This is a genomic window from Iodobacter fluviatilis, assembly GCF_900451195.1.
GTDB classification, from domain to species: Bacteria; Pseudomonadota; Gammaproteobacteria; order Burkholderiales; family Chitinibacteraceae; genus Iodobacter; species Iodobacter fluviatilis.
Genome location: NZ_UGHR01000004.1, coordinates 288,093 through 518,778, shown reverse-complemented (window position 1 = coordinate 518,778; position 230,686 = coordinate 288,093). Strand labels below are relative to the sequence as shown.

Genomic DNA, 230,686 nt, shown 5'->3' with positions numbered 1-230,686 from the left:
TCTTTACGCCAATTACGAAGCCGAGTTAGATGATTTATCCAGCGATTCCGAGGGAAAATCCGCTCTTAAAAAACGGCTTAATGAAAAACGTCAGGAAATTGAACATATCCTGCCAATGATTGAATTTGCACCAGAAATGGTTGCCGTTATTTTTCATAATGCTTTCAGCTTTAATAACCCCAAAGCCATGCAAAGTATTGTTTTCAGTGAGCCTGAAGGCTATGGCGATGACTTTATTTCCTGGGATGAGCTAAGCAGCCACTTAAGCATTGCCAGCTGGGCGGATAAATTAATTGATGCCACTTTAAATACAGAGGGCGGTGATCAGTTTATGGTTATCGCCGCTACATTAGAGTTTATGCGCAGCATTGGCACGCACACTCATTATGCACAGGCAGAAGTAAGCGAGCACGAAGAGGAAGATGACGAAGACGGAGCACTGCAATTAGATGAATCAGGTTCAGACTGGCTGAGTGAGCAAGGCTTTGAATCAACAGAAGCTGAAAACAATTAAGTAAATACACCGGCTTGTTCTAAGCTCAATACGGCTTAGTCATTAACCCGATAAAAGATAAAAGGATTTCGCATGCATCCAGCAATTATTAATGCATCAAAATTAATTTTGACCGGAGATATCAGCGGTGCAGAAAAAGCACTTTCGGATATTGCCGATCAGCAGGGCGATTATGCGCTGGCTGAAATTTTAGAAGACGTACCTGCCAAAGATTTATTAGCCATTATGCGTGAATACGATTCATCTAAAGAATCAGTACTCAGCTTGCTGGTCACGCCTGAGCAATTTGCCCGGGCCATTGTTTTAGATTCGCAATATGGCGATCGCACAAAAGATAAACTGCGCGCCATGATTAATGTCGTTATTTATAAGCACTCAGATGCTGCCGAAGAATATCTGGAAGCCATTTATGAAAACAAACCTGCCGGGGTAGAAACCCTTGCGGATTACTTTCATGATTTTCACGAAGATGTCTTTAATTTTGTCCTGCACGCCAGCAATACCAGCGTAACGCTCCCTTTTATGAATGACGATGGCAGCAGCACCACAGATGAAATCAAAGAATTTTTTGAAGTATTTCATTCTGCAGAACACATCATTGATAAATTAAAATGGAATATCTCCCGCGCAGAAATTGCAGACAGCGATTGGAAAGAAACGATTTGGGTGCTGTTCCACGAGCTGCCCGATGCATTTGATCACCTGATTCTTGAGCTGCAAGGCCGGGTACTCGCCAAATATCTCAAAGCTGAAAGCAAAGCACCAAGCAACGCCATGATTGAAGATCTGCTCAAAATGATTGATCTTGAAAGCGATGCTGAAGAATCTGCAATTTAAAGGGAAAGTATGAGTACAGTCTCTACCGCATTATCCACCATAGACAGCCGCAGATTCTTTGATAAAGCCCTCAGCTACGGCGTAACAGAGGGCCTTATTTCAGCAGAAAAATTAATACAAATTCAAACTGATTTAGCCAAAGGCATGGTGCAGATCGCCAATTATTTTGGTACAGCCTATCTGCGCCCGGATATTGAATTATCACTGATCCGAATCGTGAATTTAATCAGCCTTTATCTTGAAGAAATATCCAAAGGTGATCTGCGGCTTGCTGCGCTGTCTTTAAGCAAAAACACCCTGCTATCCCATTCTAAAGCCGGTGCGGATATGCTTAGAAAGCTGCATGCCATGCCACAAGATACTTTACTGGTCAGCAAATCAGGCGAAGAGGCAATCGGCTATCTGAATCAGCAAACGGCACAAGAGCGCATTTCATTTGCCAAATATCTGGAAGAATTAAAGCAAAAACAGCAATACCAGCAAAAAATTGATCTTGGGTTTTGGCTGGCAAAAAAATTAGCGCTGGCTGCTAATGAGTTTTGCGATGCAGAATCGCTGATTCAAACAACCATGCTGATATTATTGAATAAAGATGCAAAATTAAAACTTCCCAACCGGGCAGAGCTGAATAAGCTAATTAAAGCAGCCAAAAAATCAAGCTTGGATACAGAGCGATTTAATCATTTTTTTGCAGCTGCACCTATCCTGATACAAAATACAGCGCAGTCAGAAATGGCCAGATTTATTGCCTTTGAGCTTCCTAAAATCAAGGCCGCTCAGTTTATGCCGGAAACCTGCTATATTCTTGATGCTGATATCAGCGAAATCAGCAATCACGATCATCAGTTGGCCCAAAACTGGCGCAAGTTAAGCCACGATAATGATGAGCAATGCATCGCAACATTATTTTTATTAGCTGCAACTGAGCTGCCATTAAAATCTTCTCTGCTTAAAAGGGAAGCAAAAGAGCTGATTAGCAAATACAGAGAATCAGGCTTTAATCCTGAATCCATCAGACAATTTATTGAGCATATTATCCCAGTGGCTTATCAGGAAGAGCTCACCAAGTATTGGAATAGCGATTTAAAAAACACGGCAAGTTACGAGCTGGCCAATGATGATCCGGAACGCCCAGATTTTTATATGGAAAGAGCGCTTAAGTACCTGCAATCAATTTGTAATGCAAGCTGGAAAGGAAGGAATTAACGCTGATTCTACCAGCAGTCTGTCCTTGCAGGCAGCCCTGTTATTTTCTTGCCTAAGTCGGCGTTATGACGTCAGAATAAGCACCCTGATTGCTTAAGGAAAACAACATGAATGCCTTGCAAGCCCTCCTCTCAGCAGAAATTATTATCCCGATTGTATCTATTTTAATGCCGGTGTTTATTGTGGCCATCGTGTTTTACTTTCGCCATCAAAAGCTTCAATTGCAACATGAAACCATTCAAAAAATGCTGGCGAAAGACTTACCTATTCCCCCCGAGCTGTTTAATACGCCATCTAAAGCATGGGCAGAAGACTTATATTCTGCCAAAGCAGGCAAAGGTGCTAAGGACCATCCAGGCAAACGATTACACGCGGCATGCACCCTTATCGGGATAGGGGCAGGTTTAATGGTGTTTTTCCACTTCAGTGGTTTTTCACCCGTTTTATGCTGGGCTGGCGCTATTCCACTCGCGCTGGGTATAGCCCGATTACTTGCAGTATTGCTTGAACCACTTGTATCTGAAAAGGTAAGTATTGATGACTAAACCGTGTTTTATCCGCTATGCCAATTTAGATGATTTAAACCAATTAGCCCCTTTATTTAATGCTTATCGCATTTTTTATCAGCAAGAGAGCAATCTGCAAATTGCGCATGATTTTTTGCAGCAGAGGCTGGCATTAAATGAAAGCGTCATTTTATTGGCCAGCGATCAGGAAGGTAATGGGCTTGGCTTTATCCAGCTTTACCCTTCTTTTTGCTCTATTGCTGCAGCCAGAGTCTGGGTTTTATATGATTTATTTGTTGATGAAGCTGCCAGAGGCCAGGGTATCTCGCGCTTGCTGATGGAAAAAGCCCGCCTTCACGCCATACAAACCGGCGCAGTACGCCTCGATCTGTCTACTGCCCATAGTAATCAGCGCGCCCAGGCCTTATATGAATCTCTGGGCTACCAAGCTGACCAGACTTATCGATATTACAGCTTAGAAATTTAAACTGATATATGAAATATTGATCACATCAGTCAGTTTTTTCAAAACATAAGTTGCTGAATATTAAATAACTATGGCTGTCATTTAATAAGTAAAGCTCAGGGGGTACAATGGCTCGTCTGTCATTCCCTGAGTTCACCATGACTATTCGCGCCGTTGTCTTTGATTTTGGTGGTGTTTTATTTGATTGGAATCCCGAATATCTTTATCGTAAATTAATTAGCGATGAAAAAGAGCGGGCCTTTTTCTTAAGCCATGTGTGTAATGGCGAATGGAATATCGAACAAGACCGTGGCCGCAGCATTAGCGATGCCACCCGGATCAAACAAGCCGAATTCCCTGAATATGCTGATTGGATTGCCGCATTTTATGCTCGATGGCCAGAAACATTAAATGGCACCTTGCCTGATGGTGTTGCACTGATGGAACAATTAGAAGCGGCCAAGGTGCCACTTTATGGCTTAACGAATTGGTCGAATGAAACCTTTCCCTATGCATGGGAAAACTATCCTTTGCTTCACCGTTTTAAAGACATTGTGGTTTCTGGCCGCCTCGGCTTAATTAAACCTGATCCGGCCATTTATCAGGCCATGTTTGAAAGAATTGCGCTTTCTATCCAAAATTTACAGCCTAATGAGCTGGTTTTTATCGACGATGTGGCAAAGAATGCGAATGCGGCAACAGAATCAGGCTGGCATGGTATTCACCATACAAGTGCCCAAGAAACCACATTACAGCTCCATCAATTAGGCGTGCAATTTTAATGACGATTCACCACACTCCCCGTGTAAGCATTTTGTACTGCACTCAGTGCAACTGGTTACTTCGCTCGGCCTGGCTTGCACAAGAGCTGCTTTCCACTTTTGCACAAGAGCTGGGAGAAGTCGCTTTACAACCTGGCACGGGAGGTGTTTTTGTTGTGCACTGTATGGATACGCTGATCTGGGATAGAAAAATCGAAGGGCGATTCCCTGAAGCAAAAGAGCTGAAACAAAGGGTCAGGGATTTAATCGCTCCGGAAAAACCTTTGGGCCATAGCGAAAAGCAAGCAGACTAAACGTCAGATCCAATCATCAAAACACTGAAAAATACAGCTGCAGCTGAATAAGCGCTTAGCGAACACTAGCAAACTTGCTTATGTTGATTTAAACCCGTCCTGTGTTAAGTTACGCCCATGCTTAAGTATCTTTTTATTTCTATCCTATGTATTGCCCCGCTGGCCCACGCTGATATCTATAAATATGTGGACGAGCACGGCAATGTTACATTTTCAAATATTCCCATGCGTAATGCACAGCGTATTCTGGCAGAGCCGGGTGCGCTTATTCCTGCCCCACGCTCACGTGGTAATTCCGCCCCTAAGGAGCGCAGCCCGCAAACCGCCACGCCAGGCAATTTCCCGCGTGTTGACGCCGCAACGCAAAAAAGCCGAGACAGTAACCGCCAGCTGATCCTGAACGAAGAACTGGCCAGTGAGCAAAAAAATCTGGCCGAAGCACGCCGCTTACTCGCAGAAGCAGAAAGCAGCAGAAGCGCAGAAGAAAAAGCCAGCCCGCAAAAGTATGTCGAAAAAATGGGCCGCATTCGCAATAATATGACGCTGCATGAAAAAAACATCACTGCCCTGCAATCCGAAATCAGCCGCCTGCGCTAAGCAACTTCCCATCGCTTACTCTTCTTTCTGACGCACCATCAGCTTAAAGCAATGCACCACCATGGTGCATTGCTCGTGTATGCTTCAGTCTGAAGCAGCAAAACTGGCCATTCTTCTGCTGGCCCGCAAATTGCTAGAACCCCATAGATAAACGATCTTACAGGGCAAGCCGCCATGAGCCATTCTGCCTTTTCCGGTCTTGAGTTTCTGGACGATGCCGTGATTGCCGTTGCCGCTGACGGTACGCTGGTTTACGTTAATCCTGCAGCAACCGATCTGCTAGGCCTGCGCCAGGATGACGTGGGAATGACGCTATCCGCCACTCTAGAGCCTCACAGCCCGATTGTGAGTGCGGTCATCACCGCCTGCACAGAAAATATCAGCATTACCGAGCACGAGCTGCTGCTCTCCACCAACCATGGTGATGTCTACGTTACGCTCACCGCCAGCCCCATCGAAACCAGCGCGGCAGCGGCCCTTGTCGAAATCCGCCAAATGGATCAGCAAAGAAAAATAGTCAATGAAGCTAGGCTGCAAGCACAGCAGCAAGCTAACCGTGAGCTGATCCGCAATCTGGCACACGAGATTAAAAACCCTTTGGGCGGAATACGCGGCGCGGCGCAATTATTATCCAGCGAGCTGCACAGCCGCGAGCTGCAAGAATATACCCAAGTGATTATTGATGAATCGCAGCGCCTGCAAAGGCTGCTCGACCGTCTGCTTACGCCCCACCGCCTGCCTAAGCTCACCGAATTAAATATTCATGAAGTATTAGAGCGCGTACGCAGCCTTGCTTTGGCAGAAACCCCCAATGGCTTATCTGTAAAGCGGGATTACGACACCAGCCTGCCCAGCCTGATTGCCGATCAGGAGCAGCTGATACAAGCCGTGCTTAATATTGTTCGCAACGCTGTGCAGGCCATGGCAGGCGTGGGTGAGATTTTCCTGCGTACCCGGATCGCGCGACAGGTCACCTTAAACCGCCGTCGTTTTCCGCTTGCGCTGCAAATTCAAATTATTGATAACGGCCCGGGGATTCCAGATTCGCTTAAAGAAACACTGTTCTATCCCTTAGTTTCAGGCCGCCCTGGCGGCACAGGTATCGGCCTGCATCTGGCCCACACTTTTGTAGTACAGCACCACGGTACGATTGAATTTGAAAGCCGTCCCGGCCAAACCTGCTTTAGCCTGCTGCTTCCACTCAATGGCTGGCAATATAAACCAAACTAGGAGACCGTATGAGCGCTGTCTGGATTATTGACGACGACCGTTCTATTCGTTGGGTGTTTGAAAAAGCCCTTGTCAGAGAAAACATCTCGCATTCCAGCTTTGCCTCTGCCACCGAAGCGCTGGCAAAACTATCACAGGAACAACCTCAGGCTATCGTTTGCGATATCCGTATGCCAGGCGAATCCGGCCTGCAATTTTTAGAAATTGTGAAGCAAGACTGGCCCGATCTGCCCGTGATTATCATGACGGCCCATTCTGATTTAGACAGTGCCGTATCTGCTTTTCAAGGAGGGGCCTTTGAATATTTGCCCAAGCCTTTTGATGTAGACCAGGCCACCGCCTTAGTCAGACGCGCCATAGAAGAAAGCGAGCGTTTTACCCGGCAGGAGGGCGGCCCCGCACCTGCAGACTCGCCCGTGCCAGAAATCCTAGGCCAGGCCCCTGCCATGCAGGATGTATTCAGGGCCATTGGACGCCTGAGCCAATCTGCGGCCACCGTACTGATCACAGGAGAATCAGGCAGCGGTAAAGAGCTGGTCGCCCGTGCGCTGCACCGGCACAGCCCGCGCTCTGCCCGCCCCTTTGTTGCAATCAACACAGCGGCGATCCCAAAAGATTTACTTGAGTCCGAATTATTCGGTCATGAAAGAGGCGCTTTTACCGGCGCGGATGCCAAACGACAAGGCCGCTTTGAGCAGGCCGAAAGCGGCACGCTGTTTTTAGATGAAATCGGCGATATGCCGTCCGAGCTACAAACCCGCCTGCTGCGTGTTTTATCAGATGGCTTTTATTATCGGGTGGGCGGGCACCAGCCCATTAAAGCCAATGTGCGCGTGATTGCAGCAACTCATCAGCATTTAGAAGAGCGCGTCAAGCAAGGACAATTCCGGGAAGATTTGTTTCACCGACTGAATGTCATTCGCCTACGCTTACCTGCACTGCGGGAGCGATCTGAAGATATCCCGTTGCTGGCGCGTTTTTTTCTGAGTAAATCTGCTGCAGAGCTGGGTATCGAAGCAAAACGCCTGAGCGATGATGCCATGGCAAAGCTGGCCGCTTTTAGTTTTCCCGGCAATGTGCGCCAGCTGGAAAACCTTTGCCACTGGATTACCGTCATGGCCCCCGGCGCCTTCGTACAGGCAGGCGATTTACCACCGGAGCTCAATAACGGCGAAATACTCAGCAAGAGCGGAGACTGGCTGAGCCACCTTGCTGTTGAGATCAGCCAGCGCCTCAGCCGTGGCGACAACCGTATTCTGGACGAGCTGACCCCCGCTTTTGAGCGCATAGTGATCGAGCGTGCCCTTGCCTTTACAGGCGGAAAACGCATTGAAGCGGCAGAGCTGCTTGGCTGGGGCAGAAATACACTCACCCGAAAAATTCAGGAACTCGGCATGGAGAATAATTAGGTTTAAGCTTCAGAGATAAAACGATCAGCCAGCAAAAAGCCGCATTACTACGGCTTTTTGCTGCAATCCTAGGCTGATCAATTACCAGATTGCACGATGCTGTCACCACTCGTACGTACACGATCGCCCTGATTAAACGGTGGCCGCTCTTGGAAGCTATAAGTGCGCTCGCTTTCATCTTCAAACGACACACGTACTTCATAAACCGTCACACTGCGATATTGTTTTTCTGCCTGATGGCCAGCAACAGCACCGCCAATCGCCCCCAGTACTTCTGCCACAGTACGTCCATTACCACCACCAATCTGATGGCCAATGACGCCTCCCAAAACGCCGCCAGCAACAGCGCCACCACCAGAAGCCTCACCTTTTTTCTCAATGCTACGGATTGAAATTACGCGGCCGCAGCTTCGGCAAATTTCTTTAGGAGGCAAAGGGCGCAGAGTTGGATCAGGTTGAGCCACTTCAGCAGGTTTAGCCACCGGCTTGGTCACAACCGGCTTAGGTTTGGGTGTCGGATGTGGCTTTGCTACAGGGGCAGGGGCAGGGGCCGCCGTTGGCACGGGCAAAGCAGTTGGTAATGCAGTAGGCGCTGGCGTAGCAAGCAGAGCCAGCACGGGTGCGCTGGCAACGGCTGGAGCCGATGCAACAACAGCCTGTGGCTCTGCAGCAGGTTTACCGATAAAGCCCAGCCAATTGGCCATACCTACACCTGAAGCCAAAATCACCGAAGCGGCCGCAGCTAAAAATAGCGGATGAGTTTTAGGCTCTGACATCTTGCATCTCCAAAAAAATATAGCGGGCAGGCTACTCACGCACATTGCGTAAAAACTGAGCTTACTTTCAGAACTGCCCTATGCCGCTATCCTGCCGTTTTTTTATAAAAAATGCAGTGAAAATCGACACTAACACGGAGGTATTTTTCACCTGATGATTACTGTAAGTACTTGTTACTGATTGTTTTTTACCGCGCACAAAAAAGGCCGTGCTAAACACGGCCTTTGCTGGAGCTTTAAAAGCTTACAATCTGAATTGTTTAATCAAAACTTCCAGCTGATCCGAAACCTGTTTAATAGACTGTGCAACCGCTACAGTACTTTGCGCTGCATCTAAAGTACCGGACGAAAAATTAGCCACTTCATCCACATCATTACGGATCGCCTGGCTGGATTGCACCTGTGCCGCTAATGCATCACCAATCAGACCAACCACCAATGCCGTAGCCGCCGATTCTGCCCGGATTGCTTTGACTGCTTCGCCACCTTCTTTTGTCTGTCTTATCCCTTCTTTAAGCTGAACCACCATCCCATCCATGCGTGATTTGGCTGTCTGACCACTATCCTGCACCGCATTAATGGTGTCGCCAATTTCTCGTGTAGCGGTACTAGTACGCTCTGCCAGCTTACGTACTTCATCGGCAACCACAGCAAACCCACGGCCCTGCTCGCCCGCTCTTGCCGCTTCAATCGCAGCATTCAGAGCAAGCAGATTAGTCTGATCAGCCACTTCACGGATTACCGCAATAACCGCAGAAATGCTGCCTACCCGCTGTGCCAAATCATCAATACTGCTTTGAGTTTCGCCAACCGAATGTTCAATTTCCGAGAAACGGTCAACTGCAGCAGAAATCACAGAAAGCCCCTGCGCAGAAATTTCTGTAGCGGCCTCACTTTGCCCTTTGGCTGTTTTTGCCTGCTGCTCTGCCTGCTGGGTCTGCTGGGTAAACTCCACAGCCGTCTGAGCAATTCTCGATGCCGCCTTACTTTGTGCGCCAACGTACTGATTACTGCTTTCCGCCTTAGCCACAATTTCATCACCGGATGCATGCAGGGTATGTACTACAGATGACAGCTGCGAAATCACATCACGCAAAGATTTACGCATCCGCAGCACCGAGCCGTAGATACTTTGTGCAGCTACATTGTCATGGCGATCGTCGGCTTGTAAATTACCATCCGCCACAATCTGCACCAAAGCCATCACATCATCAGGCTCTCCGCCCAGATCACGCAATAAATTACGCACGGCAGCCAGCATAATCGCAGCAACGATCGCGGCAACGCCCAGACAGATCAAAACCTGCCAGCGGGCATTGCCCCAAAAACGCGCATCTGCCTCTGCAAAGCTGATTCCATTACCTACAACCCAGCCCCAGCGTGGTGTTTTTTGAGCAACAGAAAGTAAATCAACGACTTTGCCATCACGCTTGGAGGTCCACCAATATTCAGTGAGCGCACCACCAGATTTATCCAGTGCAGCCTGAGCAATCGCCCCCACGCTATTGCCCGACGCATCTTTAAAATCATTAAAACTGGTGCCGTGCAATTGTGGATCGAGCGGCGTGGCAACAAAGTTTAATTTATCATCCACCACATAAACGTATTCAGACTTATGGTATTTATTTTCCCGCAACAATTGAGTGGCAATCTCTTTAGCCTGAGCCTCGGGAAGCTTTCCTGCTGCGGCTAAGTTTTCAAGCTGCACAATGCCGTTATAGGTGCTGCCCATTAATTGTTTAATACGGGCACTATTATCGTCATTACTGGCCTGGCGCATCGTCCAGAGCCCAACCAGCATGATGCCGATTAAAGCCAGCAATATACTAAACGCCAGCAGATATACTTTTTTACGTAATGACATCAATCATTCTCCCCAAAGCTTTCTGAATTTTTTCTTAACCATCTTCTGCTTATATACGGTGAGTCAGTAAGGAATGCAAGAAGAAAGCGGCCTTTGTCCTTAATCTGGCGAGAAAATTACAATTCACTTTTTTTAAAAGATTTAATACCTTTTAAACCAGCGCATCGTTTACTTTATGAAAGTCTTTGAGAAAGAGCAAGTTGCTGTACAGCAGACAACCTGTCCCCGGCCAGATTAATTGTCGCCAGCCCCAAGCTTTGATAGCAATGCCGGATATTGATATCGTTTAAAACGCTCAGGTGTTTATCTATTGTGCCCTGATCACCACGCACAATCGGCCCTGTTAATGCCGCAGCTGGCCCTAATTTTTTGATATTGCCTAAAGTTTGCTGCATTAAATTATGAATCAATAACTGAGCAATCTCTTCGCTGATTCCTGCCTGCCCGGCCGTTTTAACCGATAAATCAGCGAGGGTAACTAAATAATTAGCCGCCATAGATAATGAGGCGTGATAAGCCGCCTTGCCTCCTTCTGCTAAATAAAAAGGCTTTCCGCCTAAAGCTCGCGCAAAATCATGCAAAACTTCACACGCTTTTGCATCTCCCTCAAGGGCGCAAAGTGTGTCTGCAAAAGTGCTCACGGCCCTAGCCGGATCAGCAAAAGAAAAGGCCGGATGCAAACTGGCAATCGATGCGCCCGCCGCTTTTAAAGGAAGAAGTAAAGAGGCTTCAGAAACACCGCTGGCATGGAACACCACATTACCCGCCTGCACTACACCACATGCAGCCAGCTCCTTGGCCTTCTCCGCAATCAAGCCATCCGGCACGGACAATAGAAATAAATCAGCGCGAGGTAAATCGGCCAAAGTAGCGCAGGCCTGCCCTGCCCCTATAAAAGCCACCGCCTCTCTGCTGTTGGCCAGTGTACTGGCGCAAACCCCAGCGATTTGATAATGCGTCGTTGCCAATCGGGCAATTGATTTGCCCAAACGGCCAGGGCCGATGATATTAAGAGTGAGCATAAAGACACCTTTGCAAGCTGGCTGACTACTTAATGCATGTTTTTTTGTGGCATCGCCCTTGCACTCTTTTGCTTTAAAAGCATGATTAAGACTTATAAAATCAGCATACAAGGTTGGGTTAAGCGATAAAACTTGCTAACCCAACCTACAGTGACAGCAATTAACCGCGCAAACGCAGCGTTAAACCTTTTAAAAAGTTTCTTAGCAATTGATCGCCACAGCTGCGATAGTGCTTATGATCTTTTTTGCGGAATAAAGCGCTTAATTCTGGCTTAGATACATCAAAGCCTGCCGCAGCCAGAATACTGTGCATATCTTCTTCTTTTAATTCAAAAGCCACGCGCAACTTTTTAAGGGCCATATTATTGCTCATTGGCAATTCAATAGGCTGTGCCGGGCGGCTTTCATCTTTGCCACGCTTATGGAATACCAAACCATCAAGGAAATAGGCCATTGCTTCATCGCTGAGCTCCGAATAGCCTTCTTCATCTTCTTTTTTCAAAAAAGCGGCTACGTCTTCTTTACTGATATCAAAATCAGCCAGTTTAGCAATCGCTACAATATGAGCATCGCTTAAATCCAGCATATAACGCACACTGCGTAAAATATCGTTATTAATCATTTTGTTTCCTTTATTGCTGACACAGAAGCCCGGTATCAAATTGCATCAGACTTTTTAAATGCGCTGGCATAACGTGGGTGCATGCTGCCTGCCCATTGTTTATTTAATAAAAACAGGCTGCACAAGGCAGCCTGTGTGTAAGTGCTAATCGTGCAAAAGACTTATGCTAATTTGGCTAATTGGCTTTGTAATTTAGCCAATTTCTCAGCAAATTCAACCATCAGGCCCTGATCTTTTTCTACCAGATGTGCCGGTGCTTTATCCAAATAGCCTGGTTTTTCAAACTTGGCTTTAATTCTTTCCAGATTTTCGCTCAGTTTGCCAATTTCTTTGGTTAAACGCGCTGATTCTGCTGCTTTATCAATTTCTACCTTCAGCATCAGGCGCGTGCTGCCGGCAACGGCCACCGGCGCATCGTCTTCAGGCAATTGCGCCACGATGGTCACGCTGGCAAGCTTGGCTAATGGCACTAAGTAAGCCGCGTACTGCTGCAGCTCGTCTCCGCCTTCCAACAGTAGCGGTGTTTTTTGCGATGGGGATAAGCCCATTTCACCGCGCAAATTACGCACCGCAAAGGCCAGCGCTTTTAAGCTTTCAACCTGTGCATTAGCCGCTTCGTTAATCTTGCTTAAATCAGCCACTGGCCAATCGGCCACCATAATGGATTCGGTCTTTTTAGCGTTAGCCAAGGGAGCCACAACCTGCCATAGCTCTTCGGTAATAAACGGAATAATCGGGTGAGCCATACGCAGCGTAGTTTCTAATACGCGAACCAGCGTGCGGCGAGTAGCACGTTGCTGTGCTTCGTTGCCAGATTGCAATTGCACCTTAGCCAGCTCGATATACCAATCGCAGTAATCGTTCCACACAAACTCGTAAATACCCTGAGCCGCCAAATCGAAGCGGAAGGTATCCAGCGCGGTACTGACATCATGCTCAGCCTGCTGCAAGCGGCCAATCATCCATTGATCCGCAAAGCTGTATTCCAGCGGTAAGGATTCGTCCTGGCCTACATCTTTGCCTTCCACATTCATCAACACATAGCGGGTGGCATTCCACAATTTATTGCAGAAATTACGATAGCCTTCGCAGCGATGCTGATCAAAATTGATACTGCGGCCCAAAGTAGCCAGCGATGCAAAGGTAAAGCGCAGTGCATCGGTACCAAAGGCTGGAATACCTTCTGGGAATTCTTTCTTGGTTTTAGCCGCGACTTTAGGCGCAGTTTCTGGGCGACGCAGGCCGGAAGTGCGTTTTTCCAGCAGCGTTTCTAAATCAATACCGTCGATCAAATCAACCGGATCCAGTACATTGCCTTCCGATTTAGACATCTTCTGCCCTTCACCATCCCGCACCAAGCCGTGGATATACACATGCTTAAACGGCACTTTGCCGGTGAAGTGCTTGGTCATCATAATCATCCGGGCTACCCAGAAGAAAATAATGTCAAAGCCGGTAACGAGTACCGATGAAGGCAAAAATGCATCCAGCTCAGGCGTGGTTTGCCCAGGCTTCCAGCCTAAAGTAGAGAACGGCACCAGTGCCGAGCTGAACCAAGTATCGAGCACATCCACATCGCGGCGCAGTGTTTTGCCCGGCGCTTGTGCTTCGGCTTCCGCCTGATTGCGTGCAACATAAACTTTGCCGTCTTCATCATACCAGGCCGGAATCTGATGACCCCACCATAGCTGACGGCTAATGCACCAGTCCTGAATATTATTCAGCCACTGGTTGTAAGTGTTCACCCAGTTTTCTGGCACAAACTTAACTTCACCATCTGCCACAGCTTGCAGCGCTTTTTCGGTGATGCTTTGGCCGGTTTCATCGGCCTTACTCATGGCCATAAACCACTGGTCAGTCAGCAAAGGCTCGATCACCGAACCCGTACGATCGCCACGTGGCACCATCAGTTTGTGTTTTTTGGTCTCGAGCAAGAGGCCCTGCGCATCCAGATCGGCCAGCATGGCTTTACGCGCATCGGGTGCGGTCATGCCAGCGTAGGCTGCAGGTAAATCAATACTGCCCAGTGCATCGCCATCAAAGCTAAATACCTGCGCCTTAGCCAGAATAGTGGCTTCCAAGCTCATCACATTGATTAGCTGGGTGTTGTGGCGCTTACCTACCTGGTAATCGTTAAAGTCATGCGCTGGGGTGATTTTTACAAAACCGGTACCAAAAGCCGCATCCACATAGTCGTCAGCGATGACGGGGATTTCACGACTGGTCAGTGGTAATTGCAGCGTTTTGCCAATCAGATGGGTAAAACGCTCGTCGTCTGGATTGACCGCTACGGCCACATCGCCGAGCAGTGTTTCAGGGCGAGTAGTAGCCACTACGATAAATTCATCGCTGCCCACAACCGGATATTTGATATGCCACATATGGCCGTCTTCTTCCTCGGAAACCACTTCGAGGTCGGAGATGGCGGTGCCTAATTTAGGATCCCAGTTAGACAAACGCTTGCCACGGTAAATCAGGCCCTGCTCAAACAGGCTGACGAATACTTCGGTCACCGAGCCAGAGCATTGCTCGTCCATGGTGAAGTATTCACGCTGCCAATCGACCGACGCACCCATGCGGCGCATTTGCTGGGTGATGGTGGCACCCGATTCTTTTTCCATTCCCAGATTTTTTCTACGAACTTCTCGCGGCCCAGTTCATGACGGCTCACGCCTTGAGCATCCAGCTGGCGCTCCACCACGATTTGCGTGGCAATACCGGCGTGATCTGTGCCTGGCTGCCACAGGGTATTCTCGCCCTTCATGCGATGGTAGCGGGTTAAGCCATCCATAATCGTTTGATTGAAGGCATGGCCCATATGCAAAGTGCCGGTCACATTAGGTGGCGGCAGCTGAATGCAGAATGACGAAGTAGCTTGCATATTTGGCTGAAAGTATCCGGCTTTCTCCCACTCTGGGTAGTAGCGGCTTTCGATCTCAGCGGGCTCGAAACTTTTAGCGAGTTCTTTAGGCGTTGTGCTCATGGGAAAAAGGCTCAGTCGTTCATAGATTAACCCGCGATTATATCCTTAACCTGCCTGCTTCATGTAGCACTCACGCCATTAAACAGCGGGAATAAAACACCCTTCGGCTAATTCACCGGCCAATATGCCCGACATCCACGCCACAAAAACCTGCACACGCTGAGAGCTGTGCCGCTGATAAGGATAAAGCACCGATACCGGCAGCGCAGCAGCCTGGTATTGCGGCAGGACTTCAATCAGCTCTCCGCTGGCAAGATAGAGCGCCGCATCATAAGTGGGCACCTGAATCAAGCCCAGCCCCGCCAAGCCGCAAGCCAGATAGCTTTCCGCATTATTTACCGTGACCCTAGCTGGCATCGTAAGGCTAAGGTTTTCACCGTTTTCCGTATATTCCCAACACGCCGTTTGCTCGGATAAAGAGCGGCTGTAGCCCACCATATAATGCTGGCTTAATTCCGCCAAAGACTGAGGCTCTCCCCATTGCTGGATGTAGCCAGGGCTGGCGTAATTACCCTGGGGCAATAAGCCAAGTCGCTTAGAAACAAGCCGATCCTCTTGCAAAGCGCCTACCCGCAGCACGCAATCCACGCCTTCGCGCAGTAAATCAATCACATGATCACTCATGCCCATTTCGATATGAATATCGGGATAGCGCTGAAAAAACGCAGGCAAGTGGGGCGCAATCAGGCTGCGGGCCATGCGGGTGGGCACGTCGATCCGTAACAGGCCCTGCAAGCCTGATTCCCGGAACAATTGCGCCGTTTTATCCAGATCAGCCAGCATGCGCTGGCAATGCGCATAGTAGCTGCGCCCGTCGCCAGTCAGCTCTAAATGGCGGGTGGTTCTGCTTAATAATCGCGTGCCTAAATGGCTTTCCAGCTGTTGCAAAGTGGTTGAAGCCACCGGGCGCGACAACTGCATCAGCTCCGCTGCGCGGGTAAAACTGCCACTGTCGCTTATTTGCACAAACAGGCGCATTGCTTGAATTAAATCCACAGCCGCTCCCATTGTTTTGCCAGACAAAATAGTGTTTTCATTTTAGCCGTATTTATCCCCATGAGGCTGCGCAGCATACTGCATTCACTTCTTCTGAGCGTTGATTTCAGCCCGCTCACTTTATTAAAGGAATGCAGAAATGTCCAAACACACACTGGCAGGAAAAGTTGTTGTTATCGGCGGTGGCGCAAAAAACCTAGGCGGGCTGATCAGCCGCACCCTAGCCGCAGAAGGCGCATCCATTGTAGTTCACTACAATAGCGATTCAACTGCGGCGGCAGCGGCAGAAACCGTGGCGGCGATTGAAGCCATGGGCGGCAAAGCATTTGCCATTCAGGGAGACTTAAGCAAGGCAGCCAACTGCGTGGCTTTGTTTGATGCAGCCGTAAAACGCTTTGGCGGCGTGGATATTGCCATCAATACCGTCGGCAAAGTGCTCAAAAAAGCGATTGTCGATGTCAGCGAAGAAGAATTCGATGAGATGAGTAGTATCAACAGCAAGGCCGCATTTTTCTTTATCCGCGAAGCGGGTAAACATTTAAACGACAACGGTAAGATCTGCACCATTGTCACCTCGCTGCTGGCCGCCTACACCGGCTATTACTCAACTTATGCGGGCACCAAGGCCGCCGTTGAGCACTTTACCCGCGCGGCCGCCAAAGAATTTGGCACTCGTGGTATTTCTGTCACCGCAGTCGGCCCTGGCCCAATGGACACGCCTTTCTTTTATGCTCAGGAAACACCAGAAGCCGCAGCTTATTTAAAAGCATCGGCGGATTTAAGCGCCTTTAATCAATCAGGCTTAACTGAAATCGAAGACATCGTGCCTTTGATTAAATTTCTTGTCACCGAAGGCTGGTGGGTGAACGGGCAGACCATTTTTGCAAATGGTGGATTTACCACCCGCTAATTAAGATAGCGACCAAAGCGTCAGCAAATGGGCTGGCGCTTTCGCACACCAAGGATCAGCCATGAAACTGTTCGCCCTTTTATTAATCGGCATTTTATACAGCCCGCTCAGCCAAGCACAAAGCACAGAAGGCTTGGATAAACTCAGCAATCCACTGGTGAAATCAGCGGTAAAAGCGATGAGTGATAACGACCGAGAAAGCTGGATGAAACTCTTCTCCCCCAAGGCCGTGATCAGCGACGATGGCAAGGAAAGAGAATTTATTCAGTGGTCAGACAGTGAAATATTTGGCCGCTTACGCGCTTATATCGTACTGGGCAAATCGCGTGGCTACTTTAAACGCATCGATAAAGAAGATAATCAGGGCCTAAGCATTTACGGTTTTTTCCACACCGATCGCTGGGGTGAGTTCAATACCTATATGCACTTTAAAATCGAAAACAATCAGATTATCAGGCTGGATGTGGGGCAAATTAAATAGCACGGTGGTTGATTAAATAACGGAATGCACCCGCTATTTAATTCTAACCATGCTTACGCAGCTCTTCTTTCACCAGCTCTTCTACACGCGGCAAAAGTTTTTGCTCAATTTCGATCGTCATATCGCTCATTAAGCGGCGCAGCGTGTCTTCGTAAAATGTACTCATCAGGCTGGCAAAATGCTGGCGGGTAAGCTGCTCTACCTCGGTGGCAATTTCAACACCCAGCTGCGCTGCAACCGTTGCACTTAATTCGGCAATGACCTTCTCACTCAGCCCAGGTGCTTCAGGCTCCGTTTCTGCAGGCGCAAGCTCTGGCTCAATCGCGGCAAAAAGTGGCTCATCTTCCCACTCCGCCTCATCAGCAACACTGACCAACTGGATGCAAGACAGGTCTTCGACTTCAGAGATTTCTTCGGCAACCGGCAAATCCACAGGCGATTCTTCCCAGCCACTACCCCATGGATTAGCCTGCGATAAGGCATTTAAATCTAGCAAAGGCAGGTCTAAAAACTCCACCACGGGTGCAGCAACCGGCTCGGGCTCAAAAATCTGTACTTCTTCGTCTTCAACGATCTCCTCTGCCGCAAAAAATTCTTCCGGGGGAAACATTAAAACATCATCAAAAACTGCGACTTCGTTCACGGCCTCGGTCAGCACCGGGATATCATCAGCCTCGTCCAGCAATACAGGGATAGCCTCAGCGGCCGCCGCGCCGCCGCGGTGACGCGCCAGTAAGGCATCCATTTTATCAAATAAGGGGCTTGATTCAGACACGCGGCTCATCCTGCCCTATCCATCATATCGAAAGAAGTAGGCTTAAAACCTTGGGCCACATAGGCTTTCCAGCGCCCGCGTGCCAGATTACGCGCCTCTTCATCAATCGGAACAACTTCTACAACCCGCTGATAGCGCTCAAAGCCCGCAGGCAAGCCATTGGTCCAGTTAAAAAGTAGCTGCCGGGCCGGCAACAGCTCGGGGCGATAATCCAGCACAATAGGGGTATCTGCAACATTGGCATCATCTGCAGCACAGTGGGGTAAAAAACCCGTCTGCGGTACTTCCCACAGCAAGCCATCCAACGCAACAGCAGCGGCTTGGCTGTCCGCGAGGATATTGATACTTAAACGCTTGGCCAGCGCTTTGCTCACCAGCTGGCAAAGTGCATGCTCACGATTAGGTACATTGAAGTAGAAAGAAATTTCAGTCATTAAGCTTAAGTAAACCGTATTTTGTATTTAATCCCGGAGGATTAATTTAAATGCTAAGAAATATCGTTGCGATCAGCCATTACAAGTAAGTATAACAACTCATGTTTAACTTATTTTAAAGAGACCAGCCGCCTGCCTGTGCAAGAGCACCTTTTCTTTTGTCAAAGTACCAGCAATTTGAAGTAAGTAAAGGCCCAAAGTAACAAAGAATGCCGCTGCCTTTAGGAAATTTAAATGAAGCCGAAATACCTTCGGATGTCATAGCGGTTTTTTTTATTTCCTGCGCTTTTTTGGGCCCATAGCAATTGAGCTCAAAACGCGTCACATCAAACTCATCGCGATTATAAAAATCTTTTGCCTGCATGGTTTCTAAGAGCTGAATTTTATCCTTTGCATCCAGCCAGATCACACGAATCAATCTAGCTTTCTTATCTCGGATAGCAAAAGCCGATTCCCCCCTGATGCCCATCAAATCGCCAGAACATTTTCCAATCAGCGCATAAGAAGGAAACTGAGCGGCTATCGCAGCAACAGGCTCTGCCCGGGCGGAAAAAGAAATCACACAAAAGGCCAATACAGCGCTCCACTTAAGCAGCATATGCATCAGTGAATTCCTAGCTAACAATCATTATTAAACTGATAAAAAGCAGATGCGATAAGTCAACAGCCCGCTCAGAAGTAAATCCTTCTGGGCGGGCTGTTTAACAGCAGGCTAAATTATTTCTTTTTTGCCGCAGCACGCTGAGTTAAAAACTCAACCAGCAGTGGCACAGGACGGCCTGTTGCGCCTTTTGCCGCGCCAGACTTATGCGCCACACCCGCGATATCCAGGTGAGCCCATGTGTATTCCTTAGTAAAGCGGCTAAGGAAAGCAGCAGCGGTAATCGATCCCGCAGCACGGCCGCCGATATTGGCCATATCGGCAAAGTTGGATTTTAGCTGTTCCTGGTAATCATCCCACAGCGGCATGCGCCATGTTTTGTCACCGGTTTCACGCGAAGCTTTGATCAAATCATCGGCCAATTGATCGTTGGTGGTGAATAAACCACTCGCCACATGGCCCAGACCAATAATAATGGCGCCGGTCAGTGTGGCAATATCAATCACCAGCTCTGGCTCGTAGCGTGCGACATAAGTCAGCGCATCGCACAGAATCAAGCGGCCTTCGGCATCGGTGTTCAGGATTTCAATCGTCTGACCGCTCATCGAGGTTACGATATCGCCCGGTTTCACCGCATTGCTAGAAGGCATGTTTTCGCAAGTCGGGATCACGCCCACCACATTGATCGGCAGGCCTTGCTCGGCGATGGCGCGAATCACGCCCATTACCGTAGCAGCACCGCACATATCAAACTTCATTTCGTCCATCTCTGCGCCGGGCTTGAGCGAGATACCACCCGAATCAAAGGTAATCCCTTTACCCACCAGCACTACAGGCTTCTCTGATTTTTTACCGCCATGGTATTCCAGGCAGATCAGCTTAGGCGGCTCGATGCTGCCTTGGGCTACCGACAAGAATGAGCCCATGCCCAGCGCTTCCATTTCTGGTTTTTCCAGCACAGTGCATTTCATTTTGTAGCTGGCAGCCAAAAGATGCGCTGCATTAGCCAAATAGGTAGGGGTACAAATATTGCCTGGCAGATTGCCTAAATCACGGGTTAAATTCATGCCGTGGCCCAGAGCAACACCGGCTTGCAGGCCATTCTCGGCTTTTTCTACTTCGGATTTTTTGCTTACGGCAATATTTACAGCCGTTAAAACCGAAGCGGCTTCAGGCTCAGATTTAAACTGCACAAAACGGTAGCTTTCAAAAACCAGCGCTTGAGCGATAATAGCGGCCGCCTCTTTCAGGCCCAGTGCTTTTGCAGCAGCAATCGCTAAGAAAACATCTGCAGAAGTGGATTTACCACCCACTAAAGCTTTAGCCGCAGCAAGCGCTGCCTTACGGAACGCATCTGCATCCAGTTTTTGCTCGTCGCCAAGCTGTACTAATAGAACGCGGCGGCCTGGCAAGGGAATATATAAAGTGGAGCCAACGCTATCGCCCAATTCATTGCAGGTTTCTGCCAACCAACCGTCTTTGTCCAGACCTGCTGCAAGTGCGACAAGTTGTGTACCAAATACCGGCAGCACCAGACAATCTGCTGCTGTTTTTTCGGGGACAGATAGATTTATGCTAAATTCCATTATTGCTTCCTATTGCTAAGTTTAAAGGCCGCGAAAATTTCGCTCGATTATTTCCTAGTACCCCCGCAAAGTCAAAAACGCCCATGTTGTTTCGTAAAAGCCTAATTCAAGAAATGTCCTGGGTCGCCCTTGGGGCCTTCTTCGTCTTGCTCATGCTGATCATGACGACGCAAATTGTACGCCTGCTCGGCCAAGCCGCCATTGGTGCTCTCGCCAGTTCTGCGGTCTGGGCCATGATGGGCTTCGCTGCAGTGCGCTATCTGCCCATTCTATTATCACTGATGCTGTTCTTTTCGATCTTGGCTGTATTAACCCGGCTATGGAAAGATCATGAAATGGTGATTTGGTTTGTCAGTGGCCGCTCAATTATGAGCTTTATCCGGCCTGTCCTCGAATTTACCATACCTGTAGTGATTCTTATTGCACTGTTATCGCTGGTACTCTCTCCATGGGCCTTAGAAAAAGGTCAGGAGTACAAGGAAAAATCACTTTCCCGCCAGGAAGTCACTCAGGTTGCGCCCGGCGTATTCAGGGAATCTCCTGCTGCTGATCGCGTATATTTTGTTGAAAACTTCACCGGCGGTAACGGCAATAATGTGTTTGTGCAATTACGCCGCGACGAAAAATTAACCGTGATTCTGGCAGAAAAAGGCGGCCTTTATCTGGATAGCGATGGCTCCCGCTGGCTGTGGCTCGCCAAAGGCAAATCCTATGAAGGCCTGCCCGGTACTGCTGCTTATGAAACACTGGAATTTGAAAATGCAAGGCTGCGTATTGAAGCAGGTGAAAGCCCGCGCTCCAGCCCGTCTACTCAGGCCACCAGCACGATGGCACTCTGGAACAGCAAGCTGCCGGAGCATCAGGCAGAGCTAGCCTGGCGCATAGCCATTCCTATTTCAGCGCTGATATTAAGCCTAGCAGCCATTCCGCTGGCATTTTTTAACCCACGTGGCGGGCGAGCCTCTAATTTATTGGTCGCTATTTTTTCCTATTTCTTTTATTACAACTGCATCAATATTGCACAGGCTTGGCTTAGCGATGGAAAAATCCCGCTCATGCTGGGTATGTGGCCGCTGCATGCGGCAGCGCTGTTGATTACGCTGGGGCTGTTTGCCTGGCGCGGCAAGTTGCGGGGAAGTTGAAATGAGTCTCTTATCTCGCTATTTAATGCGCGAACTCTCGCTGTTTATTTTATTTGCCCTGATTGGCCTGCTGGGTCTTTATACCTTTTTTGATTTGATTGCCGAGCTGACCGATCTGGGTGTAGGCGGCTATCGCCTCAGCGATGCACTGATTTTTGTGGCCCTACGTGCGCCCGCAAATGCTTATGAGCTTTTGCCCATTGCCGTACTGATTGGCGGCATTTTTGGCCTTTCGCATTTATCCGGCTCATCCGAGCTGACGGTGATCCGCGCTTCCGGCGTATCACTCAAACGGCTTTTACTTTGGCTTTGCCTGATTGGTGTATTTTACGGCGCAATCACCCTGCTGCTGGGCGAATACATTGCACCGGCGGGTAAGCGCATGGCCAATCAGCACCGGCTGGCTGCTACGCAATCGATGCTTGTAGGCGATTTTCGATCGGGAGTCTGGATTAAAGACGGAAAGCAAATTGTAAATATCGCTGAAATGCTGCCCGACTTAACCGTTGTGCATGCACGCATTTACGAGTTTGGCAAAACACTTACGCTGGAAAGAGTGATCGAAGGACATAACGGCCGCTTTCAAAGCAAAGGCAACTGGACACTGCAAAAAGCCACGGTGACGCAGTTTTTGCCCGAACACGCGGGTGTTGCCCTGAGTAAACCCGCTGTATTTAACTGGCAGACCTCCATTTCCCCCGCCATGCTGGCGGTGCTGCTGGTAGAGCCTGCTCAGATGTCTGCCACCTCTTTACTCAGCTATATCGATCACTTAAAGCGCAATAAACAAAAAACATCACGCTACGAGCTGGCGCTATGGGGCAAATTATTTTACCCGCTGGCCTGTTTATCCATGGTGCTGATTGCCCTGCCCTTTGCCCAAAGCCAGCGCCGCAGCGGCAATGCGGGTGTGCGCGTTTTTATCGGCATCGCCTGTGGTTTGATTTTTCACTTTGCCAATCAGATTGTGGTGTATTTAGGCGACTTATATAACTGGCCGCCGCCGATTGTTGTTTCTATCCCTACCCTGCTTTTTCTCTCTGCAGCAGCTTTTATGCTGTGGCGGCAAGAACGGCGCTAAGAAATAGTCAATTTGTAAGGGGGTTTGCCCATAATTCATGGCAAGCACCAGCACATCAACAGGAGTTTTCCATGCACGTTTTACTGACCGGCGGAGCGGGCTATATTGGCTCGCACACCTATATCGAATTGCTTGCAGCTGGCTTTAAACCGGTTATTTTTGATAACTTTTACAATGCCAAGCCAGAAGTCCTGAACCGAATCGCCACCATTACCGGGCAAGCAGCCGAATATGTAGAAGGCGATGTGCGCGATGCGGCAGCTTTAAAAGCGCTGTTTCAACGCTACGACTTTAGCGCCGTCATCCACTTTGCTGGCCTGAAAGCCGTGGGTGAATCGGTTGAAAAACCGCTGATGTATTACGACAACAATGTGGTGGGTACCCAGCGTCTGCTTGAAGCCATGCAGGATGCAGGCGTTAAAAACCTAGTGTTCTCATCTAGCGCCACCGTCTATGGCGACCCACACGCCGTACCGATTACCGAAGATTTTCCGCTATCCGCCACCAACCCCTATGGCCGCTCCAAGCTGATGGTTGAAGATATCCTGCGCGATATTTTTAAGGCCGATAGCAGCTGGAACTTTGCCCTACTGCGATATTTCAACCCGGTTGGCGCGCATATTTCTGGCCTAATCGGTGAAGACCCTCAAGGTATTCCAAACAACCTGATGCCTTTTGTTGCGCAAGTAGCCGTAGGCAAACGTGAAAAACTCTCCGTATTTGGCAACGACTACCCAACGCCCGATGGCACAGGCGTACGTGATTATATCCACGTGGTTGATCTAGCCCGTGGCCATGTCAAAGCCTTGCAAAAACTGGCAACTGTACCTGGTTTAGTCACCGTAAACCTAGGCACAGGCCAGGGTTATTCCGTGCTGGACATGGTAAAAGCCTTTGAAAAAGCCTCAGGCAAAACCGTGCCTTATCAAATTGTGCCGCGCCGCGCTGGCGACATCGCCGCCTGCTACGCCAACCCGGCATCAGCGCTGGCCGTACTGGGCTGGAAAGCTGAAAAAACCCTTGATGATATGTGTCAGGACAGCTGGAAATGGCAGAGCCAAAACCCGAATGGCTTTAATTAATTAAACAGCCGGGCCAGAAAATTACGGCAGGGAAATTTAATTCAAAATAAAACAAAGGCGCATTTTTATGCGCCTTTGTTGCATTCAAACCATGAGGCAGCCAGCAACTGCGACAGCCATGCACCAGCAAACGCTTAAACCTTGTGTAATTTAATGCGTGTGTTAAATTAAGCATAAAATGATACAAATTGCATCGTTACCTGCCTGTAGCAGGTAAAACACGATGGCCCAAAAACGCTTTTAAAGCCTGCATCCATGCAAATTAACGACCCTGCCGTATTGCAACGAACCACAGCGCTTAGCTACCGCAATGCTCACAGCGGGCAAATTATCGGCATGATTGCGGCCTGCATCTTGTTTATTGCGCATCGGGACGACCACTCTCTTTTCATTTTATCGGGCTGGTTGCTACTTACCTGCAGCCTTGCGGTTTATCGCCTTACCATTTTTAAACAATATCAACAAACCCCTGCCGCTCACCATTTTACTTATTGGCGAAAAGTGCACTTGCTGGGCGTTGCTGCAACAGGCGTGATTTGGTGTTCTGGTGGCATTTATTTTATGCTGACCAGCAGCATCTTACTTAATATGTTTACCGCCTTTGTTTTCTCAGGCTTAGTTGTTGGCTCTCTGCCCATATTAGGGCCTATGATTCCTGCGATGCGTATTTATGCAGGCCTGATGATGCTGCCTATTATCATTAATGCCTGTGTACAACCTACGCAAATGGATTTAACCCTAGGCGGAATGAGTTTATTCTTTTTATTCACGCTCATGAAAAGCGCACGCTCCTATCACGATACGATTGTTGAAAGCCTTATTTTAGAATTAGATCAGACACGCCTTGCCGAAGACTTAGCCAAAGCCAGAAATGATGCTGAACTTGCCAACCGGGCAAAAAGCGAATTTATTGCCAATGTCAGCCACGAAATTCGCACCCCCATGAATGGCATTTTAGGTATGGCGCACTTATTAGAACAAAGCCCGCTGTCCCCCCTGCAAAAAGAAACTGTCGGCGTTATTTGTAATTCAGCCGATTTACTATTAGAACTGGTAAACGACGTACTCGACCTATCCAAAATGGAGGCTAATTGCCTCACCCTTCACAAAAAACCCATTGATTTATCTGTGCTGCTTAAAGAAACGCAGCAAATGTTCAAGCTGGCTGCCTGCAATAAAGGTTTAAAGCTAACTCTGGATTACCAAGGAGACCCCAATATTGTGATATTGGGTGATGGCTTGCGCCTGCGGCAGGTATTAGTCAATTTACTCGGCAATGCCATTAAATTTACCAACCACGGGCAAGTGGTTTTACATGTAAAAGTACAATTAAAACAATCTTATTACCATATTGATTTCACCGTTATTGACAGCGGAATCGGTATTTCAGCAGAGCGCTTACCCCATATATTTGAGGCCTTTGTGCAAGCCGATGGCTCTTCTACTCGCGAATACACAGGCACCGGGCTGGGCCTGACTATTGCACGCCGTTTAGTTAAAGCCATGGGCGGGGAATTAATTGCCCATAGTGAACAACGGATTGGATCTCAATTTAAATTTTCGCTGACTTTTCCTCAAGGTATTTTGCCGGAAGACAATATCCAAATTACAGATATCCAGACACCACCACGTAAATTGCGTGTATTGCTGGCCGAAGATAATCCAACCAACCGCTTGGTGGCAACACGCTTATTAGAAAATGATGGGCATACCGTATTCAGCGCGGCGAATGGCCAGTTAGCCTTAGACTTTCTTGCCAAAGAAAAAGTGGATCTGGTTTTAATGGATATGCAAATGCCGGAAATGGATGGTTTGGAAGCCACCCGCTTTATCCGCGCACAAGAACAAGCCAACCCGGCAGGCAAACGCCTCCCTATTATGGCCCTGACCGCGAATGCTTTGGAAGAAGACAAACAATTATGTATTAATGCAGGGATGGATTTATTTTTAACGAAACCATTGCGCCCTGCTTTATTAAAACAAGCACTGGCGGAGTTAATAGAAGCCATGTAAGCAGGCACAATTTATGCCCGCACGCTACCGCCTGCAACTGACTTCCCTGCATTGATTTTTTAAAACACTTATTTAGCGGCGGTTTGATCAGGGTATTGAATTTCAAAAAAAGTATCATCTGGATATTTGTCATTTTCTAAAGGAATTCTAAAATATATTTTTCCTTTATCTTCGCTCAACTCTACTTTCTCTCTCTTTCCCGCATATACCGCAATCAGTTCATTCGATTTGGGTGGCAATTCACGAACCAGATGAATCAAACTTGAATGGCATGGATCGATAGCTAATAGCGCAGTTCGGGCAATAAATGACAAGCTGTCTTTATTTATCGCCACCATTACTTCACACTGCAAACGCATATCGCCTAGTCGCCATGCATTCTCTGAAGAATTAGCACTTAAAATACGCGCAGTCCATAGATAACCTTTTTTCTGGTTTAATACCATTTCTGCTTTTTTATCCGCCAATGCCTGATCCCTTGGCAGGATAAACGTGCCATCCTCAGCAATGGGTACGGCAATTGAACTTCCTTCATCTTCGATTCGCAAAGCCAGCCCGGGAATAAGAGCCCTGCCTTTTTCTGGCCTGATAATAAATTTTAACGGCGCAGTAGGTGCATGATATTTAAATTTATCATAAGCATCCATTCCCTTAAGCATACTTGCATAGGGTTTCCAATCTGCGTCTTTTATCCCACTTGTCGTCACAGCATCCAGCTTAATGGCTTCCGTCTCGGAGGCCGTTTCTGAGGCATAAAGAGCCGAAGAAAATAATAGTGGCGATATAGCAATTATTCTTTTAAAAAATAGATTCATCGATACTTCCCATATAAAAGCCGCATAAAGGGCTGGCCACATAAAAAGCCATTATTTAAAAATGAGATTTGTTACAAATAATGAAGATATGTAGAGAATTAAATCAGGGAAACAATCATTCTCAGCAATCCTTGCTAAGTTATTACACGCACAAACACCGGTCAATATTTATTTGTCATTAATTTGTAAATCAATGTATAAAAATTGGGAAAAATCCAAATACAACTTTTTAAGACGATTGCCAATATATAAAGTAATTAGCTGCTTCGGCACATCCCAAATATTTTTTCTCCGCGTCCTCTGTCATCTTCCTGTTTCAAGATTTAAGTTTATTAAGCAAACCTCCGCTTAGCCTTACTCGCTATAACTCGCTAACTGCTGCAGGGTGTCAAACATCTGCTGTAATTCTTGTGGGATGGCTTCTGCGCCGGCAATTTCGGCGGCTTCGGCTATTTCTAGCGCCATGCCGGGTTTGGAGTGATAACGCAGCGCACGCTGGATAATTTCTTCATCAGGGCGAGGCGGTGCAGCGTCCATCGCAGCCTGATGCCAGTGATTGAGCGGGCCACGGGGTTTAGCGGCATTGCGATAAGTATCAGCAAAACCGTTGTCCCATAAATAATGTTCAATATCGCGGCTTGCCAGCGCCGTAATATGCAGCGCATCAGGCCGGTCACTGAGCAGGCTGCGGGCTTTGGCAATATAACGCTGGCCTGCCTCGTCGCCATCGGCAATCAAATGCCAAACTATCCCTAAGCGATCGGCAAATTTAATCAGCGGCGTTAAGCCTGCCTGGGCAAACTCAACGCAGCGTATGCCCTCCACAGGGAAATTCACGCCGTAAATCCGCGCCAGCTCGGGCATCAGCCAAAATTCGGTTTCCCCTTCAACCAGCAGCCAAACACGGGCAAACATGCTGCTGGCGCGATTGGCGCGAATATGAAACGCCACTTTACGCGCATCACTGGCCGATAAGGCCTGTTCTCCAACATGATAAACGTGTACATGCTGATGGCGGCGCACCAGACGGCGTAAGGCCTGATGCGGGAAACTCGCCAGCAAATCACCATGATTAGTAGTAATCAGTTTTTGCAACGGCAATTGCTCAATCAGCCCCCACATCATCGCCAGCTGTATCGGGTGTAAATGGGTTTCTGGGTCTTCCATTAACAAAATGGGATGCGCGCCCTGTTGCAAGGGCAGATCGCCACGGGCATTAATCAGCGCCCCCAGCAGCATTAAAAGCGCCACCCGCCGCTGGCTGGATCCGGCTCGACCTGCGATATCGAGCAGGCTGTCGTCATCACGTAAATTAAATGGCGTGCTGGCAATTTGCTTGGCAAGGCGCTGCAGGGGTACGGGTGCTTGCAGCAGCTCGGCGTGCTCTGACAAAAACTGCTCTACAGCATCCAAGCCTTGAGTCAGCTCCTGCGGGTGCAGCTGATGCGGTAGAGTAAGAATGCGCTCAAATACGGCACGCACAGCGGCGGATGCGGGCTGAGGCGGATCATCACTGCGGTTTTTTTGCGCGAGGCGTGGGTGCTCTAACCAATCAGTCAGCTGCATATCGCGAAAACGCAGCACGGGGTGATGGCGAATCAGTAACACCGCCAACTCATCGCTGGCCGAGTGCTGCCGCTCCGCGCCCTGCATATCAATAAAGCTGCGGTGGCTGCGCACCTCGCCATGACCATAACGCTCGGCCGAGAAACGCAAAGCCAGCCACTGCCGCCCCTCTTCATCCTGCCAGCTTAAATCCTGCAAAGCAGGGTCGGGCAAGGCTTCATCACTTGCACCACAGAAAAACAAGGTGATATTTAAACGCCGCGCAATCGTCGCCCGCGTATTGGCCACACGGTGAAAATCTTCATGGGTAAACAGCACATCCAGCGGCACCGCCTCGCTCAAGCAGCGGGTTAGTGCAGTAATCAAACTGGTCTTGCCCCAGTTGTTTTCGCCAAACAGCGCAGTGCGCTCGCGCTCTAGGCTTAAATCAATTTGGCTGATGCCCCGAAAATTGGTGATTTGTAAGCGCAATAGATGCATGGTGGCTTCCGATAGCAGGCTTGGTGAAAGCCTACACAAGATAAGCCGGACTAGCCAAATAAAAACACATGCAACAACCGGCCCGGCATGGCCACCGCTGCAAGGCCCGCCCCAATTGCACCGTAAAATGCCCCCACCGCAAAACCCTTGTGCTTTTTGATATTGCCTTGCCGTGCAAAATGAATTGATGCACAGACGCAAACCAGGACCCACAGCGAAAGTAAATGGATAGGGCCATAGCCCATAAACACATTCATGGCACTTTTAATCCAGAATGACGACACGGCCACCAGCAGCATGGCCAGCATCCATGACTTACCCAGCGCTTTATGCATGCTTGTGCCCTTGGGCCGCGCTATTTGCAGCGCTCCAACGATCAAGACCCAGAATGCGGCGAATAAATGAAGCATGACTGACATCTTTTCTCCTTATCAAACTACGCATTCATATCCAGCAAGCACAGACAGGCGCAATTCCTGATCTTTCAAACCGCGCAGACCAGAAAAAATTAAACCGCTTAAAACTGCCCACACCCAAACAGCTGCTGGTGTAAATAGTGCTTGCATATCGCAGCCCCAGCTAAACAAGTGATGCCTCAAGCATACTCAGCAAATAAATGGCCAATTCAAGCTTGCGATAAACTGCGCCAAACAGGAATAAGCCGTCATCAATCAAGATAAGATTTTTTGCTGTGCTGCTTTAAGCGTGCTGGTATTGCTTTTAATCAGCCCGCCGCCGCTTAGTGCTTGGCCGTGATGCGGTACAATCCCTGCTTCATTTTTGAAAGCCTTGCCATGTCCGCCTCAAGCAGTCACAAATCCGATGTTATTGCCCTGTATCTGGTGCAGGGGCTGAATTACTTTGTGTCCTTTTTTACCTTCCCTTTTTTAACCCTCAAGCTGGGTCTAGAAGGTTTTGGGGTGATGAACTACGCTTTTTCTGTGATTCAGTACGGCGTGCTGCTGACCGATTTTGGCTTTAATTTATCGGCCGTCCGGGATCTGGCCCAGCACCGAGACGACCCGCAGGCGGCGGCAAAGATTTTCTGGCGGGTGACACTAGCCAAAACCCTGCTCATGATCGCCTCCAGCCTGTTTCTGCTGATTTTCACCCTGCTGCTCGATCAGCCATGGCAAGCGCATAGCGACGTGTTTTTCTGGAGCCAGCTGTATTTACTCAGCTCGGTGCTGTTCCCCTATTGGTATTTCCAGGGAATGGAAAAACTTAAATCCTGCGCGGCGCTTTCCGTGTTTACCCGCGTGCTCATGCTGGGCTTTTTGCTTTACTGGGTAGAAGGGCCGGATGACATTGCAGTGGCGGTGATTTTGCAAGCAGCACCCCAAATTCTGGCGGGCATCATCTGGTGGTTAAGCGGCTGGGGAGCACCCAAACCGGCCTGGGTAAAAGTATCTCTCGCTGATTTGAAAGAGCCGCTCAAAACCAGCTGGCCATTTTTTCTATCAGCCATTTCTACCAGCCTCTACACCACCTCCACCACGGTTTTACTTGGCAAGTTTGCGCTGCCTTTACAGGTTGGGCTGTTTGCCGCGGCCAGCAAGCTGGTGTATATCGCCCAAGGCCTGCTTGGCCCGCTGATTCAGGCCAGTTACCCGCGCATCGCTCAGCTGGCCAAACACGATAAACCCGCAGCACTGCAACTCATTAGCAAGGCTTTAAAGATCCAGGGCGCAGTAGCCCTAGGCATGACGCTGGCGCTGATGTTGTTTCTGCCGCTATTTAGCCAGATCAGCGTGGCAATCTTTGGCGATCAGGCCAATATCAGCAAGGCTTTGCTATTACTTGCCCAGTCCCAATCCATCATGCTGTGGCTGGCCCCGGTGATTTTATTAGGCGCCGTGGCCATGGTGTTCGGCCAGCAAACGCTACTGGTCTTTGGTTTTGAGCGCTACTTCAGCCGTGTGCTGATCGCAGCGGGCTTATTGAATGTGGGCCTAATGTGCTGGTGGGTGCCAGGCTCAAGCGAGGCGGCGATAAGGGCCGCGCAAAGTGTGCTGACAGTAGAGTGCTTTATTATGCTGGCCTTCTGGTGGCGGGCAAGGCAGATACTAAAAGCAAGCTAGTACTGCCTTTATATTCAAAAATACTCCCTGCAGTGGCTTAAATCCAATGCAGATATAAACCCGCTAGAGATCTTAAATTTAATGAACACCGCTCCAATAGTCAGCTTTGTCTTGCCCTGCTATAACTCGGCAGCGTTTTTGCAAGCCACACTCGACTCCATTAGCCAGCAAAGCTTTAAACAGTTTGAATGCATTGCCATTGACGATGGCTCCTCTGATGCCACTTTGGCACTCTTGCAGCAACACGCGCAGCAAGACCCGCGCTTTATCGTTATTTCCAGAGCAAACCGCGGCCTGATTTCAACGCTGAACGAGGCGATTGCCGTGGCGCGCGGTGAATGGATTGCCCGCATAGATGCGGATGATATCTGCCACCCGCAGCGAATTGAAAAACAGCTCCAGCGCCTGCAAGCAACAGGAGCTGATGTCTGCGGCAGCTGGATCCGTTTTTTTGGCGATAAAACCGGTGAATGGATGACGCCCAGCAGCGATGGGGCCATCAAGGCCATGCTCTTGTTTAACTCCGCCTTTGCCCACCCCAGTGTGATTGCTAGGGCGGCGCTGCTCAAAGCCAACCCTTACCCGCCCCACGCCGTGCACGCCGAAGACTACGCGCTCTGGTGCACCCTGGCCGAAGTGGGCGCAACGTTTACCACCGTGCCGGAAGTGCTGCTGGATTACCGCTGCCACGCTGGGCAAATCACCCAAAGTAAAAAGGATGAGCTGCGTGCCACCGCACAAATCATCCGCAGCAAATACGCCCGCTTCGCCCTGCCCGCCGCCATGCAAAAACGTGCAGACCGCTTTGTAGAGCTGGCAGAGCCCGCCCGCCAGCTCAGCCGTGCCGAATTTGACTGGATGTGCGATTTTTATCTGCAACTTGCAGAGGCTTGGCCAGCAAGCCGCAGCCCACTGGGTGAAGTTTGGGTCGATACCCTACAACGCACCTCTGGGGTGAATCTATTTTTACTAGGCAAAGTACAGGCTCTAAGCCAAACTCTGCCGCCGCCAGCCAGCGAAATAAGCAAACTAAAGCGCCAAAAAATCCGCTGTTTAATTGGCGATAAGGCTTGGCAGTTAATTAAAAAACTAAGATTAGGCATCTAAGAGGCGCCTTGCCGCCCTCTCCCCTATCTCTCTCCCCAAATGGGAGAGGGGGATATGTAGCGACTTCGTCGCAATTTTTACTTTAAGGCCCTCATGAAAATAGTATTTTTTGTCCGTGATCTGGGCCTGGGTGGCGTGGAGCGTTGTGTGACCCTTGTGTCTGAAGGGCTGATTGCACACGGCTTTGAGGTCAGCATTGTGATGTTGGGGGGCAATCGCAATCTATGGGCGACGCGTACTGGCTCGACCAAAATCATCGATTTATCGGCCACCTGGCAGGGTAAAAAACCATGGACTTGGCTGGCTGGCTGGCGCGCGGCAAGGCAGCAGATTAAAGACGCCGATATCTTAATTGCCGCTACTTTTTTAATGCCGCTCTATATGGCCTATGCCGTCACGCGCGGTTTAAAAACGCGGGTGATGGGCTGGGTACACGGGCCACTGTTTGAGCTGGACCAATTCGCCACCATGAACCCGATTCACCGCAGGGCCTGCCAATATATCTACCGGCGCTTAAATGAATTGGTGTTTGTATCTGAGCACGCAAGGGATTCACTGGCGCGTTGGCTCAAACAGCCCATTGGCGATAACTGGCAAGTTTTGCCTAATTTTGTGGATGAAAAAGAGGCCAAAGTTTATCCAGAAAAACCGGCCAGCCACACCCTGCAACTGCTCTTCGTGGGCCGTATTGCCGTAGAAAAACAGCCCCATCTGTGGCTGGATACCTTAGAGTGCCTAAATAAAAAAGGCATCCCCACTAGGCTTACCATAGTGGGTGATGGCCCACTGGAAGACTGGCTTAAAAACAGCGCTAAAGCGAGGCAGCTGGATCAGCAAATCAGCTTTGCGGGCCACCAAAGTAATGTAGGCGATTACCTCGCTGCCGCCGATGTGCTACTGCTGACTTCCAGCTTTGAAGGCTGCCCCTTGGTGGTGCTAGAAGCCATGCCGCTGGGTGTGGTCGTGGCATCCACCAATGCAGGTGGCGTATATGAGCTGTTTGGCAAAAGGCGCAGCGAGTTTGTAGTTGAAACCGCAAGCGGGAAAGCACTGGCAGAACTCATCGCCACACAACACCGTCCTGAGCTGTCCATATGGCTGAAACAGCGGGCAAAACATTATTCATCTGGGCAGATCCTGCAACAATGGATAAACCTCTGCCTGGACAGCAAAAACCCCAAAAACGACCTGTAGGGTGGGTTTCACCCTCCCTTTTATGATTTGTTAATAAAGAGATTGTTATGCTTAGCTACCGCCACGCTTTTCACGCAGGCAACCATGCCGATGTGCTGAAGCACTATATCCAAACGCAAATTTTGTCTTACTTTAATCAGAAAGATAAATCCTACTGGTATATCGACACCCATTCCGGCGCGGGGGTTTACTCGCTAACCGAGGGTTATGCCACTAAAAACGCCGAGTTTGAAAGCGGCATCGCCCGCCTGTGGGAACGGGACGATTTGCCTGAATCCATCGCCGAATATGTGGATGTGGTGAAAGCGCTTAATCCAGATGGCAAGCTGAACCTGTACCCTGGCTCGCCCTATGTAGCCGATCAGCTGCTGCGCCCCACCGATCGCTTGCGCCTGTTTGAATTGCACAGCTCAGATAGCAAAATCCTGAAAGAGAATTTCGCCGAAGCAGGCCGCCGTGTGGCCGTGATTGCAGGCGATGGTTTTGCAGGGATTAAAGCCGTGCTACCCCCTCCACCCCGCCGTGGTGTAACGCTGATTGATCCGCCTTATGAAGATAAAAACGATTATGACTATGTGATCAACATGCTGCACGAAGCGCTGAGCCGCTTTGCCACCGGCACTTATGCAATCTGGTATCCGCAGCTACAACGAGCAGAATCAAAACAACTACCAGAAGAATTAAAAAAATTAGGCGTCAATAGCTGGCTGCATGTGGCGCTGAGCGTACAAAGCCCATCGGCAGACGGCTTTGGCATGCACGGCAGCGGTATGTTTATTTTGAACCCGCCTTGGACACTGGCTGCAACCCTTAGGGAAACCATGCCCTATCTGGTGAAAATCCTTGGTCAAGGCAAGGGTGCGAAGTATATTTTGGAAGAGAAAACAGCCTGAAGCAAAACGACCTGGCCCACGCGGACACCACGGTGATCACGCGTGGGCATCTAACAGCAGAGATGATCATGCAGCAAAAAATCAGCGACTTGGCTAATCTTGGCCCTCAGTCTCAGGCCATGCTGGAAGCCGCTGGCATCTGTTCGGTGCAAGCTATCTATGACTTGGGCTCAGTCCAAGTCTATCTGCAAGTTAAAAAAATAAATCCCAAGGCCAGCTTAAACTTACTCTACGCATTGGAGGGCGCTATTTCTGGCCTGCCTTGGCAAACGATAGCGAAAGAACATAAAACCAGCCTGCTGCTAGCATTAGAAAACTCGGAAAAGCAAATAGGAATCATTACTAACACAAAAGAATAAGAAGCAATATATAATCAAACCCACAAACCTGCAGAGCAATCTTTATGGCTATTCGCATTGAAGACTTGGAGCCACTCAGAGATTACCTCTACCGTTTTGCGCTCTTCCAATTGCAGCACAGCAGCAGTGCCGAAGATGCCGTACAGGAAACGCTGCTGGCCGCATTGGAAAAGCCCGATTCCTTTAATGGGCAATCGTCTTTAAAAACTTGGCTGACCAGCATTTTAAAATTCAAAATTATCGATACCCAGCGCCGCATCTACCGCGATCCACTGCTGCTGGCCGCTGTAGATGGTGAAGAAGACAACAGCGATTTTGATGTGCTGTTTAATAAAACCGGCCATTGGGGCTCAGATGCGCCAAGGCGCTGGGAAAAACCCGAAGCCAGTTTGGAAGACAAACAATTTTGGGCTGCCTATACACGCTGTAGTCAACTGATGCCAAAGCGCACCGCCATGGTGTTTGCAATGCGTGAAGAATTAGGACTAGAGATAGAGCATATTTGTCAGCAATTAGAGATTACCGCGACTAATTGCTCAGCCATGCTGTATCGCGCCCGCATGAGCTTGCGGCTCTGCCTAGATAAAAACTGGTTTGGAAACACGCCATGATGAGTGAGCATATAGCCGCTATTTTATGGCCAGCACTACCTAAGCTGCTCATACTCAGCCTGAATGATTACGCACGCATAAGTATGAAAATTTACTTAAAAAACGGGGTTGGAACGCGCCATGATGAACTGCCGCCAGGCATCCATTTTATTATCCGCCCAACAGGATGGCCCACTGACGCTCAACCAGCGCTATCGCTTACGGCTACACCTTTTGTTATGTAACAACTGTCGAAATTTTAATCGTCAACTACACTTTATGCGGGAAGCGGCACGTGCACCTTCTCACTGGGAATAGCCATCAGCCTGTCATTTTTTTGTTTACTTGGCTGAGGCTAAAAATATTTTGTCAGATTTCAAACGCTGCCCCGACTCAGTAAGCAGGTGAAAAACACCGCGAACGAGTTTTCCTATCTCACAAGGAGCAATACCCATGAAAACGTCCCTGATGCTGTCTTCCGCCTTGGCTGCCGTAATCGGCTGTGCCGCTATGAGTGCAAATGCTTCGCCTAGCGCCGAAGAAATGAAAAAAATGGAAAAATGCTATGGCGTAGCCAAAGCAGGCCAAAACGACTGTGCTGCCAATGGACATGCTTGTGCAGGCCAGGGTACTAAAGACATGGATAAAGCCGAGTGGAAAGCCGTCAAAAAAGGCACATGTGAAAAAATGCAAGGCTCCCTAATGGCCCCTAAGGCCTAAGGATAGCATCATGACAACACTTCCCATCCATGCCGGCCTTGGGCTTCGGTCTCCACATCTGGCCAAAGTGCTTGCCACGCGGCCCAATGTGGCATGGTGGGAAGTGCATAGTGAAAACTACTTTGGCGGCGGAGCAGCGCCTGCCGCCTTAGAAAAAATCCGCCGTGATTATCCCGTTAGCCTGCACGGCGTAGGCTTAGGCCTTGGCAATGCCGAGCCGCCCGAAGCGCGACATTTAACACAGCTGGCAGAATTAGCCGAGCGAATCCAGCCCGCCGCCATTTCAGAGCATCTGGCATGGAACCGCTATGGCGACGTCTGGTTTAACGATCTTTTGCCCGTGCCGCGTTATGCCGGTGCGATTGATCACCTTTGCGCCCATATCGATCTGGTACAAAGCCGCTTAAAACGCATTATTTTGCTGGAAAACGTATCCAGTTATATTGCCTTTAGCGATGAAATGCTCAGCGAGGCCGAGCTACTGGCCGAATTAGTGGCCCGCACCGGCTGCGGCCTCTTGCTTGATGTAAACAATATGCATGTCAATCAGCTTAATCATGGCATTGACGCAAGAGCTGAGCTGGCAAGACTGCCATTGCACCGCGTAGCCGAAATCCATGTAGCAGGCTTTGAGTATTGCGATGGCCTCGTGATCGACACCCACGGCGCGCCCGTTTGTGAAGCGGTTTGGAAGCTGCTGGAAGACGCCCTCAGGCTTACCGGCCCCAAACCTGTGCTGCTGGAACGGGATACTAATCTGCCGCCGCTCTCTGGCCTACTGGATGAATACGGCAAACTAAAAGCGCAAATTGCTCACCATCCGCACAGCATGGGGGCAATCGCATGAATTACCTTGCTGCATTAAAAGACTTCAGCCAGATATATAAAAACACAGATTATCAGCCGCAATCAGTATTGGCCCGCAGCCTGCCTTTTTTAGAAGTGTATCGCAATAATACATGGGCCAATCGCAGCAATAATCTTGCGAATACCTACCCTACGGTAGTGGAGTTAGTCGGAACAGAATTCTTTAGCGCCATGGCAAGGGTGTTTGTAGAAAACAGTGAATCGCATGCAGGTAATTTGCATCTGGATGGTGAAAGCTTCCCAGAATTTTTAAGCGTTTTTCCACATGTCAGCGATCTGCCCTATTTAAGCGATGTAGCCAAGCTAGATTGGGCTATTCATCAGGCGCATTACAGTGAGGATGGTAATTTCATCGCAATTGAAACGCTCGCCTTATATACGCCAGAGCAATTTGGCCAATTACACCTTATTCTGCATCCTGCAGTCGCCATTGTTAGATCGGCAGAATGGCCTATTTACCAAATTTTAATGATGCACCACGGTGAAAAACCTGCCGATTTAAATGCAGGTGGCGAGCAGGTATGGGTATGGCGTGATCAGTGGCAATTAATCACGGCCAGCGATACGCTATTTTTAGAATGCCTGCTAAAAAAACAGAATATAGAAAATGCCATGCTTGCCACCAAAGATGATGAATACGATGCCGGGCCAGTTTTAATTCAGCTATTCAGCCGTGGTTTGGTGTGCCAGATTTATTAATTTATGAATCTACCTGTGTCTGTATATCCATTCCAGCAGGTACGAAAAAGATTGTGATTTCTGCCCGAAAACAGGGCATGCCTTTAATAAAAAATGCAGATATGTATTTTCTAGTTTAATTTCAGGCATTAAAACGGTACTCATATTTCATGCTATTTAACAGGTGATCGCCATGAAAAAACAACTCTGCAAACTCTACAGTGGCTATCGCTGTGCCGAATCATTATGCATACCATATTTAAGCCCGGTATTTAATCTTGGATTACGTATTTATCTGGCCCAGGTATTCTTTATGTCTGGCCTGACTAAAATACGCAACTGGGATGGTACTTTATTTTTATTTAATTTCGAATATCAAGTGCCATTTATCCCCCCAGAAATGGCCGCCATCATGGCCGCTGGGGGCGAGCTTATTTTGCCGGTATTACTGATTAGCGGCAGCTTAGGGCGATTTGCCGCGGCTGGTTTATTTATACTGAATCTAATGGCGGTTATATCTTACCCAGCCCTGCTGCCCATCGCCCTTAAAGATCATTATCTCTGGGGCGCATTGCTCGCCGTATTAGCCATTTATGGTGCGGGGAAATGGTCGGTAGATGAATGGCTGAATCGGCGCTGCCAAGCTGGTCAAATAAAATCTTTAAACTCCGACCTCTGATAAGCCTTAACACAGCCCGCATTATGGTGGGCTGATGTGATGCCCGGCAACATACAAGTTAACGCCGGGCTTACACCCGCCAATCAACACGAACCCGCTTAAAATTCAATACAGATACTCCGAAAATTAAATCACTACAGCTTGCACAAAAAATAAAACCTTTTAATTTCCTTTTGTACACTTTGCAGATAAATATTTGGTGATATGTAACTCGCCCTCTTCTTTACTTCTTATATCAGCCTCAACAGAACGCCTGTTTTTTGAAAACGTAAAATATAATGGAACACTGATTCTTCCTGCATCAACAATACACAGCAGCTCATTATCTGTTAAACCGCGGCAATCATAAATTTTACTTTCCGAACGATGATCTTTAATGACCCCCTCCAGTGCATTCTCACTTTCAGATATCGCCAAGCTTAAAAACAGCTGATTATCTTCTTCACCCATCAAAGATTGCCCTTTACATCTCAGGCCAGCAAAACTAGCAAAATATTCATCCGCAGATTTAAAAATGCTTTTAGCACTTTGCTTATTATCTATTGGACCACTGGCGTAAATAGCAGGGCAATTCAATAAAATAACTGCCGCCAATAAAAGTTTTTTCATCTTTTTCTCTTTAATTAACCGCAGATTGAAATCATTAAGTAGGCCAGCAAAAGTTTCAGGTGGCGTACCAGCTTCAGTCGTTAAATAGCTTCACTGACTAAGCGCATGCCGTCGTAGCCCACCACCATGCCCGCAGGTAATTCTTGCGAAAGCGCATGGTATTCCAGCTCGTGGGTCATATGGATCATTACGGTTTGTTTTGCACCAATTTGCCTAGCAGCGGCAATGGCCTGATCAACAGAAAAATGCGTAGGGTGAGGCACGCGGCGCAGGCAGTCTAAGAATACGATGTCTAAGCCTTGCAGTTTAGCGATGCTAGACTCGGGGATCTCAGACACATCGGTTAAATACGCCACATTGCCAATGCGATAACCCAAAATTGGCCATTTGCCGTGCATCAGGGGGATTGGCTCGATAGCAATGCCCGCAAATTCAAAAGTGCTGTCGCTTACCGGATGCAGAGTGAGCACCGGTTTATCCCAGAAATTATTAGGCGGGAACAGGGTATAGGGGAAGCGCTGGCGGATATGGTCGAGCATAAACTCGTTACCAAACACTGGAATGGCGGCTTTTTGCAGCCAGCAAAAAGCGCGAATATCGTCGATCCCATTTAAATGATCGGCGTGAGGATGGGTATAGAGCACCGCATCCACATGCAAAAGTTGCTCGCGCAGGGCCTGATGGCGCAGATCAGGGCCGGTATCGATTAAAAATGTTTTACCCCCGGCACGCAACACGGCGGAAGCCCGGGTACGGCAGTTTTTAGGATCAGTCGAGGCGCAGGTCGGGCATGAACAACCCAGCGCTGGCGAGCCACCACTGGAACCTACACCCAATAAAAGCGCCTCTACTTTCATACAGTGGCCCGGTGAAAGAGTTTAAAGAAGTTGGCTGTACTGGCGTCAGCAATCTGATTCACGCTCACGCCGCGCAAATCGGCAATCGATTCAGCAACATGGCGCACCCAGGCTGGCTGGTTTTGCTTGCCACGGAACGGTACTGGCGCTAAATATGGCGAATCAGTTTCGATCAGCATTCTGTCTAAAGGCACTAAGCGTGCCACTTCGTGCAGCTCAACGGCTTTTTTGAATGAAACAATGCCGGAGAAAGAAATATAAAACCCCAGCTCCATCGCCGCCTGCGCCACATCCCAGCTTTCGGTAAAGCAGTGCAATACCCCGCCCACTTCAGCCGCGCCTTCTTCTTTCAGGATACGAATCGTATCCTCTGCAGAAGATCGGGTATGGATAATCAGCGGCAGCCCCGCTATTTTTGCAGCGCGGATATGCACTCTGAAGCGCCCACGCTGCCATTCTAAATCGCCTTGCAAGCGATAATAATCCAAGCCCGTTTCACCAATTGCTACCACCTTATGATGCTTAGCCAGCTCAACAAGCTGCTCCACCGTTGGCTCTGGTGTGTCTTCATAATCAGGGTGCACCCCAACTGAGGCAAAGATATTTGCATGTGCATCGGCCAAAGCCAATACCGAAGGCAGCTCAGGCAGATTTACAGCCACGCACAGGGCATGCGTTACTTTATTCTCAGCCATGTTAAGCAGGTGCTGATCGATATTGGCTGCAAGATCTGGGAAATTAATATGGCAATGCGAATCAATAAACATAGGGACTTCGAGGCGATTAATAAGGTTTTTTAGTAAGAACTAAGACTTGCGAGTACTTACCCTAAATCACGAACAATTACATCGTGTGCGTAGTGCGGGCAGATTGCAAATAGCCCCCCAGCAAGCCTTCAATCTTGGTTTTAGCCTGATTGCCCGCTTCATTGCCAGAAAATTTGACACCTATACCCTGCTGGTGATTATTATTCGCCCCCTGAGGGGTAATCCAGACCACGTTTCCCGACACCGCAATTTTGGCCGGATCATCCAGCAGCGACAGCAGCATAAATACTTCATCCCCCAGTACATAGGCTTTATTGGTCGGAATGAAAATCCCGCCGCCTTTTACAAAAGGCATATAAGAAGCATATAAAGCGGCTTTTTCTTTAATATTCAGCGATAACACACCTGGACGGGAAACCGGTGCTTTGATAGGTTCACTCATTTTCTTCCTCTGCTGCTTTTGCCACGCAATGCATCTAAGTAAGCAAACAATAAAGATTCAAATACTAAGCGCTGATTCAAGGGGTGATGCGCCAAGCGCATGGCCTCGTTTAAGCGATCAGTGTAATGAAAAAAGGCGGGCGATTGAGTTGCAATACGGCGTAAATCGCTATCCCAATCTGGATAATAGCGAAGTTTGCCAGTCATTTTTATATTGATTAAATCGTGAACCCATTTTTGCAGCCAGCTCACGACTAAAGACATCTCCAGCTTCGCTTTTTCAAGCTCTGCGGCCACCGCAAGTACATCTAAAACAGCTGGGTTAGCAATATGGGCTAAGAAAGTTTTCCGATTAGGCAGCCATTCAGCGCTGGCATCTTCTAAAGCGGCTAAGGGTGCGCCACCAGTATGCGCCAGATGAAGCGCGGGGTTAACCACATGCTGCTGCGCCAGCCATGCCATTGCCACCGTTTGATCAGGTGTTGCCATAGGAAACACGCGGCAACGGCTGCGTATAGTAGGCAATAAACGCCGCCAGTGATTGGAGACCAGAATAAACACCGCACCAGATGGTGGTTCTTCTAGTGTTTTTAAAAACGCATTTGCAGCCGCAATATTTAATGCCTCTGCCGGATACACTAGGGTGACACGGATGCCCTTTCGATGTGCCGTCAGATTGACAAAATCAGCCAGATCACGAATATCATCAACACCAATCACCTGAGATTTACGCTTAGGCTTGGCGTCTTCACCCGCCTCAGCATCACCATCTGCTGGGGAAACCAGGCGAAAATCCGGGTGATTGCCTGCCAGATACCAGCGGCAGCCATCACATACGCCACATGGTGCCGTCGTTTTTGTACTGTCTTCACACAATAATAGCTGAGCCAGATATTCGGCAAAACGCCTCTTCCCTATTCCTTCCTCACCTGTGATCAGCAAGGCATGAGGCAAGCGGTCGATTTCGCGCATCAATTGTGACCAAGGTGCGGCTTGCCATGGGTAAAGTGTTTTCATCGTGGCACTCGCGTTAAAGGAAGGCGCTCAGTATCTCTGCCAGCTCGGCTTGAATCTGCTCTAGGGTGCGATTGGCATCAATCACCCGAATCCGCTCAGGCTCACTGGCCGCCCGTTCTAAATATGCGGCACGTACCCGCGCGTGAAAATCAGCCGCTTCGCGCTCAAACCGATCCAGTGCACGCCCGGCAGACATACGCTCCTGACTGATCGACAAGGGTACATCAAAAATTAAGGTTAAATCAGGTTGGATTTTATGTAGGCCGCTGCCCTGCACCCATTCTTCCAAAGCCAGAAATTTCTCACGCGGCAAACCTCGCCCGCCCCCCTGATAGGCGTAGCTTGCATCGCTGAAACGATCGCAAAGCACCCATTCGCCGCGCTCTAATGCGGGCAAAATCACCTGAGCGAGGTGTTCACGCCGCCCAGCAAACATCAGTAGGGTTTCTGTCTCCAGATGCATAGGCTCCGTCAGGAGTAATTCACGCAGTTTTTCGCCCAAAGAAGTGCCACCTGGCTCTCGCGTCTGAACAAACGCCACGCCCTTTTGCGATAAGCACTGCGCAATCCAGGCTAATTGAGTGCTTTTACCCGCGCCATCAATACCTTCTACCGAAAGAAAACGACCCAACGCTGCCATATTGATTGTATTCCTGAAAAAGGAGAGCTTCCCGCCAGAATCTTACATGGGAAACCTTAAAGCTAAATTTTACAGACGAAAAAAAACCTGCCACATGGGCAGGTTTTTTTATATGGCGTTCCCACGGGGAATCGAACCCCGGCCGCCGCCGTGAAAGGGCAGTGTTCTAACCGCTAAACTATGGGAACATAAACTACTGGTGCGGCTGAAGAGATTCGAACTCCTGACCCTCTGGTTCGTAGCCAGATACTCTATCCAACTGAGCTACAGCCGCACGATAAAACTTTTAAATCTTGGCGTTCCCACGGGGATTCGAACCCCGGTCGCCGCCGTGAAAGGGCAGTGTCCTAGGCCTCTAGACGATGGGAACATACTTCTTTAATCGTAAGCCATGCTATTTTATGACTTACTTCAATCTGGTGGAGGTAAGCGGAATCGAACCGCTGACCTCTTGCATGCCATGCAAGCGCTCTACCAACTGAGCTATACCCCCCGAAAGAGATCCGAATATTACAGAGCAAATTTCAGCCTGTAAACCCCCAAATTGAAAATAAATTAAATATTTCTTACCAAGGCTTCCACCAATCCGCATCAGAGAACAGGCTTGATTCATCTAGGACCGTGGTTTGAGGATAATTTTTAAACAACACTTTTTTGGCATCGTCCCGAAGCTCAATCAAACCCAGCTTATCGTATGCCAAAGCCATGATGCCTAAAGCGGGCTCCACCTGCTTAGTACTCGAATAGGTTTCCAGTAAATATTTACCACGATTTGCTGCCGCCAAAAATGCACCGCGATTGTAATAGTACTTGGCTACATGTAATTCGTGGCTGGCCAGCGCCCCCACCAGATAGCCCATACGCACAGTTGAATCGGCCGCATATTTACTATCAGGGAAACGAGTAACAAGCTGGCGGAAGGTATCGAAGGATTCGCGTGCTGCCTTAGGATCGCGCTCCGACATATCCTGTTTGATCAGGCTGGACAAAAAGCCCTGCGCCTCATTAAAGTTAACCAAACCCTTTAAATAGTAGGCGTAATCAATATTTGGGTGCGCTGGGTATTGCTTAATAAAGCGATCAATTGCTGCAAAAGCAAGCAGAGGCTCTTGGTTTTTATAGTGGTTATAAGCGGTTTCAATTTGCGCCTGCTGAGCGTGCCGCCCATAGGGAAAACGCGCTTCTAATTTTTCAAACAATTTGTTTGAACGATCAAAATTGCGGCTTTCTTGCTCTGCTTTTGCCTCTGTAAAAATCTTCTCGGCGGTCCAGCCACGGGTTTCATCCTGTTCATCAGGAGTGGATGCGCAAGCTGCCAATAATCCGGCAAGTACTGCAGAGACGATGAATCGCGGTAGAATCTTATTCATGATGCATTCCGAAAACGAATTAAACGATTATAACGACTTCGAGCAGGCGCGTGTCCTGACCGTGCCATCCGATTTGGCAGGGGAGCGCTTGGACGCTGCTTTAGCCAAGATGCTGCCCGAGTTTTCCCGTAACCGACTCTCAACATGGATCAAAGACGGCTTAGTCTTTCTTAACGGCAACCCTGCCGTCCCCAAAACAAAATTATGGGGTGGTGAAACGATTAGCGTCTTACCCCAACCCGAAGCAGATGAAAGTGCCTTTCAGCCTGAAGATATCGAATTAGATATTATTTATGAAGATGCTACCTTACTTGTGCTGAACAAAGCACCAGGTTTGGTTGTGCATCCTGGCACAGGTAATTGGACAGGCACTGTACTTAACGGCTTACTCCACCGCTACCCGGAACTTAAAACCATTCCCCGCGCAGGCATCGTACACCGACTGGACAAGGATACCAGTGGGCTCATGGTAATTGCACGCACCTTAATGGCACAAAACAGCCTTGTACAACAATTACAAGCACGTACCGTTAAGCGCCACTATATGGCAATCGCCCAAGGTTTGCTCTCTAACGACGGAAAAGTAGATGCGCCAATTGGCCGCCATCCTAAAGAAAGAATCAAGATGGCAGTCGTCTACTCAGGTAAACATGCTGTAACCCATTACAAGATTCGTGAGCACTTTACAGCGCACACTCTGGTTGAATGCCAGCTTGAAACTGGCCGCACGCATCAGATTCGCGTACACATGGCCCACATCAACCACCCGCTTGCAGCCGACCCGATTTACGGCGGGAAACCCAGAATACACTCGCCAGAAGTCAGCATTGCGCTGAGTGAATTTGCACGCCAGGCATTACATGCCCGCAAACTGTCGCTTATTCACCCTGAAACGGGCAAAACCATGACCTGGAAAGCACCATTGCCAGAAGACATGGACATGCTGGTGAATGTACTGCGCTTAGACGCAGGCATGCTGGAAGAAGACTGGGACGACGATTGGGATGTTGACGACAGTGATTGCGAAGTCATGTATGTCCGTGAATAACCCTCTACCCTCAATGTGGATCAGGCCAGACTGGCCTGCACCTGCCACGGTGCAGGCTATTTCGACCAGCCGCCAAGGGGGTGTCAGTACCGCGCCCTGGGCGAGCCTCAATTTGGGAAACCATGTAGACGACTCGCCTGAGGCCGTTGCCCGCAACCGTGCCATCGTGCGCCAGTATCTGCCGGCCAGCCCTGTTTGGCTGACGCAGGTACACGGTGTGCAGGTGGCAAATGCCGCTATAGCCCCTCAAAACAGCGAAGCAGACGCCATCACCGCACACACGGCCAATGCAGTATGTGCGGTGATGACGGCAGACTGTCTGCCCGTCTTGCTGTGCAATCAGGCAGGCACCGTGGTGGGCGCTGCTCATGCAGGCTGGCGCGGTCTGTGTAACGGCGTCATCGAAGCCACGATCCAGCAAATGCATGCCCCTACTGAAACACTGATGGCATGGCTAGGGCCGGCCATTGGGCCAAGTGCGTTTGAAGTGGGAGATGAAGTCCGTACGGCATTTATAGCGCACGATCATCGCTCAATCGACGCATTTAAACCCAGTCAAAACACAGGAAAATGGCTGGCCGATATTTATCTGCTTGCCAGACAAAGACTTCAGGCCAGCGGTGTAAATGCAATTTATGGTGGTGATTTTTGTACGGTCACAGATTCTGAGCGCTTCTTCTCTTACCGCCGTGATCAGCGCACAGGCCGTATGGCCAGCTTAATTTGGCTGACCGATGAATCCTGAAATGCTACACTGTTGCATCTACAGATATTCTGAAAGTATTTAAATGAGTGTTCTTGCATGGATTATGACCGCCAGCGTGGCGGGCAGCCTGCTGAGTGTGCTCGCTGCTGCGTGCATTGCCTACGCTGCGCGGCCCAGCTGGATTCCTAAATTAGTCAGCTTTGCGGTCGGCTCTCTTCTGGCCGCTTCTTTTCTGGAAATCCTTCCCCATGCCTTTGGTGAACATGATCACCGGCCCGTGGCTGTCCAAACGACAAGCAGCGGCGGCCCGATCATTGCGGAGCTTAGCCATGAAGAACACGGGCATGCAGCAAGCCCAGCCCACGATGAACACACACAAGCCCCCTCGGCATCCAGCATTTCTTTAACGCTGCTGGCAGGAATTCTGGCGTTTTTTATAATGGAAAAACTCGTGATCTGGCGGCATTGCCATCACGAAGAATGCGAAGAATTAGAGCCGCACGAACACCAACACGGGCATGGCCACGGCCGAGCAGGGTTGATGATTATCATTGGTGATACCTTCCATAACTTTCTGGATGGCGCACTGATTGCTGCCGCCTTTATGACCGATATAAACGTTGGGATCGCTACATCGCTGGCGATTATTGCACATGAAGTACCGCAAGAAGTCGGCGATTTTATTGTGCTCTTGCATTCTGGCTATAGCAAAACCAAGGCTTTGCTGCTCAATGCCATGTCCTCACTTGCCGCACTGATCGGCGCACTCCTAGCCTACTGGTCGCTGCAAATGGTAACTCACTGGCAACCTTACCTACTGGCGCTGGGCGCATCCAGCATGATTTATGTTGCCATTGCCGACCTCATCCCTGGTCTGCATAAACGCCCTCAGCTTAAAGACACCGCTCAGCAAGTCACACTGATTCTGGCTGGCGTCGCTTTTATTGCTGTGCCGCACTTTTTATTCCCTCACTAATTAAGCCTGCTGTGTGGCCGGGGCATGAAATGCCTCTGCCACACCTTCGTCTAGCCATCCATCAAGAACAAACATCCAATGCAAGATGCGATGCTTTATCGCCTTGCTCACGACTGTTTGAAACAAAATTTCATCAGATTCCTACATAGATCCCCTTTTTAACTGACCACTAGGGAAAGCACCTATGGGACGATCAACGGCATCGTTTCATCATGGGCTACACCGTAAGTTATTCAAAAAAAACAGTAATCAAGGGACGATGATGAATCATTTCAAAAAATGGGGGGTCTGGCTGCTGGTAGCTCTGGGTGGCGCATTCTCCTTTGCTATGCTGGCGCTCAGCCGGGGAGAGCATGTCAACGCAGTCTGGCTGGTTTTAGCCGCCATCTCCTGCTACAGCATTGCTTACCGCTTTTATTCCAAGTTTATCGCCGAAAAAATCTTCGAGCTCGATGATAACCGCCCTACTCCAGCCCAACGCCGCAATGATGGCCTAGATTATGTACCCACCAATAAATGGGTGTTATTTGGCCATCACTTTGCAGCCATTGCCGGTGCAGGCCCCTTGGTTGGGCCAATTCTGGCGGCACAAATGGGCTTTCTACCCGGCACCATCTGGATTCTGGTCGGCGTGATGCTGGCAGGAGCGGTGCAGGATTTTTTAGTGTTATTTATTTCTACCCGCCGCGACGGGCGCTCCTTAGGCGAAATGGCCAAGCAGGAGTTAGGTGCATTTGCTGGTGTGATTGTGATGCTGGGTGCGCTGGGCGTGATGATTATCATCTTATCAGCACTGGCTTTAGTCGTTGTTAAGGCGCTGGCTGAAAGCCCTTGGGGCGTGTTCTCAATTGCCGCAACCATTCCTATTGCGCTGTTTATGGGCGTTTATATGCGCTATCTGCGCCCGGGCCATATTGGTGAGATCTCCCTAATTGGCTTTGTGCTGATGATGGCGGCAATTGTATTTGGTGGCGATATCGCAGCCAATCCAGAATGGGCTCCGCACTTTACCATGCGTGGCACGGAGCTGACTTGGGCTCTGATTATTTACGGCTTTATTGCCTCAGTATTGCCGGTGTGGCTACTCTTAGCGCCTCGTGATTACCTGTCTACTTTCTTAAAAATTGGTGTGATTGCGGGCCTAGCCGTGGGGATTGTATTTGCCGCTCCAGAATTAAAAATGCCTGCCGTCAGCCGTTTTATTGATGGCAGCGGCCCGGTTTTTGCCGGCAGCCTGTTCCCATTTCTGTTTATCACCATTGCTTGTGGTGCAATCTCGGGCTTTCACGCCTTAGTAGCATCCGGCACCACACCTAAGCTGATCGAGAAAGAAAGTCATATCCGCATAATTGGCTATGGCTCGATGCTGATGGAATCGTTTGTGGCCCTGATGGCGCTGATTTGTGCATCCGTGCTTGAGCCAGGCGTGTATTTCGCAATGAATTCCCCTGCAGCACTGATTGGCAGCACGGTAGAAAGCGCATCGCAAGTGATAAATGGTTGGGGGTTTGTCATTACGCCAGACTATCTGACACAAATTGCTAAAGATGTGGGTGAGCATTCGATTCTATCCCGTGCTGGTGGTGCCCCAACCTTTGCCGTTGGTATGGCGCATATCATCAGCACTATTACGGGCAGCACGGCCATGATGGGCTTTTGGTACCACTTTGCCATCTTGTTTGAAGCGCTATTTATTCTAACTGCCGTCGATGCGGGCACGCGCGCTTGCCGCTTTATGGTGCAGGACACCGTGGGTGTATTTATTCCAGCCTTAGCAAAAAGCCAATCATGGGTTGGCAATTTAATCGGTACGGCTGTGGCGGTTTCTGGCTGGGGTTTCTTTGTTTATCAAGGTGTGACTGATCCGCTGGGTGGGATCAATACGCTGTGGCCCTTGTTTGGGATTGGCAACCAGATGCTCGCCACCATGGCACTGCTGCTTGGTACGGTGGTCATCTTTAAGATGAAAAAACAGCGCTATGCCTGGGTCACCATTCTGCCAACGGTATGGCTATTTATCACGTCTATGACGGCTGGCTGGCAAAAGATTTTCCATGAAAACCCTAAGATCGGTTTTTTGGCACAAGCAAAACGCTTTAATACCGCCATTGCCGACGGCACTCTGCTTGCTCCGGCCAAGAGCATTGCAGACATGGAAAGGATAGTATTTAACAATCAAATCAACACGGCCCTTTGCGCCTTCTTTATGCTGGTGGCCATGACCATGCTGGTGGCGGCCATTATTCAAATCCGCAAAGCACTGAGTAATAAAAATACCTCAGTGCATGAAATTGGCGGGCCATTAGTCAGCGAGGCAAGTCATGCTTAAGTTTCTAAAACCCGGCTCCGCCTTCAGAAGCAATGCTTATAAGGTGGTGCAAACCTGCCGTCTGATGGTAGGCGTGCATGATTACGAAAATTATCTGGCACATATGCAGGCCCACCACCCGGAATTACCCGCTAAAACGCGCAAAGAGTTTTATCAATATTGCCTTGAGGCGCGCTTTCCGGGGGCAGGGAAGATCAGCAAATGCCCTTGCTAGTTTTTTGAGTTAGCCAACACCAGAGCCTGATGGCTCTGGTTTTTTCTATTTATAAACGAGTCCTGTGCCGAGCATTAGGCAAGAAAATAACGAATTTTATACGCCTTAAACGTCTTCCTCTTCTTCCCGCTTACGCTCTTTCACAATTTGCTTACCACGTTTAAGCCAGATAAGAATCACGGTGGGCATGAAGCCAAAGATAAAGAAAACAACCAAACCTTTGGCGATGCTGCCCATCACGATAGAAAACATCATCACCACGTATAAATAGCCAATCAAAATAATATACATAGTGCATCCAATCAAAAAAAAGCCTCGTTTCCGAGGCTTTGCTTGTATCTGAATCTGTCTAAAAAAGTAATAGCTTCGCTGCTCATCATGCTTAAGTCTGGCTGAGCCATAAACCAGACTACGCTCTTACAAAGCCACTACGTTTGCCGCTGAGGGGCCTTTCTGCCCTTGCTCAACAGTAAACTCAACCCGCTGCCCTTCGTCCAAGGTTTTAAAGCTAGTCGACTGAATAGCAGAAAAATGCACAAATACATCTTTGCTGCCGTCTTCAGGAGAAATAAAACCAAAACCTTTTTCGCTATTAAAAAACTTTACAGTACCTGTCATTTTTGCTGACATCACGTTTTCCTAGTAATTAAGTAGGTGCCTTGTTTATGCAGCGACATTTGCTTACTTATTCAGGCACAACAAAAAAATGCCCCAAACTACAACCTGAAGGTCTGCTGACACAAAAAAAGCTTTTGCAATCACATATACAAAGCCTCACTACTGCGAAGCCATCTGTAGTTAGCAAAATACCAGACTTACTTGTTTTAACAAATACTGAAAGCAAAATACAGAAAAAGTGTGGCCGAAACATGCACCAAATTCAGCTTAAAATTACGCTTCGCGTTTATCGTGCTCAATCAGCGCGTAAGCGGAGTGATTATGAATCGACTCAAAGTTTTCTGATTCAACCACATAGGCGCTTACCCGAGGGTCTGCATGCACACGAGCCGCCACATCACGCACCATATCTTCTACAAACTTCGGATTATCATAAGCACGCTCAGTCACAAATTTCTCATCCGGGCGCTTGAGTAAACCCCATAACTCTGAAGAAGCTTCCTGCTCGATCAGGGTCACGATTTCCTCAATCCAGATGCTCTGAGCCAGCGTTGCCGTTACGGTAACGTGTGAGCGCTGGTTATGCGCGCCATAAGCGGAGATTTTCTTCGAACAAGGGCAAAGGCTGGTCACGGGTGCGAGTACTTTAAGCTTTTGCTCAAACACGCCATTTTTTAACTCGCCAACCAGAGTGATGTCGTAATCCATCAGGCTTTGTACACCCGAAACTGGCGCTGTTTTATTGATAAAATACGGGAAACGCATTTCCAGATAACCGGATTCTGCTTCTAAACGATCGCACATTTCGCGCAGAATCGTTTCAAAAGAATCCACCGAGATTTCTTTCTCGTGGCTGTTCAGGATCTCCACAAAGCGCGACATATGCGTGCCTTTGAATTGCTTAGGCAAAAACACATACATATCAAACATGGCGATAGTGTGCTGCACGCCATCGGTACGATCCGCTACTTTAACTGGGTGACGAATGGACTTAATGCCCACTTTATTGATCGCAATATTGCGGGTATCCACCGTGTTTTGCACGTCGGCAATCGCCATGGTCATGGGGTATAGCTCCAAAAGATTCTGATGAGTCAGATTATAACACTGAGAATACCCGAGTAAAGTGCTCGGGAATTATTGTAAAAATCTACACTGCTGATAGGCAAAAACTTAAGCTCTCTGACCAGCCCTTACTTCCCGGCAAAAGCGGCCATCATTCTGGCAGCAAATTTTGAACCGTCGCTCAGCATCATCTCAATATGTGCAGGCATATAGGGCATAGATAAGTACATCGCAAGAAGACCAATCCCCATCATCAGCGGAAAGCCCACCGCAAACACATTCAGCTGCGGCGCGGCGCGGGTCATGATCCCAACCGCCAGATTGGTTACCAATAAAGAACCAATCACCGGCAAGGAAAGCAAAACCCCTGCACGAAAAATCAGCGCACCATAATCAACCAGCAATTTAAAACCTAAACCTGAGATGGGTTCTGCCCTGACAGGCAAGCTGGTAAAACTATCGAGCAAAGTATGTAAAACCATTAAATGGCCATTTAATGCCAGAAAGACCAGAATGGTCATTAAGCTCAAAAACTGCGCAACAATTGGTACACTCGTCGCATGTAACGGATCATAAAACGAAGCAAAACCTAAACCCATTTGCAAACCCGCTAAATGCCCGGCCATTTCCATGGCAGAAAAAATAATCCGCACGATATAGCCAATTGCAATACCAATCAGCAGCTGATTAATCACAATCAGAATACCAGCTGGCGACACTACAGGCACCTGGGGCATTACCGGTAAAACAGGGGCAATAATCAAAGAAATAAAGATAGCAACGCAGACACGTACTTTAACACTGATTGCTTTACTGGAATAAAAAGGGTCGGCTAATAAAAAGCCAAAGATGCGGCAAAATGGCCACCAGAAAATAGCCAGCCACAGATCAATCTGTACCTGGCTGACTGTCCAAATATCGTTCATCAGCCAATCAACTGCGGAATACTTTGAAATAAACGGATCGTGTAATCCATAGCGGTTTCAATCATCCAAGGACCGATTAAAATAAACACTAAAAAGGTAATCAGCAGCTTGGGAATAAAAGAAAGCGATGCTTCATTAATCTGTGTTGCTGCCTGAAAAATACTCACCACAAGGCCCACCACCAGCGCAGTCAGCAGCAGAGGCCCACCCAGCAGCACCATCACTTCCATGGCTCTTTGAATTACCGTTACAACGGTTTCAGGCGTCATTTGCTACCCTGCAACATAAAAGCTTTGTACTAAGGATCCCATCAGTAAAGCCCAGCCATCCACTAATACAAATAACATTAATTTGAAGGGTAAAGAAATAATTACCGGCGAAACCATCATCATCCCCATGGCCATTAAAATACTGGCCACCACAAAATCGATAATAATAAAGGGGATAAAAACAATAAAGCCAATTTGAAATGCTGTTTTAAGCTCACTGGTTACAAAAGCAGGGACTAAGGTTCTTAGACTCACATCTTCCGGGCCATTGGGTTTTTGCGCTCCGGAAATATCAATAAAAAATGCTAAATCTTTTTGCCGAGTTTGTTTCAGCATAAAGTCTTTTAACGGCACCACCCCTTTTTCAACCGCCTGATTAAAACCTATTTTCTGCTCGGCATAAGGCTGATAAGCCACCTGATAAATTTTATCAAAAACAGGCGACATCACAAAAAAGGTAAGAAATAAAGACATTCCCACAATAACCTGATTAGGCGGGGCCTGCATGGTGCCTAAAGCCTGGCGCAATAAAGACAATACAATCACAATGCGGGTAAATGCCGTCATCATTAATAACAGCGCGGGTAAAAACCCCAGAGCGGTTAAAAATAATAAAGTCTGGATAGGTAAACTATATTGAGTTCCGCCCGTTTGCGCATTTGCCGTCATAAAGGGAATGCCCGGATCTGCTGCAAACACCGCTCCGGCAAACAATAGCCCCATCACCACAATCATCAAGCGCTTCAAGACGTTTTCCTTTGTAGTATTGTGGCCAGTCTGGCTGCAAAGGGCGAAGTAAGTGGCACGGGCTCTGTTTGCTCAGGTGCATCCAAGGTGTGCAGCAAATTCACTGCACTGGCAGTTACACCCAGCACCAGCCAGCGCCCTTCGACTTCAACCACCACAACCCGCTCCTTGCTGCCCACCATAACGCCACTCACTACTCTCAGCGTTTGTGCATTGCTCATGGGCAGCAAAGACAAACGCCGCACCAGCCAGGCACTCAACAAAATCAGGCCAATGACAAAAGCCAATGCCAGCGTAACCTGAGCAATAGACATCAGGCTTGAAGAAGGGGCGGCGGCGGGGGAGGATACATTGGCCCTAGCCCATAAGGGCAAGCAAGCCAAAGCGAAAAAACGCAGAAAAAATGACACTCTCAAACTACTTATGCAAGCGGCGGATACGTTCTGCCGGCGTAATAATATCGGTGAGACGTATACCAAATTTATCATTCACCACCACCACTTCACCCTGAGCAATTAAACAGCCATTGACCAGCACATCCATCGGCTCACCGGCCATACCATCGAGCTCAACAACCGAGCCCTGTGCTAATTGCAAAAGGCTGCGAATTGCAATTTTAGTGCGCCCCAGTTCCACCGTTAAGGAAACAGGGATATCCAGAATCATATCGATATTGCTTGGTGCATTACTCAGCGGCGTACTGGCATCAAAGCGCTGAAAAATATCAGCGGCTTGTACATCCGGTTTTTCTGCGGCAGCGGCATCAGCCACTTCCTGCTCGGCTAAGGCAGCGGCCCAATCGTCCATTGCCATTTCATCTTCATCAGCCATTGTCAGTCTCTCCTTCACTTTCTGTCTCGGTGCCGGTTAATGCTTCGGCAGAGCCAAGTACTTTGCTGACTCTTAAGGCGTACTGCCCATTCAAAGTGCCATACTTGCACTCAAGTACAGGCACGTTATCCACAGCCGCAATAATGGCCTCTGGGATTTCTAAAGAAATAATATCGCCCAGCTGCAATTCCAGAATTTCACCTAAAGTGACCTTGGCATTCCCTAAGGTAGCAACCAAATCGACTTCAGCATGCTGAATTTGCTTTTGCATCAGCGTGGTCCAGCGGTTATCGACTTCAATCCGGTCTGCTTGCATCGTGCTATAAAGCACATCCCGAATCGGCTCAATCATCGAATAGGGGAAGCAGATGTGAAAATCACCTCCCCCGGCACCCAGTTCAATTTTAAAGGTGTAGGCCACCACAACTTCAGTTGGGGTCGCAATATTAGCAAACTGTGTATTCATTTCCGAGCGAACATAAACAAATTCGCAGGGGAAAACAGGCTGCCATGCTTTTTCGTACTCTTCAAAAACCACTTCTAAGAGCCGCTGAATAATTCGCTGTTCAGTCGCAGTAAAATCGCGCCCCTCAACCCGCACATGGTAACGGCCATCAGAACCAAATAAATTATCTACCACCAGAAAAACGAAATCGGGGTCAAAAATAAACAAACCCGTTCCGCGCAGCGGCTTCATTTGAATTAAATTTAAATTGGTAGGAACCACCAGATTGCGAATGAATTCGCTGTACTTTTGCACCCGGACGGGGCCAACCGAGATTTCAGCGTTGCGGCGCATAAAGTTAAATAAGGCCACCCGCAAATTACGTGCAAAACGCTCATTCAGAATTTCAAGCGTGGGCATCCGCCCGCGAACGATACGTTCCTGACGGCCAATATCATAATCACGGACAGCAGAAGCATCGACCTCTTCGTCGGAAGAATCTTCTTCTCCGGTCACACCGCGCAGTAGCGCGTCGACCTCTTCCTGAGAAAGGATATCGTCTGCCATAATCCTTAGTCCGGATAAACTGAATTACCGGTTAATTAAATATAATCTTAAAAAAACCACAGCGCCTGTTCCGGCAATCAATTGAAACAGGCGCAGTCTTTATGCTTACTGCACGATAAATGAAGTGAAATTAACTGAAAGAACACCTTCATCTTCACTTTCAGCACCCAAAATCTTATTTACAATTTCACGAATTTCTTTTGCCAGCTTATCCGTACCATCTGGTGCTTTCACTTCGGCAATCGTCTTACTGCGTAATAGCTTATTAATCTGGCCCTGAATCTTAGGCGACATTGCTTTTATTTTTTCGGCCAAATGCGCATCGCCTAACTCTAAAGAAATATCGGTCTGTAAAATGCCATCGCCATCTTCTGAGTGCAAATTAACCGTAAATTGCGGCAGTTTTTCAAAAACAGCAGCATGCTCTTCTTTCTTTTTATGATCTTTCTTTTTCTTTTTAACTTCATCTTTTGCGGTGGCTTCTGCAGCCACTTCATCCGCAGCAGGATCACTGCTTTTAGTAAGCAAAAAGGCAGCAACACCGCCCACAATGATTAATAACACAACTAATAAGCCGATTACGGCGAACAAAAGAATATTTTTCTTCGCTTTAGGCGCAGCTTCCACTTTGGCATCGGACATCACATCACCTTGAATGGATTGAAATATTTTATAAAAAAGAAGTATTCAGACCAGAACAAAGCGCCCCAATTAAAAGCGAGGGGCGCGGGCTTTGGAATTAAGTGAGCTGATTATAGCTTAAAAAGCATTAACAAACAGGTAGTAAGCAGCGAGTCTTGTCGTAACACAACAAGACCCGCTCCAAATTAAACATAGAGATTTAAACCACTGCGTGCCACAGGCAGAGCAACATCCATCATCACCCGCGTTTGCCCATCTGCATATACGCCAGGCAAATCTTTGGCAAACTGCTGCGATCCGGGCTGGCGCTGCTGCCCCATATACTGACTATTTGCCTGCTGCTGAGCTTGCTGTTGTGCCTGTTGCTGCTGTGTATGCTGATTTAAGGAATCAGAAGCAACTTGTACATTGCTCAGCTGAATACCCTGGTCAGCAAGCAGCATGGTTAATCTTGGGGTTGCTGCCGCTAAAGCCTCCCGCACCGATGCGTGTTGCGAGCTAAAAACCACACTCGCCTGCTCGCCTGACATCGTAAGCCGCACTTCCATCGGCCCCAAATGCGGCGGATTGAGTTGCATATCAATTTGCTGATGCTGATCCTGCAACATCATGGATACCCTCTGCGCAACCGCATCACCCCAGCGCGAGCTGCCCACAGGCTCCGCTACTGTGTGTTGCGGCACGGCAGGTTTTGCTTCGGCCACTGGTGTGCGAAATGCAATATGAGGGGCTGCGTCTATTTTTGGAAGTGCGGTATTGTCTTTAGCACTATTAAGCAGAGCGGAAAACTCTTCCAGAGGCGCAGTCAATTCACCGCCAGCTCCGGCGTTTTTTTGCCGCAAAGAGGCAAGTTTTGCCGCCTCTGTCCCCGTGCTTAAGGAAGTAAGTGGATTTAACCCCGTCTCAGCCGTATCTGCCAGACCAGCACCTTCTTTTGTATCACCCTGAGCAAGTAAGCCCTTGCCTAGGGCAGTTAAATCCAGCTCCGCTCCATCCGTTTTGACATTTGCCTCAGGCAGCTCGGCCAAGGGCGCATTTTGCGCTACGGCCTGAGCCTGCAGCATGGCTAACCAAGGAGGAAGCAGCTGGGCATTCGCAGCCGCCTGTTGCTCTTCGGCCGGGGAATGGCTTTCTTCATGCACTGTTTTTTTCTCGCCCGAATCTGCTGACTGGCCTTCCTGGCGGGTATTAACTTCACGCTCCAGCACTTTGGCAAATGGTTGAGCAGCCGTATCCGCCCCCATAGAAACAGAGGAACGTGATTCTGTTGAACGACTCGCTTGTGCACTGGCTGTAACGGTGAGATTGCTCGCCATGACCTGGCTCCCCAATAAAGTTAATCAAGACTTAAGCAATTGCAGTGCCAGCCCAATTAAATCGCTATGCTAAACTCAGGTCCAGCGGGGTTCAGATCAGCATTTATCTGCATATAAAGCAGGCATCTATCGCGCTTTAAGGAGAAAAAATGGCTGAAGATTCAGACGCAGAACGCACGGAGCCCGCCTCCAGCAAGCGCCTTGAAGAGGCGCGAAATAAAGGGCAAGTACCCAGATCGCAAGAACTGGCCACTTTTTCCATTTTAATGGTCGGCATTATTGCGCTCATCAAGCTGGGACCAGAGCTGTTGCAAACTTTAAAAATGATTTTTATTACAGAGCTGACTTTTAACCGCGCCACCATTGCGGATCCTAATCAGATGCTCCTGCATTTTATGAGCTCAAGCCACAAAGCACTGATGGCCTGCCTGCCCATTATTTTGCCCTGCGCACTCATTGCCATCATTACGCCTGTTTTAGTAGGTGGCTGGTTATTTACCATCGATGCTTTAGCACCTAATTTTGCCAGAATGGACCCTATCGGCGGCTTAGGACGAATGTTCACGCTGAAAAGCATTGTGAATATGGTTAAAACCATTCTTAAATCCAGCCTCATTGGTGGCGTAGCCGCCTGGGTACTGTGGGACGAAAGAGCACAATTTTTGCAGCTGATCACTATGCCACTCGATGCTGGCCTGCCTTATATGTGGGACATGGTGCAGCACACGCTTTTACTGGTCGTCAGCTCGCTGGCTATTGTGGCCGCAATTGACGCCCCCTATCAGCTTTGGGATTATTACAAAGGCTTGCGCATGACCAAGGAAGAGCTCAAGCAAGAAGGTAAAGATGCCGAAGGCTCGGCGGAAGTAAAAGGCAAGATTCGTCAGTTGCAACACGAAGCAGCCAGAAAGCGGATGATGAGTGAGATTCCAAAAGCCAATGTGATTGTCACCAATCCAACCCACTACGCCGTTGCCTTGCAATATACCGAAGCCATGCGTGCGCCCAAAGTAGTCGCCAAAGGGGCATTTTTACTTGCAGAGCGAATTATCGAGCTAGGCAAAGAGCATAAAGTGGCCGTGATCCGCACTCCGCCTTTTGCCCGTGCGCTTTATCATCACGCTGAACTCGGGGCCGAGATCCCCGCTGCACTGTATACTGCGGCAGCCGAAGTGCTGGCTTATATCTACCAGCTGAAACACTGGCAAAATTATGGTGGCGATGAGCCCAATCTGGCCGATGAACTTCCTGTGCCCAGCGAATTAGATCCCGGTAGTGAAGCATAAAACGCCGCACTCAAACAGCAGCGCAAAAACGCAAAATATGATTCTACTTAATTTACCCAGAGCTTAATGCCCCATGTGGCGTACTTTTAATTACAGCAAATTAGCCGGCCCTGCGCTGGTGCTTATGGTGCTCGGCATGATGGTTCTGCCGCTGCCCGCGCTTGTGCTCGATTTTTTCTTTACCTTCAATATTGCGATTTCCATCATTGTGCTGATGGTGGCACTTTACACCCGTAAGCCGCTCGAGTTTTCCAGTTTTCCAACCATTTTGTTATTTACCACCCTGCTTAGGCTGTCTTTAAATGTCGCCTCAACCAAGCTGGTGCTGACTGAAGGGCACAATGGTGCAGATGCAGCAGGTAAGGTAATTGAAGCTTTCGGCCACGTACTGATTGGCGATAACTTAACCGTAGGCGTTGTTGGTTTTATTATTCTGACCATTATTAATTTTGTGGTCATTACCAAAGGTGCCGGACGAATTGCCGAGGTATCCGCACGCTTTACCCTAGATGCGATGCCTGGTAAGCAAATGGCAATTGATGCCGATTTAAACGCTGGCATGATAGGCGAAGAAGAAGCCAGACGCCGCCGCTCAGAAATCTCGCAGGAAGCTAATTTTTTCGGCTCTATGGATGGTGCATCCAAGTTTGTCAGGGGTGATGCCGTCGCCGGGATTATGGTAATGGTCATCAATATCATTGGCGGCTTGATCGTCGGTATGGCGCAGCACGATCTGCCTTTTGCAGAAGCGGGCAAAACCTATACTCTGCTGACCATTGGTGATGGCTTAGTCGCACAGATCCCCTCACTGATTATCTCTGTAGCTGCCGGTATTGTGGTTTCTCGAGTAGGCGACGGCGAGGATTTATCAGAACAAATTCTGGGGCAGATGTTTTCTCAGCCACAGGTTATGTATGTCACTTCGGGTGTACTAGGCGTCTTGGGCATTATCCCAGGCATGCCCCATACGGCTTTTTTGCTGATGGCGTCCATCTTAGGCGGTATTGCATGGCAGCTGGATCAGCGCAATAAAACCAGCGCACTGCAAACTGCAGCAGCAGAAAGGGGTGCCGCAGGAGGACCTGCGGCTGCAGGGGGCGCTCCGGCCGCTGCAGCACCACTGCAGGAAGTCAGCTGGAACGATGTACAGCCTGTTGATCCGGTAGGGTTGGAAGTGGGCTACCGGCTGATCCCCTTGGTCGATCGGAATCAGGATGGCGAATTACTCCGCCGTATTCGTGGCATCCGCAAAAAAATCGCGCAAGAGCTGGGCTTTTTAGTGCCCTCTGTGCATATTCGCGATAATTTAGAGCTCAAACCCAATCAATACCGCATCCAGCTCAAGGGAGTGGATGTGGGTACGGGTGAAGCCTTTGCTAGCCAGTGGCTGGCGATCAACCCGGGCAACGCCATTGGCCAGCTGCCCGGCACACCTACGCAGGATCCTACTTTTGGCCTGCCAGCCGTCTGGATTGATGCCAATTTGCGCGATCAGGCACAGGCCTTTGGCTATACCGTGGTGGACGCCTCTACCGTAGTGGCCACCCATATTTCGAATATTTTACAAAGCCATTCAGCCGAACTTTTAGGCCGCGAAGAAGTCCAGCAATTGCTTGAACATTTTGGCAAAGAAGCACCCAAGCTACTGGAAGACCTGGTGCCTAAAATTATTCCTGTAGGCACTTTGCAAAAAGTTCTGCAAAACTTACTTGAAGAAGGCATGCATATCCGTGATATGCGCAGCATTCTGGAAACACTGGCTGAGCATATTACCCGCACCCAAAATATTGACGAACTAACGGCAGCAGTACGTGTCGCGCTAGGCCGAGCCATTGTTCATCAGCTTTTCCCTGGTGAGAACGAGCTGCAAGTTGTGACGCTGGAGCCACAGCTCGAAAACATTCTGCTCTCGGCCGTTTCTGGTAATTCGCAGGGAGGCTTAGAGCCAGGCTTAGCAGAGCGGGTGCTCAAGCAAGCCTCTGAATTATCTGAGCAATTAGAGCAGCAAGGTCTGAGCACCGTGCTGATTGCGCCCGCTCAGCTACGCCCCATGCTAAGCCGCTTTTTGCGCCGCTCTATTCCTGGATTACGCGTGATTGCGCATACCGAGATTCCAGACAGCAAAACCATTCGAATTGTGGGTATGTTAGGTGCAAATTAAATACAAAAAACAAAGCACAAAACAGATTTAAGGATAAATACCTCATTGAGCCAAGTATGCTTAAGAGTAAACTGACAAAACATACTAAAATACACATCGCTAAACTGCACTTTTATGCACAATAGCTTGCATGAGGATAATCTTTTGTTTTCAGACGGCAACTGGATATGGTCGTAAAAAAGTTCTACGGAGCGACTACGCGTGACGCGCTGCGTCAGGTTCGTGATGAACTTGGCCCGGATGCGCTGATCCTGTCCAATCGCCAGGTGTCTGGCGGCGGCATAGAGATCATGGCCGTCGCAGATGCCGATGTGGCCGCCCTGACGAATAACGTTGCCGTACAGCCACGCCCTGCGTCACAGCAAAATAGCCGTGGCGCACAAAATGGGGCCAAACTGTTGCAAAGCGCTCAGGCTGCAGCCCCCATCAGTAAAGCCCTCGCCCGCTCCTACGCCATCCCAGACGATGACGATGAAGAGCCCGGCACCGACCATATAATGCACGACGAGCCCATGGTTTTACGCAGCAACCGCCCTGCTGCTGCACCACGCCAGCCAGAGCCTGTAGCAGCCCCCATACCGCTCGACAGTAATCCAGAATACCAGCAGCCCAGAGCAAGCCGCCCTGCGCCAAGACCAAGTGCGCCACCACCACGTCGCCCTGTGCCAGAGCGTGCTTTACCCACTTTCAGCTTTGAAGACGATGAAGCACCGCCCGCACAAAGCCCGGCTGACAAAGAAGCGATGGATGGTATTGCGCGGGAAATCCGCCTTTTGCGCGGCTTACTTGAAAGCCAGCTGGCGGGCATGGCATGGGGCGAATTATCGCGCCATGCGCCTGAAAAACTTGAAGCATTGCGACAGCTTTTATCCGCCGGATTTTGTCCTGCGCTTTCACGCCAGCTTGTCGAAAAAATGCCTGCTCAAATGACTCTAGATCAAGGCATGCGCTGGGTTAAAGCTGCGCTTACGCATAATCTGGCCGCAGCCACTACGGATGACGATCTGATCAACCGTGGTGGAGTTTACGCCCTGATCGGCCCGACGGGAGTGGGAAAAACCACCACCGTAGCCAAGCTGGCTGCGCGCTGCGCACTCTTGCACGGGCCTGATTCAGTAGCCCTACTCACCACCGACAGCTACCGGATTGGTGCGCACGATCAGCTGCGAATTTACGGCCGCATCATCGGTGTGCCGGTGCACGAAGTCAAAGACGAAACCGATTTGCAATTTACCCTAGCGGATCTGAGCGAAAAGCATTTAGTGCTGATCGATACCGTGGGGATGGGGCAGCGTGATCAGCGAATCAGCGAGCAACTGGCCTTATTTGACGAAGACAATGTCTCCACCCTGCTGCTGCTCGCCGCCAATGCCCAAACCGGCACGCTGGATGACGTGGCACGCCGCTATCGCAATACCCATTTAGCCGGCTGCATTCTGACTAAGCTTGATGAAACCATGAATTTAGGTGGCTGCCTTGATGTCGCCATCCGGCATAAATTGCGCCTGCACTTTTTAACCAATGGCCAGCGTGTGCCAGAAGATCTGCACCGCGCCAATGTCTCCTACCTGGTTGATCGTGCCTTTCGGGGTGAATCACAAAATAGCGCCTTTACCCTGAAACCTGATGAGTTCCCCTTATTTATGGGCGCACAGGGCGGCACCATGGATAGCCCGCTTGATTTCAGCATGAACTATGCGAGCCATTCCCGTGGCTAGCCTTTGGTCAGATCAGGCGGCAGGCCTGCGAGCCATGATTGCCCCCACGCCTTGCCGCAGTATCAGCCTGAATGGCGGTCGCGGCGGCAGTGGCACCACAACTCTGGCGATTAATTTGGCCGCAGCACTGGCCGAACGCAATCGGGAAGTCATTTTATTAGATGAGTTTACCGGCTCAGGCAATGCCGCCCACCGCATGCGACTGGAGCAAAAACACGAGCTAGATCATGTACTGCGCCGAGAGGTAACCTTGGCAAATACGCTGCTGACGACGGAAGCGGGCTTTTCTATCCTGCCCATCAGCGCCCGGGCAAGCGTTTTAAGCAGCCTGAATGAGCGTGAGCTGACATGGCTGTCTGCCGAATTCGAGCAGCTCACCCAGTACGCCGAATTTTTACTGCTCGACACCCGCCCGTCCGCCAGCCATGGCGTGCCCTGCCTCAGCCTTGCCGCCGACGATGTGATGGTGATTGTATCCAATAGCGCCGAATCGCTCACTGACGCCTATGCCACCATCAAACTACTCGGCACCGAATATGCAAGACGAGATTTCCGGATTCTGGTTAATCGCGTCGATACCATTACCGAAGCGGGCTTGATTTTTAATCGCCTGAAAAGCGTAGCCAGACAGTACTTAGGCGATGCGGTACAAATGAAGCTGATCGGCTATGTGCCTGAAGACGAAAAACTAAAACGTGCATCCCGTCTGGGCCGCACCGTGCTGGATGCTTTTCCGGATGCCGATTCCAGCCACGCTTTCCGCCAGCTTGCCGATGTGATGCTGCGCTGGCGAAAACCGTTGAACACCACAGATAGCACGGGCTTTTTATATCGCTTAGTTGAATCCAGCCGCCTGCTGGCTGAGCAACTTCAGCACTAAGCCATCACAAGTTGATCTGCGGTGTAGCCGAGCATTTATCCCTGTCTGTTCAGACTTGAAAATCCTATTTACAAACTTAATGACGTTTAAACGGGTGCATTAACTGACTTGGTACATCAGCTTCCATAGGTTCATCAATGCCATAGCACCATGGCAGGAGGCCGATGTAAGGTTGAAAATACAAGGTCAATCAAAGGAAACATGGCGGCGTAATTGTGATCGCGCTGCCCCTCTGCTTCGTTTGCATGATGCCAATGGTGAAAGGCCGGTGTTGCAATCAGCCATTCCAGCGGCCCGAAGCGCCAGCGCACATTGGCATGCCAATCACACTGATTACTTGTATTGCGGCTTACAGGCAAGCAGTAGTGTGAACACAGAAAAAGCCACCACGCCAGAGGCCATGTCAACGGTGGTATGTGATGGTTTAAATTTGACTATTTTTTCAAAATAAACAGCAGATTATCAATTAAGTAGCAAAATACTTGCTCTCTATCCGCGCCTGCAAGCACAGCTCTACTTATTAGCAAAACTGCATATTCGCATAAGTTCAGCGAATTCCCCTGTTATACTCGATACTATTCTTACGGCAAATAAAGCCTTAAACGGCACAAATGCGAATGATATAGCCGAAGGATTGGACCTAGCTCTTGCAAGTACTTTTAAGCAATTAGAAAGCAAACTGATTTTACTCCCAAGTCGCTAGGCTCTCAGCTAAACTGATTTTGCCACTTCAAAGTAGAAACAGATGCCAGCGCCACGCGCACTTTCTCTTTATCGTCAGACACAGGCCAGCAGCGAAGATGATTATGTCGCTCGCCATGCCTCACTGGTCAAACGGATCGCCTATCACATGGTGAGCCGTCTGCCTGCCAGCGTGGAAGTGGATGATTTGATACAGGTTGGCATGATGGGCCTGATGGAAGCGGCCAAAAATTTTGACGTCAGCGCAGGCGTATTATTTGAAACTTTTGCCTCTCAGCGCATTCGCGGCGCCATGCTGGACGAGCTGAGAAGCGCCGACTGGATGCCCCGCCAGGCCAGAAAACATATGCGGGATATTGAAGCCGCACTGGTTAAGCTAGGCCACACTCTGGGCAGAGCCCCCCTAGAAAGTGAAGTGGCCAGCTACCTTCAGCTCAGCCTTGAAGAATACCAAGATATGCTCACCGAAGCGCGGGGCCATCAGCTAGTCCACTTAGATGATTTTGAAGATGATGAAGAAAATCATCATAGCGAACATAATGTAGCCGATCTAGCGCACAATCCGCTCAATCAACTCTCTGAAACACACTTCAAACAAAAATTAATTGAAGCCATTGATGCATTGCCCGAGCGGGAAAAGCTGGTAATGGCACTTTACTACGACGAAGAACTCAATCTTAAAGAAATTGGTGCTGTACTCAGCGTCACCGAATCCCGGGTTTGCCAGCTGCACAGCCAGGCCATTGCCCGGCTGCGGGCGCGCTTAGGCGATTGGACAGGTCAATAAGGCGATATGGATAAAATCAGTATATTTGGCATTTTACTTGGCTTAACGGCGGTTGTACTCGGGCAAGTTTTAGAGGGCGGGCACGTAGCCTCCCTGATGCAAGCCACTGCTTTTATGATTGTCACTGGCGGCACGCTAGGTGCGGTGATGCTGCAAACCAGGCAGGATCACTTTATTGCTGGCTTAAAAATGGTGCGCTGGGTTTTTCTTCCGCCTCAGCACGATTTCAAAAAACAACTGGGCGTGCTGGTCAACTGGGGCCAGCAAGCCCGTCGTGGCGGCCTTTTAGCGCTTGAAGCCTATGTTCAAAGCGAAAAAGATCCTTTCGTAAAACGCGGACTGCAAATGGTGGTTGATGGCGCAGAGCCTGAAGTCATTCGCCGCGCTTTAGAGCTGGATATCGATGTATTTGAAGACCGCGCTCGCTCTGCCGCCAAAATTTGGGAAGCAGCCGGTGGCTACTCCCCTACGATAGGGATTATCGGCGCGGTGATGGGCCTGATCCATGTCATGGAAAACCTGACCGATCCATCCAAACTAGGTGCCGGGATTGCTGTGGCTTTTGTCGCCACCATTTACGGCGTAGGCATGGCCAACCTGATTTTTCTGCCTGTTTCGCATAAGCTGAAACAACATATCCAGACCGAAGTCAGACGCCGCGAAATGCTGGTTGAAGGTCTGGTTACCATTGCCAACGGTGAAAACCCACGGGTGCTGGAAAACAAACTGGCCGGTTTTTTGTCTTAGCCACAAACAACAACTTCACAACATCAGTTAAATCAACAGGATTAGACTTCAGCCCCCTAAAACAAACCTTATTCGCAAGTGCCCTGCGGAGATTTCGCCATGCTTTGGTTTGCCAAATGGCTGCGCCTTACCCTTGCCTGGCTTGATCTCTGTGCCTTTACTCTGCTGATGCTCTTACTGGCACGCCTGCCTATGGCGCTTTTGTCAGCCCGGTATCCCTCTTTATTTCAGGCATGGTGCCGCTGTTTTGTCCGGGCGCTGGGGGTAGAGCTGCGTTTACACCAGCACCATAAAAAACCTCTTCCCCCCCAGTATATTTTAATTGCCAATCATCCTTCTGCACTGGAAGACGTTGGTATTCCGGCCTTTTTTCCAGTCAGAAATCTCGCAAAAGAAGAAGTACGTCACTGGTGGTTTGTCGGCAGAATTGCTGAAGCAGCCGGTACATTATTTGTAAAACGCGAAGAAAAAGAGGCCCGTCAAACCGCACTGCTCAATATGATTGCAGCGGTAAAAGCAGGGCATTCTATTGCGCTTTATCCTGAAGGCGGCTGTAAAGGCCGTCGTCTCTGGGATAAGTTCTTATATGGCGCATTTATCGTTTCTATCGAAACCCAGATCCCCATCCTGCCGGTATTTTTATATTACGAAGCACAGGAAGCCTTTGAATGGGGCCCCAATACCACACTCATTCAAAAAATATGGCAAATCATGCGCTCCCCCAATCATGTGGCGCATTACCACGTATTTGACCCGCTGGAAGCCAGCCAGTTTAAAGATAAAGACGATTACGCCAACCAGACCTATGCGCTCTATTCAGGCTGGCAAAAACGTTTTCTGGAGTGATCCTTTGCACTAATTGAATGGCTTATTACCCAAATTAAACTGTCAACTGCTGTTTGCAGGATGTTGCCGCTATAATTAGCGGCATATTCATTGCAACCAAGCCAAACATGGCCATATTTCGTAAAAAAAACGTCGCGAATGTATCCAGCCGCGCCGCCTTACCACCACAGATCGCTATTTTATTACGCGAATCATGGTGGTTTATTCTGGTCGTCTTGGTAATTTACCTCGTCCTTGTTCTTTCTACCTACAGCCCTGGTGACCCTGGCTGGTCTCATAGCGCCACCCGGCCCGAAATCCACAATCGCGGCGGAGCAGTAGGCGCGTGGATTGCCGATATTCTGCTCTACTTATTTGGCTTTTCAGCATGGTGGTGGGTAGGCTTTTGCTTCGCCGCCATTTTATGGGGCTATCGCCGGATTGATCATGTGAGTGATGGCGCACGCCCTACGGTACTTTTTGCCTGTATCGGTTTTCTGCTAATTATTCTGGCCAGCTCCAGCTTTGAAGCCCTGCGCTTACACAGTATTCATGCGGTATTACCACAGGCTCCGGGTGGAATATTAGGCGTAACGCTGGGCAGCTGGCTCTACCTCAGCTTTGGCTTTTCTGGTGCCACGTTGTTTTTACTGGCCAGCATCTGCATCGGCATCTCACTATTTACCGGCTTATCCTGGCTGTACTTGATGGAAAATCTGGGAACCCTGATTGAGCTGAGCGCGCTGAAAGCAAAAGATGCCATTCAGGCATCACGCGATCGGAAAATCGGCCGTGAAGCCAAAGTGCAGCGCAGCGAAAAAGTTACTTCAGAAAAAAAACGTTTTGATGATAAGCCACCGGTCCGTATAGAAGCAGCCCATACCGAAGCACCTGCTATCGCAGCCAAACTCAGCAAAAAAGCGCAGGAAGAGCAGCAAAAGGCCGCACAAGTACCACTGTTTAATGCTGAAGACTTACCAGTCATCGCCAGCAACCAGGCACTGCCTCCGATCAAGCTATTAACGGTAGCGCCACCTGCTAAAGAAACAATCAGCAAAGACACGCTGGAATTCACCTCAAGGCTGATTGAGAAAAAACTGGCCGACTTTAATGTAGAAGTCAAAGTGGTGGCAGCCTATCCAGGCCCGGTGATTACCCGCTACGAAATCGAGCCTGCGGTAGGTGTAAAAGGCTCACAAATTGTTAATCTGATGAAAGATCTGTCCCGTGCACTGGGCCTTGTTTCGATTCGCGTGGTTGAAACCATCCCGGACAAAACCTGCATGGGACTGGAGCTGCCCAACCCTACGCGGCAAATCATTCGCTTGTCAGAGATTTTATCTTCCGAGCCCTATCACGCCATGAGCAGCAAGCTGACCATTGCCCTAGGTAAAGATATCACTGGCAAGCCCATCGTCACCGATCTGGGTAAAGCACCGCATATGCTGGTAGCCGGGACAACTGGTTCGGGTAAATCCGTTGGGGTGAATGCCATGATTCTCAGCCTAGTCTATAAGGCCACGGCAGACGAAGTACGCTTTATTATGATCGACCCAAAAATGCTCGAGCTATCGGTTTACGAAGGTATCCCGCACCTGCTGGCCCCTGTTGTGACCGACATGAAATTGGCGGCCAATGCGCTGAACTGGTGTGTGGCCGAAATGGAAAAACGCTATCGCCTGATGAGCACCTTTGGCGTACGTAATTTGGCGGGTTTCAACCAAAAAGTACGCGAAGCCGAGAAAGCCGGTAAACCGCTCACCAATCCCTTTACCTTGACACCAGAAGATCCTGAACGCCTTGAGCACCTGCCGTTTATTGTGGTGGTGGTCGATGAATTTGCCGATCTGATTATGGTGGCAGGCAAAAAAATTGAAGAGCTGATTGCCCGCCTAGCGCAAAAAGCCCGTGCTGCGGGTATTCATTTGATTCTGGCCACCCAACGCCCATCGGTAGATGTGATTACCGGCCTGATCAAGGCCAATATCCCAACACGATTGGCGTTTCAGGTATCCAGTAAGATCGACAGCCGCACCATTCTGGATCAAATGGGCGCAGAAGCCTTGCTGGGCCAGGGGGATATGTTGTTTCTGCCACCGGGCAGCGGCTATCCACTGCGCGTACACGGTGCCTTTGTGGACGATAATGAAGTGCATCAGGTGGTTGAGAACCTCAAGCAGCAAGGTGAACCCAACTACATTGACGGCATTTTAAACGGAGGCTTTGAAGCAGAGGCGGCCGCAGGCGGCAGTAGTAGCGATGCGAACAATGAAAGCGATCCGCTTTACGACGAAGCAGTGGCCTTTGTGCTCAAAAGCCGCCGTGCATCCATCTCATCCGTGCAACGCCAGCTGCGCATCGGTTACAACCGCGCTGCAAGGCTGATTGAGCAGATGGAAGCCGCTGGCCTCGTCAGTGGTATGGAAACCAATGGCAATCGCACTGTACTGGCTCCAGCAAGCGAATAAAACCATCACCGCCCCTGCCCTCACTGCTGCGCACTAATGCCCGCCATAACAAGAGCCGCTTCTCTTCCGGATAAGCGGCTTTTTTTACGCAGCCAGCGAGCATTTTTCTCAGTAAATAGAACAAGATGAAGCCCAAACCAGTGGCAAGAGGAAAAGCACGATTTCCAATGCCAAAATGCAAATTCAGCCCCCTGATTTACGCGATTATTTTTGCATCTTTACAAACCGCCCTTAAACCAGCCGCCAAGCCGCGCAAAGCCTAGCTGCAAGCGATAAAACAGCAACAAAAAAAATACAATTACCTAAGGGTAAAGTGACATAACTCTTGAAACAAGGCGGGGATCTATGCTATAAATCCGGTTTTTCTCAGAAGTCAGGGAATTACCCGCCATGGCACGAGTATGTGAAGTCACCGGCAAGCGCCCAGTGACAGGGAACAATGTTTCCCACGCCAATAACAAGACTAAGCGTCGTTTTCTTCCAAATCTGCACAGCCGTCGTTTCTGGGTAGAAAGCGAAAACCGCTTCGTTCGTCTGCGTGTATCTAACGCAGCACTCCGTACTATCGATAAACTAGGCATCGAAGTCGTCCTCGCGGATCTCCGCGCTCGTGGCGAAGTTTGAGGCTGAGGTAAGAAATCATGCGTGAAAAAATCAAGCTGGAATCCAGCGCAGGTACTGGTCACTTTTACACAACGACCAAGAACAAGCGCACAATGCCAACAAAGCTGGAAATCAAGAAGTACGATCCCGTGGTTCGTAAACACGTGATCTACAAGGAAACCAAGCTGAAGTAATTCAGTTGTTGTACGGTGGCCTTCATACTCGAACCCTGCCCTTGGTGGGGTTTTTGTATTTCCAGAGCATCAAAAAAAGCCAAACTCAGTTTGGCTTTTTTATTTTAAAAATTAAAAAGTAATCAGGGCAAATCCCATTCTGTTTTAAGTGAGCCCTTCAGCATCGCAATAAGTGGATCCTGCTCCCTGTCAGCCGAGTAAATAAACTGCAAGGGCACCCGTACTGCAATCTCCCCTCCCCGCCACAAAGCAATCGAGCCATCTGCTGCGAAGCGCTTTGCGGTACGCTCAGCCAAGATCGCCACCCCCATTCCGGCTTTAACTAATTCGACCAAAGTTGCTTCTTCATCGAACTCTCCCACAATTTTTGGTGCGATATTCTGACTGCGCCATAGCTCCTGAGTGATTTCAGCCAAACTGGTAAATTGTGATAAACCCAGCCAAGGTGCTTTACCTAGGGTTTTCCAATCCGCATTTGCCAGATCAGCGGCCATGCTGGGGGGCAAGGCAACACAGAAACCTATCTCGGTCAGCTGCAAAGTAGTGACATTCTGATAGGGATTGCGGCCCAGATAAAATCCACCATCCAGCACTTTTTTGCGTACATCATTCAATACACTCACCGAAATACCATGCGTGGTTTGCGCCGAAATCAGCGGGTATTTCTCGCGCAAATGGGCCAGCCAAGATCCTAAACGCAGCCTCGCTGGCACGCCTATCGTGCCAATTTTAACTTTCCCTTTTGGCTCTCCTGCCAGCGCTTTGGCTCGGTTTTGCATCCCCCTGGCGAGGGCCAGAATATGCTCGGCATCGGGCTGTAACAGCTTTCCCGCTTCAGTGAGTTGCACGCCGCCGGGGAAACGCTCAAATAAAGGCAGGCCAAATTCCTCTTCTAAAGCCTTAATCTGCGCCGTGACGGCAGGCTGAGAGAGATGAAGTAATTCTGCTGCCTGAGTTAAATGCCCCTGCTGTGCAACGGCAATAAAAGTGCGGAGTTGGTAGATTTCCATGCGGAAAGTATGCTTAAAAACCCCAGCCCTGTCAGCTTATTCCGGTAAAAATACCGTAGTCTGCCTGTATAAAATCCACAAAAGAAAGTAAGCCCCAAGCAATACCAGTGCAATGCAACATCAGTTTTGCTGATTTTGTACATCAAAAATTGCAATTAGCATCAAAGGGTTGCTGTCGTTACATTATGTATCGGTTGTCCCTTCCGGGATCCACCTTGTTCAAGGAGGAGTCTAAGCATGAGTGAAACTATCATCGACCGTATTCAGCAAAACCCTAAATTTGCAGAATTGGTCCAGAAGAAAACCAGCCTCTCGTGGCTTTTATCATCAGTCATGCTGGTGATTTACTACGGCTTTATTCTGGTGATCGCATTTTCCCCCAAGACACTTGGGATCCCGCTTTCTACAGGCAGCGTCACCACCATCGGGATTCCAATTGGTATCCTGGTGATTTTATCGGCCTTTGTACTTACTGGCATTTATGTACGCCGCGCTACTGAATTTGATCAGTTGACCCGTGAAATTATCGAGGAAGCAAAGCAATGATGCATAAATTGCAAAAGCAGCTGAGCTGCGCTGCCCTGATGGCGTTCGCCAGCTTGCCAACTTGGGCATCTGGCACGATCGACGGCCCGGTCACCAAGCAAGCCATGAACTGGCACGCCATTATTATGTTTTTTCTGTTTGTGGCGTTTACGCTGGGTGTGACTTACTGGGCGGCCAGCCGCACCCGCTCCGCCAAAGACTTTTACTCTGCAGGCGGCGGCATTACAGGCTTTCAAAATGGCTTGGCCATTGCGGGCGACTATATGTCAGCCGCATCATTTTTAGGGATTTCCGCCTTAGTATTTGATACTGGTTACGACGGGCTGATTTACTCGCTGGGCTTTTTGGTAGGCTGGCCTGTGATTACCTTCCTCGTGGCAGAGCGCCTGCGTAACTTAGGAAAATACACCTTTGCCGATGTAGCCTCTTATCGCCTGCAGCAAGGCCCGGTACGTACCTTTGCGGCCACCGGCACCTTGGTTGTGGTGGCGCTCTATCTGATTGCCCAGATGGTTGGCGCAGGTAAGCTGATTCAGCTGCTGTTTGGCATGAATTACAACACCGCCGTCATTATGGTTGGCATTCTGATGGTGATTTACGTCATTTTTGGCGGCATGCTGGCCACCACATGGGTACAGATTATTAAAGCGGTGCTGCTCTTATCCGGCGCCAGTTTTATGGCCTTTATGGTGCTTAAACATGTGAACTTCAGCGTTGAAGGCATGTTTGCCCAAGCCGTACATGTTAAACAAGCAGGGGCTCAGCTCTTGGCAGTGAAAGCAACAGCAGCATCAGATGTTGCCGCACAAGCCGTAGCCAATCACTCAGCAGATGCAGCGACGCTAGTCGAAAAAGCATCTGATGCGGCCAAAGCTGCAGCAAAAGCCGCCAAAAACATCATGGCACCCGGCGGCCTAGTTTCTAACCCGATTGACGCGATCTCTCTTGGCCTTGCCCTGATGTTTGGTACAGCAGGCTTGCCGCACATTCTGATGCGCTTCTTTACCGTAAAAGATGCTCAGGCTGCGCGTAAATCCGTGTTTGTAGCCACCGGCTTTATTGGCTACTTCTACATCCTGACCTTCATTATCGGCTTTGGCGCGATTATGCTGGTGTCCACCGATCCATCGTATAAAGACGCAGCTGGCAAGCTGCTGGGTGGCTCTAATATGGCCGCGGTGCACCTTGCGCATGCTGTGGGCGGTGATTTATTCCTCGGATTTATTTCAGCCGTAGCCTTTGCCACCATTCTTGCGGTTGTATCCGGCCTTACCCTTTCTGGCGCATCGGCGGTTTCACACGATCTTTACGCCAGTGTATGGCGTCATGGACGCGTGGATGAAGCCACAGAAATCCGCGTTTCTAAATATGCAACCGTGGCCTTAGGTGTAGTCGCCATCTTGCTGGGCATTATGTTCGAGAAGCAAAACATCGCCTTTATGGTGGGCCTGGCATTCTCGATTGCGGCATCTGCCAACTTCCCAGTACTGTTTTTATCCATGTTCTGGAAAGGCCTGACTACTCGTGGCGCCGTAATTGGTGGCTACTCCGGCCTGATCTGCGCAGTGGTCTTGATTATCCTCGGACCAGCCGTTTGGGTAGATACACTGGGCCACGCTAAGGGCAGCGAATTATTCCCTTATAAAAACCCAGCTATTTTCTCAATGACTTTAGCGTTTGTGATGACATGGCTTTTCTCTATCACAGATAAGAGCACACAAGCAGAATCTGAACGTGCTCAATTCCTGCCACAATTTATCCGCTCTATGACCGGTGTGGGTGCGGAAGGCGCATCAAAACATTAAGCATTAAGCATTAATTAGTTAAAAAAACACAACGCCATGCATGATTGCATGGCGTTTTTTATTGCGTTAATTTAATCATTACATTTACTTTTATAAGGATTAAATCGTTCTGTATAAATTATCGATGCATTTTTTAATATAAAACAGATGATTTTTATAGGGTGTGCAAATGTTTTTCTTGCGCACCGCCCTTGGTGCGCAACGACTTGGGCGTTGTAGACCCTATAAAAAATGCATTATTTAAAAATATAAGATAATTTATACCTAAGTACTTAATGCAGCCTAAAAAAGAGAGAAGCAATTCAATCAATAAATTAGCCTACACCACAGCCTTAACCCCTTTGTCATATTCAAATGGCACTATTCATTTAATTTTAATAAAGGGGTTATTCAATGAAACGACGCACAATCGCGCTGAGTATTGCGCTTAGCTCACTATTAGCCGCTTGCAATAGCGACAGCACCGATACCACCACCAGCACAAACAACAAACCCTTTATAATCAGTGGTGTATTTCAAGACTCAGCCACAGAAGGCTTGGAATACAGCACCACCAGCAACCCAAGCGCGCAATACACCAAGGCCGATGGATTTTATTTATATCAGGTAGGTGACGAAATCACTTTTAAAATTGGCGGCGTAGTTTTAGGCAAAGCCATTGCTACCGCTAAATTATCCCCTGCTGATTTAAGCGGTGGCTTTAATGATAAAGCTCTTAATATCGCGCAATTACTGCAAACACTGGATAGCGATGGCGACCCGGCCAATGGGATTAAACTTGAAGCGGCCCAGCGCGATTTATTAAAATCATTAACAGAATCCAGCATCAAATTAGCCGCAAGTGGCAATGACTTTGGTACGGAGCTCGCAAAACTCGGCTTAAAGGTGCGCGACCGTAATTTGGCCAGCGAGCATTTTGAATCCACACTCGCCAGCCAGTTTGGTAAAGACAATACCAGCAAGGTCGGCGATATCAGCGTGACCAAGCATCAGATCGTCGTCGATCCTAAATTTAATGTGGCCTATCCGGGCACATTAGCGGGCCTGAAAGCCACTTTCCCGAATGGATTTCCATTTAGCATGGGCTCGGCACTGGCTTTTAAAGAAAAAACCAAAGATGGCGCAATTGAATTTTATGTATTGAGCGATCGTGGCCCCAATGCCGATTCGCCTAATCTGGCCGATGGCAATATCACAAAAGTATTCCCCGCCCCCGATTTCACGCCTAAATTTGGCGTCATGCGCTTAAAAGACGGCGTAGCCAGCCTTGTTTCAGTCACTGATATTTTAAATGCCGACGGCAGCAAAACCACGGGGCGCCCAACGGCTGCCAATGAAGTTGGCTCCAGCAAAGAAGTGCCTCTGTCCGATACCCTGCAAACGCTCGCCACCGATAAAAACGGCATCGACCCTGAAGGCATCGTGGTCGATAAAAATGGCGACTTATGGATTTGCGATGAATACGGCCCCTTCCTCATCCGTATCGACCCAAAAACCGGCAAGATCGCCGAAAAACTTTACCCCGGTGCAGGTGGCTTACCCGCTGTGCTCGCCAATCGCCAGCCTAATCGTGGCTTTGAAGGGATTGCTATTACCCCAAACAGCGGCAAAATCTACGCCGCAGTACAAAGCAATTTAGAAATCAGCGACAGCAAAAACAATAAATCGACTAAGGCCTTGTTTACGCGGATCGCAGAATACGACCCAGCCACCAAAGCCACCCGCATGTTTGCATACCCGATTGACGCCAACTATGGCAAAAGCAAAGAGCTGAAAATTGGCGACCTGCTGGCAATCTCTGACACTCGCTTTCTGCTGATCGAACAAGGCATTCAAAAAGATGGCCTGATGCACCGCAGTATTTATCTGATCGATATCAGCAGCGCCACAGATCTGAGCGGCAAAACTTTGGGCGATAAGCGGGATCTGGAGTTTGGCGCGGCATCCGATCTGGCCGGTATCCAGATGGTGAAACGTACCAAGCTGTTTGATTACGATGCACTGCCTGGCGGCTTTGGCTATTTAGCAGAGAAATCAGAAGGCTTAACCATGATCGACGGCAAAACCATCGCCATCGTGAACGACAATGACTTTGATATCAAAGCCAGCCTGCAAGACGCCAAAGGCAAAACCGCCACCGATTGCGTGATCAGCGACGGCAAGCTCAGCGGCTGCAAAATTGATGGCGCAGCGGCAGCAGCCGACGCGGTGAAATTTAATATCAGCCGCGGCGACACAACTCAAGCCCCTTCACGACTGTGGCTGTTTAAACTGCCGAAGGATATTAAGGAATACAGCGTGAATTAAACAGCATACGGCGCATCCCCTTTGCGCCGTATCCACTCCTAAGGCGTATTGCCGCCCTTTACGGGCCCAATACGCCTTATTCATTGGCAAGACCACATCCGGCATTGCGCCGCGCTTAGCCCCCCTTATTTGGCGTATTCTCAATTCAAAATTGCCCATGTCCAACCGCTTCAATTCAAAACCTCAGCCCCTCTGCAATTCCCGTAAAAACAAACCCGCTAATTGTTGATTTATGGGGTCTGTATCGCCCTGCTGGCGATACACCGCGATAGTTACATCAGGCAATGGAGGGAGTTCCGTTATCAGCTGGCTATGCTGTGGCGGGGTATCCGCCAATAAGGCAGTCACCCCCAAGCCTGCTTCTGCTGCCGCTTGCAATGCTGCCAGACTGCTGCTTTCAAAAACAATATGCCATGGCTGATTGGCCCGATTCAGCGTTTCTAAGATGCGATCACGCCAAGTGCAGGGCTGGCTAAAAATCACCAGCGGTATGGATGCCACCTGCAAATCAAATCCAGGCGCAGCAAACCAGTTCAGGGGCAGGCTTAGCGCCTGATCGGGCGTTGCGGCTGCGGTAAGCGGCATGCTTACCAATACATCCAGCTCTTTGCGCTCGAAAGCGGCAAACAGTGTTTGTTTATCGGCCACATCCACCCGCAGCCGCAAACGGGGATGGGCACAGGCAAAATCGGCCAGTACCCGATTCAGGTGGCCGCTGACAAAATCTTCTACCAGACCGATACTGCGTTGCTGCTCGCCTTGCAATACAGGCTTCAGGCTAAGCTGATCCGTTAAACTCAAAATACGTTCGGCATAGGGCAATAAAGCCTCACCTGCCGAGCTTAAACGTATGCCTCTGGGCGAGCGCAGCAATAAAGTTTGGCCAAGCTGCTGCTCTAAGCGCTGAATTTGCTGGCTGAGCGCAGGCTGTGTTTTGCCTTGCAAAATAGCCGCCCGGTTGATGCTGCCGCTACGCACCACACCGACAAAAGAGCGCAGCAAAGCGGTATCTAGATCATTAGTCATAATTAACTTTTATAGCCACTATGGTTTATTGCAGTCTACCTATTAACTAATGCTTCAGCTAGTCTATGCAAACCCAATAAAGCTGGAGTACAAAATGTATGTTTTAGCGGTTTTGCTGGCAATTGCCGGATCGGTGATTTATCACCTCTCGATTAAATTTGTGCCGAATGAGATCAACCCTTTTTTATCTTTATCCATCAGCTACGGCATTGCGCTTTTATTATGCCTGCCCGGTATTTACTACTATGGCGGCAGCCGCAGTGTGCAGGTATTGAACTGGAGCGTCGGTGGCGTGGCGCTGGGTATTCTGGGCATTGAGCTGGGATTTTTATTGCTCTACCGGGCAGGCGGGCATTTAGGCATGTCCTCCCTGATGACCAATGCCGCCAGCACGCTATTACTGCTGCCCATAGGCCTGTGGTTTTTCCGCGAGTCATTTTCAATCACCCGCATGCTGGGCATGGGTCTAAGCCTCTGTGGCCTCTGGCTGATGATGCCGCGTAAATAAGCCGCTCAAGGTTTGGCGAGCAGGTCTACAAAGCCCTTCACAACGGGGTCTTCCCGCCCGGCTTGCCAGGCTAAACCCACTTGCCAGTGCGCCGCAGTCTCATTAAAGGGTAACAGCCGCACATTTTGCGGCAGCAACAGCCCGGCCCGATAAGGCAATAAAGCCACGCCTAAACCGGCAGCTACAATCGCAAGAATGGTTTGTATATCTTCGATGTATTGGGTGATGCGTGGATTAAATTGATGTGCATTGCACCACTGCTGAATGTGCGCAGCGAGGCCCGGCCCGCGAGATACAGAGAGTGCAATAAAACCCAGCGTGTTTAAATCCGCCAGCTGATCCGGCACCGCTTGCCATTTGCTCACAGCGGGGACCGCCAAGGCTAATTGCTCTTCAAAGAGAGGGAGCGTGGCTAAAGCGCCGTCGCAGGGTAAGCGAATAATACCCAGCTCGAGTTCGCCAGCCAGAATGCGCTGCGTCTGCTCTGCTGAGGAGTAATCATTCAGCGTAATTGCCACATCAGGGTAGCGCTGGCTAAACGCCGCAATTGCTTGCGGGGCAAATTCGAGCGCAGACAAACCAAAGCCAATGCGCAGCCGCCCGCGCGCTCCCCGGCTGGCTTCACGCGCACGCAGCAACACTTGATCCGCATCCTGAGTTAAGCGCTGGGCATCAGGCAAAAATAACGCCCCAAACGCAGTTAACTCTGCACCATGGCGGCCACGTTCAAATAACCTGGCTCCCAGCTCGGCTTCTAAATTTGCAATTTGCTTACTCAGGGTAGGCTGCGTCACACAGAGCACATCCGCCGCCCGGCCAAAATGCCCCAGCCCTGCCAGGGTAATAAAGGAGCGCAGTAATTTGATATCCATTCTATTTTTCTATCAATAATGGTCATAAATTTCATTTTACGCATGAAACAGACCGCGGTTAAATCGCTTTATTCATTCACACCAAGGCGCAGCCCACCATGCCCAAGACCACTTTAAATGTTGCCTCTGTTCAATTTCAACATCGTGCCGGTGATAAGGCTTATAACCTGAGCCGCATTGCCGATTTTGCCGCCCAAGCCGCCAGCCAGGGGGTGCAGCTGATCGCCTTTCCTGAAATGTGCATTACCGGCTACTGGCATGTCACAAAGCTGAGCCATGAAGGTGTGGCGGGCTTAGCCGAGCCGCTAAATGGGCCTTCAATCACGGCAGTAAAAAAACTGGCGCAGCAATATCAAATGGCCGTTGCTGCCGGGCTGATAGAGCTGGGGGAGGACGAGCATTTTTATAATAGCTATGTGCTGTGCATGCCCGATGGCACACACCATTGCCACCGCAAGCTGCATGCTTTTGAGCACGAATCGATTCACAGCGGCGATCAATACACCGTATTTGATACGCCTTGGGGGATACGCATTGCCATTCTGATTTGCTGGGATAACAACTTAATTGAAAACGTGCGGGCATGCGCGCTGCTTGGAGCCAGCCTGCTGCTTGCCCCGCATCAAACCGGTGGCACAAATTCCCGCAGCCCGCATGGCATGAAACCCATAGCCCTAGAAAAATGGCAGCAGCGCCACATTCATCCAGAGGCCATTGAAGCCGAATTCAAAGGCCCTAATGGCCGGGGATGGCTGCTGCGCTGGCTGCCCGCCAGAGCGCACGATAACGGCCTGTTTATTATTTTCAGCAATGGCGTAGGTCAGGACGAGGAGGAAATCCGCACAGGCAACGCCATGATTATTGATCCCTATGGCCGCATTATTCATGAAACCTGGCTGGCCCAAGATGCCATGGTGGCCGCAGTGCTGGATTTAAACCTCGTCAATATGAGCACAGGCCAGCGCTGGATACGTGGCCGCAGACCGGAGCTATACAAGCTGCTGACTCAGCCATCCGGCAAAGAGCTGGATGCACGCGAGGCGAGGTTTTCTACCGCAGCCACGCATACTGCGGATTAAACACCAGCCGCTTCATCCATAATGTCCTGCGCCATCTCGCCCAGCCGCACTAAAGCCTGGATATAGCTTTCATCCAAAGGCTGGCAACAGGATAAACGCAGTGCCGAGGTATGGCGGCCGCTGGGGGAATACAGCGGGCCGGGCGAGATGCTGATCTTCTCTGCAATAGCACGATGAAATAATTTCACGCTATCGCAGCTGGCGGGCAGCTCTACCCAGAATAAAAACCCGCCAGCGGGCTGGGTGGCGCTGGTGCCCTGCGGAAAATGCTCGGCAATCAGCGCGCGTACTTTATCCACCTGAATCGCGTAGCGGCGCTTGAGCTGGCGTAAATGATGATCGTAGCCGCCCGATTCTAAAAACAAGCCCAGCGTTTCGCTCAGCACCATAGATTCGGCAACTGAATAAGAGAATTTAAGTTTACGAATCTGCTCGGTAAAACGCCCGCCTTCTACCCAGCCAATTCTAAAATCGGGGGCCAGTGTCTTGGTATAACTGGCGCAAATTAACACCCAACCCTCTTCGTCAAACGCTTTTACAGCGGGTGCAAAGGCCTCGGTAAATTGCAATTCGGCGTAGAGCGCATCTTCAATCAGGGGGATTTGATAACGCTTTAACAGGCCAGCTAGCCGCCGTTTGTTTTCCAGCGGCATGCTGCAGCCAAGGGGATTGTGCACATTGGGCATGGCCACAATGGCCTGCAATTGGCCATCAATCAGTAATTGCTCCAGCGCATCGAGCGACAGGCCCGTTTGCGGGTCGGTCGGTATTTCAACCGCTTTTAAACCTAGGCTACTAAACAAAGGCAACAAATTAAAGTAGGTAGGCGATTCAATCCCCACGGCGTCTCCACGCACACAGATGGCGCGCAAAGACAATTGCAAAGCCTCCATACAGCCATGGGTAAGCACGATGTTTTCAGCTTGCAAAGACATACCCAGCTCCACACTGCGGCGGGCAATCTGGGTGCGTAATCGCTCTGAGCCTGGTGGCAAAGCATAGCTGCTAACCATGCCAGGATTTTGCCTGAGCACTTGGCCCATGATCCGCGCCAGCTTATTGCTGGGGTAAAAATCGCCCCCCTTGGGGCAGGCTAAGGCCAGATTGATATAGCCCGGCGTTTGCTGGGCCAATAAAGCGGCACCGATTAAATCCAGCACTTCACCGGCAGGGCCTTGAGCTTGGCCAGGCGCTGCACAGGATTTGCCTGCCGGCAACATAGGCAGATGGCTGCGTACGTAATAGCCAGATTGCGGCCTAACCACCACAAGGCCGCGGTCTTCCAGCATGCGATAAGCTGTAAGTACCGTATTCAAAGACAGCCTGCGGCTTTGTGCCGTTTTACGTACCGATGGCAATCTGGAGCCAGGCGGTAAAGAACCGTGGCTGATCGCCAGCGCAAAATCATCGGCCAGCTGCTGGTAAAGCGTATCCACTTGCATCATAAGGGAACCTCGAAAAGACCGGGTAAGGCTGCAATGTCTAAATTGTACCCATAAAAATAAGCAAGTAATGCCACTGTAACCTTTATGACGATGCTTTTATGATGAATTGCCTTTTACCTACACCGAGCAAAGTCTATGTTTAACCCCGCCTTACTGAGCTATGTCTCGCTGATGTCCGTTACCCCCGGCCCCAATAATCTGATGCTGGCGGCTTCTGGCGGCAATTTTGGTTTTCGCCGCAGTATTCCGCATTTATTAGGCATTAGCATTGGCCATGGCATTCAGGTGTTTATCGTTGGCGTGCTCCTAGCTTGGGTGATGAGCAGCATTAATACGGTACGCCCAATTTTAGGCGTATTTGGCTGTGCTTATTTATTGTGGCTATCGTGGAAAATATGGAAAGCAGGATCGCCTGAAGGCAAAGAAGCCGCTAAACCCATGAGCTTTTTAGCCGCAGCGCTATTTCAGTGGATTAACCCCAAGGCATGGGTAATGGTGATCAATACCGTGATTCTATTTTTGCCTGCCGAGCAAAATAGCATGTTCGCCGCAGCGGGCTTAGCCGTTTTATGTGCACTGATTAATTTACCCTGCATCTGTATCTGGGCATGGTTGGGCGATGCATTACGCCAGCATTTGCTGATCCCAAAAATATTAAAACTATTTAACGGCATGATGGCCAGCCTGATGGCGATCACGGCATTCTTTTTATTGCATGGCGAATTGGCTTTGTTAGCTTAGGGGAAAATAATGAAAACCATCGGCATGATAGGCGGCATGAGCTGGGAATCCAGCCAGATTTATTACCAAAGAGCAAATCAGCTTATTAAAGAAAAATTGGGCGGTCTGCATTCTGCCAAAGTGATTTTGCTGAGTGTGGATTTTGCAGAAATAGCAGCGCTGCAAAGCGCAGGGCAATGGGATAAAGCGGGTAAAATCATGGCCCAAGCGGCTTATTCCCTGCAATTAGCCGGTGCAGATTTAATGATCTTATGCACCAATACCATGCATAAACTAAGCGCTGAAATTGAAGCTAAAATCCAGATCCCATTTCTGCATATTGCCGACGCTACCGCAGCGGCAATTAAAACAGCGGGCATTAAAAAAATTGCTCTATTGGGAACAAAATTCACCATGGAGCAAGATTTCTACCGTGGCAGATTAGCCAATATGCACCAGCTAGAAGTCATTACCCCAAGTGAAACTGGCCGCAATAAAGTGCACGATATTATTTATCAGGAACTTTGCCAGGGCATTGTTAAAGAATCATCCAGACAAGAATACACTGCCATCATTAATCAGCTGATCGAGCAAGGTGCAGAAGGAGTCATTCTGGGCTGCACAGAAATTACCATGCTGATTCAACAGCAGGATGTGGCTATTCCGATATTTGATACCACCGAGCTGCATATACGCTATGCCATTCATACAGCCTGCGCCGAAGTCGCAACTACTTTGGATAAATAATGAATATAAAACTAAATACAATCACTTTAAGAGCATTCAGGCCCGATGATTTAGCCTTTGTTTTTTCTGGCCTGTCCAACCCAGTAGTGATTAAACACTATGGTATTTCATATTCAACAGAAAGCGCTTGCCTAGAACAAATGAGCTGGTATCAATCCATTGCCGAACAAGGCACAGGATGCTGGCTGGTGATTGAATCGGCAGGTACACCGCTAGGCGCATTAGGCCTGAATAATATCTGCCATGATCACAAAAATGCCGAATTAGGCTACTGGCTATTACCCCAGCACTGGGGCAAAGGCATTATGCAGGAAGCATTACAGGGTTTACTCAGTCATGCCTTTAATGAATTAAAACTGCACCGCATCAGCGCCGAAGTAGAAATAGAAAATTTAAAATCGCAGCAGCTTTTACAAGTCTTTAATTTTACTTTAGAGGGCATCAGCCGTGAATGTGAAATTAAAGATGGTGAATATATATCGCTGATGAATTATTCATTGCTTAGCCATGAATTAAAAAACAACAGGCCATAAAATGAGCATCTATTTAGAAACAGCAAGATTAATCCTTAGACCTCTCACCGAAGCAGACAGAGGATTTTTTAAGCAGCTCCAACAACACCCTGATGTGATGCGCTATGTCAGTGATCCTTTATCTGCCGATGCAATCAATGAAAAATTTAACAGCCGCCTGCCCGCGTGGACCAAACACAGCTCGCACTGGCTATGCCTAATGATTATTGATAAACACCGCAATACGCCCATTGGGATCACTGGCTTTATGCCCGAGTGGGAGCCCTATCAGCAGGCTGAAGTTGGTTTTTTATTGCACCCCAATGAGCAAGGTAAAGGCTATGGCAAAGAATCTTTACAAGCCATATTGCAATTTGCCTTTAATGATTGCTTATTTCACAAAATAAAAGCCACAGTAACAGAAGGAAATATCGCCTCAGCCAGCTTATTAGAGCGGGTAGGATTTATACAAGAAGGCAGGATCAGGGATAACTTTAAATTAAATCAACAATGGCACAATGATTTAATTTATGGATTATTAAATTCTGAATTTTCACCAACACTCACTAAAAATTAATAATATGAAATCTGCAATCTGTCTTTTTACATTCGCCTTATCAGCCTGTGGTGGCGGGGGCAGCGATCCGGCACCACCCTTAGCCCCCCTTAGCAGCAGCGAATATCTGGCCTACCACTATGCCGCCAGCGATACGCAGGCGATCTATGCAAAGCTTAGTGATGCAGGTGCAAACATCAGCAGCCCTATTATTCCCAAAGGCAGCCTTACTTATGATGCAAACGGTCAATACAGCTGGGGTAATGGTTTAAGCGGCGGCAGCGCGGTGTATCGCCTGCCGGAAAACCCACACCTGCCCTTTGCCGCCATGCTTTGCGAGCCAGGGCTGGGAGGCGTCAAAGATAAAAAAGGCACATACGTTTTAATCGCCGCCAATGCCACCAAAGTGAGCTCGGCTATCGAGCTGGCTGGGCAACGCTTTGAAACCAGCGTAAGCGATTGCCAAGATGACAGCCAAATTGAGCATTTAAGCTTTGATGCTCAGGGCAATATGAGCCGCACAACGTTTCACTACCCCAATAGCACAGGCGTGACGGTGATCTATTCGCCTGCAGATTTTCAACAAATGCAAACAGGGTTGGACATCCTTGGCTATCGCACCCGCTTACAAGCTTTTAAGTTAGTTGCCGAAGGTAAAACCCGCTATATCATGGTTGAACAAAATAAATCACTAAATGGCGATGGCAAAGATTCTATTTATTTATGGAAACAATAATATGCAAATATTAGCGGCTACCCCCAATGAATACCCCGAGCTATTAAGCATTTGGGAATCATCGGTGCGGGCTACGCATGATTTTTTATCTGAAAACGATATTCAATTTTATAAATCAAAAATGCTGAGTGATTTCTTTCCCGCAGTCTTATTACAATGCGCCAAAGATAATCAGCAAAAAATAACCGGTTTTATTGGTTTGAGCGAAGGCAATATAGAGATGTTGTTTATCGCCCCCGAGTATAGAGGCCAGGGCGTTGGCAGAATGCTTTTAAGCCATGCTATTACTCATCATCAAGCGAGCAAAGTGGATGTAAATGAACAAAACCCCCAGGCAATTATTTTCTATGAGCGCATGGGTTTTAAAATCATCAGTCGCTCTGAGCTTGATGGCATGGGCAAGCGATTCCCCATTTTGCATATGCAGCTTAGAAACTAAAACTGGTTCCGTATGAAAAAAATATGGAAAATGAAAAATGTGTACCCGATACAAACTTTAAACCCTTCCAAAAAATTTAAAGAAAAATGATGACAGAAAAAACAAACTACACAGAAGTCAATCGGGCGATGTGGAATTTAACAGCCGAAATAAATAAGAAAGAAGGCTTTAGCGAGCTGCTTAGCACCATAAAAAACCCAGAATTCTCAAGCTTTGATGTGGTAGAAAAAGAGCTATTTACTCGGTTTCCACTCAATGGCAAAGACGTACTGCAAATTGGCTGCAATAGCGGCCAGGAGCTATGCAGCGTAAAACGCGCCGGTGCTGGCCGCTGTGTGGGCATTGATATTTCTGACGCATTTATTGAACAAGCAAAAGTGCTGGCTCAATGTGCCGAGCTGGATATTGAATTTATTTGCAGCAATGTTTTTGATCTTGAAAATCAGTTCCAACGCTCTTTTGATCTGGTTTATATAACGGTTGGGGTATTAGGCTGGATGCCCGATCTGCCACGTTTATTGGCTTTGATTCATTCATGGCTAAAGCCAAATGGGCAGTTATTTATTTATGAGCAGCATCCTATTTTGGATATGTTTAATCCCATTCCACCTCATGCAATGGACAGCTCTTATTTCCGTAAAGAGCCTTTTATTGATGAAATGCTGCCTGAATATATTGATACCCAAGGCACAGGCAGCGCACCCTCGTATTGGTTTCCTCATACCCTCTCCGATATTATTGGCGGCTGCTTGCAGCAGGGATTGCAATTGCGCCACTTTGCCGAATACCCCAATGAAATATCGGTAACCTACGCCGCATTAGAGCAAAACGAGGCCCGCTTACCGCTCAGCTATAGCTTGATTGCAGAGCGGGCAGAGTAGTAAATACAAGTACTTGTTAGCTCAAGGTCTAATACCGTAGGAGTAGCTTCAACCGCGAGTGGCTTTTAACAAGGCTTTCGCGGCTGAAGCCACTCCTACGAAATATCACCATCCACATACACCCCCTCACATCAGCCTTTCTGATTCACCCCATCAAAAAACACGATTGGCCTTGCGACAGCCCCCACTGATACTCTGGGTTTGATCCGATTTATCTGACTATCTCTGCAAGAAGGAAGCCCCATATGAGCAGCATTGATTCCGTACTTAAGGAAACCCGTCTGTTTCCACCTTCCGACGATTTCCGTACTAAAGCAAATGTATCCGGCATGGAGGGCTATCACACCCTTTGCGAGAAAGCCAATAGCGATTATCAAGGCTTTTGGGGCGATTTAGGGCGCGAGTTAGTCAGCTGGCGCAAGCCTTTTACCAAGGTATTGGACGAATCCAATGCGCCATTCTTCAAGTGGTTTGAAGACGGTGAAATGAATGTGTCCTACAACTGCTTAGATCGTCACCTTGAAAGCAAGGCGAATAAAGTAGCAATTATTTTTGAAGCAGACGATGGCTCAGTCTCCCGCGTAACTTACCGCGAGCTGTATCACCGCGTTTGCCAGTTTGCCAATGGGCTGAAGAGCCTAGGCGTGGTGAAGGGTGACCGCGTTGTGATCTACATGCCGCACACCGTTGAAGCGATTATCGCCATGCAGGCCTGCGCTCGTATCGGCGCGATTCACTCGGTGGTATTTGGCGGCTTCTCTGCGGGCGCATTGCGCGATCGCATTCAAGATGCCACGGCCAAGATCGTGATTACCGCCAATGAATCGGTACGCGGCGGCAAAGCCACACCACTAAAAGCCATGACAGACGAAGCGCTGGGCATTGGCAACTGCGAATCAGTCGAAAAAGTGATTGTGTTCCAACGCACCGGCACTAAGCCGGATCACTGGAGCGAGAGCAATAATGTCTGGTGGCATCAGCTGGTTAAAGGCCTGCCTGATGTATGCGAGCCAGAATGGATGAATGCCGAAGATCCACTCTTTGTGCTGTATACCTCCGGCTCCACAGGCAAGCCTAAGGGCATTCAGCATTCAAGCGCAGGCTATTTCCTTGGCACGCAAGTATCGATGAAATGGGTATTCGATTACAAAGAAGACGATGTGTACTGGTGCACGGCCGATGTGGGCTGGATTACCGGCCACAGCTATATTGCTTACGGCCCGCTGGGTATTGGTGCCACGCAAGTGGTATTTGAAGGCGTGCCCACTTACCCAGACGCTGGCCGCTTCTGGGCAATGATTGAAAAACACCAAGTCACCACCTTTTACACCGCGCCAACCGCCATCCGCTCCTTGATTAAACTGGGTGGCGATCTGCCTAAGCAATACGATTTATCCAGCCTGCGCCTTCTGGGCACGGTGGGTGAGCCGATTAATCCTGATGCGTGGATGTGGTATCACGAGACCATCGGCGGCGGCCGTTGCCCAATCGTGGATACTTGGTGGCAGACCGAAACCGGCTCTAATATGGTAGCCCCATTGCCAGGCGCAGTGGCAACCAAACCGGGCTCTTGCACGCTGCCACTGCCGGGTATTATGACGGCGATTGTGGATGAATCCGGCGCGCCGGTAGAGCCAGGCAAAGGTGGATCGCTGGTGATTACTCGCCCCTTCCCATCCTTGGTTCGCACCATTTACAACGATGCAGCGCGCTTTAAGAGCACCTACTTCCCGGATGAATTTAACGGCAAATTTTACCTTGCTGGTGATTCGGCGCATTACGACGAGCATGGCTATATCTGGATTATGGGCCGCATCGACGACGTGCTAAACGTATCCGGCCACCGCCTTGGCACCATGGAAATTGAATCGGCACTGGCCGCCAATCCGCTGGTGGCAGAAGCTGCGGTTGTTGGCAAGCCGCACGATATCAAGGGCGAATCCGTAGTGGCCTTTGTGGTGCTCAAAGGCGAGCGCCCGGAAGGCGAGGCAGGCAAAGCCATTGCCAAACAGCTGCGCGAATGGGTAGCCCACGAGATCGGCAAAATTGCTCAGCCGGATGAAATCCGCTTTGGCGACAATCTGCCTAAAACACGCTCAGGCAAAATCATGCGCCGCCTACTGAGGAATATCGCCAAGGGTGAAGAAATCACTCAGGATATTTCTACGCTAGAAAACCCAGCGATTCTGGAACAACTGCGCCACAGCGCACTGTAACAGCAATAAAAAATACTGCGTCACGGCAGCTTTTGATGCCCCGGCTATGGCCGGGGCTTTTTTTTTAACAATTAAATAAGCAGATTACTGAGAATATGGCCAAGATAAATCCAAAAACATAATAGCTTGTACTTAATCTATTCACTCAAAATTAAGCATTCGTTCTTTTCACACCACTCTCTGTGGCTGTTTAACTGCTAATGCGCAATTACAGTCATATTGGACCAATTGGGTTTAAAAAATAAAAAGCCACCATATCAGCGATGGCGGCTTGTTTACCCAAGATACTGCGTGTTTCTAAAAATTAAAATCTGCAACTAGCAAGATGGAGCCTCTGCTACGGGAACAGGATGTAATTCAACATTCCCATCTTTGCTCAAAATCTGGTTAATGACGATGCTGCATTTTTTACCCGACCAGGCAAAGCCAGCCTCGTAATCCATTCCGGCTTGCGGGGTGAATGTGACATTACCACCGCATCGGCGGCCAACCGTGCTATACGACACACCATTTGCAATATAAAACGAACTTACATCGTTATAACTTAATGCCACACTTGCAGGTTGCCCCGCTGCAATTTCATGCTCCTGATAATACGCTTTAGATAAAATACCATCCTTGCTGCTTAAGTTACGACTGCTGTCTGTTTCGGCCATGCCAAGGCTGATATTAGAAGCCATACCAACAAAAGATGAAAATGCTTGGCCCATTCCGCCGGAAACAAGAATTCCGTCGCTACTCCATACAGATTTCACGCAGCTCAATCCTGGATATACCCTTGCCCCAGCACCATTTTGGCCAAAAACTCTAATCCGGCTTTTAGCCGTTGTATCCGTTTTAGCCACAGTCTCTTCTGCATGTGATGAAACAAAAGCTAAAGCCACCAAAACACCAAGCAATAATTTATTCATTAATTATCTACCTTACAATTTTAAATTAGCAAATTCTAATGTAGACTAAATTTTGCTCAGCACAATGTCAAGCACATATACAAGCCCGTATATCTTCGCTTATAAAGCGTATCAAATAGCTGACGTTCTTTAATTATTAATATTTAAAGGAAGCCTAGCCCCTTTAGTTTTTATCACACCCGCCATTGCCCATCGATATAAACATTTTCATCGCCTAAATACACGCCAGTGGTAGCGACAAATACATCGATATGAAAACGCGTGTCTTTGCGTTTAAATTGTGGCTTGTTGTAGCTGCCGTGCTTAGCGCCCAACGATAAATGAACGCCACACAGCCGCTCAAAGGTGCCGATATCGCTTACGGTACGCTCGCGGCTGAATGCACGATTTAGGCCTAGGCCCAGCTCACGCACCCACACTTCGCCTTCCACTGCGCGGATTTTGGCCAGCACTTCATCAAAATACGGCGTGCTGTTTTCCACTCCAATCACACAGCCCTGCTCAACAATCAGAGTGATCGGCAGGGCCGGAAAATTGCAGTGAAAGCTGGTATCTCCAAACACAAAAATATCAGCACGGCCGCTTAGCTGCGTTAAATCACGCGCCTCGGTAAACACTTCGCCAATCGGAAACTGCCCACCAATATGCTTCATTTGGCGGTAATCGCCCACATTTAGCTTAGCGCCTTCCAGTGGGCCTGCGTAAGTCAGCACATGGCCATCACCGCTGGTAACGCGCGCGTGCGGGGCCGCATTAATCCGCGCCTGCAAGGCACTACCTGTACCGCGATAATATGCCGCATCGTAAGCCAGCGCTTCAATATACAAAGGCGCTTCATCCGCCACCATGCGCGCCAAATGCACGTGCTCGATGACTTTTAGCTCTTGATTAAACAACTGCACCCGCAAACGATAGGCATCGAGGCGAAAATGCGTCGATTGAATCAGCACCACCAAAGCCCCAGCTGGCTGAGCATGAAACGCCGCCATCACCGCATCATTATCCACGCTGCTGATTTCAATCACCTGCGCGCTTGGCAAAGCTAAGCGATAGCTATCGGCCAACACCTGCGCCAAAGGGCATTCAACATCGTAAACAATTAAGGCCGCTTCATCGCTGCGATGACCAATCGCCACGCTGACAATATCGCGCACATTTGTGGCCGCCGCAGCACGATGCCCGACGTTCAGTTCGCAGTAATGGGGGGTATTTATCATTGGGTGTGCTTCTATACATGATTCAACAATGGCGACACCTTAACGCAAGGATTCAGCGAAGTAAAAAAACCTGAGCCTTGAAGTACGGAGGGCGCGGGGAACAGAGGTGTTACGGGGGAAAGCCAAGGCTTAAGAAACATGCCTTTTTTATTAGCAAGTAGCGGAAAGGCACAATAACCACACTCTTCGCATAGGGCTTTAAAGTCCCCTTGAAACACGCCGTAGTGAGGAACAAGCGGGGCGGGGTTTCGGCCAGGGAGCGAGGCAGCGAGCCAATCCCGCCCGCCGCCGACTCGATTGTCCGCAGCGCAGGGGCCTTCGTGTTTCGTGGGGCGGCCTTCTTTGGCTTCGTTTCTTGGCCGTTCAAGAAAGGAAGGCCCCCGCGGTGGCTACCGCTCCTAAATCAACGTGCCGAAGGCACTAAAAAGATCTTTCTGACTTTAGTTAGCAAGTAAATTGGGCGTGTTTTATCTGCCCAGCGCCTCCGATAAAGCTTTAGCCCAATCCACCGTACTGCCCCCGTTAAACACCTTGTTATGAGAATGCCCTTTATCCTTGAGGGGAACCTTGTTTTTTGGGGAGTTGGGCATCCATAAAATCCCAGGTTGCGGCGCCTGCCACATAGAAATCTAACTTTGGCACGTAGTGCGATGCGTCGTTTAAGGTGCCCGCTTTTATGCCCAGCATACCGGGAAGATTGCTGAATTTTGCGAACAATTGAGCGCCACAATTCGGGCAGAACCCTCTTTTATGCGTACCTCCGCTATCCGCCGTTGACTCAAAATATTTTGCCTCACCAGAAACAAGCACATTTTTTTCAGGGAAAAGCATGGCAGGGATATAAGCGCTCCCCGAGCTTCTTTGGCAGTCTTTGCAGTGACAGTTTCCAGCAAATAATGGTTCAACATCAACTGAATAGCGGATTTCGCCACAAAGGCACTGCCCTGTGTATTTTGAATTCATATTTAACTCTCTGCTGATTCTGCGCTTAAGGTGAAACTAAGAAGCGAGCACGATAGCAAGTTGCTTGAACATGTTTTATCTGCCCGGCGCATCTCCGTAAATACAAATGTTGGGCTAATAACGCTTTAGCCCAAGCTAAAATTCAGGCTTCATTATCACTATGCAGCAAGTTTTCCCAAGATGGCAGCTTGTACTTCATACGCCCATAAGCATAGTAAGCAGCCATTGCAACACCAAAAAACATGCCCGCCAATATAGCTCTGGTGACTACATCCCCCCAAAACATACCCTGACTTGACCAAACGAGTAGCCACATTAATAGCCCCCATACCGCACTGAAATAAGCCGCACATGAAATAGCCGTTTTTACAAAACTTGCGAAATGCGGGGGCCGAACACTAAAACCTATACGCCGCAGTAATCTGGTGGCTGGCGGCATGTAGTTAGATTTCCATATTCCAGTGGAATCCAGAACTTCAGTAGCTCTTCTGAACTTAGCTTCATAAATAAGATCCGCAGTCTTCACGGGTACTTCCTCTTAAAAAATCACCATCTTTGCCCCACAGTATGGAATGCCCCTTTATAGAGCTAACAAGCACTAAGCTTGGCAACAAAAATCAGCATCTATAATTTACGCAAAACTTTACGTCAGCTTGACACTAGTTACACGTTAAATAAAAGTTACTAAAACAAACAACTACATTTACACCTCAACCTGAACACCAAATAAATACATCTAGGTGCTGCCCGTAATCGACTCCATTACTTGCACGGCCAACGATCCACTCCACACAACCCTCAAACCATTAAAGCGGACGAGCGTTCTATTCGGTAGAATAAGCCTACTTCGCCTCGTCAACACAGGATCTTGCCCATGTTTGTCGATTACCCCGGCAGCCCCTATCGCCTGTTTCAGCCTTTTCCGCCTGCTGGCGATCAGCCAACGGCCATTGCTCAGCTGCTTGAAGGGCTGGAAGATGGTTTGCAGTATCAAACCCTACTTGGGGTAACAGGCTCGGGTAAGACTTATACGATGGCGAATGTGATTGCCCAATCGGGGCGGCCAGCTATTTTGATGGCGCCGAATAAGACGCTGGCGGCGCAGCTTTACTCGGAGATGCGCGAATTCTTTCCGCAAAATGCGGTTGAATACTTTGTGTCTTACTACGATTACTACCAGCCCGAAGCCTATGTGCCCAGCCGCGATTTATTTATCGAAAAAGATTCGGCCATTAATGAGCATATCGAGCAAATGCGGCTGTCGGCCACCAAGGCGATTTTAGAGCGGCCGGATTGTATTATTGTGGCCACCGTCAGCGCGATTTACGGGATTGGCGATCCCAGCTCTTACCACCAGATGATTTTGCATCTGAAAGAAGGCGAGCGCGTTGCCCAGCGCGATATGATCAAACGCCTAACCGCCATGCAATACGATAGAAACGACACCGATTTTAGCCGTGGCTGTTTTCGGGTGCGTGGCGATGTGATTGATATCTTCCCTGCCGAATCGGCCGAATTGGCGCTGCGGGTGAATTTATTTGATGATGAATTAGAAACACTGCAATTATTCGATCCGCTTACAGGCCATATCAAGCAGCGCGTGGGCCGCTTTACGGTTTTCCCCAGCAGCCATTACGTTACACCGCGCGAAAAGGTGTTGGAAGCCATCGAGACCATCAAGGCGGAGCTGACTGACCGGCTGGCGTTTTATTACAAAGAACACAAACTCGTCGAGGCACAGCGCCTAGAGCAGCGCACCCGTTTTGATCTAGAAATGCTAATTGAGATGGGCTTTTGTAAGGGCATTGAAAACTACTCACGGCATTTCTCTGGCAAGCCTGCAGGCTCGGCCCCGCCGACGCTGATTAACTATATGCCGCCCAATTCAATCATGATTATCGACGAAAGCCACGTCACCATTCCGCAAATTGGCGCGATGTATAAGGGCGATCGGTCACGCAAAGAAAATCTGGTCGATTATGGTTTCCGTATGCCCTCTGCACTGGACAACCGCCCGCTTAAATTTGAAGAATTCGAGCAGCTGATGCCGCAAACGGTGTTTGTCTCGGCTACGCCATCAGATTACGAAGCCAAGCATCAGGGGCAGATTGTGGAGCAAGTGGTGCGCCCCACTGGCCTCGTTGACCCGATTATTGAAGTACGACCAGTCGGCACTCAGGTCGATGATTTACTCTCTGAAATCAAGCTACGCACTGAGATTGGCGAGCGGGTACTGGTCACCACGCTGACCAAGCGCATGAGCGAGCAGCTAACAGATTATCTGAACGAGCACGGGGTGAAAGTGCGCTATTTGCACTCGGATATTGATACCGTAGAGCGCGTAGAAATCCTGCGCGATTTGCGCCTTGGCGTATTTGATGTGCTGATCGGGATTAACTTATTACGCGAAGGCCTAGATATCCCCGAGGTATCCTTGGTGGCGATTTTAGACGCGGATAAAGAAGGCTTTTTAAGATCAGAGCGCAGCTTAATTCAAACCATTGGCCGCGCAGCGCGTAATTTAAATGGTAAAGCGATTCTCTACGCCGACCGGATTACCAATTCGATGAAAAAAGCCATCGATGAAACCGAGCGCCGCCGCGCCAAACAAACTGCATTTAATCTGGCTAATGGCATTACACCACGCAGCGTAGTCAAACGCATCAAGGATATTATCGACGGCGTATATAACGAAGAAGCCGCCGTAGCCGCCCGATTAGAAATGAAGCGGCAAAAAATGCTCAATGAGTTTGACGAAAAATCCCTAGCCAAAGAATTAAAACGCCTCGAAAAAGAAATGATCGAAGCCGCTAAAAACTTGGAATTCGAAAAAGCGGCCCAATTACGCGATCAGCTAAAAATGTTGAAAGATCAGGTGTTTGGGAATTGATGGCAATGGAACACTCAAGAGCGCCATAATCCCACTTTAGGCAGAGCTCCAGCTTCCCCCTTTATTAAAAGGGGGAAGCAAAACCAATACCTTAAGTGAACGGCATTACCCCCTAGCCCCCTTTTTCAAAGGGGGGACAAGTACATCAAACTTATTGCCTAATCCCCTCCTACCTTGGGTAAATATGCTATATTTTCCGATCCACATGGCATATGTGCAAATGTTCGCCTGCCCATCTGTTTAATCATTGATTTCAGCAAGGAAGAATATGCAAAAAGTATTACTTTCAATGGCACTAGCCAGCGCCAGCCTCTTAGTCCATGCAGCTAGCGATCAATTTGAATGGCTGGAAGATGTAGCGGGTAAAAAATCATTAGATTGGGTTAAGGCGCAGAATGCCATTAGCCATGCAATGTTAGAAAAAGAAGCGGGTTTTGCTCCGCTAAAAAATGATGTTCTGGATATCCTTAATTCAAAAGAGCGCATCGCCTATGTGAATAAAATGGGCGGCTACTTTTATAATTTCTGGCGCGATGGCGATCATCAGCGAGGTATTTGGCGGCGCACTACCCTGGCCAGCTATAAAACAGCCCATCCAGATTGGGAAACCGTATTAGATTTAGATGCACTGGCTAAAGCCGAGAATGCGAATTGGGTTTATAAGGGTGCAGACTGCCGCTATCCACAATACGACAGATGCTTAATTAGCCTTTCCCGTGGCGGTGCAGATGCGGTAGAAGTACGTGAATTTGATTTAAATAAAAAAGCATTTGTAAAAGACGGTTTTAGTTTGCCAGAAGCCAAATCAGAACTCAGCTGGCAGGGGAAAGACAGCCTGTTTGTAGCCAGCGATTTTGGCAAAGATAGCCAAACAGACTCGGGCTACCCGCGTATCGTCAAGCTTTGGCAGCGCGGCACCCCACTCAGCGCCGCTAAGACCATTTATGAGGGGCAAAAAACCGATATTTCTGTCTCTGCCTATGTGGCCGAAGATGCCACTTACCGCCGCGAAATTATCCGCCGTGGCGTCACCTTTTATACCAATGAAACCTATTTACGCAGCGGCGAAAAACTCAGCCGCATTGCCGTGCCGGATGATGCCAATATCAGCTTCTTTGGCCCGCAAATTCTGATCACACTTAAATCTAGCTGGACTATTGGCGGCAAGACTTGGCCTAGTGGCAGCTTGATCGCTAGTGATTTTGAGAAATTCCAGGCAGGCGAGCGCCAATTTACTCAGCTGTTTAACCCCACCCCCACCACCGCACTGAATGGCACCACCGCCACCAAAAACTTCCTGATCGTAGAAGCGCTCGACAATGTAAAAGGCCGCCTGACTGAATGGCGCTTTAAAGAAGGCAAGTGGTCGCAACGCGCCATTAATGCCCCTGCCTTTGGCACCATCGGTGCGACGGCGATTGATCCGGATGCCTCGGATGATTACTTTTTCACCCACGCCGATTTCCTTACCCCAGATTCGCTCTATCTGGCCCATGCAGGCAACGATGAACGGGAGCTACTTAAGCAACGCCCTGCTTTCTTTGACGCCAGCAGCATGGACATCGCGCAAAACGAAGCCGTTTCTAAAGATGGCACGCGTGTGCCTTACTTTATCGTCAAGCCTAAGAACTTAAAACTGGATGGCACAAACCCAACGCTGCTCTATGGCTATGGCGGCTTTGAAGTCAGCCTTACCCCATATTACTCGGCAGGTGCAGGGAAAGCCTGGCTGGAAAAAGGTGGCGTGTATGTGCTGGCCAATATCCGTGGTGGCGGTGAATTTGGCCCGCGCTGGCATCAGGCCGCGCTAAAAGAAAATCGCCAGAAAACCTACGATGATTTTATTGCCGTAGCGACAGACCTCATTGCTAAGAAAATTACCCAACCTAAAAAGCTTGGCATTATGGGTGGCAGCAATGGCGGGCTCTTAATGGGGGTAATGATGACCCAACGTCCGGATTTATTTGGCGCAGTGGTTTGCCAGGTACCGCTCTTAGATATGCGCCGCTTTAATCAGCTGCTGGCAGGTGCTTCGTGGATGGGCGAATATGGCAATCCGGATGTGCCCGCCGAGTGGGATTACATCAGCAAATACTCGCCTTATCACAATATTAAGGCCAAAACGCAATACCCGAATATCCTCTTTACTACCTCCACTCGCGACGACCGAGTCCACCCGGGCCACGCGCGTAAAATGATGGCAAAAATGCAAAGCGAGGGCGTTAAATCGGTTTGGTACTATGAAAATATGGAAGGCGGCCATGCGGGTGCGGCTGACAACAGCCAGAAAGCCGATATGACAGCGCTGGAATACAGCTTTTTGTGGAAGATGTTGAAGTAAGCTCCCACTTTTTTCAAAATGAATCTGATCAAGAAAAATCGCTGAATCTTAAACCTCAGAGAACACTGAGGACACAGAGATTCACAGAGTAAACCGGCTTTGCTCTGTAGCCTCTGTGCTCTCTTTTTACTCTGTGGTTCAAGGTTTAGCTCAATTTATGCCGTTGATAAAATAAAAAAAGCCACCTTCTGCAAGGTGGCTTTTTTTGATTCTGAACGGCAATTAAGCGCGTTTTTTGAATTCGTTGAAGCGTGTATCGATTTCGATTTTGTCGCCGATTTCAATAAAAGCAGCAACTGGCAATTCGTAACCATTGGAGAGGCGAGCAGGCTTCATTACCTTGCCTGAAGTATCGCCACGAACTGCTGGCTCGGTGTAAACCACTTCACGCACGATGGTAGTCGGCATTTCAACAGAAATGGCTTTACCTTCGTAGAAAGTCACTTCGCACTGATCTTCCATGCCGTCTTCGATAAAGTTCAGGGAATCGCCCAGATTGTCTTTTTCGATTTCGTACTGGTTAAACTCAGCATCCATAAATACATACATAGGATCAGCAAAGTAAGAATAAGTACATTCTTTGCGATCTAATGTCACTACTTCAAATTTTTCGTCAGCTTTGTAAACATTTTCTGAAGAAGATGTACCCAGCAAGCTTTTTGCTTTCATCTTTACAACAGAAGAGTTACGACCCGATTTGCTGTATTCGGTTTTTTGAACGACCCAAGGTTGAGCATCAACCATGATTACGTTACCAACGCGAACTTCTTGTGCGGTTTTGATTGCCATTGCGGTGTTTACCTAGAGCTTAAGTGATGGTTAAAATTTAACTCGCCATTTTACCTTGCTATTGACGAATCTGACCAGATTAGTGGCGAGGTCCCCGCGTTTAATCAAATTTTCATTCCACGCCGCAGCATGGCTTTTTAAAGCAAGAATCTCAGGCAAAAGCTTATGCCATGCGGCTTTGACATCGCCACCATGATTCCATACCTGCCAAAAATCATTAAACACCTGTGCAGATTTACCGGGACAAGCGGCCAGATAAAGCGCTAAAAATGCATCCAGTTTGGCACGATGCGCATCATCATCCTGGGGATAAATATGCCAGATCAGCGGCAAGCCTGCCCACTGTGCACGCACAAATGAATCTTCACCCCGAACAAAATTAAGATCGCAGCTCCAAAGAAGCCGGTCGTAATCATCCTGCGATTGCATCGGCAGCACAGACAGGCTGAGCGCACCACGGCAAATCGTTGCACCCGCCGGCAATGCCTGCCCTAAGGCAGCTTCGGCCAAAGGCAGCAACAGTCCCTCGGGCATATACACCTGCACAGGGCGCTCTGATTGCTGCCAGCAGCTCAATAAATCAGCCAGCCCCTGATTGGCATAGGCAAAGAGAGAGACCTTAATGCTATTGGCCTGTACAGCCTGCCATTGCCCCAGATACGCATCGCTGTCTGCCTGCGACCAAGCCGCTTTGGCATAAAGCTGGGCCTGCTCGCCCAATAAGCCGCCTGTGCCATCCACAAAACCGGGAAAGAAAAAGAATTTAGGCAGGCCCTGAGCAGGAGAAGGCAGGCCGTGGCAGCCCTGCACCCAATCTTCTGCAGACAGATATTCCAGATTCAGCCAAACCCGATCACGCGGATCAGCTTTCATGGCGGCAATATAGCTTGCAGGCAAATCACAGGCAAAGGCCTCGATCACCACATCGGCAGGCTCCACATCCGGTAAAGGCTCACACCAGTGCCGCACCTCCACGTCAGCACACACTTGCACAGGCAAATCAGTGCAAATATCTGCCTGAATTCGCTGAAAGCTGATTAAATCGTCTACCCATAGCCTTACCGTTAAATCATATTCACGCGACAATTGCCGCGCTAGGCGCCAGCACACACCAATATCACCGTAATTATCAACCACACGGCAAAAAATATCCCAATGAATGGTTTTATTCATTACTCAATCACTTTCTTTTCTTCTGCGGCATAAACATTTCTGTCTGCCACAAATAAATCACTCATTTGCTGGCGGTTTTCTTTAGCCAGGGCAATTAAGGCATTCATATCATCTTTATGCTCTAATTGCTCTAATAATGATGCTTCATCGTGGCGCTGAAAAATATCAATCATTCGCTCTGCATGGGCTGGCGAATATCCTAGTGCCATTAAAGTATGCTCGGCAGCCGTTAAGCTGCTTTCCCATACTTCACGAATCACCACATCCACATCTAAATCCATTAAAGATAAAGCATGGGTACGATTATGAGCCCGTGCAATAATGCGTAAATGCGGAAACTTGCGCTTTGCCATCTGCGCCAAATGCAGGGAATCGCTGATATTATCAATGGCGATTAATAATACAGAGGCCTGCTTTGCACCTGCTTTTCTGAGTAAATCATGACGGGTTGCATCGCCAAAATAAATTTTATGCCCAACTTTTTTTAAAAACTCAATATGTTCAGGGTCTTTATCTAGGGCAGTAAATTGCATGCCTTTTGCCGACAGTAAACGCCCGGTTGCCTGGCCAAACCGCCCGAACCCAGCAATAATAACTTTATTGCTGTCAAATTTCACATTGCTGTAATCAACTGCTTTTTCTTTACCTTTACGCTGAATTAAACGCTCAAATATCATCAGCAGGGGCGCATTTAAGGCCATTGATAAACCCACCACAATGGTGATTTCTTCAGTTATCTGCTTATCCAGAATATGCAAAGATAAAGCCTGTGCCATTACCACAAAAGCAAATTCCCCCCCCTGTGCCAGCATCAGCCCCAGCCTAAAACTATTTAACTTTGATTGCCCTGTTGTACCTGCAATTAAAGCCGCAATCACCGAGCTTTTTACCATCAGCAATAATAAAGCGCCTGCTAATAAAAACCACGGATCTGCCAGCAGCATTTTCAAATTGATGCTGGTGCCAATGGTAATAAAAAACAAGCCTAATAATAAGCCTTTAAATGGCTCAATATCTGCCTCAAGCTGATGCCTGAAGCTAGAATTGGCCAGCATAATCCCCGCAATAAACGCCCCCATGGCCATGGATAAGCCAGCATAATCAAAACCTAAAGCAGCACCTAATACAATCAGTAAAGCTGCCGCAGTCATGACTTCTGAATTACCGTACTTTGCTACAATTTTAAGCAGCGGGCTTAGCAAATAGGTACCAATAAAAAGTGTAATCACTACCGCAAGCAAACCCAGCCACCATGGCACAATATGGCCGCTTGGATCTGGAGCCATCGCTTGTAAACTCAGTAATACAGGAATAACTGCCAGATCCTGCATCAGCAAAATTGCAAAGCCAATTCGGCCAATAGGCTGGTTCAGCATACTGCGCTCTTTTAATAGCTGAACAGCAAATGCCGTAGAAGATAAAGCCAGTGTCACACCAACCAAAAATGAAGTTTTAAATTCAAGACTTAAAGAAACGACAGATAAGCCAGCAAGAGCCAGCCCGCACAGCAAGAGTTGAGCGCCCCCCAGACCAATGATTTTTTTACGCATCTGCCAGAGTGATTTTGGGTTTAATTCCAAACCCAAAACAAATAATAAGAGCACCACGCCTATTTCTGCAAAATCCAGTACGGCGGCTGGATCTTTAATAAACCCAAAAAAATAGGGCCCTACAATCACCCCGGCTACTAAGTAGCCTAGGATTGATCCTAAATTAAAACGCTTAAATATCGGAACTGCAATCACCGCTGCTGCTAATAAAACAACAGAAGTGTGTAATAGCTGATTATTCTCCAACGCTTTCTCCTAAGCTATTTTTGCATTACGACGTAATCTGTAAATCACTCACAGTATCGCCACATATTTTTCACCTTACTCATGCACATCATCATTTTATTACATCATCATATTCTGAATTGAGGATGAAAACATCGACGCTGTTTATAGCACTATGCTGCAATATTCAATTTAAAAAATTGCCAAATTATTCACAAAAACCGGTGCTGGAGCTGATTTTCAATCATAGCAGTGGCATGGGTCACTTCATCTTCTCCCCATACACGTTCAGATTAATACCACGCTTTTTCAGTGAAATATGACAATTTTCTTAAAATACTCATTTAATAGCACAATGATTAAATAAAAAATGAGCATTAAATGTTTAGTATTGTTTTCACCAATAGCCAGCAGTATGCCAATGTAATAAAATAATCACTCCAAAGTCTCAGGCTTCAATCATGCACACAGAGCGCAATCCTTTATTGCAAGAATGGCAAACCCCTTTTGGCCTGCCACCATTTGATCAAATTCTGCCCGGGCATTTCCCCCCTGCTTTTGCTTTTGCGATGGCGCAGCATCGCGCCGAATTAAATGCAATTGCCGAACAAACCAGCCTGCCTGATTTTGCTAATAGTGTAGAGCGATTTGCCCTTGCTGGCTCATTACTTGCGCGCATCAATGGCCTGTTTGAAAACCTGACGGCTTCAGAAACAAACCCGGAGCTTGAAGCGATTGAGCTCACTCTCGCACCACAACTTGCTGCCCACAATAATATGGTTTATCAGCAAGAGGGTGTTTTTACGCGCATTAATGCCCTTTATCAGCAGCGCAAAGATTTAGGCTTAAACACAGAAAAGCTGCGCCTTTTAGAACGTATTCGCTTAAATTTTGTTAGAAATGGTGCCGAGCTCACCGGCGAATCAAGGCTGCGCTTTTCAGAAATCGTGGCCGCGCTGGCCACACTCTGCACACAATTTTCGCAAAATGTACGCAGCGATGAAGCGCAATACCGCCTGCAGCTTCATGATGAAAATGATTTGGCAGGCCTGCCGGAATCCATCAGAGCATCAGCAAAACAGGCGGCGGCAGACCGTGGTACTGAAGGCTGTGTGATTACACTCAGCCGTTCTTCCGTTGTGCCATTTCTGACTTATTCCAGCCGCAGGGATTTACGTGAAATCGCGCACAAAGCATGGAAAAGCCGCGGCGAACATCCGGGTAAAACAGATAACCGCCCAATCGCCGCACGTATTCTGGCGCTACGGCAAGAGCAGGCTCAATTGCTGGGTTACGCCAATTTTGCGGATTATGCCTTAAGTGACCGCATGGCAGGCACGCCACATGCGGCTTTGGATTTACTGCAAAAAGTGTGGGCACCGGCACTTAAACGCGTACTCGAAGAGCAAGCCGATTTGCAAACCCTGGCCGCTGAGCTGGGCGAGCCACTGGATATCGAGCCTTGGGATTGGTTTTATCTAGCCGAGCAACAACGCCTAGCGCGATTTGATTTAGACGATGCCGAAATCAAGCCTTACTTTGCTCTGGAAAATATGATTGCCGCCGCTTTTGATTGCGCGCATCGCTTATTTGGCCTGAGCTTTAAAGAACGCTTTGATCTGCCGCTTTATCACCCCGATGCACGGCTTTGGGAAGTCAGCCGCGAAGGGGAAGTGATCGGCCTCTTTATTGGAGATAATTTCTCCCGCACCAGCAAGCAAGGCGGAGCGTGGATGCATGAGTTTCGCAGCCAGAGCCGCAGTGAAGGCAAGCGGATTGTGCCTATTGTGATCAACAATAATAATTTCTCTAAAGCACCAGCTGGCCAAGCTACGCTACTGTCTTTTGACGATGTGCGCACCTTGTTTCACGAATTTGGCCATGGCCTACACGGGCTGCTGTCTGATGTTGAATACAGCCTGCTGGCAGGTCCTGCTGTGGCACGGGATTATGTAGAGCTGCCTTCACAACTCTTTGAAAACTGGGCCGGACAGGATGAAGTGCTCAAAAAACACGCTTTACATATTAAAACCGGTGAAGCGATTCCCGATACCCTGCTCGCCAAAATCAAAAATGTGCGCTTTTTTAATCAGGGTTTTGAAACCGTGCGTTATCTGGGCTCAGCCCTGCTTGATTTACAAATCCATTTAGATTTAACTGAACACGTGCAAGATATCGGTGCATTTGAAGCGGCCACGCTGGAAAAAATCGGCCTGCCCAAAGCTGCGGGCATTAACCACCGCCTGCCCCATTTTGGTCATCTGTTTTCGAGTGATGGTTATGCCGCGGGCTATTACGTATATATGTGGGCCGAAGTCTTAGAAGCTGATACTTTTAATGCTTTTATTGAAACCGGCAACGCTTTTGATCCAGCAACGGCAGAGCGCCTTTATCGCACAATTTACAGCGTGGGCAATTCTATCGATCCGGCCAGTGCTTGGCTGGCATTTCGTGGCCGCCCGGCAGAGGTTTCTCCCCTGCTTGCCAAACGTGGCTTAAATTAAGTAAACACAGACCACATTCCTGCGATGGCGGCTGGTGGCATAAAGTGCTAGCCGTCATCTAGGCCTTAAAACCAGAATGCAAGCGTATTGTTATTGTCAGCAAACACACATCAAGAGCCCGGCCATGAGTAAACCTACTGCCAGACCTAAGCCGATCGTGTTAATCGTCGATGACATGCCAGACAGCATTGCCATCCTCTCCTCTTGTCTTGAGGATGAGTACCAGCTGCTCGCCGCCAGCAATGGTCACACGGCATTAAAACTAGCCAATGAATATCTGCCGGATTTAATCCTGCTTGATGTCATTATGCCGGAGCTGGATGGCTACTCCGTATGTGCACAACTCAAAGCCAACCCTGATACAGCGAAAATTCCACTTATTTTTGTTACTGCCTTATTAAGCGCAGCCGATGAAGAACGGGGCTTTGCAGCGGGAGCCGTGGATTACGTTAACAAGCCCATTAGCCGCGCTATTTTACGCGCAAGGGTACGTGCTCATATTGCTCAAAATAAAATGCATCATGAGCTTTTGGCCTTTACTGAAGAATTAGAACAAAAAGAACAAGATGCAGAAAAAGCACAGCGCTTGCTGAATGCAGTACTGGATGCCATCCCTATTCGTGTTTTCTGGAAAGACCCCGATTCCCGCTATATTGGCTGCAACCGGCACTTTGCTAATGACAATGGAGTCAGTTCATCAGAAGAAATCATCGGCAGAACAGACTTTGAGCTGATGCCCGAACGCGCAAATGCACTGCAAGCCTTCGCCCAGACCGTCATCCGCACCGGGCAAAGCCTACTTAATCAGGAAGGGGCGATTACCACTCACGACGGAAAACTCACCCATATCAGCCTGAACCATGTACCGCTGCTGGAAAGTGATGGCTCTGTCATTGGCATTGTGGGTGCTTATGAAGACATCACCCAGCGCAAACATACTTTTGATGCATTACAAGATGCCAAACTAAAGCTGGAAACCAAACTGGAAGAAATCGTTTCTTTACAAGAAAAGCTGCTGGAAGCCGCTTTAAGAGATCCTCTGACCGGCTTATACAACCGCCGATATCTGGCGGAAACATTAGATATTATGCTAGCCCAAGCGACACGGAATCAGATGCCACTCAGTGCGGTCATGATTGATATCGACCACTTTAAAGTGGTAAATGACACTTATGGTCACCCTGCCGGGGATGAAGTACTCAAATGCCTGGCCCGCTTTTTAAGCTCTCAGGCAAGAACCAGTGATATTGTGTGCCGCCTAGGGGGGGAAGAGTTTTTAATACTGATGATGGGCGCTTCAGCCGAAAACGCCAGGATTAAAATTGACAAATATCGTGAAGATTTTTCTAAAATCACCATCCGGCATCAAAACAGTGCGATCAAAATAACCTTCTCTGCCGGTGTGGCGGTTTACCCAGACCACACAGAAAGCTCTAAAAAACTACTTGAATATGCTGATTTAGCACTCTATGCCGCAAAGCATAATGGCAGAAACAGAGTTTCAATTTTTAACTGAACAAGCTTTATTGAGCCAATTCAATCAGGCCACGGCCATTGCGTTTGGCCATATATAATGCTTCATCAGCACGCAGCACAAGTGCGCGGCCATTCTCATCCCCACGCAACATGGCAATCCCAGTTGAAAACGTCACATCTAGGCGCTGCTGTTTATACATAAATGGATTGCGGCGGGCGACCTGCTGCAAACGCTCAAGAACATAGCGCGCACCATGAATATCGGTTTCGGCCAGCAAAATCAAAAACTCTTCACCGCCATAGCGTACAAGAATATCTGACTCTCTTAAAACTGATTTTGCGAGACCCGCAATATGAACCAGTACGTTATCACCCACGGCATGACCAAAACGATCATTCACTAATTTGAAATCATCCAGATCAAACAGCACCACTGATAACTTATGCCCATGCCGCTGTGCAAGCTTAGCTTCACGCACTAAGCGATTATCAAAACCCTGACGATTCATTGCCCCTGTCAGCGCATCTTGCTCTAAAATCTGGCGGTTAATGGCTAGGTTTTCTTCAATACTGCGCACAGAATCACGGATAGCCAGCAAATCGGTTTTCGATGCAGTGACAGATGAATGCATTTCAGACGTAGAATTTATGATGCTGTTGAGCAGGTTTTCCAGCTTGCTGTGCGTATCATCAGGGCTGGCACTCTGCTCTAAATGTGCACGTCTTGTATCTTGCAGCTGGTCTAAACTGGCGGTCATGGCCTCATTACCACCGGCTAAAGCACTTAATAACTGCCCCGTGGTTTCGCCCATATCGCCAAGGATATCTTCCACCTTGTAAAGCAACTGCCATGCTTGTAAGGTTTCGTTCGATGTTTTGGCATCTGGCGATTTAATCGTGGCAATGGCATTGTAAAATTTGGTGTAATTTTCAGGTGTTGGTGCTAATCCACGTTCAGAAAGCTTTTTTAGTGCAATCCGGGCAATTTCTACCGGATTGACAGACGTTGATACAGTTACATTAGACATAAGTGACACAAAGCCATTGCACAAGAGTTTAGAAAAACGATTGTACGCAAACACGAGCGATGAATCTATGACAATACCCTTATTACCCTAGGAATTTAAACCGATATGCATATTCATATTCTCGGAATTTGCGGCACATTTATGGGCGGCATAGCAGCACTTGCCCGTACAGCAGGCCATAAAGTAACCGGCTGCGACGCCAATGTTTACCCCCCGATGTCTACCCAGCTGGAAACACTTGGCATTGAGCTGATTGAAGGCTGGGATTCAGAGCAGCTGTCTTTAGGTGCAGATCTGTATGTGATCGGCAATGTGGTTACACGCGGCAATCCTTTAATGGAAGAAATCCTGAACCGCGGCCTGCCGTATACATCCGGCCCGCAATGGCTGGGTGACAATCTGCTGCGGGATAAATGGGTGCTCTGTGTTGCAGGCACTCACGGTAAAACCAGTACCAGCTCGATGCTGGCCTGGATTTTAGAATACGCAGGTTTAGCACCTGGCTTTTTAATCGGCGGCATTCCGGAAAACTTTGGTATCTCCGCCCGAGCCCCAGGCAGACCACGCCAGGACAGCGCCTCCACCTCACCTTTTTTTGTACTGGAAGCCGACGAATACGATACCGCTTTCTTTGATAAGCGCAGCAAATTTGTGCATTACCGACCGCGCACTGCCGTGCTGAATAATCTTGAATTTGATCACGCTGATATTTTTGCTGATTTGCCCGCAATTGAAACGCAATTTCACCATTTAGTACGCACCGTGCCAGGCCTTGGGCGTCTGCTTGTCAATGGCAAGGAAGACAGCTTAAAACGAGTTCTGGATAAAGGCTGCTGGAGTGAGGTGGAATACTTTGGCGGCGCATCCGGCTGGCGCGCAGGTCAATGTTTTGAAGATGGCTTTGAAGTATTGCTTGGCGATCAACCCCAAGGTGAATTGCACTGGGCGCTGATCGGTGAGCACAATCAAATGAATGCACTGGCTGCGATTGCAGCAGCCCGCCATGTGGGTGTTAGCCCTGCTGTGGCCATTGCAGCACTTGCAGAGTTTAAAAACGTGAAGCGCCGCATGGAAATCAAAGGCCATAGCAAGGGCATAACAATTTACGACGACTTTGCCCACCACCCAACGGCCATTGCCACAACCGTAGCAGGCTTACGCAAAAAAGTAGGCAATGCCCGCATTCTGGCCGTACTGGAGCCGCGATCCAATACCATGAAGCTGGGCAGCATGAAAGAAGCACTGCCGGGCAGTTTGCAAAGCGCAGATCTGATTTTCTGTTATGGTGCCAATTTAGGCTGGAGCAGCAGCGAAGCCCTTGCATCCTTAGGACCAAAAGCACAAAGCTTTGATGATCTTAACCTCTTAATAGAAGCCGTACGGCTGGCCGCTCAAGCAGGTGATCATATTTTGATTATGAGTAACGGCGGTTTTGGTGGTGTGCACGGCAAATTATTAGCCGCTTTATAAAAAATACAGAGCGTGGGGAGTGGCAACACAGGTGCCTGCACTAAAAGCCAGCCTGATCACGATCCAGATCAAGGCCAGCCCCTCCCATCGCTTAGCGCAAAAGCATATACTGCGTAAGTAATTTCACTTAATGAAAAGACTTGGAGAAGACGCCCATGAGCAATCCGTATATCGAGCTGGTTAAGGCCCACGACGCCCTGTTACAAAAACAAGATGCACCATTGTTTACGACCTTAGATGGCCTGACGATTGCGGCTCAGCAAGTGCAAGCATCCTCTCCCGTGGCCATGGTTTTTGCTCCCCACCCCGATGATGAATGCATTATTGGTGCTTTACCCCTGCGCCTAGCACGCGAAGATGGCTACCGCGTCATCAATGTGGCGGTCACACTGGGCTCTAATTTGCCACGCCAGCCAGAACGTCTGGCCGAGCTAGATCGTGCCTGTCAGGTATTGGGGTTTGAATTACAAGAAACCATTCCCGGCGGCCTGATGGCGGTCAATCCAAAGACTCGCGAAAGCGATCCTGCCGCATGGGCAGAAAAAGTAGCAATCATTGCCGCGCTGATCAAACAATATCAGCCCACTGTATGCGTTGTGCCTAACGACAACGACGGCCACGCCGCGCATATCGGCACGCATTTCCTCTTGCTGGATGCTCTGGCCAAGCTTGGCCATGCCTGCTTTGTGGTGCAATCCGAATTCTGGCGTGCAATGGCCACACCCAATGCGCTGATCGAAACCAATATCACCGACACAGCCGATCTGATCGCCGCGCTGGCTTGCCACGTAGGCGAAGTGCAACGCAATCCTTACCATCTGCGTTTAACTTCATGGATGGCCGATAATGTACGCCGCGGAGCTGAAGTAGTGGGTGGAGCCGGTGTTGCCGCGCCTACTTTCTCTTTTGGCACGATCTACCGCATTGATCGCTTTGATGGCAAAGCCTTGCAAGACAATGGCCAGAAATACATCTTGTCCGCAGAACAGCGGATAGGTAGTTTATTTAAGTAATAACTTAGGGATTACAAGGACTGTGTTCTTGTAATCCCTAAGCAATGCCGATTAACGCTATGGCCTAAGTTGATGAAACCGGCCACGGCTGACCGGTCTACTCGTACTGCAAACCCTCCCACAGCGCATCCATCAAAACGCCATCACGGTCTTCTGAGTATTCCCAAAAGAAAGCGCCTGCTAGGCCATGTTGCTTTACAAAAGCCATTTTGTGAGCAATAGAGGCTTCGTCTTCATAGCTGACAAAACGCTCCCCGACCATCAGCCAGGGTGCTTTAGCTTCATCATCCCAGTGTTTTACTGCGCCGGACGGAATCAGCTCGTGCACAATCTGGCTATAGCTGGCACTGCCATTACTCTTTGCAAGCCCTGCCTCACCCAAGGCAGGTGCAATGAGGCTGCGCCCATAAAAAGCACAGCCTAAAACCAGTTTATGGGCAGGCAGGCCATTGGCCGTCAGTAAGGCCACTGATTTGGCACAGCTATCGCCTTCCTGATCTGCCGGGGTATTAAACAGATTGCTGTGATGACCAGCACGAGTCGCCCAGCCATTATAAAAATCGTAAGTCATTAAATTAACAAAATCGCATAGCTCGGCCACTGCGGGCATCTCTACACCATCAAGATAATACTGGCCCGCACCGGCAGCGATAGTCAGCAAATAAGGATCGCCATGCGCTTTGGATTCGGCATTCAGCTGGCGGCGCAGCTCGGCCAGTAATAATGTGAAATTGTGCTTGTCTTCCGGCCTTGCCTTAATCCCTGCCATATCATTGGCTGGATATTCCCAATCCAGATCAATGCCATCAAAACCATGCAGATGCATAAAGCGAATTGCAGAGGCCGCAAACTGCTCGCGAGAGCGGGCCGTTAAAGCTGCGTCCGAGAAGCCTTCTGCTGCCCAACCGCCAATAGAAATCAATAATTTAAGATGAGGATGCCTAGAGCGCAGCCCGCGTAAATGCGCAATCCCCTCCTCCGCACGAGGCTGGCTTTGATCTTTACTTTGTTCCGTAAACAGCACTACTTCGCCATCCTGAATATTGGCAAAGGCATAGCAAATATGCGTCAGCCTTGCGGCATCGCGCTCTAGCGGCAAGCCAGACCAATCCGTCCAGCCCGCGATATAGCCCAATAAAATATGTTTCATAGCGTCCTCATCTGCACTCAAGCCTACCCATCGCTAGGCGGCACAAGCCGCCCTGCTTACAAGGCAGCAATCACCGACATTTCTACTTTATAACGCGGATCAGCAAGGCGAGCCTCAACCGTTGCGCGGCAAGGGGTATGACCGGCAGGCACCCATTCAGACCATGCGATATTCATTGCATCGTAATCGGCCATATCTGCCAGATAAATAGTGACCGAAAGAATCTTTTGTTTATCCGAGCCAATTTCACCTAATAATTTATCAATAAAGCCCAATACTTCAACGGCTTGGCTTTTTGCATCCGCTTCCAGATTTTCCGCAATTTGCCCGGCCAGATAAACCGTATTATTGTGCACCACAATTTCAGATAAACGCGGGCCGACGTGATAACGCTGAATTGAAGACATTTAGAACTCCAGAAGTTAAATAATATTAAAAATAATCCCACAATGTGCTGAGATTGCCAAATTTTAAACTGCTCCCACTCCGCGAAACCCAAACCTTAAACTAGGGAGGAAAATGAGAGCACAGAGGTCCACGGAGAAAACCATATAGAAAAGAAGGTATTCTCCTTGAAACTCCGTGTTCTCTGAGCCCTCAGTGGTTCAAGATTTGGGTTTTATACGGAGGTGGAATGACGGCTGTTAATGTACCAATGATAAAAAAGGCGAACCATCGTTCGCCTTTTTTATATGATTAAACCACGGTGCGCAGCCGGAATGAGAAGTCTTGCAGGGCGGCAATACCGCTGGCTTCTGCTCTGTTACACCAGTCTTGCAGCAGTTTCACCAGCTCTGGTCGGGATAAGGCAGAGCGCTCCCACAAACGGGTTAACTCTTGGCGCATCTGATAAATTTGCTCCAGCACGGTGCTTTCTGCCAGCACCTTCGCCAGGATTTTCTGATCTTGCTCGGGCGTATCTTTGGCATCCTGCTTAAGCCAGATTTTCATTTGCCGTACGGGATCAAAATCAATTTGCGGCAATTTGGCGCTATTGCGCATACGTTCTACTTCTTCGCCTACCGTGCCTTTTAAGGTTCGCGCATAGTTGGCAGCAATCGCATAGCGATTTGCAATAATCGCTTGTAAAGAGGCTTCGTCCAATTCACGTTTTGCCGCTGCAGATAAAGTCATTTTAGGCGCAATTTTACGTACCTTTGCCAAGCCACAAATCTGCAGGCTGCGGATATACATCCAGCCGATATCAAATTCAAACCATTTATAAGACAGTTTGGCCGATGTACCAAAAGTATGGTGATTATTATGCAATTCTTCACCGCCAATCATAATTCCCCATGGAACAATATTGGTGGATGCATCTTCGCATTCAAAATTGCGATACCCCCAGTAGTGGCCAATGCCATTAATAATGCCGGCAGCGGTCAGGGGAATCCAGATCATTTGCACGGCCCAAATCCAGATGCCATTAACGCCAAACAGGCAAAGATCGATCAGCAGCATCACAACGGGGCCAAGCGTATTGTGCTTGCTATAAAGATGGCGCTCTAAGAAATCATCAGGCGTGCCGTGGCCATACTTTTGCATGGTTTCTTTATTTGCAGCTTCAGCCCGATACAACTCGTAGCCTTCCCAAAATACTTTTTTGATGCCGTAAATTTGCGGGCTGTGCGGGTCTTCTGCTGTTTCACACTTGGCATGGTGTTTACGGTGAATAGACGCCCATTCCTTAGTGATCTGCCCTGTAGTTAACCAAAGCCAGAAACGAAAAAAATGACTGGCAATCGGGTGTAAATCCAGCGCACGGTGCGCCTGATGCCGGTGCAAATAAATGGTTACAGATGCAATCGTAATATGTGTCAATACCAAAGCTACTACGATATAAGCCCACCAAGGTAGATCGATCAGCCCATTAAGCCAGTTCATTTTCTTATCTCCACACAGGCCAGCAGCCTGTTTTATTTTTTGTAAGCACGGATTCTACGCAAGACTTGCCGATCAGGCAGCATCAAGTGGCGGCTTTAATGCCGTCGAATTCAGCACGGTCACTTCACGCCTAGGGTAAGGAATCTCAATATTGTGCTCTTGAAACAAGCGCCAGATCTTTAGATTTAGACCAGATCGCAAAGAAAGCTGACCATTTTCAGGATCGGCCAGCCAAAAGCCTAATACCAGATTAATACCGCTATCTGCAAAGGCCGAAACAAAGGCCCCTGGTGCGGGCGTACTTAAAATTCGCGCCTCGCCTTCGGTCACTGATTTGAGTAAATCTAATACAAAATCTAAATCTGTACCATATGCCACTTGAATAGGCAGTGAAGTCCAAATCGATTTATCGTTATACGATTGATTCACCACCGTGGAGGTAATCAGCGTGTCATTTGGCACCAGGGCCTCTGTACCATCCGCAGATTTTAAAACCACATAACGCGCCGTAATGCTGCTAATGGTGCCAAGGCGATTGTCAATCTGCACCAAATCGCCAATTTTAATTGAACGATCGAGCAAAATAATAAAACCAGATAAATAATTAGAAGCAATTTTCTGCAAGCCAAAACCCAAGCCCACACCCACCGCACCACCAAAGACAGACAACACCGTTAAATCAATTCCCACAAGGGGCAGGGCAATCACAATGGCAAAAATCAACAACAGCACGCTGGATATCTTAGACAGCACCACACGGACATTCATATCCATCATCTGGCTGGACATCAGCCGCCGCTCTAACTCCCGGCCCATCCACATCGCAATCAGCAGGGTTGCGGCAACAGACAACAGGCCCTGCCCGATGGTTAATACCGAGATATGCGCTTTACCCACCGGCAGGCTGATGCTGTCAAGCATTTCAGCGACTTCTGGCGAAATACCCAATACATGCAGGGCATAAATAAACCAGATCGATCCGGAGATATATTTCTCCCAGCGCATCACCCAAGATGCGCCATCAAAAACGCGGCGTATCACATAAACCAGAATACGAATATTGGCCATGGCCAGCAGAAGCACACTCGCCAGAGCAATCAGCTTAAAGGGCGGCACAAACCAAACCTTAAGAATAACGCCCGATAAAACCACTAATAAATATGCATTTAAAGGGAAAAACGCCCGCAGTAATCCTTCCCCTCCCATACGCCAGTGCCAGCTGTTCTGATCTGGATTGACTCTGCGCTTTACAGTACGATTCACCCACCATGCAAATGCCAGCGCAAATAACAGCATACCCAGCTGGGCAAAAAACTGCGGATGCAAATAGCCCTGGTCACCCAGTTCATTTACAAAATCAATTAATAAATTATTGCGTGAGCTCATGAGCTTTGACGAATCCGCTTAATTGTTTCGGTGGTAGAAGTCGCAAATAAGAAGGGGATTGAATGCACGCTCCCGCCCCACTCCAGCACCTGCTGGCTGCCCACAATATGCTCTGGCGCCCAATCGCCCCCTTTAACCAGCACATCAGGGCGAACGGTCAGAATGACATCCAGCGGGGTATCGACATCAAACCATGTTACTAGGCTCACGCATTCCAGTGCAGCCAGCACCGCAGCACGCTGCTCAGTATGATTCACCGGCCTGTCGTCCCCCTTACCAAGACGTTTAACCGAAGCATCGGTATTAATCGCCACCACCAAACCCGCTCCCAATGCACGCGCCTGCGCCAAGCAAGTCACATGGCCACGATGCAAAATATCAAAACAGCCATTGGTAAAAACCAAAGGGCGCGGCAGGCTGGCCAGCCTTGCGGCTAATTCATCGGGCGGGCAAATTTTTTGTTCAAATGAAGGGCTGGGATATGTGGACATTTTGAATTAGGAAGACAGAAAAGATTGATCATAAACAAGCGACCAACAGGGATCAAAGTATTATTAATAACCTTGCTGGCTTGGGCGGATAAAACCTGCACAAGTTCAATATGCCTGATGAATATAAAATCAAGCATTGCGATGATAAAATTCACAGAACATACTGGGTGATCGCGCTTCAGGTGCATCCTGCTGATGCGCCCAATAAAAAAGTGCCTGAATCAACTCAATCCTGCTTAAAGCTCACCAAAAGAGACGCTCTATGGCTACATTTCATCTGTTTATTATTGGCGACGAAATCTTGTCCGGACGTCGTCAGGATAAGCACTTTGCCCACATTCTGGAAACGCTTAAAAAAAGAGGCCATAAAGTGGCCGGGGCATCCTACTTACCCGACGATAGCACCGTGCTCACCGAAGCTTTTAAACGCAGCCTCAGTGCTGGCCAGCATGTCATTTCATGTGGTGGCATAGGCGCAACGCCAGATGATCACACCCGCCTAGCTTTTGCCCATGCGCTGGAATTGCCGCTGAGCTTGCACCCGGAGGCCGCTGAACTCATTACGACCCGCTTTGCCGAAGCCGCTTACCCGCATCGCATTCAAATGGCGTATTTTCCAACTGGCAGCGGGCTGATACCCAACCCTGTCAATCAAGTAGCAGGGTGCTTTTTGCAGCATCATTATTTGCTGCCAGGGTTTCCCAGCATGGCATGGCCGATGCTCGACTGGATACTCGATCAGCACTATCGCGACGAGACACCTGAGGCCACGCTATCCATCGTTTTACTCAATGCCCGCGAAGGCGAGCTGATTGGCGTAATGCAGGCATTTACCACACGTTATCCGCAAGTGGGCTTTAGCAGCCTACCCTCTTATGGCAACGCGCTTCACCCTGAGCCGCATATTGAATTTAGCATTACCGCAGAGCCAGAATTAGCCGCCGAGGCGATGAGCTATTTTCAAGCCAGTTTAGATGCTGTGCTGAATTCGCAGGTCGCCAAGTGAATTTGACTCACCAAAAAAAACGCCTCATCTGAGGCGTTTTTCTTTATACCAAAACATCTTTATGCATCTAACAGCTGCAAAATCGCCTCAGTATGCTTTTGCATTAAAGCCATATCCGCACGCGATTCCACATTTAAACGCACCACCGGCTCTGTATTACTCGAGCGCAAGTTAAAGCGCCAATCGGCGTATTCCATGCTGATGCCATCGGTACGATCCACGATTAAAGCCTCGCCTTCATAGGCCGCACACACACGAGCAATCGCCGCTTTGGCGTCAAGCAGCTTGCGGTTAATCTCGCCTGAAGATGGATAAGCCGCAATCCGCTGCTCCACCATGGCGGATAATTTTTGCTCGCGGCGGCTCATCAGCTCGATCACTAGCAGCCACGGAATCATGCCGCTGTCGCAATAGGCAAAATCGCGGAAATAATGATGGGCGCTCATTTCACCGCCATACACTGCGTCCTCCAAGCGCATCCGCTCTTTGATAAAGGCGTGGCCGGTTTTGCTTTGGATCGCTACCCCGCCAGCGGCTTGCACCACATCGACGGTATTCCAGGTTAAACGCGGGTCATGAATGATTTTCTGGCCCGGATTCTTCTGCAAGAAGGCTTCCGCCAGCAGGCCAACGATGTAATAACCCTCGATAAAATCGCCATGCTCGTCAAACAAGAAGCAACGATCAAAATCGCCATCCCAAGCAATCCCCAGATCTGCCCCGTTGGCGATCACTGCATTGGCCGTGTCGGCGCGGTTTTCTGGCAACAAGGGGTTGGGGATGCCATGCGGAAAGGTGCCATCGGGCTGGTTATGCACTTTTATAAATTCAACAGGCACTTGCGCCGCTTTAAATTTAGCTTCCAGCGCGTCCACTACATGGCCAGCCGCACCATTGCCTGAATTCAAGACAATTTTCAAAGGGCTCAGGGCAGACAAATCAACATAGCCCAGCAAATGCTCGATATAGGCATCCAGAACAGACAGCGAGCTGATATTGCCGCGCTGAGTAATCGGGGCAAAATCAGCCGATTCGGCCAAGAGCTGAATATCACGCAGGCCGGTATCACCACTAATCGGCACCGCACCGCGTTTCACCAGCTTCATGCCGTTGTAATCCAGCGGATTATGGCTGGCCGTGACTTCAATCCCGCCATCCACATCTAAATGAAAGGCGGCGAAATAGACTTCCTCAGTGCCGGTCATGCCCAGGTCGATCACATCGCAACCGGCATCCATCAGGCCATTGGCCAAGGCCAGTTTTAATTCTTCACTGGTCAGGCGCACATCACCACCCAGCGCCATGCGCTGCGGTTTGAGCTGCTGGCCGTAAGCGCGACCTATGCGGTAAGCGATATCGGTATTGAGCTCTGTGCCCAGCTGGCCACGGATATCGTAGGCTTTAAAACACGTTAATTTAGTCATGGGTTTACTCGAAATAAGCACGGGAATGCAGGTGTACGGAAGCGTCCTGTACGATTTCTGCCCTGCTGGCCCAGCGGTAACGGGAATGCTGCTCGCCCAGAGGCAAGGCCATATCGGATTCATCAAGCTGCAAGGTATAAGCAAGCACCACATAGTGTGTGCCAAAACCCTCCACAAGCCCGGCATTGCTATCGTAAAAGTGCTCGTAAACACCCAGCCACTGGGCCGAAGAGCGTGCCAGTGCCACGCCCAGCTCGGCCTGAGTCAGACGCAAAAATGCCGCGTCCAGTGTCTCATTTTTTTGCACCCGCCCACCCGGCACAAACCAGTGATCGCAGGCGGGCTGGTTGTTGCGCCAACCCAGTAGAGCCTCACCTGCCGGGTTTTGTACCACCAGATCAATCGAGATCAACGGCGCGTGCTCCACCACCTGCAAAAAATCTGCAAACGGCAGCAGGCTGGCCGCTTCGGGCTTATTTGCTGCGGCCATATACATCTTCAAAGCGCACGATATCGTCTTCACCCAGATAAGAGCCAGACTGTACTTCAATCAGCTCCAACGGCATCTTGCCCGGATTTTCCAGACGGTGCGTGGTGCCCAAGGGGATATAAGTTGACTGGTTTTCTGACAAGAGAATCTCCTGATCCCCATTCACCACCCTGGCGGTCCCCTTCACCACAATCCAGTGCTCGGCGCGGTGGTAATGCATTTGTAGACTAAGCGAAGCACCCGGGTTCACCACAATCCGTTTCACCTGAAAGCGCGAACCGGCATCAATCCCTTCATAGCTACCCCATGGGCGATACACACGGCGATGGGTAACCGATTCGCTGCGGCCCGCTTGATTTAGGCGCTCCACAATTTTCTTCACGTCTTGCACATGGTCTTTATGCGCCACCAAAATCGCATCGGCGGTCTCGACGATGACTAGGTCCTGCACGCCAATCGCTGCAATCATGCGGGTTTCGCTGCGGATATAGCTGCCCGTTACCCGGTCCAGCATTACATCGCCCAGCACGCTATTGCCCGCTTCATCTTGCGGCGTAACATCACGGAGTGCCGACCAAGAACCAATATCGCTCCAGCCCAAGCCTGCCGCCGCGATCACCGCCGCATGCGCGGTTTTTTCCATCACCGCGTAATCGATCGAATCTGATTCACACGCCGCAAAGGCATCGCTATCTAAGCGCAAAAAGTCTAAATCGCGTACACCTTTAGATACAGCCGACTGCACCGCAGCCAACATGGCAGGCTGATAAGTCGCCATTTCCGCTACAAACGCATCAGCGCGGAACATAAACATGCCGCTGTTCCAGTAATAATCACCGGAAGCTAAAAATTCGGCAGCGCGCTCAGCATTCGGTTTTTCAACAAAGGCAGCAACCGCAAAAGCATCACCCGATAGACGTTCGCCACGGCGAATATAGCCATAGCCCGTTTGTGGCTCTGTAGGTGTAATACCAAAAGTAACCAGCTTGCCTGTTGCAGCCACACTTGCGGCCTGCGCTACCAGGGATTGAAATACATCGCCAAACTGAATCACGTGATCTGATGGCAAAACCAGCAGCATGGCATCTGGATCGTTTTCCAGCGCAATCAATGCAGCTGCGGCCACCGCAGGCGCCGTATTACGCCCCATCGGCTCTAAAACCACTTTTGAGTTGCCCATACCCACGGCACGCAATTGCTCAGCCACCAGAAAGCGATGCTCCTGATTACTGATCAGCAGCGGCGCCACAACATCTGGCATTCCTTGCAAGCGTGTTGCCGTTTGTTGCAGCAAGCTTTGATCACCGTGCAATTTTAAAAACTGCTTAGGATAACCGCCACGGGACAGGGGCCACATACGACTCCCCGAGCCACCACAAAGAATTACCGGAGTTATTGACATGAACGATCCATAAAATTTAATTGAGCTGTCTGAAAAATGGGACATTACGAAAATACATATCTGTTTTTATTTAAGAATAAATAAAAATTCATTTAACAACACTTTCTAATAAAGGGTTTTCTAAATAAGCAAAGCAATTATTTTCGCAGATTCACAGAATGATGACAAACAAAATCCCAATAAAAATTTATTTAATCTTTATTGGGCTGCATTGCAATGCCGTTTAAATTGTTACTTGCTGACGGCCAATAGGGTAATACTCAAAACCTTCTTTTTGCATACGCTTTGGATCAAATAAATTCCGGCCATCAAAAACCAATGAATTTTTTAGCTGAGCCTTAACTTCAGTAAAATCAGGGCTGCGGAACGCCTTCCATTCTGTCACAATCACTAAGGCATCAGCACCAGGTAATACTGCCATTGGGCTATCCCCGTAGCTTAATCCTTTCCAATCAGGCATTACTCGCTGCGCTTCATGAATAGACACAGGATCATGCGCAGCCACTGTTGCACCATGATTCAGCAAATACTCAATAATCACACGGCTTGGCGCGTCGCGCATATCATCCGTATTGGGCTTAAATGCTAAGCCCCACAATGCAAAATGCTTGCCTTGGAGATCATTACCAAAACGCTTCACAATCTTATCAACCAGCACCGATTTTTGCGCCAGATTGGCTTTCTCTACCGCATCCAATACTTTCAGGCTAATGCCATGCTCTTCTGCCGTGCGCTGCAAAGCCTGCACATCTTTAGGAAAACAAGAGCCGCCGTAGCCCACACCAGGGTATAAAAAGTGGTAACCAATGCGCGGATCTGAACCAATCCCTTTACGCACCAGCTCAATATCTGCCCCCATCACTTCGGATAAATTAGCCAATTCATTCATAAATGAAATACGTGTGGCCAGCATGGCATTGGCTGCATATTTGGTCATTTCAGCCGAGCGCACATCCATAAATAAAATACGATCATGATTACGCACGAATGGGGCGTATAAAGAGCTCATTAAATCTTTAGCAGTATCATCATCTGTGCCAATCACAATGCGATCCGGGCGCATAAAGTCTTCAATCGCAGCGCCTTCTTTCAAAAACTCCGGGTTGGATACGATCGCAAAACTGGTCTGCTCACCACGCTGCTGCAACTCATCATAAATGGCTGCGCGCACTTTATCTCCCGTCCCCACTGGCACGGTAGATTTATCCACAATCACCTTATAGCCATTCATATAACGGCCAATGCTTCGCGCCGCAGCCACTACATATTTCAAATCTGCCGAGCCATCTTCATCCGGCGGCGTACCTACCGCAATAAACTGAATCGTCCCGTGCTCTACCGATTCTTTAATATCGGTGGTAAAACGCAAACGCCCTGCCGACACATTGCGCTTAATCATTTCCTCAAGGCCAGGCTCAAAAATCGGCACCCCGCCTTCCTGTAAAATTCGAATCTTATTTGCATCCACATCCAAACACACTACGTCGTTGCCATACTCAGCCAGACACGTTCCTGTAACCAACCCCACATAACCCGAACCAATAACGGTAATTTTCATTATAAAAACACTCCCACAATTAATAATCTTTATGAATCAGCTGCCCAATCGCCTTAACAATAAAAAGGGTATTTGTTACTAAATAGCGTTTCCACAAGCGCCGCGGCTCTGTGCACAGACGATGCAGCCATTCTAAACCTGAATTTTGCATCCACAAGGGCGCACGAACAACCGTCCCTGCGTGGTAATCAAAAGCGGCACCCACGCCAATCATCACACCCATCACTTTTCCATGCTGCGCGGCCATCCACTTCTCTTGCTTAGGGCAACCCAAACTAACCCAGACAACGCCCGCCCCAGAATCATTAATCTCATTGATTATATTGACTTCTTCCAGAGGAAATAAAGCACGAAAAGGAGGCGAATAAGCTCCTGCAATTTTTAAATGAGGAAATTGCTCCGCCAATCGCAGCTGCAAAGCGCTTAAAGTTTCTTCACGCGAACCATACAAATAAACAGAAGGCCAGTCAGCAGATTTATTTGCCTCAGTGCAATATTTCCACATTAAATCAGGCCCGTTAATCCTTTGCTGCTGAGTGTAACCTAATTTTCTCATTAACCAAGCAACCGGTGCTCCATCCGATGTTGCCATATCCGCATTTTGAATAACACTATAAAACTCAATATCGCTGCTTGCCGTCACTACAGAATGCGCATTGCATATACAAATATACCGTGAGTCCCGATTATTGCCCCATACCTTAATTTTATGTAAAGCAAGATCCCAATCAATCACATCAATAAATGCACCAAGCACAGACACCGTTTTTCTGGCAAATGTAAAATTTATTTCTACTTCTGACATGAAAGTAAGGCCTCGTCATAGATATTCATCAATATTTCATAATTTTTTTCAGGCGTATATTCTGCTAAATACTTGGCGCGTGCATTACGTCCCATCTCGGCCATAGAATCAGGGTGAGCATTTGCCCAGCTCATTTTTTCTGCCAGATCATTGGCGTCCCCCGCATTAAACAACAACCCCGTCACCCCATCTTCAACTAAATGACAAAGAGAGCCGAGGCGGCTGGCAATAACAGGCAGGCCGCTTGAATAGGCCTCAACAAGAGTCATCGGCATATTCTCATAACAAATGCTGGGTAAAACCAAGGCTAAGCACGATTGCATCAGCGGCCTAACATCCTGAGGAGGTAATGCGCCCAATAGTGAAAGATGATTTATATTTTCTAAATAAATTCTCTCGTCGCCATCACCCACAATATTTAAAAAACCATGCTGGTCAGCATTAAATGCACTGGCAAAAATCCTAGCCCCTTTTTCAACAGAAAGCCTGCCAACATATAAAAAACCAGCACGAGGCTGAGCCGTTAATCCCCAATCTTCTGCAAAATTAGGCTTAATAAAAATTTGATCTGCACGCATTCCACCCTGAATATATTTGCTTTTACTGAATTGATTCAAAGCAATAAATGCATCCACTTTTTTTCGGTAAGTTCCCAGCACACGATGAGCAAGCAGCACACTCGTTAGCGCAGCAGTCTGTGTAAATGATTGCCTGTAACAGCGATGCAAAATACCACGCCAGGGGATTTTCCCTAAGCAATCTTCACAAATTTTGCCCTTACGTAAAAAAGTAGCCTGAGGGCAAAACAAACGGAAATTATGCAAAGTCTGAACAATGGCAACTTTTGAATGATGTGCAGCCCAAAATACAGAAGGAGAAACAAGAGGAAGAGTATTGTGAACATGAACAATATCAGGTTTAAATTCTTTAATCTTACCGGTAATATCCGAATATGATTTTTTGGAATAAACAGCCTGAGACATTAGGCTCATTTTTGATTGCCCTGCAATATCATCATTATGGCGTAAATAGACTTCAACCTGGTTGCCAAATTTTCGAAGCAATGCAGCTTCATTGGCAACGACCGAGTCTTCACCCCCTTTTTGCTGATAGATATTATGCACAATCAAAATCTTTCTCATTCTTACTCGCAAAAAAAATCAAACATAACACCAACGCATTTCATTAATATAAATATGACTTAATACACAATATTTTAGCTTAAAAAGCCCATTTCCCATGAAAACATCAGACAGGAAGCAGTATATTCTTGGGCTTCATGTCTGCAATGGCTTCTTTATATATGGCAAGAAGCAAATTTATATTTACTTCAGAACTATAAGCACTCAGGTATTTATTTCTGGCGTTTTTTCCCATTTCCAGCATGAAATCAGGATGATCAACTGCCCACTGCATTTTTTTTGCTAAATCAGCAGAATCTCCAACATTAAATAACAGCCCCGTCACGCCCTCTTCAACCAGCTCTGCCAATGCCCCAATTCTGCTTGCAATCACAGGCAAACCATTCATAAAAGCCTCCAGAAGAATCATAGGCATATTCTCATACCAAATACTTGGCAGAATCAGAGCCGCACTTTTTTGCATTTCCAAACAAACACCTCCGGCAGATAAGATGCCAAGCTGCTTTATCGCAGGATACTGTGCCAGCAGAAACGAATCTTCCCCCGTGCCGGCAACGCTTAATTGGCCATGGGACTGATGATTAAAAGCCCGGACTAAAACATGAAGGCCTTTTTCCGGAGAAAGACGCCCGGCAAATAAAAAACCATTACGCTGAACAACAGCCGAATTTATATCCGGAATAAAATTGGGTTTAACACGTATTTTTTCAGCAGGTAAACCACCTTCAATAAATTTATTTTTACAAAATGAATTCAAAGCAATATAACGACTTACATTATTTTTATATGTTCCGAGACCACGATGTAAATGAAGCATCCCGGAAACAACCGCAGACTGTGATAAAGAAGAACGATAACAACGGTGAATCACACTACGCCAGGTATTGCGCCCAATACAGCGCTCACAGATATTGCCTTTACGTAGAAACATAGCCTGCGGGCATAATAAACGAAAGTTATGGAGCGTTTGCACAACGGGGATTTTAAATTTAGCGGCAACCCAATACAATGAAGGAGAAATTAAAGACAGAGTATTATGAACGTGAATCACATCAGGTTTGAAACGCTGCAGTAAAATATTTAATTCACAGTAAGTTTTTCCAGACCAAATCGCCTGTTGAAAAATAGAAAACCGGTTTAATCCGGACAACTCATCATTATGCCGAAAATAAAGCTCAACCTGATGCCCATATGACCTCAGCAAAGCAAGCTCATTTTCAACAACAGAATCCTCACCTCCCCTTTGCTGATAAGAATTATGAACAAGCAAAATGCGCAACATTAATGTAATTTCCTGTAAACCGGCATGTGCAGACAATTCATGATTCCATCAGCAAAGTTTCTTGCCATACTCTCTACGCTAAATTCTCTGGAACTTTGTACACAAGCAGCTTTCATTGCCTCTAATTTATTGCTGTCACGCAACAAATCAATTACAGCGCCCGCATAATTTTTTAATGAATTAATGGCAACAATCCCATTTACCCCATGATTAAGATAAACAAATTCAGGGCTATGCAGGCCACAATCCGTGGTCAATACAGGTGCAGCACCTACAAACGAATCTAAAATACTTAATCCAATTAAACCAGGATTCAGCATCACATCCGCTGCAGCTAAAATTTCAGCTTTTGCCTTCCCTTTCACCAAACCTACATATTTTGCCCATGGATATTGGTCACAGAAATCTTCAACTAAATGCCGCTGAACCCCATCACCAGCAATAATCATTTCAAAATCATCAATCTCATTTTTAATTAAAACCAGCGAGTCTAATAAAAATTCAATGCGTTTTTCATGATAAAAAGAACCCATAAAAACGCCCACGCGGCGGCCAGACAATCCTAATGCCTTTTTTACAGATTCAACATCACCAATCGCATTAATCTGCAGATTAAGCTCCTGGGTATCAATCGAGTTATTGATAATGGTAATTCTATCCTCAGGAAAGCCAAACCCGGTAATGAGCGGCAGGCTCATCGACGTATATGCAAACCACCAATCTGCTTTTTTTGCCGCAAGTCGTTTAAATTTCTCTCGCAAGCTATTTGCATTTCCTTGCAAATTTGCACCGTGCCCCAGCAAAGCAAACTTTACTTCCGTATAAAAATATTGAAAGAAAAGATTAAAAACCAGCTTGTTTTCATGGCTGCAAATAACTAAATCAGCATCTTTTAACTGCCGATGGAATGGCTGCCAGCATATTTTTCCACCCAAAAAATAGTAATTAGGTAAAGACTCTGCCCATGGTAAAACGCCTGAATCATTCTTAAGTAGCTCTTCCTGATTCGGCAAACCATGCAGTACACGTAAATTGCAGCCCCTGATTAATAGCTCAAGCTTTAATGCTTCAAAAAAAGGGACGCGATAATGTGGCAAGCGCCTTTGCACAAAGAGGACAGTTGGAAAATCATTATTAAAATTTTTATTTGTCATGATTTTATGGTGAAAAAGCAAAGATGAATAATATTGATTAAACTTTAATTTTTCAGCTGATGAGCATCAAACAAAGTTAAAGCCTGAATAGGATAATGTTCTGTCAGCTTAAAAAAAGACTCAAGTTTGCCCCATAAATCATATTCATCCAGCTCCCAACTATGCCCCCACAGATGAAAAACAGAAGAATGATGATTAGCATCAGCAAGCTGAGCTTCCATAAAACGCATAAACTCTTTCTCACTCCAGCGCATTCTAACTATATTAAATTTTGATATTTTCGGATATTTTATTGCATTTTTAGCCAATACAAATGCACTGTGCGGATAAAACTGGAAACTAGTCGGCATAAGCCATGCTGATTTTCCTAAATCAAAACACAAATTTTCAACCGTTCTGGCATAGTCAAAACCAGCAGCTTTCACAGCACAAATCGTGCGCGAATCAAAAACGCCACCCGGATAGCAAAAGCCATTAATGGAATGTCCCAGATCATCCTCAATAGCTGCTTTACCGGCACAAATTTCATGATTTAAAACATCTGCAGCTAAACCATTTAAATAGCAATGCGTCAGCGTATGCCCGCCAATTTCAAAATTCCGATCCAGCCGCCTAAGCTCCTCTTTAGCTAAAACTTCCCTTCCTTCTTTATTGGATGTTGGTACAAAAAATGTACCTTTCAAATTATATTTACACAGCAAATCCGCAAGGCGCAGGTCTGAGGGATGACCGTCATCCCAAGATGTTAAAAACAACATAAAGCCCCCGCACAAAGCAAAGAATCAAAAAAGAAACATCCAGGATTGAATGGACCTGTTTACAAAAGAATAAATACTCAAAGGGAAACCGAGGTCAGAGGATGAAATTCTGTAATTAGTATAAAAACCGCCCAACAATAATATAAAAACAGAAAGAGCATTAAAATAAATAAACGAAACCATACGGCTTAATACAACGACAATAAAAAAAGCACGAAACCACTCAACATAGAAATACATGCGCAGCAAAGGTAAAGGCTCAGGAGAAACTCCTAGCAAAAAGCCCATATAAGATGCAACAAAAATATAAAAAATGCTTTTTACTACTGGATTCAGCTTAATCGAGTATACAGAAAATAAGAATGAAAATAATAAAATTGCATCATAGAGATAAACAAGCGGGTTAACTGTACCATCCCCCTTACCCGCATTATCCTCGCTGATAAAATAGCCGGACTTTACATAAAACAAGCCCATTAAGAGAGAAACAACAAATGCAAAAAACCAGCTACTCCCGAATGGAATCCTTGATAATAAATAAGAAAATGCAAAAATACCCAATACAATAGCAGCAGATTGATGTGTAAATACTGAAACAATTAAAAAACAAATTGCAGAACGCTTATTGCTCGTCAATAATAAAACCAAGCCACAAAACAATAATACTGACGCCATTTCCTGGCGAACAAGGTGTAAAACTAGGCTGGGCGTAACACTCAGCAGGACAGCAGCAATCACAACAATATTTTTCTGCCAGGATGCAATAGAAAAGTATTTGCTTAATTTAAACAATGAAAAAGTAAACACACTATAAAAAATTGTTGATACCACCAAAGCCAGTGCAGTGACATTAGCCCCGGTTGCTCTGGATAAAACAAATGACAAAAAATAGTATACAGGCTCAGTATATTTAATAGTAAAAGGCCCATAAGTATGACCGTAGTACGATAAAAAATCGATTGACTGCAGAGCACGGTAATGCTGCGTATACCAATTCCAGTCACCTGAAACAGGTTTAAAAAAGATAATCATTGAATAAACAGAAAGAAAAATAAATGTCAGAATAGAAATTCTGACTTTATCACTTTCAAACACCAGCGATAAGAAAAACAACGCGGCTAAAACAGACAAGAAGGGAGAAAATAAATAAAAAAACAAAACTGAAAAAAACATAACAGTTACATTTAATATTTCAGTCGTTTTTAAATATTTCCATTTATGTATAAGAAATTCCATTAACCGCCTTCCAAATTCTGCAGAGATGAATCACATGCACTCATGTTTATTTTGGTAAAGACTTAAAAGCCTGCCCCCAAAATTTAATGTAGGGCCATACAAAATACAACGGGGCCAATACACCACCATGCTTAAATGTAAAATGCAGCCATGATTTTGGTGGCAGCTCTTTACGGCTTAACATTTTTTCCCAACGCGTCAGCATCCCCAATGATGCGTCTTTAGATGTACCCTTATCCGAATTTTGACCACATACACCCACAATTTCAGGAGCAGTAAAAATCTTTATTCCCAATTTTTTAGCCATTAAAGCATAATCAATATCGCCCATTGCATGCTCATATTTAATATCTAAATTACCAATTTTTTGCACATCTTCTCTGGCAATTAAAACGGCATTACCATTCATTGCATCGCATTCTATTGATGCGTGCTCCTGATAAACTCTCTGATATGAAAATTTTCTGAACGCGCTGATACTTTTCAAACCGCCATATGAAACATCACTTCCATCTGAAGTTGTGCAGCCAACGATGATCCCGCTTTTTCCATATATATTTTTTAATTCAAGACCTGCACCACTCATTATTTTTAAAGCATTTTCATTTAAATCAGTATCATCATTAAGCCACAAAATATGCCCAGACTCTTCTTTTAGTGCCTCTGTGATGGCTAAAGCCATACCACGGCACCAGTATAAATTTCCACTACCTCGGATAACCCTTACCCAAGCATGTGATTGCTCAACCGCCTGAGCCGTACCATCGGTACTTGCATCATCTACCAAAACGGCACTATATGTCAGCCCTGCCGCTTTTGCTGCGCTCTCAAAAAATGCTAAAGATTTAATTGTCTTTTCTTTTCTGTTAAAAGAGGTAAGCACTGCAATAACATCAACACTCATTATTTATCTCAATAAATTTAATGCAAAGAGTCAGTAAGGGCTTGGAATTAAAGTGAGATCTCCCTGATAAAAACCCTTCTTAATAGCAGGAGATGCAGGTGACAGAATATAATCCTGCGGGCTGTTTTTTTGAAGAATACTGTTATTTAAAAAAACAACGTCGCTCTCTCTGTAAAATTCACTCAGGACAATACCCGAGCGTGCATCAGGGGAAATATCTGCGTTAGCAAAACCAAGCACAATATTTCTATTTGCAACATTATACTTTGGCTTACCAAACTCATCTTTCAATATATTTTTTAAATTAACATATCTTTCAGTATAAGGCGATTGATTATAAGGAACTGCAGTCAGCGTCCTTAATTGCTCAGCCGTAGGCTTACTACCCAGCCCTCTTGCATCCAGATGAATTGGAGGGGCACTATTGATAAATAAATTATCCTCTACAATGTTATCCCGGCCGCCACCAATAAAAACAGGCTGTGGAATATTTAAAAATGTATTTTTTACAACAAATATACCGCTGACAAGATCATCTAAATATACCCCTTTTACTTCGAATTGCTTATTTACAGGGCCGATTCGGGTAAAAAAGTTATTACTGATCATTGTCCCTCTGGAAGTTAGATCCTGCCCGGTATAAATTGCGCCTGCATCGCTGGTATCCAGAACGACATCTGAAATATAGTTATTCTCGATCAGATGATCATTACCAAGAAAGAAAATTGCAGAATGCGATCCTTCTGAAATAGAGTTGGCAGATACAATTTGCCCCACCCCACCCAGAGATACCGCATAGCGATAAGATTGCCCAAAACGATTAAAATTTTTGATCAGAGAGCTTTTAACAAAATTACCTCCTGCTTCTAAAGTCTGACGATTTCCCCCACCTAATGACACACCACCTTCTCCTGTGTCATTAATTTTGGAATTAATTAAGCCCGATTTAATTGAATTTTTGAAAACAAAAGCCGTGTTACCCGTTAATCTGGTTGTTGTACGGTCAAAAACAACTTGCGAGCAAGCTTCACAAACAACCGCATCGCCTCTTGATTTTTCAAAATTAATGCCAGTTACATTAACAAAAGCAGAATTAGTAATTGTAAATAAATTTTCTGCAACGGAGACTTCAACGTTGTCCAAATTAGCATTTTCAGGAGGAATAAAATAAATCACACCTGTGTCTGCGGTTAAATACCATTCGCTGTAGTCGTCCAGCTCTGAAATGGCATTTTCTATAAAAATCCTTTGACCGCCAACAATTCCATATAGAGCCCCTTTTCCTCCCAGTTCAATCATGCCGTTTACTACATCAATTTTTTTAACCGGCAATGTTTCAGACGCCCAGTCATATTGCCAATATGCAAAAGCATTCATAAACGGTTCTTTTAACCATCTTGAAAGTCTTTGGCCCTCTGCTGAGAAATGTGTTTTATCCGCAGTGGGAATAAGGCGTGAGCGAATAATTTTTGAAAAACCCTTATTGGGCCAGCGGGCAAGCGTCATTGGCTTATTATCAATAAATAGCTCAGTTGTCACAGGCCGGGTTGGCCAGCCAAAACCTTTTTCACGGACTGGCGCTGTATCTGGCAATATATTTTTAAGAACAGCCGCAAAAACTTTTTTATCCAGTCCTGGTTGAAAGCGCACGTCGGAACGGGTATCAACAGGGTAAAACTTTGATATTTTTTGTGCGCCAGAAATAACTACATTTCCGGAAGCCGTGATTGATAAAGAATGAGCTGCAGAATTTGCCGGCCAGACAATATTTAATGCTTTATTCAGGCGGTAAATACCTTCACTAAACTCAATATTTACCGAAGCATCTGCTCTAATGATCATTTCAAAAAAATACGGATTTGAAATTAATTTGTCTAAGTCATTAAAACGAATTGAGCATTCCTGGTGATACTCAAAGTTGCAAACCGGAATGTTCATGTTTTTGCTTTCGGTATCCTGAACAAGCAACATTTTCATCTCAGCGCCAGCGAAACTTGCTGACTGAAAAAAATACAAACAGATAGCAAATAAAATATACTTCATCAGACCACCTGCATTTATGTAAGATACACTTCAATAAAATAGAAAATTACACGGCGTGATAGAGCGCGGAGTAAGCTGCAACCCCTTTTTGTATCGAAAAATGCTTTGCGGCTATATCATGATAAGCAGTGGCACTTAATGTATACATATCTCTATTATTAATAAATCTTTCAATCACAAAATGTAAGTTTTCAGCATAGGCGTCTGTATATAACAAGTCAGGAAAAAATGATTTAAAATCCGACAAGCCAGGGCAATCAGTAAAAACCGATGGCAAATTTGTTGAAAGCGCTTCTAATGCAGCGATCCCAAAACCTTCAAACCTTGACGGCATCACAAAAAAATCAGCCGCGTGTAATGCGGTTAAAGGATCCTGCCTGCCTGCAAATATGACTTTATTATTAATACCCAGTTTTTCTGTCAGTAATTTCTCTTTGCCATCATCGGCCTCTTGGCCAATATGAAGATACTTTAATTGATCAGAAGATACGCTGGCGACTGCATGCAAAATGGCTTCATGGTTTTTTGCATATGCACAATTGCCGACACTAACCATTACAATATGATTCTCATCAAGGCCAAATGCTGCACGGGCAAGGTCTTTTTCCTGCGCCGAGGGTACTTTAAAGTAATCTAAAGCGGCCCAATTATAAATCAGCTTCGTTTCAATTCCGAATCGCTGAAATTCATTTTTAGCCACACTATCTGAAATGGATACAAACTGAACGCCAAGCTGGCTTAAGTGCTTCCGCTGAAATTTTCTTTTAAGACGTAATAATCCATCAAATATAAAATTACTGTGGATTGTTCTTATTATTTTTTTTCTCAGCGTTAATAGAGAAAGTATTGTCCAGTAACTTGCACCTTCTGCATGCTGATGGATCACATCATATTTTCCATCACGAACTAATTGATTCAGATTTAAAAAAAAGCCGGGCCGCTTATTATTATGGATATGAAAAACACCATAGCCCGCATTTTTTAATTGCAGAGCATAGCTGCCAATATTTTCACCGGTAGCCAAAATATCGCATTCAATACCCAATTCAGCCCAATAGGGGGCCGCATGAAAGAGCATTGTTTCTGCGCCAGAAGGCTTTAGCTCATTCAGAATATGCAGAACACGTTTATTTTTCATTTAAAGCCCGCTATCTTTTTATATTGCTCTATATACTGTTTTGTTACGGCCTGTACTGAAAAACAATTTCTGGCTCTTTTCAGCCCCGCATCAGCACAATACTGGTATTTTTCTTTATCACTTAGCAAATAAAGAAGCGCCTTTAATACTTCATCTGCACTTTGTACATCCACTAATATGCCTGCCTCTTCAACGACCCAAGGCACTGCTCCGCTATTTTTTCCAGCAACAACAGGTACACCAACGGCCATTGCTTCAGCTAAAGTCATGCCAAACGATTCTTCTAAAGATGGATGCAGTAAAATCGTAAAATTTTTAATTGCATCTTTAATGGCCTGATAGGGCTGAGCGCCAAAAAAATCAAATGAATCAAGACAATCATGTTCCTCAGCCCATTGCCAGGCAGCTTCACCCTGCCCCATTCCTGGGCCGTATAAATGAACAGAGATATCTGGCCGTATTTGTTTAAGCGCAGAAAGTGCAGTCATTCCTACAGCCGCATTTTTTAGCCGGGACCAGTTATTAATAATCATGCCGATGATTATTTCTTTTTTTTCTGCTGCGGCCGCCGTAAACAAATCTGCTGGTAAAGGGTTTGGAATAACGGCCATGCTTGCACGATGCATCCAGCTGATTTTTTCCACAATATATGGAGAAACTGCTGAAAGATATTGTGCCCGCATTAAAACACGATGGGCCATCAGTAAACGCCCCAGCCGGTACAAATCAGGCATTAACCTTAAAATTTGCCATGGTGCATCATGGCAAGTAATCAGCACCGGAATATTTGAATTTTGCGCCGCCCATGCAAATTCATATGTCCAGTGCGCATGCAATATATCCACGCCACTTGCCTGAATAGCTTTCAGCAGGCAACGGCGCTCCAGCGCAAATAAATCCAGCATTCGCCCATGCAATCCACGATCTGATCTGAATCCTTTGCGGCGTAAAGGAACCTGGTACAAAGAAAATTGCCCATGCCTTGTTAATACAAATTCAGCAGCATTTGGATCTAAGCCAGGCTCGGTAGTGAACGCAGAAACCTGGTATCCCAGATTTAGCAATTCATCAATCAGGCTGATCAGTAAGGAAGAGCCCTGCATTTCTTTTGCAGCCCGCTCACTGGCATCAGGCAGCAAATAAGCAATATCTGCAAAAGATATAGGACCCACAATCCCTATATGCATAGCCATTACCTATATAAACCGATTTAAGAATTTGACTTTGCTCCTGGCAAGCAGGATGCATGGCGTATTTTTTATTAATGAGATAAAGATATACAATGAAAAAAGATACACCAGCACAAATATGGAAACAGCAATCAGCACCCTGATTAATGGCGTAAATCCTTCTAAGAAAAGTACTTTAGTAAAGAATGAAAAAGCGCCACAAAATAATGAAACGGCAGCAATATAGCTGATTAAGCGCAGATGGAGTGTTGCTTTAATATTTAATCTGGGCTGCAGAACGCGAGTAAAAATAAAAAATCTGATTGCTTCAGTGATAAAAAAAGAAGCGATTAAACCCTGCAGGCCAAACTGAGGATATAGCAATAAAAACAAAATTAGCAATAATACAAACATCGATATTTGTATTTTCATCTTTACATTTATTTCACTTAATGAATCCAGAGTCATACCACAAATCTGATTTAAATACACAAAGCCAACAATGCAACTGAACCATGCAGTCACCATCCCGGCATATTGCCAGTTCTTCCCAAGTAGAATAAATACAATATCACTGGAATATACTGATATAAAGAAACCAACCGGAAACGCATAAATTCCGACAGCCAGAATACTTAATGAAAAATAATCAGCAATATCTGCCCCGGCATTTCTGGCTTTGGACATAATTGGAAACATTATTTTTGAATAAATATTGACAACATTCTGCACAGGCAGGTGAGCAATAAGCTGGCCGCGGTTATATTGTCCTGCAATAGAGTCGCCCAGTAATTTACCCACTAAAAGTGAATCTGAATTCAAAGAAAAAAACTCTACAAAACCAATCAGAGAATACTTTGAACCAAAAAGTAAAAAACTTTTACAACGCTCGAAATCTATCACGCTGATAACAGGGTGCCGGGTCAGTGCATAAGATAAAATAGCACTCATCCAAATTTGTGTGCTGACTGCAGCAACTAAAGACCATACCCCCATACCCAAATAAGCCATAGATAGGCCGACCACACCATACGATACAATATAAGACACTGCATCGATAATCGATATCGCTTTAAACCGGGTTTCTCTTCGCAGTAAACTTTGAGCGACTACAGAAAAGCCTGTCACAACAAAATTTAATGCAAGGCATTGCAATACCGGGGTTAATTTTGGCATTACAAAAAATGATGAAAACAATGGCGCCAAGAGCATAGCCAATAAAGAAAAAAACAACGCCACACCCAATGAAACATAAAGTGCTGCAACAATATCTTTATCGTCAACTTCCTGGCGCTGAATAATCGCCGGGCCAATACCTAACTGAGCAAAATAGCTTAAAAATCTCAAGCCTATATTTGCAAGGGCAACCAATCCAAAAGCAGCAGGATCAATTAACCTGGCTAAAACAGCCATAAATATAATTTGAAAACCAGCTACTGCAATTGTTGAAGCGGTCCCCCAGCTCATCCCTAACTTTACTTTGCTTAAATCAGACATTACTTAAATGCCTGATCTATTCATAAACTCTTGGTAAGCAATGGCCAAGCCCTGCTTAAATTGCATTTTATCTTTCCAGCCCATGCCATTTAAGCGGCTCACGTCCTGCAATTTACGCATCGTGCCATCTGGCTTGCTTGCATCAAAAACTAATTCACCCTTAAAGCCCACCACCTCACAAATCGTGGAGGCTAATTCACGGATGGTCATATCTTCACCCGTGCCAATATTAATCAGAGGCGGGTGCTGATCATTTAATTGATTTTTATATTCAGCATCAGGCAGATTCAATAAATAAACACAGGCCTCTGCCATATCTTCGCAATATAAAAACTCACGGCGCGGTGTGCCGCTGCCCCATACCATCATTTCTTTTGCGCCACTTTCTTTCGCTTCGTGCGCTTTACGAATAAGGGCAGGAATCACATGGCTGTTTTCCGGGTGATAATTGTCACCCGGGCCATAAAGATTGGTCGGCATAACGGCCAGATATTGGGTGCCATACTGACGGTTGTAGCTCCAGCACATTTCAATACCGGCAATCTTAGCTAGGGCATAAGGTTGGTTAGTTTGCTCTAATGGCCCTGTTAAGAGATATTCTTCTTTAATCGGCTGTGGACAATCTTTTGGGTAAATACAGCTGGAGCCTAAAAACATCAGGCGGTTAACGCCATGCTGATAGGCCGCATGAATCACATTATTTTGTATCATTAAATTTTGATAAATAAAATCGCCACGATAAACATTATTAGCGTGAATGCCCCCTACTTTTGCGGCTGCTAAAAATACAAAATCAGGTTTTTCTGCCGTAAAAAATGCGTCAACTGCAGCCTGGTTGGTGAGGTCTAATTCTGCATGCGTGCGTGTGACAATATTGGTCAGCCCCTGCTTATTTAATTCACGCACAATAGCAGAGCCCACCATGCCACGATGGCCGGCGATATAGATTTTATGTTCAGGCAAAATATAGGACATTTTATTTATTCAATTTAACAGGGTTAAAAACCGGGCACAATTGTCCGGATTAATTTTACTGCTCTGTAGAAACCGCTACAGAATAGCCATGTGTTTTAAGCAGGGCATGCTGGCGTGCTTGCACCAGATCATGAGCGACCATTTCTTTAACTAATTCCGGCAAGGTTGTTTCTGGCGTCCAGCCTAATTTTTCTTTGGCTTTTGTCGGATCACCTAAGAGTGTTTCAACCTCAGCCGGGCGGAAATAACGCGGATCAACTTGTACAATGATATCGCCCACTTTTAAAGCTGGTGCTTTATCGCCTTCAATGCTGACAATAATGGCTTTTTCATCAATGCCATTTCCCTCAAAAGAAAGAGTCATTCCCAGTTCGGCAGCCGCCATGCGAATAAAATCGCGCACGCTGTATTGCACACCTGTGGCAATTACAAAATCATCCGGCGTTTCCTGCTGCAACATCATCCATTGCATTTTGACGTAATCACGGGCATGGCCCCAATCCCGCAGGGAATCAATATTGCCCATAAACAGGCATTTTTCTAATCCTTGGGCGATATTTGCCAGACCACGGGTAATTTTGCGTGTTACAAATGTTTCGCCACGGCGCGGGCTTTCATGATTAAACAAAATGCCATTACATGCATACATGCCATAGGCTTCGCGGTAATTCACCACAATCCAATAGGCATACATCTTTGCCACGGCATAAGGGCTGCGCGGATGAAATGGCGTGGTTTCTTTTTGCGGGGTCTCTTGCACTAATCCATACAGCTCAGAAGTAGACGCCTGATAAAAACGGGTTTTCTTTTCCAAGCCTAAAAAGCGAATTGCTTCTAATAAGCGCAACGTGCCCATAGCATCCACATCGGCCGTATATTCAGGTGATTCAAAGCTAACGGCCACATGTGATTGTGCACCAAGGTTATAAACCTCATCCGGCTGCACTTCCTGCAGAATGCGGGTTAAATTAGATGAATCGCTTAAATCACCATAGTGCAATTTAAAGCTGTTATTGCCATGGTGCGGATCCTGATAAATATGATCAACACGCTGGGTATTAAACGATGAAGCACGACGTTTAATACCATGCACTTCATAGCCTTTTTCTAAAAGAAACTCAGCAAGGTAAGAGCCATCCTGGCCGGTAACGCCTGTAATCAGTGCAACTATTTTTTGAGCCATCAAGAAAATCCCAGTCAATATATTTCAATTAAATCCAAAATTTTTTCTATTCTTTTCAGAGATTGCTGCACCTAAGCTCTTTAAGAAACCTTCCTGTTTTTTATATGCATCTTCAGTATTTTCATCAATACTTGAAACACGAATAAGCATACCATCGGGGATGTAGCCCTTAACCCCATAGGATAATTGATTCAATTTAAAGCTAGTTGTATTGTTTACTGCTTTTAATCCAACAGTCAGCCAGTAGGTAATGGGCTCTACTCTCTGGTTTTGCCTAGCAATTAAATGACGTACAGGAATATCACCATATTGAGAGCTAAAAACTGCCTCTTTATTTTGCGAAATATTAAACCCCTGAGCGGGATAACAAACTTCCGGCCTGTGGACCTGTCTGCCGCCGTTATCTCTCTGATCAGGGCCATAGGCAATTGAGAGCATCATCCGCTCCCCCTTGCTGTTTACATAAGTACGCATTAATAAATTTGAATACAGTTTGCTTAATGCGGCTTCAACATCAGGCGCCTGAACCAGCGCAACAGCGGCCTCTTCTTTTTTCCATCCATCAAAGCTGAGGGGAATCATTTTCTCTAAATCAATATGATGAATATCCGCCATCACAATTCTGGGGGTAACTACATACGTAAAGAGTGCAGTTAAGCCCATCAATATAAAAAGTATAATTCTTTTATTTACCATTATTTTGCGGCCTTTTTAACGAATATCAGCCCTAGTAAAAAATCTGTGATAAAAAAAGCAATCAGAGCAACCGCAAAAACCACCATGCCTGCAAAACCATGTATAAACCCTTGACCTGCCGCATCACCAAAATGATACGTCACCAATATTAATATCATCACACGGATGACATTCGCAATAAATGCAATCGGTACAACACATAAGAATAAAAATATACCCCGCCAGCTAAAACCATATCCGCCAATGTGGATATATAACAATCCCAGTGCAAACAGGCTGAATAAAGAATTCATCCCCGAGCACGCATCCGCAACTAATAGCTGATATTGCCCGACCACCAGCATGACCCCTGAGCGGGCAACCGGATAATTTGCCGCATAAAGTAAAACCTCTGCCCAATGTGAAACCTGGCTTTTTAAGCCGCTGGTTAATGCATCGACCACAACACCTGGTAATGGAATTAAAAAAACGATAAATGAAATGGCAAAAAAGTATTTTTTTAAAGCTGCACTACCGGCGATAAGTAAAATCAGCCCGCTTAGCATGGGAATAAAGGCCCCGACCTCAAACAACCAGATTTCCTGTGACCGGCCTAAAATATAAGACAAAGCCCCCACAGAAAATATAATCGCACCCGAAATATTATTACTTCGGGCCTCTGCTGGCCGGCCTTCTGTATTGGTCTTATAAAAAAGCCACAGAATAATTGCCAGAATAAATGGGCCATGCCCTTGCTCGGGGGTTTGCCATAAATCCTGACTTAAATCTGCGATAGTAGGTATGCAAAGAATAGAAAAACCTAAGATGAGCAAATAATTCAGCCGGATAAACTGCACAATTGATTCCGGAATATAGCGGGCAAGCAAAGAACTCATCTTTTATGATCCTAATAAAACGCAGCCTAATACCTCGGCACCCGCCATTTCACACTGATCACGCAACTGAGCTAAATCTTTGAGTGATGTTTTATGACGTACTGCCACTAAAATAACGCCTTTTGTTCTTGCTGCCAGTAATTGCACATCGGCAGCTTTTGTACTGGGTGGTGCATCATATAAAATCACATCATAAATAGATTCTAATTCGGCCGTAAATTCCCCCATATCCCCTTTTGATAATAACTCCTGAGGATTAGGTGCTTTTGTTCCTGCAGTTAATACGCTTAAATCCAATAAGCCATCAACATGCTGAATCGCCGTTTGTATAGATACGCGTCCTGCCAAAACCTCACTGAAGCCCTGACGATTTTGCAGGCCAAATAAATCATGCTGATGCGGCTGGCGTAAATTTGCATCGACAAGTAGAGTTTTTTCACCCAATTGCGAAAATACAATGGCTAAATTAGCAATTAATTCACCAGCCACCTCATCACACGATGCAAGTAAAACACTTTTATGGCCAAGGCTAATCCAGCGTAATAAAATCTGGCTGCGCAAACAGCGTACTTCTTCAACAATTTTATCAAAAGGATCATATGCGGCAACAAGGCTTGGGCTCAGCTTTGATTGCCCTTTCTGCAAATATGGATATGAAAACTGTAATGCCAAAACCTGCTGAATATCGGCTTCGCTAATATAGCCCAAACGAATTGCAGCTTCCCCAAAACGTATTCCTTCTTCTTTTTGCAAAAGAAGAACTTTCTCGGCCTGGGCGCTATCTAGCTTACCGTTATCTAATAATAGTTTTCCAATATTACTGCTTGAATTTGATTTTTCAATCTGAGCAGCTATCATGCTACTTCTCCTGCAGTTGCTCTTCTTTTACCTTGGTATTGATTTCCAAATAATTTTTTTGCATCTTCCTTGCCCAGCTCTGCCAATACATGCAGGCCTAAATAGCTTTCAATATCAACTTTAGTACGTACTCGTCTGTTTAAAAATTCAAGCACTAGTATTGATGCCACAGCAAGTAAAGCGCCTACAAAAACAGCCAACAGCATATTTAATGAAGTTCGGGGTTTTGAATGAGTGAGTGGCGCAATCGCCGATTTCAAAATGGTGATATTGCTTTGATCCGAGCGGCTTTCCAGCATGGTCTGGCTAAAGCGCTGCAGTGCCTGATCGTAGCTGCGCTGAGCGTTATCCACTTTGCGCTGTAAAACATCGATATTGGCACGGCCTGATTTAAGCTCAAGTACCCGCTCTTTTTGCGCCTTCATCGCCTGATTTAAAGCAGCTTGCCGTGTTTGAGAATTCCCCGCCACGCCACTTAATCCGCCCGAATATTGCAGCATTAATTCATTCAGCTGATTCTGAGTTGCGGTGACTTCAGCCAAAGCTTGCCGGTAATGCGGATGATTAGGGCCATTTTTAACAGCCAGTTCTTTTAACTTTGCTTCCTGTGCAGAAAGCTGGCCTTTTAGCTGCAAAATCAGAGGGTTATTTAATACATCAGGGGCAGTTTGCCCGCCACGCGCGCGCGCTTGAGCATCAAAAGTTTGTGCTTGCGCCCCAACCAATTGACTGGATATTTCATTTAAGCGCTGCATTTCAATATCCAGCCGCTCATCCGTCGCTACAATGCCTTTTTCTTGCTGATATTCGGATAATTCTTTCTGAGTTTTTTCTAAATTAGCCTGCAACGTTTTTAACTGCTCTTGAAAGAAAATATTATTTTGCTGAGCAGATGCCATCTTAATATCGACCGTAGTCCGGATATAAGCCTGAGTAAAAGCATTGGCCAAAGCGGCTGCAAATTGTGGATCAGTTGCTGTGTAAGATAAATTAATCACATTACTTTCACGGCTAGGCTTTACTTCTAAACCTTTTAATAAAGACTCGGCAAACCAATTACGAATATCCCCCCTTCCTTTGGTGGCCTCCATAAATTGAGCCTGTGCTTCTGGCAATTTGGCCAATCCCAAAGCATCCACAACTTTAAGTGCACCATTCTGACTGGCAATCATTTCAACCTGCGTTGCCATAAAACTTGGCGCTAAAAAACCTGCAACCTGTTGCCCAGTGACAGGGTCTGTTGCTTTAACATCCACGGCCAGCGCGGCATCTGAAGTATATTGCTTCGGTAATAGAAAACTAATGACTAGAGTTGCCAAAATAATAGCGAAGAATATGCTTATGCCTGTAATTTTTCTGGCACGCAAAATATTTATAAATTGTTCAAGTGTCATATTAAATTAAGCTCTTTAATAATAAATACATATTTGCTTCTAAATTCACGCCATTCACCCTAGCCGGTAATCGGTGGCGATTTTATAATTGCGAAGAGCTGTTTCATTAAAAAAGACTTTCCTGAACGAAAATGGTGTCGTTTTCCTGCAAAAAATCTGTCAGTTTTGCTTCTATCGTAGTCATTGCACCTAATTGATCTACCCGGTGAATTTCTAAATTACGCTGTGATGCACGGGGATTAAATCCGCCTGCCAGAGCCAATCCCTGCATAACTGTCATTTTAGGCTCCATGCGAAATGCACCAGGGCGATTTACCTCACCATAGATATAAAATTGCTGAGCACGCGGCACATAAATAACATCGCCATTAGCCACCGCCATATTGCGCTTTGTTTCGTCAGATGATTTCATCGACTGGCTTAAGCTATATTCAATACGGTCTGATCCGCGCAAAATCACGATATTGTCGCCGGCATTTGAATTCAACCCGCCTGCAATCGCAATTAAATCAACGAGGCCGGTGGCACCTTCTAATGCATAGCGGCCGGCCCGATTAACCTCACCAATCACCGCTATTCGCTGGCTGCGGTATTGAGAAATCATTACGCTGACATTTGGATTATTAACAAATCCGCCTTTTTTTAAATTACCCGCAATAAGTGCCTCTGCCTCTGTGTACTGCAAGCCTAAAAGCTTGATATCGCCCAATAAAGGAAAAGCAACAGACCCCTTATCATTAAGCTGTAATTCAGTACTTAAATCGGGGTGATCATAGATACTTATTTTTACAATATCACCCGGCCCCAGGCGGTACTCTGCATTAGGCGCGGCCATTGCAAAAAAACTGATGAATAACCCCCAGACAAAGACAATTACTCGGGTAACTTTCATTATTTAAGTCCTTTCAATCCCGCTTTCATGCCATCATCAGTTGCTGCTGCAGGGCTGCTTGCGCCGGGTGCCTGCTCTGCAAATTTTTGTGTATATTCAATTTTTGCAGCGTCGCGCAATGCTTTAATTTTAATTTTAGCGTCGGTTTGCACTTTATCATTTTGCAAATAGCGCTGAATCAAAGGTGATGCGTTCTCTTTAGGCACTGGTGCTAAAACGCTTTCTTTTAATAAAAGTAAAACAACTTTATCGCCTTCCGGCATCGTGATGATATCGCCTGTTTTCATCGCTGAAAATTTTGGCAATAAAGTAAGGGGCAATTGCTCTGCGGTCCGTTTTACTTCGTTTTCACTGAATTTAATCTGTGCAGAGGCAAAAATACTTTTAACCTGCTGTGCATTACCCGCCTTATCCAGCTGCTTGGTTAAATCTTCGTTATATGATTTTTTATCTACGCTGAATACTACAAATTCGTAGTTTTTGCGTTCTGCAAAAAGGGCAGGATTATCATTATAAAATTTATCAATATCAGCCGGTTTTAAAGCCTCTGGCTTACCCAATACACGCTCTGCTGCGGCCTGAGCAAGAATCTGGCGTTTTGCTGATTCTATAGATTGCAAAACATTAGGTTCTCTATCTAATTTAAGCTCTGCGGCTTTTTGCACCAGTAATTCCTGATCAATCAGCTGATCAAGCATCTGTTGTTTCATTGCCGGTGTTGCTGCCTGTACACGCCCCAGCAAAGTATTGAGTTGATGCACTGTAATTTCAGTTTTATTAACAGTTGCTAGGACCTGGCTTGGAGATTTTTTTTCTTCTTTATCACCACATCCTGCCAATAATGCTACAGCTGCAATCGTTAAAACCAGTGGTTTCATTTTTGTTTTAAACACGGTGAATCCCCTAAGAATTATTTTGAGTTGAGTTTTAATATGCGTTTCTGTCACGAAAAATAACAGCAACCGTTAATATAATAATTTTTAAATCCAGCCAGACAGACCAATTACGCAGATAGTCTAAATCATATTTAATTCTATTTTGCATTTTTTCTAGGGTATCTGTCTCCCCCCTAAAACCATTAACCTGTGCCCAGCCAGTAATGCCCGGCTTTACTTTATGGCGGATCATATAGCCTTTAATCAGTTTTCTGTATTGCTCATTATGAGCATTTGCATGCGGCCGCGGGCCAACGATACTCATTTTTCCCTGCAATACATTAATAAACTGCGGCAGCTCGTCTAATGATGATTTACGTAAAAAACTACCAATCGGCGTTAAGCGCTGATCATTTTTAGTGGCCTGTACTACCTGATCGCCATCTTCCATTACTGTCATGGATCGGAATTTATACACAAGCACGCTATCGCCATTCTCACCATAACGGCGCTGCTTAAAAAACACAGGACCGGCTGAGGTTAGTTTCACAGCTAAAGCAATCATAAACAGAATGGGCCAGATCATGGACAAAATGAACAACGATAATAAAATATCGCTGATTCTTTTTATTACCCCATTCAGGCCCATAAATGGACTCTCACAAATCGCAACAATAGGCATTCCAGCCACATTATCAAACCGGGCATTAATTAAATCGAAGACAAACAAATCCGGAATAAAATAGATAGAAGCAGTACTATCTTTTAATTCATCAATTAATTCAAGCACTCGGGGCTGGGAGCTCATTGGCAAAGAAATAAATATTTTTTTTATACCATGCTCTTTAATATATTTTGGCAGCATATCAAGGCAGCCTTTTAAGTGCTGAGCAGCACTTTTTGGCAAGCGGCTGGTTGCCCTATCATCAAAATAACCCATGAAATCCATTTTTAAAAATGGCTCATCATAAATATTTTTGACCAGAATTTGGCTAGGCTGATTAATTCCAACTACGACTACTTTGCTACGTTCTGCATTTTCGCCCGCATCTACCCTCAATACATAAACCCGTATCGCCACATGAACCAGTATTAATACTAAGGGTGAAACAATAAACCAAGTAATAATAAATGGCGGATAATAATAATCTATAAACCCTGAAATTCTGCCAATCAGAACCAGTGCAACAACTACAGCCAGCCACTCGGTAATAAACCGCCCCAAGCCGAGCCATGATCTTGAATACCCCGGCATAAATAAAAACATACCATCCAGTAATAAGGCTGTGAGCAAAAAAGACAGTGTTGCAAGAACAAATTCATAACCATCCATCGCCACATTAAAAGGGACAGACAGTAAGTATAGTGATGCTACGACGATAATAGGGTCAATAAAAAGCTTAAAAAAGCTAATAAAGGGCGCAGCATTAGAAAATTCCCGAAAACGATCCGCGAGCAAACTGGGCGCAGAAACAAGACTTGCTTCTAAAGTATTTTTATCCATATATTGATCGATATTTTTTACTGAATCATTCAAAATATTCAAAGCCTCTGGAGGCAAATAGTTTCAAATACATGCAAGTTTTAAAGCATAAATAATACTGAATTTTACAAAAATAAATTGTATTTTTCAGTGAAGCTCTACTTATGTTTTATCGCTGATCAATAATCAAACCTCACATTCAGGCCCAACTGATAGTCTTTATAATTACTATTGATCACTTCACTATTTCTTTGCTCTGCCTGAGCATAGCCTGAAATGGTTAAAGGTTGCAGCGCTTTATAATTTAATCCAAGACGTAAGCTATTAGTATTTTCACTGGCCTGTACATTGCCGCTGGCCACTTCAAAGCTACGCTCACGCCGGTTGGCTTCGATATTCCAGTCCACCTTTTCTGTCATCAGCCATTTTGCAGTGACATTAATATGCTGATCTAAATTACGCCCCGCTCCGCTGGTGAATTCTGAAAAACTTTGCCCATAGCCCAGTTTTAAAGTTGTTTTATTTGTAGCTTGCCATGTCAACCCAAGATCCCATTGCGGCGTATTCTGACTTTGATCATTAAATGCAGAGACCCAGCGGCTCAGCCCCACTGAGGTGCTGAGCATCAGCTTATAACTAGGGGAGTAGCCCAGATCAATTGAGCTGGTTTGCTCGGTAAAGCCAGCCCTGAAAGGTAAATCAATATCATAGGAGTATTTTCGCCAGCCATGCCGGATCGAAATATAATTGCCCTTTGCTGTCTGATAACGCAGACCTAAACTTGCCGTATTATTCTTGGCATCTATATATTTTTTTAAATCATGCTCTTCGGTACTGATCCCTGCGGATGCAATAATTGCAATTGTGCTTTTTAATTGCAATACGCCCTGCCATGCAATACTGTTCTGGCGCTGCATATCCAGCGCACTATTGCCTTCGCCCCCTAAAAGATTATCTTCAAAAGACGACATTTTATTTGCTGTCGTTGCGCTGAGCTGGCCACTGAAACGGCTGCCTATAAACCAATCCCATGCCAAGCCCGCATTCCATTCCTGATGATTGAGCTCGCTGAAATGATGATAATTAATCTGGCTCACATCTGCATTCAGATGCAATAGCTGACGCGACAGCTTCAAATCCAAACGCCCGCTTACTTTTGTTTCTAAATTTAGATCTGCTTTATGCCCATTTCTTCTGGTTTGTGTGTTTTCTGAATTTTCATCCAGCTTAAATAAATTGCTATCAAACTGAGAAGCTAAATTGGCATTTAATTTTAATGTGTCTTCTGGCCCATAAGCAGCTTGTGCATAATCCAAAGAACACAAACCCAGCAGGCAAACGCGAAACCACATCACAAAATCCTTACTTATTGAGCTTTTATGGCCAAGAAGATACCTGATTTGTATTTCAAACTTCCTACTGGAAGCTTATATGACATATTTTCTACATGTCATGACGAGGAGTTTACCTTTATTTTGAACTTACTGCATTTTTGCTTAATATTACAAAATGCTTATATATAAATCCTTACTGCGCTTGTTTTTGTTATGCAGGTCCGCAGGATGCTGCATAAATGATTCAAGGAGGTAATCTAAAAAGGCTACAGCCACGTCCGACGCATGCATAAGACGCCATTCAGTTGTGCCGCAACATGGCTGCACAATCAACCTGCCCAAGGCATCTGCTTCGATCTGTAATCAGCTGAGTTGTACAGGGCTGTGCCACATAGGCATGCTGCAGCGCACTGCTATAGGTAAAGGATACGATTAGATCGTAACAGGCAAGAAATTAGCCTGCCCACAGGGGGATTAGCACACATCCCTTCACTGATCAGCAAATGCTGGTATGGCGGCCGGAGGAAGCCTGACAGAGCACGAGGGGGCGGATACCAGCTCAAACTTATTCAGCCTTCCTGGTCTTGTTTGGGTGCCTGCTCAGAAAGGGACATTTGCGTGATATCAAAGCAGGCAATTTGCGCAAAACAGCACGTCTGGCTGCGGCAAGGAGATTTACTAGGACTCTAATGCGGGTTTCGTGGATTGTTACTGTACTGAAATGCACTTTTTCTAATCCACAAAATCAAACGGCCTACGCACAGATGCGTAAGCCGTTGATTTTTTTTGGTGGGCCTGCTCGGACTTGAACCGAGGACCAAAGGATTATGAGTCCTCTGCTCTAACCAACTGAGCTACAGGCCCATAAGAGGCGCTATATTAACCTTCACTGGCCTGACTTTCAACAAAACTTTTCAGTCTTTCTGAACGAGTCGGGTGGCGAAGCTTACGTAATGCCTTGGCTTCGATCTGACGAATACGCTCACGCGTCACATCAAACTGCTTACCCACTTCTTCCAACGTGTGATCGGTATTCATATCAATACCAAAGCGCATACGCAGCACCTTGGCTTCACGTGGTGTCAGGGTATCCAGCACTTCCTTAGTCGCTTCACGCAAGCCTGCGTAGATAGCGGCTTCAGCAGGAGCCAGATTGTTTGAGTCTTCGATGAAATCGCCCAAATGGGAATCGTCGTCGTCACCAATCGGCGTTTCCATCGAGATCGGTTCTTTTGCGATCTTGAGGATTTTGCGGATCTTGTCTTCCGGCATTTCCATTTTATCTGCGAGCTCGTCAGGAGTCGGCTCAATACCGGTTTCCTGCAAGATTTGCCGTTGAATACGGTTCATCTTGTTGATTGTTTCGATCATGTGTACCGGAATACGAATAGTACGGGCCTGATCGGCAATCGAACGAGTAATCGCTTGGCGAATCCACCATGTTGCGTAAGTCGAGAACTTGTAACCACGGCGATATTCAAACTTATCTACCGCTTTCATCAGGCCGATATTGCCTTCCTGAATCAGGTCAAGGAACTGCAAACCACGGTTGGTATATTTCTTAGCAATCGAAATAACCAGACGCAAGTTAGCTTCAATCATTTCGCGCTTAGCGCGGCGGGCCTTGGCTTCACCCGTCGACATCTGACGGTTGATTTCCTTGAGGTCCTTAATCTGAATCATTGCGTTAACTTGCAACTGAGCCAGAGTTTGTTGCTTTTCCATAATGGCGTGCTGGTAGCGCGCAAGAATGGCGGAATATTTATGACCGTAGTTGATCTCATCCACTACCCACGCCGTATCTGTTTCACGACCTGGGAAGGTTTTGATAAAGTGATCGCGCGGCATTTTTACCCGGACAGTACAGATGTCCATGATTTCACGCTCGCAGCTGCGGATTTCATCCACCATGCCACGAAGCTGATCGCATAGCGATTCAACTTGGCGAGCCGAGAAGCGGGTAATCAGGAAAATGCCAGCAATGGCTTGCTGATGTTCCAGGTAGCTTTTGCCATGTGCGCCTTCTTTAGCCAGCGCCTTGATCATTTTGTCAAAGTGCTCACGCACGATGTCGAAATGTTCACGCACCTGAACTTTTAACAGCTCAAGGTTGGCTTTAGCGGCGGCACTGCCGTCATCTTCTTCGCCGTCTTCCTCGTCTACCGCATCGTCTGCATCCTCTGCTTCCGCTTCAATCACTTCGATTGGCGGAGGGGTGTTTTCGTCTGCGTTAGGATCGATAAAGCCATCAATCACATCATCAATGCGAATCTCATCAGCAAGGCCTTTTTCTACCAAGCCCAGAATATAGGCGACGGTAGTCGGGCAGGCTGAGATCGCCTGGATCATGTGTTTAAGACCGTCCTCAATCCGTTTAGCGATTTCAATTTCGCCTTCACGGGTTAAGAGCTCTACCGTGCCCATTTCACGCATATACATGCGCACAGGATCGGTAGTACGACCAAACTCTGCATCAACGGAAGACAGCGCCGCTTCAGCTTCTTCAGCAGCATCTTCATCTGGCACAGACGGCGCTGCATCGGACATAAGCAGATCTTCTGCGTCCGGCGCTTCGTCGTACACCTGGATGCCCATATTGCTGATCATGCTGATGATGCCTTCGATTTGCTCGGCATCCAGCATGTCATCTGGCAGGTGGTCGTTGATCTCGGCGTAGGTTAGATAGCCGCGCTCTTTACCGAGCACGATCAGCGTTTTAAACTTCGCTTTACGTTGTTCGGGGTCGGCCTTCTGCTCAGCAGATGGCCGATTGACCTCACGGAAATCAGTCCGCGCTTGGTCGTCGTTGTCGATTTCTTGATCTGCCGCCATGACTCTCGAGTTCAGGTATGTTCGGGAAAACCGTAGATTGTATCACAAATTTGTGACAATTCTTCGGCATAAGTAAATCCACCGCATCTCACCAGCCAACAATAATGCCGATTCTGCTGTGACAGTAAGCCACCATAGTCCTCGTTTACCCTGTAAACGCAGGTTATTTAAGACAGCAATCGCTACAATTTGTTGCCAATAATGATCACCGGCGGGATACGAGTGCTGCAAATTCCAGTTTTTCTGCCTCCGTTAGTCCACCATTTGCTTGCTTATAGGTCAGAGCATAAAACCGCTCTTGCATCATAGGGCGAATCACACTGACTTCCACTGCTTTTAAAGTAGCAGCCAGTTGCTCATCCAGCTCAGCCTCTGAGGCTTTATCAAAATACTCTCCGCCAGAAATAAGCAAACGATGTAATACATCGTAGTCAAACATGCCCTGCCATGATTCAACGACTTGCAAACTGGATAAATCCGGATATTTGCAAATCTTTTGAAGCAATTCTTGCGCCAGCCCCATTGCATCGGTCTCTGGCCACGATAACCATACCGGCTCAGTGCGGCGCACCAAACCCGGGTGCGCTAAGACCAGTTGAATCAATTTATGCACAGGCCCAGTCGGTGCGGCTCTGGGTGCAGGTCTTGGCATCAGATGCGCGGGCATCCGTTCGTCGCCGCGCCCCTTCCATTTACCTTTTGGCTGCCAGTTTGGCTTCCATGCCGGGCGGCTATCTTGCCGGGCATACTGCTTGCTTTGCTGCTGTCCTGGTTGCCACTCATTCGACCATACCTGGTTTTCTTGCCAAGGCTCGGGGACAATATCCGCCTGAAAACTTTCACCCGGCACATATTCGGGCACAGATCTTACAGGGCTGCCATCCAAAACGGTGCTTAATTCGCTCATTTCCAAGCGGGACAGCTCTGCAAGACGCTTTCTGATCATCATGCCAAAAGCAGGCGCCTTCACTTGGCTAAGCATAGGGGCGGCTAAGGAAATCAATTTAGCCCTGCCCTCTTCGCTCTCCAACTCAACTTGAGCTGACAATTCTTTCAATAAAAATTGCGCGAGGGGTACGGAATCTTGCAATAGCGCAGTCTCAAACTGTGCTTGGCCAAAGGCCTGCACATATGAGTCAGGATCGTGCTCGGCAGGCAAAAATAAAAATGCTAATTTTTTACCATCAACCAGCTGCTCCAAACTATTTTCTAATGCGCGCCATGCGGCTTTTTTACCCGCTTTATCACCATCAAAACAAAAATAAACTTCGTCAGCCAGCTTCAGTAATTTACGGATATGCTCTGGTGTGCAGGCGGTTCCCAACGAGGCAACGGCGTATTCCACACCATGCTGATTCAGCATCACCACATCCATATAGCCCTCAACCACCAGCACACGGCCGCGATCACGTATCGCGGCTCTGGCTTGTGGTAAGCCATATAGCTCTTTACCCTTCTCAAATACGGGCGTTTCTGGTGAATTCAAGTACTTGGGCGCACCATTGCCCATAATCCGTCCGCCAAAACCAATCACCTGGCTGCGCTGATTCAAAATAGGGAATAACACCCGTGAGCGAAACCGATCGTAGCGCCTGAGGGTATTTTCATCTTCTGCCACTAGGCCCGCGTCTTTAATCACCGGGTTTTGGTCATAATCAGCGAACACCGCCTTTAACGATTGCCCTGCGCTGGGCGCAAAGCCCAGACCAAAACGAGCGGCCGTTCTACCTTCAACACCCCGACTTTTCAAGTATTCGATGGCCGCAGGCGCTGTTTTAAGCTGCGCCCGATAATAATTCATGGCCGTTTTCAGAACGTCATAAATACCGGGTGCTGCCTTGGCTTTTTCGCTCATTGGCGCGTCGCTGACGGGCACCTGCATGCCCACCGATTCGGCCAGCATCCGCACGGCATCGGGAAAACTCATTCCCTGATGCTCCATCACAAAACCCACCGCCGAGCCATGCGCGCCACAGCCAAAACAGTGATAAAACTGCTTGGTCTGGCTTACCGTAAACGAAGGTGATTTTTCTTTATGAAACGGACAACAAGCACTATAATTCTGACCCGCTTTTTTAAGCGGCAGATAGCGCTCAACAACGTCGACAATATCGACACGATTAAGGAGATCTTGAATAAAATCGTCAGGTATTTTTGCCATCTTGTGCTGTTTTCTGCCTTAAAAGATGGTCTGAATAAATAGATTCAGGCAGGTGTAAAAAATTACACCCGCCCGTTAACGCAATGGATTAAGCCGCCATTCCTGCTTTCACCAATTTGGAAACTTCACTCATATCGGCACGACCAGACAAAGCAGCTTTTAACTCAGCCATAATTTTACCCATTGCCGCAGGCGTTTTGCCATGCGCAGCAATTGCAGCGTTTACAGCTGCGGCCACCTCTTCAGGGGAGCACTGCTGAGGCATATATGCCGCCAGTACAGCGACTTCCAGCTTTTCTTTATCCGCCAGATCCTGGCGATTAGCTGCTTCAAACTGCTGAATACTGTCTTTGCGCTGTTTGAGCATTTTTTCAATCACAGCAGTGACCGCAGCATCATCCAGCTCAATTCGCTCATCCACTTCGCGCTGTTTAATTGCAGCCAGCAAAAGACGAATCGTACCAAGGCGATCGGCCTCTTTCGCCTTCATTGCGGTTTTCATATCGTTCTGGATTTGCAGTCTGAGAGTCATGGTCATTCCCTGTGATTGAAGCAGATCACCGCACGATAATACTCTGGGCGCACCATCCAAAATAATCTCAGCCGCAGATTAAAAACGGCTTAGCTACTTTCAGAAGCTCGCTTAATAAGCATTAACACTGCAACGATCAATTGAGTAGAAATGCTAAAAGGCCGCTCTAGGCGACCTTCCGGCATGCGCTGCTACAAAAACTCTTAGTAGAGTTTTGGTGGCAGTGTTTGGCTACGCAGACGCTTGTGCTGACGCTTTACAGCAGCAGCTTGTTTGCGTTTACGTTCAGCCGTTGGCTTTTCGTAGAATTCGCGTGAGCGAAGGTCTGTCAGCAGGCCAGTTTTTTCAACAGCACGCTTGAAGCGACGCATCGCAACTTCAAACGGTTCATTTTCTTTTACGCGTACGTTAGGCATCGAGCAATCCTGTTTTACGATGATCTGAAAGACCGAATCGTTTACATCAATCAAGGCGTAGCATTATCCATAAACTATTGTCACCTGTCAAAGGGTGATCGAGTATCAGTGCTTTATAGATCTGCAACAGCCCGCTAATATAGCGCATTACCTCCCTTTTTTATAGAGTATCGGCATGCTGGTATTAGGCATTGAATCTTCTTGTGACGAAACCGGCATTGCGCTATACGACACGGATGCGGGTTTGCTTGCGCATCAAATCCACTCGCAAATTGCCATGCACACCGAATATGGTGGCGTTGTACCCGAGCTGGCCTCACGAGATCATATCCGTCGGGCGCTCCCTCTTACCTCAGCTTGCCTAGCAGAATCAGGCAAAACACTGGCAGATATTGATGCAGTAGCCTACACAGCGGGCCCTGGGCTTGCCGGTGCGCTACTGGTAGGTGCTTCTGTTGCCAATGCCCTCGCCTTTTCATTGGGCAAGCCAGTGGTCGCCGTACACCACTTGGAAGGACATTTACTTTCTCCGCTCCTAGCCGACCCTGCACCTCAGTTTCCGTTTATCGCCTTGCTGGTGTCCGGTGGGCACACGCAGCTTATGGCTGTGCGCGGCATTGGTCAGTACGAAATTCTGGGGGAAACGGTAGATGATGCTGCGGGCGAGGCATTTGATAAATCTGCCAAATTATTAGGACTAGGCTACCCCGGTGGCCCGGCCCTCTCCAAATTGGCCGAGCTGGGCGACGCCAAGCGCTTTAATCTTCCGCGCCCTATGTTGCATTCTGGCAACTTGGACTTTAGCTTCAGCGGCTTAAAAACGGCCGTACTGCAACTGGCAAACAAGCAGGATGAGCTTGATCCGCAAACACAAGCCGATATTTGCGCCGCATTTCAAGAGGCCGTAGTAGAGGTGCTCAGTAAAAAGTGCCTGGCAGCACTGAAACAAACCGGAATGAACCGCCTCGTGATTGCAGGCGGCGTGGGGGCAAATAAACAACTGCGTGCAGGCCTTGATGCTGCAGCCAAAAAACGCCGCTTTGAAGTCTTTTACCCGCCCCTTGAATTATGTACCGACAATGGCGCAATGATTGCCTTTGCCGGTGCGCAGCGTCTGAAGTTTGCTACACCGGCAGGCAGCTATGCCGTGCAGCCCCGCTGGGATTTATCCAGCTTACCTGCGGTTTAAATTAAAGGCCGGTGTGCAAAAAGGATATTTGCACACCGCTTGTCTTGCTTAAAAAAACACCATCAGGCCACTACAAACTTCTCTTCGATCAAATCGCCCAGCGTCAGCTTGAGCTGATCACCCGAATGAAGCTGCCCCACCCCTTCTGGCGTGCCGGTATAAATTAAATCTCCGGCCTGCAGCGTAAACCGGCTGGAAATCCATGAGATCAGGGTAGCCACATCAAAAGCCATTAATCGCGTATCAGCCTGCTGCTTGCTTTTGCCATTAATTTCTAAAGCGAACTCTAATTCAAACGGATTGCGAATGGCGCTGGCAGGCACAAACTGCGTCAGCACTGCGGCACCGTCAAAACCTTTGGACAGAGTCCATGGCATACCCGCCCGCTTGGCTTCTGTCTGCACATCCCGGGCGGTTAAATCCAGCCCCAGCGCATAACCCGCCACATACTCCAGCGCATTTTCCTTGCTGATATTTTTGCCACCCCGGCCAATGGCCACCACCAGCTCTGCTTCGTGGTGCACATCTTTGGACCATGAAGGCAATTGCAGCGCCTGGCCAGACTGCAAAATGGCGGAGTTAGGTTTAATAAAAACCACAGGCTCGCTGCCGATGCTTGCGCCCATTTCTGCAGCATGAGCAAGGTAATTGCGGGCAACACAGAAGATATTATTTACGCGAAGATCGGTTTGATCGATTCGGATACTGGGCACAGGAAAATCCCTCAGTTTGCGGATGCATTTCCGCTTTTAAATGATTCAAATAAAGTAACAAGCCGACGTATTAAACACGCCCCAGCCAAGAGCCAAGGCTAAAGAGTAATACCAGTGCAATCCACAAAATAGCCGTGCGCCAGATCAAACCAACTGCGCTCGCCAGATAATCGGGAGTTGCAGCCTCGCCCACACCCAGCTCCGGACGAAACTTCACCGTGTGATCCTGATGCAGGGTATCGCCAAGGCGTACACCAATGGCACCCGCGCCACTCGATAGCAAAATGCCATCGATATAATCTGTCCAGCTTTGCGCCTGAGTGCGCCAGCAATACACCGCATCTTCAAAATTGCCCATAATTGCAAAGCTGGCAGCCGTAAGCCGCACAGGCAGATAATCAAGCAACTCTAAAATCAGTACAGAGAAACGCCCGAACGCACCCGAGCTGCGTCCCCACTTTTGCGCGAGCAAACTGGCTGAACGATAGAGCAGCGCACCAGCCGGGCCAGCAAACCAAGCCAGCACCACAAACCAGAATAAAGTACCAAATACATAGCGATAAGAATCTGCAAGGCCTTGCTCAATCGCCATTCTGGAAACTTCATCTGCGCTCATTTCAGACGTATGCTGCCCGCTCCAATCAGCCAGCAATGCACGTGCAGTGTCTAAATCCTCTGCCTGCAAGGCTTTTGAAATCCCCGAAAAAGCATGGCTAAACTGACGAAAGCCCATGGTCAGATACAGGATGGCCACATCCCAAAGCAGAGCAAAGCCCACATTCACACGGCATAACAAGAGGTAAACCACAAACGATACAATCAGGAGTGGCAATACCAATAGCAGCCAAGCCCCCATACCATTGCGAAACTCTCCTGCGTTTAAACCACGCTCCAGTTGATTAGCAAGGCGTACAAAAGCCAGCGTAAACAGATTGCGGTTGGATAATGGCCGGAACTGCTCCAGTGCCAATGCAATAATAAGTGCGAGGATAGTCATTTTTATATTCCCGAAGCCGGTCTTGCCGACAACTTTTGCAGACGGCGAAAGATACCACAGGCAGCCGCCAGCCCCAAAACGTGGATCGAACAGCGCTAATAATTTTAATTATTGCAAACATAACGTAAGCAGTGCGACTTAGCGACAATTTGGAACAGATTAGCGACTTAATTTGCCAGAAAGCTGGCAAAATACCGGCACTATTTAACATCCTGCTTAGCGCTTGAAAAAAGACGGCTTAGTCCCAATATTTAACTGAGCTGTTTCGCGCCTAAAAACATACCCGATCGGAGATCACGATGGAACACAAGCTACCAGAATTGCCTTACGCTCAAGATGCATTAGCACCATTTATGTCTGCTGAAACATTGTCATATCACTATGGCAAGCATCATCAGACTTACATCACTAATTTAAACAATTTAATCAAAGGCACTGATAACGAATCTTTGTCGCTTGAAGAAATCGTTAAAAAAGCCCCTGCTGGCGGCCTGTTTAATAACGCGGCTCAAGTTTGGAACCACACTTTCTTTTGGCTGGGCTTTAAGCCTAATGCAGAAGCTGCAGACCGCGCTCCTGCTGGTGCTCTGGCTGCTGCAATTGATGCAAAATGGGGCTCGTTTGCTAAGTTCCAAGAAGCATTTAATACATCTGCAGCCGGCAACTTTGGCTCTGGCTGGACATGGCTAGTTAAGAAAGCAGATGGCTCACTCGATATCGTAAACACTTCAGCAGCGGCAACACCACTGACAACAGCTGACACTGCGCTGCTGACCTGTGACGTGTGGGAACACGCTTACTACATCGACTACCGCAACAGCCGCCCTAACTACCTGACAGGTTTCTGGAAGCTGGTTGACTGGGATGTGGTTGCTGCACGCTTAGCAGCTTAATTACTGCATTCAGTATGCTTGATACTGGCTTGTGCTCAGGTCTGCATCAAGCAACATACTGATACATCAAAAACGTCTGGCGCTTACATACAACAGTATGCAGGCTCAGACGTTTTTTTATAGCTGCAGGAAAGCACACCGGCTTATGCTCTGGCAATTAATACTCCAGCAACCAAAAGGACAATATTTAAATGATATTAAAAGCGGCCTGCCTCTGCCTTAGTCTGATTTTTAGTGCCTCCAGCCTTGCTGCCAGTGAGGAAGAAAACCGATCAGAGGCTGCCAAAGCCGCAATGCCACATTTACTGGCCCCTTTTGAAACGCAAATCAGCAAACTAAGCGCAAGCTTAGCTAAGGCAAAAAATAGTACGGAAGTGGATGCCTTATTGATCAGTGCCGGGCAGACGCTATGGAATGATGCCCGCCAGCAAGCACGGCAAACCACTGATGACCGGCCACTCTACTGGGCACGCCTTGCTATTACTCAACAAATCCGCGATGGCAAATTAGGCTTTGATGCAGATGCCACCCAAAGAAACAGCTGGCTGGCCCTGTTTGAGCAAAACAGCCGTGGCATTCAGGATATCCGCTACACCCAAGGGGTAAAACGCATCCTGCTTACGGGCTTTGATCCTTTTTTGCTGGACAGAAACATTAATCAAAGCAACCCTTCCGGCCTAGCGGCCCTGCTGCTGGATGGCAAATTTATTGAAGTAAATGGCCAGCGGGCGCAAATCGAAACGGCCATTGCCCCGGTGCGCTTTGCCGATTTTGATGCGGGCTTTGTGGAAGACCTGCTTACGCCCTATCTTAAAGACCCTGTCGATTTAATCGTAACCATCAGCATGGGGCGTAAAGATTTTGATTTAGAGCGCTACCCGGGCAAACGCCGCTCGGCTGATTTTCCGGATAATTTAAATATTAAAACGGGTGGAACACTGACAAATCCTGTACTGCCTCTACTCAAAGGCAAGACTTTGCCGGGTGCAGAATTTGTAGAGTTCAGCCTGCCTATTAAAAATATGCTCACCGTACAAGCCCCGTTTATCGTGCACGATAACTGCACCATCAGCACTCTGCGGCAAAAAGGGTTTTGCCCAAAAAATCTGGCCGAATTGGCCAAAGAAGTATCGGTAGAAGGCTCTGGCGGTGGTTATTTATCCAATGAGATTTCCTACCGCAGCCTGCGCCTGCGCGATCAGCTGGGGGTAAAAGCCCCTGTTGGCCATATCCATACGCCTGCAATTAAGCAATACGATGCGGATAAAGAAGCGGCAATTGTTCAGCAGATTGAAGAGATGTTGAAGGCGGCGTTAGCGAAATAGAGGCATAAATCTTAGGGTGCAAAACGCCAGAGGCGTGACGCACCGTGACACAGCGGTGCGCAAGAAAACACCTTGCGCACCCTAAGAAACGCTTTAAGCCACTACCGTCTTGCTCTTACGCCCTGTGCGGCTAAAGCTTGCGGCTTTGATGACGCCTTCTGCTGTAAATGGCCCGGTGTAAAGTGCCGATTGCGCATTGGGCTCGCTGCCATCCAAGGTGTAACGCAGAGCCAAGCCCGGCGCGGATACATTCAGGGCAACCTTGCCATCCACACGCTGCACACCCGGCAAGGGAATCCGGTAGCCATAACCACCGACAAAACCATCCAAACGAGGCATATCGCGCTGGCCCAGGCGGTTTGCAAATTGATTCCAATCTGCATCCATTTTTGCTGCCCTTTCGGATTTATCGCTGATCTTAGTCCAGCCCGGGTCCGCTGCCCAAGCACGCTCTGCCAACGCAATTACCCGTGGCATCGCCAAGTATTCAACCCGTCCCTGGCTGCGTGCATTTTCGCCCCAAAGCTGGCCCTGTATACCCAGCACATTTTTAGTGCCCTCAGGCGTTAGGCGCTGCATTTTAGCAAGGCTTTCTGCATCCAGCGGCTGGCCAAATAAATTGACCGTGGCGGTGGTGTAAATATCCAGCGGGCAAAATTCATAAGCGCCGCGCGTTTCAATAAAACCACCCCAGTAATAGCCCGGCTCTTGCGGATCTTTGGCGTAGGACAAATCGAAATACAGATTAGTCACATTCGACAGCACCACCTGATAGCCCGCATTAGCCAGCTGATAGGCAAAATCTTCCTGACCCCAGCCCCAGACATTATTCCAAACATAGGGCTGGAATTTAGCGTCTACAAACTCTGGGTTTGGGCCATGCTTGCCATCTTGCTTAGACAAGGCGATTTCTTCCCAGCCGCCGAAGACCAGATTGTGCTTTTGCAGCAGGGTGCGATAACGCGCAAGGAAATAATTTTGTAAACCCTGAATCGAAGTAATACCCTGCTCTTGCATAAAGGCCTGACAAATGGGCGAACCTTCCCACGCACCATGCGGCACTTCATCACCGCCGGTATGCATCGTAGTCAATGGTGCGCCTGCCTCGGCAAACATCGCCTTCATATCCACCAAAACTGTTTCAATAAAGCGATAGCAAGACTCCTGGCCAATACACATCACATTGTCGTGCCACAGCTGCACCGATTCATACTTGGACTGGTCATTAAAATCGCTCAGCAGATATTCCTCTGCTCCAGCCAGATTACCAGCTACTTTTAAACGCTCATAGCGTAATTCCATTGCCTTGATCGCTGCGCGGGCATGGCCAGGCACGTCGATTTCAGGAATTACCTCAATATGGCGGGCCGTAGCAAATTGCAAGATTTCAATAAAATCTGCGCGGCTATAAAAACCCGTTCCGGCCGAGCCCTGCACCACCGCGCCCGAACCAAAACTTGGCAAGAGGCTGTGTTTTTCATTTTCACTAAAACCACGTAAAGCACCGATCTCAGTTAGCTCAGGCAAAGATGGAATCTCTAAACGCCAGCCTTCGTCGTCGGTTAAATGGAAGTGAAATTTATTGAGCTTGTATAAAGCCATGCAATCCAAAAGCCGTAAGACCGTTTCCTTGCTAGAAAAATTACGACCTACATCCAGATGCATACCGCGATAAGCAAAACGCGGCGCATCAATCACATAGCCGAAAGGCACGGCCAGGCTAGCCTGCGGATTAAGATAGCTGTCTACTGGTAAAAGCTGACGCAGCGATTGAATCCCATTCATCACCCCTGCCGCACTTGCACCCGTAATCACAACGCCAGCGGCACTAATTTCTAGGCTGTAAGCCTCCATTGGTGCGCAGCTACCGGCCACATCCACCTTGCCCAGCTGCAAAGTGATGCCAGCACCACGGCTGGCTCTCTGTAATTCCACTCCCGATACATCGTGCAAAGCAGCACGCAAAAAGGCCGCCTCTTTAGCCAGCGCCTCGCCATGCACAATCAAAGTTGCCGCCGTAATCAGGTACTGGCCCACATCCCAACGCGCCTCTATCGGTGTTGGCGTAATTTTGCCAACGGCATCGCTAGGTAATAGCGTGAGCGCCTGGTTCTCAGTAAAACGTAATGCAGGCGTCATCAAAGGCACGGCATCGTTTAAATTACGATTACATTGCTCCGGACGGCTGAAAGGCACGATCTGTGGATCACCAATGGCATCGGCCACCGCATTGCCATAAACGATATAAAAGCCCAGCGGCGCATCGGTTTCGTTAATAACCCAGAAGATCCCCTGATAGCGCACCACCATTGAAGCGCCCGCAGGCAGGCCCGCAAAATCAGCAGCAGGAACAAAGCGTGAAACGTCGCCGTTTACATGCTCCATCTCCACGCCGCCTTGCACCGTCTCAGGCTTAATCTTGCGGCAGGTATTGAAATAAATGGCCCAATCCTGCCCGCTTAAAGCGACATCCGACAGATTAGTAATCGTCAGCTCGGCTAAAAAGTGATCGCCCTCGTAATGATTAGTCAGGCATTCCCACTTCAACTGTAATTGTGCACCCGCTGGCTGCGTCATCTTGTCTTCCCTTCTCGTTTTTATATGAAAACACCACGCTCAAAAGAGCAACCCGAGTGTAGAAGCAATCAATCATGTAAACCAGCCGGAGGCTTTGCTTGTATTGCGGAGTTTGATAAAGCCTCATCGCACGGGCCCCCATCAAAGACAAAACAGATGCCGCATCCGCACCGAGAGAAAGGTGATTCATTGCAACAAGTGTCATAAGCGCGCAACAAATCAGATGACTTACTGTTTTAAACGGGAATATTTACAAAGTAATTGTTACGATCGGGCTACACGCTTACTTACAGCGGCAAGAAATCAAAAATCCAAGCTCTACCCGAGGATACACAGAGATGAAATTCCCTTTAAAAGCACTTACCTTAGCGATTGCCAGCATCAGCTATGTATCAATTGCGGCAGCAGAAGACACCCCCAACAAAGTTCAGCGTGTTGAAGTAACAGGCTCAAGCATCAAGCGCGTTCAGAAAGAAGGTGCTGCTGCAGTTGAAACAGTAAACAAAAAAGCGTTGGAAAAAACGGCAGCAACTACAGTTCAAGAAGTCGTGAAGAACGTAGCCAGCCTCGATTTTGATGACTCCTATGAACAAAAATCGAACTACCCCTCTGCATCTGGCAGTGCTTTTATTAGCATGCGTGGCTTAGACAGTGGCGATACCTTAATTCTTCTGGATGGGCGCCGCTTACCAAAGCACGCAATGTCTGGCGGACAGTCTTTCGATATTAATGCCTTGCCAATGTCAGCCATTGAGCGTGTAGACATCTTGAAAGATGGTGGCTCAGCTATTTATGGTGCTGATGCAGTGGCTGGTGTGGTGAACTTTATCACCAAGAAAAATTATCAAGGCGGTGAGATTCGCAGCTCGATTGGCCAATCCAGCCGTGGTGACGGCACCGAGAAAACGGCAGGGATCACAGGCGGTTTTGGTGATTTGGAAGAAGATGGCTTTAATTTCTTTGGTTCATTTGACGTATTAACCCGTGATCCAATTTTAACTAAAGACCGGGATATTTCTAAGACTGCTGACTACAGACGTTTTGGCGGCTCTGATTTGCGCAGCAGCTACTCTCCATATGGCAACGTTCAAATTAATAAGAAATGGACACAAGTAGCTCCTGGCTGCCCTGCTGATCTCATCAAGAGCAACGGCCAGTGCTCTTATGACTTTAACCAAGATGTACTGACATTGAGCACAGGTGCAGACCGTAAAAACCTGATGATGCTTGGGCGGGTCAAACTGAACGAAAAGACTCAAGCCTATGCTCAGTACTTATATGCAGAGAGCAATGATCATTTTGAAGCACATCCTGCTCCAGGTGGGATGCCCTACTACAAAAACGGCCAGATGATCGATAAGAATGGCAATGTAACAACCGACCCGGCTAAGCAGGTCTATTTTAATGGTCGCTTTATGCAACCTGGGCTGCGCGTTTCGGAAAAAGAAAACAAGCTAAGCAATATCGTACTGGGCGTTGATGGTCAAATTTTTGATTTTGACTGGAGCATCGCTGGCGGTTACGGTGTAAGCACCAACAACAATAGAGATAGCGGTGTACACAAAGGCAAATTCTTTGATGCGCTGGCTAATCAACTCATTGATCCTACTTCAAGCAACAACAATCAAGCGGTTATTGATAGCCTGAAGATTATTTCACAGCGCGAAGCAAAGCTTGAACAAGCGTATTTTGATGCCAAAGTGAGTGGTGAAACAGGTCTGACACTGGGTGGCGGCGCGGTTGTGTTTGCGCTTGGCACAAGCTTCACGCATGAAAAACTAACTGATATTCCTGATTATCTGCAGCAAAATGACCAAGTTTATGGCTCGATCAAGCAGGTGGTAACTGAAGGGTCACGTAGTGGTAAAGCCGTGTTCGGTGAGGTGATTGTCCCTGTTCTGAAGTCATTAGAACTGCAAGCTGCGTTACGTTATGACAGCTATCAAGGTGGTAATTCCAAGTTTTCACCGCGCTTTGCTGCACGTTTCCAGCCAATTTCAAACCTGATGGTTCGCGCTTCCTATTCAGAAAGCTTCCGCATGCCAACCCTGCAGGACCTGTATCAAGGCCCATCGCAAGGCGCACATACCTTCTCGGGTTCAGAATGTGACTACCTACCAAATCTGAGTGCTACGGATCTGGCTGATTGCAAGAAAAACGGCATTAATGGTCAACGCACAACCAGCAGCAACCCTGATTTGAAACCAGAAAAAGGCCAATCTATCAATCTGGGCTTGGTTGGTGAAGCAGGTCCATTCAGCGGCTCAGTTGACTGGTGGATGATCAAGAAAGACGATGTTATTTCTGATCAAACTTACCTCGAAGCACTTCAAGCAGGTCAAATTGCACCAAGTGCTGAATATGGCTGGATGATGTCCCAGAAGAAGAAAAACCGTAATAAGCAAGAAAATATAGGTATTGATACCGATATGAAGCTGCGGTTCCCAACTTCACTGGCTACATTCACCTTTAGCAATAACAATAGTTATTACTTGTCGCTCAAAAAATCGAACGATACAGGTTCAATGGAAGACTGGGTTGATACCTATGGCGAACCACAATGGCGTAACACTTTCCGCTTCGATGTAGAGAAGGACGGTTGGAGCGGTGGTGTGGGTGTTCGTACTACAGCCAGCTTCCAAGATGTTAATGCAAGCCCGGATGATAAAGAAAACTACGATCCGGAAGCTAACCGTATTGCCAGCCATACCGAAGTTGATCTGACCTTGGCTTACACCGGAATCAAAAACCTGAGAATCGATGCTGCGGTGAAAAATGTATTTGATCGTATGCCTCCATTCTCGAATGTAGCCTCTGGAACCTATTCGGCGCCTGGCTTTGCACCACTGTATACAGCGCGTGGTAGCTTCTACCAATTAGGTGTGAAGTACTCATTCTAATTTAAAGCTAGATGAGACCATCCCCAGCAGAATCAACCTGACTCTGCTGGGGATTTTTGTTTAATATAAACACATCAACTGATTCATTCTTGTCTCCAGTGAATGTTAGCGCATCACCCACACAGCTACATTCGCTGCCGTTGGGGGCTGAACAAGGCAAATGCAGCGCACATCTCTAGCACCAAGCCGCTGAACTTTTCTGGCCAAAGCATTACGAACAGCCATTCAAGGACAATGACTCAAGACAGGGCTGGATGATTAATAGGAATATTTCCCCCTAACACAGCATTAACTAAAAATTAAGCATATTAAAATATTCAACCAAACTAACAGTAAGCAAAACCAAGAAAATGCCTTTCGCAAGTCAGCATAGCCTGCTAAAAATCCCATATAGTTAAATCGCTTTGCCGATATTCGAGGCGAAATGAGTCGTTTTTGGGTATCATTGCGACTTCCCGAGGCTTTCCAATCAAAGATCAAAGACATGGCTGACGTTCTCCAATTGCGCGGCGGTACCGCGCTTTCATCTTTCCGGGTCGAAAAACTGACCGCCGCTCTGGCTGTGAAAGGTATTTCTGCGCAAATATATGCGGAGTATTGGCACTTTGCCGAAACAAGCGCCGAGCTGACGCAGGACGAAAACACGATCCTGAGCAAGATTCTGCACTATGGCGAACCTGCTCAGCCTGAGCTTGCCATCGGCAGCCTTATGATGGTCTTGCCGCGCTTGGGGACCATTTCGCCATGGTCGTCTAAAGCCACCGATATTGCTCAACACTGTGGCCTTGGCAAAATTGCCCGTATCGAGCGTGGCATTGTGATTTACGCCAGCAAGGAAGGCGGCAGCCCATTGTCTGCAGCAGAACAAAATATTCTGTTGCCATTAATCCACGACAGAATGACTGAAGAAGTCTTCAGCAGCTTAGAAGCGGGCCGTGAATTATTCCGCCACTTCGAGCCAAAGCCTTTTCTAACTGTGGACATCCTCGGTGGCGGTAAAGCCGCACTGGTCAAAGCCAATAGTGAATTTGGCTTGGCACTGAGCGATGATGAAATTGATTACTTGGTAGAAAACTTCAACAAGCTGGGCCGTAATCCAAGCGATGTTGAGCTCACCATGTTTGCGCAGGCCAATTCTGAGCACTGCCGCCACAAGATTTTTAACGCCGATTTTATTATCGACGGGACGCAACAAGATTACAGCCTGTTTGGCATGATCCGCGAAACGCACAAAGCCGCACCGGAAGGCACGGTGGTGGCTTATTCAGACAACTCCTCGGTGATTGAAGGCGCGGAAATCGGCCGCTTTTATCCGCAGGCAGGTAGCGCCGAATACGCATTCAGTACCGAACAAACGCATATTCTGATGAAGGTGGAAACGCATAACCACCCTACTGCGATCTCTCCATTTGCCGGTGCTGCTACTGGCTCGGGTGGTGAGATTCGCGACGAAGGCGCAACCGGCCGTGGCTCAAAACCTAAAGCCGGTTTGGCTGGCTTTACAGTATCCAACTTAAATATTCCTGGTGCAGAGCAGCCTTGGGAAGCGCAGCCTTACGGCAAGCCTGATCGTATTGCCAGCGCGCTGGATATTATGATCGAAGGCCCGATTGGCGCTGCTGCATTTAATAATGAATTTGGTCGCCCTAATATCTGTGGTTATTTCCGTACCTTTGAAGAAGACTTAAACGGCGAGCGCCGTGGCTACCATAAGCCCATTATGATTGCCGGTGGTTTAGGCAATATCAGCGCCCTGCACGTGAAGAAAAACGGCCTGCCAGATGGCTCGCTCCTGATCCAGATCGGCGGCCCTGGCATGCTGATTGGTATGGGCGGCAGCGCGGCCAGCTCGATGGCAACGGGGGATAATGCGGCCAATCTGGATTTCGATTCTGTACAACGCGGCAACCCGGAAATCCAGCGCCGAGCGCAGGAAGTGATTGATCGCTGCTGGCAGCTGGGTGCAAATAATCCAGTCTTGTCGATTCACGATGTAGGCGCGGGTGGTATTTCCAATGCCTTCCCAGAGCTGGTGAACGATGCAGGCCAGGGCGCGGTGTTTAATCTGCGCAAAGTGAATATCGAAGAAAAAGGCATGGCGCCTAAGGAAATCTGGTCGAACGAGAGCCAGGAGCGCTATGTATTGGCGATTGATCCTAAAGATTTGCTGGCTTTTGAAGCAATTTGCGAACGCGAGCGCTGCCCGTTTGCCGTGGTTGGCCGTGTGACTGACGAAAAACAACTGGTGCTGGCTGACGATCATTTCGACAACAAACCTGTCGATATGCCAATGAATGTCTTACTTGGCAAACCACCCAAAATGACGCGCGACGTGAGCCGCATTGCGCCTGAACTGGCGGCTTTTGACGCTTCCGACCTTGAGTTAAAAGAAGCGGCCTACCGTGTACTACGCCTGCCAGCGGTAGCCGATAAATCTTTCCTGATTAATATTGGCGATCGCACCGTGGGCGGCTTTACTGCCCGCGATCAGATGGTTGGCCCTTGGCAAGTGCCAGTGGCCGATGTAGCCGTGACGGCAATGGCTTACGATTCCTACCTTGGCGAAGCCATGGCAATGGGTGAGCGCACCCCGCTGGCGCTGATTTCTGGCCCGGCTTCTGGCCGTATGGCCGTGGGTGAAGCGCTGACCAATATTGCAGCTGCGCCAATTCGTCAGTTGTCTGATGTAAAACTGTCTGCAAACTGGATGGCCCCCGCTGGCCACGCAGGTGAAGACGCTAATCTGTATGACACCGTACAAGCCGTTGGCTTAGAGCTTTGCCGCGAGCTGGGCGTATCGATTCCGGTAGGTAAAGATTCATTATCAATGAAGACCGTCTGGGATGAAGCAGGCGAGGCCAAGCAAGTAGTCGCGCCGCTGTCCTTAGTGATTTCTGCCTTTGCACCGGTGACCGATGTACGCAAAACACTGACGCCTGAGCTGCAGACCAATGTTGATTCTGATCTGATTCTGATTGATCTTGGCGATGGCAAATGCCGCTTGGGTGGCTCTGCCCTAGCGCAAGTTTATAAACAAGTTGGTAATAGCGCGCCTGATATCGTTAATGTGCCTCACCTGAAGTCATTTTTCAGTACGGTGCAACAGCTGAATGCCGAAGGCAAATTGCTGGCCTACCACGACAGATCAGATGGCGGTTTGTTTGCCACGATTGCTGAAATGATGTTCGCCAGCCATGTTGGTATAACGCTTGAAGTAGACGAGCTGTGTATTGAGCGCCGCCGTCGTCAGCGCCAGCAAAACGAATTCACCGCCGAAGACGTGGTTCGCGAAGCCAATGCCCGCGTCATGGGCGTGCTATTTAACGAAGAGCTGGGCGCAGTATTGCAAGTGAAGCGCACTGATACCGCAGCCGTGATTGCCGCCTTTGCCAATGTGGATATCCGCTCCGAGCTGCACGTAATCGGCAGCACCAACCACGACGACAAGCTCAAAATCAAAGCGCGTAATCGCCTAGTGCTGGAAGAATCGCGTGTTGATCTGCATAAAGCATGGTCGGAAACCAGCTGGCGCATTCAGCGCCTGCGGGATAATCCGGCCGGTGCCGATGCCGAATATGCGCGCCTCGCCGATAAGCAAGAGAAAGGCTTATTCGCCAAGTTGAGCTTTGATCAGAATGAAGATATTGCCGCCCCGTATATCGCGACAGGTATTCGCCCTAAGATTGCCGTATTGCGTGAACAAGGTGTAAATGGCCATGTAGAAATGGCAGCCGCGTTTACCCGCGCAGGCTTTACCGCTGTAGACGTACATATGAGCGATGTGATTTCTGGCCGCGTGCAACTGGCGGGCTTCCAGGGCTTAGCCGCTTGCGGTGGCTTTAGCTATGGCGATGTATTGGGTGCGGGTGAAGGCTGGGCCAAATCGATTCTGTTTAATGCCGCAGCCCGCGCACAATTTGAAGCTTTCTTTGGCCGCACAGATACCTTTGGTTTAGGGGTATGTAATGGCTGCCAGATGATGGCGAATCTCTCCGGCATTATCCCTGGCGCTGCGCACTGGCCTAAATTCACCCGTAATCAGAGCGAGCAGTTTGAAGCACGCTTGGTGATGGCTGAGCTGACAAAATCCCCATCGCTGTTCTTCAGCGAAATGGCCGGTAGCCGTATGCCAGTGGTGGTATCTCACGGCGAAGGCTTTGCCAATTTCAGCCAGCAGGGCGATATCAACAAAGCCTTGGTTGCCATGCGTTATGTCGACAGCCACGGAAAAACCACCGAAGCCTATCCAGCAAATCCAAATGGCAGCCCGCAGGGGATTGCCGGTGTTACCACCGCCGATGGCCGCTTCAGCATTATGATGCCGCACCCAGAACGCGTGTTCCGCAGCGTGCAAAACTCATGGCACCCAAGCGACTGGAGCGACGACGGTGCATGGATGCGTATGTTCCGTAATGCTCGTAAATTTGTTGGCTAATTGCTTCACGGCCCACGTAAAAACCGGCCTGTGAGGGCCGGTTTTTTTATGATACAAAACAGTGCGCAAGAAAAACGACTTGCACACCCTATTAAACATCAACGCCACTTATAGGGTGCAAAACGCCAGAGGCGTTATGCACCGTAACCCAATATCCAAATGACACCCATGCCCAAAATCATCGAACTATCTACCGAGCGCCTGCGATTACGCCAATGGCGGGCGTCGGATGCTGAAACTTTCGCTCAAATGAGCAACGACCCGCGAGTGATGGAATATCTGCTGGGCCCTGTAGATGCAGCAGCCAGCCTAGCGCTACAAGAGCGGATAGCTGATCTCATTGCGGAAAGGGGCTGGGGGTTTTGGGCGCTGGAGCTGAAAGAAACGCAGCAGTTTATTGGCTTTACCGGCCTGAGTATTCCGATCCCCGAGCTGCCGTTTTCACCCTGCGTAGAAATAGGCTGGCGGCTGGCTTTTGATTATTGGGGCAAGGGCTATGCTGGAGAGGCGGCAAGGGCCGCTTTAGATTTTGGCTTTAATGCCCTGCAACTGGATGAGATTGTATCCTTCACCGCCCTGCCTAATCTGCGCTCGCAAGCTGTGATGCAAAAACTAGGTATGCAGCGTGATGCCGACACTTTTTTCCACCCCAAAGTAGCAAAGGGCCATCCTTTGCAAGAACACTGTCTTTATCGCTTGAGTAAGCCCCTCAATGCAAAATAATTGGCTGGCACGTTTACAAATACTCAGCGGCAGCATCTTACTCATCGATGCGCTGGCGCTGTTTAGCCAGGCTAAATTTAATGTAGGCACGATTTTCCCAGCCATCCTAGGCTTGGGCTTATTGAGCTACAGCCTGAAGTACGCCAGCTGGCAGCGCTGGCTGGCAGCTAAGCGCTACCGGCAGCGATTATGGCCTTGGTTTAAATTACTAGCAGCGCTATGGCTGATCTCTTTGTTGGCTTTTTTCTGCACGCTGGCCATACCTGACCGCATCCAAAACCAGCCATCAACGCTGATTGTGCTGGGCTCAGGCCTCGATGGAACCCAGCCCAGCCCCATGCTGCGTGCCCGCCTAGATACCGCCCTGATTTATGCGGCGCAATATCCCAAAACTCAGATTGTGGTTTCAGGTGGCCAAGGTTTCAACGAGGAAATCAGTGAAGCCGATGCCATGCAGCGCTATCTGCTGGCCCACGGTATTGCCCGGCAGCGCATCATGCAAGAAAACCAGAGCACCAGCACAGAAGAAAACCTGCTGTTCAGCTATCGCCTGCTTAAAGCAAAAGCAGCCGAGCCCGTGCTTATTATCACCAATGATTTTCACACTTTACGCGCATTCAAAATTGCAAAAAAACAAGGATTTGCCATTGTAGATTTTGCATCGGCCCCCACCCCGCTGGCCATCCGCTATAACGCATGGCTGCGCGAATACTTTGCCTTTGCCAGCTCATGGCTATTAGGCGAGCTTTAAATTACAAACATACTCATATAAATTGACGAGTGAGTTAATATTTAAAGCTCAACGTCAAGGTACATAGCTTTATTTAGTCTAAAGAAAAACCTAAAAATAGCTTTGTGATCTAAATAAAACTGCTAAAGTTTCCAAAGCACTTTCCATCCCCCCGGAGGCTTTGCATGAAGTTTGATACGCTTGCTTTACACGCTGGTTATGAAATTGATCCCACCACCAAATCCATGGCGGTGCCTATTTACCAAACCACCAGTTATGCTTTTGACGATACACAGCATGGTGCGGATCTGTTTGATTTAAAGGTTAAAGGCAATATCTATACACGGATTATGAACCCGACTTCCGATGTATTAGAGCAACGTATCGCAGCGCTGGAAGGCGGCATTGGCGCGCTGGCACTGGCCTCAGGCTTAGCCGCCATTACTTACGCCATCATGACCATTGCCGAGGCGGGCGACAATATTATCGCCACCACGGCGCTCTATGGCGGCACTTACAATCTACTCGCCCATACCCTGCCGCAATATGGCATTGCCGTTCAATTTGTGGATGCAAATGATCCGCAAGCAGCCGCTGCGCTGATTAATGATCGCACCAAGGCCATCTTCTGCGAATCCATCGGTAACCCGCTGGGTAATGTGGTGGATTTCGCCGCTTTTGCCGCGGTAGCCCATGCCGGTGGCGTGCCTTTAATTGTGGATAACACCGTGCCTACACCTTATCTCACCCGCCCTTTTGAGCATGGTGCAGATATTGTGGTGCATTCGCTCACCAAATATATCGGCGGCCACGGCAATAGCATTGGCGGCATCATTGTGGATAGCGGCAAATTCCCATGGGCAGATCACAAACAACGTTTTAATCGCCTCAATGAGCCAGAAGTCAGCTATCACGGCGTGGTTTACACCGAGGCCCTTGGGCCAGCCGCCTTTATTGGCCGCGCCCGTACCGTGCCGCTGCGCAATATGGGCGCGGCCATTTCGCCCTTTAATAGCTTTTTAATTCTACAAGGGCTGGAAACGCTGGCACTGCGCATGGACAGGCATGTAGAAAACGCCCTCAAAGTAGCGCAATACCTGCAAGGCCATAGCAAGGTACAGTGGGTTAATTACGCAGGTCTGCCCGATCACCCATCGCACACTCTGGTGCAAAAATACTTTGGCGGCAAAGCATCGGGGCTGCTGACATTTGGGGTAAAAGGCGGGGTAGCAGCGGGAGCACGATTCCAAGATGCGCTCAAGCTGATTACCCGTCTGGTTAATATTGGCGACGCCAAATCGCTGGCTTGCCACCCTGCCAGCACAACACACCGCCAGCTGACGCCTGATGAATTAGCCAAAGCAGGAGTGAGTGAAGATATGGTGCGATTATCGATTGGCATTGAGCATATCGACGATATTCTGGATGACCTAGAGCAGGCGCTGGCGGCAGTTTAAGCAGCGCAGTAGCCGGTCTCTGCACACAACAGGTGAAACCCTTGAACAAGGTTGAATAAATCAAAGGGTTTCACCGCTTTTAAAAATCCTGCTTATAAGACAAAGAGATCATTTTTTTTTGCCATGAAAACAGCGGCAATCTATCGTTTTGCTCCTGATACTGATATTCCAGCCGCCATTTACCCAGCCATAGGCTCTGCCACTGATAGGCAAAAGCCGCTTGGCTTTGCACACTTTGCCTTGCCTGGTTGTATTCTAGCAGCGGGCTGTAGCCATCCTGATCATGGGCAACTCTGGCGCGCAGCTGCAGCTCTAAGCTGTGCGGACCAAAGGGATAAATCAGCCTGCTGCTTAGCTCGCCGCTGTATTGATTTCCCCCCGGGCGCTGAGGAGAAAACTCAAACCCCAATTGGGCACGATTATCCAGCCAGAGCCCACGCCACTGGCTGATATGCTGACCACGCCATTCACTATGCAGGCTTTGATAGCGCGGATCGATATCCACAAATTGCGCACGCAAACGCAGTAAAGATTCAATGCGGGCAATCGATGGCAGCCCACGGTATTCAAGCAAAATACTGCTCTGATAAGGCTCGCTCTGCAGCCAGAATTGCTGCACGCCCACCCCCCAGTCACTGCGGGCCTGCGGCTGCCAGAAACCGCCAAACCAGCGCATACTCTGGCCACTTTGCGGCCAGCTTTGCACGGCTCCGGCATGCAAAGCCCACTGACTTCCTCCGGGAGGGGTAGCCATTGCCTGTACTTCAATCCCGGCCAGCCAGCCAGACCTGGGCAAGCTGCTTTGATCCACTTCCAGATTAAAAACCCCATCTGGCAATGTCACCTCCAGCCAACGCTTGGAGCTGCCCTGATCTAAATTACTATCACTGGCAATCCAGCTTTGCACCTGTCCCTGCCACTGTGTTTTTTCAGTGCAGCCTTGTTCCGTTTTTTGCCGGATCAGATCACTGATGGCCTGCGGCAATACCGGCAAAGCACGTAATTGCTGCTGCAAAGCTCCGGCACGGCTAAAGTCTTCCAGCTGGCAATAAGCCAGCATTAAATCGACTTTCGCCCCCTGATGATTGGGGTTGAGCTGCAGCACTTCTTCTAACAGCCAGCTAGCCTCCTGCCACTGCAGCTGTGCAATATCATCAATAGCCTGCTGGTACAGCTCATCACCTGTCTGGGCACAGGCCACAGGCAGAAAAGCCGCTTGCAAAAAGGCAATCAACACAGAGGGAAAGAGTCGCATACCTTGATTGTATATGCTCAGAATCACAAATCTAGAAATTTGCTTGCTTGATTCCAGTTATAACAACAGGATTTTTTGTAAGCAAACGATTGAACATATGAAATAACGAGTTAGCCTGCTGTAGGCCGGATGAAAAAACTAAGGCAAACGATAAACCTGCTGCACACCCCGCCGCCCTTTTAGCGAAACGGTGCCATAGAGCTGCAAAGGTGAATACAGCAGCTGCCGCTCGGTATCCTCCCCTACCAGTATTTTTTCATTATGCAGGCTGGCCAGATTTTGCAAACGGGCGCTGACATTCACAGCGTCGCCAATCGCGGTATAGGTGCTACGAAACGGCGTACCCATATCGCCCACCACCACCAAGCCTGTTTGAATGCCAATATGAACTTTAATTTGCTTATCCAATGCCGCACTTTGATTATATGCATCCACCGCCTGCTGCATTGCCATTGCGGCATTGAGGGCACGGTTAGCATGGTCATCCTGCTCAACAGGTGCACCCCAAAATGCAAACAAGGCATCGCCCATATATTTATCCAATGTACCTTGCTGATCTAATACGGCCTGAGTCAGCAGCATCAGGGCATGGCGGGTGTATTGAGCCAGCTCTTCCGGCGGCAGCCTTTCGGCAATGCCTGTATAGCCTTGCAGATCAGCAAAGAGGCAGGTGATTTCTGCTCGGTGGGGCAACATAATCGCCTGGCTGTTATTGCCAATCAGCTGATCAATAATTGCGGGGGGTACATATTGATGAAAAGCCAGATAAAGCTGCCGCCTACCCAGCTGGGCATACCACCACTCTAGACCCCCTTCTAAAATCAGGAGCACCACGCCCCCCAGCAGTGGCGCCAAAGTGTTTGCCCCCACCTCCTGCCGGGTATTGCCCAGCCACAGTAACCAGGCCATCAATACAAAAAATCCCCATGCAAGGCGTAAAGCATTATTTCGCCTGTGCAGCAAAACAACGCCCAGTAATAACACCGCCCAAACCGCCATGATGGCCGCAAAACCAATCGCCACCATAGGCTTATTCTGCTCCAGCTGATCCAGCGCCTTGGATAACCATTGCGCATGCAGCAACATGCCCGGAGTGCGCCCCCCCAGGATTGTCGCCACATAATCCCCCAGACCCAAAGCGCTTGACCCCACAATCACCAGCCTGTTGTGCAGCAATGCGACATCGGCCTTAGCGGCCAGAATATCGCTGGCGGGTATCGCAATATAAGCCTCTGTACGGCGCAGAAAAGGAATCGCCGCCATCCCATCTTCAGCCACAATCTGCTGGCCAGACAAACCTTCCAGCCATTCAATTTTGCCTTTGCTGGCCTGCAACGGCCCCTGTTGCCCCAGCCAGCAACGCAATAAAACCGGGGCAAATGCCGGATAAAGCTTTGCCTGATACTTCACCAGCATGCTCTGATGCCGCACCACACCATCCGGATCGGCAGTAATCGCAATATGCCCTACACAGGGCGCTTGTGCGGCAAGCTTAGGATGATTCGCCAAAAAACCAAAAGCTTGAGTGGCAGGAATATCAGCCCAGGATATCGCCGCACTCAGCTGCCCGACCTGCATGCTCTGGCTGCGATCAAAACCAAAAGTCTGCGCTAAAGTCAGCTGGCCTGAAGCCGCTAATTGTGCGATCTGCTGATCTCCTGATAAATCACTGCTTTCAGGGAAAATCATATCAAGGCCAATATGCGCCACTTTGTAATGCTGATTTAATTGCTGCAGTAATTGCGCCATTTGCAGCCTAGACCATGGCCAGCGCCCATATTGCGCAAGCGAAGCCTCATCAATATCCACCAGCACAATTCGCTTTTCCGGATCAGCAATTAATCTTTGTTTTATTAACTGGTCGTGCAGGCGATCTAAAAGATCAAAGGGAAAAGGATAAGCATGGCCGCGTGGCATCGCCACCCAAATAACCAGCAAAGTACTGAGCACAAAAAATAAAACCCGGCCCAGCCAGATTAAATGAAGCTTTTGCCAAATTGATTTAAGATTGATCATGCAGCGCCGATAAAACAGTCGTTAAAATACGGACGAGGCAATGTATAAAAGAAGTAAAACAAGAAACCACGTTTAAGTGGCTACAGCCCATTTTTCTTTTAATTAAATGAAAAAAACACAGAAATGCGGATAAGAATATGGGCAGGTTGGCCAAACTAGCCTGCCTGCCATTACAAAAACAGATGGCGGATCAAAATACTGACCCAGTGACCGCTCTAAATACTAATAAATCACAGAACAAATCCAGCCCACATAAAAATATACCAATTTACTTTCTACGCAGCCAATACGTCCCGCCGCTCAATACCTCATTATTGCTTGTGGGCAGATAATAAACATAAGCAGCCTCGGCCGCATCTTTACCAGAAACAATGCCACGCAGTTGCGCCTCACTCACCGCGCCATTAATAAAAAGACCATTAGACTCAATGGCGCCTTTGACATTAAGCGGTATATCTCTGCCTGCAGCACTTAACAATAAATGAGTATTAAAACTTTGCGCTGCAAAATTGATTTGTAATGAAGACTCTTTCGCCGTAGTAGCAGAAATGGCATTACTGAGCGTATTGACAATAATGCCATCATGCTTGGCCATTTGAAAATTAACCGCTCCCAGCTCGGGCCCATAACGGACATCACTTTTATCGCGGGACATTACGTAGTAAATCCCCGCACTCACAACTTCCTGCCCTTCTTTATAAATATCACTGAAATTAGCGGTTGCCGGAAGGCTGGCCAGTGTCTGCCAGCGGCCCCAGTGGATAGTGGGCTCAATCACGGCGGGTGGCAAAGGCTCTGCAGGAATCACAACCACAGGTGGCACAGGTACTTCGGGCAAAGGGGCAGGCGTGGGTGAAGGCAGATTCTCAACCGGCTTTACAACACCAGGTTTAGTGGCTAAAGAGCCATCAATAACACTATTACTATTAGCAACCACTCTGGCATTACTTAAATCAGCCGTATTTATCTGAGTTTGCTCAGCACCAAGCCCGGCTACTTTAGGCGCATCTTTGGCTGCCTCTTTTGATACGTCCTTAGGTAATTCATTCAGTAACTCTTTTTGCAACATAGGTGAAGAGTCTTTCTGCACCGGCACCGTCTGGCCACGAATCACTTCCAGCATATGGGCCGTTGAAGCAAATAACTCACGAGAATTAGCCCCTTGGCAAGGCCCGCCCATTTCTACACTGCAAACTTTAGAAAAAGGCTCAATCACCACCCCGCCTTTTTGCACCGCCACCTGTGTGGCATGGTCATCCGTAAACACCACAAAATCTGTACCGCGTAAGCCAATGGCCGCAACGGGCGTATTTAAGCGATATTTATCTTTATCTTTTTGCACTTCCTGCCCGGTAACAGAGCGCATCAGCCCCGATTTAAGCTGCAGCTTAAACTGCGATCCTTGGCTGCCCGCATGGTATTTCTCGATAAACAAAACACTATTGGGCCGCACAGCAATAAAACCTTTATCAAAGGTGCGCAAATACACGCTGGTTTGCTCTGCAGTATGCAGCTCATCCCCTTCGCGCAAGGCATCGCCCTTAGCAATCACGCTCACTTGGCCATCACGGTGCAGAATCGGTTGTCCAATAATTGCAACAACTGTCCCCATATTTGCTGATTCTTGTGCTAGAACACTAAGCGGTGCCAGCAAAAAAACAGCTAAAACAAAAAAATATTGATCGATTCGCTTCAGCATGATTTTCCCTCCTCAGGCCAATCATCATCGGAAAATGCTTATGACACGTCATCCCATATATTCTTTAGAGTTTTTCTCTGGAATTCCGGAAAGTATTTTAACGTCCATTGCATCCGACTCTCAGCTTAGGACAGCAGTACGCAACCAGCAAGTGATAACCAAAGGCTCTCTGGGTGATGAACTGTTCTTTTTGATCAAAGGCCGGCTGCAAGTTATTGATGTAACCGAAGATGGCAGAGAGCTGTGCATCTACATCATTAACGAAGGCGAATACTTTGGTGAGCTTGCCGTGATAGATGGTGGCTCGCGCTCTACCAGTGTGGTCTCCATTGGCGATGCCGAGCTGATGGTAATGAGCCGGCATACCGCGCTGCAACTGATATATTCCCACCCCATTCTGGCTGAGCGTTTAATGAAAAAGCTGGCCTACCTTGTACGGCTGTCATCGCAAAACCGCGCCATGCTCAGCATTCAAAACCCCTATCAGCGGATTTGCACGGTGCTCACCACTCTGATACGCACATTGCCGGGGAATTTAAAAATTATCGAACTCCCGCCACAGCAATCACTTGCGGGCATGACCAACTGCAGCCGGGAAACCGTTTCTAGGGCAATTGGCCAGCTGCTGAATGCAGGAATTGCCGAAAAAGACAGAAAAACGCTGATTGTGCGTGAACCAGAGCGCTTACAACACATTGTGCAGGGCAAAATCACCACAGAATAATCCAGCAAACTTAGTCAATAAGCTGCAAATGCAGATTATTAATAACCAGCCACAAAAACCTTATAAAACAAATACTAAGAAAAATCAGGGTTTAAAACAAAATAAACAAACGTGCATAAAAACTGCAAGGATGGAAAACAACTCCAGAAATTTTCTTGTAATTATTAAATTCAATTACTAGTATAAAAAAACAAAATATTCTGCCACGCCAGCAAGCGGCCAACACAACAAGACCCAGCCATGAGCCATCATTTGTAAGAAATCATCCCTTCTGCATGCCCATTCAAAAAAATTACAAATAGCAGCTTTAATAAAATAACAACCTTATAAGAGCTATATTTATGAAGATAATCCATCTTGGAAAATTCTACCCTCCAGAGTACGGCGGAATAGAAACAGTCACCTTTGACTTAGTTGAAGGCTTGAACAACCAAGGTGTTAAAACTGACGTATTGTGTAGCAATAAAGGAACAGAAACAAAAGTTGATTTAATTAACTCTAGCTATCAGGTGATCAGAGCAGGTACATTGGCGGTTATTAATTCAACATCCATCTCGCTCAAGCTGATCAGCGAGTTAAATAAATGCATCCATCAATACGATGCAATACATATCCATTTACCCAATCCGATGGCTAACTTGGCTATTTGGCTGATCAGGCCGGATTGTAAGGTTTACCTACATTGGCATAGTGATATTGTTAAACAAAAACATATGCTAAAGCTTTATGCACCATGGCTGCGCTGGCTGATAAAACGTGCAGATGGCATTGTTGCCACATCGCAACAATATGCTGATTCCTCAAAATGGCTTTCCTCCAATATGGAAAAAGTGTCCATTATCCCTATTGGCGTAGCAGACAGAATTAAAAATATATCCGTACCCTTAGTAAATAAAATAAAATCAGAACACAAAAACAAAAAAATAGTTTTATCAATTGGCCGCTCCGCTGCATACAAAGGAATAATCTATTTAATAGAAGCATGCAAATATACCAATGATGATATTGTGGTGTTAATTGGCGGGCCAGGGGTAGAGACATTCAGCGATCTAATTAAAAAACTGGGCTTAGATTATAAAATAAAAATAATAGGCACAATCGCAGACGAACAATTAGCATCCTACTATGCGGCTTGCGATATATTCTGCCTGCCTTCAGTTTATCGCTCCGAAGCCTATGGCATCGTGCAGGTTGAAGCAATGAGCTTTTCTAAGCCTGTTGTTTCCTGCGATATTTCAGGCTCAGGCGTTTCATGGGTTAATGAGCACGAAAAATCAGGCCTACTGGTTCCCCCGTCAGACCCGGTAGCACTTGCAAATGCTATTAATAAATTATGCGGAGACGATGCGCTAAGAAAAAAAATGGCGCTTTATGCTCGGCATCGGTTTGAACAAGAGCTTACCGCTGAAAAAATGGTGAAAAAAACAATCAGTATGTATACAGAAAAAATGCCTGCCTTCGAAAAAAACAAAACGGCTCTATTTGGAGCAGAGCGGATTGATACCCTGTTTAATAATGAACCCGCACTTAGCGCAAGGCATATACAGCAAAAAGAAAGCGCAAATTAAATCATTCTTCATCTGAATCGAACATCATCTATATATAAAGATAAAAATGGACAAGATGAATATCCTGTTTTCCGCACAAGGAATGATCCCCCCACTAACGGGAATAGGCCGCTATGCAACCAGTTTGTCCAGAGCAATGCAACAGTTTGAAACAGATATTGATCTTGATTACTACCAGTTTGGCCGTGTAAGTAAGAAAACCAACAATGAATTTTTGCTTTCAAAAATACGAAATATGGTTAATCGCTTCCCCGCGCTGAAATCTTATCTCAGAAAAAAATATCACGCCAATCGCGGTGCTCACACCATAAAAGCAAAAAACTATATTTATCATGAGCCCAATTATATTCCTACCGTGCTGCAATACCCCTATCTGGTCACGGTGCATGATTTATCTCATATTATTAATCCAGAATGGCATCCCGTTGAAAGAGTCCACTTTTTAAGCGAGCATTTACCGCTCACTTTAGAAAAAGCAGATGCTATTTTTGTTGTTTCAAAATCAGTAAAAAAAGAGCTAATCCACTGGATGCCAGAAGTAAGTCATAAATTACATATTACCTATAACGGCGTAGACCATAGCAAATTTTCTACTGAATCATTTAATAAAAATATTCTAGAGAAATATCATTTACCCAGTAAAGAATATTTTTTATTTTTGGGCACAATCGAGCCAAGAAAGAAAATAGAAGATTTACTTACTGCATATCAAATGCTGGTACAAAATAAAAAAACATCGCTTCCACTCATTATTGTCGGAGGCGTAGGCTGGAAATGCGAGGAAATCTTAGACCGGATAAAGCACAGCAAAAATGTGCGCTGGCTGCAATATGTCCCAGAAAAAGATCTACCTGCTTTATTGGCTGGGGCACGGTGTATGGTTTATCCATCAGCATATGAAGGATTTGGTTTACCCGTATTAGAAGCCATGAGTGTAGGCACACCCGTCATTACAACGGCAGGAGGTGCTATTGGTGAAATTGGCGGCTTAGCCCCTTTCTATTTTAATAATGGCGATATTGAAGGCTTGGCCGAGCATATGACCAACCTTGCCTTATCACCCGAATGCGCCTGTGATCATATTACTGAAGGATTAATCAGATCGAGTTATTTTACATGGGACAGATGTGCATCCAGAACATTAAGCACTTATAGGGATGTATGGGCCAATCACTATTAATCTGCCTGCTGATTGCAAGTACTGTTCTGCTTATTATTGCAGGGTCTTTTTATAATCTGCAGAAATACATTCCCATACAGAATGATAAAGTTATTCACTTTCTAGCCTATTTTACTCTAAGCTCTTTATTAAGCCCCTATATCAGCAGCATAAATATATTTATATTATTATTCATTATGGGAGGAAGCATCGAAGTCATTCAGCCATTAGCAGGCAGAAAATGTTGCGCCTATGATCAATTAGCCAATACCTCAGGGATTATCTCTTCAATCCTGATCATCCATCTTTGGGGAATGTTTTTTGGAAATCATTAGAAGGATTTTTGCAGGGCGCTGGCTTTTGCATGCCATGGTCAGCCGCGAAATTAAATCAAGATACAGTGGATCTGTACTCGGTATATTCTGGCTGTTTTTTGCGCCCGTTTTAATGATTCTCACCTACAGCCTCGTTTTTGCAGACTTAATGAAATCAAGATTACCAGGCGTTAATAGTCATTACGCTTATACTATGTACCTGACCAGCGGCATGCTGGTGTGGCAATACTTTGCAGAAATCGTGGGCAGAGGAAAATTATTTCTTGTAGAAAATGCGGGCTTACTCAGAAAAAACAATATATCAAAAATTATCCCACTTATTTCAGTTGTCACGATTGCGTTAGTCAACAGTCTAGTTTTAGCAGGTTTTTATTTTATATTTTTAATCATTTTAAACTTATTTAGCTTTCAAATACTGGCCGTATATTTATTGCAAATACTGGTTATTACCCTTTTTTCATTCAGTATTGCTGGCTTACTGGCGCTTGCCCATGCCTATGTGAGAGATGTTGGGCAATTTGTAGATGCCTTTATGCAGATTTTATTTTGGGCAACACCCATAGTTTACGCGCCACAGATATTACCCCAGTGGGCGGCTCAATATATTTACCTAAACCCCGTTTATTGGGTATCCCAGCTGGGCCAACAAGTTGTGCTGGATTGGCCGCTTGCCTGGAATTGGTTACTTAATGCCCTGCTGTTATCTATTGCGCTATTTTTAATTTTTTATATTTTTTATGCTAAAAATATTCAAAAAATAATGGATGACCTGTAATCATGGCGCTGATTAAAGTAGAAAATCTATCCAAGTGTTTTCGAATTTACTCCTCCCGCCGTCAAAAACTGGCTGCACTATTTGGTATGGATAGCCATTGCCTGCAGAAATGGGCGTTAAATAACATCTCTTTTTCAATTGAACCCGGTGAATCAGTGGCTATTGTTGGCCGAAATGGCTCAGGAAAAAGCACGTTATTAAAGCTAATCTGCCAGACATTACGCCCGACTGAAGGTGAGATAACAGTTAATGGCCGAATTGGCGCACTTCTAGAGCTTGGTATTGGGTTTCATGAAGAATTAAGCGGCAGAGAAAATGTATATATTTCAGGCCAATTACTTGGTATGAGCCGGCATGAAATAGATGACAGGATTGAAGAAATTATTAATTTCTCTGAGCTAAGAGAATATATCGACGTGCAACTAAAAAAGTATTCCAGCGGAATGCAAATGCGGCTAGCCTTTAGCGTGGCAACGGCCATCAGGCCAGAAATATTAATTGTAGATGAAGCCCTGTCAGTAGGAGACGCCTATTTCCAGCATAAATGTTTTGACAGAATCAAAGCGTTTCAAGCACAGGGCACATCATTACTTTTTGTTTCCCATGATCCGTTGGCCGTTAAAACATTATGCGACAGAGCCATCTTAATTGATCAGGGCATCATGCTGTCGGATGATCATCCCGCCGCAATTCTGGATTACTATAATGCACTGATTGCTAATACCGCTAATAATAAAATAAGCCTCAATGAAGGCGTACGCTCTGGCAGTGGCGAAGCCAAACTAATCGCTGTTGAAGTCTTTCATCACAATGAAGCAGCCCAAGTTGTGCTCTCTGGCAGCCCGGTAAAAATCATTGTCAGCTATAAAGTATTAGAAAAAATAAGCGATCTGACCATTGGTTTTTTAATTAAAGACCGGGTAGGTAATGAGGTATTCGGATCAAATACCTATTTATTACAAAAAACCCCGCCATTTATACAGGGCGGCCAATATCAGGTAGTCTTTGAATTACCAGATTTCAGGCTTGCTGCGGGAAGCTATAATATTAGTGTGGCATTGCACTCCTCTTATCATCATTTATCTGATAACTATGATTGGTGGGATCATGCGGCCACAATTACAGTGATTTCTGAACATGTATTTGCTGGTGTTGTCCGGCTTGATACCCAATACTGTGAGTTAATATGAAAACATTAGACGATATTATTGCCTGTGTTCAATCTTATGCTCTGAATCAGGCAGCAGCACCTATTGTTTATCAAATAGAGCCCGCAGCAGCATCCAGTCAGCTGCTCTGGCTTCCTCAGTCATTCAGAGAGCTTGTTTCTATTCGCAACCCCATTTTATTTATTTTTTTTTCATATCAGACTATTTTAGGCCGTGCTCCGGATCAGGATGGCGAAAGTCATTATTATGAATTACTTTCATCGGGCCGCTTAAGCCTTAGAAAATTTGCTTTGCAAATGTTATCCAGCACCGAATCAATACATTCAAACTCTTCTATTAAAATAAACAAAACAGACCGCTACTTTATTGCATTAGAAAATAAAATATTATCTGTCTGGAGTGGCAGGCGTGGCGCAGGGTTAATTGGCCGCATCCATGATGCGTTTATTAAATTAAGTAATATAAATTCAAAAAAAATACAAAAAAATGCATTTTTTGCAAAACAAAATTATGATTTTGAAATGCGGCAAGAAGTTATTTTATCCACATTAAAAACCCAGCAAATTAACCTGAGCCAGCAGCTGGCAATAAGCAGCGATGATATCAGAGCCCATATCAGCCAGCAGCTTGAGCAGCGATTTGCTCAATATTCAGATTTTATTAATCAGCAGCTTTTCAAAATCAACCATGAACTGGCTGAAAAAATTGATTATATTCATCAGCAGCAGAATAAAAACACCCTTCTCATACAAGAAGCGTTAGACCGAAATACTGAACTTGCCCAAAAATCATTAGCTGATAGCGCTGAAAAAATTGCCATCATGGCCAATACAAACAGCAGCAATAGCCAAGCCATGCTTTATATACAAGAGCAGATGCTGCAACATTTAAAAAACAGTAATGCCGCAGATAAACCCGCCACAGCCCAAATGATTCCCCCTCACGCACTGGCAGCAGACCCCGCCATTGATGCATATTACTTGGCATTTGAATCAAAATTCAGAGGGCCAGAAGAAGAAATTAAAGCAAAGCTGGAAAAATATATTCCCTATGTAGAACCATTTCTTAAAACCAGCCAGGCCCCCCTGTTAGATATTGGTATGGGCAGAGGGGAGTGGATTAATCTCATCAGTCATAAAGGCTTAAAAGCACAGGGTGTTGATCAGAGCGAAGAAATGATACGCCATTGCCGGGAAATGGGCCTGAGCGTGGTCCATGCCGATGCACTGGATTATTTATGCAGCCTTCCAGAGCAATCATTAGGGGCAATCAGTTCATTTCACGTTGTTGAACATCTGCCTTTTGATATTTTATTTAAGCTGATAAAAGAGTCATATCGTACACTACTGCCCGGTGGTCTTTTGATTTTAGAAACACCTAACCCGGAGAATGCATTGGTAGGCAGCCATACCTTCTACCATGACTTCAGCCACAAAAACCCTGTTACCCCAACTAGCCTGCAATTTCTGGCTGAATATCATGGTTTTAAAGATTGTGAGATTTTAAGATTAAACCCTTATCCTGAATCAGCCAAAGTACCTGGCCATGATTTATTAACAGAACGTGTTAACGGACATCTTTGTGGTCCCCAGGATTACGCACTGATTGCAAAACGATAAGAAAATGAAATACAGAGTGAAATCAAATTAAATCAGCTGCAAGGAGTATTCAATGCGTGTAATGCTTGCTGCAAATATCACCCCGTTTTTGCATGGTGGTGCTGATTACCATATCCAGGGCACAGCAAATGCATTAGCTGCAGCAGGCTGCCATGTAGAAATACTCAGGCTGCCTTTCACATTTACACCAGAACAATCCATTCTGGATTTAATGCAATGGTGCAAAAAATTAGATTTAAATCAGCCCAATGGCTATCGGATTGACCGACTGATTAGTCTGCAATTTCCATGTTATGGCATTCAGCATAATAAGCACACCGCCTGGATTATGCATCAGCATAGGGCCGTATATGAATTGTATGAAGAAAACAATAGCGCTTCAGCGCCTTTTAAATATGCAATCGGGCAGTTTGACCAGGAATCGTTAAAACAGTGCCATCAGCTTTTTGCTAATTCCAAACGCGTGGCAGAGCGTCTTTATCAATATAATGATTTAAATGCCAGCGCACTTTACCATCCTCCTCCTGCATATCAGGCTTTTCACCCGGCTGAAAACTTGGGCTATATTTTTTGCCCTAGCCGGATTGAAACGCTAAAGCGTCAGGATTTATTAATCAAAGCACTTGCACTGGCTCCCAAATCATTACCCGTTGTGATTGCAGGTGCTGGCGGGCAATCAGAATCGTTAAAACAATTAATTACTCAGCTGGGTTTAAATGAAAGAGTAAGAATGCTGGGGGCAATCAGTGAAGCACAAAAAATAGCCTATTACGCACACTGTAGCGCTGTTTTCTTTGCACCATTTGATGAAGACTATGGCTATATCACCCACGAGGCCATGCTCTCCGGCAAGCCAGTTATCAGCTGCACAGATTCAGGCGGCCCCTTAGAATTTATTGAGCATGAGCATACAGGCTGGATTATTCCGCCCTCACCAGAGAGCATTGCCACAGTATTAAACTGGATCAGCCAATATCCCAATAAAGCAGAAGCAATGGGCAAGGCAGCAAAAGCAGCATGGCCCAAATTTGGAATCAGCTGGGATAAGGTAGTCAGCCAATTATTGGAGACCTAATTGAAAGTTGCGATTATTGCCCCCAGCGGAGTGCCCTTTATTTGGGGCGGTGCGGAAAACATCTGGAAAGTCCTGTGGCTGACATTAAACCAGCAGGAAAACATTACGGCAGAGCTGATTAAATTGCCCAGCCCAGAGCATGATTTTTGGGCCATTATTCAAAGTTATCAGAACTTTGCTGAGCTGGATCTGAATCATTTTGATTTAATCATCAGTACTAAATACCCGGCATGGATGGTTTCCCACCCCCGACATATTCTATTTATGCAGCATACACTGCGTGGCTTATACGATACTTATCCGGCACATTTAACAAAAAATATTGACCATTTAGCACAAAAATTACCTGCCCTATGCCACCTGCTAAATATAAAAAAACCAAACAGAACCCATCTTTCCGAATGCTTTGTAGAATTAAAACGCATTAAAGAATTACAAATACTGAACCAGCAAGATATTGCTCTGCCGGGCCCGCTTTTACGTGCACTTATTCATTTTTTTGATGCTGTCGCCTTAGCTCCCGGACAAATTCTTCGCTATACAGCAATTGCCCATGAAGTTGCCAATCGCAAAGAATACTTTCCTGGTGGGATTAAACCCGATGTGCTCTACCACCCAAGCTCATTACCCCAAGCTGGCGTTATAGCCGATACGCACATCTCTCCAGCCATTTTTACCGCCAGCCGCCTTGATGGCCCCAAGCGTATTGATCTGCTGATTAAAGCCTACTGCAAATCGGGAGTGAAAACGCCTTTAAGAATTGCAGGCACTGGCCCACAAAGCCCTGAATTGCAAAAACTAATCCCGCCTAATGCGGCCATCACCCTACTTGGGCATCTATCCGAGCAGCAATTAGCACAAGAATATGCCAATGCACTTTTTGTCCCTTTTATTCCCGAACATGAAGACTTTGGCCTGATTAGCTATGAGGCCATGATTGCTGGCAAAGCTGTACTAAGCTGCACAGATAGTGGAGGCGCCACAGAATTAATCAGGCATATGGAAAACGGCCTGATTGTAAAACCAGATTGTGATGAAATAGCAAAAGCAATTAAACAACTCAGTGATCATCCATCACTTAGCCATCAGCTTGGCCAGAAGGCATATAACACTGTAAAAGATATAAACTGGCCCGCATTAGTAAAAGAGCTTTTAAATAAAAACGCACAATATTTGCCAAAAATATTGGTGCTGAATACCTACCCCATCTACCCCGTTGTTAGTGGCGGGCAAGCACGGCTTTATCATCTTTATTCAGAGCTGTCAATGCTTGGTTATTCGGTAGAAATACTTAACTTAGACTTCAATACCAGAGTTATTAAAAGCAGAAACTTAAATGAGAACTTTATTGAAGTCTTAATACCGGTAAGTGATGAATTTAGAAAAAAATCAAGTGCAGAAGAAAAAAGATTAAATATATCCTGCGTTGATTGGCTGGCAGCCGCACATCCTGAATTATTACCTGAATGGCAAGCCGAGATTAAACGCCGCGCCCCATGGGCCAGCATGGTGATCTGCAGCCATCCTTATGCATATCCGGCAATGGTACAGGCTGGCGTGAAGCAATGGCTCTATGAAGCGCATAATGTAGAAGCTGATCTGAAGTCGCAAATATATCGGCAGCACCCTAATGAAGCGCAAAAAATCAAAGAATTAGAATCCCAATGCGCCATTGGCGCACAGCATATTATTTGCTGCAGCAATGAAGACAGCCAGCGTATGCAAGCCCTGTATCAAATTCCTGATCATCAATTCAGCATCATTGCCAATGGCGTTGACACCCAAAATATTAAGTACTTGGACCAAGCTGGTCGCAAAGAAATACGCGTACAAATGGGGCTGGAACCCACAAATAATATATCGCTCTTTATGGGCAGCAATCACGGCCCCAATATAGAAGCAGCAGAGCAAATCCTGATCGCTGCAGAGCAAGATTTATCACTTCAATATATTATTCTGGGCAGCGTAGCGGATGCATTTAAGCAACGTAAAATACCCAATAATGTGCGTTTTTTAGGCGTAGTTAGCCAAGCAGAAAAACAACTCTGGCTTAAAATAGCCTCAATTGCATTGAATCCAATGCTAAATGGATCCGGATCTAATTTAAAACTCATTGAATATGCCGCAGCTGGCCTGCCTATTATTAGTACTGAGTTTGGTGTGAGGGGGACGAAATTTGAGGCGGGGGTGCATTATATAAAAACACACAATTTCACTGAAACGATAAAAAAAACACTAAAGCTGACAGACATAAAATTAGATCAAATAACAAGGAAAACTGCAGAATACATAAATAATGAATTATACTGGAAAAGCTTGGCAGAAAAATATCAGAAAGAAATTAAAGCAAGCATGTGCAAGGCTAAAAACAAAGAGGAAAGCATTATACTTCCCCCCTCTATCCCAATATCAAGCTTACTATATTAGCTGTCTTTGTTAATGACCATCCATTGTGGGATTTTGAAATTAACAATCATTTTATACAGTAAAATATAACTGGCAATAAACAATAAAACAAAGCCTAATAATACATATGGGCTTTCCCAAAATATAACAGCGGGAATCGCTGCAAAAGATGATAGAGCCCATAAATAAGGTGCAGTTAAAGCATTACGCTGCACTTTATAACGCGCGACATCTTCACCTAATTGCAAACGCACTACTCGCCTGTAAATTAGCGTGTGCAAATGAATGCCATCAGGCAGGCCTGGTGATACACCCTTAACAAATTTGCGGCGATAAATAGTAAATAGCGTCTCAAATACCGGATAAATACAGAGCAAGAATGGAAACCAAATTGAAACACTAGGGTGCCTTGCCATCAGTAATACAGATAATTCTGCCACCATAAAGCCAACAAAATACGCCCCGCCATCGCCTAAGAAGATTAAACCTCTGGGGTAATTCCAAAGCAAAAACCCAAGACAGGCACCAATCATACCCATATTTGCAATTACCAAAAACCAATCACCTAAGGCAAATGAAACATAAGCCAGCCCGGCAAAAATCATTATTGCTACAACAGCAGATAAACCATTAAAACCATCAATAATATTAAAAGCATTTGCCACGCCCGCCACGGCAAACATGGTAAAAAACAATGAAACAACAGTAAATTGCATAATCAGATCAATATAAGGCACATCTAAACGAACAATTCCCGCACCCAATAAAAAATATCCTAATAACGCCGCCAGCATGGTTAAACCAAGCCGCATTAACACCCCCACTTTTTTAGTTAAATCCTCAATTAAACCACCTAAAAAAGCAGGCAAACTCGCCACAATCAGCAAGGCAAATTGCGTAAACCACTGCGTTTCCTTAATCGCCCCCGCCAATAAAACCGCCAGCATCCCCATCATGATAGAAAGCCCACCAATCCGAGGCACAGAATGCGCATGAAACTTCTGCACCCCACCCAAATCGTGGTCACCAGAGATGTGGCTGTGCAAATGATCAAAACGGATCACAAGCATGGTGACAAAGACGGAGGTTAAGAATGCGAGAATGAGGTAGAGCATAAGTGACCTAAATATTTAATTCATTAAATTGTTCAAGGGATTCAAGACCTCAATTCTCAAAATATATAAAAAAATCAAGAGCCAAGTAAAGCTTCGTATAGTTTTGAAGTAGATAAAACCATTTTATCTGCCGTAAATGTTGATAGATAACGATCTCTAGCACTAGCAGCATAACGATTCATGAGATCTTGACTTGAAAGTATACTATTTATCGCCTTTGCCAGTGCAACAGAATCCATAATTGGAACATTAATACCGGAGACATCATGAGCATTTACCCATGGCACACCTGAATCTGGAATTTTGGTTGCTACCACCGGTTTAGAAAATGCCATTGCTTCTAGTAAAACGACACCAAAGGCCTCCGATTTAAAAATTGAAGGCAGACAAAAAAGATCACAAACTGAATAGTAAGAAAATAATTCCTCATGTGGGATTTTACCTAGCAACTTAACTTTGTCAGCCACTCCTGAACCATCAATTTGCTTTTGTAAATCAACAAATAACTCACCACTGCCTCCAATCAGAATAACCGTATCGTCTTCTATATACTTTGCTGCATCAACAAGATATGAAAAACCTTTATAATATGACATTCTGCCTAATGAGAATACAATTCGCTTAGCATGAAATTTTTCTTTAAATTTATTTAAAATAGTTTTATTCACTAAAGAAGCAGGATCTTTAATTCCAATTGGAATAATAGACACCTTGCTTCGATGTCGAATCAAAGTTTGTGAAGATTGCAAATACACGGAGGAAGTTGCAATAATTACATCAGCTCTTCGCAGTAGCCACTCCTGCAATGGAGCATATAACTTTAGTAAATTCTTCTGCTTAACAATATCACTATGCCAGTGCAGAACAATTTTACAATTAGGTCTTACTAACCAAATAGCGAGATTAGCCATAGGGTCAGGCAGATGCACATGTAAAATATCATAATTCTTAACAACTTTAGCCAGCTTTTGAATCATAGCGGGGGAAATAGATGTAGAAAATATTTGCCCCCAAGAGGCTGACCTATAAACTTGATATTCACCACTGACTAATTCTGTTGTTGAATGATTAACTTTATTTGAACAAAGTACATCCGTACTAACTCCATGCGTATTCAAACCTTCAGTTAAATCGAACATTACTGATTCAATCCCGCCTATCACAGGTGGGTAAAATTTACCGAATTGCAAAACTTTCACAAAAATAGCCCCTGTCTAAAGCACACCAATTTTTTTTAAGTCGTTAAATAATTTCTTTGCAGTATGATTCCAATCAAAAAAAGCAACCCTTTCAAAGCCTTTAATTACTAGTTTCTCCCTTAGCTTACTATTAGCAATAATCTCTTCAATTGCTTCCGTAATACTGGCAATATCTAATGGATCAAAATAATATGCAGCATCTCCGCAAACCTCAGGAATAGAAGCTAAATTTGATGCTATCACTGGGCACCCACATTCCATAGCCTCTAATGGTGGAATGCCAAATCCTTCGTACGTTGATGGAAAAACAAAAGCAAGTGCATTTTCATACAATGCTTTTAATTCCTCATCAGGAATATACCCAATAAATTTCACACGCTCAAATGGAGAACTAGAATCAAAATTAGACTGAAATACGCTCGTATTACAACCTCCAGCAACAACTAATGTAACATTCAGTTTTTCACTAATTTCTTTAAATGCTGTTAATAAATTAGATAAATTTTTTGTTGGATTTAAACTACCAACAGCAAATATATATTCTTTTGCATTTATACCAAATTTTTGTAAAACATTTACATCTGAAATCACCCCCGTAATGTGCCCAGATCCATTATATAATACAGAAATATCTTCCTCAGAAACATTAATAAACTTCTGAAGTCTGCACTTAGAAAACTCAGAAACTGTCAAAATTAATTTTGATGTTTTACCTAATATTCTAAATAGCACTGAATACCAGAGCCTAAATAATTTGGTATATGCCGTTGGGTGATCATAAATAGCTGCATCATGTATGGCACAAATTTGCCCCATCTTAAATATGGGAGCAGAACCTGAAAAATTAATAAGAATCCCTCGCCTTGACGCGAACGGCAAAACTAATTGCTCCCATAAGTGCCCACTAATCAATGAACCAGAGTATTCGACATTGATGTATTTCAATTTAGGTGGAGAAGCTCCAATTGGACATAATAAAATCACCTTTGGAACGTGATTTTTATCACAAATTGAGAATAAAAAAGCATCCAAAGCACAGACCAAAGAACGTGCAAAACGTTGCACGCCTGTTATTTTCTGTGAAGTAAACTTCCCATTAATATAAAGCATCACTATACCCTTAAATTATGGACTTTAAACACGCCATATTTCTTTGCCATAACAATAAATACTAGATATAAAAAAGAGAAATACAATACATTTGCAACATAATTACTATGCACTCCCTCATTAACAATTCCCATTGGATACGTAAAAAACAGTAATGCCCAAATAAAAACCAAAGGCCTAGTACCATCCAAGTATTGATCATATATCTTACTACTAGACCCTATTAGCAATCCAATCAGGCATACCCCCAAGTAATTCAAGTTAATGAATGACTCAATAAAAACCGAAGGGAAAATATTAACACCATCTACAAATGAATTAGGGTAAACATGCGATGTAACATAAGCAGCCGTTAATAATGGTTTATCACTCCATATCCCCCTAGGAATAAAATGTAATATCGAATAAACATATGATCCACCCCATAGATTTTTAATCTCTCCATAATCATAAAGTTTTATACTTTCTACCATCATAGGAAGCACATCTAACCTTGCCATAAAAAGATCATAAATAATCGAACTATCATTAATTACAAATTCAAATGCTTTTTTGTAAACATCAACTCCTCCAATTTCAATATTTCTAACATACCCAAAATATGAAATAATAAAAATTAACAAAGGAGATACAATAAGTAATGTCACAACTGAAACAGGACGAACAAAACGATGAAACATAAACAAATGGATAAACGCCAACATAACAAGTTGCAAGCGTGATGCACTATAAATACTTTCAACAAAAATAAATAGAGTAAGAATAAAAACTATTCGGCCAAATTTTTTCTGCGTGTAATAAAAATAAACTAAATAATAATATGCTATAGTTGAAAAAGCTGACAATCGAAATAAATAAGCCATACCTTGGTTTTGGGTTGCTGCAGACTGTTCTAAAATAGTAGATGCATCCCCAGCAAAGAGAACCATAAGAAATATAATAAGTACTTTAAATAAAACAAAAACAAAAAAACAAAACGTAGTTAATTTAAAATCATTAAAGACTACTATTTTCTTTTTGATGCCATTTTTTTTTCTTTTTGTGAAGAAAAAACCGAAAATATAAAAAAAATTAAATACTAAAACCATTACAAGTGAAGGGATTAGGGCTTCTCCATAATCCAGCATACTCAAAGACTTCAATATTATATAAAAAACAATAACAACCGAATACCAAAATCCACTAGAAAAAAGAAAGTCATTCATACTGCTATATTGCAAACAAATAAACAGCAGAGAAAGAATCAATCCAAAATTCAACAACAAAACAACAATATAATGGCTATAGGAAACAGAATATTCAAAAACACAGTACTGAACAAAAAAAACAACTACCACCATAAGAAAAAATAGTATTTTCTTATACCAACCCCATCCCACAGTACTAATAAAGTAATTCATCCCCCCCCTCAAAAAATTCTAATTTATATTTCAATTCTTCATTATAAATTTATTCTCTTCAATTCTTGAATAAACCCCCATCACTTTCAAGAATAAATAATATTTTTTAACCCCAATCAGTCTAAAGACAAGGCGTAAAAAAAACTCAATTTTCTTTTTCTTTTTATCAAAATCTGAAATGCTATTCTTTGTATAGCCATCTAGCCCATCATTAGACAAATCTAATAATTTATTTTCACTTAGTTTTTTATAAAAATCTTGATTACTATCAAACGGGTCTATGCCTTGGATGCTGTCAAAACATTCTCGATATAAACGCCTATGTAAGGCCAATACAACAACATCATTATTAAAATACGAATGCTTATACTTATTCTTAATAAAAGCCTCAAGCCCGTTTTCTAATACTTTTTTACGGTACATATCAGCAAGAGCTATTAAATTAGGCTTATTTAAATATATTTCTTGTAGTTTGCCATCTACATGCTTTGTCAATGTTTTCCCATAAAAATCAAATCCAGAAAAATGAAAAATGACTAGAGGGAATTCATTTACACAATACTTGCCATCACTATTTATACTAAGCTCTCTCTCTGACAAATTCCAATGAGCCATATTAATGCCATAGTGTTTTGAAATATGAATCACATCACTAAAAAAAACAGGGAGATAATCACCCCATTTTTGATCTGTATGCAAACCATCATGCTTATCAACATAGCAATGATTTTTTAAACGTTCTCGCCACCATGAAATAAATTTTCTTGAATGCTCATCGACCTTAATTGCGCAAAAACCAAAATTAAAAATTCCTTCCCATAAATGGTGGTACTCAGGGTAAACATTCATATCTTTTATATTACAATCAACAATATGAGGAGTAATAAATATAGATTTTTTTTCTAGGGCTGAAATAATATAGCTCATATCACTAAACACCATCATATCCGGATCTAGATATAAGATTTTATCCCAATTATTTTCCGTAATTAATGCATCAAAAATGTAAGGTTTAATCGCAGTACAAAACTCAGTAACATTATACTTAAATGCCATGTTTTTATAATCATCACCTACAGCATAGATTGCATCAAAGACTTTATGCTTAAATTCTGAAGGGTTAATACCCTCCAAGCCATCAGAGCAATAGATTCTATACTCTATTTCTGGGTGTACCTCCTTAAGGCTATCACCCAAAGTAAGAGCCAGGCTTAAGTAATTTCTTGCTACAACGGTAAATACAATATTATTTTTCATTTAAGGCTCATTATTTAACTAAGTTATTTTTAAACTATCTACTAAAATATCAGCTGACTTCTTCCAGCTAAACTTAATGCTTTCTTTAAAATCTGATTTCGTATCTAACTGCTTAATATATAAGTTCAATGACTCTGCAACTTCATGCTTATCTTTTGAAAAATCAAGAAAGCTCACATTAGTCATTTGATCAGCAATTTCCTTAAATATCGGGATAGTATTTAAAATTATTTTACAACGCCCTGCAGCTTCTAAAATTGGTAAACCAAATCCTTCATAGATAGAGGGAAATACAAAAACACTACATGATTCAAATAAATATGATATTTGTGCATCATTTAAGTTTCTAAAAATTACTATCTTGCCAGGACCAGAAAATTTTTCAATTCTACATAATAATTCATTATTACCCCAACTCATACTTCCTGCGAGCACCAAATGAACGTCAGGATTACTAAGAGAATATTCAGTATAAACATCAATTAGTTTTTCTAAGTTTTTCCTTTTTTCAAAAGAACCTAAAGCAAATATAAATTTTTCAGGGACATCCTCTTTAGGCTTGGATGCCATTGGTAGCTTAGTAATACCAGGATACAATGTAGTAGGGTTAACACTTTCACCATATACATCTAACAAATTAATTTTCGTTGTATTAGAAACGGTAAAGACCTTATCTGCATTTCTTAATGAAATATAAAAAAAAATCTTGCTAACTAAATAATTATATTTTGACATGGTCCAAGGAAAATATCTATGTACTAAGTCATGAACAATAACACCATACTTAAGACTATCTGACTTACGTGGTGGAAGTATATGCTGAGTCCCCAAAACCCAATTAACATTATTTTCTTTAGCCAATGTATTAGCTCTAGAAACCCACCAAATTGTCCCTGGAACTTTAGAATATTTCTTATCAACAATTATTTGAACTCTAGAAAAATCAAGCTCAGGTGATAATACAATTTTTTTATTTGAAACTAATACAATCTCCACCTCATCATTATAGCTTAATGCAATTATTAGATTTAAAACATATCTTCCAATACCATTCATCGCACCATTTATTGGTCTTGCGTCAACAAGTATTTTCATATGACCCCCACGCTATATGGTTACTTCAAAAGTTTAATTACTCGAGCAGGAGACCCTACAGCAATAGAGTAAGGAGGAATGTTACCTGTAACAACTGCATTGGCACCAATTATAGAGCCTTTTCCAATTACGACATTTGGCAAAATAACAACTCCTTCACAAATCCAAACATCATCTTCAATGATAATAGGCCCTTTGGAATATAATTTCCTTAGAGATGGATGTATTTCAATATCTGAAAAATCTAAGGCTCCATGAGTATGGTCTGATATAAAAACTTTACTTGCAATTAGGACACTATTGCCAATTTTAATTTTATTGATACACGCCAAGTGGCAATCATCATTGATTGAAACATTATTCCCTATTGAAAAACTTGGATTAAATATAACTCCATTATGACTTTTGAATATCTCAAGTCTCAATGCTTTTCCTGAGCTAAAATTATTTCCAATTATAGCGTAACGTACACCTAATATTTTGTTAGGCAACTGCAAAAACAAATTACGCCCACATTTTTTAAACCTTGAGCGGAAGCATAAAGATACAAAAATTGAAGGAAGTTTCATTATTCTATAAGAAAAGAAACAAAATACTTTATCAAAAAATATATGCATTCAACTCTCAACTCTATCTAAATATGTATCATTACAATCTAGGGCTGCTGGACCAAAATTTTTCACCAGAATCCAATCTCTATAATAGAATTTAGCCTTTACTCTATTTATGTCATATACAGGATTTTCTGCCAAGTGATATTCTTTGGAATGATACTTATTCCAAAACAAATCAACACTCTCTTTATCAATGATAATAAAATTTTCACTAAGAATTTTATAGTAATGAGAAAGCTCAGCAAAATCATCAACACCTATTTTTCTCAAGTAAGAGCGATGAAGATATATTTCTGCAACCATATCTTCATACAGTATTCGCGGTGTAATCTCTTTTTTTGAATACGTAGCAACATCCATTCCTCTTGCATCTAAATCACAAGACCACATTATTGAAAGGTCATCTACATGGCCAAATTGAAACATATCGCACATTGAATAAGGCCGATAACGACAGACGCTTAAACTCAGCTCAACAATTCTTGCTTTTTGCTGGCTATAATTCAAACTTGGGTACTCATTTAACAAGCCAAGCAAATACCCAACTATATTTGGAGCATATAGTCTCTGATCACTCCTAGTTTTTAGTATATATTTACAATTTAATTTTCTTAATAAATCAATCCCAGCTTTAGTTGAAACAATCTGATAATTAATATTACACAGTCCACTATTATTTGGAGGAGTTGATTTAATCACATAAATATTCTGACTCATCAAATCAACTTCTCTTTCAATAACTTGTCCATGCCAAGTTGAAATCACGATTTCAACACTTGGCATATTCTTTCTATATGAAATCGCTGTTTCGTATGTAAAGTCATCTTCTTGTTTTATTGGCCCTTGAATTACTATACCAACTTTCTCGTGTTCAAACTTGCAGTATGAATCAAAACTAACCTGATCAACCCTCTTTGGTCTAGCGTGAAAAGTATAGTATGAAAATTTAGATTTAATATTTAATGAATTAAATATTAAATTCAAAAACCTTTCAAAACCAGGAAAATCAAACACAACTAAATTCAAAAAAAAGTTAACAATATATTTAATCAAGTCATTCCCCTGAAATTAATTAATTAATTAATTTCGCTACATTATATCTACGTACAAGATTAATCACAAAGCATAAAAAAATCACAAATGAGCAACTTAGCTCAAATATAAATAGACCGCCTCCACTAAACTTTGCCTTCATAAGAGACAGTATTAAATAATACCCCCCCCTAAAATAATTAATCTAAAGAATGACTTTATGTATAATAAATACCCCAGTTCAAACCTTTCGATTGCTACTTTAAAGTTATGAGGGTGACATGTTAACAATTGAGATATTACTATAGACAATGCAGCTCCGGGCAACCCAACCCACGAGATAAATGGTAGCATAGTGCAAATGACCAAAATTGCAGATTTAATTGTTATTTTAGAATATCCATAATAGCCTGTAGTCATACATATACTTGTTAACGATGTTTGTTGAACCTCTAAAAAAACACCTAAAAAATATATAATTAAAAAAATCTTGTCAATATGAATTTCTTTATTTATCCACAATGAGATTATATAATCTATATTTAAATACAAGAACAAAAATGCCAATAGAGACACACTCCCAACAAGCTCTACATTAAAAAAAACCAATTTCTTCATTTGCTTCTTATTATCAATGAACAACTTGGATAACTTTGGAGTCAATACAATAGTAGAAATAGACGAAGCAATTAAAACAGCATTTACGACCTGTTGTACCAAAGAGAATTGAATCGTATATTCACTTGCCAATGAATAAGCAATCATGTACGGAGTTAAGTTAAAAACTAATAAACCAGGAATTGCAGTGCATAGGTACTGTAATATCGGTCCTTTTACTTCCAAAAAAAACTTATAGTCATATTTGGATGTCCCCCATAAATTCGGTGTGATTTTTTTAATTAGAAACATTGATACGACTGAAGTAAAAAATGTAGCTATGCACCATGCAAAAGGAATGCTGTATAACCCCATCCCAGAATTTAGGAAACCAGATGCAAATCCCGCAACAATAATTGAGGCAAATAGTTTAATTAACTTATCGTATATGTTCATATCCAATGAAAAGACTATACTTTGTATTGCATTCCCTAGAACTCTAAACAATGATGCCGCAATGAAAAAAATCAGTACCCAATATAAACTGCTGTCTCTCCAAAAGTAATGACTACTAACTGTTAAGCCAATACTAACGAAAACAAAAAACAAAAATAAAATGACAACAACACTAACCAAGTAAGTTTTGATTACGACATTCAATTTATTCTTTATAGAAGCTACTCTAGCAAGAGCAATCTGCCTAGGACAAATGACAGATGCTCCTAAGTCTAATAAATTTATGAATGGTATTGAAGCAACCATTAAAAACCAAATCTCAAGATCACTTGTATTTAAATATTTAACCGCAAATCTAGACAAATAAATACTTGCTATGACAGCTGACACTGCTGATAACAAAGTGATCAGCATATTGAGAATATATCTCAGCATCAGAAACTCTCAAAAGCTAGTAATTCTTCTGGAGTTCCAAGAATATCAATATTTTCTACACAATCCAAAACAAATTTTCTCCCTCGTGATATTAAATCATTATACATGGGAGCGATGTACAGCTCATTGCTATCTGTAATATTATTATCTAGGCGATATTGCGCAGCATCCAGAAAGTCCATTGGTCTCTTAAAATGATATAAACCGGTTAGTGCATTATTTGAAATCACAACTTTTTCTGCCGTCTCAGTGACGAATCCATCAATTTCTTTCGCAAAACTAAATCTTTGCTCAGTTGAGAAAAATGAACCAATGACGCCATCATGACCTTTATCAAGCAACTTATTCTTTAAGCTAGTTGATTCAAATTTTGTATCAATATTAAAGATAAGAAGTTCCTCTTCTTTAATAATAAAATCCGATGCTTTTAAAACAGTTTCAGCTTGCCCTCTTGTAACCTCTTCTAATAAAATATACTGGATATCAAATTGTAGATGCTTATATTTAGAATTAATAAATTTAACAACGCCTAAATTTTCATCGTGCTCTTTTAAAGCAATAAATATTAGATTTGTACATAAATCTAATGGCAAAGAATCTATAGACCACTCAAGCAACGACTTGCCTTTTGTTTCAATTTTCCACTTGGGTTGCAAATACCCTGCACTCCTAAATCTAGAGCCCATACCAGCCATAGGAATTACAAAGTTCATAGCTCCCCCTTTATTGCCTCATTATAAGTTGGTAAATTACTTCCTGAGCCGTCAATTTCTGACCAAGATGAGAACCTGAATGCGTTATCATCTATATACACTTGAGCCCATGGTTTTCCAAAGTGTAACTCATCATATGGAATGTCATATCTAGTTAACCAGTCCATGGTTATTTGACCAATCTTAGCAATAACTAAGCCAGTATTTCCGCTACACGTTTTCATATGGCGTGCCGTATTAATAATAATATAGTGACCAGCTTCTTTTAACTCTCGTATTTTCTCTGTGGCCCCATCAATAGGCATTACATCAGAATAACTTTGCCCTTTTTTCTTAATCTCGCAAATTACACCATCTAAATCAAAACAAATTCTCATACTCCCCCCTTAAACATAAATTTACAATATATAGACCATGAACATACAGTGCGGCCTGCCTTTTGATATCATCTGCATGTAATGGCGGCATTGATAAAAACAAAGTCCCCATAATTAATAGTACATCATGCCAGTCCACCCCCATTTCTCTTGCTATTTTTTCTGTTTGCTTAACAAGGGTATTATAATTATCTCGAGGTGGGATGTTTAACTCAACATCTAAGCCAATTACGTCAAAAGTGAATAAATTAGAAATAAGATAATCATACTGTCCGACCGTCGAATGAGCTAATTTAGCTAAATCGTACTTCCTATCCCCATAAATACCTATACAAGCCTCTCCAAAGGAACCTCTAGCATCAATTAGTCGAATAATTCCCGAGTATGGGTCATATAGCATGTTATTAAAACAAAGATCTCCATGCATAATACAAAAATCAGACAGCTTATAGACCTTCCTTAGTTCATCTTCCAATTTGTTTTTTATCAAATTATAGCCATATACATCAACACCATTTACAGAAATATTATCTGCCATAAAAAGATGTGCATATTTGGATTTGGACTGCTCGAGAAGTTTAATTCTTGAGTTAAGTTTCCCATAATAAAAATCAAAAGAAGCAGACTCACCAAGCTGATACTTGTGCTCTCCAAATTTGCGAAAAACATATGAGATAGCAGTGAAACACTTATTCCATTGTTCGCTACTTAAATCCCAAAACAACATCAACTCTGCCAATGTTGGGTATGCATAATATTCCATTGACGCATATGCAACGCCTTCCTTTTCTACTACTTTGCTTAATAACCGAGGAAAAAAAATAGATACCTCTTCAGGAAGCATGTTTATATAATTAATTTCCTGATTAAACTTCTCAATATTTGTTGATCCCTTCTTTAATATCCCTGAAAAGGGTTCAATATGCACCTGATTAAAACTTCGACTAGAAATCAACTTAGTCTTAGCATCTGCATAGTTTATTTCATGGCCAACATCAATCCATGAGTCATGGACATACTCCAAGGGGCACAATCTGTGTAACTCTTCAACAACGCTAAGTAAATCATTGCTTAGTTCTTGGTCAAAAACGAGTTTTAAAACATTACCATTGCAACGAAAGACACCTGTGAATGGAGAGGAGTTTATTGAGGCAGACTCTTTGTATATAAATTTAACATTAGCTTCCTCAACAAGAACCGAAGACCAGCTATTCGATGATCGCTTAGTATGATCTAGAATAACCTGGTGGGCAGCAGGAAATACAACTGGTATTGTTGTTGAAATATTTACAATAATATCATAACACTCTACACCCACGTATTTATGAGCAATTCTTAATGTCTCAACCACAGATTTACTATTAACACCTAACAATTCTAAGTCATTACTAAATCCAATCAATTCATGACGCACATCGTCAATATCCGATTCATTTACAACCAAAACAATTCTAGAAACTTTACCTTTATAAAAATTTATAATTTGCGACGCTGCTGAATGCAATCCAACAGGCAATAAAGCAGGGGATTTAAATTTCGCTTTTAAATGCGGTAATTTATTTTTCAAACTCCCTGCAGCCAAAATCACTAAAATTGGATTTTCCATTTAACACTCAAAAGATAAAAACTGTGATTAAAACTCAGCGTCACTAAATAACTTACCAAGCTTATCCTTGGTCGATAATTGCACTTGATCTGAACATGGCCAATCAATATTTAGTTCCGGATCATTCCATAACATTGATCGCTCAAACTCCTGAAACCAATAATCTGTTGTTTTATATAAAAACTCTGCCATATCCGATACCACCACAAAGCCATGAGCAAAGCCTTCTGGTATCCATAACTGGCGTTTGTTCTCCGCACTCAGTGTAACGCCCACCCATTTACCAAAAGTAGGCGAGGATTTACGGATATCTACGGCTACATCGTAGACCTCCCCCATGGTGCAGCGTACCAGCTTGCCCTGTGGGTGCTGAACTTGGTAATGCAAACCACGTAATACGCCTTTTACTGAGCGGGAATGATTGTCCTGCACAAATTCAACTTTACGGCCAATTGCAGCTTCAAATTTGGTGTGGTTAAAGCTTTCATAAAAGAAACCGCGCTCGTCTCCGAAAACTTGCGGCTCAATTATTTTCACATCGGCGATTTCGGTATCTATGATTTTCATATTGCACTTTTTAAGCCAAAGATGGGCGTATCACCTCTTCGGCTTTTATTCCTATATAAGAATGATTTTCTTTATCGATAAAAAAGCGATCAGTACAAACGGCTGGCTAGTAAAGCACGCTTGCTACAAAAAATCATCAGAATGTTTTGTCTTTTAGCATGTTCAATAAGTACTGGCCATAAGCGTTTTTCTTTAAGGGTTGAGCTAGTTTCTCTATCTGTACGGCATCTATCCAGCCAGAGCGGTAGGCGATTTCTTCCGGGCAGCATACTTTTAAGCCCTGGCGCGATTCAATGGTCTGGATAAACTGACTGGCTTCCAGCAGGGATTCATGGGTACCTGTATCCAGCCAGGCGTAGCCACGGCCCATGGTTTGTACGTCCAGCTCGCCCATAGCGAGGTAGGCGGCGTTTACATCGGTAATCTCTAGTTCACCGCGAGGGGATGGCTTAATCGCCTTGGCAATTTCTACCACACGGTTGTCGTAGAAATAAAGGCCTGTTACGGCATAATTTGATTTGGGTTTTACTGGTTTTTCTTCTAGGCTGACGGCTTTGCCCTGCTCATCAAACTCTACTACACCGTAGCGCTCAGGATCAGTAACACGATAGGCAAAGACACTGGCACCACTGGTTTTAGCCGATGCATCTTGCAATAAGCCAGCAAAATCGTGGCCGTAATAGATATTGTCACCCAGCACTAGGGCGCAATTGTCTTTGCCAATAAATTCTTCGCCAATGATAAAGGCTTGGGCAAGGCCATCTGGGCTGGCTTGCACGGCATATTGTAAATTAATGCCCCACTGGCTGCCGTCGCCCAGCAATTGTTCAAAGCGCGGGGTGTCTTGCGGGGTGGATATAATCAAAATCTCTTTTATCCCCGCCAGTAGCAGAGTACAGAGTGGATAGTAGATCATTGGCTTATCGTAGATAGGCAGCAACTGCTTACTAACGGCCAGTGTGGCGGGGTAGAGGCGTGTGCCGCTGCCACCTGCCAAGATAATGCCTTTACGGTTTGATGCGGAGGGATTAGCAGCAGTCATATTGATCTCGCTTGTCTATATTTGGCGGCTTGTACCGCTAAACAATCTGTTATTTCACACTTTAGCGGCCTGCGTTTTGCAGGCGTAATAGCTGTATTATTTATTGCTCAGCAGAGTCATGACCTGCGTAACGCCCTTCTGCCAATGCGGCATATAAAGCCCAAATGCGGCTTGTAGCTTTTCTGTACTTAGCTGCGAATTTGCAGGCCTTGCTGCGGGCAGGGGGTAGGCGCTAGTCGGGATAGGCAGGATTTGTGCGGCTTTAATCGGTACACCAGCAGATTTTGCCAGCTCAACTACGCTCTGCGCATAACCATGCCACGTGGTGCTTCCTCCTGCGACCAGATGATAGGTGCCATATAAATCACAGGATTTTGATTCGGCAACTGATTCGGTCTGTAAAACCTGGCGAATCGCATGCCCAGTCACATCGGCTAATAAGCTTGCCGCTGTTGGTGCGCCATGTTGGTCGGCGATAATTTTTAGCTCTTCACGCTCGCCTGCGAGGCGCAGGATGGTTTTTAAAAAATTACCGCCATGCGCGCCAAACACCCAGCTGGTTCTGAAGATCAGATGCCGTGGATTTGCTGCCGCTATTGCCAGCTCACCAGCCAGCTTGGTCTTGCCATAGACCGACTGCGGGTTTGGCGTATCAGTTTCGCTATACCAACCGTCTTTTGTTCCATCAAATACATAATCAGTAGAGTAATGCACCAGTAGCGCGCCAATTTTGGCAGCTTCCTCTGCCAACACTTGCGGAGCGATAGTATTGATGGCTTGCGCCAGCTCAGGCTCGCTTTCAGCCTTATCGACCGCGGTATGCGCTGCTGGGTTCACAATCACATGCGGCTGTATTCTGGCAACCAGCGCACAGATCGCATCCGGATCGCTTAAATCACAGTCTTCACGATCAACCGCTATCACAGAGCCAAGCACTGCAAGACTACGCTGCAGCTCGAACCCCAGCTGGCCGTTTTTGCCGGTGACGAGAATACGCAATGGCAAGGGTAAAGAATAAGTTTTTGTCATATTTTGGCGCTACTGCTTGCATAATGCTGGAATATTGGGAGCGCGGATCAGGCCCTCATGCCTAGGCCCGATACGTGCCCCTCCAACTTAAGAATACTGCTGTTCAATCCAGTTTTGATACGCGCCGGATGTTACATTCTGCACCCAATCCTGATGAGTCAGATACCAATCAACCGTTTTAGCAATACCGGTTTCAAAAGTCTCTGCAGGCTTCCAGCCAAGCTCTCGCTCCAGCTTACCCGCATCAATAGCGTAACGCTTATCATGGCCAGGGCGGTCTGTTACATAGGTGATTTGCTCAGCATAAGCCTTGCCATCGCTGCGTGGCTGACGATCGTCCAGCATCTGGCAAATAGTGTGCACTACATCCAGATTCGGCTTTTCATTCCAGCCGCCCACATTATAAGTTTCACCAACCACACCGGCTTCCAATACGCGGCGGATGGCGCTGCAATGGTCTTTTACATACAGCCAGTCACGGATTTGCTGGCCATCGCCATAAATAGGCAGGGCTTTGCCAGCGAGTGCATTCAAAATCACCAGCGGTATCAGTTTTTCCGGAAAATGATATGGGCCGTAATTATTTGAACAATTAGTAGTTAATACCGGCAGGCCATAGGTATGGTGCCATGCTCGAACCAGATGATCAGATGCGGCTTTCGATGCGGAATACGGGCTGTTAGGCTCGTAAGTCTTGGTCTCGGTAAAGGCAGGATCATCGCTGGCTAAAGAACCATAGACTTCATCTGTCGATACATGCAAAAAGCGAAATGCCACTTTAGCTTCTACTGCTAAATCAGTCCAATAGCCGCGCACGCTTTCAAGCAAATTAAACGTGCCCACCACATTGGTCTGGATAAATTCACCTGGCCCACTGATTGAGCGATCCACATGCGACTCAGCCGCAAAGTTAATCACGGCGCGCGGCTGATATTTAGCCAGTAATTCATTGATAAGTGCTTTATCGCCAATATCTGCACGCACAAAAATATGCCTTGCATCGTCTTTTAGTGATGCCAGCGTATCCAAATTACCTGCATAGGTCAGCTTATCCACATTAATCACGGGCTCATCCGACTGGGCCAGCCAATCCAATACAAAATTACCGCCAATAAAGCCTGCACCACCCGTAACTAAAATCATGCTACGCCCTTCCATGTATTCTTTAATAAATCCAGACGTTGTTTTTGCTCCGGATTTGTACCCATTTTATTAAATGCTTCTAAAATAAAGCTCGCCAGAAAAGCTAGGAAGAATCCTGCAAATAAGGCCAATATAATCAAGATGGCGCGCTTAGGCTTAGCTTTTCTTTCCGGCGCAATAGCGCTGTCTAATACCTGAATATTTGCACCATCTTTAGCTTCGTCTAATTTAGCAATTTCATATTGCTTAGACATCAGTTCAAAGAGCGTTTCTTGGTATTTTACGTCGCGCATTTTGCGGATGTAATCGAGACCAATTCCCGGCGCTTTGCTCTTGGCAATGAGTACATCTTCGTTTTCTTCCCCGCCCTTACTCATATCCGCCAGCTGGGTTTGCAAACTATCCAGCTCTGCCTTGGCTCTTTGTAATTCCGGATTATTTTCGGTCGCAAAGTTACGCATGGCGTTGATTTGCACCTGTTTGGCGGATACTTTGGCGCGTAAGCCAGCCAAGGCCTCAATCGCCACCTTGCCTTGCTCATTCAGCTGCAGCACGCCGGTTTTTTCTTGCAACTGTCTTAAAGCGACTTCGGCTTCAGCCAGCTCTTTTTTAGCCGTTACAATCTGACCTTCAAAAAACTGACGGCGCTGAGCAGCTTCTGTTACGGCCAAAACCTTGCTTAACAAACGCAACTCTTCTACATAAGCATTGGCAAGGGCAGCAGCGAGTTTTGGGTCTTTATCTTCTACGGCAATCGAGATCAAGCCATCTTTACCCGTAGCAATCTTGCTGCTGTTTTCCAAAGTAAGCAGAGCATCCCCCTTGGTTTTGGCCTCATACACCGATTGCAACTTAAAACGCTCTATCAGCTTTTCTTCCAGACGGCGGCTTTGCATCATGGCGATATAGATATCATTTGGACTTTTCATACCCAAAGCCGCACCAGCGCCCCCCGCCAAGCCACCCAATGATGCCAGCATGGCAGATGCAGAAGACTGCTGTTGCTGCGGCGGCAAAATAGTGGTTTTTGCTTCAAAGATGGGCGTAGCGACTAAGCCATACACTAAAGCCAAAATACCAAATACAAGAGGCAGACCAAAAATCAGTTTCTTATGCTTAGCCAGCACAATAAGTAAATCGATCAGGCTGATTTCATCATCCTGATCATTTTCCTGAGTAATTGCTTTGTTTTCCATGGGCTTCTAATTGTTAAGGTCGTGTTTATTTAATCAAGATTAAAAGCTCATAGGGCCACCAGCCTTATGAGCTTTTTTAATTAATTACCCAGTACTTTAATCCCAGCTAAACCAGTGCCAAAGTTAGCCAAGATTTGCGTCCAATCCAGCGCATTCTTCACAAAACCAGTGCGATCAAACTTCTCAGGCACAACAATCACATCGCCAGGCAAAGACGCCACGCTGTTAAATGAGCGGGAGATCCAGCCAAACTGCTTGGCACTGACAACCGAGCCATCCGCACGCACTACAAAAATACTATCGCTGTCTGCGCTTTCTGTAGGCCCGCCTGCCAGCGCAAGGTAATCGCCCACGCTGCGGTTTTTGCTGAATATAAACGCATTATTACGGCTGAATACCGAGCCCATCACCGCAACGGTAGCAGAGCGGGCAGGGATAAAGACGCGATCACCATCTTCCAGCGCCACTTCAGGAATATCTGCTACCTTACTGCTTTCCGGGCTTAATCCCAGCACTACTCGGCCATCTGCCTTGGTCGTGCGAATTTTCTGCGCCAGCAGTTTTTGCTGCTCGGCCTGAATATTTGCAGCCTGCACGCCCTGGCCACTCAAAGCATTTTGCGCCTGCTGTCCTGCTGAGGTCTGAGCGTTGCGCTCTACATAGTCTGCTAGGCGCTCTAATTCGTCCTGCTGCTTTTTGCGTACTTCATCGCGTGAGAATTCTGCACCATACAGATAGGCACTGGAGGTTAAACCACCAATACGATCAATCAGGGTAGTCAGCGTTTCACCTTCACTTACCTGATAAATACCAGGGGTAGCCACCTCTCCCTCGATATGCACAAAGCGTGATTTTTGCTGGGTAGACACACGAATATCAGTTTTGGAGAACACATGAATCACATCGCCCTTGGCTAGCAGCTTATCCTGCGATGCATCACGTTTTAAAATGACTGCGCCCAAATTAAACGGTACAAGCGTTGTTGTGCTATCCAGCTCATTGGTGCGCTCGATAGCGGCGTAATTCCAGTTAATTTCCTGCTGATTACTATGTAAAGCCCCCAAGAGGGTGCGATCAACCTTACGCTGGGGTCTTAGCTGATTCACCTGGCTTTGCTGGCTAAGCAAGAACTGCTGATCTTCCTCTTCCTGCAAATCCTTGCTGCTTGCGGTTTTATCCTGATATTTGTTTTCCCAAAAGCGCGGTGCGATCAGCATCTCTTTGCTGGTGATTAAATCACTCACCTTCATACCTTCAAACCACGGCATACGCACCGACTGCGCTACATTGCCGCGCAGAGAAACCATATTGTCAATTTTTTGGCTAAGGCCATAGAGCTGCACCACATCGCCGCCGCGCACAGCAAACCCAGCCGCCTTGGCCAGCTCTACTGATTCCACCTTGCGGGATTTTTGTGCAACCACACGCTCAACGGATACCTTACCATCTTGCGCAAAATTACCTGCGCCACCGGCCCAGTTAATTAAGTCTTGCAGGTTTTCGCCCGGCTTCACTTCATAGATGGCCGGTACTTTTACGCTGCCCGAAATAGCCGCCTGCCCGCCCACGGGAGGCACATACACCACATCGCCGCCTTGCAACATCAGATCGTGGCTTTTATCGCCTTTCAGCAGCAAATCGTATAAATCGAATTCATTGACCACTTTACCAGCACGCTTCACTTGAATCTTACGTAAAGACCCGTTAGCAGAAGGGCCGCCCGCGGCAAACAAAGCATTCACAACGGTTGATAGTGAACCCAAGCTATAGCTACCAGGATTTTGTGCAAAACCCACTACAAAAACCTGCACGCTTTTCAGCTGGCCCATCGTAACGGCCAGATCAAAATTACGGTAAACCTTGCCCACTTCGCGGCTTAAATGCTGCTTAAGCGCACCAAAAGGAATGCCCACCACGCTGACATTGCCCACACGGGGGATAAACACCGCACCAGAGCGATCTACTTTGAGCTGTAAATCCGCATCCAGCTGCCCCCAAAGGCGTACAGAGAAATTATCACCCACGCCAATCAGGTAATCCGCAGACACCGGTGCGGCTTCAAAAGGCGAATAAGCAGCCTGCTGCATTTGGAACATTTGCTGGCCAAAAATCGGCAGCGGCAGATTGGCACTGCTGCAGAGGTATTTCTGGAAATCATTCAAAGGCAGTGCGGGTGTTTTATATTTACTATTTTTATCCAAAGTGAGCTTGCCACTCACATCATCACAGCTCACCGGCGCCATTGGCATTTGTGGAGTGAAGTTTCTGCTCTGTTGGTTTTGCTGCCCCTGCTGATTCTGCGGCATACCCTGCTGAGGGTAGCCTAGGGTAGTGCCTTGGCTTGGCAATGCACTTTGATTCATTAATGCAGACGGATCATCCGGCATTGTTTGGCAATCACCAGAACCAGATAAACAGGCAGCAGACCACGCAGGGCCGGCTAAAAGCAGCGAAAGTGAAATAACAGCGGAGCTTCTGGATAATTTCATGGTCAGTAATGTCTTATGAAAGGCAAGGGGTGCGGGCAAACAAGCGGGGAGACTATAACAACTCAACGTACTCTATGGAAGCCATTGAGACTTAAAAACAATTCATATGACATATATCAAATTGTTTTTACGCCTTTATTCCCATTCTGTTTCAGGTAACGCTTATTAATATTTTGCCATTGCTAAATCAACGTCCTCTGCCCAGCGCGCAATTCCGCCATTTAAATTAATGACATTCGCAAAGCCTTGGCGCTCCAGGAAAGAAGCCACCTGATAGCTGCGCATGCCATGATGGCAAATCACCACAATCGTTGCGTCTTCATCTAATTCCGCAAAGCGGTGGGGAATCGTATTCATGGGAATAAGCTGGCTATTTGCAATATTGCAAATCTCATACTCACCCGTTTCCCGCACATCAAGCAAAATGGGGCTCTCACGCTCTGCGTCGTTCAGCCATTGTGATAATTCAATCGGATTAATCTGTTGCATTAGAAGCCTTGGTAGCAAAATAACAATATCATTATCCCAAGCACACAGACCCGCAGCCCAGCTTAAATCACAGAGAAAAGCATTAAATCAATACTTTTCTCTGTGCTTTTATTTTGTAAGCAAAGGTTTTTTAACGCCCTCAGTCCGGGGAGCAAAAACAGGCAGGGCTTATGGCCGTTATGGCGTTTTTAAAATGCAAACGTAGTTTTTTCAACGGCGTTTTTTAAACGCGGTAAATTGTATTCAAACAATTTTGTGCTTCCAAAGCTGCCCTTGTCCACACAGCTTACCAACGTAGCCGACATAATCGGCAGCTCGCCCACCACCGCAATCAAACGTCCGCCCACAGCCAGCTGATCTTTCAGGCTGGCTGGCACTTCAGCCAAAGAGCCGGTCACAATAATGGCATTAAACGGGCCTTGCGCTTGAGCAGCAGCAAGTGCGTCACCATGCGTCACCGTTACGTTTTTAATACCGGCCGCCGCCAGATTTGCGCGGGCAGTCTGCGCCAGCGCAGCATCAATTTCCACACCATAAACATGCGATACCAGACCCGCGGCCAAAGCCATCAGGTAGCCTGTGCCTGCACCTACGACCAGCACTTTATCGCTCGGTTGAGGATCAATATCCTGCAGCAGCTTGGCTTCCATTTTTGGCGCCAGCATTTGTGCGCCATTAGCCAGCGGCAGCTCGATATCCACAAAGGCCAGCTCTTTTTTGTCTAGCGGTACAAATTCTTCGCGCTTGACCGCCAATACACGGTTAAGCACCTTTTGATCCAGCACATCCCATGGGCGGATTTGCTGTTCTACTAATAAATAACGCGCGTTTTCCCAATCCATTTTTATGACCTCAAAGCGAGCCGGGAGTAAGCCCAGCGTTTGAAAATTTTGGCAATTATCCCACAGACCAAGCCCAGTGTGGTTATAGCGTAAAGAACAGCGCCATTACCGCGTGCTTACGTTGGAATGAGGCGAAGGTAACCTGTCTCCCCGCCAGCACACCCCGCGGACCAGCAACCTTGATACAAATCAGCCCGCTATCATCTTAAATTTGCTGTTTTCGCCATTTTTCGATACCGTCTAGGCTGATTTTTTATCGCTAGGGGTTCTGCGCAGGTCGCGCGGATGAGAGATACCCTCTGAACCTGATTCGGTTAATACCGGCGTAGGGAAGCGAGCTAGATACTTCGTTTAGCTCACCCGCGCCTTTGTGGAGTAGAGCATGAACGCAAAAGCCCAATTTTTAGCATCCACCGCCGTCGTTGACGACGCAGCCATCCAGCCACTCCCCAATTCACGCAAAATTTATGTGCAAGGCTCGCGCGCAGATATCCGTGTGCCGATGCGTGAAATCAGCCAGGCCGATACCCCGCTACAAATGAGTATCAGCGGCGCAACAGAAAAAAACCCACCTATCTTTGTTTACGACTGCTCCGGCCCTTACTCCGATCCACGGGCAAAAATTGATGTGCGTAAAGGCCTTGAAGCGATTCGCAGCACATGGATTAACGAGCGGAATGACACCGAGCTACTTAGCCAGCTCACCAGCGAATATGGCCGTATGCGCGAAGCCGATGCCAAGCTGGATGAATTACGTTTCGAGCTAAAACGTCAGCCACGCAAAGCCAAACTGGGTGCCAATGTCAGCCAGATGCATTACGCCCGTAAAGGCATCATCACGCCAGAAATGGAATACGTGGCGATTCGCGAAAACATGAACCGGGCGGCTTATTTGCAAAGCCTGCGTGACAGCAGCCCAACCGGTGAAAAAATGCTGGCCATGATGAATCGCCAGCATAAAGGCCAGAACTACGGTGCCGTGATGCCGGATGAGATCACCCCGGAATTTGTACGCAGCGAAATCGCCTGTGGCCGCGCCATTATTCCGAACAACATTAACCACCCAGAATCCGAGCCGATGATTATTGGCCGTAATTTCTTGGTGAAGATTAACGGCAATATCGGTAACTCTGCCGTTAGCTCCAGCATTAGCGAAGAAGTAGAAAAAATGACTTGGGGCATTCGCTGGGGTGCAGACACGATTATGGATCTGTCCACCGGCAAGAATATCCATGAAACCCGTGAGTGGATCTTACGCAACAGCCCTGTGCCAATCGGCACCGTACCTATCTATCAGGCCTTAGAAAAAGTAAACGGCAAGGCTGAAGATTTAACATGGGAAATCTTCAAAGACACGCTGATCGAACAAGCCGAGCAAGGCGTTGACTACTTCACCATCCATGCTGGCGTATTGCTGCGCTATGTGCCGATGACGGCAGGGCGGATGACCGGCATTGTCAGCCGTGGTGGCTCGATTATGGCCAAATGGTGTCTGGCGCATCATAAAGAAAACTTCCTCTACACCCACTTTGCCGACATCTGCGAAATCATGAAAGCCTACGATGTGGCCTTCAGCCTAGGCGATGGCCTGCGCCCTGGCTCAATCTGGGATGCCAATGATGAAGCGCAACTGGGCGAGCTGAAAACCCTCGGTGAGCTGACACAGATCGCTTGGCAGCACGATGTGCAAGTCATGATCGAAGGCCCAGGCCATGTGCCCATGCAATTGATCAAAGAAAATATGGATAAGGAGCTGGAGTGGTGCCACGAAGCGCCGTTCTATACCCTCGGGCCACTGACCACCGATATCGCCCCCGGCTACGATCACATCACCTCGGCTATTGGCGCAGCGCAAATTGGCTGGTACGGCACCGCCATGCTTTGCTATGTCACCCCGAAAGAGCACTTAGGCCTGCCCAATAAAGACGATGTAAAAGAAGGCATCATTACTTATAAGCTGGCGGCCCACGCTGCGGACTTGGCCAAAGGCCACCCCGGCGCGCAGATTCGTGATAACGCGCTATCTAAAGCCCGCTTTGAATTCCGCTGGGAAGACCAGTTTAATCTGGGTCTAGACCCGGATCGCGCCCGCTCTTTCCACGATGAAACCATGCCAAAAGACAGCGGCAAAGTGGCGCACTTCTGCTCCATGTGCGGCCCGCACTTTTGCTCGATGAAAATCACCCAGGATGTGCGCGAGTTTGCCGCCCAGCAAGGCGTGGCCGAATCCGAGGCCAATCAGATCGGCATGCAAACTAAATCGATTGAATTTATTAAAAAGGGAGCCGAGGTTTATCACAAGGCTTAATTAAATTCACAAGGGGAGTGGGGAGTAAGGGAGCCGGAAAATCAAACCAACCGCGCTCCCCAAACCCTCACTCTTTACGCCCGCCCTTACTCAAAAAATATGCTAGTCTCACCCACCTTACTCCTTACTCACAACTCCCATGCAGCTTCCTTACTTCCTCCTCGCCCTCATCATTGGCCTGATCGTGCCACTGCAGTCTGCCGTTAATAATCAGCTCAAGGGCGTGATTGGTGGCAGCACGCTGCTGGCGGCTTTATTGTCTTTTTCTATTGGCACACTGACTCTGGCTTTGATTGCCCTACTCAGCGGGCAGAAATGGGCGGGGCTGGCTAATTTGGGGAATGCATCGTGGTGGATGCTGACGGGCGGGCTGATGGGAGCGCTGTTTGTTTTTGGTACCACCTTGCTTGCACCCAAAATTGGTGTAGCGGCGATGGTGTCTTTAATTATCAGCGGCCAAATTATTGCTTCGCTCTTATTCGATCGCTTTGGCATTCTGGGCTTGCCAGTACGAGAGATTGGCAATCTGCGGATTTTAGGTGCGGTCCTGATTGCAGCAGGGGTATTACTGGTTAATTTTGGACCTATGCTCACAAAGCGCATGTAAAAATTACGCCTTAACGACAATGTCATACCAGATTCTTGCTCTTATCTTATAAAGCCACCTAGAATGGGCATCCCCTTTATGTGAGAGAACCAAGATGGATGAAAGCCAATTCCCTGTAAAAACCAGCAATTCGGATTCCAACACCATTGCGATCCTCACTTGGATTGGCACCATTTTCTTTGGCTTTATCCCCGCACTGATCGTTTATCTGATTAAAAAAGAAGACCCTTATGTGCAGGATCACGCCAAAGAAGCGCTCAACTGGTCGATTACCGTAATGATTGGCTATGCCATTTCATGGGTGTTGATGCTGATTCTGGTTGGCTTTCTGACCGCTTTTGCTTTGGGTATCGCTAATCTGGTGTTTTGCATTATTGCGGCCGTCAGTGCCAGCAGGGGTGACACCTACCGCCTGCCCTTTGCGATTCGTTTGATTAAGTAAAAAACCCAAACCTTGAACCACAGAGAGCACTGAGTACGCAGAGTTACACGGAGAAAACCAAGAGAAATAATCGCTTGTTTGCTCCTATCTTTTTTGCTTTTTGTGGATAGCAATGCATCAGATAAAAAAATAGCGATGGCTGAGCCATCGCTATTTTTTTACGCTTTCATGCAAGTACAATAGCGCCCCTCTCACCGCGCCCTCTCCCTGATAGAGAGGGGGAAAGCAGCGCCTTGGGCGCAGTTGCGCTTAAGAAGCAAAAAAGTCTTTTACTTTATCCATAAACGATTTAGCACGTGGGTTGTGCTTGTCTGAATCGCCTTGGCTGATTTCTTCAAACTCTTTCAGCAGCTCTTTCTGACGCGATGTCAGCTTAACTGGCGTTTCCAGAATCACATGGCACATTAAATCACCGGTGATCGCGCTGCGTACGCCTTTAATCCCCTTGCTACGCAGGCGGAATTGCTGGCCGCTTTGCGTTTCTGGCGGAATAGTAATACGTGCTTTGCCATCCAGAGTCGGGATTTCAATCTCGCCGCCCAGTGCAGCTACAGTAAAGCTGATTGGCATTTCGCAGTGCAGATCATTGCCATCGCGCTGGAATACTGAGTGCGCTTTAACATGAATCACCACATATAGATCACCCGAAGGGCCGCCATTCACGCCGGCTTCGCCTTCGCCACTTAAGCGGATACGATCGCCCTCGTCCACGCCAGAAGGAATCTTCACTGCCAGCGTTTTATGCGTGTTCACCCGGCCTGTGCCATTACAAGGGCGGCATGGATCAGGGATATATTTACCGCTGCCGTGGCAGGTTGGGCAAGTTTGTTGCAGGCTAAAGAAGCCTTGTGAAACGCGAACCTGGCCGTGGCCGCCGCAGGTGTGGCAAGTCTTAGCTTGCGTGCCTGCTTTGGCTCCGCTGCCGTGGCAGCTGCTGCATTCTTCGTGCGATGGAATCTTGATCTGGCGCTCTACACCGCGCGCTGCTTCTTCAAGGCTGATTTCCAGGTTGTAACGCAAATCAGCACCACGGTAGACGTTGGAACGCCCGCCACGACCACCGCCACCCGCCGCGCCAAAGATATCACCAAAGATGTCAGAAAAGGCATCACCAAAGCCAGCACCGCCGCCACCGCCCATACCTGATTGCTGATCAAGGCCTGCATGGCCATATTGATCATAAGCAGCGCGTTTTTGCGCATCAGATAAGACTTCGTAGGCTTCTTTGCCTTCCTTGAATTTTTCTTCCGCATCTTTGCTATCCGGATTACGGTCCGGATGATATTTCATTGCCAGTTTGCGATACGCTTTTTTAATTTCGTCATCACCCGCATCGCGGTTCACACCCAGCGTGTCGTAAAAGTCTTTTTTAGCCATCTCTTTAATCCTGCACAGCAGGCTGCGCCCTGAATTCATCAACGGATTGCACATTGGGGCGAAGTATTCAATCTACAAGCCCCCCATCCTTCTTTATGAGATTTCACTTGTACAGATACGCTTATCGCTCTATGAATAAGTCAGTTCCCTTACACTTGCTTTGAAAAGGCATGTCATGAATATCCTGAATCAATTTTCTATAGGCGCCAGATTACTTGCTGGTTTCTTATCCTGTGCGCTTATTACCTTAATTCTGGGTGTGCTTGGCTATCATAGTGCAGCATCCATGCAAGCACTTACCACGGATATGCATGACAATCAGCTTGTACCCGTTATGGATTTAGCCAATGCCAATATGCAGGCGATTTATCATCACCGGAGCTTGTATGCTTTTGTAGGAGAGCCTGATGATAATAAAATGGCCAAAATTGCAGAAGGTATGAATGCCCATGAAAGCAAAATAAAAGAAATGCTGGATAAATACAGAGCCACCGCTTTAACCCCGCCAGAAACTGAGCTACTCAAAAAAGTAGACGATCTGTGGCCCCGCTATTTAGAAGCCACCAAGCCCGCAATGGCAGCAGGAAAAGCCAATGATTTCAAGCTTGGCGCAGAGCTGATGTCCACCTCAGTGGCAGCCGCATTTCAACCCTATGACGATGCACTCAGCGCGCTGGTCGATCTGAATAAAAAAATATCAGATGAATCCATGGCTATCAGCCATCAGGAGCTGGCGGCAACCAAAACCAAATCCACACTTCTTACTCTGATTGCCGTTGTACTGGCGATCGCTTTGGGTATTATCCTGACAAGGAGTATCACCACTCCCATCAGCCATGTACGCCTATCTTTAGAAAGAATCCGTGAAGGCAATTTAAGCGAGCATATAGAGGTAGAAGGCAAAGACGAGCTGGCGGCCATGCAGACCGATCTGTTAAAAATGCAAGCCGATCTGAAAGCCACCATTCAAAGCATTAATAACAACTGTACCGAGCTGGTCAGTATGTCTGATCTGCTGGCCAGTGCCTCGCAGCAAGTGGCCATCAGCTCGCAAACTCAATCAGAATCTGCATCCTCGTCGGCTGCAGGTGTTGAAGAGCTGACAGTCAGCATAGACAGCGTTTCGGCCAGTGCCAGCGAAGCCAATCTGCAAGCCAACGAAGCCGGGAATCTTGCAAATTCCGGCGGTGAAGAGGTCAAAAAATCCAATACACTGATTGATAATGTTTTAGAAAACGTCAACAGCACCGGCACACAGATTGCCAGCCTGGAGCAAAGCTCTACCCATATTGGCAATATCGCCACCGTCATTAAAGACGTAGCGGATCAGACTAATTTGCTGGCGCTGAACGCCGCCATTGAAGCGGCCCGAGCTGGGGAACAAGGCCGTGGCTTTGCTGTGGTAGCCGATGAAGTACGTAAACTGGCAGAGCGCACCACCAGCTCGGCACAAGAAATCACCGGCATGATCCAGACCATCCAGCAAGGCACACGAGCCGCAGTCAGCGGCATGCAATCGAGCCAAGAAAGCGTCAGCCAGGTTTCTACAGCTTCAGAGCGCACTAATCAGGTGATGGAGCAGATCAAAGCGGGCTCTTTTAAAGTGCAAACATCCATCAAAGATATTGCTTCTGCGCTTTCACAACAACGCTCTGTTAGCACCGAGCTGGCACAGAATGTGGAACGGATTGCACAGATGGCCGAAGAAAACCGTGCCGCAGTAGAAGAAGTTGCCAATTCCTCGAATAACTTAGTTAAGGTAGCCAACGGCCTGAAACAATCCATCAGCAGGTTTAAACTGACTTAAATCCCGGTGGCAATAAATGATCTTCGGGCCACAAAGAAAATCTGAAAGCGTGATTTATATTTTCTCTGTGTGCTCCGCGTACCCTCATTGAGCTTTGTGTGTGCAGAATTTTTTTATTCACCGCCACAAATAAAACAGGCCCGCATCAGCGGGCCTGTTTTATTTAAATAAGCGTGGCTTATTTATCTTTTACTTCTGTGAATTCAGCATCAACTACATTGCCGTCATCTTTCTTAGCATCTGCTTCTGGGCCTGCACCCGCCGCCGCGCCAGCTGCTGCACCTTCAGGTTGCTGAGCGTACATTTGCTCGGCTAATTTATGCGATGCTTCAGTCAGTGTTGCAGTAGCCGCTTCGATTTTTTCTTTATCGTCTGCGTGGTCTTTCAGCACCAGCTCAACTTCGGCCATTGCAGCTTCGATCTTGGCTTTTTCGTCTGCGCCAATCTTGTCGCCAAATTCAGCCAATGATTTTTTCACAGAGTGAACCATGCCGTCAGCTTGGTTGCGTGCGCCTACCAGTTCAGACAATTTTTTGTCTTCTTCAGCATTCATTTCTGCATCGCGAACCATGGCTTCGATTTCTGCTTCAGACAAACCGCTAGAAGCTTGAATCGTGATACGAGCCTCTTTACCGCTGGCCTTGTCTTTAGCACCTACGTGCAAGATACCGTTGGCATCGATATCAAATGTGACTTCAACTTGTGGCACACCACGCGGAGCCGCAGGAATATCACCCAGGTTAAACTGGCCCAGGCTCTTATTTGCCGAAGCGCGTTCACGCTCACCTTGCAGCACGTGGATGGTTACGGCGGTCTGGTTGTCTTCTGCTGTCGAGAATACTTGCGATGCCTTAGTAGGAATCGTGGTGTTTTTCTTGATCAGCTTAGTCAGAATACCGCCCATGGTTTCAATACCCAGGGACAATGGAGTTACGTCCAGCAGCAATACGTCAGTTCGATCACCCGACAATACCGAGCCTTGCAGTGCAGCACCAACCGCCACTGCTTCATCCGGGTTCACATCACGGCGAGCTTCTTTACCGAAGAAATCTTTAACTTTATCTTGCACCATTGGCATACGGGTCTGACCGCCAACCAAGATGATGTCATCGATATCAGTAATTTTCAGGCCAGCGTCTTGCAGGGCAATACGGCAAGGCTCAATCGTGCGAGCAACTAAGTCTTCTACCAAGCTTTCGTACTTAGCGCGGGTAATTTTTTGCGTTAAGTGCTTAGGACCCGTTGCATCCATGGTCACGTATGGCAGGTTAATTTCAGTTTGTGTGGTGGAAGACAATTCAATCTTCGCTTTTTCTGCCGCTTCTTTCAGGCGTTGCAGGGCCATCACATCTTGCTTCAGGTTGATACCTGTGTCTTTCTTGAATTCGTCGATAATGTAATCGATGATGCGTTGGTCGAAGTCTTCACCACCGAGGAATGTATCACCGTTGGTTGCCAGTACTTCAAATTGCTTATCGCCATCTACATCGGCAATTTCAATGATAGAAACGTCGAATGTACCGCCACCCAAGTCGTATACAACGATCTTGCTGTCGCCTTTTTCTTTCTTATCCATACCAAAGGCCAGCGCAGCTGCAGTTGGCTCATTGATAATGCGTTTTACGTCCAACCCAGCAATACGGCCAGCATCTTTAGTTGCCTGACGTTGTGCGTCATTAAAGTAAGCCGGAACAGTCACAACCGCTTCGGTTACTTCTTCGCCGAGGTAGTCTTCAGCGGTTTTTTTCATTTTGCGCAGTACTTCTGCGGAGATTTGCGGTGGCGCCATTTTTTTGTCGCGAACCGAGATCCATGCGTCGCCGTTATCGGCTTTAACGATGGAGAAAGGCATCAGGTCGATGTCTTTTTGTACTTCTTTATCTTCAAACTTGCGGCCGATCAAACGCTTTACCGCGTACAGCGTATTTTTTGGGTTTGTTACAGCCTGACGCTTAGCTGGCGCACCAACCAGAATCTCACCATCTTCTTGGTAAGCAATAATGGAAGGCGTTGTACGTGTACCTTCTGCGTTTTCGATCACCTTAGGCTGACCGTTTTCAAATACGGCCACGCAAGAATTTGTTGTACCTAAGTCAATACCAATCATCTTTGCCATTTTTAGTTTTTCCTTGTCTTCGCTTGCCCTTAGGCAGCGGTAAATTAACAACCATGTTCACAAAGTGGGGATGCGCTGGGCATTTTCAAGAGGACTTTTTTTAAATCCCCCCCCACTACAAAACGTATTTTTTACTTTGCTGCTGCAACCATCACCATTGCCGGGCGAATCACACGGCCAGCCAGCTCGTAGCCTTTTTGCATCACTTGCACCACGGTATTGGCTTCTGCATCGCTTGGTACCATTGAAATAGCTTGGTGCTTATGCGGATCCAGCTTATCGCCCATCGGGTTGATTTCTGTGAGCTGCGATTTTTCAAATGCCGCAGTCAGCTGCCTTAAAGTGAGCTCAACACCGTTTTTCAGTGCTTCAACTTCACCTGTCTGATCAGCCAGCGCCATTTCCAGTGAATCTTTTACAGCCAACAGCTCAATCGCAAATTTCTCAACCGCAAATTTGCGGGCTTTGTCGACTTCTTCAAGAGAGCGGCGGCGATTATTTTCTGCTTCGGCCTTGGCATAGAGCACGTCTTGACGGGCTTTTTCAATATCTGCAGTTGCAGCGGCCAATTGCGCTTCCAGCGAATTTTCAGTGCTTTCGACAACAGCTTCAGCAGCCTCGGCTGCGGCATCTAAATTGGTCTGCTCTTGTACGTTTTCGTTACTCATCAGGAACTCCAGTCAAAACTTATTTCAAACATGCAAGGGCAGATGGGGTTATCGCCGTGCATTTCAAGTGCATCGCAACAAGCCGGAACCAAACTTCTGCAGACTAAACCCGGCCCAAGCCAGTGCCAGCTATTTTTTTAGTTAAAAACGAAGCAACTTAATCCACATTTAAGCGTCTGCTCTTAGCAGATGTATCAATAAATACAATTTTTTTTATAGATTTTTACTTAAAGCAAGCCACATAAGCGGCAATGTAGCTGACAGAAAGAATTTTATAAAAAACTACATTTTTTGATCGAAATGATACTTTATGCCATTAAAACAGTTGTTTAAAGCAATAAAAGCGCAGCACGCATTTATCTTCATTTTCAAGCACTTAATTACCTTCAGTTGACTAAATCCTTACTAAAAAAAAAGTACATGAAAGCCCCAATATGTAGTCAATTATTACTGACTACAATCGAATGGTGCACTGCAAAATAACTCTGCAACACGGCCATAAAATGCTTTACTTAAACATGCAGCCCATCACCCTTCAGGGAGTATTGTTATGAGTACAAAGGAACAAAAGATCGCCGCCATCCAGCAAGACTGGGACACCAATCCACGCTGGAAAGGCATCACCCGCCCTTATACAGCCGCAGATGTTGAACGCCTGCGTGGCAATGTGCAGGTTGAGCACACACTGGCCCGCCGTGGCGCAGAAAAACTATGGTCTTTGGTGAACGAAACCCCTTATGTGCATGCGCTGGGCGCCCTGACCGGCAACCAAGCTATGCAGCAAATTAAAGCAGGCCTGAAAGCCATCTACCTTTCAGGCTGGCAAGTTGCCGCCGATGCAAACATCGCCGGTGAAATGTACCCGGACCAATCGCTTTACCCAGCGAACTCGGTGCCACTGGTGGTGCGCCGCATCAATAACGCGCTGACCCGCGCAGACCAGATCAATCACGCCGAAGGCGACGACAGCATCGATTTCTTTGCACCCATCGTAGCCGATGCAGAAGCAGGCTTTGGCGGCGTACTGAATGCACATGAGCTGATGAAATCCATGATCGAAGCCGGTGCTGCCGGTGTTCACTTTGAAGACCAACTGGCCTCAGTCAAAAAATGTGGCCACATGGGCGGCAAAGTATTGGTGCCAACACGTGAAGCGGTAGAAAAACTGGTAGCCGCGCGTTTTGCGGCCGACATTATGGGCGTGCCTACCTTAATCGTTGCGCGCACCGATGCCGAAGCCGCTGATTTGCTGACTTCCGATGTGGATGCCAACGACAAACCATTCTGCACTGGCGAGCGCACACCAGAAGGCTTCTACAAAACCACGCCGGGACTTGAGCAAGCGATTAGCCGTGGCCTTGCCTATGCGCCGTATGCTGATTTGGTATGGTGTGAAACTGGCAAGCCGGATCTAGAATACGCACGTAAATTTGCCTCGGCCATTCACGCTCAGTTCCCAGGCAAATTACTGGCTTATAACTGCTCGCCATCGTTTAACTGGAAGAAAAACCTGGATGACGCCACCATCGCGACCTTCCAAGCAGAGCTTGGCAAGATGGGTTACAAATTCCAGTTTATTACCCTGGCTGGTTTCCACGCGCTGAACTATGGCATGTTTAACCTTGCCCACGGCTACGCCCGCCGTGGCATGAGTGCCTTTGTTGAGCTGCAGGAAGCCGAATTTGCAGCGGCAGACCGTGGCTTTACTGCGGTGAAACATCAGCGAGAAGTGGGCACAGGCTACTTTGACTCGGTTACGCAAGTAATCCAGCAAGGCCAATCTTCCACCACCGCGCTGAAAGGCTCGACCGAAGAAGAACAGTTCCACTAAGACTCAAAACCCAAGTCTTTAAACACGGAGGTAAGGAGAACACGGAGAACCACGGAGGAAAACATCCAACCTTGGTTTTCTCCGTGAAACTCTGAGTGCTCCGTGCCCTCTGTGTTTCAAGGTTTGGGTTTCCCCCTAATGCTAAGGGATAAACCATGACAACCACGCTTGCAGGTATTCGGGTTCTCGGCCATATCAGCCCCGCTTTTGCCCCTATTCTTACTCCCGATGCACTGGCTTTTTTAGCCGAGCTGCATCGTAGCTTCGAGCCACGCCGCCGTGAGCTGATGGCGGCCCGCATTGAGCGCCAGGCACGGCTGGATGCCGGTGAAGTGCCTGATTTTCTGCCCGATACCCAACATATCCGCGATGGCAACTGGAGCATCTCTGCCCTGCCCGCCGATTTACTAGACCGCCGCACCGAAATCACTGGCCCGGTAGAGCGCAAGATGATGATTAATGCGCTCAATTCCGGCGCTAAATCGTTTATGGCCGATTTTGAAGACTCCAATACGCCAACATGGGAAAACCAGATCGAAGGCCAGATCAATGTAAAAGACGCCTATCGTAAAGAGCTGTCTTTTAGCTCGCCAGAAGGCAAGCAGTACACATTAAATAGTGAAATTGCCACGCTGATTCTGCGCCCGCGTGGCTGGCATCTGATGGAAAAGCATGTTGAAGTGGACGGTGAAATCATCGCGGGCTCGCTGTTTGATTTTGGCCTAGCCGTCTTTCACAACCTGAAATACCGCCTCAGCCAGAGCACATCGTGTTATTTCTATCTGCCCAAAATGGAATCGCATTTAGAAGCTCGCCTCTGGAACGATGTCTTTACCTGGGCCGAAGCTGAGCTTGCCGCACCGCACGGTTGCATCAAGGGCACGGTGCTGATCGAAACCATTCTTGCCGCTTTTGAAATGGACGAAATCCTTTACGAGCTTCGCGAACACTCCGCAGGCCTCAATGCCGGGCGCTGGGATTATATCTTTAGCTGCATCAAGAAGTTTCGCACCAACACCGATTTTTGCCTCGCCAATCGCAGCTTAATCACCATGACCGTGCCGTTTATGCGCGCTTATTCCTTGCTGCTGATTAAAACCTGCCATCACCGCAATGCTCCGGCAATGGGCGGCATGAGCGCGGTGATTCCCATCAAGAACGACGAAGTGGCCAATGAAAAAGCCATGCAGCAAGTTCGCGCGGATAAAGAACGGGATGCCAACGATGGCTACGATGGCGGCTGGGTGGCTCACCCTGGCCTCGTGGCCATTGCACAGGCCGCTTGGGATGCAGTGCTGGGCGAAAAACCCAATCAAATCAGCAAGCAACGCCCGGATGTCAGCGTGGCAGGCCGCGATTTACTGAACTTCCAGCCTGAAGCGCCCATCACCGAAGCGGGTTTGCGCGGCAATATCAGCGTGGGCGTGCAGTATCTAGCAGCATGGATTTCCGGCCTTGGCTGCGTGCCGATTCATAATCTGATGGAAGACGCGGCCACTGCCGAAATCAGCCGCTCGCAAATCTGGCAATGGATCAGGTCCCCCAAGGGCGTGCTGGACGATGGCCGCAAAGTCAGTAAAGAGCTGTTCCGTCAGTGGCTGCCAGAGGAAGTAGCCAAGATTCACACCAGCGGCCGCTTTAGCAGCACGCTGGATGAGGCCGCGCTGATGTTTGATGAGCTGACCACCAGCGAGGAGTTTGTCGAATTCCTGACTTTGCCAGGCTACGACAGGTTGAAATAAGGGGCGCTCTTTTATAAAGACCCCGTTTTAAAAGGGTGTGCACGCCGCTGCACACCCTTACTCCCCCTGCTTAATCAAACGTATTCTTCTTTTATTGCTTATTCGCAAAGATCAAAAAACAATTTACGCATTAAATAGATAATTGCCATTTTTACAGCATTTATATATCCCTGCCAATTTTATATATACCGTATGTCAACGCCCCAATTTGAAAAAATGCAAGCGTTCTAACACCTTATTCATCTATTCTTTTATTGCAGCCTATAATTTGGCATTCCACTCATAAAAGATGATAAAGATGAAAACCAAACTACTAGCACTCTGCCTGCTTGCCATCGGGACTGGCCACGCAAAAGATATTAATAATAACTACACACAAACTAAGCAGTACTATTCGCAATTAATCAGCGCCCCCTCACCTAATACCGCAGAGCTGGGCCTGTTGATGAATATGCTGCCTAAAGGCGCAGATTTACATCACCATTATTCCGGCGCTATTTATGCTGAAACTTATCTGGAATGGGTGGGCAAGCAAAAATTTTGCATTTATAGCGAAGATAACGCCGCACTGAATGCACAGAAATTTCATATCAATACCAGCCCAAGTGAAGCCAGCAGTAAAATCTGCCTGAGCGCCGATGCAACGCGGCAAAACAATGCTTTCTACCGTGAATTACTGCAAAAATGGTCTGATAAAGATTTCAGTAATCACAGCCATGATCAACCAGCGCCTGATCAGAATTTCTTTAATACTTTCTTTTATTTTATGCCGGTTGCCAGCTACGCCATGCATGAGGGCTTTCAATCTTTAAAAGAGCGCGCTCTAGCAGAAAACGTGCAATACCTTGAAACCATGGTCGATCTGGCGCCCAGCATCAGTAATAAAGAATTAGACCCAGAAATAAATCAGCTGGTACAAAACCCAAAAGATGCCGAAGCCATTTTTGCCCGCTATGCTGATTTTATGGCGCAAGATGCCACCAGCCAGCAGCAAATCAACGCCTATATCAAAACAATGGAAGATGCAGCCAAAGGCATAGACAGCAACGATTTTAAATTACGTGTTCAGGCCTATGTATTACGCAATCTATCACCTTCCCTCGTCTTTAGCGCCATGTATTCCGCCTTTGCAGCAGATAAAGCCAGCGATTTAATTGTGGCCGTAAATATTGTAGGGCCAGAAAATGAACACGTTGCGATGCGTGATTATGATTTGCATATGCAAATGTTTAAATTCTTTAAAAAACGCTACCCAAATAGCAAGCTCGCCCTGCACGCAGGTGAATTAGCGCTTGGTATGGTTCCGCCGGAAGGGTTAAAAAATCATATTAATGATGCGGTACAAATTGCAGGCGCAAATCGTATTGGCCACGGCATTGATATTACCCACGAAAAAAATGCCGATGTACTTTTAAAAACACTGAAAGAAAAAGATATTGCGCTAGAGGTTAACCTTAGCAGCAATGAGTTTATTCTTGGGGTAAAAAACGAAGCACACCCTATTCAGGTTTACCGCCGCCACGGTGTGCCCTTTGTGATATCCAGCGATGATCCGGGTGTATCACGCAATAATCTCAGCGGCGAATACCTGCTCTACGCCAGCCGCTATAAACCATCCTACGACGAGCTAAAAAATACAGCAATGAACAGCATTCGTTATTCATTCCTGGGCAAAGCAGAAAAAGCCTCTGAAATGCAGGCTCTGAAACAACGCTTTGATGAATTTGAAGCGAAAGTTGCAAAGATGATTAAGTAATAACCTCAAGCTAAAAACTACGGATGAGCCTTAGGCTCATCCGTAGTTTAATGCAGATTAATGCATGCCCAGTAATGCTGGTAATTCAACCATTTTTCCGTTCAGTACGATTTTTCCGTCTTTTAACTGAATTTTAGTTTTAAGTAATTTACCATCGCTTTCCAGCTTTCCATCTTCAACCCCAAGCTGAACCGAGGATTGAAACATTTCCAGTGTGGGTTCAATTGCTTCTTCTTCAATCGACTCACGAATCATTCTTTCTGCAAAAGCATTAGGCAATTGCAAGGCAAGCATGGCGTTTACTTTATTCATCAGCTGGCCTGGGTTTTCTAAATCTTCCTGCTTAATATCTTTGCTGCTTAAATCCAGCGCAATCATGCTTTCGCCTTCAGGCGTATGCAGCTTGATATTTTGTTTCACAGAAGGGTTTTTCTTCAGGATATCCATCAGCAAGGCTTGCATTGCTTTCGCTTGTGATTTGCCATCAAAATTACACTGTAAAATCCCTTTTTTCCAGCTTAACTCATTAATCCCTTTAAGCGCCTTAGGATCAATTTGGCTGACTGCTAAATTCATTTCAAATTTACCAATATCTTTTGAATTGAATTTAAGTTTATCCGCCGTGCCCTTGCTAGAGAAATCAAGCAGGCCATTATTAAACTTAGATTCACTATTTAACAGCAACTGCCCCATGGAAACCTGGATATCTTTCTCTTGTTTTTTGCTTGAAACATCAAAGCCTTCAATCGTCAAAGATTCTGCACCGGCATAAACACCATCTACCGCATTTTTATAGCTTCCCTTATACGCAATTGCACCCAGCTTAAATTGGGTCACATTATTGTTTTCCTTACCCTCTGCACCATTAATTGCAAAATCAAAATCGATATAACTTGCATTTTTATCGTACTTAATCAGCGTGTTAAATCCCTTCCAGTTTACATTGCCTTTTTCATCGTCAACGGTAAATGCAGGGCTAGAAACACGGGTTTGTAAATCACCGGATAAACTGACTTTAGTGTTGATTTCCAAAGGCTCTTTGCCTTTAAATATTTTAGCCAGCTCTTCCTTGGTTTTATCGCTATAAACCACTTTGGTGTTAATTTCCAAACCAAAGGGATTATGCTGAATTGTATTAATTAAAGTGATTTGCCCTGTTGCGCCATGTAATGGAGATGCTTCGCCCTCATCTTCACAACCCAGCTGGTAAGTCACTTCTTCTGTTGAGGTCCAGAACCCTTTTTTAAAATCACGCTTCATCACTTTTACAATTTTGTAGTCTTTCAGCGCATCGCCAGCCTCGCTGACTTTATGATCTAAAGTGCTTCCTGTATACCAGGTTGCACCTGCAAAACCTGCACCAGCTAAAACAGCAAGCGCAAGGGCTAATTTAGTTTTATTCATCTGAATACTCGCTCTTTATCAATAAAAACGGGTCAATTAATAAACGGGATAAAAACGGATTAGCCTGCCTGCTGCAGCCTGTATTCCACCAGCTCGGCAATGCTTAATACTTGCAAACCATGCTCTAAGGCATATTCACTGATTTCTTCGCCACGCGCCATTGTGCCATCAGGATTCATCAATTCGCACAACACTGCCGCGGGCTGCAGCCCCGCTAGCACCGCCAGATCAACCGAGCCTTCTGTGTGCCCGCGCCGGGCCAGAACGCCGCCTGCTGTGGCACGCAGCGGAAAAACATGACCGGGGCTGGCCAGATCACCTGCTTGTGCACCGCGAGCAATCGCAGCCTTAATTGTAGTGACCCGATCAGCAGCAGATACACCGGTTGTTACCCCATGCCGCGCTTCAATCGATACGGTAAAAGCCGTGCTGAAACGGCTTTGATTGTCTGTCACCATAGGCGGCAGCTGCAGATGCTGCAGGGCTTCGTCAGTGAGGCAAAGGCAGACAATACCGCTGCCATCACGAATCATTTGCGCCATGCTTCGGTCGGTGATTTTTTCTGCGGCCACAATTAAATCGGCTTCGTTTTCGCGATCGAAATCATCCATTAATAAAACCGGGCGTCCCTGGCGCATATCAGCCAGCGCTTGTTTAAAGCGAACAGAAAAAGGGGCAAGTACAGGATTCAAAACTTCAGTAAACATAGAGAAACGCTCTCGCAAAATAGGTAGGCGAAAAACGGTTCAGGGGGTGGGACAGCCGCAGGCAAACCGCCATGGGCAAGCCATGGCAAATTCAATACGACGCATCTTCTTTCATCCGGACTATCACCGTCGGCTCTGGAATTTAACCAGATCTGCTGACCCTAAGCTTAAATACAGCGCAGGCGCTCGCGGGCTTGTGTGATCATTTCTTGAGAAAACAATACACTTACCGCCGGTGGGGAGTTTCACCCCGCCCTGAAGACGTACGACTTTGGAATAATATTCCAAGCTACATTGTCAGCTTTTAAACGCCCATTTGTCTATCATTCACGGGAAAACACTTACACTATTTCTTAATAAAATATACATATCATGCAAGCGTAATAGAATAAATCTTCACAAACAGACACAGGCCGTGCTCCATGCTCATCCTGATAAAGCTTAAATGCGAGCGATGCCGGGGGCTAGCGCCACAGATTGTTAATCTTAAACAAACCTTTCCACCCGCTTTGCCTGCATAAGAAGCTTCATAGCAAGCTGGCGAGCTGCTAAGCTAGCGGCAGGAGATTTAATATTATGATGAATGGCTTACTTATTATTTTTATTCTTATTTTAATTAGTGCATTTTTCTCTGTTTCAGAAATTGCGCTAGCCGCAGCACGTAAACACAAGCTGCAACAAATGAGTGAAGACGGCGATAAACGTGCTGATCTGGTACTGGCCCTGCAAGAGCGGCCGGGAGACTTTTTTACCGTGGTGCAAGTTGGTGTAAATGCCGTTGCAATTCTAGGCGGTATATTGGGAGAGCCTACTTTTTCCCCCGTTTTTAAAGCGCTGCTTATCCAGCTTGGCGTGCATGCCGATACTGCCGAAACGCTAGGCTTTCTGATGTCATTCACCCTAGTGACCGGGCTGTTTATTCAGTTTGCCGATTTAATTCCCAAACGTATTGGCATGGCGGTACCTGAAGCCACCGCTGTGAATGTTGTTTCACCCATTTTATTTTGTATTTTCCTGCTGCGCCCTCTGGTTTTTATTTTTGATGGTATTGCCAATTTAATTTTTAATGCATTTAATTTACCTGCAGTACGCCGGGATGAAATCACGACTGATGATATTGTGGCCATGGCAGATGCGGGTGCAATGGCAGGTACGGTACGCCGCAAAGAGCACAATCTGATTGAAAACGTGTTTGAATTAGAAACACGTACCGTAACATCCGTGATGACCGCACGTGAAAGTGTGATTTTCTTTTCACTGAATGAAGCAGAAGAAACCATCAGAGCCAGAATGCTGGCCGAGCCCCATTCAAAATTTTTGCTTTGCGAAAACAGCATCGACAGCGTATTTGCCTATATTGATGCCAAAGATATTTTGCAATTGGTACTTAAGGGTGGCGAAATTAATTTACTGGAAGGCTTAAAGCAATGCGGTAATCGCAAATTGCTGACGATTCCAGATACGCTTTCTTTATCTGAAGTACTGGAGCAATTTAAAGAAGCACGCGAAGACTTTGCCGTTATTCTGAATGAATACGCCTTAGTGGTTGGCATTATTACGCTGAACGATGTCACCATTCAGCTGATGGGCAGTATGGTAGACCCCGGTGCAGATCAGATTGTGCAGCGGGATGAAAGCTCATGGCTGGTTGATGGTGTAACGCCGATCGAAGACGTAAAAAAAGCACTGGATATCGACGAATTAAAAGATGAAGAGAATTATGAAACCATTGCCGGCTTTATGATGTATATGCTCAAACGCATCCCTAAAAAAGCCGAGCTGCTGATTTTTGGTGATTACAAATTTGAAGTGGTCGATATTGATAATTATCGTATTGATCAGCTGCTGGTCACCCGAATCAACCCGCAAAAAAAAACGGATGATGAGTAATTAAAAAATGGGCAAGGTTTTACCTTGCCCATTTTTTTAAACCCCTGAATCAATTACAACAAACAATAGGGGCGCACAGAGTGCCCATACTACATCTTAACGCTTAGATGTTTTACGAATTTCTTTTTCATCCTGCCATTCATCCACGCCCTCTTCAATATTCTTTAAGATCAGTGTGAATTTATAATAAACGTCTTTGGTGCTGTCGTTCTTTTTAACAATCGAGGTAATTTCGCCTGTTAATAAATACTTAGCGCCCTTCATTTGCCCGACTTTAACTTTATTTTTATATAAGCCACTTTCTGTCTGACGGCGGATTTCTTCAACCTGTGCATCTAATGTGCTGCTGTCGGTTACAAACTTAGCACCGCTTTTCATCAGCTGCGTTTTCATGCTGTTGGTGATATTGCGGGTATCAATATATTCAGTGGTTTTATTTTTAACTTCGGCCACCACAATTAAAGGGCGGCCAGCCATGGATGGGTGCTGCATTAAAGAGCGCGCCATTGATTCTGAAATCATTTGCAAATCGGTAGAGCCAAATTCATTTGTTACCGTTTCAACCGCCTTGCTATCGCCATAAACCACATCACCACCGCCCACGGTAGGTGATGAGCTAGAGGCGCAGCCCGTAGCCAGCAATACTGCGGCCAAGACCGCGCTCAGCTTTAATGCTTGTTTCATCGTTTTCATTGATCTGATCCTTTAGAAATTACTTAGCTGCAGGTACTGCACCTGTGTTATCCGGGCTATTGACTTCCATTTTGAAATCCACGGCAGATGGCACGGGGGCAATGGTGTCGATAACTTGTTTTTGCAAACCAATAAATTTAAGCGGCTTCCATACTTCTTCGCCACCCACTACAAAGCCAGCATCATCAAACCAGCGGAAGCGATAATAAAGCTGCTGATCGCCCTTATCCTGATTCTGCATTTCAAGCTGTACCGCTAGGAGGCCATTACGCTGAGCGGTGCGCCCCCCCGTGAGCTTGATATATTTCATTTCACCCAGCTGCTCGATTCGATCAGACAAAACAATCGGAGCGGCTTGGGCAATCGCTGAAAATCCTAAAACAGCAGCCAGTAAAACGCCACGGGCAAGATACTTTTTCATGGTTATTCCTTTATTCAAAATAGAAAACACGATGATTATTTCTTCACCTTTTTAGGCTTAGCTGGCTGAATCATAGCGTCTGTGCTCTCTGTCACCACTGTGTCTAATACCACAGATGACAAATCTGTCTTTCCTAAATACACCTGATTGCCCATCACCCTGATCGGCACAATCTGGTAAGGGCTGCTTACTTTAAAATCAAACGCCTCCTGCCCCTGCAACGTAGGCACTAATACTTTATGCATGCCCTGTGGCAAGGTCGCCCGGACAATGGCAATCTGTGCGGGCAGGGTGCTCCAAGTGCGCTCATCGGCTTGCTCGGTCATCACACTGACCAGCCCAAGCACTAAGCTGGCAATTGCACTGGCATTATTGTCCCGGTCATTCAGCTGCTTTTGCGCCACGCCTTTTGTCACAGCACGGATGGTGGAGCGCAAAATAATGCCCGGCATATCGTCCCGCAATGCGCGGCGGCTCATGGCATCGATACTGGTGATAGTGCTAACCGGCAAAAAACGCCCGTCTAATTTAAGCTGTGACGGCGCAAAATCGTTGCCGGAGCGAATAACAGGAAAAGACATCGCCGTTAATCCGACCCGATAAATGGGCAGGGGTACGGTCACCGATTTACGTGCTGGGGCAAGGCCCGAGCTCACCACAAACAACACCTCGCTCATTCCGCGCTTGCTGGTTTTGCTATCGAGCTGAGACAAGCCATCTTCTAAAATCTTGGTATTGGGCTGCAGCTCAATCGCCTTGCGATAGCCCGGCGCTGCTAGGCTTTTTTCACCCAGCGACTCATAAACAAAAGCCGCCAGATAATGACTAAACGCATTCTGATAGCTGTTTTTTAAAGCTAAAACTTCAGGATCATCCAGCGTTTCGGTTGGATAACCTTTTAAGTCTTTAAACGTGGTTTTTACGCCTCTGCTTTTAGCCTCAGCTTCGTCTTTTTCATAAGCACGCGAGCGATACTCCGCAATGATCGCTTCACGTTCATGCGTTTTTTTGACTTCAACCCGTGCATTGCCCCAATCCCCCGCGGCGGCATGATTCATGGCCAGCAGAGTAGAGAGCAATACTTTTTCGTAATCGTAGCCATCGTAGCGGCGGGTTTTATCGTTAATTAAAAAGCTACCCACCTCACCCATTAATTTATCTGGCGAGTTTTTAGCGGCATCTTCCCAATCCTGGATTTTTGCATCCGCCTTCAGCCAAGCGCCGGTGCTACTAGGCCAGTCACTTTTTAGCTGTAATAGCTGACCTTTTTCCAGATAATACAAAAGGTCTTTATCACTATTATTCGATTCCAATACAGCCAGTGCGCTATCGGGCTTGCCTGCGCGGACAAAATCAATCGCTCCCTGCGATTCGGCCTGATACTGGCGCATTGATCCGCAGGCACTTAAAGCAAGGACTAAGATCAAGCTGGCGCATCGTTTTAATTTCATTCCACAGCCTTGGTTGATAGCGGCACGATGATTCATTATGCCGACTGACTAATTTACTTTAAAAATTAAGACTTAAATGCAACGCATTGTTTTGGTTTGCTACCAACTGCAGAGCCAGCCCTGCCATCACTTTGTGCGAATGCTACTTAATGTAAGCAAATACTGCATTGTAAACAAGACAATCATCAGATTCTTAACGCTATAATGAAAGCACATTCGAGGGGCGCTGCAACCCTAAATAGCCTGTCGAACTTAGCATCAGTCGGCTACAGAATCACCTGATCGGCCCATATTTCACCGAATTTTTGACCAATAACGCCTTATTGGCACTGCAAATCCGGAAAAATCTGGTCTAGACCATGCGATTTTTCGCTACGACCGCCTAAGTCCGACAAACTGCTAGGGGCCAGGCTCGAATTTCTTAACTGCGCTCTCCTGTAAACCCGCGCCGGGTACGGCATGCGTGTTGGAGATGCCATCCCGGCCACAGATAGGAATCACCACTGTGGCAAATCTTGATTTAGCAAATTCTGATTTTAAAGTCGCTGATCTATCTTTGGCAGACTGGGGCCGTAAAGAAATTCGCATTGCAGAAACAGAAATGCCCGGCCTAATGTCTGTGCGGACGGAGTACGCCAAAGCACAGCCACTTAAAGGAGCCCGTATCGCAGGCTCCATCCATATGACCATCCAGACTGCAGTGCTGATTGAAGCTCTGCAAGCCCTAGGGGCCGAAGTGCGCTGGGTGTCCTGCAATATTTTCTCTACCCAGGACCACGCAGCTGCAGCGATTGCCGCAGCAGGTACATCGGTATTTGCCCACAAGGGCGAAACACTCGAAGAATACTGGGATTTTACCCACCGCATTTTTGATTTCCCCAACGGCCAGTACGCCAATATGATTCTGGACGATGGCGGCGATGCCACCATTTTGCTGCACCTTGGCGCACGAGCTGAAACCGATCCCTCAGTCATTTCTGCCCCTGGCAACGAAGAAGAAATCGTGTTGTTTGCCTCGATTAAAGCCACGCTGGCCAAAGATCCTAAGTGGTATTCCACCCGACTTTCTTATATTAAAGGCGTCACCGAAGAAACCACTACCGGTGTACACCGCCTGTATAAAATGCACAGTGAAGGCCGTCTCTCCTTCCCTGCGATTAATGTCAACGACGCCGTTACCAAATCTAAATTCGACAACCTTTACGGCTGCCGTGAATCACTGGTAGATGGTATTAAACGCGCCACCGATGTGATGATCGCAGGTAAAGCCGCGGTGATCCTTGGCTATGGCGATGTGGGTAAGGGCTGCGCCCAAAGCCTGCGCGGCTTGGGTGCCACCGTTTACGTCACCGAAATCGACCCGATTTGCGCGCTGCAAGCCGCCATGGAAGGCTTTCGTGTCGTAACGATGGACAGCATTTGCGATCAGGGCGATATCTTTGTCACCACCACCGGCAATGTAGGCGTAATTACCCACGAGCATATGCTTAAGATGCGCAATAACGCCATCGTCTGCAATATCGGCCACTTTGATAGCGAAATTCAGGTTGCATCCTTACGCCAATACGAATGGGAAAACGTGAAGCCGCAAGTCGATCACATTATTTTCCCAGATGGCAAACGCATCATCCTGCTTGCCGAAGGGCGCCTGGTGAATCTGGGCTGCGCCACTGGCCACCCCAGCTTTGTGATGTCTAACTCCTTCACCAATCAGGTGCTGGCGCAAATCGAGCTGTTTACCAAAACCGAGCAATATCCAGTTGGCGTCTACGTACTGCCTAAGCACCTTGATGAAATGGTGGCCCGATTACACCTAAAGAAAATCGGCGCAACGCTCACCGAGCTAACAGACGAGCAAGCTGCCTATATCGACGTACCCAAACAAGGGCCGTATAAACCGGCGCATTACCGGTATTGATGGCTTGCAGGTATTAATCGTTTAAAATAAAAAACGGGAAGCCTAGGCTTCCCGTTTTTTAAATTATCCATGCAATAATTATTTAATTTTTAATTCAACAGGACTCTGGCTGGCCACTATTTTCTGGTAGCTACCGTCTTTTTTCATTGCAGATAAAATTTCATCAAATTTATCCCGTATCGCCCTTAGGTTTCTTTTTTTAGAAAAAGCCATATAACTGGGAATAGCCTGAACTTCGGGAGCAAGCTCTTTGACTTTATGTTCAACACCTTTGTGCCTTAAAATATCTAATGCGCCATACTTATTACTGACCATTATATCAAAACGTTTTGCTAATAATTTTTCCACATTCTGTTCGCCGGTATATGTCACATCAGGGGCTTTAATCAGTTTATTCTTAACTGCATTATCAAAAACATCCCCATAACTAACTTTATTTACCGCACCAAAACTATAATTAGCCAACTTTAGCAAGTCACCATCAAACTTAATATTTGATTCTTTTAAAACAAATAATGAAACGGCCTGTGGCATCAGCACTTCTTTTGAATAATCTGCAAACACTTCTCTTTCTGCCGTTTTATATGCAGTAAAAATAGCATCAGCCGTGCCATCTTCAATCATTTTAATTGACCGGGTCCAGGGCATTAAAGTGATATTTACGGGCTGCTGCATCCGGCGAAACACTTCTTTTACGATCTCCACCACAAAGCCTTTAGTCTGGCCATTTTCTTCATACTGATAAGGGGGGTATTGCAGTGTCACCAGCTCCAGTGGCGCACTCATTGCAGATGCAGCATAAAGCATCAGCCCAAAGCAGGAGAATCTGATTATATTTTTTTTCATAGACCTCCCTTCATGACTTAAACGATTATTTTTATCATTTTATATCACAAGCAAAGTGATTTTCCATTCCCTGAATGAACGCCTTTAGTATCAAACAAATATACACTGCCATCCTGTTTTGTAAGATATAAAACTGACCAGGTGTTAGCTACGTGCCACTTACCGGCAGGTATTCATATTTATCTACTCTGAAAGAGGCGTGCCCAGCACCACTCTTGCCGCATCCACAATCTGTTTTGACAGTGCTTCCATGCGCGGCGATTGCACTTTCCATGAGTGCCAGTAAAGCTTTACATCGCAAGGATAATCCGGTGCCAGATCAATCAGATCGCCAGTAGATTCGCCCAGCAGTAACTCAGGCACCATGCCATAGCCTAAGCCGTGGCAAATAGCCGCCAGATGGGGCTCGGTGCCGGGTACATAATGACAAGGGTAGGCATCGGGCAACAGGCCAAAATGGTTTTCCAGAAAGCCCGCCTGCAGCGTATCTTTGTGCGAATACGCCACCACAGGCGCACGGCGGGCGTCGTTACGATTCATGCCCTGAGGAAACCAGCGTTGGCAAAAGCTTTTGCTCGCCACCAAACGATAGCGCATCACGCCTAAGGCATCGGCAAAGCAGCCTTTCATGGGCTTTTCTTCGCTGCCAATGCAACCTATAGCCATCCCAGATTCGAGCAGGGTATAGGTGTGATCCTGATCTTCAACGATTAAATCAATCAGCACTTCTTCATTCACCAGAGCCTGCGCCAACGCAGGAAAAAACCATGTGCCCAGCGTATCGGCATTGAGTGCAATTGTCAGAAGCAGGGGCGAATAACGCTCCACAGCTAAATCTGAAGCCAGATCAGCCTCCAGCTGCATCACACGATGTAAATATTGCAAAAGCCGCTGGCCAACCGGTGTGGCACGGGCTGGGCGGCTGCGTACCACCAAGGGATTGCCCAGATTACTTTCCAGCGCACGTACCCGCTGAGAAACAGCTGAAGCAGTGAGATGCAGGCGCACTGCGGCCTGCTCAAAGCTGCCAGTTTCAATCACTGCTCGCAGCGCTTCGGTTTGTCTGGGGTCTAAATTCACCAGCGTATCTTTCACATATTAAGAATTTTTAAGCATACCTTATTAATATTAAATTTAGTTCAATATATCTAAACATCTTGGGATAATGCCATTCAATTAATTATTTCGTATATAAATCCAAGTCCAACGGCTCCAACTCCCTCTAAAAAGATCTTGAAATGCTGCTTTACACTATTTATTTAATCGCCATCACTGCCGAAGCCATGTCTGGGGCGCTGATGGGCATGCGCCGCAATATGGATTTATTTGGTATTTGTTTTATAGGCACGGTCACCGCACTGGGTGGTGGTACTGCACGCGATATGCTGCTGGGCCACTATCCGCTGGGCTGGGTTGCGCATCCGCAATATCTGCTGTTTACCATTGGGGCTGCTGCCTTAACCGCTTTAATCGCCAGTCATTTGCATCATCTGCGTCGCTTATTTTTGATTGTTGATGCGCTGGGTTTGGTGGCTTTCACCATTATTGGCTGCAATATCGGCATGGAAGCGGGCGTTCATCCTGGTATTGCCATCATGGCGGGCGTTGTAACCGGCGTATTTGGTGGCTTACTGCGTGATGTGTTGTGTAATCAACAACCGATGGTACTGAGCCGCGAGATTTACGCCAGCGTCTCCCTAGCTACTGGTGCTTTATATATTTTGCTGAATTATCTAAAAATAGAAACCGGCCTTGCATCAATGATTGCCTTAGTTGCGGGATTTAGTTTCAGATTATTAGCAATGCGTTTACGCTGGCAATTACCTGTTTTACGTGGTGAGCACATTAAAGGCTTTGATTAATGATCGCCCTGCGGGGGAGATAAAATCAAGACGCTGGTGTTCCGCGGCTCAATATCGCCGATTCAGATCAGATTATCGATGCGTTTTAAAAACGGCAGCATCGGCGTGGAATATATCGTTAAACAAAATAAAAGCCTTGGTTTTCATCATCACCGCTTTAACACCTGTGAAGCCATGCCGCACTTTTTTGCCAATCACTTAGGCAGCTATACGCAGCAGCCTGCTCTTTGAGGCAGGCTGTCTGCAGCAAATCATTAACTTGAATCACATCATGGCGATCTGTGTCTAAAATACCTGAACAGCCAAGAGAACAGATTCAATGCCCAAGTTAGCAATCATGCTTTTCATCTGGAGCGCTCTTACACTGGCCGAGCCCGTGAAGCTAGTGACAGGGCCTGATTACGCTCCCTATACAGATCCTTCCTTACCAGAAGGCGGGCTGGCTGCTGCCTTAGTTAAAAAAGTAATGAAACAAGCCCGCTTACCCTATGAGCTGGAATGGCGCCCATGGTCGAATGGCTATAGCTCTACGCTAAAAGGCGCGTATACCGGCACATTTCCCTATATGAGTACACCTGAGCGTCGTAAATTATTTAATTATTCTGATCCATTATTTGTGCTTGAAATACGTGTATTTGCCCTAGAAGGCAGCCATCTGGATGGCACGAAGCTCGAAACCTTAGCCGGCAAGCGCTACTGTCACCCCTTGGGCTGGGCCTACTTAAAGCAAATCGAAATAATGATTAAAAAAGGATTACTCCACCCGATCCGCCCCTACGATATGAGCGCTTGCATACGCTTACTGGCCGAGGACAAAGCCGACTTTATTATTACCGATCAAAAACAAGGCAAAGAAAGCATCGCAAATCTGGCTAAAAAATTACCCCAAATCCCAGTACCTGTTGGCGGCATCATAGAAACAATCACCCTGCACCTGATTACCCCCATCAATCACCCCAAAGCCCGTGAATTCTTAATGCAATTTAATCAGGCGCTGCAGGAAGTGCATCAGCAACAATAACTGCCATCATTTAAGGACGCAATGTACTTACCCGAAGGCGACATCAAGGGTTGAATCATGCCGGGCTTACGAAAGAAATCCTCAATCGCAGGCCCTGTGGCCGCAAAAGTATTTCCTGCATAAATAAGTGATAAGCCCGCCAGCCCTGTAAGACATAAACGCTTTAAAAATTGCAGCAATACAACCCCCGAATATGCCAATCAATTATTTTGCAGCAACACTATCACCACATAAGCTACATGTAAAATTTAACAATACTTTGTAAGCTTTATTACAAACCAAAACTAAAACCTCAGCTGCTTTTAGGACTTCCGCAGTAGCGCCAACACCATCACATCGCAGCAAATCAGCCTGCACTCTAAAAACACACAAACAATGCAGCAAAGCACCAAGTTTATTCATTTAAAGAAACAGATCTGCCATTCAAGGGGCATAAGCACGATTAAATGCCACTTCCACCCATTTACAAATGGCGCTCTTTCAACAAAGATACGCCCCACACATTCAATGGAAAAACGCCATGTTTCAGCCCGAAATCTATCGTCAACGCCGTGCCACTCTTTCTGCCAGCTTGCCGGATAGTCTGATTTTGCTGCTAGGCAACGTCGATTCGCCCATGAATTACTCGGATAATATTTTCCCGTTTATTCAGGACAGCAGTTTTCGCTACTACTTTGGCCTGAACGAGCCAGGCCTTGCCGGCCTGATTGATACGGCCAATGACGTGATCACGCTATTTGGGAATGAGCCCGAAGTAGCGGACATCGTTTGGACCGGCCCGCAACCCAGCTTAAGCGAGCGTGCAGCCACAGCAGGTCTTGCTCAAAGCCAGCCTTACGCAAAGCTTGGCGAAGCACTGGCCGCCGCTCAGGCTGCTGGCATTACCGTGCAATATTTAGCGCCCTATCGTGGCGAGACCATTCTGGAACTTGCCAAGTTATTAAGCTGTGACAGCTCAAAAGTAAAAGCCGGTTTTTCTAGCGCTTTAACCCACGCCGTCATTGCTCAGCGCGAAATCAAAGGCGATGAAGAAATCGCCGAAATGGAAAAAGTGCTGGCGATTACCCGCGATGTGCACCATGCCGCCATGCGCGCTTCGCACGCAACCGTGCTTGAGCACCAAGTAGTGGGATTAATGGAAGGCATTGTTCGCAGCCATGATTTGCAGCTGGCCTACCCGAGCATTTTCTCCAGAAACGGTGAAGTGCTGCATAACCATCATCACCATCAAGTGCTGCAAACCGGCGATTTGGTTCTGAACGATACCGGTGCCACCTCATCCGGCGGCTACGCCAGCGATATCACACGCACGATTCCGGTAGGTGGCACATTCAGCCCGCGCCAGCGCGAATTATATGATGCGGTGCTGGCCATGCAGACCGAGGCGATTGCAGCACTCAAACCCGGCCTACCTTATCTGACAGCGCATAAATTAGCAGCCAAAGTGATGGTCAAAGCCATGAGCAAGCTGGGCTTCTTTAAAGGCGATGCGGATGAAATTGTTGAGTCCGGCGCTTACGCCATCGCCTTCCCGCACGGACTTGGCCACCAGATTGGTCTGGATGTGCACGATATGGAAAGCCTGGGTGAAAACCTAGTCGGCTATGGTGAAGGAATTGAGCGCAGCACGCTGTTTGGCATGGGCTATTTACGCCTAGGCAAACCACTGAAAGCCGGCATGGTCATTACCGTAGAGCCTGGCATCTACTTTATTCCTGCCCTGATCGACGCCTGGCAAGCAGAAGGCCGTCATAGCGGGATAATTAATTACGCCAAATTTAACGAGTACAAAGACTTTGGCGGCATCCGTATCGAAGACAATGTGCTGATCACTGCCACTGGCAGCCGCATTCTGGGGCCCCATATTGCCCGCACAGCTGAGGAAGTAG

General features: G+C 46.7%; 206 protein-coding genes, 5 tRNA genes, 1 pseudogene and 2 riboswitches (2 of these 214 only partly in view). Of the genes and pseudogenes, 91 read left to right on the top strand and 121 right to left on the bottom strand.

Annotated elements, in window-relative coordinates; all coding sequences use genetic code 11:
* From DYD62_RS21125 to ntrC, 10 genes are all read left to right on the top strand, one after another.
* A protein-coding gene (locus DYD62_RS21125) for a hypothetical protein (RefSeq protein WP_115229885.1) crosses the window boundary here: on the top strand, nucleotides 1–514 show its 3' portion. The gene continues 26 nt to the left of window position 1, outside the view; 514 of the gene's 540 nt are visible here — the last part of the coding sequence; the start codon falls outside the window, past its left edge; it ends in the stop codon at nucleotides 512–514.
* Nucleotides 515–586: 72 nt separating this feature from the next.
* Nucleotides 587–1,351: a hypothetical protein gene (locus DYD62_RS21120; RefSeq protein ID WP_115229884.1), complete on the top strand. Its 765-nt coding sequence runs from the start codon at nucleotides 587–589 to the stop codon at nucleotides 1,349–1,351.
* Between the two features lie 9 nt (nucleotides 1,352–1,360).
* On the top strand, nucleotides 1,361–2,557 hold the full coding sequence (locus DYD62_RS21115) for a hypothetical protein (protein ID WP_115229883.1): 1,197 nt from the start codon (nucleotides 1,361–1,363) through the stop codon (nucleotides 2,555–2,557).
* Nucleotides 2,558–2,664: 107 nt separating this feature from the next.
* Nucleotides 2,665–3,102 carry a DUF6249 domain-containing protein gene (locus DYD62_RS21110; protein WP_115229882.1) on the top strand — a complete coding sequence of 146 codons (438 nt, stop codon included), beginning with the start codon at nucleotides 2,665–2,667 and terminating at the stop codon, nucleotides 3,100–3,102.
* Entirely contained in the window at nucleotides 3,095–3,550 is a 456-nt protein-coding gene (locus DYD62_RS21105; RefSeq protein ID WP_115229881.1) for a GNAT family N-acetyltransferase, read from the top strand. Before DYD62_RS21110 ends, DYD62_RS21105 begins: the two co-directional genes overlap by 8 nt.
* A gap of 107 nt (nucleotides 3,551–3,657) precedes the next feature.
* On the top strand, nucleotides 3,658–4,311 hold the full coding sequence (locus tag DYD62_RS21100) for an HAD family hydrolase (RefSeq protein WP_233702991.1): 654 nt from the start codon (nucleotides 3,658–3,660) through the stop codon (nucleotides 4,309–4,311).
* A complete protein-coding gene (locus tag DYD62_RS21095; protein ID WP_115229879.1) occupies nucleotides 4,311–4,604 on the top strand; it encodes an Rdx family protein in 294 nt (97 codons plus the stop codon). The genes DYD62_RS21100 and DYD62_RS21095 overlap by 1 nt, the downstream gene beginning before the upstream one ends.
* 117 nt (nucleotides 4,605–4,721) lie before the next feature.
* On the top strand, nucleotides 4,722–5,201 hold the full coding sequence (locus DYD62_RS21090) for a DUF4124 domain-containing protein (protein WP_115229878.1): 480 nt from the start codon (nucleotides 4,722–4,724) through the stop codon (nucleotides 5,199–5,201).
* Between the two features lie 174 nt (nucleotides 5,202–5,375).
* Nucleotides 5,376–6,431, top strand: a complete 1,056-nt coding sequence (gene glnL / locus DYD62_RS21085) for a nitrogen regulation protein NR(II) (protein WP_115229877.1) — start codon at nucleotides 5,376–5,378, stop codon at nucleotides 6,429–6,431.
* A gap of 8 nt (nucleotides 6,432–6,439) precedes the next feature.
* Nucleotides 6,440–7,840, top strand: a complete 1,401-nt coding sequence (ntrC, locus tag DYD62_RS21080) for a nitrogen regulation protein NR(I) (RefSeq protein ID WP_115229876.1) — start codon at nucleotides 6,440–6,442, stop codon at nucleotides 7,838–7,840.
* Between the two features lie 77 nt (nucleotides 7,841–7,917).
* On the opposite strand, the gene DYD62_RS21075 is transcribed toward ntrC, so the two are convergent.
* From DYD62_RS21075 to DYD62_RS21050, 6 genes and pseudogenes are all read right to left on the bottom strand, one after another.
* Nucleotides 7,918–8,616, bottom strand: coding sequence for an outer membrane lipoprotein (locus DYD62_RS21075; protein WP_165928666.1), 699 nt, complete (start codon nucleotides 8,614–8,616; stop codon nucleotides 7,918–7,920).
* A gap of 244 nt (nucleotides 8,617–8,860) precedes the next feature.
* The gene (locus DYD62_RS21070) at nucleotides 8,861–10,480 is read right to left on the bottom strand and encodes a methyl-accepting chemotaxis protein (RefSeq protein ID WP_115229874.1); all 1,620 of its coding nucleotides are present in this window, start codon (nucleotides 10,478–10,480) and stop codon (nucleotides 8,861–8,863) included.
* Nucleotides 10,481–10,653: 173 nt separating this feature from the next.
* A complete protein-coding gene (locus DYD62_RS21065) occupies nucleotides 10,654–11,502 on the bottom strand; it encodes a Rossmann-like and DUF2520 domain-containing protein (protein ID WP_115229999.1) in 849 nt (282 codons plus the stop codon).
* Between the two features lie 160 nt (nucleotides 11,503–11,662).
* On the bottom strand, nucleotides 11,663–12,124 hold the full coding sequence (locus tag DYD62_RS21060) for a YehS family protein (protein WP_115229873.1): 462 nt from the start codon (nucleotides 12,122–12,124) through the stop codon (nucleotides 11,663–11,665).
* A 161-nt stretch (nucleotides 12,125–12,285) separates the two neighbouring features.
* Nucleotides 12,286–15,107, bottom strand: a pseudogene (locus tag DYD62_RS21055) (valine--tRNA ligase).
* Nucleotides 15,108–15,185: 78 nt separating this feature from the next.
* On the bottom strand, nucleotides 15,186–16,103 hold the full coding sequence (locus DYD62_RS21050) for a LysR family transcriptional regulator (protein ID WP_115229998.1): 918 nt from the start codon (nucleotides 16,101–16,103) through the stop codon (nucleotides 15,186–15,188).
* A gap of 139 nt (nucleotides 16,104–16,242) precedes the next feature.
* On the opposite strand from DYD62_RS21050, the gene DYD62_RS21045 reads away from it, so the two are divergent.
* Both DYD62_RS21045 and DYD62_RS21040 read left to right on the top strand, forming a co-directional pair.
* A complete protein-coding gene (locus tag DYD62_RS21045; RefSeq protein WP_115229872.1) occupies nucleotides 16,243–17,013 on the top strand; it encodes an SDR family oxidoreductase in 771 nt (256 codons plus the stop codon).
* A 61-nt stretch (nucleotides 17,014–17,074) separates the two neighbouring features.
* Entirely contained in the window at nucleotides 17,075–17,494 is a 420-nt protein-coding gene (locus DYD62_RS21040; protein ID WP_115229871.1) for a hypothetical protein, read from the top strand.
* A gap of 43 nt (nucleotides 17,495–17,537) precedes the next feature.
* On the opposite strand, the gene DYD62_RS21035 is transcribed toward DYD62_RS21040, so the two are convergent.
* The 4 genes from DYD62_RS21035 to DYD62_RS21020 all read right to left on the bottom strand — a co-directional run bounded on the left by DYD62_RS21035 (nucleotide 17,538) and on the right by DYD62_RS21020 (nucleotide 20,890).
* Complete coding sequence (locus DYD62_RS21035) at nucleotides 17,538–18,269, bottom strand: hypothetical protein (protein ID WP_132038659.1); 732 nt, start codon at nucleotides 18,267–18,269, stop codon at nucleotides 17,538–17,540.
* 5 nt (nucleotides 18,270–18,274) lie between these two features.
* Complete coding sequence (locus DYD62_RS21030) at nucleotides 18,275–18,703, bottom strand: DNA polymerase III subunit chi (protein ID WP_115229869.1); 429 nt, start codon at nucleotides 18,701–18,703, stop codon at nucleotides 18,275–18,277.
* 115 nt (nucleotides 18,704–18,818) lie between these two features.
* Nucleotides 18,819–19,307 (bottom strand): hypothetical protein, encoded by a 489-nt coding sequence (locus DYD62_RS21025; RefSeq protein WP_115229868.1) that lies wholly within the window; start codon nucleotides 19,305–19,307, stop codon nucleotides 18,819–18,821.
* 113 nt (nucleotides 19,308–19,420) lie between these two features.
* The gene (locus DYD62_RS21020) at nucleotides 19,421–20,890 is read right to left on the bottom strand and encodes a leucyl aminopeptidase (RefSeq protein ID WP_115229867.1); all 1,470 of its coding nucleotides are present in this window, start codon (nucleotides 20,888–20,890) and stop codon (nucleotides 19,421–19,423) included.
* 83 nt (nucleotides 20,891–20,973) lie between these two features.
* Here DYD62_RS21020 and lptF point away from each other — a divergent pair, with 83 nt between their 5' ends.
* The 4 genes from lptF to DYD62_RS20995 all read left to right on the top strand — a co-directional run bounded on the left by lptF (nucleotide 20,974) and on the right by DYD62_RS20995 (nucleotide 26,208).
* Nucleotides 20,974–22,032: an LPS export ABC transporter permease LptF gene (gene lptF / locus DYD62_RS21015; RefSeq protein ID WP_115229866.1), complete on the top strand. Its 1,059-nt coding sequence runs from the start codon at nucleotides 20,974–20,976 to the stop codon at nucleotides 22,030–22,032.
* A gap of 1 nt (nucleotide 22,033) precedes the next feature.
* On the top strand, nucleotides 22,034–23,113 hold the full coding sequence (gene lptG / locus DYD62_RS21010) for an LPS export ABC transporter permease LptG (protein ID WP_115229865.1): 1,080 nt from the start codon (nucleotides 22,034–22,036) through the stop codon (nucleotides 23,111–23,113).
* A 71-nt stretch (nucleotides 23,114–23,184) separates the two neighbouring features.
* Nucleotides 23,185–24,195: a UDP-glucose 4-epimerase GalE gene (gene galE, locus DYD62_RS21005; RefSeq protein ID WP_115229864.1), complete on the top strand. Its 1,011-nt coding sequence runs from the start codon at nucleotides 23,185–23,187 to the stop codon at nucleotides 24,193–24,195.
* Nucleotides 24,196–24,450: 255 nt separating this feature from the next.
* Nucleotides 24,451–26,208: an ATP-binding protein gene (locus tag DYD62_RS20995; protein ID WP_115229862.1), complete on the top strand. Its 1,758-nt coding sequence runs from the start codon at nucleotides 24,451–24,453 to the stop codon at nucleotides 26,206–26,208.
* A gap of 68 nt (nucleotides 26,209–26,276) precedes the next feature.
* On the opposite strand, the gene DYD62_RS20990 is transcribed toward DYD62_RS20995, so the two are convergent.
* The 4 genes from DYD62_RS20990 to DYD62_RS24270 all read right to left on the bottom strand — a co-directional run bounded on the left by DYD62_RS20990 (nucleotide 26,277) and on the right by DYD62_RS24270 (nucleotide 29,635).
* Nucleotides 26,277–27,023 carry a hypothetical protein gene (locus tag DYD62_RS20990; RefSeq protein ID WP_132038658.1) on the bottom strand — a complete coding sequence of 249 codons (747 nt, stop codon included), beginning with the start codon at nucleotides 27,021–27,023 and terminating at the stop codon, nucleotides 26,277–26,279.
* A 354-nt stretch (nucleotides 27,024–27,377) separates the two neighbouring features.
* Nucleotides 27,378–29,069: a DUF2813 domain-containing protein gene (locus DYD62_RS20985; RefSeq protein WP_115229860.1), complete on the bottom strand. Its 1,692-nt coding sequence runs from the start codon at nucleotides 29,067–29,069 to the stop codon at nucleotides 27,378–27,380.
* Nucleotides 29,070–29,119: 50 nt separating this feature from the next.
* Nucleotides 29,120–29,488 (bottom strand): DUF2306 domain-containing protein, encoded by a 369-nt coding sequence (locus DYD62_RS20980; RefSeq protein ID WP_115229859.1) that lies wholly within the window; start codon nucleotides 29,486–29,488, stop codon nucleotides 29,120–29,122.
* 12 nt (nucleotides 29,489–29,500) lie between these two features.
* Nucleotides 29,501–29,635, bottom strand: a complete 135-nt coding sequence (locus DYD62_RS24270; RefSeq protein WP_267896137.1) for a hypothetical protein — start codon at nucleotides 29,633–29,635, stop codon at nucleotides 29,501–29,503.
* A gap of 228 nt (nucleotides 29,636–29,863) precedes the next feature.
* Between DYD62_RS24270 and DYD62_RS20975 the strand changes: the two genes are divergently transcribed.
* From DYD62_RS20975 to DYD62_RS20925, 11 genes are all read left to right on the top strand, one after another.
* Nucleotides 29,864–31,150, top strand: a complete 1,287-nt coding sequence (locus DYD62_RS20975; protein WP_165928665.1) for an oligosaccharide flippase family protein — start codon at nucleotides 29,864–29,866, stop codon at nucleotides 31,148–31,150.
* An 81-nt stretch (nucleotides 31,151–31,231) separates the two neighbouring features.
* Nucleotides 31,232–32,257 carry a glycosyltransferase family 2 protein gene (locus DYD62_RS20970; RefSeq protein WP_115229857.1) on the top strand — a complete coding sequence of 342 codons (1,026 nt, stop codon included), beginning with the start codon at nucleotides 31,232–31,234 and terminating at the stop codon, nucleotides 32,255–32,257.
* 93 nt (nucleotides 32,258–32,350) lie between these two features.
* Nucleotides 32,351–33,451 (top strand): glycosyltransferase, encoded by a 1,101-nt coding sequence (locus DYD62_RS20965; RefSeq protein ID WP_115229856.1) that lies wholly within the window; start codon nucleotides 32,351–32,353, stop codon nucleotides 33,449–33,451.
* 47 nt (nucleotides 33,452–33,498) lie between these two features.
* On the top strand, nucleotides 33,499–34,344 hold the full coding sequence (locus DYD62_RS20960; protein WP_115229855.1) for a 23S rRNA (adenine(2030)-N(6))-methyltransferase RlmJ: 846 nt from the start codon (nucleotides 33,499–33,501) through the stop codon (nucleotides 34,342–34,344).
* Between the two features lie 68 nt (nucleotides 34,345–34,412).
* Nucleotides 34,413–34,703: a TfoX/Sxy family protein gene (locus DYD62_RS20955; RefSeq protein ID WP_115229854.1), complete on the top strand. Its 291-nt coding sequence runs from the start codon at nucleotides 34,413–34,415 to the stop codon at nucleotides 34,701–34,703.
* Nucleotides 34,704–34,747: 44 nt separating this feature from the next.
* A complete protein-coding gene (locus tag DYD62_RS20950; RefSeq protein WP_115229853.1) occupies nucleotides 34,748–35,314 on the top strand; it encodes a sigma-70 family RNA polymerase sigma factor in 567 nt (188 codons plus the stop codon).
* Between the two features lie 120 nt (nucleotides 35,315–35,434).
* The gene (locus DYD62_RS24265; protein ID WP_115229852.1) at nucleotides 35,435–35,611 is read left to right on the top strand and encodes an anti-sigma factor family protein; all 177 of its coding nucleotides are present in this window, start codon (nucleotides 35,435–35,437) and stop codon (nucleotides 35,609–35,611) included.
* 135 nt (nucleotides 35,612–35,746) lie between these two features.
* Nucleotides 35,747–36,013 carry a BufA1 family periplasmic bufferin-type metallophore gene (locus DYD62_RS20940; protein WP_115229851.1) on the top strand — a complete coding sequence of 89 codons (267 nt, stop codon included), beginning with the start codon at nucleotides 35,747–35,749 and terminating at the stop codon, nucleotides 36,011–36,013.
* 10 nt (nucleotides 36,014–36,023) lie between these two features.
* A complete protein-coding gene (gene bufB, locus DYD62_RS20935; protein WP_115229850.1) occupies nucleotides 36,024–36,860 on the top strand; it encodes an MNIO family bufferin maturase in 837 nt (278 codons plus the stop codon).
* The gene (locus DYD62_RS20930; protein WP_115229849.1) at nucleotides 36,857–37,579 is read left to right on the top strand and encodes an HvfC/BufC N-terminal domain-containing protein; all 723 of its coding nucleotides are present in this window, start codon (nucleotides 36,857–36,859) and stop codon (nucleotides 37,577–37,579) included. The genes bufB and DYD62_RS20930 overlap by 4 nt, the downstream gene beginning before the upstream one ends.
* Before the next feature lie 172 nt (nucleotides 37,580–37,751).
* Entirely contained in the window at nucleotides 37,752–38,237 is a 486-nt protein-coding gene (locus tag DYD62_RS20925) for a DoxX family protein (RefSeq protein WP_115229848.1), read from the top strand.
* A gap of 162 nt (nucleotides 38,238–38,399) precedes the next feature.
* Here DYD62_RS20925 and DYD62_RS20920 read toward each other — a convergent pair whose 3' ends face one another.
* The 11 genes from DYD62_RS20920 to DYD62_RS20870 form a co-directional block, all read right to left on the bottom strand.
* Nucleotides 38,400–38,846: a hypothetical protein gene (locus tag DYD62_RS20920; RefSeq protein WP_115229847.1), complete on the bottom strand. Its 447-nt coding sequence runs from the start codon at nucleotides 38,844–38,846 to the stop codon at nucleotides 38,400–38,402.
* A gap of 80 nt (nucleotides 38,847–38,926) precedes the next feature.
* Entirely contained in the window at nucleotides 38,927–39,703 is a 777-nt protein-coding gene (locus DYD62_RS20915; protein ID WP_115229844.1) for an MBL fold metallo-hydrolase, read from the bottom strand.
* Entirely contained in the window at nucleotides 39,700–40,470 is a 771-nt protein-coding gene (locus DYD62_RS20910) for a TatD family hydrolase (protein WP_115229842.1), read from the bottom strand. The genes DYD62_RS20915 and DYD62_RS20910 overlap by 4 nt, the downstream gene beginning before the upstream one ends.
* A 76-nt stretch (nucleotides 40,471–40,546) precedes the next feature.
* Nucleotides 40,547–40,912 carry a PilZ domain-containing protein gene (locus DYD62_RS20905; RefSeq protein ID WP_099398694.1) on the bottom strand — a complete coding sequence of 122 codons (366 nt, stop codon included), beginning with the start codon at nucleotides 40,910–40,912 and terminating at the stop codon, nucleotides 40,547–40,549.
* Nucleotides 40,909–41,928 carry a DNA polymerase III subunit delta' gene (gene holB / locus DYD62_RS20900; RefSeq protein ID WP_115229840.1) on the bottom strand — a complete coding sequence of 340 codons (1,020 nt, stop codon included), beginning with the start codon at nucleotides 41,926–41,928 and terminating at the stop codon, nucleotides 40,909–40,911. Before holB ends, DYD62_RS20905 begins: the two co-directional genes overlap by 4 nt.
* Nucleotides 41,929–41,941: 13 nt before the next feature.
* Nucleotides 41,942–42,568 carry a dTMP kinase gene (tmk, locus tag DYD62_RS20895; protein ID WP_115229838.1) on the bottom strand — a complete coding sequence of 209 codons (627 nt, stop codon included), beginning with the start codon at nucleotides 42,566–42,568 and terminating at the stop codon, nucleotides 41,942–41,944.
* Between the two features lie 113 nt (nucleotides 42,569–42,681).
* Nucleotides 42,682–42,756 (bottom strand) — tRNA-Glu (locus tag DYD62_RS20890).
* A 9-nt stretch (nucleotides 42,757–42,765) separates the two neighbouring features.
* A tRNA-Arg gene (locus DYD62_RS20885) sits at nucleotides 42,766–42,842 on the bottom strand.
* Between the two features lie 20 nt (nucleotides 42,843–42,862).
* A tRNA-Glu gene (locus DYD62_RS20880) sits at nucleotides 42,863–42,938 on the bottom strand.
* A gap of 47 nt (nucleotides 42,939–42,985) precedes the next feature.
* Nucleotides 42,986–43,061: transfer RNA gene (locus DYD62_RS20875), tRNA-Ala, on the bottom strand.
* 73 nt (nucleotides 43,062–43,134) lie between these two features.
* Nucleotides 43,135–43,938: an outer membrane protein assembly factor BamD gene (locus tag DYD62_RS20870; protein WP_115229835.1), complete on the bottom strand. Its 804-nt coding sequence runs from the start codon at nucleotides 43,936–43,938 to the stop codon at nucleotides 43,135–43,137.
* Here DYD62_RS20870 and rluD point away from each other — a divergent pair.
* From rluD to DYD62_RS20845, 5 genes are all read left to right on the top strand, one after another.
* On the top strand, nucleotides 43,937–44,986 hold the full coding sequence (gene rluD, locus DYD62_RS20865; protein ID WP_115229832.1) for a 23S rRNA pseudouridine(1911/1915/1917) synthase RluD: 1,050 nt from the start codon (nucleotides 43,937–43,939) through the stop codon (nucleotides 44,984–44,986). The two genes, DYD62_RS20870 and rluD, sit on opposite strands and share 2 nt — an antisense overlap.
* Entirely contained in the window at nucleotides 44,973–45,731 is a 759-nt protein-coding gene (gene pgeF / locus DYD62_RS20860; protein ID WP_115229830.1) for a peptidoglycan editing factor PgeF, read from the top strand. The genes rluD and pgeF overlap by 14 nt, the downstream gene beginning before the upstream one ends.
* A 43-nt stretch (nucleotides 45,732–45,774) precedes the next feature.
* A complete protein-coding gene (locus DYD62_RS20855; protein WP_115229827.1) occupies nucleotides 45,775–46,668 on the top strand; it encodes a ZIP family metal transporter in 894 nt (297 codons plus the stop codon).
* A gap of 262 nt (nucleotides 46,669–46,930) precedes the next feature.
* Nucleotides 46,931–48,997, top strand: coding sequence for a carbon starvation CstA family protein (locus DYD62_RS20850; RefSeq protein WP_115229825.1), 2,067 nt, complete (start codon nucleotides 46,931–46,933; stop codon nucleotides 48,995–48,997).
* Nucleotides 48,990–49,211: a YbdD/YjiX family protein gene (locus DYD62_RS20845; protein WP_099398687.1), complete on the top strand. Its 222-nt coding sequence runs from the start codon at nucleotides 48,990–48,992 to the stop codon at nucleotides 49,209–49,211. Before DYD62_RS20850 ends, DYD62_RS20845 begins: the two co-directional genes overlap by 8 nt.
* Nucleotides 49,212–49,316: 105 nt before the next feature.
* Here the strand turns inward: DYD62_RS20845 and DYD62_RS20840 are convergent, their stop codons facing one another.
* From DYD62_RS20840 to DYD62_RS20790, 11 genes are all read right to left on the bottom strand, one after another.
* Nucleotides 49,317–49,550 carry a hypothetical protein gene (locus DYD62_RS20840; protein ID WP_479686909.1) on the bottom strand — a complete coding sequence of 78 codons (234 nt, stop codon included), beginning with the start codon at nucleotides 49,548–49,550 and terminating at the stop codon, nucleotides 49,317–49,319.
* Between the two features lie 78 nt (nucleotides 49,551–49,628).
* Nucleotides 49,629–49,841, bottom strand: coding sequence for a transcription antiterminator/RNA stability regulator CspE (gene cspE, locus DYD62_RS20835; protein ID WP_115229820.1), 213 nt, complete (start codon nucleotides 49,839–49,841; stop codon nucleotides 49,629–49,631).
* Nucleotides 49,842–50,102: 261 nt separating this feature from the next.
* Nucleotides 50,103–50,894: a GTP cyclohydrolase FolE2 gene (gene folE2, locus DYD62_RS20830; RefSeq protein WP_115229818.1), complete on the bottom strand. Its 792-nt coding sequence runs from the start codon at nucleotides 50,892–50,894 to the stop codon at nucleotides 50,103–50,105.
* Nucleotides 50,895–51,022: 128 nt separating this feature from the next.
* Complete coding sequence (fliR, locus tag DYD62_RS20825) at nucleotides 51,023–51,820, bottom strand: flagellar biosynthetic protein FliR (protein WP_115229815.1); 798 nt, start codon at nucleotides 51,818–51,820, stop codon at nucleotides 51,023–51,025.
* Nucleotides 51,820–52,089 (bottom strand): flagellar biosynthesis protein FliQ, encoded by a 270-nt coding sequence (fliQ, locus tag DYD62_RS20820; RefSeq protein WP_099398820.1) that lies wholly within the window; start codon nucleotides 52,087–52,089, stop codon nucleotides 51,820–51,822. The genes fliR and fliQ overlap by 1 nt, the downstream gene beginning before the upstream one ends.
* Before the next feature lie 3 nt (nucleotides 52,090–52,092).
* The gene (fliP, locus tag DYD62_RS20815) at nucleotides 52,093–52,836 is read right to left on the bottom strand and encodes a flagellar type III secretion system pore protein FliP (protein WP_115229813.1); all 744 of its coding nucleotides are present in this window, start codon (nucleotides 52,834–52,836) and stop codon (nucleotides 52,093–52,095) included.
* On the bottom strand, nucleotides 52,833–53,246 hold the full coding sequence (gene fliO / locus DYD62_RS20810; protein ID WP_165928663.1) for a flagellar biosynthetic protein FliO: 414 nt from the start codon (nucleotides 53,244–53,246) through the stop codon (nucleotides 52,833–52,835). The genes fliP and fliO overlap by 4 nt, the downstream gene beginning before the upstream one ends.
* Before the next feature lie 7 nt (nucleotides 53,247–53,253).
* Entirely contained in the window at nucleotides 53,254–53,667 is a 414-nt protein-coding gene (fliN, locus tag DYD62_RS20805; protein ID WP_099398819.1) for a flagellar motor switch protein FliN, read from the bottom strand.
* Nucleotides 53,660–54,679 (bottom strand): flagellar motor switch protein FliM, encoded by a 1,020-nt coding sequence (gene fliM / locus DYD62_RS20800; RefSeq protein ID WP_115229808.1) that lies wholly within the window; start codon nucleotides 54,677–54,679, stop codon nucleotides 53,660–53,662. Before fliM ends, fliN begins: the two co-directional genes overlap by 8 nt.
* Before the next feature lie 105 nt (nucleotides 54,680–54,784).
* A complete protein-coding gene (locus DYD62_RS20795; RefSeq protein WP_115229806.1) occupies nucleotides 54,785–55,321 on the bottom strand; it encodes a flagellar basal body-associated FliL family protein in 537 nt (178 codons plus the stop codon).
* 185 nt (nucleotides 55,322–55,506) lie between these two features.
* Nucleotides 55,507–56,637 carry a flagellar hook-length control protein FliK gene (locus tag DYD62_RS20790; RefSeq protein WP_115229804.1) on the bottom strand — a complete coding sequence of 377 codons (1,131 nt, stop codon included), beginning with the start codon at nucleotides 56,635–56,637 and terminating at the stop codon, nucleotides 55,507–55,509.
* 149 nt (nucleotides 56,638–56,786) lie between these two features.
* On the opposite strand from DYD62_RS20790, the gene flhB reads away from it, so the two are divergent.
* The 4 genes from flhB (at nucleotide 56,787) to DYD62_RS20770 (ending at nucleotide 62,682) form a co-directional block, all read left to right on the top strand.
* A complete protein-coding gene (flhB, locus tag DYD62_RS20785; protein ID WP_115229801.1) occupies nucleotides 56,787–57,923 on the top strand; it encodes a flagellar biosynthesis protein FlhB in 1,137 nt (378 codons plus the stop codon).
* A 73-nt stretch (nucleotides 57,924–57,996) separates the two neighbouring features.
* On the top strand, nucleotides 57,997–60,084 hold the full coding sequence (gene flhA, locus DYD62_RS20780) for a flagellar biosynthesis protein FlhA (protein WP_115229799.1): 2,088 nt from the start codon (nucleotides 57,997–57,999) through the stop codon (nucleotides 60,082–60,084).
* Nucleotides 60,085–60,251: 167 nt separating this feature from the next.
* The gene (flhF, locus tag DYD62_RS20775) at nucleotides 60,252–61,802 is read left to right on the top strand and encodes a flagellar biosynthesis GTPase FlhF (protein WP_115229797.1); all 1,551 of its coding nucleotides are present in this window, start codon (nucleotides 60,252–60,254) and stop codon (nucleotides 61,800–61,802) included.
* Complete coding sequence (locus DYD62_RS20770) at nucleotides 61,780–62,682, top strand: MinD/ParA family ATP-binding protein (RefSeq protein WP_115229794.1); 903 nt, start codon at nucleotides 61,780–61,782, stop codon at nucleotides 62,680–62,682. Before flhF ends, DYD62_RS20770 begins: the two co-directional genes overlap by 23 nt.
* A 134-nt stretch (nucleotides 62,683–62,816) precedes the next feature.
* Here the strand turns inward: DYD62_RS20770 and DYD62_RS24490 are convergent, their stop codons facing one another.
* Entirely contained in the window at nucleotides 62,817–63,089 is a 273-nt protein-coding gene (locus DYD62_RS24490) for a sterol desaturase family protein (RefSeq protein WP_339360815.1), read from the bottom strand.
* Nucleotides 63,090–63,427: 338 nt separating this feature from the next.
* On the opposite strand from DYD62_RS24490, the gene DYD62_RS20760 reads away from it, so the two are divergent.
* From DYD62_RS20760 to rpmG, 6 genes are all read left to right on the top strand, one after another.
* Nucleotides 63,428–64,171, top strand: a complete 744-nt coding sequence (locus DYD62_RS20760) for an RNA polymerase sigma factor FliA (protein WP_115229789.1) — start codon at nucleotides 63,428–63,430, stop codon at nucleotides 64,169–64,171.
* 6 nt (nucleotides 64,172–64,177) lie between these two features.
* Entirely contained in the window at nucleotides 64,178–64,918 is a 741-nt protein-coding gene (locus DYD62_RS20755) for a flagellar motor protein (protein WP_115229786.1), read from the top strand.
* A gap of 99 nt (nucleotides 64,919–65,017) precedes the next feature.
* A complete protein-coding gene (locus tag DYD62_RS20750) occupies nucleotides 65,018–65,764 on the top strand; it encodes a lysophospholipid acyltransferase family protein (RefSeq protein WP_115229784.1) in 747 nt (248 codons plus the stop codon).
* Nucleotides 65,765–65,871: 107 nt separating this feature from the next.
* Nucleotides 65,872–68,211, top strand: a complete 2,340-nt coding sequence (locus DYD62_RS20745; protein WP_115229782.1) for a DNA translocase FtsK — start codon at nucleotides 65,872–65,874, stop codon at nucleotides 68,209–68,211.
* A gap of 390 nt (nucleotides 68,212–68,601) precedes the next feature.
* Entirely contained in the window at nucleotides 68,602–68,835 is a 234-nt protein-coding gene (gene rpmB, locus DYD62_RS20740; RefSeq protein ID WP_082752868.1) for a 50S ribosomal protein L28, read from the top strand.
* 17 nt (nucleotides 68,836–68,852) lie between these two features.
* Nucleotides 68,853–69,008, top strand: a complete 156-nt coding sequence (gene rpmG, locus DYD62_RS20735; RefSeq protein ID WP_046350383.1) for a 50S ribosomal protein L33 — start codon at nucleotides 68,853–68,855, stop codon at nucleotides 69,006–69,008.
* Between the two features lie 122 nt (nucleotides 69,009–69,130).
* On the opposite strand, the gene DYD62_RS20730 is transcribed toward rpmG, so the two are convergent.
* Nucleotides 69,131–70,018 carry a LysR family transcriptional regulator gene (locus DYD62_RS20730; RefSeq protein WP_115229779.1) on the bottom strand — a complete coding sequence of 296 codons (888 nt, stop codon included), beginning with the start codon at nucleotides 70,016–70,018 and terminating at the stop codon, nucleotides 69,131–69,133.
* A 237-nt stretch (nucleotides 70,019–70,255) separates the two neighbouring features.
* Between DYD62_RS20730 and DYD62_RS20725 the strand changes: the two genes are divergently transcribed.
* The 3 genes from DYD62_RS20725 to DYD62_RS20715 all read left to right on the top strand — a co-directional run bounded on the left by DYD62_RS20725 (nucleotide 70,256) and on the right by DYD62_RS20715 (nucleotide 74,676).
* Nucleotides 70,256–70,564, top strand: coding sequence for a DUF485 domain-containing protein (locus DYD62_RS20725; protein ID WP_115229777.1), 309 nt, complete (start codon nucleotides 70,256–70,258; stop codon nucleotides 70,562–70,564).
* The gene (locus tag DYD62_RS20720) at nucleotides 70,561–72,369 is read left to right on the top strand and encodes a cation acetate symporter (protein WP_373280373.1); all 1,809 of its coding nucleotides are present in this window, start codon (nucleotides 70,561–70,563) and stop codon (nucleotides 72,367–72,369) included. The genes DYD62_RS20725 and DYD62_RS20720 overlap by 4 nt, the downstream gene beginning before the upstream one ends.
* Nucleotides 72,370–72,762: 393 nt before the next feature.
* Nucleotides 72,763–74,676 (top strand): esterase-like activity of phytase family protein, encoded by a 1,914-nt coding sequence (locus DYD62_RS20715; protein WP_115229772.1) that lies wholly within the window; start codon nucleotides 72,763–72,765, stop codon nucleotides 74,674–74,676.
* 183 nt (nucleotides 74,677–74,859) lie between these two features.
* Here DYD62_RS20715 and DYD62_RS20710 read toward each other — a convergent pair whose 3' ends face one another.
* Nucleotides 74,860–75,702: a LysR substrate-binding domain-containing protein gene (locus DYD62_RS20710; RefSeq protein ID WP_115229769.1), complete on the bottom strand. Its 843-nt coding sequence runs from the start codon at nucleotides 75,700–75,702 to the stop codon at nucleotides 74,860–74,862.
* Nucleotides 75,703–75,796: 94 nt separating this feature from the next.
* On the opposite strand from DYD62_RS20710, the gene DYD62_RS20705 reads away from it, so the two are divergent.
* Nucleotides 75,797–76,210, top strand: a complete 414-nt coding sequence (locus tag DYD62_RS20705; protein WP_115229766.1) for an EamA family transporter — start codon at nucleotides 75,797–75,799, stop codon at nucleotides 76,208–76,210.
* Between the two features lie 5 nt (nucleotides 76,211–76,215).
* Here DYD62_RS20705 and DYD62_RS20700 read toward each other — a convergent pair whose 3' ends face one another.
* Nucleotides 76,216–77,082, bottom strand: coding sequence for a LysR family transcriptional regulator (locus DYD62_RS20700; protein ID WP_115229764.1), 867 nt, complete (start codon nucleotides 77,080–77,082; stop codon nucleotides 76,216–76,218).
* Between the two features lie 98 nt (nucleotides 77,083–77,180).
* On the opposite strand from DYD62_RS20700, the gene DYD62_RS20695 reads away from it, so the two are divergent.
* Nucleotides 77,181–78,161: a nitrilase family protein gene (locus tag DYD62_RS20695; protein WP_115229762.1), complete on the top strand. Its 981-nt coding sequence runs from the start codon at nucleotides 77,181–77,183 to the stop codon at nucleotides 78,159–78,161.
* Here the strand turns inward: DYD62_RS20695 and DYD62_RS20690 are convergent.
* The gene (locus DYD62_RS20690) at nucleotides 78,158–79,606 is read right to left on the bottom strand and encodes an aminotransferase-like domain-containing protein (protein WP_233702988.1); all 1,449 of its coding nucleotides are present in this window, start codon (nucleotides 79,604–79,606) and stop codon (nucleotides 78,158–78,160) included. The two genes, DYD62_RS20695 and DYD62_RS20690, sit on opposite strands and share 4 nt — an antisense overlap.
* Before the next feature lie 135 nt (nucleotides 79,607–79,741).
* Between DYD62_RS20690 and DYD62_RS20685 the strand changes: the two genes are divergently transcribed.
* The 8 genes from DYD62_RS20685 (at nucleotide 79,742) to acs (ending at nucleotide 86,413) form a co-directional block, all read left to right on the top strand.
* Nucleotides 79,742–80,347 (top strand): LysE family translocator, encoded by a 606-nt coding sequence (locus tag DYD62_RS20685; protein WP_115229759.1) that lies wholly within the window; start codon nucleotides 79,742–79,744, stop codon nucleotides 80,345–80,347.
* Nucleotides 80,348–80,356: 9 nt separating this feature from the next.
* Nucleotides 80,357–81,073, top strand: coding sequence for an aspartate/glutamate racemase family protein (locus DYD62_RS20680; protein ID WP_115229756.1), 717 nt, complete (start codon nucleotides 80,357–80,359; stop codon nucleotides 81,071–81,073).
* Nucleotides 81,073–81,606, top strand: a complete 534-nt coding sequence (locus DYD62_RS20675) for a GNAT family N-acetyltransferase (protein WP_115229754.1) — start codon at nucleotides 81,073–81,075, stop codon at nucleotides 81,604–81,606. Before DYD62_RS20680 ends, DYD62_RS20675 begins: the two co-directional genes overlap by 1 nt.
* A gap of 1 nt (nucleotide 81,607) precedes the next feature.
* A complete protein-coding gene (locus DYD62_RS20670) occupies nucleotides 81,608–82,162 on the top strand; it encodes a GNAT family N-acetyltransferase (RefSeq protein ID WP_207916494.1) in 555 nt (184 codons plus the stop codon).
* A 4-nt stretch (nucleotides 82,163–82,166) separates the two neighbouring features.
* On the top strand, nucleotides 82,167–82,877 hold the full coding sequence (locus tag DYD62_RS20665; RefSeq protein WP_115229751.1) for a hypothetical protein: 711 nt from the start codon (nucleotides 82,167–82,169) through the stop codon (nucleotides 82,875–82,877).
* Nucleotide 82,878: 1 nt separating this feature from the next.
* Entirely contained in the window at nucleotides 82,879–83,316 is a 438-nt protein-coding gene (locus tag DYD62_RS20660; protein WP_115229749.1) for an acetyltransferase, read from the top strand.
* A gap of 86 nt (nucleotides 83,317–83,402) precedes the next feature.
* The gene (locus DYD62_RS20655) at nucleotides 83,403–84,197 is read left to right on the top strand and encodes a class I SAM-dependent methyltransferase (RefSeq protein WP_115229746.1); all 795 of its coding nucleotides are present in this window, start codon (nucleotides 83,403–83,405) and stop codon (nucleotides 84,195–84,197) included.
* 245 nt (nucleotides 84,198–84,442) lie between these two features.
* Nucleotides 84,443–86,413: an acetate--CoA ligase gene (gene acs, locus DYD62_RS20650; RefSeq protein ID WP_115229744.1), complete on the top strand. Its 1,971-nt coding sequence runs from the start codon at nucleotides 84,443–84,445 to the stop codon at nucleotides 86,411–86,413.
* A 317-nt stretch (nucleotides 86,414–86,730) separates the two neighbouring features.
* Here acs and DYD62_RS20645 read toward each other — a convergent pair whose 3' ends face one another.
* From DYD62_RS20645 to DYD62_RS20630, 4 genes are all read right to left on the bottom strand, one after another.
* Nucleotides 86,731–87,324 carry a hypothetical protein gene (locus DYD62_RS20645; RefSeq protein ID WP_115229741.1) on the bottom strand — a complete coding sequence of 198 codons (594 nt, stop codon included), beginning with the start codon at nucleotides 87,322–87,324 and terminating at the stop codon, nucleotides 86,731–86,733.
* A 173-nt stretch (nucleotides 87,325–87,497) separates the two neighbouring features.
* Nucleotides 87,498–88,541: a hypothetical protein gene (locus DYD62_RS20640; RefSeq protein WP_115229738.1), complete on the bottom strand. Its 1,044-nt coding sequence runs from the start codon at nucleotides 88,539–88,541 to the stop codon at nucleotides 87,498–87,500.
* A 549-nt stretch (nucleotides 88,542–89,090) separates the two neighbouring features.
* A complete protein-coding gene (locus DYD62_RS20635; RefSeq protein ID WP_115229735.1) occupies nucleotides 89,091–89,504 on the bottom strand; it encodes a GFA family protein in 414 nt (137 codons plus the stop codon).
* Between the two features lie 142 nt (nucleotides 89,505–89,646).
* A complete protein-coding gene (locus tag DYD62_RS20630) occupies nucleotides 89,647–90,030 on the bottom strand; it encodes a DUF6404 family protein (protein ID WP_115229733.1) in 384 nt (127 codons plus the stop codon).
* A 348-nt stretch (nucleotides 90,031–90,378) separates the two neighbouring features.
* Between DYD62_RS20630 and uvrB the strand changes: the two genes are divergently transcribed.
* Entirely contained in the window at nucleotides 90,379–92,394 is a 2,016-nt protein-coding gene (gene uvrB, locus DYD62_RS20625; RefSeq protein ID WP_115229730.1) for an excinuclease ABC subunit UvrB, read from the top strand.
* A 268-nt stretch (nucleotides 92,395–92,662) separates the two neighbouring features.
* On the top strand, nucleotides 92,663–94,735 hold the full coding sequence (locus tag DYD62_RS20620) for a prolyl oligopeptidase family serine peptidase (RefSeq protein WP_115229728.1): 2,073 nt from the start codon (nucleotides 92,663–92,665) through the stop codon (nucleotides 94,733–94,735).
* Between the two features lie 222 nt (nucleotides 94,736–94,957).
* Here the strand turns inward: DYD62_RS20620 and efp are convergent, their stop codons facing one another.
* From efp to DYD62_RS20605, 3 genes are read right to left on the bottom strand one after another with little or no spacing between them, the layout of a single operon-like run.
* On the bottom strand, nucleotides 94,958–95,518 hold the full coding sequence (efp, locus tag DYD62_RS20615) for an elongation factor P (RefSeq protein WP_099398349.1): 561 nt from the start codon (nucleotides 95,516–95,518) through the stop codon (nucleotides 94,958–94,960).
* Between the two features lie 36 nt (nucleotides 95,519–95,554).
* Complete coding sequence (earP, locus tag DYD62_RS20610; RefSeq protein WP_115229725.1) at nucleotides 95,555–96,697, bottom strand: elongation factor P maturation arginine rhamnosyltransferase EarP; 1,143 nt, start codon at nucleotides 96,695–96,697, stop codon at nucleotides 95,555–95,557.
* Entirely contained in the window at nucleotides 96,697–98,493 is a 1,797-nt protein-coding gene (locus DYD62_RS20605; RefSeq protein WP_115229723.1) for a monovalent cation:proton antiporter-2 (CPA2) family protein, read from the bottom strand. Before DYD62_RS20605 ends, earP begins: the two co-directional genes overlap by 1 nt.
* 440 nt (nucleotides 98,494–98,933) lie before the next feature.
* On the opposite strand from DYD62_RS20605, the gene DYD62_RS20600 reads away from it, so the two are divergent.
* Nucleotides 98,934–100,976 carry a M3 family metallopeptidase gene (locus DYD62_RS20600; RefSeq protein ID WP_115229721.1) on the top strand — a complete coding sequence of 681 codons (2,043 nt, stop codon included), beginning with the start codon at nucleotides 98,934–98,936 and terminating at the stop codon, nucleotides 100,974–100,976.
* Nucleotides 100,977–101,100: 124 nt separating this feature from the next.
* Entirely contained in the window at nucleotides 101,101–102,492 is a 1,392-nt protein-coding gene (locus DYD62_RS20595; protein ID WP_165928662.1) for a diguanylate cyclase, read from the top strand.
* Nucleotides 102,493–102,499: 7 nt separating this feature from the next.
* On the opposite strand, the gene DYD62_RS20590 is transcribed toward DYD62_RS20595, so the two are convergent.
* Nucleotides 102,500–103,480, bottom strand: a complete 981-nt coding sequence (locus DYD62_RS20590) for a GGDEF domain-containing protein (protein ID WP_115229716.1) — start codon at nucleotides 103,478–103,480, stop codon at nucleotides 102,500–102,502.
* Nucleotides 103,481–103,585: 105 nt separating this feature from the next.
* On the opposite strand from DYD62_RS20590, the gene mpl reads away from it, so the two are divergent.
* Nucleotides 103,586–104,950, top strand: a complete 1,365-nt coding sequence (gene mpl, locus DYD62_RS20585) for a UDP-N-acetylmuramate:L-alanyl-gamma-D-glutamyl-meso-diaminopimelate ligase (protein ID WP_115229714.1) — start codon at nucleotides 103,586–103,588, stop codon at nucleotides 104,948–104,950.
* A 155-nt stretch (nucleotides 104,951–105,105) separates the two neighbouring features.
* Nucleotides 105,106–105,963, top strand: coding sequence for a PIG-L deacetylase family protein (locus DYD62_RS20580; RefSeq protein WP_115229711.1), 858 nt, complete (start codon nucleotides 105,106–105,108; stop codon nucleotides 105,961–105,963).
* Between the two features lie 97 nt (nucleotides 105,964–106,060).
* On the opposite strand, the gene DYD62_RS20575 is transcribed toward DYD62_RS20580, so the two are convergent.
* From DYD62_RS20575 to DYD62_RS20555, 5 genes are all read right to left on the bottom strand, one after another.
* Nucleotides 106,061–107,113: a glycoside hydrolase family 18 protein gene (locus tag DYD62_RS20575; RefSeq protein WP_115229709.1), complete on the bottom strand. Its 1,053-nt coding sequence runs from the start codon at nucleotides 107,111–107,113 to the stop codon at nucleotides 106,061–106,063.
* Nucleotides 107,114–107,169: 56 nt separating this feature from the next.
* Nucleotides 107,170–107,520, bottom strand: coding sequence for a RidA family protein (locus DYD62_RS20570; protein WP_115229706.1), 351 nt, complete (start codon nucleotides 107,518–107,520; stop codon nucleotides 107,170–107,172).
* 289 nt (nucleotides 107,521–107,809) lie between these two features.
* Nucleotides 107,810–108,997, bottom strand: a complete 1,188-nt coding sequence (locus DYD62_RS20565; protein ID WP_115229704.1) for a DesA family fatty acid desaturase — start codon at nucleotides 108,995–108,997, stop codon at nucleotides 107,810–107,812.
* Between the two features lie 72 nt (nucleotides 108,998–109,069).
* Nucleotides 109,070–110,383, bottom strand: coding sequence for a mechanosensitive ion channel family protein (locus tag DYD62_RS20560; RefSeq protein ID WP_115229701.1), 1,314 nt, complete (start codon nucleotides 110,381–110,383; stop codon nucleotides 109,070–109,072).
* Nucleotides 110,380–110,874 carry an adenylyltransferase/cytidyltransferase family protein gene (locus DYD62_RS20555; RefSeq protein WP_115229699.1) on the bottom strand — a complete coding sequence of 165 codons (495 nt, stop codon included), beginning with the start codon at nucleotides 110,872–110,874 and terminating at the stop codon, nucleotides 110,380–110,382. The genes DYD62_RS20560 and DYD62_RS20555 overlap by 4 nt, the downstream gene beginning before the upstream one ends.
* A gap of 262 nt (nucleotides 110,875–111,136) precedes the next feature.
* Between DYD62_RS20555 and DYD62_RS20550 the strand changes: the two genes are divergently transcribed.
* Nucleotides 111,137–111,880 carry a competence/damage-inducible protein A gene (locus DYD62_RS20550; RefSeq protein WP_115229696.1) on the top strand — a complete coding sequence of 248 codons (744 nt, stop codon included), beginning with the start codon at nucleotides 111,137–111,139 and terminating at the stop codon, nucleotides 111,878–111,880.
* Between the two features lie 59 nt (nucleotides 111,881–111,939).
* On the opposite strand, the gene cpsG is transcribed toward DYD62_RS20550, so the two are convergent.
* From cpsG to rpsU, 30 genes are all read right to left on the bottom strand, one after another.
* Nucleotides 111,940–113,304 carry a phosphomannomutase CpsG gene (gene cpsG, locus DYD62_RS20545; protein WP_115229694.1) on the bottom strand — a complete coding sequence of 455 codons (1,365 nt, stop codon included), beginning with the start codon at nucleotides 113,302–113,304 and terminating at the stop codon, nucleotides 111,940–111,942.
* 4 nt (nucleotides 113,305–113,308) lie between these two features.
* Nucleotides 113,309–113,794: a GDP-mannose mannosyl hydrolase gene (locus tag DYD62_RS20540; RefSeq protein ID WP_115229691.1), complete on the bottom strand. Its 486-nt coding sequence runs from the start codon at nucleotides 113,792–113,794 to the stop codon at nucleotides 113,309–113,311.
* Nucleotides 113,778–115,196 carry a mannose-1-phosphate guanylyltransferase/mannose-6-phosphate isomerase gene (locus DYD62_RS20535; RefSeq protein ID WP_115229689.1) on the bottom strand — a complete coding sequence of 473 codons (1,419 nt, stop codon included), beginning with the start codon at nucleotides 115,194–115,196 and terminating at the stop codon, nucleotides 113,778–113,780. The genes DYD62_RS20540 and DYD62_RS20535 overlap by 17 nt, the downstream gene beginning before the upstream one ends.
* Before the next feature lie 223 nt (nucleotides 115,197–115,419).
* A complete protein-coding gene (locus DYD62_RS20530) occupies nucleotides 115,420–116,754 on the bottom strand; it encodes a UDP-glucose dehydrogenase family protein (protein ID WP_115229687.1) in 1,335 nt (444 codons plus the stop codon).
* A gap of 19 nt (nucleotides 116,755–116,773) precedes the next feature.
* Complete coding sequence (locus DYD62_RS20525) at nucleotides 116,774–117,559, bottom strand: WecB/TagA/CpsF family glycosyltransferase (RefSeq protein WP_115229685.1); 786 nt, start codon at nucleotides 117,557–117,559, stop codon at nucleotides 116,774–116,776.
* Nucleotides 117,547–118,701, bottom strand: a complete 1,155-nt coding sequence (locus DYD62_RS20520; RefSeq protein WP_115229682.1) for a glycosyltransferase family 4 protein — start codon at nucleotides 118,699–118,701, stop codon at nucleotides 117,547–117,549. Before DYD62_RS20520 ends, DYD62_RS20525 begins: the two co-directional genes overlap by 13 nt.
* 106 nt (nucleotides 118,702–118,807) lie before the next feature.
* Nucleotides 118,808–120,019 (bottom strand): glycosyltransferase, encoded by a 1,212-nt coding sequence (locus DYD62_RS20515; RefSeq protein ID WP_207916486.1) that lies wholly within the window; start codon nucleotides 120,017–120,019, stop codon nucleotides 118,808–118,810.
* Nucleotides 119,983–121,137 (bottom strand): glycosyltransferase family 4 protein, encoded by a 1,155-nt coding sequence (locus DYD62_RS20510; RefSeq protein WP_115229677.1) that lies wholly within the window; start codon nucleotides 121,135–121,137, stop codon nucleotides 119,983–119,985. Before DYD62_RS20510 ends, DYD62_RS20515 begins: the two co-directional genes overlap by 37 nt.
* A gap of 44 nt (nucleotides 121,138–121,181) precedes the next feature.
* Complete coding sequence (locus tag DYD62_RS20505; RefSeq protein ID WP_115229675.1) at nucleotides 121,182–121,895, bottom strand: polysaccharide deacetylase family protein; 714 nt, start codon at nucleotides 121,893–121,895, stop codon at nucleotides 121,182–121,184.
* 24 nt (nucleotides 121,896–121,919) lie between these two features.
* Nucleotides 121,920–123,131 carry an EpsG family protein gene (locus DYD62_RS20500; protein ID WP_115229672.1) on the bottom strand — a complete coding sequence of 404 codons (1,212 nt, stop codon included), beginning with the start codon at nucleotides 123,129–123,131 and terminating at the stop codon, nucleotides 121,920–121,922.
* A 46-nt stretch (nucleotides 123,132–123,177) separates the two neighbouring features.
* Nucleotides 123,178–124,035, bottom strand: coding sequence for a glycosyltransferase family 2 protein (locus tag DYD62_RS20495; RefSeq protein WP_115229669.1), 858 nt, complete (start codon nucleotides 124,033–124,035; stop codon nucleotides 123,178–123,180).
* A 30-nt stretch (nucleotides 124,036–124,065) separates the two neighbouring features.
* A complete protein-coding gene (locus DYD62_RS20490) occupies nucleotides 124,066–126,078 on the bottom strand; it encodes a right-handed parallel beta-helix repeat-containing protein (RefSeq protein ID WP_115229667.1) in 2,013 nt (670 codons plus the stop codon).
* A 46-nt stretch (nucleotides 126,079–126,124) separates the two neighbouring features.
* Complete coding sequence (locus DYD62_RS20485; protein ID WP_115229664.1) at nucleotides 126,125–127,216, bottom strand: glycosyltransferase; 1,092 nt, start codon at nucleotides 127,214–127,216, stop codon at nucleotides 126,125–126,127.
* Complete coding sequence (locus tag DYD62_RS20480) at nucleotides 127,213–128,409, bottom strand: glycosyltransferase family 4 protein (RefSeq protein WP_115229662.1); 1,197 nt, start codon at nucleotides 128,407–128,409, stop codon at nucleotides 127,213–127,215. Before DYD62_RS20480 ends, DYD62_RS20485 begins: the two co-directional genes overlap by 4 nt.
* 3 nt (nucleotides 128,410–128,412) lie before the next feature.
* Entirely contained in the window at nucleotides 128,413–129,882 is a 1,470-nt protein-coding gene (locus tag DYD62_RS20475; RefSeq protein WP_115229660.1) for an oligosaccharide flippase family protein, read from the bottom strand.
* A gap of 3 nt (nucleotides 129,883–129,885) precedes the next feature.
* Nucleotides 129,886–130,857 (bottom strand): GDP-L-fucose synthase family protein, encoded by a 972-nt coding sequence (locus tag DYD62_RS20470; protein WP_115229658.1) that lies wholly within the window; start codon nucleotides 130,855–130,857, stop codon nucleotides 129,886–129,888.
* Nucleotides 130,858–130,912: 55 nt separating this feature from the next.
* Nucleotides 130,913–132,040: a GDP-mannose 4,6-dehydratase gene (gmd, locus tag DYD62_RS20465; protein ID WP_115229655.1), complete on the bottom strand. Its 1,128-nt coding sequence runs from the start codon at nucleotides 132,038–132,040 to the stop codon at nucleotides 130,913–130,915.
* A 24-nt stretch (nucleotides 132,041–132,064) separates the two neighbouring features.
* Nucleotides 132,065–132,736 carry an exosortase-associated protein EpsI, B-type gene (gene epsI / locus DYD62_RS20460; protein ID WP_115229653.1) on the bottom strand — a complete coding sequence of 224 codons (672 nt, stop codon included), beginning with the start codon at nucleotides 132,734–132,736 and terminating at the stop codon, nucleotides 132,065–132,067.
* Nucleotides 132,736–133,611, bottom strand: a complete 876-nt coding sequence (gene xrtB / locus DYD62_RS20455) for an exosortase B (protein WP_115229650.1) — start codon at nucleotides 133,609–133,611, stop codon at nucleotides 132,736–132,738. Before xrtB ends, epsI begins: the two co-directional genes overlap by 1 nt.
* A gap of 3 nt (nucleotides 133,612–133,614) precedes the next feature.
* On the bottom strand, nucleotides 133,615–134,469 hold the full coding sequence (locus tag DYD62_RS20450) for a polysaccharide biosynthesis tyrosine autokinase (protein WP_115229648.1): 855 nt from the start codon (nucleotides 134,467–134,469) through the stop codon (nucleotides 133,615–133,617).
* Nucleotides 134,466–135,863, bottom strand: a complete 1,398-nt coding sequence (gene epsF / locus DYD62_RS20445) for a chain length determinant protein EpsF (protein WP_115229646.1) — start codon at nucleotides 135,861–135,863, stop codon at nucleotides 134,466–134,468. The genes DYD62_RS20450 and epsF overlap by 4 nt, the downstream gene beginning before the upstream one ends.
* Nucleotides 135,864–135,969: 106 nt before the next feature.
* Nucleotides 135,970–136,755 (bottom strand): SLBB domain-containing protein, encoded by a 786-nt coding sequence (locus DYD62_RS20440; protein ID WP_115229644.1) that lies wholly within the window; start codon nucleotides 136,753–136,755, stop codon nucleotides 135,970–135,972.
* Nucleotides 136,755–137,648 (bottom strand): EpsD family peptidyl-prolyl cis-trans isomerase, encoded by an 894-nt coding sequence (locus DYD62_RS20435; protein WP_115229641.1) that lies wholly within the window; start codon nucleotides 137,646–137,648, stop codon nucleotides 136,755–136,757. The genes DYD62_RS20440 and DYD62_RS20435 overlap by 1 nt, the downstream gene beginning before the upstream one ends.
* A gap of 34 nt (nucleotides 137,649–137,682) precedes the next feature.
* Entirely contained in the window at nucleotides 137,683–139,134 is a 1,452-nt protein-coding gene (locus DYD62_RS20430) for an undecaprenyl-phosphate glucose phosphotransferase (RefSeq protein ID WP_115229995.1), read from the bottom strand.
* A gap of 158 nt (nucleotides 139,135–139,292) precedes the next feature.
* Nucleotides 139,293–140,465, bottom strand: a complete 1,173-nt coding sequence (locus tag DYD62_RS20425; RefSeq protein WP_115229639.1) for an outer membrane beta-barrel protein — start codon at nucleotides 140,463–140,465, stop codon at nucleotides 139,293–139,295.
* Nucleotides 140,466–141,234: 769 nt separating this feature from the next.
* Nucleotides 141,235–141,311: transfer RNA gene (locus DYD62_RS20420), tRNA-Ile, on the bottom strand.
* Nucleotides 141,312–141,326: 15 nt separating this feature from the next.
* The gene (rpoD, locus tag DYD62_RS20415) at nucleotides 141,327–143,279 is read right to left on the bottom strand and encodes an RNA polymerase sigma factor RpoD (protein ID WP_099399841.1); all 1,953 of its coding nucleotides are present in this window, start codon (nucleotides 143,277–143,279) and stop codon (nucleotides 141,327–141,329) included.
* A 205-nt stretch (nucleotides 143,280–143,484) separates the two neighbouring features.
* Nucleotides 143,485–145,440, bottom strand: coding sequence for a DNA primase (gene dnaG, locus DYD62_RS20410; protein WP_115229636.1), 1,956 nt, complete (start codon nucleotides 145,438–145,440; stop codon nucleotides 143,485–143,487).
* Between the two features lie 88 nt (nucleotides 145,441–145,528).
* On the bottom strand, nucleotides 145,529–145,972 hold the full coding sequence (locus tag DYD62_RS20405; protein ID WP_115229634.1) for a GatB/YqeY domain-containing protein: 444 nt from the start codon (nucleotides 145,970–145,972) through the stop codon (nucleotides 145,529–145,531).
* A gap of 203 nt (nucleotides 145,973–146,175) precedes the next feature.
* Nucleotides 146,176–146,388: a 30S ribosomal protein S21 gene (gene rpsU / locus DYD62_RS20400; protein WP_046350429.1), complete on the bottom strand. Its 213-nt coding sequence runs from the start codon at nucleotides 146,386–146,388 to the stop codon at nucleotides 146,176–146,178.
* Nucleotides 146,389–146,563: 175 nt separating this feature from the next.
* On the opposite strand from rpsU, the gene tsaD reads away from it, so the two are divergent.
* Nucleotides 146,564–147,577 (top strand): tRNA (adenosine(37)-N6)-threonylcarbamoyltransferase complex transferase subunit TsaD, encoded by a 1,014-nt coding sequence (gene tsaD, locus DYD62_RS20395; protein ID WP_115229631.1) that lies wholly within the window; start codon nucleotides 146,564–146,566, stop codon nucleotides 147,575–147,577.
* Nucleotides 147,578–147,639: 62 nt separating this feature from the next.
* On the opposite strand, the gene DYD62_RS20390 is transcribed toward tsaD, so the two are convergent.
* Together DYD62_RS20390 and DYD62_RS20385 are read right to left on the bottom strand one after the other, a co-directional pair.
* Complete coding sequence (locus DYD62_RS20390; RefSeq protein ID WP_115229629.1) at nucleotides 147,640–148,290, bottom strand: fumarylacetoacetate hydrolase family protein; 651 nt, start codon at nucleotides 148,288–148,290, stop codon at nucleotides 147,640–147,642.
* Between the two features lie 70 nt (nucleotides 148,291–148,360).
* Nucleotides 148,361–149,287, bottom strand: a complete 927-nt coding sequence (locus DYD62_RS20385) for a CobD/CbiB family protein (protein ID WP_115229627.1) — start codon at nucleotides 149,285–149,287, stop codon at nucleotides 148,361–148,363.
* Between the two features lie 299 nt (nucleotides 149,288–149,586).
* Here DYD62_RS20385 and DYD62_RS20380 point away from each other — a divergent pair, with 299 nt between their 5' ends.
* Together DYD62_RS20380 and DYD62_RS20375 are read left to right on the top strand one after the other, a co-directional pair.
* On the top strand, nucleotides 149,587–150,180 hold the full coding sequence (locus DYD62_RS20380) for a superoxide dismutase (RefSeq protein WP_115229625.1): 594 nt from the start codon (nucleotides 149,587–149,589) through the stop codon (nucleotides 150,178–150,180).
* A 191-nt stretch (nucleotides 150,181–150,371) separates the two neighbouring features.
* Nucleotides 150,372–151,505, top strand: a complete 1,134-nt coding sequence (locus DYD62_RS20375) for a pyroglutamyl-peptidase I (RefSeq protein WP_115229622.1) — start codon at nucleotides 150,372–150,374, stop codon at nucleotides 151,503–151,505.
* Between the two features lie 93 nt (nucleotides 151,506–151,598).
* Here the strand turns inward: DYD62_RS20375 and DYD62_RS20370 are convergent, their stop codons facing one another.
* On the bottom strand, nucleotides 151,599–154,082 hold the full coding sequence (locus DYD62_RS20370) for a family 20 glycosylhydrolase (RefSeq protein ID WP_115229620.1): 2,484 nt from the start codon (nucleotides 154,080–154,082) through the stop codon (nucleotides 151,599–151,601).
* A gap of 338 nt (nucleotides 154,083–154,420) precedes the next feature.
* Between DYD62_RS20370 and DYD62_RS20365 the strand changes: the two genes are divergently transcribed.
* The 5 genes from DYD62_RS20365 (at nucleotide 154,421) to DYD62_RS20345 (ending at nucleotide 164,327) form a co-directional block, all read left to right on the top strand.
* Complete coding sequence (locus DYD62_RS20365) at nucleotides 154,421–156,982, top strand: TonB-dependent receptor (RefSeq protein WP_115229617.1); 2,562 nt, start codon at nucleotides 154,421–154,423, stop codon at nucleotides 156,980–156,982.
* A gap of 484 nt (nucleotides 156,983–157,466) precedes the next feature.
* Nucleotides 157,467–161,417, top strand: a complete 3,951-nt coding sequence (purL, locus tag DYD62_RS20360) for a phosphoribosylformylglycinamidine synthase (protein ID WP_115229615.1) — start codon at nucleotides 157,467–157,469, stop codon at nucleotides 161,415–161,417.
* 168 nt (nucleotides 161,418–161,585) lie between these two features.
* Nucleotides 161,586–162,140, top strand: a complete 555-nt coding sequence (locus DYD62_RS20355) for a GNAT family N-acetyltransferase (RefSeq protein ID WP_115229613.1) — start codon at nucleotides 161,586–161,588, stop codon at nucleotides 162,138–162,140.
* Nucleotides 162,130–162,891 (top strand): YdcF family protein, encoded by a 762-nt coding sequence (locus DYD62_RS20350; protein WP_115229611.1) that lies wholly within the window; start codon nucleotides 162,130–162,132, stop codon nucleotides 162,889–162,891. Before DYD62_RS20355 ends, DYD62_RS20350 begins: the two co-directional genes overlap by 11 nt.
* Before the next feature lie 164 nt (nucleotides 162,892–163,055).
* Nucleotides 163,056–164,327 carry an O-acetylhomoserine aminocarboxypropyltransferase/cysteine synthase family protein gene (locus DYD62_RS20345; RefSeq protein WP_115229608.1) on the top strand — a complete coding sequence of 424 codons (1,272 nt, stop codon included), beginning with the start codon at nucleotides 163,056–163,058 and terminating at the stop codon, nucleotides 164,325–164,327.
* A 79-nt stretch (nucleotides 164,328–164,406) separates the two neighbouring features.
* On the opposite strand, the gene DYD62_RS20340 is transcribed toward DYD62_RS20345, so the two are convergent.
* The 3 genes from DYD62_RS20340 to DYD62_RS20330 all read right to left on the bottom strand — a co-directional run bounded on the left by DYD62_RS20340 (nucleotide 164,407) and on the right by DYD62_RS20330 (nucleotide 169,297).
* Entirely contained in the window at nucleotides 164,407–165,582 is a 1,176-nt protein-coding gene (locus DYD62_RS20340) for an outer membrane protein assembly factor BamD (RefSeq protein WP_132038656.1), read from the bottom strand.
* Between the two features lie 138 nt (nucleotides 165,583–165,720).
* A complete protein-coding gene (locus DYD62_RS20335; protein WP_115229603.1) occupies nucleotides 165,721–167,598 on the bottom strand; it encodes a CHASE2 domain-containing protein in 1,878 nt (625 codons plus the stop codon).
* Between the two features lie 268 nt (nucleotides 167,599–167,866).
* Nucleotides 167,867–169,297 carry a FecR family protein gene (locus DYD62_RS20330; protein ID WP_115229601.1) on the bottom strand — a complete coding sequence of 477 codons (1,431 nt, stop codon included), beginning with the start codon at nucleotides 169,295–169,297 and terminating at the stop codon, nucleotides 167,867–167,869.
* A 40-nt stretch (nucleotides 169,298–169,337) separates the two neighbouring features.
* Here DYD62_RS20330 and DYD62_RS20325 point away from each other — a divergent pair, with 40 nt between their 5' ends.
* From DYD62_RS20325 to DYD62_RS20285, 8 genes are all read left to right on the top strand, one after another.
* Nucleotides 169,338–170,021: a Crp/Fnr family transcriptional regulator gene (locus tag DYD62_RS20325; protein ID WP_165928661.1), complete on the top strand. Its 684-nt coding sequence runs from the start codon at nucleotides 169,338–169,340 to the stop codon at nucleotides 170,019–170,021.
* A 341-nt stretch (nucleotides 170,022–170,362) separates the two neighbouring features.
* A complete protein-coding gene (locus DYD62_RS20320; RefSeq protein ID WP_115229596.1) occupies nucleotides 170,363–171,589 on the top strand; it encodes a glycosyltransferase in 1,227 nt (408 codons plus the stop codon).
* Nucleotides 171,590–171,635: 46 nt separating this feature from the next.
* Entirely contained in the window at nucleotides 171,636–172,769 is a 1,134-nt protein-coding gene (locus tag DYD62_RS20315) for a glycosyltransferase family 4 protein (protein ID WP_115229593.1), read from the top strand.
* Between the two features lie 300 nt (nucleotides 172,770–173,069).
* Complete coding sequence (locus tag DYD62_RS20305) at nucleotides 173,070–173,858, top strand: ABC transporter permease (RefSeq protein ID WP_115229588.1); 789 nt, start codon at nucleotides 173,070–173,072, stop codon at nucleotides 173,856–173,858.
* A gap of 2 nt (nucleotides 173,859–173,860) precedes the next feature.
* Nucleotides 173,861–175,048, top strand: a complete 1,188-nt coding sequence (locus DYD62_RS20300; protein WP_115229586.1) for an ABC transporter ATP-binding protein — start codon at nucleotides 173,861–173,863, stop codon at nucleotides 175,046–175,048.
* The gene (locus DYD62_RS20295) at nucleotides 175,045–176,646 is read left to right on the top strand and encodes a methyltransferase domain-containing protein (protein WP_115229583.1); all 1,602 of its coding nucleotides are present in this window, start codon (nucleotides 175,045–175,047) and stop codon (nucleotides 176,644–176,646) included. Before DYD62_RS20300 ends, DYD62_RS20295 begins: the two co-directional genes overlap by 4 nt.
* A gap of 52 nt (nucleotides 176,647–176,698) precedes the next feature.
* A complete protein-coding gene (locus tag DYD62_RS20290) occupies nucleotides 176,699–177,721 on the top strand; it encodes a glycosyltransferase family 4 protein (RefSeq protein ID WP_115229580.1) in 1,023 nt (340 codons plus the stop codon).
* Nucleotides 177,722–180,148, top strand: a complete 2,427-nt coding sequence (locus DYD62_RS20285) for a glycosyltransferase family 4 protein (protein ID WP_115229578.1) — start codon at nucleotides 177,722–177,724, stop codon at nucleotides 180,146–180,148.
* On the opposite strand, the gene DYD62_RS20280 is transcribed toward DYD62_RS20285, so the two are convergent.
* From DYD62_RS20280 to DYD62_RS20185, 20 genes are all read right to left on the bottom strand, one after another.
* Nucleotides 180,145–181,242: an MraY family glycosyltransferase gene (locus DYD62_RS20280; RefSeq protein ID WP_115229575.1), complete on the bottom strand. Its 1,098-nt coding sequence runs from the start codon at nucleotides 181,240–181,242 to the stop codon at nucleotides 180,145–180,147. The two genes, DYD62_RS20285 and DYD62_RS20280, sit on opposite strands and share 4 nt — an antisense overlap.
* A 74-nt stretch (nucleotides 181,243–181,316) precedes the next feature.
* On the bottom strand, nucleotides 181,317–182,441 hold the full coding sequence (locus DYD62_RS20275) for a glycosyltransferase (RefSeq protein ID WP_115229573.1): 1,125 nt from the start codon (nucleotides 182,439–182,441) through the stop codon (nucleotides 181,317–181,319).
* A gap of 15 nt (nucleotides 182,442–182,456) precedes the next feature.
* Nucleotides 182,457–183,551 carry a glycosyltransferase family 4 protein gene (locus DYD62_RS20270; RefSeq protein WP_115229570.1) on the bottom strand — a complete coding sequence of 365 codons (1,095 nt, stop codon included), beginning with the start codon at nucleotides 183,549–183,551 and terminating at the stop codon, nucleotides 182,457–182,459.
* A gap of 2 nt (nucleotides 183,552–183,553) precedes the next feature.
* Nucleotides 183,554–184,951 carry an O-antigen polymerase gene (locus DYD62_RS20265; protein WP_115229567.1) on the bottom strand — a complete coding sequence of 466 codons (1,398 nt, stop codon included), beginning with the start codon at nucleotides 184,949–184,951 and terminating at the stop codon, nucleotides 183,554–183,556.
* Between the two features lie 30 nt (nucleotides 184,952–184,981).
* A complete protein-coding gene (locus DYD62_RS20260; protein WP_115229565.1) occupies nucleotides 184,982–186,208 on the bottom strand; it encodes a hypothetical protein in 1,227 nt (408 codons plus the stop codon).
* Between the two features lie 18 nt (nucleotides 186,209–186,226).
* The gene (locus tag DYD62_RS20255) at nucleotides 186,227–187,303 is read right to left on the bottom strand and encodes a glycosyltransferase family 4 protein (RefSeq protein ID WP_115229562.1); all 1,077 of its coding nucleotides are present in this window, start codon (nucleotides 187,301–187,303) and stop codon (nucleotides 186,227–186,229) included.
* Nucleotides 187,304–187,323: 20 nt separating this feature from the next.
* Nucleotides 187,324–187,920, bottom strand: coding sequence for an LbetaH domain-containing protein (locus tag DYD62_RS24260; protein ID WP_276527798.1), 597 nt, complete (start codon nucleotides 187,918–187,920; stop codon nucleotides 187,324–187,326).
* Nucleotides 187,921–188,970: a WavE lipopolysaccharide synthesis family protein gene (locus tag DYD62_RS20245; RefSeq protein ID WP_115229560.1), complete on the bottom strand. Its 1,050-nt coding sequence runs from the start codon at nucleotides 188,968–188,970 to the stop codon at nucleotides 187,921–187,923.
* 153 nt (nucleotides 188,971–189,123) lie between these two features.
* Nucleotides 189,124–190,437 carry an MATE family efflux transporter gene (locus DYD62_RS20240; RefSeq protein WP_115229558.1) on the bottom strand — a complete coding sequence of 438 codons (1,314 nt, stop codon included), beginning with the start codon at nucleotides 190,435–190,437 and terminating at the stop codon, nucleotides 189,124–189,126.
* Nucleotides 190,437–191,150, bottom strand: a complete 714-nt coding sequence (locus DYD62_RS20235) for a glycosyltransferase family protein (protein ID WP_115229556.1) — start codon at nucleotides 191,148–191,150, stop codon at nucleotides 190,437–190,439. The genes DYD62_RS20240 and DYD62_RS20235 overlap by 1 nt, the downstream gene beginning before the upstream one ends.
* The gene (locus DYD62_RS20230; RefSeq protein ID WP_115229553.1) at nucleotides 191,147–191,527 is read right to left on the bottom strand and encodes an HAD family hydrolase; all 381 of its coding nucleotides are present in this window, start codon (nucleotides 191,525–191,527) and stop codon (nucleotides 191,147–191,149) included. Before DYD62_RS20230 ends, DYD62_RS20235 begins: the two co-directional genes overlap by 4 nt.
* Nucleotides 191,511–193,133, bottom strand: coding sequence for an aminoglycoside phosphotransferase family protein (locus DYD62_RS20225; protein ID WP_115229550.1), 1,623 nt, complete (start codon nucleotides 193,131–193,133; stop codon nucleotides 191,511–191,513). The genes DYD62_RS20230 and DYD62_RS20225 overlap by 17 nt, the downstream gene beginning before the upstream one ends.
* A gap of 27 nt (nucleotides 193,134–193,160) precedes the next feature.
* Entirely contained in the window at nucleotides 193,161–193,700 is a 540-nt protein-coding gene (gene rfbC / locus DYD62_RS20220) for a dTDP-4-dehydrorhamnose 3,5-epimerase (RefSeq protein ID WP_115229548.1), read from the bottom strand.
* 136 nt (nucleotides 193,701–193,836) lie between these two features.
* The gene (gene rfbA / locus DYD62_RS20215) at nucleotides 193,837–194,742 is read right to left on the bottom strand and encodes a glucose-1-phosphate thymidylyltransferase RfbA (RefSeq protein ID WP_115229545.1); all 906 of its coding nucleotides are present in this window, start codon (nucleotides 194,740–194,742) and stop codon (nucleotides 193,837–193,839) included.
* Nucleotides 194,743–194,838: 96 nt separating this feature from the next.
* Nucleotides 194,839–195,771, bottom strand: coding sequence for a dTDP-4-dehydrorhamnose reductase (rfbD, locus tag DYD62_RS20210; protein WP_115229543.1), 933 nt, complete (start codon nucleotides 195,769–195,771; stop codon nucleotides 194,839–194,841).
* Nucleotides 195,772–195,858: 87 nt separating this feature from the next.
* Nucleotides 195,859–196,914, bottom strand: a complete 1,056-nt coding sequence (rfbB, locus tag DYD62_RS20205; RefSeq protein WP_115229540.1) for a dTDP-glucose 4,6-dehydratase — start codon at nucleotides 196,912–196,914, stop codon at nucleotides 195,859–195,861.
* Nucleotides 196,911–198,110 (bottom strand): GumC family protein, encoded by a 1,200-nt coding sequence (locus tag DYD62_RS20200; protein WP_115229537.1) that lies wholly within the window; start codon nucleotides 198,108–198,110, stop codon nucleotides 196,911–196,913. Before DYD62_RS20200 ends, rfbB begins: the two co-directional genes overlap by 4 nt.
* 80 nt (nucleotides 198,111–198,190) lie before the next feature.
* Nucleotides 198,191–200,599 carry an SLBB domain-containing protein gene (locus DYD62_RS20195; RefSeq protein WP_115229535.1) on the bottom strand — a complete coding sequence of 803 codons (2,409 nt, stop codon included), beginning with the start codon at nucleotides 200,597–200,599 and terminating at the stop codon, nucleotides 198,191–198,193.
* Nucleotides 200,600–200,764: 165 nt separating this feature from the next.
* Complete coding sequence (locus DYD62_RS20190; RefSeq protein WP_115229533.1) at nucleotides 200,765–201,088, bottom strand: rhodanese-like domain-containing protein; 324 nt, start codon at nucleotides 201,086–201,088, stop codon at nucleotides 200,765–200,767.
* Nucleotides 201,089–201,276: 188 nt separating this feature from the next.
* Nucleotides 201,277–201,930, bottom strand: a complete 654-nt coding sequence (locus tag DYD62_RS20185; protein ID WP_115229531.1) for a protein-L-isoaspartate O-methyltransferase family protein — start codon at nucleotides 201,928–201,930, stop codon at nucleotides 201,277–201,279.
* Nucleotides 201,931–202,181: 251 nt separating this feature from the next.
* A riboswitch (TPP riboswitch) is annotated at nucleotides 202,182–202,279 on the top strand.
* A 33-nt stretch (nucleotides 202,280–202,312) separates the two neighbouring features.
* Between DYD62_RS20185 and thiC the strand changes: the two genes are divergently transcribed.
* The 3 genes from thiC to DYD62_RS20170 all read left to right on the top strand — a co-directional run bounded on the left by thiC (nucleotide 202,313) and on the right by DYD62_RS20170 (nucleotide 205,287).
* Nucleotides 202,313–204,238 (top strand): phosphomethylpyrimidine synthase ThiC, encoded by a 1,926-nt coding sequence (gene thiC / locus DYD62_RS20180; RefSeq protein WP_115229528.1) that lies wholly within the window; start codon nucleotides 202,313–202,315, stop codon nucleotides 204,236–204,238.
* Nucleotides 204,239–204,377: 139 nt separating this feature from the next.
* Nucleotides 204,378–204,845, top strand: a complete 468-nt coding sequence (locus DYD62_RS20175; RefSeq protein WP_115229525.1) for a DMT family transporter — start codon at nucleotides 204,378–204,380, stop codon at nucleotides 204,843–204,845.
* A gap of 94 nt (nucleotides 204,846–204,939) precedes the next feature.
* On the top strand, nucleotides 204,940–205,287 hold the full coding sequence (locus DYD62_RS20170; RefSeq protein WP_115229522.1) for a DUF4870 domain-containing protein: 348 nt from the start codon (nucleotides 204,940–204,942) through the stop codon (nucleotides 205,285–205,287).
* A gap of 249 nt (nucleotides 205,288–205,536) precedes the next feature.
* Here the strand turns inward: DYD62_RS20170 and dnaJ are convergent, their stop codons facing one another.
* Nucleotides 205,537–206,664, bottom strand: coding sequence for a molecular chaperone DnaJ (gene dnaJ / locus DYD62_RS20165; RefSeq protein ID WP_099396449.1), 1,128 nt, complete (start codon nucleotides 206,662–206,664; stop codon nucleotides 205,537–205,539).
* Between the two features lie 175 nt (nucleotides 206,665–206,839).
* Between dnaJ and DYD62_RS20160 the strand changes: the two genes are divergently transcribed.
* On the top strand, nucleotides 206,840–208,471 hold the full coding sequence (locus DYD62_RS20160) for a methyl-accepting chemotaxis protein (protein ID WP_115229519.1): 1,632 nt from the start codon (nucleotides 206,840–206,842) through the stop codon (nucleotides 208,469–208,471).
* A 178-nt stretch (nucleotides 208,472–208,649) separates the two neighbouring features.
* Here DYD62_RS20160 and dnaK read toward each other — a convergent pair whose 3' ends face one another.
* Both dnaK and grpE read right to left on the bottom strand, forming a co-directional pair.
* Nucleotides 208,650–210,587, bottom strand: a complete 1,938-nt coding sequence (gene dnaK / locus DYD62_RS20155; RefSeq protein WP_115229516.1) for a molecular chaperone DnaK — start codon at nucleotides 210,585–210,587, stop codon at nucleotides 208,650–208,652.
* A gap of 131 nt (nucleotides 210,588–210,718) precedes the next feature.
* Nucleotides 210,719–211,255, bottom strand: coding sequence for a nucleotide exchange factor GrpE (gene grpE / locus DYD62_RS20150; protein WP_115229514.1), 537 nt, complete (start codon nucleotides 211,253–211,255; stop codon nucleotides 210,719–210,721).
* A 550-nt stretch (nucleotides 211,256–211,805) separates the two neighbouring features.
* Between grpE and aceA the strand changes: the two genes are divergently transcribed.
* From aceA to DYD62_RS20135, 3 genes are all read left to right on the top strand, one after another.
* A complete protein-coding gene (aceA, locus tag DYD62_RS20145; protein ID WP_115229511.1) occupies nucleotides 211,806–213,086 on the top strand; it encodes an isocitrate lyase in 1,281 nt (426 codons plus the stop codon).
* Nucleotides 213,087–213,241: 155 nt separating this feature from the next.
* Complete coding sequence (gene aceB / locus DYD62_RS20140; protein WP_115229508.1) at nucleotides 213,242–214,828, top strand: malate synthase A; 1,587 nt, start codon at nucleotides 213,242–213,244, stop codon at nucleotides 214,826–214,828.
* A 298-nt stretch (nucleotides 214,829–215,126) separates the two neighbouring features.
* A complete protein-coding gene (locus DYD62_RS20135) occupies nucleotides 215,127–216,584 on the top strand; it encodes an adenosine deaminase family protein (protein WP_165928660.1) in 1,458 nt (485 codons plus the stop codon).
* Nucleotides 216,585–216,641: 57 nt separating this feature from the next.
* Here DYD62_RS20135 and DYD62_RS20130 read toward each other — a convergent pair whose 3' ends face one another.
* Together DYD62_RS20130 and ribB are read right to left on the bottom strand one after the other, a co-directional pair.
* On the bottom strand, nucleotides 216,642–217,988 hold the full coding sequence (locus DYD62_RS20130) for a YdgA family protein (RefSeq protein ID WP_115229503.1): 1,347 nt from the start codon (nucleotides 217,986–217,988) through the stop codon (nucleotides 216,642–216,644).
* Between the two features lie 59 nt (nucleotides 217,989–218,047).
* Nucleotides 218,048–218,695: a 3,4-dihydroxy-2-butanone-4-phosphate synthase gene (ribB, locus tag DYD62_RS20125; RefSeq protein WP_115229501.1), complete on the bottom strand. Its 648-nt coding sequence runs from the start codon at nucleotides 218,693–218,695 to the stop codon at nucleotides 218,048–218,050.
* Between the two features lie 99 nt (nucleotides 218,696–218,794).
* A riboswitch (FMN riboswitch) is annotated at nucleotides 218,795–218,962 on the bottom strand.
* Nucleotides 218,963–219,271: 309 nt separating this feature from the next.
* On the opposite strand from ribB, the gene paeA reads away from it, so the two are divergent.
* On the top strand, nucleotides 219,272–220,585 hold the full coding sequence (gene paeA, locus DYD62_RS20120) for a polyamine export protein PaeA (protein WP_115229498.1): 1,314 nt from the start codon (nucleotides 219,272–219,274) through the stop codon (nucleotides 220,583–220,585).
* Nucleotides 220,586–220,681: 96 nt separating this feature from the next.
* Here the strand turns inward: paeA and lpoB are convergent, their stop codons facing one another.
* The 3 genes from lpoB to DYD62_RS20105 are packed head-to-tail and all read right to left on the bottom strand — an operon-like array spanning nucleotide 220,682 to nucleotide 223,150.
* A complete protein-coding gene (lpoB, locus tag DYD62_RS20115) occupies nucleotides 220,682–221,278 on the bottom strand; it encodes a penicillin-binding protein activator LpoB (protein WP_218586925.1) in 597 nt (198 codons plus the stop codon).
* Between the two features lie 19 nt (nucleotides 221,279–221,297).
* Nucleotides 221,298–221,699: a YcfL family putative periplasmic lipoprotein gene (locus DYD62_RS20110; RefSeq protein ID WP_115229495.1), complete on the bottom strand. Its 402-nt coding sequence runs from the start codon at nucleotides 221,697–221,699 to the stop codon at nucleotides 221,298–221,300.
* Between the two features lie 35 nt (nucleotides 221,700–221,734).
* Nucleotides 221,735–223,150: a COG3014 family protein gene (locus DYD62_RS20105; protein ID WP_115229492.1), complete on the bottom strand. Its 1,416-nt coding sequence runs from the start codon at nucleotides 223,148–223,150 to the stop codon at nucleotides 221,735–221,737.
* Nucleotides 223,151–223,655: 505 nt separating this feature from the next.
* On the opposite strand from DYD62_RS20105, the gene ahcY reads away from it, so the two are divergent.
* Nucleotides 223,656–225,068: an adenosylhomocysteinase gene (gene ahcY / locus DYD62_RS20100; RefSeq protein ID WP_233702987.1), complete on the top strand. Its 1,413-nt coding sequence runs from the start codon at nucleotides 223,656–223,658 to the stop codon at nucleotides 225,066–225,068.
* A gap of 78 nt (nucleotides 225,069–225,146) precedes the next feature.
* Here ahcY and DYD62_RS20095 read toward each other — a convergent pair whose 3' ends face one another.
* A complete protein-coding gene (locus DYD62_RS20095) occupies nucleotides 225,147–225,914 on the bottom strand; it encodes a substrate-binding periplasmic protein (protein ID WP_233702986.1) in 768 nt (255 codons plus the stop codon).
* Between the two features lie 183 nt (nucleotides 225,915–226,097).
* Nucleotides 226,098–226,994, bottom strand: a complete 897-nt coding sequence (locus DYD62_RS20090; protein ID WP_115229992.1) for an HTH-type transcriptional regulator ArgP — start codon at nucleotides 226,992–226,994, stop codon at nucleotides 226,098–226,100.
* A gap of 158 nt (nucleotides 226,995–227,152) precedes the next feature.
* On the opposite strand from DYD62_RS20090, the gene DYD62_RS20085 reads away from it, so the two are divergent.
* From DYD62_RS20085 to DYD62_RS20080, 3 genes are all read left to right on the top strand, one after another.
* Entirely contained in the window at nucleotides 227,153–227,776 is a 624-nt protein-coding gene (locus DYD62_RS20085; protein ID WP_115229487.1) for a trimeric intracellular cation channel family protein, read from the top strand.
* Nucleotides 227,777–227,854: 78 nt separating this feature from the next.
* Nucleotides 227,855–228,007, top strand: a complete 153-nt coding sequence (locus DYD62_RS23710; protein ID WP_165928659.1) for a hypothetical protein — start codon at nucleotides 227,855–227,857, stop codon at nucleotides 228,005–228,007.
* A gap of 106 nt (nucleotides 228,008–228,113) precedes the next feature.
* Nucleotides 228,114–228,797 (top strand): substrate-binding periplasmic protein, encoded by a 684-nt coding sequence (locus DYD62_RS20080; protein ID WP_165928658.1) that lies wholly within the window; start codon nucleotides 228,114–228,116, stop codon nucleotides 228,795–228,797.
* Nucleotides 228,798–229,001: 204 nt separating this feature from the next.
* On the opposite strand, the gene DYD62_RS20070 is transcribed toward DYD62_RS20080, so the two are convergent.
* Nucleotides 229,002–229,199 carry a hypothetical protein gene (locus DYD62_RS20070; protein WP_115229480.1) on the bottom strand — a complete coding sequence of 66 codons (198 nt, stop codon included), beginning with the start codon at nucleotides 229,197–229,199 and terminating at the stop codon, nucleotides 229,002–229,004.
* Nucleotides 229,200–229,317: 118 nt separating this feature from the next.
* On the opposite strand from DYD62_RS20070, the gene DYD62_RS20065 reads away from it, so the two are divergent.
* A protein-coding gene (locus DYD62_RS20065; protein ID WP_115229478.1) for an aminopeptidase P family protein crosses the window boundary here: on the top strand, nucleotides 229,318–230,686 show its 5' portion. It continues 23 nt past the right edge of the window; only the first 1,369 of its 1,392 coding nucleotides appear in the window; it begins with the start codon at nucleotides 229,318–229,320; its stop codon lies beyond the right edge, outside the window.

Excerpts from the sequence above, each read along its gene's own strand:
- DYD62_RS21120 (WP_115229884.1), top strand. The coding sequence starts at position 587 with ATGCATCCAGCAATTATTAATGCATCAAAATTAATTTTGACCGGAGAT.
- DYD62_RS21115 (WP_115229883.1), top strand. The coding sequence starts at position 1,361 with ATGAGTACAGTCTCTACCGCATTATCCACCATAGACAGCCGCAGATTC.
- DYD62_RS21110 (WP_115229882.1), top strand. The coding sequence starts at position 2,665 with ATGAATGCCTTGCAAGCCCTCCTCTCAGCAGAAATTATTATCCCGATT.
- DYD62_RS21105 (WP_115229881.1), top strand. The coding sequence starts at position 3,095 with ATGACTAAACCGTGTTTTATCCGCTATGCCAATTTAGATGATTTAAAC.
- DYD62_RS21100 (WP_233702991.1), top strand. The coding sequence starts at position 3,658 with ATGGCTCGTCTGTCATTCCCTGAGTTCACCATGACTATTCGCGCCGTT.
- DYD62_RS21095 (WP_115229879.1), top strand. The coding sequence starts at position 4,311 with ATGACGATTCACCACACTCCCCGTGTAAGCATTTTGTACTGCACTCAG.
- DYD62_RS21090 (WP_115229878.1), top strand. The coding sequence starts at position 4,722 with ATGCTTAAGTATCTTTTTATTTCTATCCTATGTATTGCCCCGCTGGCC.
- glnL (WP_115229877.1), top strand. The coding sequence starts at position 5,376 with ATGAGCCATTCTGCCTTTTCCGGTCTTGAGTTTCTGGACGATGCCGTG.
- ntrC (WP_115229876.1), top strand. The coding sequence starts at position 6,440 with ATGAGCGCTGTCTGGATTATTGACGACGACCGTTCTATTCGTTGGGTG.
- DYD62_RS21075 (WP_165928666.1), bottom strand. The coding sequence starts at position 8,616 with ATGTCAGAGCCTAAAACTCATCCGCTATTTTTAGCTGCGGCCGCTTCG.
- DYD62_RS21070 (WP_115229874.1), bottom strand. The coding sequence starts at position 10,480 with ATGTCATTACGTAAAAAAGTATATCTGCTGGCGTTTAGTATATTGCTG.
- DYD62_RS21065 (WP_115229999.1), bottom strand. The coding sequence starts at position 11,502 with ATGCTCACTCTTAATATCATCGGCCCTGGCCGTTTGGGCAAATCAATT.
- DYD62_RS21060 (WP_115229873.1), bottom strand. The coding sequence starts at position 12,124 with ATGATTAATAACGATATTTTACGCAGTGTGCGTTATATGCTGGATTTA.
- DYD62_RS21045 (WP_115229872.1), top strand. The coding sequence starts at position 16,243 with ATGTCCAAACACACACTGGCAGGAAAAGTTGTTGTTATCGGCGGTGGC.
- DYD62_RS21040 (WP_115229871.1), top strand. The coding sequence starts at position 17,075 with ATGAAACTGTTCGCCCTTTTATTAATCGGCATTTTATACAGCCCGCTC.
- DYD62_RS21030 (WP_115229869.1), bottom strand. The coding sequence starts at position 18,703 with ATGACTGAAATTTCTTTCTACTTCAATGTACCTAATCGTGAGCATGCA.
- DYD62_RS21025 (WP_115229868.1), bottom strand. The coding sequence starts at position 19,307 with ATGCATATGCTGCTTAAGTGGAGCGCTGTATTGGCCTTTTGTGTGATT.
- DYD62_RS21020 (WP_115229867.1), bottom strand. The coding sequence starts at position 20,890 with ATGGAATTTAGCATAAATCTATCTGTCCCCGAAAAAACAGCAGCAGAT.
- lptF (WP_115229866.1), top strand. The coding sequence starts at position 20,974 with ATGTTGTTTCGTAAAAGCCTAATTCAAGAAATGTCCTGGGTCGCCCTT.
- lptG (WP_115229865.1), top strand. The coding sequence starts at position 22,034 with ATGAGTCTCTTATCTCGCTATTTAATGCGCGAACTCTCGCTGTTTATT.
- galE (WP_115229864.1), top strand. The coding sequence starts at position 23,185 with ATGCACGTTTTACTGACCGGCGGAGCGGGCTATATTGGCTCGCACACC.
- DYD62_RS20995 (WP_115229862.1), top strand. The coding sequence starts at position 24,451 with ATGCAAATTAACGACCCTGCCGTATTGCAACGAACCACAGCGCTTAGC.
- DYD62_RS20990 (WP_132038658.1), bottom strand. The coding sequence starts at position 27,023 with ATGAATCTATTTTTTAAAAGAATAATTGCTATATCGCCACTATTATTT.
- DYD62_RS20985 (WP_115229860.1), bottom strand. The coding sequence starts at position 29,069 with ATGCATCTATTGCGCTTACAAATCACCAATTTTCGGGGCATCAGCCAA.
- DYD62_RS20980 (WP_115229859.1), bottom strand. The coding sequence starts at position 29,488 with ATGTCAGTCATGCTTCATTTATTCGCCGCATTCTGGGTCTTGATCGTT.
- DYD62_RS24270 (WP_267896137.1), bottom strand. The coding sequence starts at position 29,635 with ATGCAAGCACTATTTACACCAGCAGCTGTTTGGGTGTGGGCAGTTTTA.
- DYD62_RS20975 (WP_165928665.1), top strand. The coding sequence starts at position 29,864 with ATGTCCGCCTCAAGCAGTCACAAATCCGATGTTATTGCCCTGTATCTG.
- DYD62_RS20970 (WP_115229857.1), top strand. The coding sequence starts at position 31,232 with ATGAACACCGCTCCAATAGTCAGCTTTGTCTTGCCCTGCTATAACTCG.
- DYD62_RS20965 (WP_115229856.1), top strand. The coding sequence starts at position 32,351 with ATGAAAATAGTATTTTTTGTCCGTGATCTGGGCCTGGGTGGCGTGGAG.
- DYD62_RS20960 (WP_115229855.1), top strand. The coding sequence starts at position 33,499 with ATGCTTAGCTACCGCCACGCTTTTCACGCAGGCAACCATGCCGATGTG.
- DYD62_RS20955 (WP_115229854.1), top strand. The coding sequence starts at position 34,413 with ATGCAGCAAAAAATCAGCGACTTGGCTAATCTTGGCCCTCAGTCTCAG.
- DYD62_RS20950 (WP_115229853.1), top strand. The coding sequence starts at position 34,748 with ATGGCTATTCGCATTGAAGACTTGGAGCCACTCAGAGATTACCTCTAC.
- DYD62_RS24265 (WP_115229852.1), top strand. The coding sequence starts at position 35,435 with ATGATGAACTGCCGCCAGGCATCCATTTTATTATCCGCCCAACAGGAT.
- DYD62_RS20940 (WP_115229851.1), top strand. The coding sequence starts at position 35,747 with ATGAAAACGTCCCTGATGCTGTCTTCCGCCTTGGCTGCCGTAATCGGC.
- bufB (WP_115229850.1), top strand. The coding sequence starts at position 36,024 with ATGACAACACTTCCCATCCATGCCGGCCTTGGGCTTCGGTCTCCACAT.
- DYD62_RS20930 (WP_115229849.1), top strand. The coding sequence starts at position 36,857 with ATGAATTACCTTGCTGCATTAAAAGACTTCAGCCAGATATATAAAAAC.
- DYD62_RS20925 (WP_115229848.1), top strand. The coding sequence starts at position 37,752 with ATGAAAAAACAACTCTGCAAACTCTACAGTGGCTATCGCTGTGCCGAA.
- DYD62_RS20920 (WP_115229847.1), bottom strand. The coding sequence starts at position 38,846 with ATGAAAAAACTTTTATTGGCGGCAGTTATTTTATTGAATTGCCCTGCT.
- DYD62_RS20915 (WP_115229844.1), bottom strand. The coding sequence starts at position 39,703 with ATGAAAGTAGAGGCGCTTTTATTGGGTGTAGGTTCCAGTGGTGGCTCG.
- DYD62_RS20910 (WP_115229842.1), bottom strand. The coding sequence starts at position 40,470 with ATGTTTATTGATTCGCATTGCCATATTAATTTCCCAGATCTTGCAGCC.
- DYD62_RS20905 (WP_099398694.1), bottom strand. The coding sequence starts at position 40,912 with ATGAGTGAACCTATCAAAGCACCGGTTTCCCGTCCAGGTGTGTTATCG.
- holB (WP_115229840.1), bottom strand. The coding sequence starts at position 41,928 with ATGAAAACACTTTACCCATGGCAAGCCGCACCTTGGTCACAATTGATG.
- tmk (WP_115229838.1), bottom strand. The coding sequence starts at position 42,568 with ATGGCAGCGTTGGGTCGTTTTCTTTCGGTAGAAGGTATTGATGGCGCG.
- rluD (WP_115229832.1), top strand. The coding sequence starts at position 43,937 with ATGATGCATTCCGAAAACGAATTAAACGATTATAACGACTTCGAGCAG.
- DYD62_RS20870 (WP_115229835.1), bottom strand. The coding sequence starts at position 43,938 with ATGAATAAGATTCTACCGCGATTCATCGTCTCTGCAGTACTTGCCGGA.
- pgeF (WP_115229830.1), top strand. The coding sequence starts at position 44,973 with ATGTCCGTGAATAACCCTCTACCCTCAATGTGGATCAGGCCAGACTGG.
- DYD62_RS20855 (WP_115229827.1), top strand. The coding sequence starts at position 45,775 with ATGAGTGTTCTTGCATGGATTATGACCGCCAGCGTGGCGGGCAGCCTG.
- DYD62_RS20850 (WP_115229825.1), top strand. The coding sequence starts at position 46,931 with ATGAATCATTTCAAAAAATGGGGGGTCTGGCTGCTGGTAGCTCTGGGT.
- DYD62_RS20845 (WP_099398687.1), top strand. The coding sequence starts at position 48,990 with ATGCTTAAGTTTCTAAAACCCGGCTCCGCCTTCAGAAGCAATGCTTAT.
- cspE (WP_115229820.1), bottom strand. The coding sequence starts at position 49,841 with ATGTCAGCAAAAATGACAGGTACTGTAAAGTTTTTTAATAGCGAAAAA.
- folE2 (WP_115229818.1), bottom strand. The coding sequence starts at position 50,894 with ATGACCATGGCGATTGCCGACGTGCAAAACACGGTGGATACCCGCAAT.
- fliR (WP_115229815.1), bottom strand. The coding sequence starts at position 51,820 with ATGAACGATATTTGGACAGTCAGCCAGGTACAGATTGATCTGTGGCTG.
- fliQ (WP_099398820.1), bottom strand. The coding sequence starts at position 52,089 with ATGACGCCTGAAACCGTTGTAACGGTAATTCAAAGAGCCATGGAAGTG.
- fliN (WP_099398819.1), bottom strand. The coding sequence starts at position 53,667 with ATGGCTGATGAAGATGAAATGGCAATGGACGATTGGGCCGCTGCCTTA.
- fliM (WP_115229808.1), bottom strand. The coding sequence starts at position 54,679 with ATGGCAGACGATATCCTTTCTCAGGAAGAGGTCGACGCGCTACTGCGC.
- DYD62_RS20795 (WP_115229806.1), bottom strand. The coding sequence starts at position 55,321 with ATGTCCGATGCCAAAGTGGAAGCTGCGCCTAAAGCGAAGAAAAATATT.
- DYD62_RS20790 (WP_115229804.1), bottom strand. The coding sequence starts at position 56,637 with ATGGCGAGCAATCTCACCGTTACAGCCAGTGCACAAGCGAGTCGTTCA.
- flhB (WP_115229801.1), top strand. The coding sequence starts at position 56,787 with ATGGCTGAAGATTCAGACGCAGAACGCACGGAGCCCGCCTCCAGCAAG.
- flhA (WP_115229799.1), top strand. The coding sequence starts at position 57,997 with ATGTGGCGTACTTTTAATTACAGCAAATTAGCCGGCCCTGCGCTGGTG.
- flhF (WP_115229797.1), top strand. The coding sequence starts at position 60,252 with ATGGTCGTAAAAAAGTTCTACGGAGCGACTACGCGTGACGCGCTGCGT.
- DYD62_RS20770 (WP_115229794.1), top strand. The coding sequence starts at position 61,780 with ATGCGAGCCATTCCCGTGGCTAGCCTTTGGTCAGATCAGGCGGCAGGC.
- DYD62_RS20760 (WP_115229789.1), top strand. The coding sequence starts at position 63,428 with ATGCCAGCGCCACGCGCACTTTCTCTTTATCGTCAGACACAGGCCAGC.
- DYD62_RS20755 (WP_115229786.1), top strand. The coding sequence starts at position 64,178 with ATGGATAAAATCAGTATATTTGGCATTTTACTTGGCTTAACGGCGGTT.
- DYD62_RS20750 (WP_115229784.1), top strand. The coding sequence starts at position 65,018 with ATGCTTTGGTTTGCCAAATGGCTGCGCCTTACCCTTGCCTGGCTTGAT.
- DYD62_RS20745 (WP_115229782.1), top strand. The coding sequence starts at position 65,872 with ATGGCCATATTTCGTAAAAAAAACGTCGCGAATGTATCCAGCCGCGCC.
- rpmB (WP_082752868.1), top strand. The coding sequence starts at position 68,602 with ATGGCACGAGTATGTGAAGTCACCGGCAAGCGCCCAGTGACAGGGAAC.
- rpmG (WP_046350383.1), top strand. The coding sequence starts at position 68,853 with ATGCGTGAAAAAATCAAGCTGGAATCCAGCGCAGGTACTGGTCACTTT.
- DYD62_RS20730 (WP_115229779.1), bottom strand. The coding sequence starts at position 70,018 with ATGGAAATCTACCAACTCCGCACTTTTATTGCCGTTGCACAGCAGGGG.
- DYD62_RS20725 (WP_115229777.1), top strand. The coding sequence starts at position 70,256 with ATGAGTGAAACTATCATCGACCGTATTCAGCAAAACCCTAAATTTGCA.
- DYD62_RS20720 (WP_373280373.1), top strand. The coding sequence starts at position 70,561 with ATGATGCATAAATTGCAAAAGCAGCTGAGCTGCGCTGCCCTGATGGCG.
- DYD62_RS20715 (WP_115229772.1), top strand. The coding sequence starts at position 72,763 with ATGAAACGACGCACAATCGCGCTGAGTATTGCGCTTAGCTCACTATTA.
- DYD62_RS20710 (WP_115229769.1), bottom strand. The coding sequence starts at position 75,702 with ATGACTAATGATCTAGATACCGCTTTGCTGCGCTCTTTTGTCGGTGTG.
- DYD62_RS20705 (WP_115229766.1), top strand. The coding sequence starts at position 75,797 with ATGTATGTTTTAGCGGTTTTGCTGGCAATTGCCGGATCGGTGATTTAT.
- DYD62_RS20700 (WP_115229764.1), bottom strand. The coding sequence starts at position 77,082 with ATGGATATCAAATTACTGCGCTCCTTTATTACCCTGGCAGGGCTGGGG.
- DYD62_RS20695 (WP_115229762.1), top strand. The coding sequence starts at position 77,181 with ATGCCCAAGACCACTTTAAATGTTGCCTCTGTTCAATTTCAACATCGT.
- DYD62_RS20690 (WP_233702988.1), bottom strand. The coding sequence starts at position 79,606 with ATGATGCAAGTGGATACGCTTTACCAGCAGCTGGCCGATGATTTTGCG.
- DYD62_RS20685 (WP_115229759.1), top strand. The coding sequence starts at position 79,742 with ATGTTTAACCCCGCCTTACTGAGCTATGTCTCGCTGATGTCCGTTACC.
- DYD62_RS20680 (WP_115229756.1), top strand. The coding sequence starts at position 80,357 with ATGAAAACCATCGGCATGATAGGCGGCATGAGCTGGGAATCCAGCCAG.
- DYD62_RS20675 (WP_115229754.1), top strand. The coding sequence starts at position 81,073 with ATGAATATAAAACTAAATACAATCACTTTAAGAGCATTCAGGCCCGAT.
- DYD62_RS20670 (WP_207916494.1), top strand. The coding sequence starts at position 81,608 with ATGAGCATCTATTTAGAAACAGCAAGATTAATCCTTAGACCTCTCACC.
- DYD62_RS20665 (WP_115229751.1), top strand. The coding sequence starts at position 82,167 with ATGAAATCTGCAATCTGTCTTTTTACATTCGCCTTATCAGCCTGTGGT.
- DYD62_RS20660 (WP_115229749.1), top strand. The coding sequence starts at position 82,879 with ATGCAAATATTAGCGGCTACCCCCAATGAATACCCCGAGCTATTAAGC.
- DYD62_RS20655 (WP_115229746.1), top strand. The coding sequence starts at position 83,403 with ATGATGACAGAAAAAACAAACTACACAGAAGTCAATCGGGCGATGTGG.
- acs (WP_115229744.1), top strand. The coding sequence starts at position 84,443 with ATGAGCAGCATTGATTCCGTACTTAAGGAAACCCGTCTGTTTCCACCT.
- DYD62_RS20645 (WP_115229741.1), bottom strand. The coding sequence starts at position 87,324 with ATGAATAAATTATTGCTTGGTGTTTTGGTGGCTTTAGCTTTTGTTTCA.
- DYD62_RS20640 (WP_115229738.1), bottom strand. The coding sequence starts at position 88,541 with ATGATAAATACCCCCCATTACTGCGAACTGAACGTCGGGCATCGTGCT.
- DYD62_RS20635 (WP_115229735.1), bottom strand. The coding sequence starts at position 89,504 with ATGAATTCAAAATACACAGGGCAGTGCCTTTGTGGCGAAATCCGCTAT.
- uvrB (WP_115229730.1), top strand. The coding sequence starts at position 90,379 with ATGTTTGTCGATTACCCCGGCAGCCCCTATCGCCTGTTTCAGCCTTTT.
- DYD62_RS20620 (WP_115229728.1), top strand. The coding sequence starts at position 92,663 with ATGCAAAAAGTATTACTTTCAATGGCACTAGCCAGCGCCAGCCTCTTA.
- earP (WP_115229725.1), bottom strand. The coding sequence starts at position 96,697 with ATGAATAAAACCATTCATTGGGATATTTTTTGCCGTGTGGTTGATAAT.
- DYD62_RS20600 (WP_115229721.1), top strand. The coding sequence starts at position 98,934 with ATGCACACAGAGCGCAATCCTTTATTGCAAGAATGGCAAACCCCTTTT.
- DYD62_RS20595 (WP_165928662.1), top strand. The coding sequence starts at position 101,101 with ATGAGTAAACCTACTGCCAGACCTAAGCCGATCGTGTTAATCGTCGAT.
- DYD62_RS20590 (WP_115229716.1), bottom strand. The coding sequence starts at position 103,480 with ATGTCTAATGTAACTGTATCAACGTCTGTCAATCCGGTAGAAATTGCC.
- mpl (WP_115229714.1), top strand. The coding sequence starts at position 103,586 with ATGCATATTCATATTCTCGGAATTTGCGGCACATTTATGGGCGGCATA.
- DYD62_RS20580 (WP_115229711.1), top strand. The coding sequence starts at position 105,106 with ATGAGCAATCCGTATATCGAGCTGGTTAAGGCCCACGACGCCCTGTTA.
- DYD62_RS20575 (WP_115229709.1), bottom strand. The coding sequence starts at position 107,113 with ATGAAACATATTTTATTGGGCTATATCGCGGGCTGGACGGATTGGTCT.
- DYD62_RS20570 (WP_115229706.1), bottom strand. The coding sequence starts at position 107,520 with ATGTCTTCAATTCAGCGTTATCACGTCGGCCCGCGTTTATCTGAAATT.
- DYD62_RS20565 (WP_115229704.1), bottom strand. The coding sequence starts at position 108,997 with ATGAACTGGCTTAATGGGCTGATCGATCTACCTTGGTGGGCTTATATC.
- DYD62_RS20560 (WP_115229701.1), bottom strand. The coding sequence starts at position 110,383 with ATGAGCTCACGCAATAATTTATTAATTGATTTTGTAAATGAACTGGGT.
- DYD62_RS20555 (WP_115229699.1), bottom strand. The coding sequence starts at position 110,874 with ATGTCCACATATCCCAGCCCTTCATTTGAACAAAAAATTTGCCCGCCC.
- DYD62_RS20550 (WP_115229696.1), top strand. The coding sequence starts at position 111,137 with ATGGCTACATTTCATCTGTTTATTATTGGCGACGAAATCTTGTCCGGA.
- cpsG (WP_115229694.1), bottom strand. The coding sequence starts at position 113,304 with ATGACTAAATTAACGTGTTTTAAAGCCTACGATATCCGTGGCCAGCTG.
- DYD62_RS20540 (WP_115229691.1), bottom strand. The coding sequence starts at position 113,794 with ATGGCCGCAGCAAATAAGCCCGAAGCGGCCAGCCTGCTGCCGTTTGCA.
- DYD62_RS20535 (WP_115229689.1), bottom strand. The coding sequence starts at position 115,196 with ATGTCAATAACTCCGGTAATTCTTTGTGGTGGCTCGGGGAGTCGTATG.
- DYD62_RS20530 (WP_115229687.1), bottom strand. The coding sequence starts at position 116,754 with ATGAAAATTACCGTTATTGGTTCGGGTTATGTGGGGTTGGTTACAGGA.
- DYD62_RS20525 (WP_115229685.1), bottom strand. The coding sequence starts at position 117,559 with ATGTCAGAAGTAGAAATAAATTTTACATTTGCCAGAAAAACGGTGTCT.
- DYD62_RS20520 (WP_115229682.1), bottom strand. The coding sequence starts at position 118,701 with ATGAGAAAGATTTTGATTGTGCATAATATCTATCAGCAAAAAGGGGGT.
- DYD62_RS20510 (WP_115229677.1), bottom strand. The coding sequence starts at position 121,137 with ATGACAAATAAAAATTTTAATAATGATTTTCCAACTGTCCTCTTTGTG.
- DYD62_RS20505 (WP_115229675.1), bottom strand. The coding sequence starts at position 121,895 with ATGTTGTTTTTAACATCTTGGGATGACGGTCATCCCTCAGACCTGCGC.
- DYD62_RS20500 (WP_115229672.1), bottom strand. The coding sequence starts at position 123,131 with ATGGAATTTCTTATACATAAATGGAAATATTTAAAAACGACTGAAATA.
- DYD62_RS20495 (WP_115229669.1), bottom strand. The coding sequence starts at position 124,035 with ATGAGTGTTGATGTTATTGCAGTGCTTACCTCTTTTAACAGAAAAGAA.
- DYD62_RS20490 (WP_115229667.1), bottom strand. The coding sequence starts at position 126,078 with ATGAAGTATATTTTATTTGCTATCTGTTTGTATTTTTTTCAGTCAGCA.
- DYD62_RS20485 (WP_115229664.1), bottom strand. The coding sequence starts at position 127,216 with ATGAAAAATAAACGTGTTCTGCATATTCTGAATGAGCTAAAGCCTTCT.
- DYD62_RS20480 (WP_115229662.1), bottom strand. The coding sequence starts at position 128,409 with ATGGCTATGCATATAGGGATTGTGGGTCCTATATCTTTTGCAGATATT.
- DYD62_RS20475 (WP_115229660.1), bottom strand. The coding sequence starts at position 129,882 with ATGTCTGATTTAAGCAAAGTAAAGTTAGGGATGAGCTGGGGGACCGCT.
- DYD62_RS20470 (WP_115229658.1), bottom strand. The coding sequence starts at position 130,857 with ATGTCCTATATTTTGCCTGAACATAAAATCTATATCGCCGGCCATCGT.
- gmd (WP_115229655.1), bottom strand. The coding sequence starts at position 132,040 with ATGGCTCAAAAAATAGTTGCACTGATTACAGGCGTTACCGGCCAGGAT.
- epsI (WP_115229653.1), bottom strand. The coding sequence starts at position 132,736 with ATGGTAAATAAAAGAATTATACTTTTTATATTGATGGGCTTAACTGCA.
- xrtB (WP_115229650.1), bottom strand. The coding sequence starts at position 133,611 with ATGAGTTCTTTGCTTGCCCGCTATATTCCGGAATCAATTGTGCAGTTT.
- DYD62_RS20450 (WP_115229648.1), bottom strand. The coding sequence starts at position 134,469 with ATGATAGCTGCTCAGATTGAAAAATCAAATTCAAGCAGTAATATTGGA.
- epsF (WP_115229646.1), bottom strand. The coding sequence starts at position 135,863 with ATGACACTTGAACAATTTATAAATATTTTGCGTGCCAGAAAAATTACA.
- DYD62_RS20440 (WP_115229644.1), bottom strand. The coding sequence starts at position 136,755 with ATGAAAGTTACCCGAGTAATTGTCTTTGTCTGGGGGTTATTCATCAGT.
- DYD62_RS20430 (WP_115229995.1), bottom strand. The coding sequence starts at position 139,134 with ATGGATAAAAATACTTTAGAAGCAAGTCTTGTTTCTGCGCCCAGTTTG.
- DYD62_RS20425 (WP_115229639.1), bottom strand. The coding sequence starts at position 140,465 with ATGTGGTTTCGCGTTTGCCTGCTGGGTTTGTGTTCTTTGGATTATGCA.
- rpoD (WP_099399841.1), bottom strand. The coding sequence starts at position 143,279 with ATGGCGGCAGATCAAGAAATCGACAACGACGACCAAGCGCGGACTGAT.
- dnaG (WP_115229636.1), bottom strand. The coding sequence starts at position 145,440 with ATGGCAAAAATACCTGACGATTTTATTCAAGATCTCCTTAATCGTGTC.
- DYD62_RS20405 (WP_115229634.1), bottom strand. The coding sequence starts at position 145,972 with ATGACTCTCAGACTGCAAATCCAGAACGATATGAAAACCGCAATGAAG.
- rpsU (WP_046350429.1), bottom strand. The coding sequence starts at position 146,388 with ATGCCTAACGTACGCGTAAAAGAAAATGAACCGTTTGAAGTTGCGATG.
- tsaD (WP_115229631.1), top strand. The coding sequence starts at position 146,564 with ATGCTGGTATTAGGCATTGAATCTTCTTGTGACGAAACCGGCATTGCG.
- DYD62_RS20385 (WP_115229627.1), bottom strand. The coding sequence starts at position 149,287 with ATGACTATCCTCGCACTTATTATTGCATTGGCACTGGAGCAGTTCCGG.
- DYD62_RS20380 (WP_115229625.1), top strand. The coding sequence starts at position 149,587 with ATGGAACACAAGCTACCAGAATTGCCTTACGCTCAAGATGCATTAGCA.
- DYD62_RS20375 (WP_115229622.1), top strand. The coding sequence starts at position 150,372 with ATGATATTAAAAGCGGCCTGCCTCTGCCTTAGTCTGATTTTTAGTGCC.
- DYD62_RS20370 (WP_115229620.1), bottom strand. The coding sequence starts at position 154,082 with ATGACGCAGCCAGCGGGTGCACAATTACAGTTGAAGTGGGAATGCCTG.
- DYD62_RS20365 (WP_115229617.1), top strand. The coding sequence starts at position 154,421 with ATGAAATTCCCTTTAAAAGCACTTACCTTAGCGATTGCCAGCATCAGC.
- purL (WP_115229615.1), top strand. The coding sequence starts at position 157,467 with ATGGCTGACGTTCTCCAATTGCGCGGCGGTACCGCGCTTTCATCTTTC.
- DYD62_RS20355 (WP_115229613.1), top strand. The coding sequence starts at position 161,586 with ATGCCCAAAATCATCGAACTATCTACCGAGCGCCTGCGATTACGCCAA.
- DYD62_RS20350 (WP_115229611.1), top strand. The coding sequence starts at position 162,130 with ATGCAAAATAATTGGCTGGCACGTTTACAAATACTCAGCGGCAGCATC.
- DYD62_RS20345 (WP_115229608.1), top strand. The coding sequence starts at position 163,056 with ATGAAGTTTGATACGCTTGCTTTACACGCTGGTTATGAAATTGATCCC.
- DYD62_RS20340 (WP_132038656.1), bottom strand. The coding sequence starts at position 165,582 with ATGCGACTCTTTCCCTCTGTGTTGATTGCCTTTTTGCAAGCGGCTTTT.
- DYD62_RS20335 (WP_115229603.1), bottom strand. The coding sequence starts at position 167,598 with ATGATCAATCTTAAATCAATTTGGCAAAAGCTTCATTTAATCTGGCTG.
- DYD62_RS20330 (WP_115229601.1), bottom strand. The coding sequence starts at position 169,297 with ATGCTGAAGCGAATCGATCAATATTTTTTTGTTTTAGCTGTTTTTTTG.
- DYD62_RS20325 (WP_165928661.1), top strand. The coding sequence starts at position 169,338 with ATGACACGTCATCCCATATATTCTTTAGAGTTTTTCTCTGGAATTCCG.
- DYD62_RS20320 (WP_115229596.1), top strand. The coding sequence starts at position 170,363 with ATGAAGATAATCCATCTTGGAAAATTCTACCCTCCAGAGTACGGCGGA.
- DYD62_RS20315 (WP_115229593.1), top strand. The coding sequence starts at position 171,636 with ATGGACAAGATGAATATCCTGTTTTCCGCACAAGGAATGATCCCCCCA.
- DYD62_RS20300 (WP_115229586.1), top strand. The coding sequence starts at position 173,861 with ATGGCGCTGATTAAAGTAGAAAATCTATCCAAGTGTTTTCGAATTTAC.
- DYD62_RS20295 (WP_115229583.1), top strand. The coding sequence starts at position 175,045 with ATGAAAACATTAGACGATATTATTGCCTGTGTTCAATCTTATGCTCTG.
- DYD62_RS20290 (WP_115229580.1), top strand. The coding sequence starts at position 176,699 with ATGCGTGTAATGCTTGCTGCAAATATCACCCCGTTTTTGCATGGTGGT.
- DYD62_RS20280 (WP_115229575.1), bottom strand. The coding sequence starts at position 181,242 with ATGCTCTACCTCATTCTCGCATTCTTAACCTCCGTCTTTGTCACCATG.
- DYD62_RS20270 (WP_115229570.1), bottom strand. The coding sequence starts at position 183,551 with ATGCTTTATATTAATGGGAAGTTTACTTCACAGAAAATAACAGGCGTG.
- DYD62_RS20265 (WP_115229567.1), bottom strand. The coding sequence starts at position 184,951 with ATGAATTACTTTATTAGTACTGTGGGATGGGGTTGGTATAAGAAAATA.
- DYD62_RS20260 (WP_115229565.1), bottom strand. The coding sequence starts at position 186,208 with ATGAAAAATAATATTGTATTTACCGTTGTAGCAAGAAATTACTTAAGC.
- DYD62_RS20255 (WP_115229562.1), bottom strand. The coding sequence starts at position 187,303 with ATGAAAATACTTGTTGACGCAAGACCAATAAATGGTGCGATGAATGGT.
- DYD62_RS24260 (WP_276527798.1), bottom strand. The coding sequence starts at position 187,920 with ATGCATATATTTTTTGATAAAGTATTTTGTTTCTTTTCTTATAGAATA.
- DYD62_RS20240 (WP_115229558.1), bottom strand. The coding sequence starts at position 190,437 with ATGCTGAGATATATTCTCAATATGCTGATCACTTTGTTATCAGCAGTG.
- DYD62_RS20235 (WP_115229556.1), bottom strand. The coding sequence starts at position 191,150 with ATGAACTTTGTAATTCCTATGGCTGGTATGGGCTCTAGATTTAGGAGT.
- DYD62_RS20230 (WP_115229553.1), bottom strand. The coding sequence starts at position 191,527 with ATGAGAATTTGTTTTGATTTAGATGGTGTAATTTGCGAGATTAAGAAA.
- DYD62_RS20225 (WP_115229550.1), bottom strand. The coding sequence starts at position 193,133 with ATGGAAAATCCAATTTTAGTGATTTTGGCTGCAGGGAGTTTGAAAAAT.
- rfbC (WP_115229548.1), bottom strand. The coding sequence starts at position 193,700 with ATGAAAATCATAGATACCGAAATCGCCGATGTGAAAATAATTGAGCCG.
- rfbA (WP_115229545.1), bottom strand. The coding sequence starts at position 194,742 with ATGACTGCTGCTAATCCCTCCGCATCAAACCGTAAAGGCATTATCTTG.
- rfbD (WP_115229543.1), bottom strand. The coding sequence starts at position 195,771 with ATGACAAAAACTTATTCTTTACCCTTGCCATTGCGTATTCTCGTCACC.
- rfbB (WP_115229540.1), bottom strand. The coding sequence starts at position 196,914 with ATGATTTTAGTTACGGGTGGTGCAGGCTTTATTGGCGGTAATTTTGTA.
- DYD62_RS20200 (WP_115229537.1), bottom strand. The coding sequence starts at position 198,110 with ATGGAAAACAAAGCAATTACTCAGGAAAATGATCAGGATGATGAAATC.
- DYD62_RS20195 (WP_115229535.1), bottom strand. The coding sequence starts at position 200,599 with ATGAAATTATCCAGAAGCTCCGCTGTTATTTCACTTTCGCTGCTTTTA.
- DYD62_RS20190 (WP_115229533.1), bottom strand. The coding sequence starts at position 201,088 with ATGCAACAGATTAATCCGATTGAATTATCACAATGGCTGAACGACGCA.
- DYD62_RS20185 (WP_115229531.1), bottom strand. The coding sequence starts at position 201,930 with ATGGATTGGGAAAACGCGCGTTATTTATTAGTAGAACAGCAAATCCGC.
- thiC (WP_115229528.1), top strand. The coding sequence starts at position 202,313 with ATGAACGCAAAAGCCCAATTTTTAGCATCCACCGCCGTCGTTGACGAC.
- DYD62_RS20175 (WP_115229525.1), top strand. The coding sequence starts at position 204,378 with ATGCAGCTTCCTTACTTCCTCCTCGCCCTCATCATTGGCCTGATCGTG.
- DYD62_RS20170 (WP_115229522.1), top strand. The coding sequence starts at position 204,940 with ATGGATGAAAGCCAATTCCCTGTAAAAACCAGCAATTCGGATTCCAAC.
- dnaJ (WP_099396449.1), bottom strand. The coding sequence starts at position 206,664 with ATGGCTAAAAAAGACTTTTACGACACGCTGGGTGTGAACCGCGATGCG.
- DYD62_RS20160 (WP_115229519.1), top strand. The coding sequence starts at position 206,840 with ATGAATATCCTGAATCAATTTTCTATAGGCGCCAGATTACTTGCTGGT.
- dnaK (WP_115229516.1), bottom strand. The coding sequence starts at position 210,587 with ATGGCAAAGATGATTGGTATTGACTTAGGTACAACAAATTCTTGCGTG.
- grpE (WP_115229514.1), bottom strand. The coding sequence starts at position 211,255 with ATGAGTAACGAAAACGTACAAGAGCAGACCAATTTAGATGCCGCAGCC.
- aceA (WP_115229511.1), top strand. The coding sequence starts at position 211,806 with ATGAGTACAAAGGAACAAAAGATCGCCGCCATCCAGCAAGACTGGGAC.
- aceB (WP_115229508.1), top strand. The coding sequence starts at position 213,242 with ATGACAACCACGCTTGCAGGTATTCGGGTTCTCGGCCATATCAGCCCC.
- DYD62_RS20135 (WP_165928660.1), top strand. The coding sequence starts at position 215,127 with ATGAAAACCAAACTACTAGCACTCTGCCTGCTTGCCATCGGGACTGGC.
- DYD62_RS20130 (WP_115229503.1), bottom strand. The coding sequence starts at position 217,988 with ATGAATAAAACTAAATTAGCCCTTGCGCTTGCTGTTTTAGCTGGTGCA.
- ribB (WP_115229501.1), bottom strand. The coding sequence starts at position 218,695 with ATGTTTACTGAAGTTTTGAATCCTGTACTTGCCCCTTTTTCTGTTCGC.
- paeA (WP_115229498.1), top strand. The coding sequence starts at position 219,272 with ATGATGAATGGCTTACTTATTATTTTTATTCTTATTTTAATTAGTGCA.
- lpoB (WP_218586925.1), bottom strand. The coding sequence starts at position 221,278 with ATGAAAACGATGAAACAAGCATTAAAGCTGAGCGCGGTCTTGGCCGCA.
- DYD62_RS20110 (WP_115229495.1), bottom strand. The coding sequence starts at position 221,699 with ATGAAAAAGTATCTTGCCCGTGGCGTTTTACTGGCTGCTGTTTTAGGA.
- DYD62_RS20105 (WP_115229492.1), bottom strand. The coding sequence starts at position 223,150 with ATGAAATTAAAACGATGCGCCAGCTTGATCTTAGTCCTTGCTTTAAGT.
- DYD62_RS20095 (WP_233702986.1), bottom strand. The coding sequence starts at position 225,914 with ATGAAAAAAAATATAATCAGATTCTCCTGCTTTGGGCTGATGCTTTAT.
- DYD62_RS20085 (WP_115229487.1), top strand. The coding sequence starts at position 227,153 with ATGCTGCTTTACACTATTTATTTAATCGCCATCACTGCCGAAGCCATG.
- DYD62_RS23710 (WP_165928659.1), top strand. The coding sequence starts at position 227,855 with ATGCGTTTTAAAAACGGCAGCATCGGCGTGGAATATATCGTTAAACAA.
- DYD62_RS20080 (WP_165928658.1), top strand. The coding sequence starts at position 228,114 with ATGCTTTTCATCTGGAGCGCTCTTACACTGGCCGAGCCCGTGAAGCTA.
- DYD62_RS20070 (WP_115229480.1), bottom strand. The coding sequence starts at position 229,199 with ATGAATAAACTTGGTGCTTTGCTGCATTGTTTGTGTGTTTTTAGAGTG.